This window comes from Paraliobacillus sediminis (assembly GCF_003426055.1).
In genome coordinates, this window is the sequence record NZ_QJSI01000002.1 from 519,044 (window position 1) to 749,729 (window position 230,686).

General features: G+C 35.6%; 227 protein-coding genes, 2 pseudogenes and 1 other annotated feature (1 of these 230 only partly in view). Of the genes and pseudogenes, 16 read left to right on the top strand and 213 right to left on the bottom strand.

The window, feature by feature from the left end:
* Positions 1 to 66 precede the first annotated feature (66 nt).
* Positions 67 to 885 carry a squalene/phytoene synthase family protein gene (locus D2K60_RS08705; protein ID WP_117169617.1) on the bottom strand — a complete coding sequence of 273 codons (819 nt, stop codon included), beginning with the start codon at positions 883 to 885 and terminating at the stop codon, positions 67 to 69.
* A gap of 399 nt (positions 886 to 1,284) precedes the next feature.
* Here D2K60_RS08705 and D2K60_RS08710 point away from each other — a divergent pair, with 399 nt between their 5' ends.
* Positions 1,285 to 2,763 (top strand): NarK family nitrate/nitrite MFS transporter, encoded by a 1,479-nt coding sequence (locus D2K60_RS08710; RefSeq protein WP_117169618.1) that lies wholly within the window; start codon positions 1,285 to 1,287, stop codon positions 2,761 to 2,763.
* A 111-nt stretch (positions 2,764 to 2,874) separates the two neighbouring features.
* Here the strand turns inward: D2K60_RS08710 and D2K60_RS08715 are convergent, their stop codons facing one another.
* From D2K60_RS08715 to D2K60_RS08730, 4 genes are all read right to left on the bottom strand, one after another.
* Complete coding sequence (locus D2K60_RS08715; RefSeq protein ID WP_117169619.1) at positions 2,875 to 3,876, bottom strand: LLM class flavin-dependent oxidoreductase; 1,002 nt, start codon at positions 3,874 to 3,876, stop codon at positions 2,875 to 2,877.
* An 86-nt stretch (positions 3,877 to 3,962) separates the two neighbouring features.
* On the bottom strand, positions 3,963 to 4,190 hold the full coding sequence (locus D2K60_RS08720; RefSeq protein WP_117169620.1) for a hypothetical protein: 228 nt from the start codon (positions 4,188 to 4,190) through the stop codon (positions 3,963 to 3,965).
* A 90-nt stretch (positions 4,191 to 4,280) separates the two neighbouring features.
* Positions 4,281 to 4,505, bottom strand: coding sequence for a hypothetical protein (locus tag D2K60_RS08725; protein ID WP_117169621.1), 225 nt, complete (start codon positions 4,503 to 4,505; stop codon positions 4,281 to 4,283).
* Positions 4,506 to 4,589: 84 nt separating this feature from the next.
* On the bottom strand, positions 4,590 to 5,804 hold the full coding sequence (locus D2K60_RS08730; protein ID WP_117169622.1) for a Bcr/CflA family efflux MFS transporter: 1,215 nt from the start codon (positions 5,802 to 5,804) through the stop codon (positions 4,590 to 4,592).
* Between the two features lie 279 nt (positions 5,805 to 6,083).
* Here D2K60_RS08730 and D2K60_RS08735 point away from each other — a divergent pair, with 279 nt between their 5' ends.
* Positions 6,084 to 6,446, top strand: coding sequence for a hypothetical protein (locus D2K60_RS08735; protein ID WP_205418593.1), 363 nt, complete (start codon positions 6,084 to 6,086; stop codon positions 6,444 to 6,446).
* Between the two features lie 119 nt (positions 6,447 to 6,565).
* On the opposite strand, the gene D2K60_RS08740 is transcribed toward D2K60_RS08735, so the two are convergent.
* Positions 6,566 to 7,384 carry a YitT family protein gene (locus tag D2K60_RS08740; protein WP_117169623.1) on the bottom strand — a complete coding sequence of 273 codons (819 nt, stop codon included), beginning with the start codon at positions 7,382 to 7,384 and terminating at the stop codon, positions 6,566 to 6,568.
* 148 nt (positions 7,385 to 7,532) lie between these two features.
* Here D2K60_RS08740 and D2K60_RS08745 point away from each other — a divergent pair, with 148 nt between their 5' ends.
* Positions 7,533 to 8,204: a restriction endonuclease gene (locus tag D2K60_RS08745; protein ID WP_162880739.1), complete on the top strand. Its 672-nt coding sequence runs from the start codon at positions 7,533 to 7,535 to the stop codon at positions 8,202 to 8,204.
* A 49-nt stretch (positions 8,205 to 8,253) separates the two neighbouring features.
* Here D2K60_RS08745 and D2K60_RS08750 read toward each other — a convergent pair whose 3' ends face one another.
* The 6 genes from D2K60_RS08750 to D2K60_RS08775 all read right to left on the bottom strand — a co-directional run bounded on the left by D2K60_RS08750 (position 8,254) and on the right by D2K60_RS08775 (position 13,136).
* On the bottom strand, positions 8,254 to 8,679 hold the full coding sequence (locus tag D2K60_RS08750; RefSeq protein WP_117169625.1) for an OsmC family protein: 426 nt from the start codon (positions 8,677 to 8,679) through the stop codon (positions 8,254 to 8,256).
* A 41-nt stretch (positions 8,680 to 8,720) separates the two neighbouring features.
* Positions 8,721 to 8,975: a hypothetical protein gene (locus tag D2K60_RS08755; protein WP_117169626.1), complete on the bottom strand. Its 255-nt coding sequence runs from the start codon at positions 8,973 to 8,975 to the stop codon at positions 8,721 to 8,723.
* 14 nt (positions 8,976 to 8,989) lie between these two features.
* Entirely contained in the window at positions 8,990 to 10,117 is a 1,128-nt protein-coding gene (locus D2K60_RS08760; protein ID WP_117169627.1) for a DUF2812 domain-containing protein, read from the bottom strand.
* A complete protein-coding gene (locus D2K60_RS08765; RefSeq protein WP_117169628.1) occupies positions 10,114 to 10,443 on the bottom strand; it encodes a PadR family transcriptional regulator in 330 nt (109 codons plus the stop codon). Before D2K60_RS08765 ends, D2K60_RS08760 begins: the two co-directional genes overlap by 4 nt.
* Before the next feature lie 169 nt (positions 10,444 to 10,612).
* Complete coding sequence (locus D2K60_RS08770) at positions 10,613 to 12,295, bottom strand: ribonuclease J (RefSeq protein WP_240335284.1); 1,683 nt, start codon at positions 12,293 to 12,295, stop codon at positions 10,613 to 10,615.
* Positions 12,296 to 12,416: 121 nt separating this feature from the next.
* A complete protein-coding gene (locus D2K60_RS08775; RefSeq protein ID WP_117169629.1) occupies positions 12,417 to 13,136 on the bottom strand; it encodes a 3-ketoacyl-ACP reductase in 720 nt (239 codons plus the stop codon).
* 191 nt (positions 13,137 to 13,327) lie between these two features.
* Here D2K60_RS08775 and ymzB point away from each other — a divergent pair, with 191 nt between their 5' ends.
* Positions 13,328 to 13,684, top strand: coding sequence for a protein YmzB (gene ymzB / locus D2K60_RS08780; RefSeq protein WP_117169630.1), 357 nt, complete (start codon positions 13,328 to 13,330; stop codon positions 13,682 to 13,684).
* Between the two features lie 138 nt (positions 13,685 to 13,822).
* On the opposite strand, the gene glnA is transcribed toward ymzB, so the two are convergent.
* The 118 genes and pseudogenes from glnA to smc all read right to left on the bottom strand — a co-directional run bounded on the left by glnA (position 13,823) and on the right by smc (position 134,703).
* Positions 13,823 to 15,157 carry a type I glutamate--ammonia ligase gene (glnA, locus tag D2K60_RS08785; protein ID WP_117169631.1) on the bottom strand — a complete coding sequence of 445 codons (1,335 nt, stop codon included), beginning with the start codon at positions 15,155 to 15,157 and terminating at the stop codon, positions 13,823 to 13,825.
* Positions 15,158 to 15,183: 26 nt separating this feature from the next.
* Positions 15,184 to 15,576: a MerR family transcriptional regulator gene (locus tag D2K60_RS08790; protein WP_117169632.1), complete on the bottom strand. Its 393-nt coding sequence runs from the start codon at positions 15,574 to 15,576 to the stop codon at positions 15,184 to 15,186.
* Between the two features lie 173 nt (positions 15,577 to 15,749).
* On the bottom strand, positions 15,750 to 16,988 hold the full coding sequence (locus D2K60_RS08795) for a methionine gamma-lyase family protein (RefSeq protein ID WP_117169633.1): 1,239 nt from the start codon (positions 16,986 to 16,988) through the stop codon (positions 15,750 to 15,752).
* 21 nt (positions 16,989 to 17,009) lie between these two features.
* Positions 17,010 to 18,233, bottom strand: a complete 1,224-nt coding sequence (gene hflX / locus D2K60_RS08800) for a GTPase HflX (RefSeq protein WP_117169634.1) — start codon at positions 18,231 to 18,233, stop codon at positions 17,010 to 17,012.
* A gap of 35 nt (positions 18,234 to 18,268) precedes the next feature.
* Positions 18,269 to 19,180 carry a stage V sporulation protein K gene (gene spoVK / locus D2K60_RS08805; protein ID WP_117169635.1) on the bottom strand — a complete coding sequence of 304 codons (912 nt, stop codon included), beginning with the start codon at positions 19,178 to 19,180 and terminating at the stop codon, positions 18,269 to 18,271.
* 220 nt (positions 19,181 to 19,400) lie between these two features.
* Positions 19,401 to 19,625 carry an RNA chaperone Hfq gene (gene hfq / locus D2K60_RS08810; RefSeq protein ID WP_117169636.1) on the bottom strand — a complete coding sequence of 75 codons (225 nt, stop codon included), beginning with the start codon at positions 19,623 to 19,625 and terminating at the stop codon, positions 19,401 to 19,403.
* A gap of 39 nt (positions 19,626 to 19,664) precedes the next feature.
* The gene (gene miaA / locus D2K60_RS08815) at positions 19,665 to 20,600 is read right to left on the bottom strand and encodes a tRNA (adenosine(37)-N6)-dimethylallyltransferase MiaA (RefSeq protein WP_117169637.1); all 936 of its coding nucleotides are present in this window, start codon (positions 20,598 to 20,600) and stop codon (positions 19,665 to 19,667) included.
* A 106-nt stretch (positions 20,601 to 20,706) separates the two neighbouring features.
* On the bottom strand, positions 20,707 to 21,156 hold the full coding sequence (locus D2K60_RS08820) for a Dps family protein (protein WP_117169638.1): 450 nt from the start codon (positions 21,154 to 21,156) through the stop codon (positions 20,707 to 20,709).
* A gap of 60 nt (positions 21,157 to 21,216) precedes the next feature.
* On the bottom strand, positions 21,217 to 23,064 hold the full coding sequence (mutL, locus tag D2K60_RS08825; protein ID WP_117169639.1) for a DNA mismatch repair endonuclease MutL: 1,848 nt from the start codon (positions 23,062 to 23,064) through the stop codon (positions 21,217 to 21,219).
* A gap of 2 nt (positions 23,065 to 23,066) precedes the next feature.
* On the bottom strand, positions 23,067 to 25,661 hold the full coding sequence (mutS, locus tag D2K60_RS08830; RefSeq protein WP_117169640.1) for a DNA mismatch repair protein MutS: 2,595 nt from the start codon (positions 25,659 to 25,661) through the stop codon (positions 23,067 to 23,069).
* A gap of 126 nt (positions 25,662 to 25,787) precedes the next feature.
* Positions 25,788 to 26,345: an outer spore coat protein CotE gene (cotE, locus tag D2K60_RS08835; protein ID WP_117169641.1), complete on the bottom strand. Its 558-nt coding sequence runs from the start codon at positions 26,343 to 26,345 to the stop codon at positions 25,788 to 25,790.
* A 374-nt stretch (positions 26,346 to 26,719) separates the two neighbouring features.
* Positions 26,720 to 27,097: a YlbF/YmcA family competence regulator gene (locus D2K60_RS08840; RefSeq protein ID WP_117169642.1), complete on the bottom strand. Its 378-nt coding sequence runs from the start codon at positions 27,095 to 27,097 to the stop codon at positions 26,720 to 26,722.
* 1 nt (position 27,098) lies between these two features.
* On the bottom strand, positions 27,099 to 28,670 hold the full coding sequence (miaB, locus tag D2K60_RS08845) for a tRNA (N6-isopentenyl adenosine(37)-C2)-methylthiotransferase MiaB (RefSeq protein WP_117169643.1): 1,572 nt from the start codon (positions 28,668 to 28,670) through the stop codon (positions 27,099 to 27,101).
* Positions 28,671 to 28,789: 119 nt separating this feature from the next.
* Positions 28,790 to 29,716: a dipeptidase gene (locus tag D2K60_RS08850; protein WP_117169644.1), complete on the bottom strand. Its 927-nt coding sequence runs from the start codon at positions 29,714 to 29,716 to the stop codon at positions 28,790 to 28,792.
* A gap of 84 nt (positions 29,717 to 29,800) precedes the next feature.
* Entirely contained in the window at positions 29,801 to 30,061 is a 261-nt protein-coding gene (locus tag D2K60_RS08855; protein ID WP_112180913.1) for a stage V sporulation protein S, read from the bottom strand.
* 104 nt (positions 30,062 to 30,165) lie between these two features.
* Positions 30,166 to 30,963, bottom strand: coding sequence for a TIGR00282 family metallophosphoesterase (locus D2K60_RS08860; RefSeq protein ID WP_117169645.1), 798 nt, complete (start codon positions 30,961 to 30,963; stop codon positions 30,166 to 30,168).
* 430 nt (positions 30,964 to 31,393) lie between these two features.
* Positions 31,394 to 32,956 carry a ribonuclease Y gene (rny, locus tag D2K60_RS08865; RefSeq protein WP_205418616.1) on the bottom strand — a complete coding sequence of 521 codons (1,563 nt, stop codon included), beginning with the start codon at positions 32,954 to 32,956 and terminating at the stop codon, positions 31,394 to 31,396.
* A 324-nt stretch (positions 32,957 to 33,280) separates the two neighbouring features.
* Positions 33,281 to 34,363: a recombinase RecA gene (gene recA / locus D2K60_RS08870; protein WP_117169647.1), complete on the bottom strand. Its 1,083-nt coding sequence runs from the start codon at positions 34,361 to 34,363 to the stop codon at positions 33,281 to 33,283.
* Between the two features lie 212 nt (positions 34,364 to 34,575).
* Complete coding sequence (locus D2K60_RS08875; RefSeq protein ID WP_117169648.1) at positions 34,576 to 35,823, bottom strand: competence/damage-inducible protein A; 1,248 nt, start codon at positions 35,821 to 35,823, stop codon at positions 34,576 to 34,578.
* 2 nt (positions 35,824 to 35,825) lie between these two features.
* Complete coding sequence (gene pgsA, locus D2K60_RS08880; protein WP_117169649.1) at positions 35,826 to 36,404, bottom strand: CDP-diacylglycerol--glycerol-3-phosphate 3-phosphatidyltransferase; 579 nt, start codon at positions 36,402 to 36,404, stop codon at positions 35,826 to 35,828.
* Between the two features lie 80 nt (positions 36,405 to 36,484).
* Complete coding sequence (locus D2K60_RS08885; RefSeq protein WP_117169650.1) at positions 36,485 to 37,375, bottom strand: helix-turn-helix domain-containing protein; 891 nt, start codon at positions 37,373 to 37,375, stop codon at positions 36,485 to 36,487.
* Between the two features lie 250 nt (positions 37,376 to 37,625).
* On the bottom strand, positions 37,626 to 37,886 hold the full coding sequence (locus tag D2K60_RS08890) for a DUF3243 domain-containing protein (RefSeq protein WP_117169651.1): 261 nt from the start codon (positions 37,884 to 37,886) through the stop codon (positions 37,626 to 37,628).
* Positions 37,887 to 37,956: 70 nt separating this feature from the next.
* On the bottom strand, positions 37,957 to 38,676 hold the full coding sequence (gene ymfI / locus D2K60_RS08895; protein ID WP_117169652.1) for an elongation factor P 5-aminopentanone reductase: 720 nt from the start codon (positions 38,674 to 38,676) through the stop codon (positions 37,957 to 37,959).
* A 6-nt stretch (positions 38,677 to 38,682) separates the two neighbouring features.
* Entirely contained in the window at positions 38,683 to 39,969 is a 1,287-nt protein-coding gene (gene yfmH / locus D2K60_RS08900; RefSeq protein ID WP_117169653.1) for an EF-P 5-aminopentanol modification-associated protein YfmH, read from the bottom strand.
* On the bottom strand, positions 39,962 to 41,248 hold the full coding sequence (yfmF, locus tag D2K60_RS08905) for an EF-P 5-aminopentanol modification-associated protein YfmF (protein ID WP_117169654.1): 1,287 nt from the start codon (positions 41,246 to 41,248) through the stop codon (positions 39,962 to 39,964). Before yfmF ends, yfmH begins: the two co-directional genes overlap by 8 nt.
* 138 nt (positions 41,249 to 41,386) lie before the next feature.
* The gene (locus D2K60_RS08910) at positions 41,387 to 42,340 is read right to left on the bottom strand and encodes an ABC transporter permease (RefSeq protein ID WP_117170369.1); all 954 of its coding nucleotides are present in this window, start codon (positions 42,338 to 42,340) and stop codon (positions 41,387 to 41,389) included.
* Between the two features lie 3 nt (positions 42,341 to 42,343).
* Entirely contained in the window at positions 42,344 to 43,390 is a 1,047-nt protein-coding gene (locus D2K60_RS08915; RefSeq protein WP_240335285.1) for an ABC transporter permease, read from the bottom strand.
* The gene (locus D2K60_RS08920) at positions 43,390 to 44,898 is read right to left on the bottom strand and encodes an ABC transporter ATP-binding protein (protein ID WP_117170371.1); all 1,509 of its coding nucleotides are present in this window, start codon (positions 44,896 to 44,898) and stop codon (positions 43,390 to 43,392) included. Before D2K60_RS08920 ends, D2K60_RS08915 begins: the two co-directional genes overlap by 1 nt.
* 213 nt (positions 44,899 to 45,111) lie before the next feature.
* Positions 45,112 to 46,239, bottom strand: coding sequence for a BMP family lipoprotein (locus D2K60_RS08925; protein ID WP_117169655.1), 1,128 nt, complete (start codon positions 46,237 to 46,239; stop codon positions 45,112 to 45,114).
* Positions 46,240 to 46,621: 382 nt separating this feature from the next.
* Complete coding sequence (locus tag D2K60_RS08930) at positions 46,622 to 48,940, bottom strand: FtsK/SpoIIIE family DNA translocase (protein WP_117169656.1); 2,319 nt, start codon at positions 48,938 to 48,940, stop codon at positions 46,622 to 46,624.
* Between the two features lie 196 nt (positions 48,941 to 49,136).
* On the bottom strand, positions 49,137 to 49,346 hold the full coding sequence (locus D2K60_RS08935; protein ID WP_117169657.1) for a YlzJ-like family protein: 210 nt from the start codon (positions 49,344 to 49,346) through the stop codon (positions 49,137 to 49,139).
* On the bottom strand, positions 49,343 to 50,056 hold the full coding sequence (locus tag D2K60_RS08940) for a ClpP family protease (protein ID WP_117169658.1): 714 nt from the start codon (positions 50,054 to 50,056) through the stop codon (positions 49,343 to 49,345). Before D2K60_RS08940 ends, D2K60_RS08935 begins: the two co-directional genes overlap by 4 nt.
* Before the next feature lie 138 nt (positions 50,057 to 50,194).
* Positions 50,195 to 51,064 carry a 4-hydroxy-tetrahydrodipicolinate synthase gene (dapA, locus tag D2K60_RS08945; protein WP_117169659.1) on the bottom strand — a complete coding sequence of 290 codons (870 nt, stop codon included), beginning with the start codon at positions 51,062 to 51,064 and terminating at the stop codon, positions 50,195 to 50,197.
* A gap of 48 nt (positions 51,065 to 51,112) precedes the next feature.
* Positions 51,113 to 52,333, bottom strand: a complete 1,221-nt coding sequence (gene dapG, locus D2K60_RS08950) for an aspartate kinase (protein WP_117169660.1) — start codon at positions 52,331 to 52,333, stop codon at positions 51,113 to 51,115.
* 14 nt (positions 52,334 to 52,347) lie between these two features.
* Positions 52,348 to 53,394: an aspartate-semialdehyde dehydrogenase gene (gene asd / locus D2K60_RS08955; protein WP_117169661.1), complete on the bottom strand. Its 1,047-nt coding sequence runs from the start codon at positions 53,392 to 53,394 to the stop codon at positions 52,348 to 52,350.
* A gap of 95 nt (positions 53,395 to 53,489) precedes the next feature.
* Entirely contained in the window at positions 53,490 to 54,083 is a 594-nt protein-coding gene (locus D2K60_RS08960) for a dipicolinate synthase subunit B (protein ID WP_117169662.1), read from the bottom strand.
* Entirely contained in the window at positions 54,077 to 54,982 is a 906-nt protein-coding gene (gene dpaA, locus D2K60_RS08965; protein ID WP_117169663.1) for a dipicolinic acid synthetase subunit A, read from the bottom strand. The genes D2K60_RS08960 and dpaA overlap by 7 nt, the downstream gene beginning before the upstream one ends.
* Positions 54,983 to 55,194: 212 nt before the next feature.
* Entirely contained in the window at positions 55,195 to 55,440 is a 246-nt protein-coding gene (locus tag D2K60_RS08970) for a YlmC/YmxH family sporulation protein (RefSeq protein WP_117169664.1), read from the bottom strand.
* A 60-nt stretch (positions 55,441 to 55,500) separates the two neighbouring features.
* Positions 55,501 to 56,712 carry a M16 family metallopeptidase gene (locus tag D2K60_RS08975; RefSeq protein ID WP_117169665.1) on the bottom strand — a complete coding sequence of 404 codons (1,212 nt, stop codon included), beginning with the start codon at positions 56,710 to 56,712 and terminating at the stop codon, positions 55,501 to 55,503.
* A gap of 256 nt (positions 56,713 to 56,968) precedes the next feature.
* Positions 56,969 to 59,080: a polyribonucleotide nucleotidyltransferase gene (gene pnp, locus D2K60_RS08980; RefSeq protein ID WP_117169666.1), complete on the bottom strand. Its 2,112-nt coding sequence runs from the start codon at positions 59,078 to 59,080 to the stop codon at positions 56,969 to 56,971.
* Between the two features lie 304 nt (positions 59,081 to 59,384).
* On the bottom strand, positions 59,385 to 59,654 hold the full coding sequence (gene rpsO / locus D2K60_RS08985) for a 30S ribosomal protein S15 (RefSeq protein ID WP_117169667.1): 270 nt from the start codon (positions 59,652 to 59,654) through the stop codon (positions 59,385 to 59,387).
* A 122-nt stretch (positions 59,655 to 59,776) separates the two neighbouring features.
* Positions 59,777 to 60,733, bottom strand: a complete 957-nt coding sequence (locus tag D2K60_RS08990; RefSeq protein ID WP_117169668.1) for a bifunctional riboflavin kinase/FAD synthetase — start codon at positions 60,731 to 60,733, stop codon at positions 59,777 to 59,779.
* 5 nt (positions 60,734 to 60,738) lie between these two features.
* The gene (gene truB / locus D2K60_RS08995) at positions 60,739 to 61,659 is read right to left on the bottom strand and encodes a tRNA pseudouridine(55) synthase TruB (protein WP_117169669.1); all 921 of its coding nucleotides are present in this window, start codon (positions 61,657 to 61,659) and stop codon (positions 60,739 to 60,741) included.
* A gap of 105 nt (positions 61,660 to 61,764) precedes the next feature.
* On the bottom strand, positions 61,765 to 62,115 hold the full coding sequence (gene rbfA, locus D2K60_RS09000) for a 30S ribosome-binding factor RbfA (protein WP_117169670.1): 351 nt from the start codon (positions 62,113 to 62,115) through the stop codon (positions 61,765 to 61,767).
* 38 nt (positions 62,116 to 62,153) lie between these two features.
* Positions 62,154 to 62,432, bottom strand: a complete 279-nt coding sequence (locus D2K60_RS09005) for a DUF503 domain-containing protein (protein ID WP_117169671.1) — start codon at positions 62,430 to 62,432, stop codon at positions 62,154 to 62,156.
* The gene (gene infB, locus D2K60_RS09010) at positions 62,429 to 64,459 is read right to left on the bottom strand and encodes a translation initiation factor IF-2 (RefSeq protein ID WP_117169672.1); all 2,031 of its coding nucleotides are present in this window, start codon (positions 64,457 to 64,459) and stop codon (positions 62,429 to 62,431) included. Before infB ends, D2K60_RS09005 begins: the two co-directional genes overlap by 4 nt.
* A 4-nt stretch (positions 64,460 to 64,463) precedes the next feature.
* The gene (locus D2K60_RS09015; protein WP_117169673.1) at positions 64,464 to 64,784 is read right to left on the bottom strand and encodes a YlxQ family RNA-binding protein; all 321 of its coding nucleotides are present in this window, start codon (positions 64,782 to 64,784) and stop codon (positions 64,464 to 64,466) included.
* On the bottom strand, positions 64,777 to 65,058 hold the full coding sequence (rnpM, locus tag D2K60_RS09020; protein WP_117169674.1) for an RNase P modulator RnpM: 282 nt from the start codon (positions 65,056 to 65,058) through the stop codon (positions 64,777 to 64,779). Before rnpM ends, D2K60_RS09015 begins: the two co-directional genes overlap by 8 nt.
* Before the next feature lie 16 nt (positions 65,059 to 65,074).
* Positions 65,075 to 66,187 carry a transcription termination factor NusA gene (gene nusA, locus D2K60_RS09025; protein ID WP_117169675.1) on the bottom strand — a complete coding sequence of 371 codons (1,113 nt, stop codon included), beginning with the start codon at positions 66,185 to 66,187 and terminating at the stop codon, positions 65,075 to 65,077.
* A 13-nt stretch (positions 66,188 to 66,200) separates the two neighbouring features.
* On the bottom strand, positions 66,201 to 66,674 hold the full coding sequence (gene rimP, locus D2K60_RS09030) for a ribosome maturation factor RimP (protein ID WP_117169676.1): 474 nt from the start codon (positions 66,672 to 66,674) through the stop codon (positions 66,201 to 66,203).
* Between the two features lie 509 nt (positions 66,675 to 67,183).
* Positions 67,184 to 71,473 (bottom strand): PolC-type DNA polymerase III, encoded by a 4,290-nt coding sequence (locus D2K60_RS09035; protein ID WP_117169677.1) that lies wholly within the window; start codon positions 71,471 to 71,473, stop codon positions 67,184 to 67,186.
* A gap of 115 nt (positions 71,474 to 71,588) precedes the next feature.
* Positions 71,589 to 73,292: a proline--tRNA ligase gene (locus tag D2K60_RS09040; protein WP_117169678.1), complete on the bottom strand. Its 1,704-nt coding sequence runs from the start codon at positions 73,290 to 73,292 to the stop codon at positions 71,589 to 71,591.
* A 31-nt stretch (positions 73,293 to 73,323) separates the two neighbouring features.
* Positions 73,324 to 74,583: an RIP metalloprotease RseP gene (rseP, locus tag D2K60_RS09045; RefSeq protein WP_117170372.1), complete on the bottom strand. Its 1,260-nt coding sequence runs from the start codon at positions 74,581 to 74,583 to the stop codon at positions 73,324 to 73,326.
* A 41-nt stretch (positions 74,584 to 74,624) separates the two neighbouring features.
* Positions 74,625 to 75,770: pseudogene (dxr, locus tag D2K60_RS09050) on the bottom strand (1-deoxy-D-xylulose-5-phosphate reductoisomerase).
* 21 nt (positions 75,771 to 75,791) lie between these two features.
* Complete coding sequence (locus tag D2K60_RS09055) at positions 75,792 to 76,556, bottom strand: phosphatidate cytidylyltransferase (protein WP_117169679.1); 765 nt, start codon at positions 76,554 to 76,556, stop codon at positions 75,792 to 75,794.
* 496 nt (positions 76,557 to 77,052) lie between these two features.
* Positions 77,053 to 77,835 carry an isoprenyl transferase gene (locus tag D2K60_RS09060; protein ID WP_117170373.1) on the bottom strand — a complete coding sequence of 261 codons (783 nt, stop codon included), beginning with the start codon at positions 77,833 to 77,835 and terminating at the stop codon, positions 77,053 to 77,055.
* 224 nt (positions 77,836 to 78,059) lie between these two features.
* Entirely contained in the window at positions 78,060 to 78,617 is a 558-nt protein-coding gene (gene frr / locus D2K60_RS09065) for a ribosome recycling factor (RefSeq protein WP_117169680.1), read from the bottom strand.
* A 2-nt stretch (positions 78,618 to 78,619) separates the two neighbouring features.
* Positions 78,620 to 79,342, bottom strand: a complete 723-nt coding sequence (gene pyrH, locus D2K60_RS09070; RefSeq protein WP_117169681.1) for a UMP kinase — start codon at positions 79,340 to 79,342, stop codon at positions 78,620 to 78,622.
* 148 nt (positions 79,343 to 79,490) lie between these two features.
* Positions 79,491 to 80,378 carry a translation elongation factor Ts gene (tsf, locus tag D2K60_RS09075; protein ID WP_117169682.1) on the bottom strand — a complete coding sequence of 296 codons (888 nt, stop codon included), beginning with the start codon at positions 80,376 to 80,378 and terminating at the stop codon, positions 79,491 to 79,493.
* Positions 80,379 to 80,513: 135 nt separating this feature from the next.
* Positions 80,514 to 81,281: a 30S ribosomal protein S2 gene (rpsB, locus tag D2K60_RS09080; RefSeq protein ID WP_117169683.1), complete on the bottom strand. Its 768-nt coding sequence runs from the start codon at positions 81,279 to 81,281 to the stop codon at positions 80,514 to 80,516.
* A 157-nt stretch (positions 81,282 to 81,438) separates the two neighbouring features.
* Positions 81,439 to 81,939, bottom strand: coding sequence for a DUF6115 domain-containing protein (locus D2K60_RS09085; RefSeq protein ID WP_240335286.1), 501 nt, complete (start codon positions 81,937 to 81,939; stop codon positions 81,439 to 81,441).
* A 10-nt stretch (positions 81,940 to 81,949) separates the two neighbouring features.
* Complete coding sequence (locus D2K60_RS09090; RefSeq protein WP_117169684.1) at positions 81,950 to 82,258, bottom strand: hypothetical protein; 309 nt, start codon at positions 82,256 to 82,258, stop codon at positions 81,950 to 81,952.
* A gap of 22 nt (positions 82,259 to 82,280) precedes the next feature.
* Positions 82,281 to 83,651, bottom strand: a complete 1,371-nt coding sequence (locus D2K60_RS09095) for a DUF342 domain-containing protein (protein WP_117169685.1) — start codon at positions 83,649 to 83,651, stop codon at positions 82,281 to 82,283.
* A 48-nt stretch (positions 83,652 to 83,699) separates the two neighbouring features.
* Positions 83,700 to 84,455 (bottom strand): FliA/WhiG family RNA polymerase sigma factor, encoded by a 756-nt coding sequence (locus D2K60_RS09100; RefSeq protein WP_117170375.1) that lies wholly within the window; start codon positions 84,453 to 84,455, stop codon positions 83,700 to 83,702.
* A 42-nt stretch (positions 84,456 to 84,497) separates the two neighbouring features.
* On the bottom strand, positions 84,498 to 85,001 hold the full coding sequence (locus tag D2K60_RS09105; protein WP_117169686.1) for a chemotaxis protein CheD: 504 nt from the start codon (positions 84,999 to 85,001) through the stop codon (positions 84,498 to 84,500).
* On the bottom strand, positions 84,998 to 85,630 hold the full coding sequence (locus D2K60_RS09110; protein WP_117169687.1) for a chemotaxis protein CheC: 633 nt from the start codon (positions 85,628 to 85,630) through the stop codon (positions 84,998 to 85,000). Before D2K60_RS09110 ends, D2K60_RS09105 begins: the two co-directional genes overlap by 4 nt.
* Before the next feature lie 12 nt (positions 85,631 to 85,642).
* Positions 85,643 to 86,113 carry a chemotaxis protein CheW gene (locus D2K60_RS09115; protein WP_117169688.1) on the bottom strand — a complete coding sequence of 157 codons (471 nt, stop codon included), beginning with the start codon at positions 86,111 to 86,113 and terminating at the stop codon, positions 85,643 to 85,645.
* Between the two features lie 16 nt (positions 86,114 to 86,129).
* Positions 86,130 to 88,145 (bottom strand): chemotaxis protein CheA, encoded by a 2,016-nt coding sequence (locus tag D2K60_RS09120; protein ID WP_117169689.1) that lies wholly within the window; start codon positions 88,143 to 88,145, stop codon positions 86,130 to 86,132.
* Position 88,146: 1 nt separating this feature from the next.
* Positions 88,147 to 89,217: a protein-glutamate methylesterase/protein-glutamine glutaminase gene (locus tag D2K60_RS09125; RefSeq protein ID WP_117169690.1), complete on the bottom strand. Its 1,071-nt coding sequence runs from the start codon at positions 89,215 to 89,217 to the stop codon at positions 88,147 to 88,149.
* Positions 89,218 to 89,223: 6 nt separating this feature from the next.
* Positions 89,224 to 90,087, bottom strand: a complete 864-nt coding sequence (locus D2K60_RS09130) for a MinD/ParA family protein (RefSeq protein WP_117169691.1) — start codon at positions 90,085 to 90,087, stop codon at positions 89,224 to 89,226.
* On the bottom strand, positions 90,080 to 91,192 hold the full coding sequence (gene flhF, locus D2K60_RS09135) for a flagellar biosynthesis GTPase FlhF (protein WP_117169692.1): 1,113 nt from the start codon (positions 91,190 to 91,192) through the stop codon (positions 90,080 to 90,082). Before flhF ends, D2K60_RS09130 begins: the two co-directional genes overlap by 8 nt.
* Positions 91,189 to 93,222, bottom strand: coding sequence for a flagellar biosynthesis protein FlhA (flhA, locus tag D2K60_RS09140; RefSeq protein ID WP_117169693.1), 2,034 nt, complete (start codon positions 93,220 to 93,222; stop codon positions 91,189 to 91,191). Before flhA ends, flhF begins: the two co-directional genes overlap by 4 nt.
* 26 nt (positions 93,223 to 93,248) lie before the next feature.
* Positions 93,249 to 94,328: a flagellar biosynthesis protein FlhB gene (gene flhB / locus D2K60_RS09145; RefSeq protein ID WP_117169694.1), complete on the bottom strand. Its 1,080-nt coding sequence runs from the start codon at positions 94,326 to 94,328 to the stop codon at positions 93,249 to 93,251.
* A 3-nt stretch (positions 94,329 to 94,331) separates the two neighbouring features.
* Entirely contained in the window at positions 94,332 to 95,111 is a 780-nt protein-coding gene (gene fliR / locus D2K60_RS09150; RefSeq protein ID WP_117169695.1) for a flagellar biosynthetic protein FliR, read from the bottom strand.
* Between the two features lie 4 nt (positions 95,112 to 95,115).
* On the bottom strand, positions 95,116 to 95,385 hold the full coding sequence (gene fliQ, locus D2K60_RS09155) for a flagellar biosynthesis protein FliQ (RefSeq protein ID WP_117169696.1): 270 nt from the start codon (positions 95,383 to 95,385) through the stop codon (positions 95,116 to 95,118).
* A gap of 40 nt (positions 95,386 to 95,425) precedes the next feature.
* Complete coding sequence (fliP, locus tag D2K60_RS09160) at positions 95,426 to 96,091, bottom strand: flagellar type III secretion system pore protein FliP (protein ID WP_117169697.1); 666 nt, start codon at positions 96,089 to 96,091, stop codon at positions 95,426 to 95,428.
* Positions 96,084 to 96,707 (bottom strand): flagellar biosynthetic protein FliO, encoded by a 624-nt coding sequence (locus D2K60_RS09165; protein WP_162880741.1) that lies wholly within the window; start codon positions 96,705 to 96,707, stop codon positions 96,084 to 96,086. Before D2K60_RS09165 ends, fliP begins: the two co-directional genes overlap by 8 nt.
* Positions 96,708 to 96,781: 74 nt before the next feature.
* Entirely contained in the window at positions 96,782 to 97,144 is a 363-nt protein-coding gene (locus tag D2K60_RS09170) for a response regulator (protein ID WP_117169699.1), read from the bottom strand.
* A 19-nt stretch (positions 97,145 to 97,163) separates the two neighbouring features.
* Positions 97,164 to 98,330 carry a flagellar motor switch phosphatase FliY gene (fliY, locus tag D2K60_RS09175; RefSeq protein WP_117169700.1) on the bottom strand — a complete coding sequence of 389 codons (1,167 nt, stop codon included), beginning with the start codon at positions 98,328 to 98,330 and terminating at the stop codon, positions 97,164 to 97,166.
* On the bottom strand, positions 98,320 to 99,321 hold the full coding sequence (gene fliM, locus D2K60_RS09180) for a flagellar motor switch protein FliM (RefSeq protein WP_117169701.1): 1,002 nt from the start codon (positions 99,319 to 99,321) through the stop codon (positions 98,320 to 98,322). The genes fliY and fliM overlap by 11 nt, the downstream gene beginning before the upstream one ends.
* A gap of 29 nt (positions 99,322 to 99,350) precedes the next feature.
* Positions 99,351 to 99,767, bottom strand: coding sequence for a flagellar basal body-associated FliL family protein (locus D2K60_RS09185; RefSeq protein ID WP_117169702.1), 417 nt, complete (start codon positions 99,765 to 99,767; stop codon positions 99,351 to 99,353).
* Complete coding sequence (locus D2K60_RS09190; RefSeq protein WP_117169703.1) at positions 99,757 to 99,978, bottom strand: flagellar FlbD family protein; 222 nt, start codon at positions 99,976 to 99,978, stop codon at positions 99,757 to 99,759. Before D2K60_RS09190 ends, D2K60_RS09185 begins: the two co-directional genes overlap by 11 nt.
* Positions 99,979 to 100,024: 46 nt before the next feature.
* Positions 100,025 to 100,915, bottom strand: coding sequence for a flagellar basal body rod protein FlgG (gene flgG / locus D2K60_RS09195; RefSeq protein WP_117169704.1), 891 nt, complete (start codon positions 100,913 to 100,915; stop codon positions 100,025 to 100,027).
* 77 nt (positions 100,916 to 100,992) lie between these two features.
* Entirely contained in the window at positions 100,993 to 101,361 is a 369-nt protein-coding gene (locus tag D2K60_RS09200) for a TIGR02530 family flagellar biosynthesis protein (protein ID WP_117169705.1), read from the bottom strand.
* Positions 101,362 to 101,375: 14 nt separating this feature from the next.
* Positions 101,376 to 101,825: a flagellar hook assembly protein FlgD gene (flgD, locus tag D2K60_RS09205; RefSeq protein ID WP_117169706.1), complete on the bottom strand. Its 450-nt coding sequence runs from the start codon at positions 101,823 to 101,825 to the stop codon at positions 101,376 to 101,378.
* Between the two features lie 10 nt (positions 101,826 to 101,835).
* Positions 101,836 to 103,218 carry a flagellar hook-length control protein FliK gene (locus D2K60_RS09210; protein ID WP_117169707.1) on the bottom strand — a complete coding sequence of 461 codons (1,383 nt, stop codon included), beginning with the start codon at positions 103,216 to 103,218 and terminating at the stop codon, positions 101,836 to 101,838.
* A 35-nt stretch (positions 103,219 to 103,253) separates the two neighbouring features.
* The gene (locus D2K60_RS09215) at positions 103,254 to 103,862 is read right to left on the bottom strand and encodes a MotE family protein (protein ID WP_117169708.1); all 609 of its coding nucleotides are present in this window, start codon (positions 103,860 to 103,862) and stop codon (positions 103,254 to 103,256) included.
* Between the two features lie 5 nt (positions 103,863 to 103,867).
* Positions 103,868 to 104,314 (bottom strand): flagellar export protein FliJ, encoded by a 447-nt coding sequence (fliJ, locus tag D2K60_RS09220; protein ID WP_117169709.1) that lies wholly within the window; start codon positions 104,312 to 104,314, stop codon positions 103,868 to 103,870.
* Positions 104,311 to 105,627, bottom strand: a complete 1,317-nt coding sequence (fliI, locus tag D2K60_RS09225) for a flagellar protein export ATPase FliI (protein WP_117169710.1) — start codon at positions 105,625 to 105,627, stop codon at positions 104,311 to 104,313. The genes fliJ and fliI overlap by 4 nt, the downstream gene beginning before the upstream one ends.
* On the bottom strand, positions 105,617 to 106,369 hold the full coding sequence (gene fliH / locus D2K60_RS09230) for a flagellar assembly protein FliH (RefSeq protein WP_162880742.1): 753 nt from the start codon (positions 106,367 to 106,369) through the stop codon (positions 105,617 to 105,619). Before fliH ends, fliI begins: the two co-directional genes overlap by 11 nt.
* Positions 106,362 to 107,372 (bottom strand): flagellar motor switch protein FliG, encoded by a 1,011-nt coding sequence (gene fliG, locus D2K60_RS09235; RefSeq protein ID WP_117169712.1) that lies wholly within the window; start codon positions 107,370 to 107,372, stop codon positions 106,362 to 106,364. The genes fliH and fliG overlap by 8 nt, the downstream gene beginning before the upstream one ends.
* A gap of 12 nt (positions 107,373 to 107,384) precedes the next feature.
* The gene (gene fliF / locus D2K60_RS09240) at positions 107,385 to 108,995 is read right to left on the bottom strand and encodes a flagellar basal-body MS-ring/collar protein FliF (protein ID WP_117169713.1); all 1,611 of its coding nucleotides are present in this window, start codon (positions 108,993 to 108,995) and stop codon (positions 107,385 to 107,387) included.
* Between the two features lie 36 nt (positions 108,996 to 109,031).
* Entirely contained in the window at positions 109,032 to 109,337 is a 306-nt protein-coding gene (gene fliE, locus D2K60_RS09245) for a flagellar hook-basal body complex protein FliE (protein WP_117169714.1), read from the bottom strand.
* Between the two features lie 22 nt (positions 109,338 to 109,359).
* Complete coding sequence (gene flgC, locus D2K60_RS09250) at positions 109,360 to 109,815, bottom strand: flagellar basal body rod protein FlgC (protein WP_117169715.1); 456 nt, start codon at positions 109,813 to 109,815, stop codon at positions 109,360 to 109,362.
* Positions 109,815 to 110,207, bottom strand: a complete 393-nt coding sequence (gene flgB, locus D2K60_RS09255) for a flagellar basal body rod protein FlgB (protein WP_117169716.1) — start codon at positions 110,205 to 110,207, stop codon at positions 109,815 to 109,817. Before flgB ends, flgC begins: the two co-directional genes overlap by 1 nt.
* Positions 110,208 to 110,981: 774 nt before the next feature.
* Positions 110,982 to 111,761 carry a GTP-sensing pleiotropic transcriptional regulator CodY gene (gene codY / locus D2K60_RS09260; protein WP_117169717.1) on the bottom strand — a complete coding sequence of 260 codons (780 nt, stop codon included), beginning with the start codon at positions 111,759 to 111,761 and terminating at the stop codon, positions 110,982 to 110,984.
* 94 nt (positions 111,762 to 111,855) lie between these two features.
* On the bottom strand, positions 111,856 to 113,256 hold the full coding sequence (hslU, locus tag D2K60_RS09265) for an HslU--HslV peptidase ATPase subunit (protein WP_117169718.1): 1,401 nt from the start codon (positions 113,254 to 113,256) through the stop codon (positions 111,856 to 111,858).
* Between the two features lie 18 nt (positions 113,257 to 113,274).
* Positions 113,275 to 113,820: an ATP-dependent protease subunit HslV gene (gene hslV / locus D2K60_RS09270; RefSeq protein WP_117169719.1), complete on the bottom strand. Its 546-nt coding sequence runs from the start codon at positions 113,818 to 113,820 to the stop codon at positions 113,275 to 113,277.
* Between the two features lie 13 nt (positions 113,821 to 113,833).
* Positions 113,834 to 114,754: a tyrosine recombinase XerC gene (gene xerC, locus D2K60_RS09275; protein ID WP_117170376.1), complete on the bottom strand. Its 921-nt coding sequence runs from the start codon at positions 114,752 to 114,754 to the stop codon at positions 113,834 to 113,836.
* A 341-nt stretch (positions 114,755 to 115,095) separates the two neighbouring features.
* Complete coding sequence (topA, locus tag D2K60_RS09280; protein WP_117169720.1) at positions 115,096 to 117,174, bottom strand: type I DNA topoisomerase; 2,079 nt, start codon at positions 117,172 to 117,174, stop codon at positions 115,096 to 115,098.
* 159 nt (positions 117,175 to 117,333) lie between these two features.
* Entirely contained in the window at positions 117,334 to 118,260 is a 927-nt protein-coding gene (dprA, locus tag D2K60_RS09285; RefSeq protein WP_117169721.1) for a DNA-processing protein DprA, read from the bottom strand.
* A gap of 216 nt (positions 118,261 to 118,476) precedes the next feature.
* Positions 118,477 to 119,040 carry a DUF1697 domain-containing protein gene (locus tag D2K60_RS09290; protein WP_117169722.1) on the bottom strand — a complete coding sequence of 188 codons (564 nt, stop codon included), beginning with the start codon at positions 119,038 to 119,040 and terminating at the stop codon, positions 118,477 to 118,479.
* 176 nt (positions 119,041 to 119,216) lie between these two features.
* Positions 119,217 to 119,534: a hypothetical protein gene (locus D2K60_RS09295; RefSeq protein WP_117169723.1), complete on the bottom strand. Its 318-nt coding sequence runs from the start codon at positions 119,532 to 119,534 to the stop codon at positions 119,217 to 119,219.
* A 305-nt stretch (positions 119,535 to 119,839) separates the two neighbouring features.
* Positions 119,840 to 120,133: an EscU/YscU/HrcU family type III secretion system export apparatus switch protein gene (locus tag D2K60_RS09300; RefSeq protein ID WP_117169724.1), complete on the bottom strand. Its 294-nt coding sequence runs from the start codon at positions 120,131 to 120,133 to the stop codon at positions 119,840 to 119,842.
* Entirely contained in the window at positions 120,130 to 122,388 is a 2,259-nt protein-coding gene (locus D2K60_RS09305) for a hypothetical protein (protein WP_162880743.1), read from the bottom strand. Before D2K60_RS09305 ends, D2K60_RS09300 begins: the two co-directional genes overlap by 4 nt.
* Before the next feature lie 10 nt (positions 122,389 to 122,398).
* Positions 122,399 to 123,166, bottom strand: coding sequence for a ribonuclease HII (locus D2K60_RS09310; protein ID WP_117169726.1), 768 nt, complete (start codon positions 123,164 to 123,166; stop codon positions 122,399 to 122,401).
* A 112-nt stretch (positions 123,167 to 123,278) separates the two neighbouring features.
* Entirely contained in the window at positions 123,279 to 124,130 is an 852-nt protein-coding gene (ylqF, locus tag D2K60_RS09315) for a ribosome biogenesis GTPase YlqF (RefSeq protein ID WP_117169727.1), read from the bottom strand.
* A 12-nt stretch (positions 124,131 to 124,142) separates the two neighbouring features.
* Positions 124,143 to 124,706, bottom strand: coding sequence for a signal peptidase I (lepB, locus tag D2K60_RS09320; protein WP_117169728.1), 564 nt, complete (start codon positions 124,704 to 124,706; stop codon positions 124,143 to 124,145).
* Positions 124,707 to 124,824: 118 nt separating this feature from the next.
* Positions 124,825 to 125,169, bottom strand: a complete 345-nt coding sequence (rplS, locus tag D2K60_RS09325; RefSeq protein WP_117169729.1) for a 50S ribosomal protein L19 — start codon at positions 125,167 to 125,169, stop codon at positions 124,825 to 124,827.
* Between the two features lie 134 nt (positions 125,170 to 125,303).
* Positions 125,304 to 126,044, bottom strand: a complete 741-nt coding sequence (trmD, locus tag D2K60_RS09330; protein WP_117169730.1) for a tRNA (guanosine(37)-N1)-methyltransferase TrmD — start codon at positions 126,042 to 126,044, stop codon at positions 125,304 to 125,306.
* Complete coding sequence (gene rimM / locus D2K60_RS09335; protein WP_117169731.1) at positions 126,044 to 126,562, bottom strand: ribosome maturation factor RimM; 519 nt, start codon at positions 126,560 to 126,562, stop codon at positions 126,044 to 126,046. Before rimM ends, trmD begins: the two co-directional genes overlap by 1 nt.
* A gap of 12 nt (positions 126,563 to 126,574) precedes the next feature.
* Complete coding sequence (locus tag D2K60_RS09340; protein ID WP_117169732.1) at positions 126,575 to 126,961, bottom strand: YlqD family protein; 387 nt, start codon at positions 126,959 to 126,961, stop codon at positions 126,575 to 126,577.
* 782 nt (positions 126,962 to 127,743) lie between these two features.
* Positions 127,744 to 127,971: a KH domain-containing protein gene (locus tag D2K60_RS09350; RefSeq protein ID WP_117169734.1), complete on the bottom strand. Its 228-nt coding sequence runs from the start codon at positions 127,969 to 127,971 to the stop codon at positions 127,744 to 127,746.
* A gap of 14 nt (positions 127,972 to 127,985) precedes the next feature.
* Positions 127,986 to 128,258: a 30S ribosomal protein S16 gene (gene rpsP, locus D2K60_RS09355; RefSeq protein WP_117169735.1), complete on the bottom strand. Its 273-nt coding sequence runs from the start codon at positions 128,256 to 128,258 to the stop codon at positions 127,986 to 127,988.
* A gap of 81 nt (positions 128,259 to 128,339) precedes the next feature.
* Positions 128,340 to 129,692: a signal recognition particle protein gene (gene ffh / locus D2K60_RS09360; protein WP_117169736.1), complete on the bottom strand. Its 1,353-nt coding sequence runs from the start codon at positions 129,690 to 129,692 to the stop codon at positions 128,340 to 128,342.
* A gap of 13 nt (positions 129,693 to 129,705) precedes the next feature.
* Positions 129,706 to 130,032: a putative DNA-binding protein gene (locus D2K60_RS09365; RefSeq protein WP_117169737.1), complete on the bottom strand. Its 327-nt coding sequence runs from the start codon at positions 130,030 to 130,032 to the stop codon at positions 129,706 to 129,708.
* Positions 130,033 to 130,114: 82 nt separating this feature from the next.
* Positions 130,115 to 131,104, bottom strand: a complete 990-nt coding sequence (gene ftsY, locus D2K60_RS09370; RefSeq protein WP_117169738.1) for a signal recognition particle-docking protein FtsY — start codon at positions 131,102 to 131,104, stop codon at positions 130,115 to 130,117.
* 26 nt (positions 131,105 to 131,130) lie between these two features.
* Positions 131,131 to 134,703: a chromosome segregation protein SMC gene (smc, locus tag D2K60_RS09375; RefSeq protein ID WP_117169739.1), complete on the bottom strand. Its 3,573-nt coding sequence runs from the start codon at positions 134,701 to 134,703 to the stop codon at positions 131,131 to 131,133.
* A gap of 143 nt (positions 134,704 to 134,846) precedes the next feature.
* Between smc and D2K60_RS09380 the strand changes: the two genes are divergently transcribed.
* Positions 134,847 to 135,068 carry a DUF1128 domain-containing protein gene (locus tag D2K60_RS09380; protein WP_117169740.1) on the top strand — a complete coding sequence of 74 codons (222 nt, stop codon included), beginning with the start codon at positions 134,847 to 134,849 and terminating at the stop codon, positions 135,066 to 135,068.
* Positions 135,069 to 135,153: 85 nt separating this feature from the next.
* Here D2K60_RS09380 and rnc read toward each other — a convergent pair whose 3' ends face one another.
* The 10 genes and pseudogenes from rnc to D2K60_RS09430 form a co-directional block, all read right to left on the bottom strand.
* A complete protein-coding gene (rnc, locus tag D2K60_RS09385; RefSeq protein WP_117169741.1) occupies positions 135,154 to 135,834 on the bottom strand; it encodes a ribonuclease III in 681 nt (226 codons plus the stop codon).
* 440 nt (positions 135,835 to 136,274) lie between these two features.
* The gene (locus D2K60_RS09390; protein WP_117169742.1) at positions 136,275 to 136,508 is read right to left on the bottom strand and encodes an acyl carrier protein; all 234 of its coding nucleotides are present in this window, start codon (positions 136,506 to 136,508) and stop codon (positions 136,275 to 136,277) included.
* A 43-nt stretch (positions 136,509 to 136,551) separates the two neighbouring features.
* Entirely contained in the window at positions 136,552 to 137,292 is a 741-nt protein-coding gene (gene fabG, locus D2K60_RS09395; protein ID WP_117169743.1) for a 3-oxoacyl-[acyl-carrier-protein] reductase, read from the bottom strand.
* The gene (fabD, locus tag D2K60_RS09400) at positions 137,292 to 138,239 is read right to left on the bottom strand and encodes an ACP S-malonyltransferase (protein ID WP_117169744.1); all 948 of its coding nucleotides are present in this window, start codon (positions 138,237 to 138,239) and stop codon (positions 137,292 to 137,294) included. Before fabD ends, fabG begins: the two co-directional genes overlap by 1 nt.
* A gap of 1 nt (position 138,240) precedes the next feature.
* On the bottom strand, positions 138,241 to 139,242 hold the full coding sequence (plsX, locus tag D2K60_RS09405) for a phosphate acyltransferase PlsX (RefSeq protein WP_117169745.1): 1,002 nt from the start codon (positions 139,240 to 139,242) through the stop codon (positions 138,241 to 138,243).
* Positions 139,226 to 139,819 (bottom strand): transcription factor FapR, encoded by a 594-nt coding sequence (gene fapR, locus D2K60_RS09410; RefSeq protein WP_117169746.1) that lies wholly within the window; start codon positions 139,817 to 139,819, stop codon positions 139,226 to 139,228. The genes plsX and fapR overlap by 17 nt, the downstream gene beginning before the upstream one ends.
* A 119-nt stretch (positions 139,820 to 139,938) precedes the next feature.
* Complete coding sequence (gene recG / locus D2K60_RS09415) at positions 139,939 to 141,972, bottom strand: ATP-dependent DNA helicase RecG (RefSeq protein ID WP_117169747.1); 2,034 nt, start codon at positions 141,970 to 141,972, stop codon at positions 139,939 to 139,941.
* A 5-nt stretch (positions 141,973 to 141,977) separates the two neighbouring features.
* Positions 141,978 to 142,127, bottom strand: a pseudogene (locus D2K60_RS09420) (L-serine ammonia-lyase, iron-sulfur-dependent, subunit alpha); the annotation flags it as partial.
* A 154-nt stretch (positions 142,128 to 142,281) separates the two neighbouring features.
* The gene (locus D2K60_RS09425) at positions 142,282 to 143,949 is read right to left on the bottom strand and encodes a DAK2 domain-containing protein (protein WP_117169748.1); all 1,668 of its coding nucleotides are present in this window, start codon (positions 143,947 to 143,949) and stop codon (positions 142,282 to 142,284) included.
* Between the two features lie 78 nt (positions 143,950 to 144,027).
* A complete protein-coding gene (locus D2K60_RS09430; protein WP_112180806.1) occupies positions 144,028 to 144,390 on the bottom strand; it encodes an Asp23/Gls24 family envelope stress response protein in 363 nt (120 codons plus the stop codon).
* Positions 144,391 to 144,833: 443 nt separating this feature from the next.
* Here D2K60_RS09430 and rpmB point away from each other — a divergent pair, with 443 nt between their 5' ends.
* Entirely contained in the window at positions 144,834 to 145,022 is a 189-nt protein-coding gene (gene rpmB, locus D2K60_RS09435; RefSeq protein ID WP_117169749.1) for a 50S ribosomal protein L28, read from the top strand.
* A gap of 118 nt (positions 145,023 to 145,140) precedes the next feature.
* Here rpmB and spoVM read toward each other — a convergent pair whose 3' ends face one another.
* From spoVM to D2K60_RS09510, 15 genes are all read right to left on the bottom strand, one after another.
* Entirely contained in the window at positions 145,141 to 145,263 is a 123-nt protein-coding gene (gene spoVM, locus D2K60_RS09440) for a stage V sporulation protein SpoVM (protein ID WP_240335288.1), read from the bottom strand.
* Positions 145,260 to 145,934: a thiamine diphosphokinase gene (locus tag D2K60_RS09445; RefSeq protein WP_117169750.1), complete on the bottom strand. Its 675-nt coding sequence runs from the start codon at positions 145,932 to 145,934 to the stop codon at positions 145,260 to 145,262. The genes spoVM and D2K60_RS09445 overlap by 4 nt, the downstream gene beginning before the upstream one ends.
* 28 nt (positions 145,935 to 145,962) lie before the next feature.
* Positions 145,963 to 146,616 (bottom strand): ribulose-phosphate 3-epimerase, encoded by a 654-nt coding sequence (gene rpe, locus D2K60_RS09450; protein WP_117169751.1) that lies wholly within the window; start codon positions 146,614 to 146,616, stop codon positions 145,963 to 145,965.
* Between the two features lie 3 nt (positions 146,617 to 146,619).
* Positions 146,620 to 147,501, bottom strand: coding sequence for a ribosome small subunit-dependent GTPase A (gene rsgA / locus D2K60_RS09455; RefSeq protein ID WP_117169752.1), 882 nt, complete (start codon positions 147,499 to 147,501; stop codon positions 146,620 to 146,622).
* 8 nt (positions 147,502 to 147,509) lie between these two features.
* On the bottom strand, positions 147,510 to 149,576 hold the full coding sequence (gene pknB, locus D2K60_RS09460) for a Stk1 family PASTA domain-containing Ser/Thr kinase (RefSeq protein WP_117169753.1): 2,067 nt from the start codon (positions 149,574 to 149,576) through the stop codon (positions 147,510 to 147,512).
* A complete protein-coding gene (locus tag D2K60_RS09465; RefSeq protein ID WP_117169754.1) occupies positions 149,570 to 150,328 on the bottom strand; it encodes a Stp1/IreP family PP2C-type Ser/Thr phosphatase in 759 nt (252 codons plus the stop codon). Before D2K60_RS09465 ends, pknB begins: the two co-directional genes overlap by 7 nt.
* A gap of 69 nt (positions 150,329 to 150,397) precedes the next feature.
* Complete coding sequence (gene rsmB, locus D2K60_RS09470) at positions 150,398 to 151,744, bottom strand: 16S rRNA (cytosine(967)-C(5))-methyltransferase RsmB (protein ID WP_117169755.1); 1,347 nt, start codon at positions 151,742 to 151,744, stop codon at positions 150,398 to 150,400.
* A gap of 1 nt (position 151,745) precedes the next feature.
* Positions 151,746 to 152,684: a methionyl-tRNA formyltransferase gene (gene fmt / locus D2K60_RS09475; protein ID WP_117169756.1), complete on the bottom strand. Its 939-nt coding sequence runs from the start codon at positions 152,682 to 152,684 to the stop codon at positions 151,746 to 151,748.
* 14 nt (positions 152,685 to 152,698) lie between these two features.
* On the bottom strand, positions 152,699 to 155,107 hold the full coding sequence (gene priA / locus D2K60_RS09480) for a primosomal protein N' (RefSeq protein WP_117169757.1): 2,409 nt from the start codon (positions 155,105 to 155,107) through the stop codon (positions 152,699 to 152,701).
* A complete protein-coding gene (gene coaBC / locus D2K60_RS09485) occupies positions 155,104 to 156,309 on the bottom strand; it encodes a bifunctional phosphopantothenoylcysteine decarboxylase/phosphopantothenate--cysteine ligase CoaBC (RefSeq protein WP_117169758.1) in 1,206 nt (401 codons plus the stop codon). The genes priA and coaBC overlap by 4 nt, the downstream gene beginning before the upstream one ends.
* A gap of 108 nt (positions 156,310 to 156,417) precedes the next feature.
* The gene (gene rpoZ / locus D2K60_RS09490) at positions 156,418 to 156,630 is read right to left on the bottom strand and encodes a DNA-directed RNA polymerase subunit omega (protein ID WP_117170377.1); all 213 of its coding nucleotides are present in this window, start codon (positions 156,628 to 156,630) and stop codon (positions 156,418 to 156,420) included.
* Positions 156,630 to 157,250, bottom strand: coding sequence for a guanylate kinase (gene gmk, locus D2K60_RS09495; protein ID WP_117169759.1), 621 nt, complete (start codon positions 157,248 to 157,250; stop codon positions 156,630 to 156,632). Before gmk ends, rpoZ begins: the two co-directional genes overlap by 1 nt.
* 44 nt (positions 157,251 to 157,294) lie before the next feature.
* Positions 157,295 to 157,555 carry an extracellular matrix/biofilm regulator RemA gene (gene remA / locus D2K60_RS09500; protein ID WP_117169760.1) on the bottom strand — a complete coding sequence of 87 codons (261 nt, stop codon included), beginning with the start codon at positions 157,553 to 157,555 and terminating at the stop codon, positions 157,295 to 157,297.
* Positions 157,556 to 157,662: 107 nt separating this feature from the next.
* The gene (locus tag D2K60_RS09505; RefSeq protein WP_162880744.1) at positions 157,663 to 158,541 is read right to left on the bottom strand and encodes a YicC/YloC family endoribonuclease; all 879 of its coding nucleotides are present in this window, start codon (positions 158,539 to 158,541) and stop codon (positions 157,663 to 157,665) included.
* 595 nt (positions 158,542 to 159,136) lie between these two features.
* Complete coding sequence (locus D2K60_RS09510) at positions 159,137 to 161,797, bottom strand: cation-translocating P-type ATPase (protein WP_117169762.1); 2,661 nt, start codon at positions 161,795 to 161,797, stop codon at positions 159,137 to 159,139.
* A gap of 104 nt (positions 161,798 to 161,901) precedes the next feature.
* Here D2K60_RS09510 and D2K60_RS09515 point away from each other — a divergent pair, with 104 nt between their 5' ends.
* Positions 161,902 to 163,614, top strand: coding sequence for an Rqc2 family fibronectin-binding protein (locus tag D2K60_RS09515; protein WP_117169763.1), 1,713 nt, complete (start codon positions 161,902 to 161,904; stop codon positions 163,612 to 163,614).
* A 144-nt stretch (positions 163,615 to 163,758) separates the two neighbouring features.
* Positions 163,759 to 165,297 carry an RNA polymerase sigma factor gene (locus D2K60_RS09520; RefSeq protein ID WP_117169764.1) on the top strand — a complete coding sequence of 513 codons (1,539 nt, stop codon included), beginning with the start codon at positions 163,759 to 163,761 and terminating at the stop codon, positions 165,295 to 165,297.
* A gap of 220 nt (positions 165,298 to 165,517) precedes the next feature.
* On the opposite strand, the gene D2K60_RS09525 is transcribed toward D2K60_RS09520, so the two are convergent.
* On the bottom strand, positions 165,518 to 165,979 hold the full coding sequence (locus tag D2K60_RS09525; protein ID WP_117169765.1) for a GNAT family N-acetyltransferase: 462 nt from the start codon (positions 165,977 to 165,979) through the stop codon (positions 165,518 to 165,520).
* Positions 165,980 to 166,242: 263 nt separating this feature from the next.
* Between D2K60_RS09525 and D2K60_RS09530 the strand changes: the two genes are divergently transcribed.
* Positions 166,243 to 166,683 carry a PH domain-containing protein gene (locus tag D2K60_RS09530; protein WP_117169766.1) on the top strand — a complete coding sequence of 147 codons (441 nt, stop codon included), beginning with the start codon at positions 166,243 to 166,245 and terminating at the stop codon, positions 166,681 to 166,683.
* A gap of 466 nt (positions 166,684 to 167,149) precedes the next feature.
* Here the strand turns inward: D2K60_RS09530 and pyrE are convergent, their stop codons facing one another.
* The 12 genes from pyrE to lspA form a co-directional block, all read right to left on the bottom strand.
* Positions 167,150 to 167,773, bottom strand: a complete 624-nt coding sequence (gene pyrE, locus D2K60_RS09535; protein ID WP_117169767.1) for an orotate phosphoribosyltransferase — start codon at positions 167,771 to 167,773, stop codon at positions 167,150 to 167,152.
* Positions 167,760 to 168,473: an orotidine-5'-phosphate decarboxylase gene (gene pyrF, locus D2K60_RS09540; RefSeq protein ID WP_117169768.1), complete on the bottom strand. Its 714-nt coding sequence runs from the start codon at positions 168,471 to 168,473 to the stop codon at positions 167,760 to 167,762. Before pyrF ends, pyrE begins: the two co-directional genes overlap by 14 nt.
* The gene (locus tag D2K60_RS09545; RefSeq protein ID WP_117169769.1) at positions 168,445 to 169,383 is read right to left on the bottom strand and encodes a dihydroorotate dehydrogenase; all 939 of its coding nucleotides are present in this window, start codon (positions 169,381 to 169,383) and stop codon (positions 168,445 to 168,447) included. The genes pyrF and D2K60_RS09545 overlap by 29 nt, the downstream gene beginning before the upstream one ends.
* Positions 169,380 to 170,150, bottom strand: a complete 771-nt coding sequence (locus D2K60_RS09550) for a dihydroorotate dehydrogenase electron transfer subunit (protein WP_117169770.1) — start codon at positions 170,148 to 170,150, stop codon at positions 169,380 to 169,382. The genes D2K60_RS09545 and D2K60_RS09550 overlap by 4 nt, the downstream gene beginning before the upstream one ends.
* Positions 170,147 to 173,347 carry a carbamoyl-phosphate synthase large subunit gene (carB, locus tag D2K60_RS09555; protein WP_117169771.1) on the bottom strand — a complete coding sequence of 1,067 codons (3,201 nt, stop codon included), beginning with the start codon at positions 173,345 to 173,347 and terminating at the stop codon, positions 170,147 to 170,149. Before carB ends, D2K60_RS09550 begins: the two co-directional genes overlap by 4 nt.
* A complete protein-coding gene (locus D2K60_RS09560; RefSeq protein ID WP_117169772.1) occupies positions 173,326 to 174,447 on the bottom strand; it encodes a carbamoyl phosphate synthase small subunit in 1,122 nt (373 codons plus the stop codon). The genes carB and D2K60_RS09560 overlap by 22 nt, the downstream gene beginning before the upstream one ends.
* Entirely contained in the window at positions 174,434 to 175,726 is a 1,293-nt protein-coding gene (locus D2K60_RS09565; RefSeq protein ID WP_117169773.1) for a dihydroorotase, read from the bottom strand. The genes D2K60_RS09560 and D2K60_RS09565 overlap by 14 nt, the downstream gene beginning before the upstream one ends.
* Positions 175,683 to 176,615, bottom strand: coding sequence for an aspartate carbamoyltransferase catalytic subunit (locus D2K60_RS09570; RefSeq protein ID WP_117169774.1), 933 nt, complete (start codon positions 176,613 to 176,615; stop codon positions 175,683 to 175,685). The genes D2K60_RS09565 and D2K60_RS09570 overlap by 44 nt, the downstream gene beginning before the upstream one ends.
* A gap of 55 nt (positions 176,616 to 176,670) precedes the next feature.
* Entirely contained in the window at positions 176,671 to 178,047 is a 1,377-nt protein-coding gene (locus tag D2K60_RS09575; protein WP_117169775.1) for a solute carrier family 23 protein, read from the bottom strand.
* A gap of 133 nt (positions 178,048 to 178,180) precedes the next feature.
* Positions 178,181 to 178,726: a bifunctional pyr operon transcriptional regulator/uracil phosphoribosyltransferase PyrR gene (gene pyrR, locus D2K60_RS09580; RefSeq protein ID WP_117169776.1), complete on the bottom strand. Its 546-nt coding sequence runs from the start codon at positions 178,724 to 178,726 to the stop codon at positions 178,181 to 178,183.
* Positions 178,727 to 178,902: 176 nt separating this feature from the next.
* Entirely contained in the window at positions 178,903 to 179,817 is a 915-nt protein-coding gene (locus tag D2K60_RS09585; RefSeq protein WP_117169777.1) for an RluA family pseudouridine synthase, read from the bottom strand.
* The gene (gene lspA / locus D2K60_RS09590) at positions 179,814 to 180,281 is read right to left on the bottom strand and encodes a signal peptidase II (RefSeq protein WP_117169778.1); all 468 of its coding nucleotides are present in this window, start codon (positions 180,279 to 180,281) and stop codon (positions 179,814 to 179,816) included. Before lspA ends, D2K60_RS09585 begins: the two co-directional genes overlap by 4 nt.
* A gap of 209 nt (positions 180,282 to 180,490) precedes the next feature.
* On the opposite strand from lspA, the gene D2K60_RS09595 reads away from it, so the two are divergent.
* From D2K60_RS09595 to D2K60_RS09610, 4 genes are all read left to right on the top strand, one after another.
* Positions 180,491 to 181,738 carry an MDR family MFS transporter gene (locus D2K60_RS09595; RefSeq protein ID WP_117169779.1) on the top strand — a complete coding sequence of 416 codons (1,248 nt, stop codon included), beginning with the start codon at positions 180,491 to 180,493 and terminating at the stop codon, positions 181,736 to 181,738.
* Between the two features lie 438 nt (positions 181,739 to 182,176).
* On the top strand, positions 182,177 to 182,473 hold the full coding sequence (locus D2K60_RS09600) for a hypothetical protein (protein WP_117169780.1): 297 nt from the start codon (positions 182,177 to 182,179) through the stop codon (positions 182,471 to 182,473).
* A 275-nt stretch (positions 182,474 to 182,748) separates the two neighbouring features.
* A complete protein-coding gene (locus tag D2K60_RS09605; protein ID WP_117169781.1) occupies positions 182,749 to 183,081 on the top strand; it encodes a hypothetical protein in 333 nt (110 codons plus the stop codon).
* 51 nt (positions 183,082 to 183,132) lie between these two features.
* The gene (locus tag D2K60_RS09610) at positions 183,133 to 183,774 is read left to right on the top strand and encodes a hypothetical protein (RefSeq protein ID WP_117169782.1); all 642 of its coding nucleotides are present in this window, start codon (positions 183,133 to 183,135) and stop codon (positions 183,772 to 183,774) included.
* 186 nt (positions 183,775 to 183,960) lie between these two features.
* Here D2K60_RS09610 and D2K60_RS09615 read toward each other — a convergent pair whose 3' ends face one another.
* From D2K60_RS09615 to D2K60_RS09780, 33 genes are all read right to left on the bottom strand, one after another.
* Complete coding sequence (locus tag D2K60_RS09615) at positions 183,961 to 184,344, bottom strand: YuzC family spore coat inner layer protein (RefSeq protein ID WP_117169783.1); 384 nt, start codon at positions 184,342 to 184,344, stop codon at positions 183,961 to 183,963.
* Between the two features lie 272 nt (positions 184,345 to 184,616).
* On the bottom strand, positions 184,617 to 187,370 hold the full coding sequence (gene ileS / locus D2K60_RS09620; protein ID WP_117169784.1) for an isoleucine--tRNA ligase: 2,754 nt from the start codon (positions 187,368 to 187,370) through the stop codon (positions 184,617 to 184,619).
* Positions 187,371 to 187,443: 73 nt separating this feature from the next.
* Positions 187,444 to 187,672, bottom strand: a binding site (T-box leader).
* An 81-nt stretch (positions 187,673 to 187,753) separates the two neighbouring features.
* On the bottom strand, positions 187,754 to 188,269 hold the full coding sequence (locus tag D2K60_RS09625) for a DivIVA domain-containing protein (protein WP_117169785.1): 516 nt from the start codon (positions 188,267 to 188,269) through the stop codon (positions 187,754 to 187,756).
* Between the two features lie 79 nt (positions 188,270 to 188,348).
* On the bottom strand, positions 188,349 to 189,122 hold the full coding sequence (locus tag D2K60_RS09630; protein WP_117169786.1) for a YlmH family RNA-binding protein: 774 nt from the start codon (positions 189,120 to 189,122) through the stop codon (positions 188,349 to 188,351).
* Positions 189,123 to 189,151: 29 nt separating this feature from the next.
* Positions 189,152 to 189,418, bottom strand: a complete 267-nt coding sequence (locus tag D2K60_RS09635) for a YggT family protein (RefSeq protein ID WP_117169787.1) — start codon at positions 189,416 to 189,418, stop codon at positions 189,152 to 189,154.
* 6 nt (positions 189,419 to 189,424) lie between these two features.
* The gene (locus tag D2K60_RS09640) at positions 189,425 to 189,856 is read right to left on the bottom strand and encodes a cell division protein SepF (protein WP_117169788.1); all 432 of its coding nucleotides are present in this window, start codon (positions 189,854 to 189,856) and stop codon (positions 189,425 to 189,427) included.
* A gap of 5 nt (positions 189,857 to 189,861) precedes the next feature.
* Positions 189,862 to 190,548, bottom strand: coding sequence for a YggS family pyridoxal phosphate-dependent enzyme (locus D2K60_RS09645; RefSeq protein ID WP_117169789.1), 687 nt, complete (start codon positions 190,546 to 190,548; stop codon positions 189,862 to 189,864).
* Positions 190,549 to 190,592: 44 nt separating this feature from the next.
* Positions 190,593 to 191,408 carry a peptidoglycan editing factor PgeF gene (pgeF, locus tag D2K60_RS09650; RefSeq protein ID WP_162880745.1) on the bottom strand — a complete coding sequence of 272 codons (816 nt, stop codon included), beginning with the start codon at positions 191,406 to 191,408 and terminating at the stop codon, positions 190,593 to 190,595.
* 114 nt (positions 191,409 to 191,522) lie between these two features.
* On the bottom strand, positions 191,523 to 191,825 hold the full coding sequence (locus tag D2K60_RS09655) for a YlmC/YmxH family sporulation protein (protein WP_240335289.1): 303 nt from the start codon (positions 191,823 to 191,825) through the stop codon (positions 191,523 to 191,525).
* 65 nt (positions 191,826 to 191,890) lie between these two features.
* Entirely contained in the window at positions 191,891 to 192,673 is a 783-nt protein-coding gene (gene sigG / locus D2K60_RS09660) for an RNA polymerase sporulation sigma factor SigG (RefSeq protein WP_117169792.1), read from the bottom strand.
* Between the two features lie 120 nt (positions 192,674 to 192,793).
* Entirely contained in the window at positions 192,794 to 193,513 is a 720-nt protein-coding gene (gene sigE / locus D2K60_RS09665; RefSeq protein ID WP_117169793.1) for an RNA polymerase sporulation sigma factor SigE, read from the bottom strand.
* Between the two features lie 20 nt (positions 193,514 to 193,533).
* Positions 193,534 to 194,454: a sigma-E processing peptidase SpoIIGA gene (spoIIGA, locus tag D2K60_RS09670; protein ID WP_117169794.1), complete on the bottom strand. Its 921-nt coding sequence runs from the start codon at positions 194,452 to 194,454 to the stop codon at positions 193,534 to 193,536.
* A 384-nt stretch (positions 194,455 to 194,838) separates the two neighbouring features.
* On the bottom strand, positions 194,839 to 195,987 hold the full coding sequence (ftsZ, locus tag D2K60_RS09675; protein WP_117169795.1) for a cell division protein FtsZ: 1,149 nt from the start codon (positions 195,985 to 195,987) through the stop codon (positions 194,839 to 194,841).
* A gap of 79 nt (positions 195,988 to 196,066) precedes the next feature.
* Positions 196,067 to 197,353: a cell division protein FtsA gene (gene ftsA / locus D2K60_RS09680; protein WP_117169796.1), complete on the bottom strand. Its 1,287-nt coding sequence runs from the start codon at positions 197,351 to 197,353 to the stop codon at positions 196,067 to 196,069.
* Positions 197,354 to 197,569: 216 nt separating this feature from the next.
* The gene (locus D2K60_RS09685; RefSeq protein WP_117169797.1) at positions 197,570 to 197,920 is read right to left on the bottom strand and encodes a small basic family protein; all 351 of its coding nucleotides are present in this window, start codon (positions 197,918 to 197,920) and stop codon (positions 197,570 to 197,572) included.
* The gene (locus D2K60_RS09690; protein ID WP_117169798.1) at positions 197,920 to 198,639 is read right to left on the bottom strand and encodes a DUF881 domain-containing protein; all 720 of its coding nucleotides are present in this window, start codon (positions 198,637 to 198,639) and stop codon (positions 197,920 to 197,922) included. Before D2K60_RS09690 ends, D2K60_RS09685 begins: the two co-directional genes overlap by 1 nt.
* A 14-nt stretch (positions 198,640 to 198,653) precedes the next feature.
* Entirely contained in the window at positions 198,654 to 199,346 is a 693-nt protein-coding gene (locus D2K60_RS09695) for a DUF881 domain-containing protein (protein WP_117169799.1), read from the bottom strand.
* The gene (locus D2K60_RS09700; RefSeq protein ID WP_117169800.1) at positions 199,330 to 200,121 is read right to left on the bottom strand and encodes a cell division protein FtsQ/DivIB; all 792 of its coding nucleotides are present in this window, start codon (positions 200,119 to 200,121) and stop codon (positions 199,330 to 199,332) included. Before D2K60_RS09700 ends, D2K60_RS09695 begins: the two co-directional genes overlap by 17 nt.
* A gap of 982 nt (positions 200,122 to 201,103) precedes the next feature.
* A complete protein-coding gene (gene spoVE / locus D2K60_RS09710) occupies positions 201,104 to 202,213 on the bottom strand; it encodes a stage V sporulation protein E (RefSeq protein WP_117169802.1) in 1,110 nt (369 codons plus the stop codon).
* 95 nt (positions 202,214 to 202,308) lie between these two features.
* Positions 202,309 to 203,658 carry a UDP-N-acetylmuramoyl-L-alanine--D-glutamate ligase gene (murD, locus tag D2K60_RS09715; RefSeq protein WP_117169803.1) on the bottom strand — a complete coding sequence of 450 codons (1,350 nt, stop codon included), beginning with the start codon at positions 203,656 to 203,658 and terminating at the stop codon, positions 202,309 to 202,311.
* Positions 203,655 to 204,641 carry a phospho-N-acetylmuramoyl-pentapeptide-transferase gene (mraY, locus tag D2K60_RS09720; RefSeq protein WP_117169804.1) on the bottom strand — a complete coding sequence of 329 codons (987 nt, stop codon included), beginning with the start codon at positions 204,639 to 204,641 and terminating at the stop codon, positions 203,655 to 203,657. The genes murD and mraY overlap by 4 nt, the downstream gene beginning before the upstream one ends.
* Before the next feature lie 49 nt (positions 204,642 to 204,690).
* Entirely contained in the window at positions 204,691 to 206,049 is a 1,359-nt protein-coding gene (locus tag D2K60_RS09725) for a UDP-N-acetylmuramoyl-tripeptide--D-alanyl-D-alanine ligase (protein WP_117169805.1), read from the bottom strand.
* A gap of 52 nt (positions 206,050 to 206,101) precedes the next feature.
* On the bottom strand, positions 206,102 to 207,583 hold the full coding sequence (locus D2K60_RS09730; RefSeq protein ID WP_117169806.1) for a UDP-N-acetylmuramoyl-L-alanyl-D-glutamate--2,6-diaminopimelate ligase: 1,482 nt from the start codon (positions 207,581 to 207,583) through the stop codon (positions 206,102 to 206,104).
* Positions 207,584 to 207,696: 113 nt separating this feature from the next.
* Positions 207,697 to 209,616, bottom strand: a complete 1,920-nt coding sequence (locus tag D2K60_RS09735; protein WP_117169807.1) for a stage V sporulation protein D — start codon at positions 209,614 to 209,616, stop codon at positions 207,697 to 207,699.
* 129 nt (positions 209,617 to 209,745) lie between these two features.
* Positions 209,746 to 211,896, bottom strand: coding sequence for a penicillin-binding protein (locus D2K60_RS09740; RefSeq protein ID WP_338048364.1), 2,151 nt, complete (start codon positions 211,894 to 211,896; stop codon positions 209,746 to 209,748).
* 22 nt (positions 211,897 to 211,918) lie between these two features.
* Positions 211,919 to 212,308, bottom strand: a complete 390-nt coding sequence (gene ftsL, locus D2K60_RS09745) for a cell division protein FtsL (RefSeq protein ID WP_117169808.1) — start codon at positions 212,306 to 212,308, stop codon at positions 211,919 to 211,921.
* Positions 212,305 to 213,285, bottom strand: a complete 981-nt coding sequence (rsmH, locus tag D2K60_RS09750) for a 16S rRNA (cytosine(1402)-N(4))-methyltransferase RsmH (RefSeq protein WP_117169809.1) — start codon at positions 213,283 to 213,285, stop codon at positions 212,305 to 212,307. The genes ftsL and rsmH overlap by 4 nt, the downstream gene beginning before the upstream one ends.
* 62 nt (positions 213,286 to 213,347) lie before the next feature.
* A complete protein-coding gene (gene mraZ, locus D2K60_RS09755; RefSeq protein ID WP_117169810.1) occupies positions 213,348 to 213,779 on the bottom strand; it encodes a division/cell wall cluster transcriptional repressor MraZ in 432 nt (143 codons plus the stop codon).
* 219 nt (positions 213,780 to 213,998) lie between these two features.
* Positions 213,999 to 215,624 carry a bacillithiol biosynthesis cysteine-adding enzyme BshC gene (gene bshC / locus D2K60_RS09760; protein ID WP_117169811.1) on the bottom strand — a complete coding sequence of 542 codons (1,626 nt, stop codon included), beginning with the start codon at positions 215,622 to 215,624 and terminating at the stop codon, positions 213,999 to 214,001.
* Between the two features lie 80 nt (positions 215,625 to 215,704).
* Positions 215,705 to 216,088 (bottom strand): DUF3397 domain-containing protein, encoded by a 384-nt coding sequence (locus D2K60_RS09765; protein ID WP_117169812.1) that lies wholly within the window; start codon positions 216,086 to 216,088, stop codon positions 215,705 to 215,707.
* Positions 216,089 to 216,776: 688 nt separating this feature from the next.
* The gene (locus D2K60_RS09770) at positions 216,777 to 217,253 is read right to left on the bottom strand and encodes an RsfA family transcriptional regulator (RefSeq protein WP_117169813.1); all 477 of its coding nucleotides are present in this window, start codon (positions 217,251 to 217,253) and stop codon (positions 216,777 to 216,779) included.
* A 207-nt stretch (positions 217,254 to 217,460) separates the two neighbouring features.
* The gene (gene rpmF, locus D2K60_RS09775) at positions 217,461 to 217,634 is read right to left on the bottom strand and encodes a 50S ribosomal protein L32 (RefSeq protein WP_117169814.1); all 174 of its coding nucleotides are present in this window, start codon (positions 217,632 to 217,634) and stop codon (positions 217,461 to 217,463) included.
* Between the two features lie 93 nt (positions 217,635 to 217,727).
* Positions 217,728 to 218,249 carry a YceD family protein gene (locus D2K60_RS09780; protein ID WP_117169815.1) on the bottom strand — a complete coding sequence of 174 codons (522 nt, stop codon included), beginning with the start codon at positions 218,247 to 218,249 and terminating at the stop codon, positions 217,728 to 217,730.
* A 135-nt stretch (positions 218,250 to 218,384) separates the two neighbouring features.
* Here D2K60_RS09780 and D2K60_RS09785 point away from each other — a divergent pair, with 135 nt between their 5' ends.
* Positions 218,385 to 219,602 carry a nucleotidyltransferase gene (locus D2K60_RS09785; protein WP_117169816.1) on the top strand — a complete coding sequence of 406 codons (1,218 nt, stop codon included), beginning with the start codon at positions 218,385 to 218,387 and terminating at the stop codon, positions 219,600 to 219,602.
* Between the two features lie 634 nt (positions 219,603 to 220,236).
* On the opposite strand, the gene D2K60_RS09795 is transcribed toward D2K60_RS09785, so the two are convergent.
* The gene (locus tag D2K60_RS09795) at positions 220,237 to 221,253 is read right to left on the bottom strand and encodes a SepM family pheromone-processing serine protease (protein ID WP_117169818.1); all 1,017 of its coding nucleotides are present in this window, start codon (positions 221,251 to 221,253) and stop codon (positions 220,237 to 220,239) included.
* A 207-nt stretch (positions 221,254 to 221,460) separates the two neighbouring features.
* Between D2K60_RS09795 and ylbJ the strand changes: the two genes are divergently transcribed.
* Positions 221,461 to 222,675 (top strand): sporulation integral membrane protein YlbJ, encoded by a 1,215-nt coding sequence (gene ylbJ / locus D2K60_RS09800; protein WP_275896247.1) that lies wholly within the window; start codon positions 221,461 to 221,463, stop codon positions 222,673 to 222,675.
* A gap of 8 nt (positions 222,676 to 222,683) precedes the next feature.
* Here the strand turns inward: ylbJ and coaD are convergent, their stop codons facing one another.
* The 8 genes from coaD to D2K60_RS09840 all read right to left on the bottom strand — a co-directional run bounded on the left by coaD (position 222,684) and on the right by D2K60_RS09840 (position 227,303).
* Positions 222,684 to 223,184, bottom strand: coding sequence for a pantetheine-phosphate adenylyltransferase (coaD, locus tag D2K60_RS09805; protein ID WP_117169819.1), 501 nt, complete (start codon positions 223,182 to 223,184; stop codon positions 222,684 to 222,686).
* Positions 223,177 to 223,746 carry a 16S rRNA (guanine(966)-N(2))-methyltransferase RsmD gene (gene rsmD, locus D2K60_RS09810; protein ID WP_117169820.1) on the bottom strand — a complete coding sequence of 190 codons (570 nt, stop codon included), beginning with the start codon at positions 223,744 to 223,746 and terminating at the stop codon, positions 223,177 to 223,179. Before rsmD ends, coaD begins: the two co-directional genes overlap by 8 nt.
* A gap of 346 nt (positions 223,747 to 224,092) precedes the next feature.
* The gene (locus D2K60_RS09815; RefSeq protein WP_117169821.1) at positions 224,093 to 224,368 is read right to left on the bottom strand and encodes a YlbG family protein; all 276 of its coding nucleotides are present in this window, start codon (positions 224,366 to 224,368) and stop codon (positions 224,093 to 224,095) included.
* A 64-nt stretch (positions 224,369 to 224,432) separates the two neighbouring features.
* Complete coding sequence (locus D2K60_RS09820) at positions 224,433 to 224,870, bottom strand: YlbF/YmcA family competence regulator (RefSeq protein WP_117169822.1); 438 nt, start codon at positions 224,868 to 224,870, stop codon at positions 224,433 to 224,435.
* A 61-nt stretch (positions 224,871 to 224,931) separates the two neighbouring features.
* Positions 224,932 to 225,153: a YlbE-like family protein gene (locus D2K60_RS09825; RefSeq protein WP_240335290.1), complete on the bottom strand. Its 222-nt coding sequence runs from the start codon at positions 225,151 to 225,153 to the stop codon at positions 224,932 to 224,934.
* A gap of 23 nt (positions 225,154 to 225,176) precedes the next feature.
* On the bottom strand, positions 225,177 to 225,596 hold the full coding sequence (gene ylbD, locus D2K60_RS09830) for a YlbD family protein (protein WP_117169824.1): 420 nt from the start codon (positions 225,594 to 225,596) through the stop codon (positions 225,177 to 225,179).
* A gap of 81 nt (positions 225,597 to 225,677) precedes the next feature.
* Positions 225,678 to 226,730: a CAP domain-containing protein gene (locus D2K60_RS09835; RefSeq protein ID WP_117169825.1), complete on the bottom strand. Its 1,053-nt coding sequence runs from the start codon at positions 226,728 to 226,730 to the stop codon at positions 225,678 to 225,680.
* 144 nt (positions 226,731 to 226,874) lie between these two features.
* Positions 226,875 to 227,303 carry a CBS domain-containing protein gene (locus tag D2K60_RS09840; RefSeq protein ID WP_117169826.1) on the bottom strand — a complete coding sequence of 143 codons (429 nt, stop codon included), beginning with the start codon at positions 227,301 to 227,303 and terminating at the stop codon, positions 226,875 to 226,877.
* 264 nt (positions 227,304 to 227,567) lie between these two features.
* On the opposite strand from D2K60_RS09840, the gene ytvI reads away from it, so the two are divergent.
* Entirely contained in the window at positions 227,568 to 228,626 is a 1,059-nt protein-coding gene (gene ytvI, locus D2K60_RS09845; protein ID WP_117169827.1) for a sporulation integral membrane protein YtvI, read from the top strand.
* A 43-nt stretch (positions 228,627 to 228,669) separates the two neighbouring features.
* On the opposite strand, the gene D2K60_RS09850 is transcribed toward ytvI, so the two are convergent.
* From D2K60_RS09850 to ftsW, 3 genes are all read right to left on the bottom strand, one after another.
* The gene (locus D2K60_RS09850) at positions 228,670 to 229,125 is read right to left on the bottom strand and encodes a DUF420 domain-containing protein (protein WP_117169828.1); all 456 of its coding nucleotides are present in this window, start codon (positions 229,123 to 229,125) and stop codon (positions 228,670 to 228,672) included.
* A 35-nt stretch (positions 229,126 to 229,160) separates the two neighbouring features.
* Entirely contained in the window at positions 229,161 to 230,093 is a 933-nt protein-coding gene (cyoE, locus tag D2K60_RS09855; protein ID WP_117169829.1) for a heme o synthase, read from the bottom strand.
* Between the two features lie 205 nt (positions 230,094 to 230,298).
* A protein-coding gene (ftsW, locus tag D2K60_RS09860) for a putative lipid II flippase FtsW (protein WP_117169830.1) crosses the window boundary here: on the bottom strand, positions 230,299 to 230,686 show its end. It continues 788 nt past the right edge of the window; 388 of the gene's 1,176 nt are visible here — the last part of the coding sequence; its start codon lies off the right edge, out of view; its stop codon occupies positions 230,299 to 230,301.

Consider the following 230,686-nt stretch of genomic DNA (forward strand, 5'->3'; position numbering starts at 1 on the left):
AGTAATTATAAGCTTTAAATCCTGACAAGTCTAATTTTACGTATTAGATTAAAGGAAAAATATGCCCTATTCAGCAGTCACCTGATCAACGATCGATTCTACTTCATTTCTAGTAATTTTTTCTCTTCCGCTTTTTAATGCTTTTAATGTTTTATTTGCAAGAGCTAAAGGAATTTTACAAAAAGTCAGGATGTTGCGATTCGTTATATCCTTTATGTATTCCTGCCCTAAATTAAGATTCGTTGTAGCATAGTGAAACATATCATCGCGGTTCCAGTTGTCAGGCATGAAACTAACACCACGCTCACTATCTTCTTCTTGATTACGTAATATATTAACAGATTGCAGACCTCTACCAAAAGCAATCGCTAATTCTCTATCTGTTTCTGTATTATCATACCATTTCCAAATATCTGATAGCATAACACCTACAAGTCCAGCGACGTAATACGTATAGTCGTCTAGTTCTTCTCTACTAGTAATTTGCCAATCTTTCATTGCCCAGTCTCCCATACCTGCTGCCATTATACTAGTCGACTCTTTTACTTGCTCAACTATTCCTTCAGGGCAAATAAGAAGCCAGTCGCCGAGGCGTAAGGTAACCTCTGGTAAAAAAGATTTATATTCTTCAAGTAGTTGTTGATATCTTTCATTATCAAACTCACTCTTTAATAGTGCACTTATAGAATGCAACAAATGTTGTTTAATTTCTGGTTGGAGCATTTCATGATCTTCAATTTCATCAATTGCACGCATACATAAATATGCGGAAGCTACCGTCTTTTTTAATGTAGGTTCCAATAAGGTAATTGGTATATAAAACGTTCGACTCGTTAGCTTAAGTACTTTCATAGCTTCTTTTTGTAGTCTTTTTTCATCTATCATTTCTTTTTCCTCCTTTAAACCATGAGGTCAAATAGGTTCTATATCCCATTTATTAAATGTGTCTATCTCATGCAGTTTAGTACCTATTTATTGTACCATGAAATTTTTATTCATAACATAGTAAATAAGGGCATCACTTGCAAAGTAATCGTTCCAAACACTTTTAAACTAAAATAACATGTTTGTACGTAATAATTAGTACCTTTTTGATAAATCTAAATTTTCTGAAATATAATGCTTTTTTTGTATAGAAGTCAACGGTGTAAGTGTTTACAACAACTGACAAAATAACTTTCATTTCTGTTTTTGTCTGTAAGATAATATAACATGTTTATTGAATACCTCTTTTATTCCTTTAAAATAAGAGCAACAGAAAGTAATTGAGAGGTGGATTTCAATATGGAAACAAAAATCGATAAAAACATTTACAAAGGAAATCGAAAAGTTTTAGGTTTTACCACGTTAGCATTTTTCATTACGTTTGTTGTATGGTTTAACATGGCTCCATTCATATCCACTTTAAAAGAAACTTTTAATCTATCAAATGACCAAGTAGCTATTTTAGGAATAGCCAACCTTGCACTAACAATACCAGCTCGTGTATTAATTGGTATGCTTGTTGACAAATTTGGTCCCAAAAAGGTATTTTCTAATTTATTAATGATTTTGAGTATCCCTTGTTTTGCTTTTGCTCTCTCAGATTCATTTATTCAATTAATGATCTCCAGAATGTTTCTAGCAATTATCGGTGCTGGTTTCGTTGTTGGTATCCGACTTGTTTCTGAGTGGTTCCCTTCTAAGCAAGTTGGTTTAGCAGAAGGAATCTATGGCGGTTGGGGGAATTTTGGTTCAGCTGCTGCTGCAATAGTTTTACCAACATTAGCGGTTATTTTTGGTGGTGACAATGGATGGAGAATTGCAATTGCTTTAACAGGTCTTATTGCACTTGGTTATGGATTTATATTCAAACGAATAGTAAGTGATACGCCAGTAGGAATAGAATATAAACGACCTAAAAAAAGTGGCGCATTAGAGATTACCAGTTATAAAGATATGGTCGGTCTAATTATCATGACAATTCCAGTATACGGCATTCTCGGTTTTTTAACGTATAGACTAGGCTGGCAACTAAATTTTATTAGTGATGGTATTGCCTTTACTGTTCTTGGTGTCTTATTCTTTTTCTTGTTATTAAATGTTTATAAGATTTGGGATGTAAATAAAGAAACGCTAAAGAATGGTGTACCAGAGAAAGAAAAATACTCCTTTAAACAAGTAGCTATTTTGGACTTTTCTTATTTTTGCACATTCGGTTCAGAACTTGCAGTTGTCTCAATGTTACCTTTTTTCTTTGAACAGACTTTTGCACTAAGTATCACACAGGCAGGTTTGATTGCTAGTAGCTTCGCCTTTATGAATCTAATGTCACGTCCAGGCGGTGGTTGGTTAAGTGATAAATTTGGACGCAAAAAAACATTAAATATCTTAATGCTAGGATTAGCTCTTGGATACATTGGTATGTCTCAAATTGGATCCGGTTGGCCGATAGGTCTAGCCATCGCTATCACAATGTGTTGCTCGTTTTTTGTTCAAGCAGGTGAAGGCGCTGTTTATGCAATGGTTCCGCTTGTAAAGAAACGTGTAACTGGACAAGTTTCTGGTATGGTAGGCGCATACGGTAATATTGGTGGTACTGTATTCTTAACTATCTTTAGTTTTGTGAGCCCTAGATTCTTTTTTATTACGATAGCATGTGCAGCAGTTGTTTGTTTCTTTTGCACACTATTCTTAAAAGAACCAGATATGGTTGCAATTCAAGAGCAAACTTTTGAAAAAGAGGAAGAAAGTTCGCCACAAGTTTCTACAAATATAATGTAAAGATTAGGTGTCAGATACTAGCAGAGAATATCCTGCTAGTATCTGACACCTTTTTATAAAAAACTAATTCTGTTTTTATTCACACGATCTTATTACTTCTATTTCACTCTCTTAATTGCCATCTACTACATCTTTAAAGATTTCGTACGAACGCTTTTGTACTTCAGGATCATATATATAAGATACAGCCATTATTTCATCCACGTTATATTTATCTTGAAAATTCGTCAATTGTTTTCTAATGGTGTCTTTTCCACCAACTAAAGCAACACTCGACATAGAACTTGCCATTGCTTTCTCTTGTGGTCCCCATATCTGATCCATGTCTTTAACAGGGGGGCTTAATGGATTTTTAGTACCACGTACAATATTCAAGAAGAATTGTTGCATGGTTGTTAATTCAAATTCAGCCGCTTCATCACTTTCAGCAGCAATGACATTCAGACATACAGTCATATAAGGTTTATCAAGGTATTCAGAAGGTTGGAAACGGTCACGATAAATCGCTATCGCTTCTTCCATATGTTTCGGCGCAAAGTGTGAAGCAAATACATACGGCAAGCCTAATTTGGCCGCTAAAACAGCTGAATCCGTCGATGACCCTAGAATATAAAGCGGAATATTTGTACCAACTCCTGGATGTGCTTTAATATAACCTTGGCCCTCATCTGGTCCAAAATACGTAAGCAAGTCTTTAATATCATCTGGAAATGTATAGACAGTATCATTCCCAGATCGTCTTAATGCATTAGCTGTCATCATATCGGTGCCAGGTGCACGACCTAAACCTAAGTCCAAACGATTTGGATAAATGGTTGCCATCGTACCAAATTGTTCAGCTACTACTAAAGGTGAATGATTCGGCAGCATGACCCCACCAGAACCAACACGGATGTGTTCGGTATGTTCCAAAGTATGTTTTATTAAAATGGAAGTAGCTGAACTTACTAGTGTTGGTGTATTGTGGTGTTCTGCTATCCAATATCGTTTATAACCCATTTTCTCTGTTGCTTGTGCTAGGTGAACCATATCGTCTATCGCTTCTTTAGCTCCATGACCTTCTCTAATAGGCGCTAAGTTTAAGACAGATACGGGTATGTTTGTATGTGCCATTTAGTTCTGTCCCTTCTTTCTCTTTATTGATTCCTTATAATAGTAGCACCATAAAATCAAGGAAACAAATAGAAAGGCTTGCACTACTAAATCTTCTTTTTCACATCTTCCCTTATTGATTCAATAATATCGTCTGGCAAAGTCGCAGGCATTGATGTGTTAGCTTTAAATACCCAGGTATTAACAACCTCTAGGTCAGCTTTATTTAAAATAACACTATACATTTTATTATCCTGAGTAAAATCCACCGTGATCGATTCTTGGCTATATAGTTCATCATCAATAATCATATTCTTAATTTGATATCCATCCATGCTTTACTCTCCTTATGACACACTTTTATTATGTATTGAACAACCTTCACTTAATGTTAAGTGAAGGTTGTTCAATAAACCTACTATCACTTAGTTATTGTTTTTCTTGTTATTTTGTTGATTAGAACCTTTTGTCATTGAATTCGTTGTATTATCCACAAGATTAGCGGTTTGATCGACAGCATTCATTGCAATATTTTCAGTTGCTTGAATTGTATTTTCGGCAGCTTCAAAAGCAACACCAGCCGTATTTTTAACAGCCTTCGCAACTTTTTTAGCTCCACCTTTTTGATTGTTAGTGTTTTGGTTTTCCATATCCTTCACCTCCCCGAACAACAAGGTTAGGGTATGTACTTTAACTAAAAAATATCCAAAAAAAAATAGGAGTTAAACTCCTATTTAAACTTCTTGCTCTGTTTGACTTTTATTAGTTGTTAACATAAAGAATGCAATCGCACCAATAGAGGATGTAAGAAACAAGATAACACCCATTGGTATTGCTGTTGTTTCATCAATACCTACAAGTGGAGAGACAAGCGACCCAAGTAATAAGGGAAACATACCTAACACAGCACTTGCACTACCCGCTCGATGCCCCTGTTTCTCCATTGCAAGTGTAAATGAACTTGTCAGTACCATGCCCATCGCGGTCATATAAATAAAAATCGGTATGACGAGCATTGCTAATGGCCCTTGAATGATCGTCATAATAAGTAACAATGACGTCGCACTGACAGCAATAATAACTGCAACGCGCAACAATTTCCTTTCATGAATAATGCCACCTAAACGTCCAATAGTAAAACTACCAGTTATAATTGCTAAACCATTTATACCAAATAGAACACTAAAAACTTGTGGCGACACATCGTATATCCCTTGATACACGAATGGTGTTCCGGATACATAAGCAAAACTACCTCCATGTACAAAACCAACAACTAGTGCATATCCAAAAAATGAACGATCCTTCATTAAATTACCCATTGTTTTAATCGAATGCCTTAATGAACTCGGGATTCTATTCTCAACTGGAAGTGTTTCTTTTAATCGAAATGCTACTGTGACCACAATAATAAAACCTAATAATCCCAAAAAGAAAAATATCGTATTCCAATTTGCGAATGGCAGTAATAAGATTGCACCACCAGTCATCGGTGCAATCATTGGAGCGGCTGCATTAATGACCATTAAAAGTGCAAAGAATTTCGTGAACTCTCTTCCAGTAAAAACATCACGTACGACTGCACGAGATAAAACAATCCCAGCCGAAGCTGTTAGTCCTTGTAAAAATCGAGCTAGTATCAAGGTAGTAATATTAGGAGCGATTGCACAAAGTACAGATGCTAGCGCAAACAAGGAAATCGATATTATTAAGGGTTTCCTTCTACCCTGCGCATCACTAATTGGGCCTATAATTATTTGACCTACTGCAAGCCCGATTAAACATGTTGTTAAACTAAGTTGAACGAGTGAAGCACTAGCATTTAAATCACTTGCAATATCAGGGAAACTAGGCAAATACATATCAATATTAAGTGGACCTAGTATCCCGAGCATACTGAGCAGAAAAGCTAATGCTAATCTCTCTTTTCCTGTTGGATTATGTAACATGAATTTTAACGCACCTCTTCTACTTTTTATATACATTCTATAGACATCTATATAGTCTATGATAGACTGCTAATCTTGTCCAGTGATCGGGATTAGAAATGTTTTTTTCTAGGAGAGGCATTACTATATTTCTAAACCTTATTCGTTTTGGATTAAATGACTTAGTTCCAGATGGAATAGAAGTTAAAGAATGTATTGCTTTTACAATTTTCTCATTAAAAACAAGCACTTAGATCAACTAGATGAATATCCTGTATTTTGAAAGGAGATGAAGAAGAAGTGAGTATTGAGCACCAGGATTTTAATAACGAGCAATACCAATTTAGAAATATGCATGATTCATGCGAAGGTTATATGCATCACCATGTTCTTCTTAACCATCAAGATGGGAATTCTTTTGATGGGATTATTGTTGATGTAGATCTTAGTAATGTTACGGTATTGGTCGGTGAAGATGTGATCGAAGAGGATACAGAAAATAACCGATATGGTGGTTATGGTTATGGTGCACCTAGAAGAAGATTTAGACGTTACAGACCACGTCGTTTTCCGTTGGCAAGTCTTGCAGCCCTGTCCCTATTACCTTACGTAGCACCAGTTTATCCAGGATATCCAGGATATTACCCATATCCTTATTATTAATGATTAATGGTTGATATTTTGATTCAAAAATAACAAAGTCCAATTTCTATAAAGGGGTCAGGAACTACAACTTACACTTCGACTTGTAGTCCTGATCTCTTTTATGCATGCTCTCTGTTTTAATCTCGTCTAAAGTTACCCATTACTTCAACCGTTTCACTGATACTTACAAAAGCAGTGTCATCTACGTTCTTAATCAATGACTTAACTAATGCGAGTTCATAGCGAGAAATCACGGTGTATAATATTTTTCTTTCAGAGTTAGAATAACCCCCTTCACCGTTCATCACTGTAATACCTCTTATCAAATTTTTTATTAACGTATCTTTTAACACATCACCTTTACTTGTTACGACCATTAAACTTAATTTTATGTGACGTGTATGCACCCGATCAACCACAATTCCACTAATATAAATGGATGCCATTGTATATAATGCAAGGTCCCAGGAAAAAATAAATCCCGAAATAAAGACGACTATACTATTTAAACCGAATATCATTCCGCCAAGTGGAATATCACGTTTTTGAGTGAGCACGAGACCAATAATATCAGCCCCACCAGATGAAGCATAAAAACGTACGATCAGGCCAACCGCAATACCTATAATGACCCCACCAAATACCGAGGATAATAATACGTCATCGGTTATCTCTACCACAGGAATATATTGCATCGAAATAGAGGTTACAAAGACACAAAATACACTGTTCATAATAAACTCTTTACCTAACTTCAACCAACCTATGATAAAAATAGGTACATTCAATACTACAAGCCAAATACCACTGTTTATCGGCGTTAATAAACCAAAAATCATTGCAAGACCCGTTACACCACCAGATAGTATTTCATGAGGAAGTAAGAACATATTAAAAGCAAAGCCTAAAACAATAGAAAACACGAAAAGAATACTATATTTATATAGTTGAAACATCTTGCTCCCTCCAATCAATTATTAAAACGAACATATCGTGCATTTTAGTCGTATTTTCAAAGAAAGTCAAAGGGTTAACTATCAATTATGTATATTTCATTAAATTGTGGAGAAGATAAAAACACTTAAACAATAAAAGGTGATGGTGATGAAGATGTTCAAATATTACATAAAACAATTTTGGAAGGTAAAGACCATTAGGCACTGGGATTTTCATGACAAAGTGAAATTTTTTTCGATAACAAATGTACTGATGTTAACTTTAGCAATCTCATTTAATAAGAGTAACGTATTAAATATTTTTCTCACAGTTTTCTTCTTAACATCTATTTCTTACTTCATTTATTTAATTGGAAAACAATTGCTACTAAGAATAGGTGATTTTTCCTCTAAGCCAGCGTATTTTAAGAACAAAAAATTTCTTATTAACGAAATGAATCAAATGAGTAGCAATGAATTCGAGGAGTTATTATCTCATTTATTCAAGCAACAAGGCTATCAAGTGAAGAGGATACCAAAATCAGAAGAAATTGGTGCAGATTTACTTTTAAAAAAAGAACATGATGTAATCGTTGTTCAAGCTAAACGAAGATCAATAGCCATTGGTGATGTTGCAGTTAATGAACTGCTACTTGCAGCAGAGAATTATAACGCTAATAAGAAATGGATCATTACAAATAGGTATTACACAAGTAATGCAATCTTACAAGCACACTTAAAAAGTGTAACATTATTGAATCGTGATGATTTATTACAGATGCTAAAAGCGTATAAAACACCAAAGAGAAAGCGAAAACAGAAATTTGCAAAAGAAAATTGATAAATGAAATGGGACCAAGCAGTTATTATGCTTGGTCCCATTTCACATTCTAAAGTTCTTCTTTGCCAACGACACCATTGATCGAATAACTTGCTGTTAGTGTAGCATTTAACGAATGCGAAACGGAACAATATTTGTCCTTTGATAACTGAATCGCACGAATCACTTTGTCTTCAGGTAACTCACCATCCAATGCATAATGAATAGAAATGGTAGTAAAACGTTTTGGATGATCGTCTGCACGTTCCCCTTTTACATCCATTTGAAAATGCAGTGGCTCTATTCGCATTTTCTTTAAAATAGATATCATGTCTATACCAGTACAACCGGCAACTGCATTTAACAGTAACTCTGTCGGTCTAGCACCTAAATTCTCTCCTCCTACCTCTTCTGAAGCATCCATTTTAATTTCATGTCCTGAAGGTGTTGTATTTGAAAAAGCCATCTTTCCATCCCATTTAATTGTTAGTTCCATCATATAGTCTCCTTTTATCTAGATAGCATTAATATTGTACATCAATTATTTAAATCAATTCCATAATCATCTTCTAACTTTTTATATATTTCCTTTAATTTAGGTTTTTTCCCGACGATATTTCTAATTTGATACGCAATATTTATTAAATCCGTATTTTGTTGGTCCTCTGGTAGTCCTTTTTCTGATTGATAGGTTTCGTATAATGTATTATCCAATAAGCGTAAGATAGAATATTGTGTCTTCACCGCTTGTAATAAAAGTTCTTCTTTATAATTTGAATTCGACTCGTCCATTATTCGTTTCTCCTTTATATTTCAGTTAACTTCAATCGTCTATAATATAGTAATGACTTGATTACAAACATGCTATACATAATACTAGCTAATCCTAAAATAAGAACTGTAGCATCTAGTACTTCTCTATTTCCGCTCGTTAAAGCGAAATTAATATGCTGTACCATAAAATAAATATACAGTGCTATTACTGGTACAAATAATAACAAATGTGTTAACATCACACGTCTTCCATGTTGCAATAACTCACTACGGTCACTGTATAAAGTTGGCCGTTCTGCTTGATAAAGCTGTGACCAAATTGACCATTTAGAAAACATTAAACTAGAAGTGTAAATCAACTTCCAACCAGCTTCTTTATGCATATCGAAATAACTTTGAGGCGTTGTATTTTGACAATCCGCAAAGTAGCTAACTTTTCTAGGAACACCTTTTTCAAAATAGAAAATTCCAAGCTTATTCATCCGGTACAGATGATACCCCTTCGCTTCCATTGACTCTAGCCAAGTTACCATTTTATCTGGCGCATATATCCAACCAAATCGTAACTTCATCACTACGTGTGCCTTCTTATTTCTGTAATATATTGGTTTCACTATTTCATTTTTTACCAACAGTTTAGTTGACTTTTTTATTTTGATTAGTGTGTATGTAGGTAACATCCAAATGAATATCCAGATTGCAATCATAACAATCCACATCGGGCTTTTTTCAATTATTACATTATCTTTATTGAACAATAAATCAAATACTAGGAATAAAGGGCTGATAGACATAGCAATGACAAAAAACAATAGCACACTATATACGTCCTTTATCTTTCTATAATGCGTTACAATTCCTTCTCGTATTGGTACTGTTTTAACTTGTTCCAACGTTTTTTCATTTGCTAGCACATACCAGGAATGGCTTTTACAAACTTCCTTCCAACCATCATTATCAAGTGCCATTGATAATGGATGATCCCCCTTATCAAATCCAATTCTATAGGATAGCTCTTGCTTCATTCCTTCTTCAAAATAAAAAAAACGTGTAAGCATATTTATCTTTTTTATATGGTATCCTTCAAGTGCCATTGCAGAAAGCCACTCTTCTATTTCCACGATACGATAACTCCAAAACGGACACCATATCTTCTTCATCTAAATCCCCCTCGATATTTTAGCGCATTCGCATGGATTTCTTCAATTCTTTTGATCTCCTCTAGCATTAATACTTTACCTATTTTTGTTATTTCGTATATCTTTTTTCTTTTTTGATCTGCATAAACGCTAATAATACCATCTCTTTGCATCTTCGTTAATGTGCCATAAATCGTACCTGACCCCAATCGAATTCGATAATCTGTAATCTCTTCCACATGTTTAATAATACCGTAACCATGTCGCGGTTCCGTTAAAGATAACAGTATATAGAAAGCTGTCTCGGTCATTGGTATGTATGTTTTTAAAACTTTTTCAATTGTCATTAACACAACTCCAACTATTCTAATCATTAATTACTGTTTCATAGATCGACTATATCACATCGTGACATAAAAGACTAGATGAATTGATGCATTTAAATTGGCATTCTAGCGATAACAAAAAGATTCGAGCAAAAAAAGATGGTACCCGCGAGTACCATCTTTTTTTTGCTTATACTTCAATAATAATCGGTAGGATCATTGGTTTTTTCTTTGTTTGATTAAAAATATATTTCCCAACTGATTTTCTTACATCTTGTTTAATTGCACTCCATTGATTTCTTCCCGATGACTTTTCTTGATCTCTAACGGTTTGGGTAATCAGTTTGTTCACCTCATCAAGTAATTCCTCAGATTCTCTCATATAAACGAATCCACGTGAAATAGTATCAGGTGGAGAAATAAGTTTCTTTTCATTCTTGCTCATTGTTAGGACAATAACTAACATACCATCTTCAGAAAGCTGTTTGCGATCGCGCAAAACTACTTCTCCTACACCACCAATTCCAATCCCATCAATGTATGTATTACCAGTTGGTATTGTTCTCGTTTGTCGTGCAACTGAATCGTCAAGATCAACAACATCACCATTATTAAGAATAAATGTGTTGTCCTTCTCTACGCCAATTGATTCCGCTAATAAGCGATGTTTGAATAACATACGATATTCGCCATGTATTGGAATGAAGTATTTTGGTTGCATGAATGTTAGCATCAATTTTAAATCTTCCTGGTAGCCATGTCCCGATACGTGTAGACCGGATGAACTTTCAGAGCCATAGATTACTTTAGCACCAAGTAAATACAAATTATCAACTATTCGCGTAACATTTGTTTCATTACCAGGTATTGGTCCCGCAGCAAAAATCACTGTATCTTCTGCGAGTATATCAACGCCTCTAAAGTTACCCGTCGATAAACGCGATAAAGCTGCAAGTGGTTCACCTTGACTACCCGTACAAAGAATCGCAACTTTTTCAGGAGGCATATCATTAATTGCGGCTTGATCGATCAACATGTCATCCGGAATTTCTAAATAACCACGCTCGGTTGCAACTTCTACAACATTCAGCATACTCCGACCAAGAAGTGCAAGTTTACGACCGGTTACTTGTGCAGCATCAACTACTTGTTGTACGCGATAAATATTTGATGCAAAAGTTGAAATAATAACTTTTCTTTCCGCTTTTTCAAACGCTTCAATTATATGCTCCCCAACCATTTGTTCAGATGGTGTTAAACCTGGACGTTCAGCATTCGTACTTTCTGATAAAAGAAGTAATACACCCTCTCTACCGATCTCAACCATCTTATGAATATCTGATTTCCGATCATTTGCAGGCGTTAAATCAAACTTAAAGTCACCAGTATGCACAATATTTCCCTCTGGTGTTTTGAACACAATACCAAGACAATCCGGAATACTATGACTAACTTTAAAAAAACTCACTTCGATTTGATCAAATTCCAATTGGGTGTGTGAATCAATTTCAACCAACTCTGTTTCTCTCAATAGTCTGTGCTCTTTTAGTTTAATTTCAATTAATCCTAAGGTAAAACTAGTTGCGTAAACAGGCACCTGTAGTTCTTTCAAGAAAAATGGAATAGCTCCAATATGATCTTCATGGCCATGCGTAACGATTAACGCCTTCACTTTATCTTTATTTTCTACTAAATACGTAATATCTGGAATGATTAAATCAATCCCTAATAGACTTTCATCTGGAAATTTGTTTCCGCAATCAATCACAAAAATAGCTTCATCATACTCAATTGCATACATATTTTTCCCGATTTCACTTAAACCACCTAGTCCGAAAACGGATATCGTTTTATTAGTATTCGCGTCTCTCAAATGAATATCCTCCCATCGTAAATAATACTTTAGTATGCCCTGATGGGTGGACTATTATGAATGATTCCCATAAAAAAAAGACCCATATATAGTGATATGGAATCCTTCTTTGTCAACCTTCTTATGGATTAGTGGACCATAACCCCGCAGTTTTGATAAATGCACGTGGATGTAATTTTAATTGTCCAATAATAAATTCTGCTAAGTCTTCTGGTTGCATAACCTTTTCTGGATCACCGTCAGTTAAGTTATTGGTAACCGCAAGCTCAGTAGCAACTGTACTTGGTGTTAAGCCACTTACACGAATATTATGTTTGCGAACTTCCATTGCTAATGACTCCGTTAAACCAAGCAACCCGAATTTCGAGGCACTGTATGCACTAGTTGCAGGAGCACCCTTCTGTCCAGCAGTTGAGGCGATATTAATAATATCCCCACCATTTTTCTCAATTAATTGAGGTAACACAGCTCTTGTCACATAATAAACGCCCATTAAATTCACATCAATAATATTTTTCCAATCTTCTGGATTCAAGTCAAGAAATCCACCAAATTTGGCTATACCTGCATTATTAATTAAAATATCAGTCGATCCTAGTTCATCTGTGACTTTTTTAACAGCTGCTTCTACTTGCTCATTTGAAGCTACATCAACTGTTGCATAAGCAACTTTAACTCCAAGCGCCTCAATTTCTGCTGCAACACTTTTTAGGTCCTTTTCAGTTCGCGCAAGCAATCCTACATGGACGCCTTCTTTCGCTAATGCAATGGCTGTTGCTTTTCCGATACCTTTACCAGCACCAGTAACGAGCGCTATTTTACCTTTAATCGATTGTCCCATACAAAATACCCCTTTTCTTTGAAAAATTTGTTGGTTGAAAAAACTTCTATTAATTCATGTTATCACATGTAAGTGCCTTCTGCTATTTCTACTAGTTAAGGAACAAAAATACTTTTTTTCTATGTAAATTCTACAGACTATCGTATTATTTCGGCTTAATTCGGAAACCTTATCGGATAGGAGTGATAACAATGACACAAAAATACATGTCTATTGAAGATTTTAATGAAACACTTAAAGAGTGGACCGGCAAAACCATTGAAATATCGAAACACGAACTTGCAGACGACGATAACACAATCTTAGAATTAACCTCTATTTCTTATTCAAAGGATACTAGACGGCTTGATGAATACGAACCCATGCATACATTACAATTAAATGGTTCTGGTGAAATTAATACAGATGAAAAGAAACAACAGTCTCTCCCCTCATCTTTATATGAAATACCAATTGAAGACTCAACCATTTACAAATTTGAAGACTCAAAATTTACATTAATCACGGACAGAGGTACCTATACCATTAAGCTTGCAACAGATGAGTAATCTAAAATCTGGCCCCCTAAAGCATTACAAGATATGCTACTGGGGTTTTTGTTTTGAAAGCTTAGTAAATAATGTTGTCCACTATAAAATTCCAAACAAAAACCCCTCAATGCTTTACGCATCAAGGGGTTTTGCCTATTAATATGTTTGCATGTATTGTTCTCTTTCCCAAGGGTGTACTTGCGTGCGGAACATGTCCCATTCGATTTCTTTAGATTCAACGAAATGTTCGAATAAGTGCTCACCAAGAGCTGAAACCAATACGTCATCACCTTTAAGTAATTGTACTGCATCATATAGAGTAGCTGGCAGATCTTGAACGCCATTTGCTTCTCTTTCCTCTTTGTCCATTACATAGATGTTACGATTAATAGCTTTTGGAGCGTCTAGTTTGTTTTCGATACCGTCTAAACCAGAAGCTAATAATACTGCCATTGCAAGGTATGGATTAGCAGCTGGATCTACGCTACGAACCTCAATACGTGTGCTCAAACCTCTTGAAGATGGTACACGAATAAGTGGACTTCTATTAGAACCAGACCAAGCAACATAACAAGGTGCTTCGTAACCAGGTACTAAACGCTTATAAGAGTTTACTGTAGGGTTTGTAACTGCAGTAAAGCTTAATGCGTGTTTAATGATACCAGCGATAAACTGATAAGCAGTTTCACTTAATTGTAATGGACCATTTTCGTCCAAGAATGTATTCTTGCCATCTTTAAATAATGACATGTTACAGTGCATACCAGAACCGTTTACACCGAATAGTGGTTTAGGCATGAAAGTTGCGTGTAAACCGTGTTGACGTGCAATTGTTTTAACAACTAATTTGAACGTTTGAATATCATCAGCATGTTTCACTGCATTTGCATATTTAAAGTCAATTTCATGTTGTCCTGGAGCAACTTCGTGGTGAGAAGCTTCCATTTCAAAACCCATTTCTTCTAGTTCAAGAACGATATCACGACGGCAATTTTCACCAAGATCTGTAGGTGCTAAATCAAAATAACCACCATGGTCATTTAAATCTAATGTAGGATTACCTTTTTCATCTAGTTCGAACAAGAAAAATTCCGGCTCTGTACCAATATTAAATGTAGAGAATCCTAGTTCTTCCATTTTCTTAATATTACGTTTTAAGTTGTAACGTGGGCAACCTTCAAAAGGCGTACCATCTGGATTATAAATGTCACAAATGAAACGAGCAACTTTTCCTTTTTCAGATGTCCAAGGAAATACTACGAAAGTATCTAAGTCTGGATATAGTTTCATATCTGATTCTTCAATACGAACAAATCCTTCGATTGATGAACCATCAAATACCATTTCATTAGCGAATGCTTTGTCTAGTTGACTTAAAGGAATCTCAACGTTTTTAATTGTTCCTAGTAAATCCGTGAATTGAAGACGGATAAACTTAACGTTTTCCTCTTTAATTAGTTTTCTGATTGAATCTTGCGTAAATTTTGACATGCTTTCCTCTCCTTTAGGTAATCTTTTTAATGGAAAAACCTTGAAAGTTCTCCCTGTCTTAACGAAGCCTTGCCTAACCTACCTGATTCCAGCAACTCTTTTTGGAGTATTTTTCTGAGTTCCTTTTCTGTTAATTCAGGTGGCATTTGCTCATCTACTACTTTCGTTTTTGGTAAGTCTTTAACAGATAAGACTTGTTTAATACCAGCCAAGTTAATTCCTTTATCGATTAGTTCTTTTATTTCTAAAAGACGATCTACATCATTAAAAGAAAACAAGCGCTGATTACCATCAGTACGAGCAGGATGAATTAAATTGTGTTCTTCGTAATAACGAATCTGTCTTGCAGTTAAATCAGCCAAAGATTTGACTATACCAATGGAAAATAAGGGCATTGAACGTCTATCGATCTCGCTCATAACCTCCACCCCTTCCTAACTTGCCTTTCCATATTCCCATTATACATTTGCTAATATAATTGTCAATACGTGTGAGCTTTCTTTACATAAAAAGATTCAAAAAATTTGTATTATTCATTAAAATCACATAAATTTAACCTTATTATTCCATTTATTGGTCTACCCTTTGCTGATTAATTCAGAAAGCCTTTTTCATAAAAACTTTCAATTGCTTCTATTATTGCTATTTTAACATGTGCATATACCAAGCCACCTTGAACATATGCTGTATATGGCGAACGAATCGGTCCATCTGCTGTTAATTCAAGACTTGCACCTTGGATAAATGTACCAGCAGCCATAATTACATCATCCTCATATCCAGGCATGTCAGCTGGATATGGCGTTACGTGTGCATTTATTGGGGACGATCGTTGAATAGATTGACAAAAAGCAATCATTTGTTCTGCCGTATCAAAAGTAACAGATTGAATCAAATCTGTTCTGTGGACATTAAAAGCAGGTGTAGTACTAAATCCAACTACTTCTAACATCCGTGAAGTGAACACTGCTCCTTGTAATGCTTCACTTACAACATGTGGTGCAAGAAAAAAGCCTTGAAACAACTCTTGTGTAACACCCAAACTCGCTCCAGTCTCTTTCCCTAAACCAGGCGCAGTCAAGCGATTAGCTGCAAGTTCAATTAAGTCTTTCTTACCTGCGATATAACCACCCGTACGTGCGATTCCACCACCTGGATTCTTAATCAAAGAACCAGCTATTAGATCTGCTCCTACATGTGTTGGTTCTTTTTCTTCTACAAATTCACCATAACAATTATCAACAAAAACAATTACATCTTCTTTAATTGACTTCACATATGTAATCATTTTTTCTATTTCATCAATTGTAAATGATGGGCGATCTGCATATCCTTTAGAGCGTTGGATACCAATTACCTTTGTTTGTTCGTTTATGTGACTTTTTACTGCTTGCCAATCTATCTGCCCTTGTTTTGTTAATGAAACCGCTTCGTATTCAATCCCAAAATCAATTAATGAGCCATTATTTTCACCACGCACCCCGACCACTTCTTCTAGTGTGTCATAAGGAGAACCCGTAATATATAACAATCCATCGCCAGGTCGTAAAACGCCAAAAAGTGCAGTCGTAATAGCATGTGTTCCAGAAATTAACTGCAGGCGCACGAGAGCATCTTCTGCACCAAATACGGTAGCATAGACGCGTTCTAGTCCATCTCGACCAGCGTCATCGTAACCATAACCAGTCGTAGGGTTAAAATGACTCTCACTAATCTTTTGATTGCGAAATGCATTTAAAACCCGTAGCTGATTGTGCTCTGCAGTTTGTTGAATTTTCTTGCGTTCTTGCTCAATATCTTTCTCTACTTGGATAATTTTTTCTTCTAACATTTGCTTCGTCGTTTGCTCCTTCTAGCTATATTGTAATGGATGGCCATCAGGCATATAACCTTGTACTAAATACGTTTCTTCATCTTCATTAAATTCTTGTTTCGTCATTAACGTATAATTACGAAAAGACAACAATCTTTTACCTTCTGTAGCCGAGATGATTTTTTCATAAAACACCCATTGCTCTTTTAATATTTCTTGTGTCTTTAACAATGTTTTATTCTGATCTTCTTGATTAAGTGCACTAATTAAAATTGATGGATGTACAGACGGAATAAAACCTGTTGTTAACAAATCCTTTTTATTATAGATCATTAAAGACGGGATTTTGTCTGCGTCTAAATCCTTCAACAGTTTCTGCACTGTCTCATAGTGTTGCGGGTAATCAGGATGGTTAACATCAATTACGTGATAAATAAAGTCCGCTTCTCTTACCTCTTCTAATGTCGAACGAAAAGCAGCAATTAACGCTGTTGGTAAATCCTGCATAAACCCAACCGTATCTGTTACGATTGATTGCAAACCAATTGGAAATTGCATTTGTCTGGACATCGGATCCAACGTTGCGAACAATTGATCTTCTTCCATTGAGTCACTTTTTGTTAGTCGATTAAATAGTGTTGATTTACCAGCATTCGTATAACCAACAATCGCAATTTGAAATGCTTTATTTGTTTTACGATGCTTGCGGTATTGGGAACGTTGGTTAACAACTGTTTCGAGTTTTTCCTTCACTTCATCAATCCGACGATTAATATGTCGTTTGTCTGTTTCAAGTTTTGTCTCACCTGGACCACGCGTTCCAATTCCACCACCTAGACGAGATAAAGAAGCACCTTGTCCATGTAAACGTGGAAGCATATATTTATATTGCGCTAACTCCACTTGCAATTTACCCTCTCTTGTATGGGCACGTTGCGCAAATATATCCAGAATTAATTGGCTTCGATCAATAATCGGTATTTCTAATTGTTCATGCAAATTACGCATTTGACTTGATGACAATTCGTCATTCGCGATGATTAAATCAACTTCTAATTCCTCAATTAATTCATTTAGTTCTTCCATCTTACCTTTTCCAATATATGTAGCGGGATGAGCGCGGTCCCGCTTTTGAATTAGCGTTTCAACAACTGTACCTTTCGCTGATTCTGTTAACGATTTTAATTCCTCTAATGAATAATATAATCGATCTTCATCACTCATTTTTTTGTGAACTGCAATGATTAGTACCTTTTCTACCATATTTTAATCCTCTTTTCTTCTATGACCCAATACTTCTATTCTAACACAATATCTTTAACTGTAATCAACATTAAATCATCTGTACTATAATGCCGCTTTTTTAATAAGCGAACAGCTTGTTTCCGAATTGCTTTTTCAATCATATTCCGCACTAAACGAGCATTAGCAAAATTCGTATGGTTGCTGTCACGCTTCGCTTTGGTTAGATGTGTTCTTAACTTCCATTCCGCTTCTTTCGTTAATTGATACTCTCTATCCGCAGTCATTTTGTGTGCAATATTGATTAGTTCATCAATAGAATAATCATCAAAATCCAAAACAATCGGAAAACGTGAACCAAGACCTGGATTCATCGATAAAAAGTATTCCATTTCTAACGGATACCCGGCCAATATTAAAATAAACTCGCCATGATGATCTTCCATCTGTTTCACTAGCGTATCGATTGCTTCTTTACCGAAATCTTTATCGCCACCTCTAGCTAAAGCATAAGCTTCATCTATAAATAATATACCTCCAAGTGCCTTGGTTACTAAATCACGTGTTTTCTTAGCGGTATGACCAATGTATTCTCCAACTAGATCCGCTCGTTCCGCCTCAATGAAGTGGCCCTTTGACAACATATTCAACTCCCGAAATAACACGGATAGTTTGCGTGCAACGGTAGTCTTACCTGTACCAGGATTCCCTTTAAACAACATGTGTAATACTTGTGGTTGTGTTTTCATGCCAACTTTTTCTCTTTGCTGATTAATTTGCACATTTGCATATATTTCTTTGATGTTATCTTTTAATAAATCAAGACCAACAAAACTTGAAAATGCTTGGTCCAACTGTTGAAAAGGGTCATAAAGCTTTTCATCACTATTACCTAATCGCTCGCGTTGATCTTGCAAGACAATATTAATTTGATTTTGTTTAGGAAAAGAAATTTGCGATTCCACCATCAATCACCCCTTACCATCCACATTATACGTGATGTAAGCCCAGTGTGTGACAGATGCCTTTATAATAATTCTGAAATAGCAATACATAAGTAGTGCCTATCCCATTTAAGGATACAAACAACATTTCAGTAACATCTATTTAATCAAAGAAAAATCCCTTATCAAATCCGTAATGGATTTAAAAAGGGAGCTAAAATGGAATATAGTATTTCCAGTTACATTACTCTTTTTCTAATGTAACATTTTTCACTGGTGCAAATGTAGAGATTGCATGTTTAAAGATTAATTGTTGCTTGCCATCTGTATCCAGTAATACGGTAAAATTATCAAATGCTTTAATCGTTCCCCTTAATTGAAAACCGTTTGTTAGAAATATAGTTACTTGGATATGGTCTTTACGTATTTGATTTAGAAATTGATCTTGAATATTAACAGATTGTGACATACTGAATTCCTCCTCTTTTCTATCTCTATTATATTATTTCTACTTCTTTTCGATCATTCCTGCTAAATCATCTAAAATTGTTTGAATTATTTTTAAGTGTTCTATAGGTTTGACCTCATACCAATGTACATCCATCTTATTTTTAAACCATGTATATTGGCGTTTAGCGTATCGTCTTGAATTTTGTTTTAACAGCATGATTACTTCTTCTAAAGATTGTTCCCCTTTAAAGTAAGGGATAAACTCCTTATATCCAATTGCCTGCATTGCTTGTACCTTTTCTAAGCCCATCGTGTAGAAATATTCTACTTCATCTAGTAATCCAGTTTCTATCATAAGATCCACACGTTGATTAATTCGATTATACAGTATTTCCCGGTCCATTTCCAATCCAATTAAAATAGGATTGTAAGGTGATGTGTCACTTTGGGCTGCATGGTGTTCTGTCATCGTTATTCCTGTTCGATCAAATACTTCAAGCGCTCGAATTACCCTTCTTACATTGTTTGGATGAATCTTCTCCGCTTGAGCGGGATCAATGACTTGTAACCTTTGATAGACCGACGCCATACCATGTTCTTCTATTTCACGTTCTATTTCTTCGTGAAACGTGTTGTCTCTTTTTTCGTCCGTAAATTGATAGTCATATAAAGCAGCTTTTATGTATAAACCTGTTCCACCGGCGATAATCGGAAGTTTTCCTCTCGCTTTAATTTCTTCAATATGTTGTTGTACTTCACGTTGAAAATCCGCAACAGAAAAGTCTTCGTCTGGTGATTTAATATCTAACATATGGTGATTGATTCCTTGTTGTTCTTCTTCTGTTACTTTAGCGGTGCCAATATCCATCCCTTTATAGATTTGCATGGAATCACCACTAATTATTTCTCCATCAAATTTTTTCGCAATTTCTATACTAAGGTTAGTTTTCCCAACCGCTGTTGGACCAACAACAGCAATAACAGTTTGTTTCATCGGTAATCCCCTTATCATCGCTATCATTTCTACTTGGACTAATTATACATTAAATTATATAAAAAAAAAGGCTCATGACACTTCCATCATGATACCCCCTCATTCATTATAGTTTTTGGTGTGCTTTAAGCATCCAAATATATTTTTCTAACTTCGTTTGAAAGCCAATTAAGAGATCCTCTGTAGGTTTATCTCGATAATCTCTAGCTTGTGGCAAAGCTTTTTGTTGTATTTCATCGCTAATCTGTTGGTAATCTTCTATTAATTGACGGATCATTTCTGAGCCCTCGTCATCTGCTTGCGCTTCTTTTAGACTCGTTGTTTCAAGATACTTTTCCATTATTGCAAACGGTCTTCCACCAATCGCTAATATGCGCTCTGCAATTTGATCAAAATCATTAGCTAGTTCCTTATAATGTTCCTCAAAAATAGCATGTAATGTAAAAAACTGACTTCCTTTGATATACCAATGATACCGATGTAATTTTACATATAGCACCGCAACATTAGATAATTCAAGGTTTAAATAATGAATCAAGTCTTTATTTTTTTGCATCTTGGCACCTAACCTTTTTACTAATAGCCTTTGATTAGATTCCTTTTTTATACACACATTTTACATCACGCGTTTAAACATCTTCTCCATCTCATATCCAGAGAAATGAATAATAATCGGTCGACCATGTGGACATGTAAATGGATCAGTCGATTTCCTTAGATCTTGTAAAAGTTGAAACATATCGTCTTTATTTAAATAATGATTCGCTTTAATCGACCGTTTACATGACATTAGGATTGCGGCATCCTCACGCAACTTAGCAATATCCACTTTGTCCTCAACCATTACTTGTTCCACAATATCACGAATAACCTCTTCCTCGAATCCTTGTGGAAACCATTGTGGATGTGCTCGAACGATATATGTTTGCTGACCAAAGTGTTCAAAAAACAAGCCGACTTTTTTTAATTCTTCTTGATGTTGTTCCACTAGTAATGCCTCTTGTTTTGAAAAGTCAAACGTTAACGGTAATAAAAGTTCTTGTAATTCGTTTGGAACATCGCCAATTTTATCGCGAAAATACTCATATTTAATTCGTTCCTGTGCAGCGTGCTGGTCAATCATATATAAGCCGTCTTCATTCTCCGCCATAATATACGTACCATGATGTTGTCCAATAGGATACATAACAGGAATCCGTTCGAGATTTGCTTCTTGATCTGGTAGATCATTTTCGTGCGTATCATTATCCTCTTCTACTGGTACGCGAGGGATCAAATCCAAATCATACGATGTCATAGATTCTAATGCTGCGGCTTGTGCTGACGCAAACGTATTCTGATCATCTCGAGGTGGTGTGTATGATTGCGTATTATGATCTTGTTCGATAGGAGCTTTTTTTTGATAATCAAAGGAAAAAGTGTGTTGTGTACTCTTTACTTTCTCCGTTTTTGGCTGATTCTGTTTGTTGTCAGGAATAAGTGTTTCTTTTCGAAAAGCTTTGCGAATTGTTTCTTCTACCGCATAAAATAATTCTTTTTCTTTACTAAAACGAACTTCTAATTTAGCAGGATGTACATTCACGTCAACTAAGATTGGGTCCATTTCAATTTCCAATATCACAATCGGGCTACGGCCAATTGGTAATAACGTATGATAGCCGCTTGCTATTGCTTTATTTAACGGAATGCTACGAATATAGCGTCCATTAATAATAGTTGAAATATAATTTCGGGATGCACGCGTTACTTCTGGTTTTGCAATATATCCTTTAATTGAAAAATCTAACGTCTCAATAGATACCGGAATCATTTTTTTCGCTACGTTAATTCCATAGACCTGCGAAATGACCTGAATGACATCTCCACGACCTGTTGTTTGGAAGATGTTTTTTCCATTATGGTACAGTTCAAATCGGATATTCGGGTTAGAAAGTGCCATTCGATTAACAACATCCGTAATGTGACCAAGTTCCGTATGAATTGTCTTCATATACTTCAATCGAGCTGGTGTATTGAAAAATAGTGCATCTATGCTCATTTCAGTCCCTTGTCTCGCATCACTCTTGTCCCTTTCAACAATCTTACCGCCATCTAGTTTTAAGACTGTACCCGCTTCCCCACCAGTTGATGTCTTTAGTGTTAGTTTACTAACCGCTGCAATGGAAGCAAGTGCCTCACCACGAAATCCTAATGTTTTGACATGAAATAAATCATTTTCACTCCGGATTTTACTTGTTGCATGACGCGCAAAGGAATGTTCCGCATCTTCCGGATCCATTCCCTCACCATTGTCAGTGATTTTAATTTGCTGGAGTCCAGCGTCTTCCACTTCAATTTTAATCGATGTACTATTGGCATCAATACTATTTTCCAATAATTCTTTAACAACAGATGCTGGACGTTCTACTACCTCTCCAGCCGCAATCTTATTAGCAAGTCCATCTGGCATTGGTAATATCTTCACCATTAATCCTCCTCGTTCGCTAGGCGTTGTAAGCGATATAATTCATTCATTGCTTGCATAGGAGTCATTTCCATAATGTTAATTTTTTTAAGTGATTTTTGTAGTGCTTTGTCCGCTTTAGATTTTGTTACGATTTGACCGTTAGCTGCTTTTTGCTCTGCAACAAAAAAGCTTAATTGCTGCGCATCATCTTCGGCCTCTTTCTGATTACCTTTTGCTTCTGACTTCTCTAATTGCTCCAGGATAACAGTAGCACGTTCAATCAGTTGATCAGGTAATGCCGCTAACTTGGCTACGTGAATACCGTAACTCTTATCAGCTGCTCCATCTTGAATTTGATGTAAGAAAACAACTTTTCCCTCAAATTCTTCCGCCCTAACATGGACATTTTTCAATTGTTCTAATGTTTCTTCTAATGTTGTCAATTCGTGATAATGGGTAGAAAATAATGTTTTTGCACCGACATGGTCATGCACATATTCAATAATTGCTTGCGCAAGTGCCATTCCATCATAAGTACTTGTCCCGCGACCAATTTCATCTAATAAAATTAAACTGTCTTCCGTTGCATTTGTAATTGCATGCTTCGCTTCCAGCATTTCAACCATAAATGTACTTTGACCGGCTACTAAGTCATCTGCTGCGCCTATTCGGGTAAATATTTTATCAAATATAGGTAATGATGCTTTTTCACAAGGTACGAAACAGCCAATTTGCGCCATAATCGTAATCAAGGCTAACTGGCGCATGTACGTACTTTTACCAGACATATTCGGTCCAGTAATTAATAAAATATCTGTCGCATCATTCATATCAACATCATTTGGTACATACATATCATCTTTCATCACTTTTTCAACAACTGGATGACGTCCGTTTTCGATATTGATTTGACGTTCTGCATTAAAAGTTGGTCTATGATAGTCGTTTAGTTCACTTACTGTCGCAAATCCTTGTAACACATCAATTTCACTTATTTTGTCAGCTAGCGCTTGTAGCTGCGGGATGAATGTTTTTACTCGCTCGCGAAGTTCTGTGAATAATTGATGTTCCAAGTCAACACTTTTCTCTTCTGCTTCTAAAATTAATGTTTCTTTCTCTTTTAGTTCTGGAGTAATATAACGTTCAGCATTCGTTAGCGTTTGTTTCCGCTCATATTTTCCTTCAGGCAAAAGGTGCAAGTTTGCTTTTGTCACTTCGATATAATAACCAAAGACACGATTATATCCGATCTTCAATGATTTAATATTTGTTGCTTTCTTTTCTTTTTGTTCTAACTCAGCTATCCACTGCTTGCCATTTTTTGAAGCATAACGGTATTGGTCAAGTTGCTCATGGTAGCCATCTTTGATAACGCCACCCTCTTTAATCGTCATCGGTGGGTCTGCCACAATACTGTTTTCGAGTAGATCATATAGCTCATCTATCGTGTTTACACCATTTCCTAATGCTTGGACTTCTTTATTTTCAAATTGGTCTAAAATGACTTTTACATCAGGTACTTTTCCTAAAGATAGTTTTAACTGTTGCAAATCACGGCCATTTACATTACCAAAAGCTACGCGACCACATAAACGTTCCATATCATAGATTGATTCTAATGTGTCTCGTAATGCTTCTCTTTCTAAAAATTGTGCGATTAATCCTTCGACTAAATGATAGCGATGTTCAAGTAACGTTTTTTGCAACAAAGGACGCTCTAACCATTTCTTTAACTTACGTGCACCCATTGCTGTTACCGTTTTATCTAATACCCATAACAAACTACCTTGTTTACCTTTACGCATGATTGTTTCGGTCAATTCCAAATTACGTTTTGAATACATATCTAACGTCATATATTGTTTTAATTCAATAATTTGGACAGGCTTGAGATGATCCAATGAACGTTGTTGGGTTGATTGGATATAACAAAGCATCCGTCCAAAAGCCGCTTTTAATCGTTCATCCGCTAATTCTTTAACTAGCGGTGCAAAGTTTTCATCTATAGCTGTTGATTCAGCATATGATAACGTGACAAGTAAGCGTTCTGTTAAATCAGTTTGGTAACGCTCCTCTAATTCTTTTGAAATTACTACTTCTTTAATCGGACGATTGAAAAGTTCACTCATCAATTGATCCCAGCCAGTGTCAATTAAAGCAACACTATTTTCACCAGTCGACAAATCGTTATATGTAATCACAAAAGTGTCTGTATCAAACTGACTGATACTAGCTAAATAATTATTTTCTTTTTCATTTAACATATTGCCTTCCATAATTGTTCCTGGTGTTATCAGTTGAACAACTTCACGTTTTACTATACCTTTAGCTAATTTAGGATCTTCTACTTGTTCACATATTGCTATTTTATAGCCTTTTTCAACTAGATTCTTAATATAACTTGCAGCTGCATGATATGGAATACCACACATTGGAATACGTTCTTCCCCACCAGCGTCTCTGCTTGTTAACGTAATCTCTAATTCTTTGGAAGCTTTAAGTGCATCATCAAAAAACATTTCATAAAAATCACCTAGGCGGAAAAATAGAAAACTATCTTTATAGTCTGCTTTTACTTTTAAATATTGCTGTATCATTGGCGTAAATTCTGCCATCTTTATATCCCCCACACGTACAAAATTTCATTCTTATATTATAGCATATCTATGACTGATTTTTGCACTCACAAGTTATGTATAAAGAAAAAGAGCGTGATCATTACATCACGCTCTTCGGCTAGTTTATTTTTCATTTGATAGAAAATCCGGATCAAGACTTTCAAATTCATCGTCTCTTAATTCAATATCCCAATCTTCATCATCTGCCACAATTCCACTTGGATCAACTTTAACAGTTACTTTTGTATCGCCAATTACTTCGACTAAAAATTCGCGTTCTACTTCTGCTACGATTTTATGGTCGTGGCTCGCAATTGTGCATTCCAAGCAGTTTGGTTGTTGTAATACTTTAGCAAAAACTTCTGCTTTGTCGCCTAATGTCTGTTTATCCTTTACAGATAATTTGATGACATCAGCGTATACAACACGTTCTGTTACAACCTCTGTTTTGGTGTTATCATTATAGGAATACCAAACGTTTACATCGTAACTACCACTCACCTCTACCAAGCCATCTCCTTTTCTCTTGGCATTGTATAAATGATTGATGATCCAACAGCCTAAAATACTAGACGGCTTATGCGTTGGTGTAATTGTGTTGGTATCTTGAACGAATTTACGTCCTTTTCCGATAACAGCCCTTGTGATGATCTCACGGTATTCATGATCAAGGAAAGACATAAATATATAACCTCCTCTTTATTCATTGTCAGTTTATGCAGGACATCTACCTAAAGTGCATATGATACAATTGCCCTTTTTTTAAATAAGGCGATCTGCATGCGTTTCTAATTCATCGTATGCATTTGCCTATAAAACGGTACAAATGATTTATATTTTTTTAAAAAAGTGCAGTTTCGTGACGTATTTAGTTGATATGATCACAAAACATTTCTATTTGATCACATCCATGAGAATTTGATCACAATTAAACTCAAATGATCACATCCACAAAAAATTGATCATAAGTACGTTCTATTTGATCACAACTCACCATAAATCGAAAAAAATGGCTAACAAATCGATAAACGATCTGTTAGCCATTTCTATTTGAGTTAGTCTTGCTTAAAAGAAGAAGCGTCTTTCATCTCTTCTGTAACCTCATCTGTGATTGTCGCTGTTACTACTTGCAAAATATCATTAATCATTACTTGCGATTCTTTAAATTCCTGAACAATTGGAATCGCATCAATTTCTTCTTGAATGAGGTCAATTTCTTTTTCTACTTTTTTTAGTGCCTCAGTCTTACCGTATGCTTGAAAGTTTACAGCTTGTTTTTGTAGAGCTTTCATTTGATTAATTAGCTTTTTTATTTTTTTGTTATTATTTAATCGTTCTTCTACTTGTTTAAAACGTTCTACTTCTTCAATATTTGCAATTTGAGAAGCAAGCTCATCTGCTTTTGATAGGACATCTTCTTTAGAATGTGCCATATCAATATACCTCAGCTGGTTGCTCGGCTAATTCACCATTAAGCGACCATGTTCTAGCTTCGATAATTTTCACATCAACAATTTTACCAATTGTCGATTTTGGTGCTTTAAAATTAACAAGTTTATTTCTTTCTGTATATCCAGATAAAACATCTGGATTCTTTTTACTTTCACCTTCAACTAAGACCTTAACCGTTTCACCAACGTATTTCAGCATCGCATTTTTCGCTTGTTCATTAATCAATGCGTTTAAACGCTGCAGACGTTCTTTCTTCACTTCCATTGGAATATTATCTTCCCATTTTGCAGCTGGTGTACCTTCTCTTGGAGAATAGATGAATGTATAAGCACCATCAAAACCAACTTCACGTACGAGTGTCATCGTTTCTTCAAATTGCTCAGCCGTTTCATTAGGGAAACCGACAATAATATCTGTTGTAAGTGTCGAGTTTGGCATTGCTTTACGAATTTTACCAACTAGTTCTAAATAGCTTTCTCGTGTATAACGACGCGCCATTACACGTAGTACTTCTGAGCTACCTGACTGCACTGGTAAGTGAATATGATCTAAAAGGTTGCCACCTTGTGCAAGTACTTCAATTAAACGGTCATCAAAATCACGCGGGTGTGACGTTGTAAAACGTACACGTGGGATATCAATTTTACTAATCTCAGCCATTAGTTCACCTAGACCATACGCAATATCTAAATCTTTACCGTAGGCATTGACATTTTGACCAAGCAACGTAATTTCTTTATAACCTTGTGCCGCTAGTTGACGTACTTCATGGATGATATCTTTTGGCATACGACTTCGTTCTTTTCCACGCGTGTATGGAACGATACAATATGTACAGAACTTATCACAGCCATACATGATATTTACCCAACCTTTGATTTTACCCTTACGTACTTTAGGTAAGTTCTCAATGATGTCGCCTTCTTTTGACCAAACTTCTAAGACCATTTCTTTACTAAATATGGCCTCTTTTAATAACTCTGGTAAGCGATGAATATTATGTGTACCAAAAATCATATCAATAAATGGATGTACCTTAAGTATTTTGTTTACTACTGATTCTTCTTGTGACATGCAGCCACATACACCAACAATTAAATCAGGCTTTTCTAATTTAAGTGGTTTTAAATGTCCGATTTCACCAAATACTTTGTTTTCAGCATTTTCACGAATCGCACATGTATTAAGTAAAATAATATCTGCATCATTCGTATTATCTGTTGATTCATAACCCATGTCAGTTAATAAGCCGGCCATAACTTCCGTATCGTGTTCATTCATTTGACAGCCATACGTACGAATCAAAAATTTCTTTCCTTGCCCAATATTTTTCATTTCATGAGAAATAGAATAATCATAATGTATTTGAACGTCTTCACGTCTTCTTTTCTTAGCTTGCTTTAAATTAGGTGGTTCATAAGTCGCTTGAAAATACTTACTAATTAATTCATCAGAGTCGATATTTTTCAGTCTATCTAAATTAGAATCCAGGTTTTCGTCTGTTGGATCTACTTGTTTAATTTGATTCGTTTCTTTTCGTTGTTGTTCATTCATTTCAATGTAAAACTCCTTTCATAGTTGACTAGTAAAATACCTAGTGCAAGTCGCTCTATATAATAAATCCAATTGTACTATTATAGCAAGGATTCTAACTAAAAACAAAACTTTTTCAGCTATTCACTTGTTCTTGGGAATTTATTGATGAAGTTTTGATACGTCAATTTATCAAATTGATCAGCAGGTAAACGTGATCTCAAAGCATTCTGTAATACTTGATAACCCGTAATATCCTCTAAGCCTTTGATATAGGTTTCAATTCCATCAAAATCAGAGCCAAACCCCAAACAGTCTTGTGCCCCATGATCTAAATAATATAAAATATGTTCGATCACATTTTCATAACTAACAGGTTCTGTAGCACGTGTGAAATGCGGAACAAAAGTGACGCCGATCCAACCTTTTTTCTTTATTAGTAGTTGAATTTGCTTGTCATCCAGATTTCTCCGATGATCACACAGTCTAGAAGCGTTGGAATGGGAAGCCATCACATAATCAGCACGCTTTAAAACGTCAAAAAAACCTTGATTGGAAATGTGGGAGACGTCTGTCCAAATTTGTTCTTTGTTCAACAAATCAATTACCTCTTCACCAAAACTACTTAAACCCGCTCCTCGTTTTTCACCAATGCCATCGCTAACAGCATTTGCTTCATTCCATGTTAAACCAACCGCTCGAACTCCTAATCGGATTAAGGTTTTTAATTTATTTATATCACGTCCGATTACCTGACAGCCTTCAAGCGTCAAGATCGCACCGCGTTCATTCACTTTTAATGTTTGTAAATCTTTTTTATTTGAGATGAATTTTATATCATCGTATGGTTGAATAATTTCTTCAAAGAAAATAGTAACCATTTCTAATGCAACTTGAAATTGCATTTCTTCTGGTACTTCAGGTGGGACAAAAATAGCAAAACTTTGCACTTTAACCGGGCTATTTCTCCATTTTCTTTCATTTACTTGTAATTTAGTACTCGTCTCAAATGATATGTCTTCTTCCCATAGTTTTAACAACACATCACAATGCGCATCAATAATCATAACGCTTCACTCTTTTCCTTTTGAAAATTAACGATTTTAAAAAAAATCCTGTTTGCGTGGAATTGCAAACAGGTTGTCTTTTTCTTACCTAGGTTCGACGATCAGTTTAATCGCTGTTCGTTCCTCATTATCAATCATAATATCGGTAAAAGCCGGAATACAAATTAGATCAACACCACTGGGTGCAACGAACCCTCTTGCGATCGCTACCGCTTTAACGCCTTGATTTATTGCGCCGGCGCCAATTGCCTGAAGTTCTGCTGTGCCACGTTCTCTTAGAACATTCGCAAGTGCTCCTGCTACTGAATTAGGATTTGATTTTGCTGAAACTTTTAATACGTCCATTCCTGCTACCTCCTTCATTGACTATAGTAGTTCCACTTTTACTATATTCTTGAAGATGATAGTTATTACTTTTATTATGAACTGTATTTCCAAAAAATCAACTATTATGAAAAGAAGGGATGATCATCATTAATTAAAATTCGTTTAATATTCTTTGCTTTTCCTGTTTTGTCATCAATATCAATGATGACACCATTAAGTTGATCTTTTCCTTCTTCTGTTACTTCAAATCGCACAGGTAAACTCGTTAAAAAACGTTTCATTACAGCTTCACGGTCTGTACCTAAAATTCCGTTATATGGACCCGTCATGCCAACATCAGTGATATAGGCGGTTCCACTATCTAAAATACGTTCATCGGCTGTCTGGGTATGTGTATGCGTTCCTACGACAGCACTGACACGTCCATCTAAATACCATGCCATAGCTTGTTTTTCACTTGTTGCTTCTGCATGGAAATCAACAAAAATAATATTTGTCTGTTTTCTTGCTTCATCAACCAGTTCATCTGCTTTTCGAAATGGGTCATCAATTGGGTCTAAAAATGTTCTACCTTGTAAATTAATGACAGCAATCTTAATTCCATTCCAATTAATATATTGCATGCCTTGTCCAGGAGTACCCTCTGGAAAGTTAGCAGGTCGAATCATATACTTTGCACTGTCTATGAATTCAAATATTTCTTTCTTATTCCATGTGTGATTGCCCATTGTAATAATTTGAGCGCCCCACTCTAGGAATTGCTTATATATTTTTTCGGTTATTCCTTTTCCTGCTGCAGCATTTTCGCCGTTTACAATCGTTAGTTGCGGTTGATATTTTTGTTTTAATTTTGGTAGATAATGTTGTAATTGATTTCTTCCAGGTGAACCTACTACATCACCAATAAATAATATTTTCATTATAAGTTGAACCTTCCTCGCTCTTAAATTACATTTAGTGTCACATATCCATAATAAAAAGTCAAAACATCGAAATACTAGAATCAAATTCATTTTTCTATAAATTACGACGTAACCTGCTTGATCCCACTACGTCAGTAAAGGCTTTCGCTTCCTTCATTAATTAGAGCAACTATTTTAAAATGTTGAACAACATTAACGAGACCGATTAATTAGAAAGTGTCTGTTACTCACCAAGTTGCTGTTTTTTTCAATTCAGTCTACGATATCACGTAATATATTTATAGACAAAAATTAGCGTATCAATTTCATTTGAGGATCGGAAAATAACGTCTAACTATGTCGTTATTTTCCTCGATACTAAAGTTTAAAAAGTATCAAATTTTATCAAAAGCGTGTAGCTAAAAAAATAAAGCGACCAATGGCCGCTTTATTTTGCATATTCTACTGCTCTTGTTTCTCTAATTACTGTTACTTTGATATGTCCTGGATAATTGAGTTCATTCTCAATTCGTTTGCGAATCTCTCTCGCAATACGCAATGATTCTAAATCATCAATTTCATCAGGTTTCACCATGATTCGCACTTCACGTCCTGCTTGGATAGCAAATGATTTTTCTACTCCAGCATAGGATTCTGAAATCTCTTCAAGTTTTTCTAAACGTTTAATATAATTTTCTAACGTTTCGCTACGTGCACCAGGTCTAGCGGCAGACAATGAATCTGCTGCAGCCACAAGTACTGAAATAACAGATGTTGCTTCTTCATCACCATGGTGGGAAGCAATTGAATTAATAACAACTTCATTTTCTTTATATTTCATCGCTAATTCTTTCCCTATTTCCACGTGGCTTCCTTCCACTTCATGGTCAATTGCTTTTCCAATATCATGAAGAAGACCAGCGCGTTTTGCGAGTGTTACATCTTCTCCAAGTTCAGCAGCAAGCAGACCAGATAGGTGTGCCACTTCCATAGAGTGTTTCAATACATTCTGACCATAACTTGTACGATATTTCAATCTACCAATAATCTTGACTAAATCAGGGTGTAGACCATGTACGCCAACTTCAAACGTAGACTGTTCACCAACTTCGCGAATATATTCATCTACTTCGCGTCTAGATTTATCAACCATTTCTTCAATGCGTGCTGGATGAATACGTCCATCCTGTACTAGTTTTTCTAAAGCAATTCTTGCTGTCTCTCTTCTGATTGGATCAAAACCAGACAAAATAACTGCTTCAGGTGTGTCATCTATAATTAAATCAATACCAGTTAATGTTTCAAGTGTACGAATATTACGTCCCTCACGTCCAATTATTCGACCTTTCATTTCATCATTTGGAAGATTAACAACAGACACAGTCGTTTCAGCTACATGATCTGCCGCACAACGTTGCATAGCAAGAGATAATATCTCTTTTGCCTTCTTATCTGATTCCTCTTTGACACGATTCTCAGATTCTTTGATCATGACCGCTGATTCATGACTGAGTTCTTTTTCAACACGTTCTAGAATAACTTGTCTCGCATGATCAGTTGTGTAACCAGAAATTCTTTCTAGCTCTGTTTGTTGCTCGCTTAACATAGCTCCCACTTTGCTTTCCGTTACTTCAATTTGTTGTTGTTTTTCTGCTAGCGAACTTTCTTTTCTCTCTAACATGAGTTCACGCTTATCAAGCGTTTCATCTTTTCTGTTCAAATTCTCTTCTTTTTGCATAAGACGATTCTCTTGTTTTTGTAAATCAGCTCTTCTTTCACGAAGATCTTGATCCGCTTGTTGACGAATTTTATGGTTTTCATCCTTCGCTTCTAAAAGTGCCTCTTTTTTGGCTACTTCTGCGTTACGATGTCCTTCCTCAACAATCTGTTTCGCTAATTCTTCTGCACTAGAAATCTTCTTTTCTGCAATAGATTTACGAACAAGATAACCAACAACAATACCGACGATAAGGGTAAGCAAACTGGAGATGACTACAAGTAATATATCCATGAAATCCATGGTTTCACCTCCTCTTGCTATAAATTTGTACAAAACAATTTCAGGTCGGCATGTACAGTTTTACCATTATGAATGCATAATTAATCAAAATGTATAAATGTTTACAAATAAAATTATACAATTTAATTCTAATCTTGCATATATGTATTGTCAAGGAAACGTCTTATTCTAACGACAATTTATTACATTATCGTTAAAGTCAACATCTATTTGGTATAAAAATCCACTTTTTAAACAAACTAAGTTTACAAAAAACTGTTGATAAAACATGTCTAACATGTCTCACCAACAGCTTTATAAAAAGGAAACAAAGAATTAAACTTTATTTTCTTCTTTATTTACCTCTTTTTTAACTTTTTCATCTTTCTTACTTTTTTCCTCTTTAACAGGAGCTACCACTTCTTCTACTTTTACCCCTAACCCATAATGATCTCTTGCCTTTTGATATATTTCATCTGCTAGAGCGCGATTTTCTTTAAGAAATAGTTTCGCATTCTCTCGCCCTTGTCCAAGACGTTCTTCATTATATGAATACCATGCACCACTCTTTAACACGATGTCTACGTCCGAAGCCATATCAAGCATTTCGCCTTCTCTTGAGATACCTTCTCCATACATAATATCTACTTCTGCTTGTTTAAAAGGAGGAGCTACCTTGTTTTTGACTACTTTTATTCTTGTTCTATTTCCGACCATATCATTACCTTGTTTTAATGTTTCAGCACGACGTACATCTAAACGAATCGATGCATAGAACTTCAAAGCACGACCACCTGGGGTTACTTCAGGACTACCAAACATAACGCCAACCTTTTCACGAATTTGGTTAATGAAAATAGCTGTTGTTCTTGATTTATTAATCGCACCAGATAATTTACGTAATGCTTGAGACATTAAACGAGCTTGCAAACCAATATGTGAATCACCCATTTCACCCTCAATTTCAGCTTTTGGTACGAGTGCTGCAACAGAATCAATAACCACCATATCAACAGCGCCACTGCGAACTAAAGCTTCAGCAATTTCTAATGCTTGCTCACCAGTATCCGGTTGTGATAAAAGAAGTTCATCTATGTTAACACCTAAATTTTTTGCATATATGGGATCTAACGCGTGCTCAGCGTCAATAAAAGCTGCTGTTCCACCTTCTCTTTGCGCTTCAGCTATTGCGTGTAAAGAAACAGTCGTCTTACCTGAAGACTCTGGTCCATAAATCTCAATAACTCTTCCTCTTGGGTATCCACCAACACCTAATGCCACATCCAAAGCTAAAGAGCCACTTGAAACTGTAGCAACTCTTTGTTCCGGACGTTCTCCTAATTTCATAACGGAACCTTTACCAAATTGCTTTTCTATTTGTTTTAACGCCATATCTAAGGCTTGTTTACGATCGCTCACATTATTTCCCCCTCGTCTTTTAACTATATCTATCATAACTTGTTTTATGAGATTTAACAAGCAAAAAGCGAATAAATGTTCCCAAAAAATAAGAACTTTTTTATTTCCAATTTTATCATTTATTCAATTCATTTTTTAACTTTATATCTATTTATCATAGACAAAATCAAAAAATACCGTACTTTCAAAAAATTATAACCTAAGAAATGATATTAACCGATTAACCAATTATATAGTAATTCCAGTCCTTTTTTTACTGACCTATTTCGAATAGTATTTCTTTCTCCAGGAAAATAGTACGATTTCGTCAGGACCTTTTTACCTTCCTCCATAATACTAATGAACACAGTTCCTACTTCTTTACCTTCTGCTGGATCTGGTCCAGCCACTCCTGTAAAGCTGATACCAATTGACGCATCAAATTTTTCACGCACACGTATTGCCATCTCATAAGAGCAAGCCTCGCTTACGACGCCCTCTTTTTCAATTACTTGCTCAGATATGCCTAATACATCTGCTTTAGATGACGAAGCATAACTAACAATGCTTCCTTTAAACACGTCACCTGCTCCTGGTATAGAAACAAGAGCATCAGCAAATCGACCACCTGTTAAACTTTCCGCTGCTGCTATCGTTAAATTCTTTTCTAATAGTAGACGTAAAACAGTATGATTAATTGTTGTATCATCATAACCATAAAAGTAGTGACCAACTATATGTTTTATTTCAGCTTCTGTTTTTTCAATCATTCGATTAGCATTTGCTTCCGTATCAGCTTTAGCTGTAATACGAAGAGCGACCTCACCATCTGTCGCTAATGGTGCAATTGTTGGATTGTCTTGTTGATCTATTATTGCCTTCAGATCAGTTTCTAATTGTGACTCACTAATACCGATGAATTTCAGCATTCTAGATTTAATAATTGTTTTTAAATCCAAATTCTTTTTTAAATAAGGTAAAACGAAACCTGTCATCATTGCCATCATTTCTCTTGGTACACCAGGCATAAATATAAACTGTGCTTTTCTATACGTAACAATCATTCCAGGTGCAGTTCCTTCTTGATTAGGTATAATAATTGCATCTGTAAACATTAGCGCCTGTTTACGATTATTAAGTGACATTTGTCTATTTGTTCTTTTAAAATAACTAGAATTTTTTTCGATAATCTGATCATTTTCTTCAAGTTTTTTTCCTGTTAGCGACTGAAAAGCTTCCCGCGTTAAATCATCATCAGTAGGTCCGAGTCCACCGGTAACAAAAACAAGATCAGATCGATCAGCAGCGGTTGAAAAAGACGTTTTAACACGTTCTAAATTATCACCGACTACTTGATGATAAAAAACACTAATCCCCTTGTCTGCTAGTTGGCTAGAAATCCATTGACCGTTCGTATTTGAAATTTGGCCTAATAGTAATTCTGTACCTACCCCGATAACTTCTGCATTGTACGTTTGCATTATTATTTCGATCCTTTCATTACATGCCAATTTTTAATAAAATAATCAACACCTGATACAACAGTTAATGCTAAAGCTACATAAAGCAAAATAGTACCAAATGGGAAACCAATATAAGAGAATGGAAAGTTATGTAGTAACAAAACAGAGATTGCCGCTAATTGAAATACCGTTTTCCATTTACCCATTTTACCTGCAGCTAAAACAATTCCTTCTCCAGCTGCTACAAGACGTAGTCCAGTCACAGCAAATTCACGACTTATAATAATTATAATAATCCAAGCCGGAACCAATTCCATTTCTATTAATAAAATAAACGCGGCAGTTACTAATAGTTTGTCTGCCATCGGATCTAAAAATTTCCCTAAGTTTGTAATAAGATTATGTTTTCTTGCGTAGTAACCGTCCACCCAATCAGTGGCTGAGGCAATAATGAATAGCATTGCTGCAACAAAATCAACAACTGGTAAAGTTTGTTCTCCAATTGCCCAACTTCCCCACTCAAAAGGCACTGTTAATAAAATAATAAATACCGGAATTAAAAAAATACGTGACAATGTAATACGATTTGGAATGTTCATGATAAAGTTAATCCTCCCTGTTTATATCTAACACAATTATAAACCCCTCCCACCGTTTGATGAAAAGGGTTTGTTTCTACTTATTCTGTATCCTGTTCCACATTAATCCAAACTCTTTGTATTTGAGTTGGACCAATTTCTTCTGACAATTCTAATGCGACACCATTTACTGTAATAGATAATTCTGTTGGTAAACCAAAACGCAAATAGATTTGTTCTGCTCCAGTCAAATCTAGTTCCATTGGTGATTCAGTTGCTTGGAAAGTATCTGTATAAAGGGTATCACCTGAATCATTTTCAACTTCCAACCAATTCGCTGTATCCGTTTCAAATACTAATTCTACACTTTCCCCTGGATTTGTCAGAGTATAAGTAGATTCGTTATTAGCATACTCATCCAATTCTAATGTTGTTTCTTCTACAGTTTCTTCTTCATCTTCCGCTTCATTCGCATTTTCTTCATCTTCTGTATTTTCCTCTGCTGGTGCCTCATCTTCTGTATCCACAGGTAGTTGTACTTCATCTCCACCATTTTGCTCACTTATTTCATTCTCTGTAGTTGGCGCATCATCTTGTGAAAAATAATCTGAAGTGAATAACCAGATTACAAAAGCCACACCAATAATTAATAATACAGTAATGACCGTTGGCAATAGTGAAAAGACAGCCGGTGTTTTGGTTGATGGTGTGTTTTTTCGACTACGCTGGATTCCGGTGTATTCAACTGTATCCTCTTCAGCAGAAGGCAGCTCATGTTTGTAAGCAGCTAATACTTCATTAGGATTTAAATCAACAGCCACAGCATACTCCTTAATAAACGCACGAATGTAAAAGTTACCCGGCATGACAGAAAAGTCACCTTTTTCTATTGCTTTTAAGTAGCGAGGTTGAATCTTGGTCTTCTTTTGTAAGTCATCTAACGATAAACCTTTTGCTTCTCTTGCTTCTTTTAACATCAATCCAATTTCCATTTATAAAACACCATCCATCTGTATTATCACTAAATATCTCTTGTATATTTAATTTCTTTATATCTACATCCTACATATACTATACACTATCCTATGATAAATGATTTTCAAGATTTATAAAAGGGGATTTTTATAAGTTAAACAAAAAATCTATAATTTCAATAATGCTAGAGGAAAATGATATCAATGCATTTTCAATAAAAAAGCCCTGCTAATAATAAGCAAGGACTTCCATATCTTCCATGTTACATTAACGATCTGTACCTTCACTTTGCACAAGCTTAACCATAGTATTGGCAATAGCATGTTGTTCTTTTTGATCTGCTGCATTCCAAAGTTCTTTAATAATAGCTTCTTGATCATTTTTAGGCTCGACATGATTTGTTAAATAATCACCTATATCATAAGCCAGATCTGAAATGGCATTCTGACTTATTCCTTGCCCCTCTGCTTGGTGTAAACGATCACCTAGAAAATCTTTCCACGATTCAAAATTATCTAGAACTGACATATTCTATTCCTCCTTCTTTTTGCTTACACACGTAGCTTTTGAATTTGGAATAAAAAATATACATCGCTTTTTACCAACCACCAGATATTTTTATATTTTCTCCATTAATATAAGAAGACTTTTGATCGTCAAATAAAAAACAAACAAGCTCTGCTACCTCTTCAGGTTTTCCTGCTCTATTTGCTGGAATATTGTCAATGACCGCTTGTTTCTCAACTTCTGTAAGTTGTTGGTTCATTTTTGTATCAATAAAACCAGGACTAACTGCATTAATTCGAATCGTAGTCCCTGCAATTTCCTGTGCTACTGCTTTAACAAAACTATTTTGTGCACCCTTAACAGATGAATAAATAACTTCAAAACTCGCACCCATCTCTGCCCATATGGAAGAAATGACAATAATGTTACCATTTCGCTGTTCAATCATCGAAGGTAAACATGCTTGTGTAATCATCCACATGGCTTTCACATGAACATGGTATAAGCTATCCATCATATCAGTTGGCGTATCTTGTAATAATCCATAATGCGCTTGGCCACTGGCAAAAGCAATATGTGTTGGAGATATTGTTAATTTTTCAAGAAACGTCTCAATTCCCTCTTGATTACTTAAGTCAGCTTGAATTACCTCTAATACCACTTCATCCGGAAACGCTTGAACCATTTTTCTGATTGACTGGTGATCTTGATTAAAATGCAAGGATAATGTGTACCCTTCTTTAACTAAACGTATCGCAATTGCTGATCCAATTGATCCGCTCGCTCCTAGAATAAGGCAATGCTTTTTCATTTACACTCAACCTTTTTCTGGGACAATTTGGCAAACAGAAACATTCATTTCATGTACCCAATTATTTAAAAATGTATTAGCAGCTTCTAATGTTAGTTTTTCGGTAGTAGGAAGTAATTCAAAATAATCAAAACCAAGTAATTGATAATGTGTAAATTGATTCGCCATATTTTCCAAGCTATTCATACCACGTAATAACTCTCCCGTTTTTTTGCGCTTCATGCGAACAAAATCTTCTTCCGTGATCTGTATACTGTTCCAACTCATTAATTGTTCCTTCAATGCATCGGCTAATTTATCAGGATTCTCTGTGTTTCCTCCAACAATTGAAAAAGCAAAGTTCTTCTCTCGACTAGATTCAAAAGAGAAACTATCATCAATTAAATCCTTTTCATATAACTCTTGGTAGAACGGACCACTTTTTGAGTAAAAATGTTCTAATAGCATGTCAGCTAACAGGTCTTTTTCCATAAAGGAAGAATCGATTGTTTGAACGTTCTCTTTGATACCAACCATACATTTGGAGATGGATACAGGCATTTCGATTACTTCTTTTGGAGTCGCTACAGTTTCTGGCTCGTCTGGAAAAGAGCGTTCGATCTTTTCTAACGGACTAAATGTTTTAGCCTGTTGATTTGAGCGAATAAGATCCATCATCTGATCGGGATCGAAATTTCCCGCTACTGATATAACCATATTTGCTGGATGATAAAACGTTTGGTAACACGTATATAAATCTTCTTTAGTAATATCTTGTATCGAAGCAACTGTTCCAGCAATATCAGTTTGAACTGGATGATGATGATACATACTTTTTAGAGTTCCAAAAAACGAACGCCAATCAGGTTGATCATCGTACATTTGAATTTCTTGTGCAATAATTCCCTTTTCTTTTTCAACTGACTGATCTGAAAAATAAGGATCTTGAACAAAGTCCAGTAATGTTTTGATATTATTCTTGACTTCTGTTGTAGAAGAGAATAAATAAGCTGTTTTGGTGAACGAAGTAAAAGCATTAGCTGATGCACCACGTTTAGTGAAATCTTGAAAGACATCGTGATCTTCTTTTTCAAATAACTTATGCTCTAAAAAGTGAGCAATACCGTCTGGAACTGTTACATGTTCCTTTTGATTAATCGGTGTAAATGATTGATCAATTGATCCATAATCTGTTGTGAAAATACCGAATGTTTTAGTCATTTCAGGTTTAGGTAATAAAAAGACACGCAAACCATTATCAAGCGTTTCTGTATATACTGTTTCTTTTAATTGGTCATATGTTTGTTTATGCATTTTCGTTACCCCCTTGTGCTGTTAGAAAGTAGACGGTATCTAACTGGATCTTTTGGCCAACTTCCAAAAGATTATCCTTAGAAACTTGATTAATTTCTTTAATAAACTGATCTGGTGACCGTTCCGCTCCTGCTAACACTTGATGATATAATATTTCTACTAAACCGTCTGGATGGTCTAATGTTTCTTTCCACTGATTAATAACTAATTTTTTTGCCTCTTCTATTTGTTCGTCAGTGAAGTCACCACTGATCATTGCATCCATTTGTTCTACTATTATCCCTTTAGCTTTTGTATAGTCTTTTGGATCAATTCCACTAAAAACAAATAATAAACCTTTATGACTTTCAAAACGAGAAGAAGCATAGTAAGCTAAACTGTTTTTCTCTCGTACATTAATAAATAACTTCGAACTTGGAAAACCTCCAAAAATACCATTGAATATTTGAAGTGCAGGATATGAATCATCACGAAAGGTTATGTTTGTTCGATAACCTAAATGTAACTTACCTTGTTGCATCGCTTGTTCTTCAATAATTTCTTTTGGCTGGCTTTGTTCTTTTTGTTCGTTTTCAATTTCGATCAGCTTTGGACTTCTTTTTTTATTGAAATAAGACGGAATTAATTTATTTACATCAATATTTTCTAAGTCACCTAAGACATAAATATCCATTTGATCTTCTAATAGTTGTTGTTGATAGCACGTATATAAACTTTTCTCGTCGATCCCATCTAGATCTTCCTTGTAACCATGTACATGAAGGCTATACGCTTCCCCCTCGCACATTTTATCAATCAAACGCATATTCGCGTAGCTCATTTTATTATCCACTACGGCGTTTATTTTTTGTTTCAATGTTTGTTTTTCTCTTCGGACAATTGATGCATCGAATGCTTCCTCTATCGTTTTGGAGTCATAAATGACGTCACTTAAAAACTGTAATGCTTCCTCAAGAATATTTTGCTCCGTCGTTAAGTATGTTTGATTTGCTATCTCCATCCTGAAACTCATAACATGCTCATTTCCCTTTTTGGCACTATCAATAGACAAGGTTGCACCAAATAAATCATCTAATGCTCTACGAAATAAACTTGAGGTTGGATACTTATTCGTTCCTTGTTGTAATACAAAAGGAAGTAAAGCTTTTTCTGTGATATTTTCACGATTTAATGGTGATTTTAATTTCACTGTTAGGTGAATAGTTTTAAATTTTTTGCTTTGTAAAACATGTAAGTTGTAACCTTGTTGCTCTATTACATCTTCTGTGACAAACGTCATTACATTTCCTCCTCTGAATCTGATGTACATAGCATTGTTAATATATATCTTTCCTATCCATTAATATAACCTTAAAATACATTTTACTAGAAAAAGAGCCCGGTAACAATTACCAGGCTCTTTTGAATCCTTATTTAATTAACGGTTACCTTTAACATATGGCGTACCACTTGCTTTTGGTGCTTCTGCCCTACCAATAAATCCTGCTAACGCAAGAATAGTTAATAAGTATGGTGCAATAGTTAAATAAACATCTGGTACATTATCCAAGATCGGAAGGCTTGAAACACTTAAACTTTGTGCAAAACCAAAGAATAAAGCCGCACCTAATGCACCAAGGGGATGCCATTTCCCAAAAATAACAGCTGCTAACGCCATAAAGCCTTGACCAACAATCGTCGATCCGGAGAAATTAAATGCAATAGTTAGTGCAAAAACAGCACCACCTAGACCACCTAATACACCAGATAAAATAACGGCAATATAACGCATTTTATAAACATTTATCCCATTCGTATCAGCAGCCATTGGATGTTCTCCAACAGACCGAAGGCGTAATCCAAACGTTGTCTTATATAAAACAAACCAGCCAACAAAAGCAAGTAAAATAGCCAGATAGGAAGTATAATATGCTCGAGCAAATAACATTTCTCCTATAATTGGAATATCTGATAGTATTGGTACGGAAGTAGAGTAAAATGGTTCTTCTACCATATCTGTTTGACCTTTTCCATACCACTGTTTTGTTAAAAATACACCAAGCCCTACTGCTAAAAAGTTAATTGCAACACCACTAACAACTTGGTCAGCACGGAATGTAATAGAAGCTACCGCGTGTAATAAAGCGAAAATCCCTCCGACTACAGCAGCAGCAATAATCGAAATCCAAGGTGTTGCTGCACCAAATACATCTGCAAAGGTTAGATTAAATACAATTCCAACAAAAGCACCCATAACCATTAAACCTTCTAAACCAATATTTACAACACCTGAACGTTCACTAATGACACCACCAAGTGCAGTGAAGATAAGAGGAGCAGAATAAAACAAGGCGATTGGTATAATTGATTGTAGCGAATCAATAAATGCCATCATTTACTTCCCCTCCTTTTTAAATCGAAGTAAAATCCAACGGATAAAGTAGCTTGAAGCTACAAAAAAGATAATTAATGCAATAACAATTTCAACTAATTCAGAAGGAACACCTGCTGAAGTAGGCATGTTTAAAGCACCAACTTTTAGACTTCCAAATAGGAAAGCGGCAATTACCGTACCTAAAGCAGCATTACCACCTAATAGTGCAACAGCGATACCATCAAATCCTAAGTTAGTAAACGCTGAGTGTGATGGCATGTAACCGAATGTACCAAGGCCCTCCATAGCACCCGCTAAACCTGCAAATGCACCTGAAATAACCATTGATAATATAATGTTTTTCTTCACGTTAATACCTGCATACTTTGAAGCGTAAGGGTTAAAACCAACAGCTCTAAATTCATATCCAGCAGTTGTTTTTTCTATTAAAAACCACATAATAAATGCAGCGAAAAGAGCGATCAGTATTCCCCAGTGTATACGGGAATAATCGGTCAATTCCATTAGCCAAGTTGAAGAAAGAGACGCACTCTCTGCAATTCGATTTGAGGAATCTTGATTGTCTGTCAATACATTTCGAATCATATAATTAGATAAATGTAACGCAATATAATTCATCATAATTGTAATTATAACTTCATGTACACCTTTTGTTGCTTTTAGTAAACCAGGTATAAACCCCCAAAAAGCACCTGCTAAAGCTGCACCTAAAATAGTAAGTGGTAAATGTATAATCATTGGTGCTTCAAAACTCGAACCAATCCAAACTGCTACAAGCCAACCAACGATTACTTGACCTTCCGCACCAATATTAAATAGACCACTACGAAAAGCAAACGCTACTGCTAAACCTGTAAATATGTATGGTGTAACTTGTCGAATTGTTTCGCCAAAGAAATAACTACTTCCAAAAGCTCCATTCCATAACGCGATATATCCCTCGATAGGATTATAACCAAAAGCAAGCATAATTATAGCACCTGCTAGAAGTCCTAAAAAGACAGAAATTGTTGGTATTAATATGTTAAATAGGCGATTAGAAAACACTACTGTTCACCTGCTTTCTGCTTACTACTACCAGCCATCAATAATCCTAATTCTTGTTCATTTGTTTCTTCAGGTTTAAGATTTGCGACAATATTACCATCAAACATTACTGCAATTCGGTCACTAACATTCATAATTTCATCTAATTCGAATGATAATAGTAAAACCGCCCGACCTTTATCTCGTTCCTCAATTAATTTTTTGTGAATAAATTCAATTGCACCAACATCTAAACCACGAGTTGGTTGAGCAGCTATCAATAAGTCTGGCGAACGATCAACTTCACGTGCAATTATTGCTTTTTGTTGATTTCCACCAGAAAGTGCCCTTGCTTTTGTGTAGACACTAGGTGTGCGCACGTCATACTCACTAATTAGTTCTTTAGCATATTCATATATACGTTTAAATGATAATATCCCTTTATTAGCATATGGTTTCTGATAATAAGATTGTAATATCATATTTTCTCCAATTGGAAAATCTAACACCAAACCAAATTTATGACGATCCTGAGGAATATGCGCGATACCTGATTCGGTAACCTTTCTCGGTGACATATTCGTGATTACCTTATCATGTAATAAAATTTCACCAGATTCAGAAGGTCTTAAACCTGTTATTGCTTCAATTAATTCGGTCTGTCCATTTCCATCAATACCTGCAATACCTAAAATTTCACCAGCTTTTACATCTAAATTTAAATCTTTTACCATCATTGCATTTCGAAGGTCTTTTACAAACAAATTTTTAATCGTCAATACTTTTTCTTTTGGTTGTGCAGCTGTTTTATCTGTTGAAAAACTAATGTCTCTACCAACCATTAAGGAAGCAAGTTCATTTGCATTGGTATCTTTAACTGTTACCGTACCAATACCTTCTCCTTTACGAATAACTGTACACCGATCACACACTTCTAAAATTTCTTTTAATTTATGTGTAATTAAAATAATGGAAATCCCTTCACTAATTAACGATTTCATTATCGACATTAATTCTTTTATTTCTTGTGGTGTTAATACCGCTGTAGGTTCATCCAGAATGAGTACCTCAGCACCACGATAAAGCGTTTTTAATATTTCAACACGTTGCTGCATTCCAACAGAAATATCTCGAATCTTCGCAGTTGGATCAACATGCAAACCATACTTTTTGGATAATTCTACAATATCCTTTTCGGCTTTTTTGATATCTATTTGTCCATTTTTCCTCGGTTCTTTGCCTAGTATAATATTTTGCGTAACAGTAAATGTATCTACTAACATGAAATGTTGATGTACCATTCCAATTCCTAGTTTATTTGAGACATTGGGATCTGTTATGTTGACACTCTTACCCTTTACCTTAATTTCACCTTTTTCTGGCTGATACAATCCAAATAAAACATTCATTAACGTTGACTTTCCAGCACCGTTTTCGCCTAGAAGAGCATGAATCTCTCCTTGCTTTACTTGTAACGTAATATTATTATTTGCAACGATACCAGGAAATTCTTTTCGTATTCGAAGCATTTCGACTACATAGTTATCCAAAATCCCCACTCCTTATACGGTTCTCTCTTGTGAAATACAATAAAATCGTCAAATGAAAAGGGGCGAGTTTGCTCTTCATTTAATGACTTTAACACACTTATTTATGTGCATTATTTTGTATTATATGATTAGTTAAATTAATTATTTAATAGTTAGAAAAAGGCTAGAAAATTCTAGCCTTTTTCTTATTTTTTAAAGAGATTCAAGATACGATTCTAATTCTTCATCTGTTGTTGGAACTTCAATTGTTCCATCAAGAACTTGTTGTTTCGCTTCCTCAACAGCTGTTGCTATATCTTCAGTATATGCTTCTTCGTTAGTAGTAGCAACACCGACACCATCTTCAGCAAGACCAAATGTAAGAATTTCTCCACTTGGGAATTCGCCATTTAAACCTTGTGTTGCTAAATCATTTACAGCAACATCTACACGTTTTAGCATAGAAGTAAGTGTAACATTTGTATCATTGATTGCACCTTCTTCATACTGATCACGGTCTACACCGATAACCCAAACGTTTGCTTCTGGATCACTATTTTTGATGTCTTTTGCTTGTGCAAATACACCATTTCCAGTTGCTCCTGAAGAGTGATAGATTACATCAACACCATCATTGTACATACTAGCTGCAATTGCTTTACCTTTAGCAGCATCAGCAAAAGATGCTGCATATTCTCTTACCACTTCAATTTCTGGATCGACTGAAGCGACACCTGCAACAAAGCCTGTTTCAAAACGTTTAATTAAATCACTTTCTTCTCCACCAATAAAACCTACTTTACCTGATTCAGATTTCATTGCTGCAGCAACACCTACTAAGAAAGACCCTTCTTGTTCCGCAAATGTAATACTTGCAACATTATCCCCTTCTACAACGGAATCGATAATAGCAAAGTTCGTATCAGGATTTTGACCTGCAACTTCTCCAAGTGCTTCAGCTAATTTATACCCTACACCAAAGATCAAATTAAAATCTTGTTGTATTAAACGATTTAAGTTTGGTAAAAAGTCAGCATCTTGATCAGATTGTGCATATGCATAACCTTCTTCTTCTACTAAGCCATTATCTGCACCAAATGCACCTAAACCTTCCCATGCTGATTGGTTAAATGATTTATCATCAACGCCACCAACATCTGTAACCATTGCAACTTTATAATCAATAGCTTCTTCTGTATCTTCTGATGCATCTTCTGTTGTATCTTCTGAACTTGTATCATCACTTGAAGTATCCTCTTCATCGGAAGTTCCACAAGCCCCTAAAATAAGTACAGTTGCTAATAATAATCCTAAAATAAGTAATAAACGATTTTTCTTCAACGAAATACCCCCATATTTTTTTTATGTTAACCTTAAACTTTGCTAAAACCTAATGTTTCGCACCACCTCCTAAAAGTATGGAAAATAAACATCCTTTTTCTAACAACACTATTAAAAATCAACTTAAAAAATCTAATTGCATTATGTATGTACTGATTGTCCAATTTGCTTAGACAACACTGAAAAACTAGATTTTAAAATACTAATAATATAGTCAAACAATAATATAACACTTTTAATTCGAGAAATAAATACTTATTCATACAAAAAAGAGTGTAAAGATCCAAATGTTCACAAATATTGTAAGATAATCTAACATCAAACAACCTGATAATTCACAATAATACCATTTTTTATATATTTTAGGTAATTTTTGTGTGAACTACGACGTTTTTTGTTCAGGATATTCAGAGATTAATACAGTTCTAGGTTTTGATCCTTCATAAGGACCAACAATACCTCTTGCTTCCATAGCATCAATTAATCTAGCTGCGCGTGTGTATCCAACTCTGAACCTTCTTTGCAACATTGAAACACTTGCACTTTGCATTTCAACGATTAATTTAACTGCATCATCAAATAAATCATCTTGCTTTTCATCATGTTTCACCTCTGACTCTTCTTCGGGAATCATTTCATCTTGATATTGTGCTTTCTGTTGTTCAATACAATGGTCAACGATGCTTTCTACCTCTTCATCTGATAAAAATGCCCCTTGAATACGCGTAGGTTTAGATGATCCCACTGGCGTGAACAACATATCCCCTCGTCCCAATAATTTCTCTGCTCCACCAGAATCTAAAATTGTTCTTGAATCAGTTGCAGATGAAACACTAAAAGCGATTCGGGAAGGAATGTTCGCCTTTATTACACCTGTTATAACATCAACAGAAGGGCGCTGTGTCGCAATTATTAAATGGATACCCGCTGCACGAGCCATTTGTGCTAATCTTGTGATTGCATCTTCAACATCGCTGGATGCAACCATCATTAAGTCAGCTAATTCATCCACTATTACTACAATATAAGGTAATAAAGGTTGTTGATCCTCTTCTTCGTTATTATATCGTTTTACGTACTCATTATACCCTTCGATATTACGGCTACCAGTCTCAGAGAATAGTTCATAACGACGCTCCATTTCAGCTACAACTTTCTTAAGAGCTCTCGATGCCTTTTTAGGATCCGTAACAACAGGTGCAAGTAAATGAGGAATGCCATTATAAATATTTAATTCTACTTTCTTTGGATCAATCATCATCATTTTTACTTCATGTGGTTTAGCTCGCATCAATATGCTCGTTATAATACCATTGATACAGACACTTTTACCACTTCCAGTTGCACCCGCTACGAGTAGGTGCGGCATGCGGTTTAATTCAGCGACAATTGCTTCACCTGAAATATCTCGTCCAAGTACAAAGGACAGAATATTTCCATTCATCGCTTGTTTCGTATCTAATACTTCCCGAAGAGATACAGGTGCCACTTCTTTATTCGGCACTTCAATTCCGACTGCAGATTTCCCTGGAATCGGCGCTTCTATCCGAATGTCCTTCGCAGCTAATGCAAGTGCTAGATCATCATGGAGGTTGACAATTTTACTCACCTTTACGCCAGCTTCTGGATAGACTTCATACTTGGTAACAGCAGGTCCAACATGAACTTTCGTAACCTTTGCTTTCACACCAAAACTAATAAATGTACGTTCTAATTTTCGGACAGTTGCTTGTATTGCGCTTTTTTCCGCTTGTTGTTGATGTTTAACAGGCTCTTTCAACAACTTTAGTGGCGGCAATAAATAGGATGCATTCTCCATTTCCGTCATTGGTAACGGTTCAATTGTTTCCATTTCAGTTTCATTTTTTGTTTCTTTCTGTTCAGCCTTGCTCTTTATTTGATCGATAGCATCCATTTCATTTATTACATTTTTAGTAGCATATGAAATATCAGTGAACTCCTCAATTACTGGATAATCTTTTCCATCATCAACAACTGGATCGGCTATGTTTGTTAGCAGTTCTTCTTGATAGTCATCTTGTTCATTTGTTTTACTGTCTTTTTTATCTTGACGTTTTTCTTTCCATTTTTTTCGTCCGTTTACTGTTACTTCTTTTACTTTACTTCCATTCTTAGCTAAAAAATTACCGATTGAGAAGTCAGTAACAAAAACGATACCAATAATTATTGAAAAGACAGCAACAATTTGCGCACCCGTAGCAGAAAATAGTACATAACAAAAAGCAAATAAAATTGCTCCTAACATTCCACCACCTAAATAATAAGATGTGAGATCCCCATCTAAGTACGCAAAGTAGTTTGACCACGTCATTTTCAGCACAGACCCTCCTGATTGCTGTTGTAACAAGGTTTCATACGAATCAATATGTGTTAGCAATAGAATCCCTAAGAATATAATTCCTAAACCTACCATGCGTCGACTAATCAAATTTGGTAATTGTCTTTTTATAATCATATAAATACCGATACTTAATAATACAAGTGAAGCGATCATATACCACACACCAAATAATAGACGGAAAAAGTTCTCTAATCCAGAGGGTATAGCTCCTTCACTAATTGCACTTGCGCCACTTCCAAAAACAGCTAGAAAAATAAATAAAATACCTAAAAGTTCATATTTTAATTGTTGTTGTACCTTTTTTTGATTCCCTCTCTTTTTCTTTTTAGCCTTAGCCAATTTCCCCACCCCTGCAATCTATCAAAATTATTTCTCCCATTACTATGATGAGATAAACCCTTGTCCATTTGACAAGGGTTTATTTTCATTTCTCTTCATACTACTCCAATATTCGCTATTACTATTATAGCATATCTATTTTTATGTGTAGACTTTTCCTTCGTTAAAATCTTATATGACTCCGCATTAAATTCTACTATTCGCTAATAATTTCCCCAGGAGTAAGGGAAGCAGAGATATAATCTTGTGGATCTGTTGAAAGCAACTGAACAATACGGTATTTACCGTTATCAATACTATCTACGAGCATCATTCGATTATTACAAGTTACAACTTGACGTGTTTGAAATAACGATTGATCCGTTGGAAATATATCATGTTCATTTAATGGTGTATATAAGGTCACTGCACGACACCCCCACTCTCTTTACGATCATCAATCATTTTATTTAATGTTTCCATCGCTTCTTTTACTCCACCGACTGCATCTATTAGTCCATATTCAACCGCATCAGCACCCACAACATTCGTACCAATATCACGCGTTAAATTGCCTTTTTCAAACATCAAGGATTTAAACTTTTCTTCTGATATATTGGAGTGAGTCGTAACAAATTGAATAACACGTTCTTGCATCTTATCCATATATTCAAAAGTTTGTGGCACACCGATCACTAAGCCATTTAACCTAATCGGATGAATTGTCATCGTTGCAGAAGGTACAACATACGTATAATTAGTTGCAACGGCAATAGGTACGCCAATAGAGTGACCACCACCCAATATAATGGATACGGTTGGTTTAGATAAAGAAGCAATCATTTCGGAGAGTGCTAATCCCGCTTCTACATCTCCACCTACAGTATTTAATAGGATGATAAGTCCTTCAATCTTCGGATTTTGTTCAATTGCAATCAGCTGCGGCAGTAAATGTTCATATTTAGTTGTCTTATTTTGTGGGGGTAATTGTATATGCCCCTCTACTTGGCCAATAATCGACAACACATGTATATTGGAATCAGGTGCTGTTGGAACAGTTGATTGACCTAACTGCTGAATCTTGTCGACTAATGATGATTGTTTACCCTCTTCTTGTTCATTCCCATCTTTTGGCATAGAAATTCTCCTTTCGATACTATCTTTGTTAGTATGAACGAATCAAAAAGGGAACATACCATTTAAGATCAAAAAGGATTTTAAATCAAAAAAAGCTTCTGCCAATTTCCTGCAGAAGCTTTTAACGAATATCATTAATTAATTTTTAATTAGGTCATACAATAATTGTTCTTCGATTTCAGACAAGTTTACTAGCGGTAAACGAACATCTCCTGTGTCGATACCTTTTAATCGTAAAGCAGCTTTAACTGGAGCTGGAGATGGTGCCATGAACAACCCTCTCATGATAGGCAACAATTGACGGTGAATACGAGCCGCTTCATTAACATTGCCTTGTTCAAAATAATCAAGCATTTGTTTCATTTCATCTCCAATAACATGAGATGCAACAGAAACAACACCATCAGCTCCAATCGCTTGCAACGGTAGTGTTAAACTATCATCGCCGCTGTATACAAAAAACTGATCATCTGTCTGTTCGATAATTTGAGAAATTGCATCTAAATTTCCACTTGATTCTTTAACAGCAACAATATTATCAATTTGTGATAGTGCTACAATTGTGTCCACTGTTAAATGAACCATCGTTCTGCCTGGAATATTATATAACATTACCGGGAGACTCGTAGACTGTGCAACTGTACGAAAATGTTCATATAATCCTGCCTGATTTGGTTTATTATAATAAGGTGTTACAAGCAAGATTGCATCAACATTCGCATTTTCTGCGTGTTTTGTTAGTTCTATTGTCTCTTTTGTGTTATTAGAACCCGTTCCAGCAATAATAGGAATCCGACCATTCACTACTTTAACTGTCTGTTCAAATAGCCCAATCTTTTCCTTTGTGGAAAGTGTAGGTGATTCTCCAGTGGTGCCTGCCACAACTAAACCATCTGTTTTGTGGGTAATTAAATACTCAATTAAATGCTCCACTTTATTCATATCCACTCGATCTTTAGAGTCAAATGGCGTAACCATTGCTGTCAATAATTTTCCGAAATTCACGATAGGTTGCGTCTCCCTTCATCCATCTTGATCCATCCATTCCCTAGATGTTTAGATTTTCCTATTTAATTCAAACGTTTCATGCAATGCATTTACAGCTGGGATAAGATCATCATGGTGAATCAGCACCCATATCGTTGTATGACTGTCTGCAGATTGAAGGATTTGAATCCCTTCATTTGTCAGTGTTTGCACTATTTTAGCTGTTACCCCAGGAACACCAGTCATACCAGCTCCAACTAATGAGACCTTCGCACAGTTAGAAACCGTTTCAGGTTGATAATGTAACGCCTCTAATATTTCAATTGCTTTTGTAGTAAATACCTCTGGAATTGTATAGACAACACCGTTAGGCGAAATATTTATAAAATCAACCGAAATACCTGCTTCCGCCATTGCTTTGAAAACGTCTGAATGTAATTGATCAACATTTTCATTCGTTAATACCTTTATTTGCGTTATGTTAGACATATTCGCAATTCCAGTAACAATACGATCTGGTATATCCTTACCCTTTACTGCATCTATTGAATCGGTAACTAATGTTCCAATTTCGTTAGTAGCAGTTGATCTCACCCGCATCGGTATCTTAGCCTGCATAGCAATTTCAACTGCTCGTGGGTGAATGACCTTTGCGCCTTGATAAGCTAAATTACAAATTTCATTATATGTGACAACATCTAATGTTCGCGCGTTTTTTACTAGCCGCGGATCTGCTGTCATAATTCCTTCTACATCGGTAAAAATATCAATATAAGCAGCGTCTAGTGCCGCACCTAAGGCTGCTGCTGACGTGTCACTTCCACCGCGACCAAGCGTTGTTATTTCATCAGTTGCTGACTTCCCTTGGAAACCAGCAACTACAACAACTTGATGCTCTTTTAATTCTTGGTGGATTCGTTCCACTTCCATTGCCTTTATCTTTGCAGAGGTAAAGTCTTGATTTGTTTTAAATCCAGCTTGCCCTCCAGTTAATGCAGTCGACGTTACACCACTTTCTTTTAATTCCGTTGAAAAAACGACAGAAGAGATTACTTCACCACAGGACATAAGTAAATCCTGTTCTCTTTTGCTTGCATGTGTATTAGGAAAATCAATTAATCCTAATAATGAGTCCGTTGCATATGGATCAGGATAACGGCCTATCGCAGAAACGACTACAACCACTCTATACCCTTGATCAATAGCAGTTTTAATATGCTTTATTGCGTTACTTCTTGTCGTCTTACTTTGTACAGAAGTTCCGCCAAATTTTTGCACTAGAATCTCCATGTTACACCTCTAAATTATAGCCAGTTATTTTTAATTAATGATTCAGCGATTTGCACAGAATTCCATGCTGCGCCTTTTAATAAGTTATCCGAAACAACCCATAGGTGGAACCCTTTAGGTTCGTCAAGATCTTTTCTTACTCTACCTACAAAAACGTCACCACTACCTACTGCACTTAATGGTGTTGGATACACTTGATTTGATGGATCATCTTCTAAAACGATACCAGGTGCATGTGCCAAAACCTCTTGGACAGCTGCAACTGATACACCAGGATCATCAATTTCAACATACACACTTTCTGCATGTGATGTGAAAAATGGTAAACGTACACAAGTAGCTGCAACAGCTAATTCGGATGCGTGTAGAATTTTTTTTGTTTCATTAATCATTTTCATTTCTTCAAATGTATACCCATTTTCTTGAAATACATCAATTTGAGGTAATGCATTAAAAGCGATTGGATAATGTTTCTTTTCACCCTTAACAGGCAATAGTTCAGGAGCAAGTTCTTCTCCATTCAAAAAGGCTTGCGATTGTTCTCTTAATTCTTCAACTGCTTTTGCACCTGCGCCTGAAACAGCTTGATAAGTAGAAACTATTACTCGATTTAGTCCAAATGCTTTTTCTATTGGTTTAAGTGCCGCAACCATTTGAATCGTAGAACAGTTTGGATTGGCAATAATACCGTTATGTTTTTCAATATCAGATTCATTCACTTCTGGGACAACCAATGGAATATTTTCATCCATTCTAAAAGCGCTTGTATTATCTATTACAACTGCACCACGAGCTACCGCCTCATGCGCTAGGGATTTAGACACAGAACCACCAGCTGAGAAAAGTGCTATATTAACTCCTTCAAAGCTTCCAGGTGTAGCTTCTTGAACAGTAAACGTTTCATCCTTGAATTTTATTTTAGTTCCAGCTGAACGTGGAGAAGATAATAATGTTAACTGTCCAATTGGAAAATCCTTTTTCTCTAGTGTTTCTAGTATTTTTTGACCTACAGCTCCAGTAGCACCAACTACTGCAACATGATAACCTTTAATTTCTGTCATAATAAATCCCCTTCCTTACCTATAAGTTAAAATGATTAAATTTGTAATCTCTATTTTAACATACTCTGTTAAGGAAAGGGTATTCCTACAGTATATTATTCTGTAACCATCTTCGGTATTAAAACTGGCTGTATTTGTTTGTGGGATAATGCTTGTGTGATTGTAGAGGATAATAGAGTCATATCTGCAACTAAAGAATTTGGCTTTTTAATATAATCATCTTGACCATATGGTACAAAATAGATTAATTTAGTTGCCATTAAACGCATCAAATTCACACCATTTAATCCTAGTGCATCATTTGTCGCAATTCCTAGAACAACTGGATTACCATTACGCATTGTTGCCTTTGCAGACATTAGTACAGCTGAGTCTGATATACCGTTTGCCAATCGACTCATTGAATTCCCAGTTAAAGGTGCTATAACCATACAATCCAACGGTTCAACCGGGCCAAGTGGCTCCGCATCAACAATTGAACCAATTGGTTTTCTTCCTGTAATTTCTGTTATTGTTTTAATATGATCTTCTGCTTTACCAAATCTTGTATCTGTTTCTTGAACGGTATTTGAAATGACTGGGACCAACTCTGCACCTAGATCAATTAATTTTTGCATTTCTGGAAATACCGCCGCGTATGTGCAATGTGAGCCTGTTATACCAAAACCAATTTTTTTTCCTTTTAACACTGTCGCTTCTCCCCGCTTTCTTTTATTTGTGTAATGAGTTGATTAATAACATTTCCTAATATTTCTCCTGCTGTTTTTGGAGCCACCATCCCCGGTAACCCTAGTGCGTGTATAGCTGTAATTCCCCTTTTTTTAGCATAGACAAAGTCAACCCCACCAGGTTTAGACGCTAAGTCAATAATTAACGCATTAGATTTCATTAAGTTTAACGCTGATTCGGTAACAACTTTACTTGGAATCGTGTTGATTAAAATATCACACTGCCCAGTATATGCAGGTAACTCTTCCATGTGAAAACCTTGCATCCCCATTTCAAAAGCACGTGCTACATCTACATCTTTTCTCGTCCCAACCGCCACATTTGCTCCTAACCCTGAAAATTTACTTGCCACACTCAGTCCGACTCTCCCCATTCCTAACACAACAATTCGAGCACTATGAATCGTAAAATTGGTATGCTGAATGGCGAGCATAATTGTACCTTCTGTAGTTGGGATAGAATTATAAATGGCAACATCGTCTCTGTCCATTAGCGGGATAAGTTTTAGACCCGATTTTTTCACACATTTACTCAAATAAGGTGTTGTTATTCCGGAGAATATCAAACAGTCTTTTGCTAATGTATCAAACCATTCCTCCTTAAGCTGTATTTTTTGATTAGAAAAAATAGTATCAATATAACCTTCTTCATCAGTACCTGGAATCGGTAAAACAATTACATCAAGAGATTCTGTTTCCAACTCTTCAAAATCTGTTTGTTTAATACCTGTAAACCCTTGATTCAATTGATCAAAACCAACTAATTCCATTTTTAAGTTATCATTTTCGGAAAGCTTCTTAATCATTTCAAGATAACGTGCATCTCCACCTAAGATAGCCATACGGATGGATGAATCCATAATTCCACCTCTTTCACAAACAATATTTCACTACTATTTTGCTTTATAAATTTTCTTAATATCATATGAATTATTGGCAGTAAAGTGAAGGTTTTAACTACAATGCAGATTAAATAAGACAATGATCTATATAAAAAAGCTAATCAACAGATTATATTTCCATCTTGTCGATTAGCTATTTAGAAAGTATGATAGTTAATAATCCATTTCTACTATTTAGTAGGAGGGAGACGATTAACCATTATCATATCCTCGCCTATTTTCTGAATATCTGACCAATTTATTCGCAGATTTTCTCCTTCTTTTTTCATCCCTAACCACGTGTAATTAGGAATAATGAAGGCTGTAATTTGACCTGTTTTTTCATCTAATTCAATATCTGTCTGCCCTAACACACCTAATCTAGAGCCACTATCAAGATCAACAATTTCTTTGCCACTTAAAGTCTTATACCGCATACTTTTTTCCTCCTTCATCTTTATAAAAAGTATGAGAAGGTGAACTTGACTATGCTTTTTTCATGAAGAAATTAATGCACTTGCATAATCCGACTTGAATATTTGTTTAATTAATTCATTCGTTGACTCCATACTTACCGCATCAATTTCAGTTATTAACTCATCCAAACTACGATGCTTACCCATAAGTAACTCATTTTTACCATTTCGACTCATGCGGCTATTTGTACTTTCTAAACCTAGTACAAGATTTCCTTTTAATTGTTCTTTACTATTACGTAACTCTTTGTCTGTAAGGCCATGCTCGATTAATTCTGCTACTGTCTGATGTATCGTTTCTTTAAGAACGGGAAGATGTTCATTACCTGTCCCAGCATAGATCGTTAACAATCCATCATCAAGAAACGAACTGTGATAAGAAAACACAGAATAAGCTAATCCACGATTTTCTCTAATCTCTTGAAACAATCTTGAACTCATGCTGCCACCAAGTACATTATTAACAATGACTAAACTAAAGATATTCGTAGCCCCAATTGGCAAACCTTGATACCCTAAGCATAAGTGAGCTTGTTCTGTTTCCTTTTTACGTGTTAACTGTTTCGGAGTAAAAATTGATTTTTCCAACGTACTAACTTTGCTAGTTTGCTTAAATTGATCAAAAGCTGTTTCAATTTTATCGATAAAAGATGTATCGACATTTCCTGCTACAGATATCACTATATTATCTGGGCGGTAGTGTTCCAGTTGGTACTGATGCAAATCTTCAGATGTGAAAGCATTTAATCTTTCTTCTATACCTAAAATAGGAAATCCTAATGGCTGTCCACCGTAAGAAGCTTCAGCTAATAAGTCATGAACGATGTCATCTGGTGTGTCTTCTGCCATCTTTATTTCTTCTAATACAACATTCTTTTCTTTATCAATTTCTTCTTGAGCAAATTTCGAATGAAAGAACATATCGGTTAACATCTCTAAGGCAAATTCTTTATGTGTATCAAGAACTTTCGCATAGTAGCATGTATACTCTTTTGATGTAAAAGCATTTACTTGTCCGCCAATCGCATCAAACTCTTCGGCAATTTCTTTTGCAGTTCTTTTTTCAGTACCTTTAAAAAACATATGCTCTAAAAAGTGAGAGATCCCGTTATTTTCTACTGTTTCATCTCTTGAACCAGTTCGAACCCACACGCCAATTGTTACGGATCTAACACTCGCGATATTTTCCAATACAATACGTAATCCATTTCTGGAAGTATGTTTCTGAAGCATCTAGATGCCCTCCTATTTTATTAACTGTTATTTTTTATTTATATGCAACTCAACTTTAAACCAAAAACCATGTGCTAATCATTGATTTTTTAAGGTTCGGATTGCTTGTCAACCATTAAAAATTCTGTTTTCTAGAAAATTGTTGTTTATTACGAAACGACTAAGTTTACCAAGACTTAAATGCCTGTTTCACTTTGCTAAAGTTTAGTATGTAAGAAAAAGAAACTGGTAATCCAGTTTCTTTTTAATGGTAATATTATTTACTTTCTTTTTCTTTTTCATCTGCTATAACAGATTTGCGTGATAAATTAATACGACCTTGACGATCAACTTCTTTTACTTTGACCATCATTTGATCACCTATTGAAGCAACGTCTTCCACTTTATTGATGCGTTCAGCAGCCATTTCTGATATGTGAACAAGGCCTTCTTTACCTTTAAATAATTCAACGAATGCACCAAATTTTTCAATTCGTTTAACTGTAGCAAGATACATTTCACCAACTTGTACTTCACGTACAATATCTTCAATGATTTTCTTCGCTTTTTGATTCATTTCATTATTGATAGATGAAATGAATACACCACCATCTTGCTCAATATCTATTTTCACGCCAGTTTCTTCAATAATTTTATTGATTTGTTTACCACTTGGCCCAATTACATCGCGAATCTTATCTGGATGAATAGACATTGTTAAGATTTTCGGAGCATATGTGGATAACTCTTCTTTTGGTTCGTTAATTGTTTCAAGCATATGCTCTAGAATATGCATACGACCTTTTTTAGCTTGCGTAAGTGCTTCTTCTAAAATATCACGTGATAAACCATCAATTTTAATATCCATTTGAAGAGCAGTTACACCTTTAGCAGTTCCGGCAACTTTAAAGTCCATATCTCCTAAGTGATCTTCCATACCTTGAATATCACTTAAAATAGTATAATCATCACCCGATTTAATAAGTCCCATTGCAATACCAGCAACTGGTGCTTTAATTGGTACACCTGCATCCATCATTGCTAATGTACTAGCACAAATACTCGCTTGTGAAGTAGATCCGTTTGATTCTAACACTTCTGATACAAGGCGAATCGTATAAGGAAAGTCTTTTTCAGAAGGCAACACTTTTTCTAATGCGCGTTCTCCTAATGCACCATGACCAATTTCACGACGGCCTGGGCCTCTAATAGGACCAGTCTCCCCAACACTAAATAATGGGAAGTTATAATGATGCATGAAACGTTTTGATTCTTCTAATCCAATACCATCTAAAATTTGCACATCACCTAGAGCACCCAGTGTACAGATGCTTAACGCTTGTGTTTGGCCACGTGTGAACAAACCGGATCCGTGCGTTCTCGGAAGTACACTAATACGAGAGGTTAAAGAACGTATTTCATCAATTTTACGACCATCTGGTCTAACTTTTTCTTTTGTAATTAAACGACGTACTTCTTCTTTAACGATCTTATCCAATATACCTTTAACGTGTTTAATTGTTTTATCATCAGCTTCTTGCTCTTCATATTCCGCAAGTAAGTCTTTCTTTACTTTATCAATAGCTTCTTCACGGGCATGCTTTTCATGAATTTGAATTGCTGTCACTAAAGTCGCTTTAACTTTCTCTTCTACTACAACAGTTAATTCTTTATCTAATTCGAATAATTTAATATTCATTTTTTCTTTAGAAACTTCAGCAATAATTTCTTCTTGAAAAGCAACTAAACGTTTAATTTCTTCATGTCCAAACATAATAGCTTCAAGCATCACATCTTCTGGTACTTCATCTGCCCCTGCTTCTACCATGTTAATCGCGTGTTTTGTGCCAGCAACGGTAAGATCAATATCACTCTTCTCGCGCTGTTCAGTAGTAGGATTAATTACAAATTTATCGTCAACTCGTCCAACAATAACACCGGCTATTGGTCCATCAAATGGAATGTCTGAGATAGATAGAGCTATCGAAGAACCTATCATTGCAGCTATATCTGACGGACAGTTTTGATCTAGACTCATTACCATACTTATTACTTGAACATCGTTACGATACCCGTCTGGAAATAATGGTCGTATTGGACGGTCAATTAAACGAGATGTAAGAACAGCTGTTTCTGATGGTCTACCTTCTCTTTTAATAAAACCTCCTGGAATTTTACCTACTGCATATAAACGTTCCTCGTAGTTTACAGTTAGTGGGAAAAACGGTAAATCTTTTGGCTCTTTAGAACCCGTTGCTGTTGCTAAGACAGAAGTATCCCCATATTGAATCATACATGCACCATTTGCCTGTTTTGCTAATTCTCCAATTTCTACTGTAAATGTGTTACCTGATATTTCTGTCGAAAATACTTTTTTATTTGCTACCATTTAATTATGTACCCCTCTCTTATTTACCTGGAAACCTTTTGTAGTAGTGTGTCCATATAATAAGGGCTATATAAATCCGTATCACTTCTTGTTTTACTATCCTTTTGCATCATTTACATTATGTTGCTCCATCCTGATCAAACAGTTGAAAAAATTTTTTCAACTGTTTGATCAGAATCGAGCGAAAGGATTATAATACGACATATATATACCCAAAAGAATAACTTCCTACAAACTATTATCGGATGAACAGATTGATTTTAAACATACAGAAAAAGCGGGAATAATCCCGCTTTTTAGTATATTATCTGCGTAAACCAAGTTTTTGAATTAAATCACGGTAACGAGCAACATCATTATTACGTAAGTAATTTAGTAAGTTACGACGTTTACCGACCATTTTCAATAAACCACGACGTGAGTGATGATCCTTCTTGTGGAAACGAAGATGCTCATTCAAATTCGTAATATCTTCTGTTAAGACAGCGATCTGAACCTCTGGAGATCCCGTATCGTTATCATGTGTTTTGAACTCATTCATAAGTTCAGTTTTACGTTCTTGTGTTATAGCCATTTGTAATAGCCTCCTGTAAAAATTAGTAAACCCCTATCCCCTAGCAAACGTCGGAGAATCAATTTGCCAAGTGGAAGGTTTCCGTTATTTAGATTACATCCTTTTATAATAAATTGCAAGTATTAATCTTCAATTGTAGTAAACAAATGTCGAATCTGTTGTTCATCTTTCTTTAATTGTTCAATCAATTGCTCAATTCCATTAAATTTAACTTCATTTCTAATAAAGTCAATCCATTCTATTCGCAATGATTCACCATAGATATCTTGTTCAAAATCAAATAGATGAATTTCTATAGTAGGTCGATCTATTTGATTACTTTCATGAAACGTTGGCTTATAGCCCACATTAGCCATTCCCGTAATCTTATTTTGATCACTAATGGAAACACGAACGGCGTAAACACCGACTTTAGGAAGTGCATACTCCTCTTCCACATCTATATTAGCAGTAGGAAAACCAATTGTTCTTCCACGTTTTTCACCTTGTATAACGATTCCACTCGTTTGAAAAGGTCTATTTAATAAATTACTTATCTTCTTCACTTTCCCCTTAGCCAACAAATCTCGAATCCGTGTTGAGCTAACTTTTTCGCCTTCATCTTCTAATTTATTAATTGTCGTAAGATCAAATTCACCTTTTGCATGTTCTCTCAATGTTTCTATCGTACCTTTACCCTTGTATCCATATGTGAAATCAAAACCAGCAACAAGATGTTTAATGTTAAGTCCAACAATAAAATCCGAAACAAATTCACTTGCAACTAATTTTGACAAAACCTCATTAAATGTAATGATATATAAAATATCAATACCCATATCTTCTAGAATCGCTTTTTTTTCAATTAATGGTGTTAAATAATGAACAGGCTTTTGTTGCTTTTTCAGTACGACAGAAGGATGAGGTGAGAATGTAATAACTGCACTCTTTCTATTCTCTTCTTTTGCAATTTCTCTTGCAGTTTCAATAACATTTTGATGCCCTTTATGTATGCCATCGAAAAATCCAATAGCTGCAACTGTTTCTTCTATTTCTGTTCGAATAATTTTGTGTGGATATTGTAATGATATAATTTCCAAGGTTTTCACCTACTTTCCTGATTGTAACGGAATACACGTACTGGTTTTATCTCTTCGATTTTTGTTGGATGTATCTGATAAATTGCTAAAAGTTCATCTTGGTACTCTACTCTAAACGGATCTGTTTTTATCGTTTGATCCGGTAACGCTAATTTCTGACCTTGCCAAACTTTTTTTGCTAGTTGTTCATCTACGTTATAAATATCTAAGTGATCAACACCTTGCTGAATTGGAAGTAAAGTTTCTTCTAATTGCCCTAGCTCACTTTTTTCTATTAATTGGTCAAACGTAAATGTCTCTGCAGCAGTAATATTCCCTGTTTCTGTTCGAACTAAATGAGACATGTGGGCAGGATAACCTAGTTTTTTACCAATGTCTAAACATAGCGTTCTCATATATGTTCCCTTTGAACATGTTGCTTCAAATGAAAACCGGAAAACTTTCTCTTCAACTTTTAGTGAATCCTCCAATAATCTAATCGATTCAATTGTAACCTCACGTGATGGTCTTTCAACAGGCTCGTTCGTTCTTGCATATTCATACAATTTCTTACCATCTACCCTAACAGCAGAATAAAGTGGAACAACTTGGCTAATTACACCTGTAAACGATGCTAATACAGTTTCTAGTGTAGCTATATCAAACGTTTCATCTACTAACTTTTCTTCGATAATAGTACCCGTTTGATCTTCTGTATCTGTTGAATATCCGAGTGTTACTTCTCCAACATATGTTTTTGTCGTATCCGTTAGATATGGAACAATTTTCGTTGCCTCTCCAATACAAATTGGCAATACACCTTCTACTGCTGGATCCAGTGTTCCGGTATGACCAACTTTTTTGGTATGACATAATTTTCTAATTTGGATAACGCAATCATGGGATGTAGGCCCTATTGGTTTCCACAGTGGTAGAATACCATTCATAATCTTTATTCACCATCTCTTTAAATTTTTATTCTATCGCGTACAATTAAAAAATAAACTAAAACCCTTGTACTATTATAGAACAAGGGTTTTAGGAAGTAAATATCACGTATTAGAATCATTAATATCGCGTAAGATGGTTTCAATTCGATTCCCTTTTTCAATAGCTTCATCGAATTCAAAAAACAATTCTGGTGTTTTACGTAAACGAATGCGTGTACCTATTTCAGAACGAATAAAACCTTTCGCTTTCGCCAAACCAATTAATGTATCATGTTTTTGTTTTTCTTCACCTAGAACAGATATATAAATCTTTGCTTGTTGTAAGTCACCTGTAACTTCGACATCTGTTATCGTTACAAAACCAACACGCGGGTCCTTAATTTTCCTACTAAGGATATCACCCAACTCTTTTTTCATTTGTTCTGCGACGCGATTTGCTCTCATTTGATTCATGAAGTTCACCTCTTAAAATTCAGCAATGGTTAACTAAATTATAACCATTCCTTTTGCGTTTTTGTTCGTTCGATTTCCGGAAAAGAATCAATCAGCTTAAACGCTTGATCGATTACCCTCTCCGCCTGTACTTTCTCATTAGAGATCGTTACTAAACCAAACATTGTGCGTTGCCAAAGATCTTGAAAATCTATCTCACTAATTGCAATATTGTACTCATTATGAATCCGTTTTGTTATCTTTTTAATAACAGACCGTTTTTCCTTTAATGAATGTGCATGATAGATATAACATTCTACTTCAGCATAAAGAATCATGTGCGTTTAATTTCTTCCATAACATACGCTTCAAAAACGTCGCCTTCTTTAATGTCATTAAACTTTTCTACGGTAATCCCGCACTCATAGTTTTGCGCAACTTCCTTGACATCATCCTTAAATCTTTTCAATGTGTCAATTTCACCTTCATAAATTACAATGCCATCACGGATTACGCGCACGCCTGCATCACGTGTAATTTTACCATCAGTTACGTAACTACCTGCAATTGTACCAATTTTAGATACTTTGAAAATTTCGCGAACCTCCGCTTGTCCAATTACCTTCTCTTCGAATTCTGGATCAAGCATTCCTTTCATTGCAGCTTCAATTTCTTCAATTATTTTGTAGATAACACGATATAAGCGTACATCCACTTTTTCTGACTCAGCTGCTTTTTTAGCATTAACATCAGGACGTACATTAAAGCCAATAATAATTGCATTTGATGCAGAGGCCAAAATAACATCTGATTCAGTAATTGCACCAACACCCATGTGAATGATGTGAACCTTAACGCCTTCCACATCAATCTTCTCTAGAGAAGATGATAAAGCACCTAATGAACCTTGTACATCAGCTTTTATAATTAAGTTAATATCTTTAATATCGCCTTGCTTAATTTGTTCGAATAAATCATCCAAACTAACTTTAACACCGCCACCACGGTTTGCTTCAATTTGTTTTTGTTGACGTGCTTCACCGATTTGACGTGCTTTCTTCTCATCTGCAAAGACAACAAAGTGATCACCCGCAGATGGAACTTCATTTAATCCAGTTATTTCAACTGGAGCTGATGGTCCAACTGCTTTAACACGACGACCTACATCATTTACCATTGCACGAATACGACCAAAAGTATTTCCAACAACAATTGGATCACCTACGTGTAACGTACCATTTTGCACCAGTAGTGTTGCAACTGGGCCACGCCCTTTGTCTAACTGTGATTCAATAACAGTACCGATTGCACGGTTATCAGGGTTTGCTTTTAATTCTTCTACTTCTGCAACTAGTTGAATCATTTCGATCAAGTCGTCAATTCCTTCGCCTTTTAATGCAGATAGTTGAACAAATATTGTATTTCCACCCCAGTCTTCAGGGATTAATTGATATTCTGTTAACTCTTGCATAACACGGTCAGGATTAGCGCCTTCTTTATCCATTTTATTAACTGCAATAATGATTGGAACCTCAGCAGCCTTTGCATGATTAATCGCTTCGACTGTTTGTGGCATAACACCATCATCTGCAGCTACAACAAGAATAGCAATATCAGTTATTTGAGCGCCTCGTGAACGCATGCTTGTGAAAGCAGCGTGTCCTGGTGTATCTAAGAAGGTAATGAATTTACCATTACTCTCGATTTGATATGCACCAATATGTTGGGTAATACCTCCTGCTTCACCTTCTGTTACTTTGGTGTGGCGAATAGAGTCAAGTAAAGTTGTTTTACCATGATCAACGTGGCCCATAATCGTAACTACAGCTGGACGTTCAATCGCTTCACCTTGATTGATTTCTTGGATGAAGTTATCTAAATCCATTTCATCAACTTCTGCTTCTTTTTCAACTTCCACACCATATTCTTCAGCCATCATCGAAATCGTCTCATCATCTAAACTTTGGTTTTTAGTAGCCATAACTCCAGCTGCCATAAGACTCTTAATCAGGTCTGTTGCATCTTTACCTAATTTTTCAGCTAGTTCACCTACAGTTAAGGAATCTGTATAGGTTATTTTTGTAGAAGATGTTTCAACGGACTCAGGCGATGATTTAGATTGTGCATTGCTAGAATCATTTTTATCAGTTTTCTTTGATTGCTCTTGATTCTTTTTGTCCGCATCTGGTGCAGCATTTTCTTCTGTATTACTTGAAAATATTTCGTCCAACTTTGTAGATGTATCACTAGAAATAGTTGACATATGATTGGACACTTCCACATCAATTTCTTTTAATTTATTTATAATTTCTTTACTAGACACATTCTTTTGTTTTGCATATTCATATACACGTATTTTACTCATACATTCACCCCCGAATAGATTTATCGAGTAACGAGGTTATTTTCGAAGCGAAACCTTCATCTAAAACAGCAATTGCTACTCTTCCAGACTTACCCATTGCATGTGATATTGTATCCCGATCATCAACAATTCGAATTGGAATTTCATAAAAATTACATTTATCTGTAATTTTCTTTGTTGTTTGTGGACCTGTATCACTTGCAAGCAGTACTAATTTCGCTTTTTGTTTTTGGATATCTTTAATAATTAATTCTTCACCTAACGTCAATTTACGAGCACGATAAGCTAAACCAATTAAGTTGAGATATTCTTTCCCCTTACTCAATGTCTTTACCTTCTATCACTTGCTTTAATTGTTGATACACTGTTTCGTCTACATTTGTTTGTAGATGACGGTCTAATACTTTAGATTTTTCAGCTTTTTCTACTACTTCTAAACTATTAGAAATATATGCCCCTCGGCCATTCTTTTTACCGGATGGATCAACAAACACTTCCCCATCTTTATTATGAACAATTCGAATTAATGCTTGTTTCGGTTTCATTTCTTGTGTAACAATACATTTGCGAAGAGGAATCTTGTTATTCTTTTTAGGCATAACTTATTTCTCCTCCTTAATCAAATAAATCGCCGTCTCCATCAAATGATGCTTCTTCATCAAGTACACGAACAGGTTCAGTTATTAAACCAGCCTCACGCGCATCTGACTCGTTTTTAATATCAATTTTCCAACCGGTCAATTTTGCTGCTAATCGAGCATTTTGACCACGTTTACCAATAGCCAGTGATAATTGGTTGTCAGGAACAATAACAGTTGTTGCTTTATCTTTTTCATTTACCAGAACATCAACGACTTTTGATGGACTTAACGCATTCGATACATAGACAACTGGATCTTCTGACCATTCAACAATATCAATTTTCTCACCCTTAAGCTCATTAACGATTGTTTGAACACGTTGACCTCTTTGACCAACGCAAGAGCCAACAGGATCAACATCACTATCTGCGGCATAAACAGATATTTTAGAACGGTCTCCTGCTTCTCTCGCTACAGAACGTATCTCTACAGTTCCATCGTAAATTTCAGGAACTTCCATTTCAAATAAACGTTTTAAAAGACCTGGATGTGTTCTAGAAACAAAGATTTGTGGGCCTTTATTTGTGTTTTCAACTTTCGTCACAAAGACTTTAAGTCGATCATGCACATGATAGTCTTCTGTTGCCATTTGTTCACCCTCAGGTAACTTGGCCTCAACCTTACCCAGATTAACATAAACATAACGGGGATCAATGCGTTGGATAATCCCGTTCATTATATCTTCTTCACGGTCAATGTATTCATTGAATATAACACCACGTTCCGCTTCACGAACACGCTGTGTCACAACTTGCTTCGCAGCTTGTGCTGCGATTCGTCCAAAATCTCTTGGTGTAACCTCTAGTTCAATTATATCGCCTAAATCATAATCTGGTTTAATTCCTTTTGCTTCTTCTAGACTAATCTCCTGGTTCTTATCCTCTACTTCTTCGACAACTTCTTTTCTTGAAAGAACATGCATGCTCCCAGTCTTTTCATTCAAATCGATTCGTACATTCGTTGCGGATTTGAAATTCTTCTTATAAGCAGATATAAGCGCCGCCTCTAACGCTTCCATTAATATTTCTTTGTTAATACCTTTTTCTTTTTCTAAATAATCAATGGCATCAAAAAGCTCACTACTCACTATGTCTCCCCCTTTATTTAAATGTAACTGCTAATCGGGCTTTTGCTATTTTTTGATAAGGAATAGTTACTTCTTGTTTTCTTGTTTTGTTTAATACTTCTAATTTTATGGTATCCTCTTCAAAAGCTGTTAACAATCCTTCAAACGATTTAGCACCTTGGATAGGTTCATATAACGTAACGAAAACGTTATGGCCTATGTGGTCAATAAAATCTTGTGGTTTTTTCAATGGGCGCTCTGCACCTGGTGAAGAAACCTCTAAATAGTATGGTACTGCAACTGGATCATCAGCATCTAATTGCTCGCTTAATTTCTCTGATACAATGCCGCATTCTTCTATGTCGATACCACCTTGCTTGTCAATAAAAATACGAAGAAACCAGTTTTTTCCTTCTTTTTCAAACTCAATATCTACAAGCTGTAACGCCATTTCTTCTAAGATAGGTTCAAGAAGTTGTTCTGCTTTTTCCGTTACTTTCATTCCCATTCATGTTGCCTCCTTTATCACTGCAATTAAACTGTATTACATTAGGCTACTACGTTTTTAGTCATACTTTTAAAGTTTACACATTTTAGTCTTTTTCATTAACATCTTATATAAGAAACATAAAACCCTTGCCAAAAAACGGCAAGGGAATACTACGCTTCATACTAAAATCAAAAGAAATCTGCACAAGAAATCAGTGCAAAACGTATACCATCCTTTTTAAAAATAAGCTTCTATGTAACAAAAAGGACGATAGGTGTGAAGAAAGAGTGGGTTTCCCCACTCCTTCTTACTAACGTATCATTTCGTACCATAAATTACTATACCATATTCCTTAATATCATGCAAGGAAACGTGCAATAACAAGTTAATCGAGACACGCTACGTCAGAAAATGGCCTCCCTTTCTGTAGGCACGGAAAGCATCGTGTATTTTCAGAACGGGGTACCGGTATGTCAAAGTTTATCGATTTTCCCAAAATAAGCAATCTTTTTTTAAAAAGCTTTTATTTAAAATAACGATAATTGATTTTTATCTTCCATTCCTTTTAGGCTACCATGATTCTCTAAATATTCTATAACCGTTTTAGATATTCTACTTCTTTCTCTTAAGTCTTCTTTCGATAAAAATTCACCTTCTTCGCGCGCTTTGACAATATTATGAGCTGCATTTGTTCCTAAACCATCAACGGCGTTAAACGGAGGGATCAGACTATTCTCAACAACAAGAAAATCTGTTGCACTCGATTTATACAAATCAACGCTTTGGAAAGTAAATCCTCTTTCATTCATTTCAAGAGCTAATTCCAGCACAGTTAAAACGTTTTTTTCCTTTGTTGAAGCATCATTTCCTTTAGCCAAAATTTCTTCTATACGTTTACGAATCCCTGTTGGACCTTTCACCATTAGGTCTAATTCAAAGTCATCTGCACGAACAGAGAAGTAAGCTGCGTAAAAAAGAATTGGATGATGTACTTTAAAATAAGCAATCCGAACTGCCATTAAAACGTATGCAGCAGCGTGTGCTTTTGGAAACATGTACTTAATTTTTTTACACGAATCAATATACCATTCAGGTACATTGTTTTTCTTCATTTCTACAATCCATTCATCTTGTAGACCTTTTCCTTTACGAACGAATTCCATAATTTTAAAGGCTAATGAAGCATCTAATCCTTTATGCATCAGATAAACCATAATATCATCACGGCACCCAATTACATCTGGCAACTTACAAATGCCCTTATTAATTAGTTCTTGTGCATTACCTAGCCATACATCTGTTCCGTGTGATAAGCCAGAGATAATTACTAGCTCTGCGAATGTTTTTGGCTTTGTATCTTCTAGCATTTGTCTAACAAATTTCGTACCAAACTCTGGAACACCTAACGTACCGGTCTTACACATGATTTGCTCTGCGTTTACACCTAATACTTCGGGACCTGAGAAAATTTTCATTACTTCTTCGTCATCTACTGGAATTGTTTTTGGATCAATTCCACTTAAATCTTGTAACATCCGAATCACGGTCGGATCATCATGTCCAAGTATATCTAGTTTCAATAAATTATCGTGAATGGAATGGAAATCGAAATGCGTAGTTTTCCATTCAGAATTACGATCATCAGCTGGAAACTGGATCGGTGTGAAGTCATAGATATCCATATCATCTGGAACAACAATAATTCCACCAGGGTGTTGTCCTGAAGTCCGTTTCACACCCGTACAGCCTTGAACTAAACGATCTGTTTCAACAGCTTTCATTTGTAATTGATGATCACTCGCATATCCTTTTACGTAACCATACGCTGTCTTCTCCGCCACAGTACCAATTGTACCTGCCCGAAACACTTTATCTTCACCAAACAGTACTTTTGTATAGTTGTGCGCTATTGATTGATACTCACCCGAGAAATTCAAATCAATATCCGGAACTTTGTCCCCCTTAAAGCCTAGGAAAGTTTCAAACGGGATATCCTGACCATCTTTTCGCATGCTTGTTTCACAAGACGGGCAATTCTTATCAGGTAAATCAAAACCACTACCAACAGATCCATCCGTGAAAAATTCATGATGCTGACACGTCGCACAAACATAGTGTGGTGGTAATGGATTTACTTCTGTTATTTCCGTCAATGTTGCAATTAATGAAGAACCAACAGAACCACGAGAACCCACTAAATAACCATCATCTAATGATTTTTTCACAAGCTTATGCGAGATAAGATAAATAACCGCAAAGCCGTGCCCAATAATACTTTTCAACTCTTTTTCGATACGCTTTTCGACAAGTTCAGGTAAATCATTACCATAGAGATTTTTAGCAAAGGTATAGCTCATTTCTCGAATTTCTTCTTCTGCACCATCGATGTTTGGTGTATATAAATCTTCTTTTATCGGTTTAATTGATTCTAATCGATCAGCGATTGCTTGTGTATTTGTGACAACTATTTCTTTTGCCTTGTCGGTTCCTAAGAAATCAAAACTCGCAAGCATTTCATCTGTTGTTCGGAAATGGACATCCGGTAGTGTTTGACGACTTAGCGGGTTTCCATTTTGAGATGAAATAAGGATTTGACGATATAACTTATCTCGTTCTTCTAAATAATGGACATTTCCTGTTGCAACACAAGGTTTCTTCAAGCGATCGGCAAGCGCAACAAGGTTTCGTAATATATCTAAAATTTGCGCTTCATTTTGGACAAGCTCTCGACTAATCAATGGATAATAGTTAGCCGGTGGATGTACTTCAATATAATCATAGAAGGCCGCAACTTTCTCTGCTTCTTCTTGTGACTTTTGCATCATTGTTTCAAACACTTCACCTTTTTCACAACCAGAACCAACTAAAATACCTTCACGGTGTGCTTGTAATTTAGAACGTGGAATACGTGGTATTCTGTAGAAATAATCGATATGTGCTAAAGAAACTAATTTATAAATGTTTTTTAGTCCAATTTCATTTTGCGCAAGTAGTGTTGCGTGATGTGGACGTGCACGTTGATACGCATTACCCTCACCCATATGAATATTAAAATGGTTATGATTTGTAATTTCTTTCTCTCTTGCCTCTTTTAACAGTTTCCACATTAAATAGCCGGTTGCTTCCGCATCATATATCGCACGGTGATGTTGGGTTAATTCGATATCGAATTTCTTACACAATGTATTTAAACGATGACTTTTTAAAGTTGGCAATAAAAATCGAGCTAACTCTAATGTATCAATGACCGGGTTAATCGCTTTTTCTAATCCCGCTTTTTCATTTCCTTGATTTAAGAATCCCATATCAAAGCTAGCATTATGAGCAACCAAAATATCTTGTCCAGCCCATTCTTTAAAATCTGCTAATACTTGTTCAACATCAGGAGCGTCTTTTACCATATCATCCGTAATGCCCGTTAAATCATTGGTAGTCTCAGACAAAGGATGATGGGGATTTACAAATGATTCAAACCGGTCAACGATATCTCCACCTTTAACCTTCACAGCAGCCAACTCAATAATTGTATCGTATACAGCAGATAAACCCGTTGTTTCTACATCAAAAACAACATACGTAGCTGTATCTAAGTCAATGTCTTGTTCATTATAAGCAATTGGCACGCCATCATCTACAATATTTGCTTCTAATCCATAAAGAATTTTTACACCATGCTTTTGACCTGCTGCATATGCTTCTGGATAAGATTGTGCTACTGCATGATCCGTAATTGCAAACGCTTTGTGTCCCCATTTGCTAGCTTGTTCAATTAATTTTGAAGCTGTCACGACTGCATCCATTTGACTCATTGTTGTGTGCGCATGTAATTCCACACGTTTCTCATCTTCTGGAGCTTTATCTTCTTTTTTCTTTACTTTGATTTCATTAATATCATTAAGCATCATTGTTAACTCATTGGTAAATGTATCAGTTTGCACACTACCTCTTGCTTTAATCCAGATGCCCTCTTTAACTGCTTTAAATTTTTCTCCATCTTGATCATCTTTTGAAAACATTTTTAATGAGAAAGAATCCGTATAGTCTGTTACCTTAATGATTAACAAGTGTCGTCCAGAACGTAACTCTCTAATATCAACAGCAAATACATACCCTTGTACAACAATCCGTCTTTCTTCTTCTAGTATTTCTTTCATCGGCACTGGTTCATCTTTAATTTTATAACCAATCATTACTGGTTCGTTTGAAACGCCAGCCTCTTTCTCTTTTTCACGAACTTCTTTATCCATTACAGCTTTTTGGACTAATTCCTTATCTTCAAGAGCCTTTTGCTCTCTAAACTTTTTAATATCTTCCATTTCAGTCTTTGCATCAACTTTTAATGTATAAGCGATAGCGCCGATCTTATTACAGTACGTTCGAAATGCAGGCTCTAGTCTTTTTTTAAGCGCATTTGCTTCCGCATCATTTCGAGCAGTCACAATAATCTTATTACCATCTATTTGTGGTTTTTGCTGCTCGACAAGATCTTTATATGCAGGTGAAAGATCACCAACCGACCCTATGAAATCCTGCCAATAGGCACTAACCTCTTCATTACTTATATTTTTACTTTCAGCATAAAGCGTCCAATCAACAGTGGCAATATGCGAAAAGGTTTCTTGTAGTTTCAAACAGAAAAGTCGATACGCCTTAGCAGGTAAGATTTGTTTGATTTGGATATGAAAGTGCCATCGCTTTTCCGTTTTAAATACTTCTAACTTTGTTAGTTGACTCTCCGAAAAATTAGTAGTTTCAGGTTCTGTCAAGTTTATTTGTTTTAATAGTACTTTCATCTTATCGTTACTCGAAATACTCAATTTTGTTTCCCCCCTAGCATGTGTTCATACATCTGAACAAAAAAATCTTCTATCTTATTCTACTACGCATAAAAACCCCTGTCACCTATTCTTTAGGACAAGGGGTTTAAAAGTCTTATGCTAATAAGCTTTGTATATAGGCTATTACATCATCTTTATGATGTTCTGTCTGTTCGCCATTAACTCGTTCTTTACACTCTATGATACCTTCATCTGCACGCTTACCAACAGCAATTCGATAAGGGATTCCAATAAGATCACTGTCCGCAAATTTAATTCCTGCACGTTCAGCTCTGTCATCGTAAAGTACTTCTATTCCTTTTGCTTTTAAACCGGTATACAATTCTTCAGCAAGGCTAGTCTGTTCTTCCTTTTTACTATTTAGTACAAGCAAGTGTACCTGAAATGGTGAAATCTGTTTTGGCCATGTTATTCCCAAATCATCATGGTATTGCTCTACAATAGCTGCTAATGTTCTAGAAACACCAATTCCATAACAACCCATAATCATTGTCGTTGCTTTTCCTTGCTCATTTAAAAAGCTTGCACCAAGTTTATTTGCATAAAATTCACCTAATTTAAATACTTGGCCAATCTCAATTCCTCGAGCAAATTTTATTACTCCTTGTCCATCAGGAGAAGAATCTCCTTCTGCAATAAAACGAACATCTGCATATTTCGTCACTTTGAAGTCGCGTTCAGGATTCACATTCACATAGTGATAGCCTTCTTCATTTGCTCCACACGTTACATTCACGGCATTGCGGACGGCAAAATCTGCAACAATATCAACTTCTTCATTTTCCATCTTAACTGGACCTAAAGAACCAAAACCAGCACCCAACATTTCTCTTGCTTCTGTCTCTGTTGCTAATTCAACAGTTGCTGCTTGATAAAGATTTTTAAGTTTTATCGTATTTACTTCATGATCTCCTCTTGTAACAACTAATACAAAAGAATCATCAACTTTGAAAAATAAAGCTTTTAAACCCTTATCCAATGTATGTTCAAGGTAATCAGCAACATCTTGCATTGTTTTTTGATTCGGTGTGGCAACTTTATCTAACGGTAATGCAGACTCATTCGACTTTTCGTATTGATCAACTACTTCAGCCATTTCGATATTGGCAGCATAATCAGATGTATCAGAGAATGCGATAATATCTTCACCAACTTCAGATAATGCCATAAATTCATGTGTATCTTTTCCACCCATTGCGCCAGAATCTGCAATGACAGCTCGAAAATTTAAACCTAATCTTGTAAATATATTCGAATAAGCTTGATACATACTATCATACATCTCAGTTAAACTTTCGTAAGAATCATGAAAAGAATACGCATCTTTCATAATAAATTCGCGTCCTCTTAATAAGCCAAAACGAGGTCTTTTTTCATCACGAAACTTCGATTGAATTTGATAGACAGTCAGTGGCAGTTTTTTATAACTTTTCACTTCATCTTTAATCAAACTTGTCACAACTTCCTCATGTGTTGCACCTAATGCAAATTCACGGTCATGTCTATCATTAATTCGCATCAGTTCTGGACCAAAAGTTTGCCACCTGCCTGTATCTTTCCACAATTCAGCTGGTTGTAAGGCTGGCATCAACATTTCATTTGCCCCAATATTGTCCATCTCTTCGCGAACAATATCTTCTACCTTTCGAAGCACTCGCTTTCCTAATGGTAAAAAACTATAGATTCCAGAAGCAGTTTGTCTAATATAACCTGCTCGTAACAATAGTTGATGACTTGAAACATCTGCATCTGCTGGTATTTCTTTTAATGTAGGTATTAGTGTTTGACTTTGTTTCATTTTATTTTACACCTCTTATAATAGTTCATTTCTATAAAAATAAGCGTTGAATATCATTCCATGTTACGACAATCATTAATAACATTAGTAAAGCAAACCCGACAAAATGGACAAGCCCTTCTTTTTCTGCAGATATTGGTTTGCCACGAACAGCTTCAATTCCAACAAACAATAATCTACCACCATCAAGCGCCGGTAAAGGTAATAAATTGATAATACCTAAATTAACACTTAACATAGCGGTCCACATTAAGAATGTTGCAAATCCATTTTGGACAACCTGGTCAGTTGCATCATAAATCCCCACTGGTCCAGAAAGCATATCAATTGAAAATTCACCTGTTATAAGCTGACTCAAACTAGTAAGTATTAATTTAGAAGTTGCATAAGTTTCCTCTAAGCTATAAGGGATTGCTTTTGCAAAGGACTTCTCCATATATTGTCTTACGCCAAGTTGACCGAACTGTTGATCTTGTGATTCTACCATTCGCGGTGTCACTACAAGTTCCTGTTCTTCACTACTATCACGCAAAACAGTCATCGTTAACTCTGTCTCTGGATTTTCTCTTACTGTCGTTTGAAATTCAGTCCACATTGTGACTGGCGTGCCATCTATTGCAATTACTTCATCACCAGCTTCAAATCCTGCTTCTTCAGCCGGACTATCTGCTTGAATTGTTCCTAATTTAGCTTCTTCTGTCGGAACACCTTGTGTAAATCCTAGAATAGCAAAGATTACAATTGTAAGTAAGAAATTCATCATTGGTCCAGCAAATAATTGCATGGCACGTTGTCTTTTTGTTTTGGAAGCAAATTGGCGATCAAATGGAGCAATTTGTGTCTCGACTTCATCCATCACAAAATCTGCCTTTGGATCAACAGAAAAGCGTAGTTTATCCTCTTCTCCTACATCATAACCTTCAATAAATAATCCGTGTTCTAAATCTGCCTTTTCGACCTCAATAACACGTGCAGTTGGATGCTTCGACTTTTTATTAATAATAATTTTATCGACTGCACCTGCTTGGTTAAATTCAATTGCAATATGTTGTCCTGGTTTTAATTCCGTTATTTCTGGATCTTCACCGGCAACGCGAACATACCCACCCATAGGCAGTAATCGAATCGTGTATAATGTTTCTTTTTTCTTAATCGAAAAGACTTTTGGACCAAATCCAATTGCAAGTTCTCTTACTAACATCCCTGCTTTTTTAGCAAAGATAAAATGTCCAAACTCATGAACGAACACAAGTAAACCGAACATTAAAATAAATGCAATAATTGTGTTCAACACTAGCACTCTCCTTCTTTTTACCTAATACTTTACTTTCTTCATTTCAAAAAAGACGCAACTTTCATTCGTGTTTCTTTGTCTACTGCGTGAATCACTTCTAAAGCTGGATATGGTATTACCTCATGCTCTACCAAAACACGTTCAATAAAATCCTCAATTTGTAAGAAAGTTATCTTATTTTGTAAAAATAACTGAACAGCCATTTCGTTAGCTGCATTTAATACGGTTGGCATCGTTCCGCCTACTTTACCAGCTTGATAAGCCATACGCAAGCATGGGAAACGCTCAAAATCTATTTTAGAAAAATGTAGTTCTGCTATTTCTAATAAATCTAGTGGTTTGGTTTGTGGTAACGCTAAACGTGATGGATATGTTAAAGCGTATTGGATCGGTGTACGCATATCAGCAGTACCTAATTGCGCGATCACACTTTTATCATGAAATTCAACCATGGAGTGAATGATACTTTATTTATGTAAAATAACGTCGATTGCATCATAAGGGACATCAAATAACCAATGTGCTTCGATCACCTCTAATCCCTTGTTCAGCATAGTTGCCGAATCAATTGTTATTTTAGCACCCATGCTCCAGTTTGGATGTTTTAGCGCATCTTCAACCGTAACATCTTGTAATTCTTTTCTCGTTTTATCTCTGAAACTACCACCTGAAGCAGTCAATATTAGGCGGCTCACCTCTTTACTGTTCTCGCCTTGCAGGCATTGAAAAATAGCTGAATGCTCACTGTCAATCGGCAAGAGGCGCACCTGATGCTTTTTGGCCTTCTCCATCACTAAATGTCCTGCAGTTACTAATGTTTCTTTATTCGCAATCGCAATTGTTTTATTCGCCTCTATCGCACAGAGTGTTGCATCTAATCCTACACTACCTACTATCGCATTTACTAAAACATCTGTTTCTTTATCCACACTAACCTCTATCAAACCTTCGTTTCCGATTAATATTTGAACATGAGAAACTGCTGCTTTAAGTAACTGCTTTGTTTCATTATCCAAAACAACAACTTTCTTTGGTTTGAATTCATTTATTAAAGGAACGGCTTGTTGAACATTTTTACCAAATGCTAATGCATGGATCGAAAACTCGGTTTTATGATGCCGTATCACGTCTAATGTCTGTATTCCTATCGAACCAGTAGCACCAAGCAAAGTGATATGCTTCATTTCGAACACTCCTATCTGATTCTATGAAACGAATTGAATAAAATGCAGAAACGGAAAGACAAATAACCAACTATCAAATCGATCCAAGATGCCACCATGACCAGGTAATATTTTTCCAGAGTCTTTTACATTATAGTATCGTTTAAATGCAGATTCCACTAAATCGCCTACTTGTCCAAACATACTTGCAAATATTGTTACAAGTAACACGACTAGCATAGATGCGTGTACAGGTGCAATTAACTGAAAAACAACTGCAACAACACAAGCTAATAAAATTCCACCAAGTGCGCCTTCAATCGTTTTATTCGGACTGATTTCTGGCCAAAGCTTCTTCTTCCCAAATGCCCTTCCAAAAAAGTATGCACCAGTATCAGTAGCTAAAATAATTACGATCGCATAAAAAATAAATTCTAAACCAGCTTGCTGCGTTTCTATAAAGTAGTAAAAGCCTAAACCAATATAGAGAGCTGATAATACAAGGAAACCTGCATCTTCAAATGTAAACTTGTTTTTAACAAGTACAGTATAACCTAATAATAACAAAACAATAATTAACGTTACTTCTGATTTATCGATATTAAAGTCGAATAATAACGTCCATAATAAAATCAAAGTGAAAGCTGTCGGTATTGGATATTTCGTCATCTTCTTCATGTGCAATAACTCTAACAATCCTATTGAACCAATTACAAACATAATTATATAGAAGGGCCATCCCCCAATAAAAACAAACGGAAAGAAAAGCAGTATTGCTATAATTGCCGTGATTACTCTTTGCATCATTTTGTTCACCTTCATGTCCTAAATCTATTAGTTATGATTTATATTATTTTATATATTTTACTTTTTCAAAATTTGATAACATGTTACATATTACTTATTTAACTTTCTCAGAGTATATCAGACATTTAAGCCTTGGTAAAATTAAGGAGTCTCAGATTCCAAAGCTAAAATTGACTTCGTACTCCCGTCACATGTAGCATTGCGTTTCATCTTACGAACGTGATAGAAATTACGACGTAGATTTCCTAACTGCTACGTCAGCAAATGGATTCCCTTTCCGTGGGCACAGCCACAGCTAACTTGGTAAAGAAGAACACTTTACCAAGTTAGCTGTGGCTTGTGCTGTTCCCACCGGAGTGTCATCCATTTGCTTCCTTCGCTTGATAGCGTATCTTGGCTTTATACAGATTGTAATTTTAAATGTTTCTAACTCGCATTGAAATTAAAATATCAAGCAATTTAACAGAAATACGCCAAACTTAAGAACAGTTACTAATTACACACCACCAAAGCGACGTTTTCGATTTTGATAATCCACTAACGCTTGCTCAAACACTGCTTCATTGAAGTCAGGCCAATACACCTCAGTAAACCAAAATTCTGAATAGGCTGCTTGCCACAACAAAAAATTACTAAGACGTTTCTCACCACTTGTTCGAATAATTAAATCAGGGTCTTTCAATTCACTAGTAAATAAATAGTTTGAGAATACAGATTCATCAAGTTCTTCTACATCAAGCTGATCGTTTTCTATATCTTTTGCAATAAGTTGTATCGCTTGTATTATCTCGTATCTACTACCGTAATTCAATGCAATATTTAGAATGAGTCCGTCATTTTCACGCGTTTTATCCTTTGCGGATTGTACTGCCTTTTTCGTGTGTTCTGGTAGCATATCAAATGCTCCAATTGTTCTAATTTGAACATTTTCTTTTATTAACTCTGGTAAATATGTATGTATAAATTCTATCGGTAATTTAAGTAAGTATTCAACTTCTGATTTAGGTCTTTTCCAGTTTTCTGTTGAAAAGGCGTATAATGTTAAAACTTTAATATGGTGCTTGTTTGCTACACGTACGATGTTTTTTACATTATCCATCCCTTCCTTATGACCAGCAAATCTTGGAAGTCCACGTTTTTTAGCCCAGCGACCATTTCCATCCATTATTATTGCAACATGCTCAGGTAATACATAAGCATCATTTATCATATCTTTATTTTCAATAGCATGTTTTTTAGAACTTTTATTTTTAAAGAAAGGAAATCTAAAAATCGACATTGTCTGTCCCCCATCGTGTGTAAAACTTAGCGCTATGATGAATGTTTCATAAGATATCATACCATTTATCAGTTTACCACGTAATGGCATCTGAATCACTAGCAAATAAAAAACACTCCAGTCCATTTTCTAACAGCTCAGTAGAAATAACAGTATAAAAAGGAAAGACCCCCTTTATTCAGAGGGTCTTCGTATATTATATTGCTTCAATTAATTAAATCTTATCAAACTTCTAATATTTCTTTTTCTTTTGATTTTACTACTTCATCAATTTCAGTAATGAAGTTATTTGTTTCTTTTTGAACATCATCTTGATATCCTCTTAATTCATCTTCCGTAATATCACCATTTTTTTCATCTTTCTTCAATTGATCATTTGAGTCACGACGAATATTACGAATTTGAACTTTAGATTCTTCGGCGTATTTACCAACTACTTTTACCAATTCTTTTCTTCGCTCTTCTGTAAGTGCTGGAATACTAATACGTACAACATTTCCATCACTAGAAGGCGCAAGACCCAAATCTGCTTTTTGAATTGCTTTTTCAATATCAGGTATCGATGTTTTATCAAAAGGTGCAATTAGTAATAAACGCGCCTCTGGTACCGATATCGTCGCAAGTTGGTTTAAAGGTGTTGGAGCACCATAATAATCAACAAATACGTTGTTCAATAATGCTGGATTTGCTCGTCCTGCTCTTACTGTAGATAATTGTTTAGAAAAAGATTGCACTGCTTGTGCCATTTTTGACTTTAGATCATTAATTACTGCTTGTGACATAACTATCTCCCCCTTATAATTGTACCAATTTGTTCGCCTAGTACTGCACGTTTAATATTTCCTTCTTCCATAACAGAAAAAACGAGAAGTGGAATATCATTATCCATACATAACGATGAAGCTGTAGAATCCATTACACCAAGTCCATCATTCAACATTTGTAAGTAAGTAAGTTCTTCATATTTAACTGCATCTTTGTTTAATTTAGGATCTGATGTATAAACGCCATCAACATTGTTTTTTGCCATTAAAATAACTTCAGCATCGATTTCAGCCGCTCGAAGTGCTGCCGTTGTATCAGTAGAAAAATACGGATTACCTGTACCAGCAGCAAATATAACAACACGTTTCTTCTCTAAGTGACGAATTGCTTTTCTTCTGATATATGGCTCAGCTACTTGACGCATTTCAATAGATGATTGTACACGTGTTTGAATCCCTAGATTTTCTAAGCTATCTTGTAAAGCTAATGAGTTCATTACCGTTGCTAACATACCCATGTAATCAGCATTGGCACGATCCATTCCCATTTCACTTCCAACTTTACCGCGCCATATATTACCGCCGCCTACAACAATTGCAATTTCAATTCCTAACTCTGCAATTTCTTTTACTTGCGAAGCTATTGATTGAACTACACTTGGTTCAAGTCCATAACCTTTTTCTCCACTTAGCGCTTCTCCACTTAATTTTAACACAATTCTTTGATAGTAGGCAGTAGTCATAATAACCTCCATATGTAATTTTATTTGTTTCCTTATAGTTTTCGTTATTAACAGACAATTTGTGTCTAATTCTAAACAAAAGGGAACACCACGTGTCCCCTAAATGTTTAAATCAGTTTTATCTCATTAACTAAAATGAGGTAAAACGTTATTTTTTGTTAACTTGATTCATTACTTCCTCAGCAAAGTTATCTTCACGTTTTTCCATACCTTCGCCAACTTGATAACGAACAAAGCCTTTAACTGTTGCCCCTTTATCTGCAACTAGTTTTTTCACTTTTTGATCTGGATCTTTAACAAAGCTCTGTTCAAGTAAACAAATTTCTTCAAAGAATTTGCCTAAGCGTCCTTCTACCATTTTTTCAACAATCTTCTCTGGTTTTCCTTCATTTAAAGCTTGTGTTTTAAGAACTTCACGTTCTTTGTCAACTTCTTCAGTTGCAACTGCATCACGTGTTACATAACGCGGATTTACAGCAGCAATATGCATCGCAATATCTTTAGCAAAAGCTTCATCTGTCGTACCTTCAAGTATAGTTATAACACCGATATTTCCACCCATATGAATGTAAGCACCAAAAGCGTCAGCATCTGTTTTCTCGAAAATAGAGAACCGACGTAAAGATAATTTTTCACCGATTTTTGCAATGTTAGCGTGAATAAATTGCTCTAGTACTTCACCTTCACCATTTAATGGCTGTTGAAGTGCTTCTTCAACATTTGCTGGTTTTTGTGATAATAAGTGTTTTGCAATTTCTTGTAAGATTGTTTTAAATTGATCGTTTTTGGTTACAAAATCAGTTTCACAATTAATTTCTAGTAGTACAGCAGTATTACCTTCAACCATTACATGTGCAGAACCTTCTGCAGCAATGCGATCGGACTTTTTAGCTGCGCTAGAAATACCTTTTTCACGAAGAAAATCAATTGCCTCATCCATATTACCATTCGTTTCTGTTAAAGCTTTCTTACAATCCATCATTCCTGCACCAGTTTGTTCGCGCAGTTCTTTTACCATTTTTGCTGTTACTACCATTATGTTTTCCTCCTTAGATTATCCAAATTGACAATTTTCTATCAATTATATAAGTATACTTATTCAAATGTAAGATAGTATTTCTGAAAAAAGGTGATAAAGGGTTACCCCCTTATCACCCCATGTAAACTCAACTTATTCTTTTACTGCAGTTTCTGCTTCTTTTTGCTCAGTAGCTTCAGCTTCTGTAGCTTTAGGAGCCTCAACTTCTTCTAACTCTTCACCTTGTTTTGATTCTAAAATAGCATCAGCCATTTTACCAGTAAGAAGTTTTACTGCACGAATAGCATCATCATTTGCTGGAATTACATAATCAATTTCATCAGGATCACAGTTAGTATCTACAATACCAACGATCGGGATGTTTAATTTATGAGCTTCTGCAACAGCGATACGCTCTTTACGTGGGTCAATGATAAATAGAGCATCAGGTATTTTCTTCATATCTTTAATTCCACCAAGGAATTTGTCAAGACGATCTCTTTCTTTCATTAGGCCTACTACTTCTTTTTTAGGAAGTACGTCGAAAGTACCATCTTCTTGCATACGTTCGATATCTTTCATACGATTAATACGTTTACGGATTGTGCCGAAGTTTGTTAGTGTTCCACCTAACCAACGTTGGTTAATAAAGAACATACCAGAACGAATTGCTTCGTCTCTAACAGACTCTTGTGCTTGTTTTTTAGTACCAACAAAAAGAATAGTACCGCCATTTTCGCCAATTTGTTTAACGAAATTATAAGCTTCATCTACCTTTTTAACTGTTTTTTGAAGATCGATGATATAAATACCGTTTCTTTCTGTAAAAATGTATTTCTTCATCTTTGGATTCCAACGACGAGTTTGGTGACCGAAATGTACACCAGCTTCAAGAAGTTGTTTCATTGATATTACTGCCATGATTGTTTCCTCCTATTAATTTGGTTTTATGCCTCCGCTTATTTCATATTTATAGAAAAACTAATCAATCGATTAGCACCATTTCTATCATCCATAAGCGTGTGTGATTGACACCAAAAGTAACTATACCATAACAAAATCATGCAATCAAGCAATTTTAACTGTTTTTTTTATGGAATTTTATCATTAGTTCAATCTCTGTTTTACCTGAATCTAATTTTCGAGCAATAGACTCAATAGATTCGCCTTGATTATATAAGGATAATACTTGTGCGGATAATGATTTTTCTACTGTATCATGAGACTCATTAACTTTTGGTGGTTGATAATCTACTGTTGGTTCTTTAAATGTTTCCTTTTGTTGTATCGGATCTGTTTTTTCGTAAGCATCCTTCTGTTCATTTTTTACTTCTGGTGGGTGCGTTGCATTTTTTACTTGCTTATTATTTTTCTCACTAGTAAGCATGCTTACTACCTTTTCATTTTCTTCTCTAATTTCTAACAAATAAACCGCAAGTAATTCTTCCATTTCTTTTTGCTGTTGGGCCTGTTTTGCTGCGATATCTTCTGGTTCTGTAATACGATCTTTTAATATTTTAATCGCTATAAACGTGAACACATGTAATAAAAAACTAATTAATAATAAGAAATATACCATAATACCCCTCTTAACCATTAAAATCGATTTGCTTACCGAGATATGGATGTTCTATTGCGTGCGATTCAATTGCATTTTTTCTAGTATTATCATTCGATGTTTCAGCGGTTGTTGGATGCTTCTCTTCTCTCTTATTTGAAAGCTCAGCCTTTTGCTTTAAATCATTAACAGTTTTTCTTTTTAACTCATCTTGTGCTAATTGTTGATTAGCTATAACATCTTGCATGAATTGACCTCGTTGTTGGAGCTGTTCTTGTATTTTACCAGCATCTTGCGTACGAGGCAGCGCTATTTGCATTTCTACAGCTCTCCAACTCATAAAGATCGCTTCCTTTCAAGCGTTATAGTGATTTCGAGGTTATTTCACCATTTTCTAAATAGACTTGTGTGAACTTTTGTGTCGTTCTCGTGGTCATTTGATATTTGCCAAAAGATAAGTCAACATTTTCATACAAGGAACCTTTTACAATTAATCTAACTTGGTCTGCATCCCCTATTTCTACCTGTAACAAGGAAAGTTCTTCTTCGATTTTCTCTAATTTACGATCAGCTTGTTCCACCGAATTTCGTTGCTTTAATAAGAATATCCGCTCTTTTCCTGTTAAACCAACGCTAGATTCAGCTTTTTTATTTAAACTTTCACCTAAGATTCGAAGTTTTTCTTTATTCTCTAATAGTATTTCTTTTTCTTTTAATAATTTTGTTTCTTCTTCAGCATCTTCTTGATTGATTCCAATTGCAATTTCTGTTTTTGTTTCCATTTTATTGCCGATATCCTTCACTTCTATTGATTTTCCCGCTGAACAGACACCACCAATGATATTTCCGGATTGACAATAAATATGCTCTTGTGCGACACAATGACTGTGCATTATCGTATTATGCACGATGATATCTTTCCCAGCATCAACAATAGCTTGATTAATATACTTAACTGTAACATCTGCACCAGCAATAATTGTGCCTTTACGTTGACCAGCAATTCCTTCTGAAATAAATACGTTACCACCTGCCTGAATATAAGCAGACTCCACTAAACCATATATATGTATATCCCCTTCTGCTTCCACACGATAGCCTGAAGGAATATTACCACGAATAGTTATAGACCCAACAAAATTAAGATTACCTGTTTTTAAAGACAAATCTCCAATAACCTCATATGTATTAAAAACTTGAATCACATTTGCCCCAATACTCAACTGACCGTCAGCTGTAGCATAAAATGACTGGTCATATTCATTAAACACAACATTTTTACCTGCTCGCATCCGTATTGGTTTTCCCGGCTTAGCAGGTGCCTTTTTACCATATATATTATATCCGATAGTCCCTAATACTGGCGCTGTAACTACTGCGATTTTTTCCTCTTCTTTAAGAGACGGGATTTTTTTAACATCTCGGAAATTTCTTTTTTCTTCTACCTCAATGTTATCATCCTGTTCACAAACATAATCAATTTTACCATTAAGACCATGAACAGGATATGTGCCTACAGCTATTTTTATCGGTAACAAATCCACATGATAATTTGCAACTAATTTTTCTATTGCTTCAGTTTGAATACCCACAGTTATTTTTTGATCGTCTAACCACTTTAATATTAGTTCTACAGTTAATTCTTCTGGATCAAAAGTCTGTTTCGCGTGAAGCGAAGCATCCATTTTATCAGTTGATACACTCAACTCAAATACTTCATGAAGAGGTTCCATATTATAATCCCCTTTACCACGACACGACTATATTCCACTAATTTTTAATCATGCCAAATGTTTTTTTAATTTAAAAATAGCTTGTTTATGGATTTGTGATATTCGTGATGTAGTCAACTCTAAAACATTTCCTATTTCTGTGAATGTAAGTTCTTCCTTGTAAAATAAACTAATAACTAATTGCTCATTTTTATTTAACTGTTCGATGCTCTGCTCTAGTTCTAGATGATTTTCAGCAGTCAAGATACTTTCCTCAGGTGTTAAATTCTTATCAGGTAAATTATAGCCAATACCCTCTTTATAATCATCTTGATGATCACTTGACTTTTCTTCGATGGAGAGAAGATTTGAAAATAGCGAATCTTTTACAATTTGCTCCACTTCTTGTTTAGGCATTTCCAAGAATTCAGCTACTTCTGCTAACGAAGGTTCACGATGTAACTTTTGCTCTAGATCTCGCAGTGCTTTATCAATTTTTTTCGACTTATCACGAGTTGATCGCGGCAACCAATCCTCTTTACGAAGTCCATCTATGATTGATCCTCGAATCCGAAAAGAGGCATATGTATCAAATTTCAAATCTCTTTTTGGTTCGAATTTATGAAGCGCGTCGTATAAACCGATTAATCCCAAACTCTTCATATCATCTTTACTTACATTTTTCGGTAGATGGATTGCAATTCGTTGTACATGATACTGAACAAGATAAAGATAGTGCTCAATCAATTGGTTTGCTGACTCATTATCTCTATCGTTTGACCACTTATTCCAAACCTCTTGTATTACTGGGCTAGAATCTGACATTAAATCACCTCGCAATTGTCATGTTCCCCCATTATTGAAAAATTATATTTGTTTTTCTCCTGAATTGACGGTTCTTATATTTAGCATACCCGTTTCGAGAGAAAATTCAATTGTTCGACCACTACTACCACCAACATCTTCTGAGATTAACGGAATACGATATTGTTCAAGCATTATCTTAACCGCTTCTTCATTACGCTTTCCAACTCGAAGCATGTCATTAGAAGAACTAAACGCAAACATTTGTGCACCACCAGCAATTTTAGCCTTCAATGCATATTTTCTAGCGCCTTCTTTTAATAAATAATCAATTAGAATGGGTAATGCTGTATCTGCATACTTTAATTGATTCAAGTCACTTCGTTTTGATAAAGATGAATTTGGCAGCATGACATGTGACATACCTGCTATCTTCATCGTAAGATCATAGACAACCACTCCTACACATGAACCTAAACCTGATGTCCGCAAAACTTCCGGCGATTTTGCAAACTTCAAGTCAGCGATGCCTACTTTAATTATTTCATTTGTCCCTATTAACACTATCTTGTAACACCTAATCTATCAAATATTTTTGGGAAAGATTCCGGATCGGGTAATAAAAAGAAATGACCTTGAATTGGCTCACCGCTATTACCCTCTTCATTAATAATTGTGTCGATAATAATAGCATAGTCACTTTCTTGTGACAATTCCATCAAGCCTTGTGTTAATATAGCTGCCGCCATATCGATGTGTAGGAGTGGGACTGATGGTTGTAATAATATTTTTATGAAATCTGATAATGCTGATAAATAAGATCCTGCTAATATATTACCTAATTCTTGTAATGCTGATAAACCCATTTCATCAAAAGGAGGATTCTCTAAATTAAAATTATCTATACCAGTCATTTCTTTTACAAATACTTCTGCTTCAGGAGGTGAAAGTACAAAAAACATATTGCCTGGTGCCTCACCTTGAATACGAAGATATACAGAGACAATAATTTTATCAGGGCCACCAACTAAATCCATCATCTCATCAAAGTCAACTACACGTACGGCTGGAACCGTCATATCTACTTTTCTATTTAACAAAGTAGATAATGATGTAGCCGCGTTTCCAGATCCGATATTTCCTATCTCTTTTAACGTGTCTAGTTGATATTCTGTTAAAGATTCTATAAAAGACATATTACTCACCTACTAACCTTCGATTTCATACAATTCTTTCATTCCATCCTTTGACAGTACTTTATCCATATTCAATAAAATTAATAAGCGTTCAGCTAATTTTGCAACACCCTCTATATAATCCACTTGCACCGAACCAATGACCTCTGGGGCTGGTTCAATTGCATCAGTAGGTATATCAATAACGTCGTATGCGGCATCGACAATTAAACCAACTGCTAACTCTTCTAGATTAACGATAATAATACGGGTACTTTCTGTATAGCCAATATCCGCAAGATCAAATCTAGCTCGAAGATCAATAATTGGTGTTACGACACCACGTAAATTAATTACCCCCTTCACAAAATGCAATGTACTCGGAATTCGTGTAATATGCATCACACGTTCAATTGAACCAACTTGCTTAACGGGTAGTGCGTACTCTTCTTTGTTCAATTCAAACACAATTGTTTTAAGCTGCTTTGCAATTTCTTCTGACATGATTTATCCCTCCTTATTATTTAATTAAAGCATTGGTATCCACGATCAATGCTACTTGTCCATCACCTAAAATAGTTGCTCCAGAAATAGCGAATATATCCCCTAAATAATCACCAAGGGATTTCAGGACTATTTCCTGTTGTCCGATGAATGTATCTACAATTAATCCAGCCATTTTTTCACCTTGTCTAATGATTATGATAGAGCAAAATTGATCCTCTTCCACGTCACCAGGTACATTAAATACTTGTTTCAGTGAGATTAATGGTACCACTTTACCACGGAAATCAATGACTTGTTTGTTATGTGCATGCATGATTTCAGTTTTGCTAACAATTGCCGTTTCAATAATTGATGATAACGGTATCGCATACTTTTCTTTGTGAACTTCAACTAACAAGACTGATATAATCGATAAAGTTAACGGCAGTTGAATCGTGAACAATGAACCTTTACCAAATTCCGATTCGATTGAAATACTTCCACCAAGTGATTCAATTGTATTTTTCACTACATCCAAACCAACACCACGGCCAGAAATATCAGAAATTTTATCTGCTGTCGAAAAACCACTAGCTAAAATCAATTGATGTATTTGCGAATCTGTTAAACTACCTGCTGCTTCTTTAGAAACAATACCATTTGAGATTGCCTTTTCTAAAACTTTTTCTTTATTTATCCCTGCACCATCATCAGCGATCTCGATAATAACATGATTTCCGCTGTGATAAGCATGTAGTTTTAACGTTCCTTCTTCTGGCTTACCTTTTTCTTTTCTAACAGCTGGTGTTTCAATGCCATGGTCTAATCCATTACGAATTAAGTGTACTAATGGATCACCAATTTCATCAATTACTGTACGGTCTAACTCGGTATCAGCACCTGTAATTTCTAAATTAAACTGTTTGTTTAGATCCTTTCCTAATTGACGAACCATTCTTGGAAATCTATTAAATACTTGATCAATTGGCACCATACGCATATTCAAGATAATTCCTTGTAAATCACCTGAAATACGTGTCATTCGCTCAACAGTGTCTTGAAGCTCTGGGTTTTTCAAAGTAGCTGATATTTGTTCTAATCTACCACGGTCAATAACCAATTCTTCAAATAAGTTCATCAATGCATCTAATCTTTCAATATTAACTCGTATTGTTTTACTCGTTACTTGCGTTTTCTGCACTACCTTTTCATCACTTTTCCCACTAGTACTTTCAGCAGTCACTTCAACTTGAGTCGTTGTTTCATTAGCTTCTTCAACTTTTACGTTGTAATCAAAAAGACTTATTTCTACTTCAGCTATTTCTGAGACCTTCATTATTTTCTTTTTAACATCATCTGCTGATTCACTTGTCACTAAAATGACAGTAAAATCATAGTCAAAATTTTCATCTTCTAATTCAGATACAGTTGGTTTTGATTTTATAACTTCACCAACCTGTTCTAAAATTTGAAAAACCATATAAACACGCGCTGCTTTTAACATGCATGTTTCTTGTAGACTAACATTAATTTGAAAATTAGAATAACCATTTTCTTCTGATTGTTGTAACACTGCAACTTCAAATTGATCTAATTCACCTGCACCTGATTTTACGGCTGATTTAGTTGATTCTGCAATATCTACTGTGGCAGCAACTTCTACTATTGCCTCACCCTTTTCAATTGCTTCTAATTTAGCTACTGTTGCAGATACATCTTTTTTACCTTCTCCACCATCAACAATATCTAATACCATTTCTTCTAAATTATCCACAGCCTCAAATACAACATCTAAAATCGCAGAATTCATTTTCAATTTATCGTTGCGTACAGCATCTAAAACGTTTTCCATTATATGCGTTAAATCAGCTAAGTCTTTGTATCCCATTGTAGCTGACATACCTTTTAAAGTATGGGCAGATCGAAAAATTTCATTTACTGTGTCCATATTAGTAGGATCGTTTTCTAATTCAAGCAGACGATTGTTAAGCGATTGGATGTGTTCTTTACTTTCTTCAATAAACACATCTAGATATTCATTCATGTCCATTTTATTCACCTCTGGCTTTAATTTGGCTAACTAGTACCTCACTTATTTCTGTTAATCGAACAACATGATCTACTACATTTGTTTTTTCAGCTGCCTGAGGCATTCCATATACGATACATGTTTCTTTAGATTCAGAGAAAATAACCGTATTTGATTTCGCTTCTTTTAAGGTGATCAAACTATTAGCACCATCAGCGCCCATTCCCGTCATAATAACAGCAAAGACTTGTTCGGCCTGTAACAATGCAAGTGACTCAAATAATACTTCAACAGATGGTTGATGACCATTTCGAGTTTCTTCCTTTGTAATTACTGCCTGTAAACCTTTTACTGTTTTTTCTACACGAAATTGGAACCCGCCGGGGGCAATATAAGCTGTCCCCTTTTGCAAAATCTCTTTATTCTCAGCTTCTTTAACATTGATCTCTGACATGGAATCTAAACGTTTTGCTAACGATTTCGTAAATCCAGCAGGCATATGTTGTACAATTGCAATAGGTGCTGGTATATCTTTCGGTAATCGCGTAATTACTTGCTGTAATGCTCTTGGTCCACCTGTTGATGTTCCAATTCCAATAATTAGATCAGAATTCGCAGTTCTCCGAGACAAGCGCGGTATAAAAGGTGCTATTACTGGCTGCTTCATCTCATTATGCGTTAATCTTTCTACTTTAGCATTTACTGCCTGTAACACCTTAGTTTTAATTTCGGCATCTTTCTCTCTAATGTTTAGGGAAATGGAACCAGAAGGTTTTGTAATAAAATCAATTGCACCTAATTCCATCGATTCAAGTGTCTTATTTGCACCTTCTTTTGTTAAACTTGAAAGCATAATAACAGGTCTAGGTTTATTTTTCATAATTTTCTTAAGCGTAGTGATCCCATCCATGATTGGCATTTCTACATCTAATGTTATGACATCAGGATTTAACTGATCAATTTTTTCTAGTGCATCTTGCCCGTTTCGAGCTGTACCAATAACAGTTATTCTTGGATGTGATTGAAGAATATCGGCAATCATTTTACGCATAAAGGCTGAATCATCAACAACTAATACGTTTATTGTGCTCATGGCAATCTACCTCTCTTTTACAAATTGTTTCAACTTTGATATGAAAGTTGAAGGGACTTTTTTCTCAATATTTATAACATTACCAATATATTGAGTCACAATTTGTTCCATCGCTAAGGTAACTTTTGACTTTGGATCATACAATGTGAATGGAATTTGGCTAATCACTGCTTTGGAAACAGATTTATCATTAGGTAAAATGCCTAATGGGGTTATTTCTTTTTTTAAAAAACTTTGCATTACTCTTTGTAACCGTTTTATTATCGAACGACCATCTTTGTTGTTTTCAGCACGGTTGACTAAAAGGTATAATGGCACGTGATAATTACGATGGCAAATGTGCTTCATCATCGCATAAGCATCCATCATTGCTGTAGGTTCAGGTGTTGTAACTACAATGCATTCATCCGCAGCTAAAACATAAAACATGCTATCTACAGATGCACCTGCACCCATATCAAAAATAATATAGTCGAAATCTGTTATCAATTCATCTAACTGTTCCAAGAAGTAATTAAATTTATTTTCATCCATTTTGAACAGATCAGTTAATCCAGAACCTGCTGTGATATACGACAAATCGTGCGGTCCTGTCTCTATAATATCATGAATCGACAATTGATTCTCGTACATTTGCACAATTGATCGTTTAGCTTGAACACCCAATAAAATATCGATATTACCCATACCAATATCTAAATCAAATAAAAGAACTTTTTTCCCTTTTTTTGATAGGTTTAAAGCAAAATTAAGTGAAAAGTTGGATTTACCTACTCCACCTTTCCCACTTACAACTGCAATTGTTTTTGCTTGTCTTGTTGTATTAAGTCTGTCGATTTTCTTTCTTAAATTCGCTGCTTGATCACGCATGTGAATCTCCAACTATAAAATCACTAATTTTTTTACTTGTAGCCTCTTCAATATTATCTGGTACATCTTGTCCATCTGTTAAATATGCCACACCTATCTGATACTTGAGAGCCAAATTTAAAATTGCACCATAGGTAGCCGTTTCATCTTTTTTAGTAAAGATTAATTTTTTGATCGGAATATTTTCGAATTGATTATAAATAACATCCAGATCAGTTGACTTGGTGGTTAATGATAAGACTAAATACGTATCAATATCATGTTCAAGGTCAACTACTTTTCCCAACTCGGCAATGTACTTAGCGTCACGGAAATTTCGACCTGCTGTGTCGACTAAAACAATATCGTAAGATTTGAACTTTTCTCTGGCTTTACGATAGTCGTCAATTGTATATGCAATTTCTAATGGGATATCGAGAATTTTAGAATATGTTTTTAGTTGTTCAATTGCCGCTATTCGGTACGTATCTGTTGTAATTAACGCAACTTTTTTACCATCAACCAACATACAATTCGCCGCTATTTTAGCTATCGTTGTTGTTTTACCAACACCTGTTGGTCCAACCAAATGTACAAATTTCTTGTAATACGTAACCCCACCAAAATCATTCCTAGCTAATCTCTTATCAATAGCCTCTCCAGCCTGTTTTTTAGCTAGTTCATAAGTTGTATCCTCTGTCGAATTCGTTTCTATACTATCCGCAACAATTTCTTGTGCAATGTCGAGATTAACTTCTTGTTCCAATAACAGGTCTACAACCGCTTGATATGTAGGCGGAAATACATCTACCTCATTACTTGTTGTCTTCTCCATCCATTTACGCATCGCACGGACTTCGTCTAATAGCACTTGCTGTTTATCGTTTTCTTTCTCTGTACTTGTAGAAATAGGTATGATAGGTGTAGATTTTTCTTCAAATTTAGGTTTAGTTGGTTGCGGGTCTAATGCTGCAACGACTTCCATATTTCTTTTTTTGAAAAGTCCTAAAAACCCCCCCGTATAGATAACCTTTGAATTAAGAATTACAGCATCTGCACCCAATTCTTTACGTACTTTTTTCATCACTTCAGGCATTGTTGGTCCTATATATTTTTTTATCTTCATGCAACATTCACTACCCCTACACTTTTAACATCTAAATTAGGTTCCAATTCATTATAAGATAACACGACGACATGTGGGAAAAAACGATCCAGTAATTGCTTCATATACATCCGTATAGTTGGTGAACAAAGTATAATTGGCGTTTCCTCTTGCAATGATATATTCTCTATCTTTTCCGTAACGGAACGAATAATGCGTTGCTGTGAATCAGGATCTAAGGATAAGTAACTTCCATGTTCCGTTTGTTGAATATGGTCTGAAATCATTTGCTCCACTTCGCCAGCAACAGTTATCACTTTTAACCCCTGTTCATCTTGAACATATTGTTTCGTGATTTGGGCGGATAATGCCTGTCTTGCATACTCTCCAAGTAAATCCGTATCATTTGTCATTTTACCGAAATCAGCTAAAGTTTCAAAGATAATCGGCAAGTTTCGGATCGACACATGTTCACGTAATAATTTCGCTAGTACCTTTTGTACGTCGCCAATAGAAAGTGGTTCAGGTGTTACTTCTTCTACTAATATAGGATATGACTCTTTTAAGTGATCAATTAATTGCTTCGTTTCTTGACGTCCCAATAGTAAATGCGCATGTTTTTTAATTATTTCTGTAATATGTGTTGAGACAACAGAAGGTGGATCAACTACCGTATAACCAGATAATTCTGCTTCATCTTTTACGTCTTCCCCTATCCATTTAGCGGGAAGTCCAAAAGCAGGTTCTGTTGTATCGATTCCTTCTAAATCGTCTTCATCCAGTCCAGGGGTCATCGCTAAATAATGATCTAACATTAGCTCTCCTTGCGCAACTTCATTCCCTTTAATTTTCAATTGATATTCATTTGGATTTAATTGAATATTATCACGGATTCGAACTACCGGAATAACAATTCCTAATTCAATAGCCAACTGCCTACGAATCATGACAATACGATCCATCAAATCTCCACCTTGGTTTGTATCAACTAAAGGAATTAATGCATATCCAAATTCAAACTCGATAGGATCCATACTTAAAAGATCAACAACATTGTTTGAAGACTGCATTTGCTGTGAATCTGCTGCTTCTTCTTCCCCTTTTTCATCTACTTCCGTTTCTACAATAGGTCTGGATAGCCAGTAACCTCCAAATATCAGTACCGCAGCAATGGAAGTTGTTAAGAAAAAGTTAATAGGTGTCAAGCCGAACATAAAGATTGTTCCACCTGCAATATATAGCATCTTTGGATAACGTAACAATTGTTCTGTTACATCGCTTCCTAAGTTACCTTCAGAGGCCACACGCGTAACAACAATACCCGTAGCAGTTGAAATAAGTAATGCAGGAATTTGACTTACAAGACCGTCACCAACAGTCAATTGCATAAACGTAGATATTGCTTCTCCAAAGCTCATATCCATTTGCATCATACCAATAATTAAACCGAAAATAATATTGATTAAAACGATAACGATTCCGGCGATCGCATCGCCTTTAACAAATTTACTTGCACCATCCATTGCACCGTAAAAGTCTGCTTCCCCTTCTACTTTTTCTCGACGCTTTTTAGCTTGTTGCTCATTTATCATTCCTGCATTTAAATCTGCATCAATACTCATTTGCTTTCCTGGCATAGCATCTAGCGTAAAACGAGCCGCAACTTCCGATACACGTTCACTACCTTTTGTAATAACTAAAAACTGAATAATAACTAGAATTAAGAAGACAACAAAACCAACTAAAGCGTTGTCCCCAATAACAAATGTACCGAACGTTTCTACTACATTACCCGCTTGTCCAGTTGATAGAATCGAACGTGTAGTAGAAACATTAAGTCCTAAGCGGAATAAGGTTAGGAGTAACAACAACGAAGGGAATATTGAAAACTGTAAAGGTTCTGTGGTATTCATCGACACTAAAATAACAATAAGTGCTAAAGATATGTTTACCAAAATAAGGATACTCAACAACCAACCAGGTAATGGAATAACTAACATAACAATTATTAAAATAACACCGATTATAACGGATAGGTCTCTTATTTTCATTATTAACTCTCCCTACTAGATCAACCTTAAGCTTTTTGTTCGATTTGATAAACATATGCTAAAATTTCCGCAACAGCTTGAAAAAATTCTTCTTGAATTGCTCCACCTATCTCAATATCAGCATATAACGCTCTTGCTAAGGTTCTATTTTCGACCATTACGACCTGGTTTGCTTCAGCAATTTCTCTAATCTTCGAAGCTACAAAATCGACACCTTTAGCCACAACATAAGGAGCATCAGATTTATTCTCATCGTATTTAATCGCAACAGCATAATGTGTTGGGTTTGTGATAACAACGTCTGCATCTGGTACATCACTCATCATACGTCGCATGGCCATTTGTCTTTGGCGTTCTTTTATTTTAGATTTAATTAAAGGATTACCTTCAATATTCTTATGTTCATCTTTAATATCATTTTTAGACATTTTCATATTCTTTTCATGGTCATATCGTTGATAGGTAAAGTCAATAACAGATACAAATAGTAATGCAATCGACGAAAAGATACCCATTAATATCGTCACATTCGCAAAAAATGCCAAAGCAGCATTGACGTCTTTTCCAGCAAGCATCATCATCTCATCTTTGTTCATCCATAAAATCGAAAAGGTAATTGTAGCAATAACAGTTATTTTTAACATCGATTTAACTAATTCAACTAAAGCACGTGCTGAAAAAATACGTTTGGCACCTTGAATTGGATCTAGTTTACTAAATTTCATTTGCAAAGGTTCTGTGGTAAATAAAAAACCGATTTGCATAAAATTTGAAGCAAGTCCAGCAACAATAGCTATCCCCATTACCGGAGATAGTGTTTGTGCCATATATATGGTGATTTCTGCAAACATAGTTTGTAAGTTAGGGATCGTAATTTCCCAATTAATAAACTCAGTAAACGATCTTACATATAAGCCAGTCATTTTTTCTTTCCAAAAGGTTCCAATAACAGTGAAAAGTATAAATATAAAAAACAATAAAAGTGCTGTATTGATATCTTGACTTTTGGCAACCTGACCTTTTTTACGAGAATCTTGACGTTTTTTTGGGGTTGCTTTTTCTGTCTTTTCTCCTGCAAAGAATTGCAGATCAAGTTTTAATTGCATGACTTAAGCACCTCCAAACAGCTGCATCAATAACTGCATCATCTCTAATGTATAAGAGAACAACTGCCTTACGATTGATATAAACATCACCAAAAACATTCCTACTACAAAAAGTCCAACAAAAATCTTCAATGGTAAACCGACAACAAACACATTTAATTGCGGAACTGTACGTGCAATAATACCTAATGCAACATCTACTAGAAACAAACAGCCCACAACTGGTATTGCCAATTGAAAAGCCACCAAAAATAATTGATTAAAGATATCAATAACTAACATTACAATATTCTCATTGTTGAAGTTAATCATTTGATCTAATGGAATGGTTTCAAAACTATAGAAAGCACCATTGATTAGAAGATGATGTCCATCAACACTCAAAATAAAAAGTAGCACAAACGTGTAAAAATATTGTCCCATTAAAGGACTTTGTGCACCTGTTTGTGGATCAATAACATTCGCTATCGCAAAGCCCATTTGAAAATCGATAAACCCGCCAGCAATCTGAACTGCTGATAATATCATGTACGCTATTAAACCTAATAGTAAGCCGGCAATTGCTTCCTTACCAATCAATAAAAAGAAGGTTGAATCAAGCGGTATTGTCGGAATTTCAATACTATATAGTATAATCCAAGATAAAAAAACGGCTAGTCCAATCTTAAATTGCATTGGAATATTACGATATGAAAAAATTGGTACTGTTGCGAAAAAAGCAGTAAATCGTATGAGGATTAACAAAAAAGCTGGTAAACTATTAATATCAATAGACTCTAACATACCTCTACCCTACAAACTGATTTAAATTTTGAAATATATTACTCGAAAATTCAACAATACGAACAAGCATCCATGGTCCAAAGAAAATTAAGCCCAAAAAAACAGCAACAATTTTAGGAACAAATGCCAGCGTTTGTTCTTGAATTTGTGTTGTTGCTTGAAAGATACTAACTAACAATCCCACTACAAGGGCTAGTATTAAAAGAGGACCTGTTACAATGAGTACTGTAAATATTCCTTGTTCAGCTAAATTAATAACGAAATCTCCACTCATCTTCTCCTTCACCTCTTATCTCGTATCTCGTATTCCATTCCTAAAACCCTTGTAATAAAGATTGTGTAATCAAATACCAGCCATCAACTAACACAAATAATAAAATTTTAAATGGTAATGAAATCATTACTGGTGGTAACATCATCATTCCCATTGACATTAAGACACTTGCCACAGCCATATCAATAACTAAAAAGGGCACAAAAATCATAAACCCCATCTGAAAGGCCGTCTTTAATTCACTAATTGCGAATGCGGGCACTAATGTTGTTAACGGAATATCTTCCAATGATTCTGGATTTTCTAATCCACTATAATTCATAAATAAAGCCAAATCTTTTTGACGTGTGTGCTTAGACATAAATTCTTTCATAGGAATACTTGCATTTGTGTAAGCTTCATCCAACGTTATTTCTTCATTAAATAATGGTGTCAATGCTTCTTCATTCACTTGTTGAAAGGTTGGTGCCATAATAAAAAAGGTTAAAAAGAGTGCAATCCCAATCAATACTTGATTAGGAGGCATCTGTTGTGTAGCAAGTGATGTTCTGGTAAAAGATAAAACTATAATAATCCGTGTAAAACTTGTCATTAAAATAATTATACCAGGTGCTAGTGAAAAAACAGTTAATAATAACAGTAATTGAACTGATGTAGCGACATTTGACGGGTCCGAACTTGAAAATATATCAACAAATTCATTCATGTTTATCTTCTTCCTTACGTTTGTATTGCTCTGTTATTTTTTTTCTTTTATCTGCTAAACCATTTAATTCATTTTTAAATAAAGATGAAAATGCAGCAGGCGTTTTCGTTTGTGTATCTTGCTGTTTCTTTGATGAAAACCGTGAAATAGTTTTCCCAACAACGTCAGCAATCTGATTTGTATTTGTTTGCTCCGAATCACTTGCCAATAACGTTTTTTTGGTTTCCTCGTCCGTAATCTCCGTTAGTAGTTCAATGTTATCTGCCACACCAACTACAAATATACTTTCACCAATGCGAATCATTTGAATCGATTTGTTAGAACCAAGTGGCACACCGCCAATGTTTTCTAAAGTATTAGCGTTTTTATATAGTTTGTTTTTTTTGTTAAATAGTTTTAGTAATAAATACATTAATCCCAAAATCAAAATTAGAGAAAGAATAATTTTTAGTACTGTAATAAATAGACTATCGACTGAGCCCTCACTTATAGAAGTATCACTACTTGGCTCTGATCCCCTATCCTCTATTTCTAATTCAGGCGTATTCGTTTCAACAATAGGAGTATCATTTTCAAATAAGTCATCAACGTATCCATTATTATTTGCCGCTGCCATTGTGCTTGGAAAGCTAACCCAACTAAAGCACACAATTATGAAACAAATGATATTTACTTTTCGCATGTTTTTCATCAACTCAATGCTTTTTGAATGGCCTCAATGACGCGATCTGCCTGAAATGGTTTTACAATAAAGTCTTTTGCACCTGCTTGAATTGCATCAATTACCATCGCTTGCTGTCCCATAGCCGAACACATCAGAACAACTGCGTCAGGATTGATTGCTTTAATTTCTTTAAGTGCTGCAATTCCATCTTTTTCAGGCATTGTAATATCCATTGTAACTAGATCTGGTGTAAGCTCTTTATACTTTTCAACAGCCTGTACACCATCTTGCGCCTCGCCTACTACTTCAAAACCATTCTTACTTAAGATATCTTTAATCATCATACGCATGAAAGCCGCATCGTCAACTATTAAAATTTTCTGAGCCATTATATTTCCCCCTAGTTAATTACTTTAATTTCCTTAATCGATCTGATTGGCTTACGATATCTGTTACTCGCACACCGAAATTCTCATCTATTACGACTACTTCACCTTGTGCAATTAATTTATTGTTGACATGAATATCTACCGGTTCTCCAGCTAATTTATCTAATTCAATAATAGATCCCGATGATAATTCTAAAATATCTTTTACTGTACGTTTCGTCCTACCTAATTCAACTGTAACTTGTAACGGAATATCCATCAACATGCCTAAGTTACGTTTTTCATTCTGTGGAAGATCTACATTATCAAAAGCGGAAAAAGAAGCATTTTGAATAGAGGCATTCTCCTGTGATAATTCCCCTAAATTTTTAGATTCTGCTGGTTGATTAGAAGTTGCCTGTTGGTTTGGTGCTTGTACAGGTACTTCTTCTTGTTTTACATGATTTGTTACAGTTTTTTCAGGTTGCTCTTCTGTTTTATCAGCTGGTCCATTCAATAAACCGTCAACCATTTCTTTAGCAAATGATAAAGGTAACAACTGCATAATGTTTGAGTCAATTAGCTCGCCAATTTTTAATTGAAATGACACTTTTACAAAAATATCATCTTCTGGCATATAATCAGCTTTGGTATCGTCATTCACATCTAACATCATGATCGCTGGTGGGGATATGTCGACTCTTTTACTAAATATGGTAGACATACTCGTCGCAGCAGTTCCCATCATTTGATTCATTGCTTCTTGTACAGCACTTAAAGAGATCTCATTTAATGCTTGAGAATCAGTTTTACCATCGCCACCCAACATCAAATCTGCAATAATTGCTGCATCATTTGAATCTAATACAAATAGGTTAGCGCCCTCGAAACCTTCTGTGTATTTTACTTCTACACCTACATTTGGATTAGGAAATTCCTCTTCTAATCGATTGCGAGTTATTGTAGAAATCGTTGGCGTCGTAATGTCAACCTTTTGATTTAACAATGTAGAGAGTGTAGTTGCAGAACTACCAAATGAAATGTTACCAATCTCTCCAAGTGCATCAATTTCAAGGTCTGATAATAGACTTTCTATATCTTGTTCTGCTTGTTCATCATTATTATCAGTTGTATCAGGCTGATCATCATCTGTACTGTTTAACAATGCATCAATTTCATCCTGTGATAACATACCGTCATTCATCATCTGAATCGCCCCCTTTTATTTCTTTCATAATTTGGACGGCCAATTTGTTCTTTTTCCTTCCGGGTTGTACATAATATAAATCTTCTTGATCAATTTGCATCACTAATTCATCGTCAATTGATTGATCCAAGTGGAGGACATCGCCCATTTGTAAATCCAATAATTCTTCAATCGTAATCGAGGTTTCTCCAAGCAAAACCCTCATATCTAATTCTGCTGTTTCAAGGTTCTTTGTTAAATTTTCATATTCTTCTGGTTTTCTTTCCTTTGGTTTCTCCGTTTGCATCCAATAATGAACAGATAATTTCGGTATAATAGGTTCTAAAACCACATGTGGAATACATATGTTGATCATGCCACTACTCTCACCAATTGTGGTATTTAATGAAACGACAACAACTGTTTCATTTGGAGAAACAAGCTGCACGAATTGCGGATTTACTTCGAATTCTTCTAACATTGGATCAATGTTAATCACTGATGACCACGCTTCTTGTAAATTATCTAATCCCTTTTCAAATAACTGTGACATAAGTGTTGTTTCAATTTCCGTTAAACTATCTACTTTATTTACACTATTTCCTTTACCACCTAACATTCGATCTAACATTGCATAAGCAATGTTTGGATTGAATTCAAAAATAATTCGACCATGTAAAGGTTGCATACTGTAAATATTTAATATTGTTATCGTAGGAATGGAGCGAATAAATTCTTCATAAGGAATTTGATCAACAGATGCAACAGATATATTCACATATGTGCGTAACTGCGCAGAAAAATAAGTTGTTAATAATCGTGCAAAGTTCTCGTGAATACGTGAAATACTTCTAATTTGGTCTTTTGAGAACCGTAATGCTCGTTTAAAGTCATATACACGCACTTTTTTTTCTTGTTCTTCTTGTTTTAATTGATTTGCATCCATCTCACCGGATGAAAGTGCGGATAATAATGCATCAATTTCATTTTGCGACATAACCTCATTGGCCACAACATTCACCTCCTAGGAAGGAGCTTTTATCACTGTATGACTTTACTAATGATATATACATCGATAATATTTCCCTCATCCATTAGCTCATTCATTTGATCTTTTAGTTTTGTTTCTAATTCAGTCAAGCCTGCTTGTATATCGGCTTCCGTAAGGTTTACAGATTCTTTAATAAAGAGGTTTTGAAATTGAAAAGACCTATTCTCAATTTCGGTACGTGCCTTTTTACTGTCTGTAATAATATCAAATTGCATTCGAACAAAACTGCCGTCTTTTAAATCAGTACTCATTTCCTCAGTTGTATAGGAGTATTCTACCATTTCCTCTAAACTTAACTCTTTATTTTCATCATCTGAACTGTTTAAAATATAAATCAATGCCCCTACGCCAACAATCAAAATGATAGCTATCGAACCTATCATAATTTTAAAAAGTTTAGAGTTCACTTTGTTCACCTGCTTCTTTTAGCCATCCTTGTAAGCCTATCATTTGGTAATAGCTGTTTACCAAAGTAGCTACTTCCTTCTCTGTCTCTTTAACCACAATAATTTTTCCATTTGATAAAGTAATAGTTGTATCAGGAAATGATTGAATTTGCTCAATTAAAAGTGCATTTAATGTAAAACTATCTCCATTGAATTTCGTGATTTCTATCATATTATGGTTGGGGCAAGTTCAAAAAAACTTGCCCCGCACCTCCTTACTATCGTTTCAAGTTAACTAATTCTTGTAAGATTTCATCTGATGTTGTGATAATTTTAGTGTTTGACTGAAACGCACGTTGTGCTGTGATCATTTCAGTAAATTCTTCTGCTAAATCAACGTTAGACATCTCTAGAGCACCAGATACTACTGAAGCATTACCTGCTTCTTCAGGTGTGACTAAATCATCTAAATTGTTAAAAACCCCGTCTGCATTTTCTGTGAATACACCAGCATTAGCCGTCATTTGATAAGTATTCGCACCGCCTTTTTCTAACCCACCTGGATTAGAAAAAGAAGCTAGTCTTATTTGGCCTGCTACCAGTGCTTCACCATTGCCATCAACATAGTTAACAGTACCATCATTTGATATACTAAAACTTGCGGCATCATCAGGGATGTTAATTCGACTTAAATTCCCAGTTAATAAACCTGCTTCCGTTGCACCTTCACCTAGTAGATAAAGACCATCTGGATTTACAATATAACCGTCATCATCTAAGTAAAAATTACCAGAACGTGTGAAACTTATATCTGAATTTTCCATATCTACATTTGCATCATCATTCAAGTTACTACCCAAAACAAACATACCATCTCCTTCAAGTGCCAAATCCAATGCTCTATTCGTAGTTTGTAAACTACCTTGTGTTTGGATGTTATCAATTGATCCTGTTTGTGAGCCAAGTCCTACTTGAGAAGCATTAATCCCGCCACGTATATCAGTTGCGGCTTGCGCACTAGCTACTGTTTGGCTCATCATATCTTGAAACGTAACGCGACCTTTCTTAAAACCAGTTGTGTTCACGTTAGCAATATTATTACCAATAACATCTAATTTTGTTTGGAAATTTTTCATTCCTGATATACCTGCATACATTGAACGTAACATTTTACCATTCCCCTTTTATTTTAATTAGCTGTATCAATCAGTCAACAGCTTGAATGGCTCCCCTTAATGGGACCAGCCTAATCTACAACAATCGTTCCATTAATATTTGTGAAAATACGACTTTGTGCTTCTGCTCGATCCATTGCTGTCACAACCGTGTTATTTTTCGTACTAACTAATAAGGTTGCTTCATCTGTAACAACTAAAGAATCTGTTATTCCTTTTTGTTTTGCCTCATTAACTTTATCTGAGATTTGCTGCCACTTGCTATCATCAATCTTGATGTTTCTTTCTGTTAATCTAGCTTGTGCATGCTTACTTATCTTTAGGGTGTTTACATTTGATAAGACATCTTGAAAAGAAGTACCGACCTGTTTTTTCTGAATATTACTTCTGCTCTTTGGAAGCAATGCCCCTTGATGTACTTGTTGGATGCGATGATCCATTTTTTTCACCTTCCTTAATCAGTTGAAGGTTGGCTTAACTTAAGAACTTCATCCGTATAGATCTTACTCTCATTCTCTAATTCCAAAACGGCATACCCTTCTTTTTCACTTACCGCTACAACGTTACTTTTAACAATTTCCTTTGGTTCAATCACTTCACCAGACTCTTCATCAATTTTATAGTACGATACTTCTTTACCGATTAAATGACTATTTTGGATTACTGGTGAAACTGTTTGGTTTTGAACTAAACTACTAATCGATGTATTCATTTCCATCATCTGCTCTAATGAAGTAAAAGTAGCCATTTGTGAAATGAACTCTTTATCTTCCATTGGATTCAAAGGGTCTTGGTTTTGTAATTGTGCCATTAATATCCGCATGAATTCATCCTTACCTAATTCAGAGCTAGTCGAGCCACGAGATTGGTTACTCAAATAATAAGAACTATCAATTGTCGTCAAATCAATTCACCTACACTCTCTCATTCATTAATACTTCTTCAAAACTTATACTACCTTGATTTTGCTCCCCATCATTCTGCTCTTTTCCTTCAGCATCTTCTTGTTCAGATGAATCTGACATCTGTTCATCAAATGAAGGACTGGATTCTTCTTGTGTTTGTTGGAACATTTGCGCATCTTGTTTTTCAATCACTACTTGATTTGGTGAAAACATATGGCGTAATTGCTGAATATTTGTTTCTAACGCATCTTTAGCTGCTTGTGTTGTGGCAGTGATTTTCACCATCATTTCCCCATTTATTTGGGTTAATTTAACTGAAATATCTCCTAGATGGTTGGGTTTTAATTTCAATAACAGCTCGTTAGATCCATTCGGACCTGACATAAATTTACTTGATTTAATAACTTTTTGAAGTTCTTCCATTAAATTATCAGAAGTAGATTTTTGGTTAGTTTGTGTTGACTGCTTTACATGTACAACAAATTGTTCTAACTTAGAAATTTGTTGACCTGTTGCTAACGTTTCGGCATTACTAGTCGATGCGGTTGTCTTTGCTTCAGTTGATGAACTATTAACAGCATTATTAACCCATTTTGATACATCTGTAGTTGTTACCATTGCATTAGACTTGTATTTGGTTTGCATCTGACCTTCTGTTCTTTTCTGGTATGTTCCCAACAAACGAGACCACAACTGTCCTTCAGTCGCACCTTTTTTATCTTGTAACAAATTAGTTGTTTCTTGTGGTGCGCTTTTCTCTAATGCTGTCCACTGTTCTAGTAATTTCAAGACTTTAACACTCAACTCTTGATCGAAATTACCAGAAGCTACTTGTGCAACCACTTGTTCTACTTGTCTCCACAAGTTTGCTATCTTCTCTATACTTTGCTCATTAACATCGACGTTTTGTAAAGTACTATTTTGAAATAATTGTTCTAATGACGCCATTTGTCCGCTTGCATGATTAGTTTTGGTATTCTCCTCTACTATAGCTTTGGAAGAGACTATATTTTCAAGCCATGTTGCTAGTTCAGTGTTATCTTGTTGTTTAAGGAAGTTGTTACTTTGCTCAGACGCTTCCTCTGAAACAGCCATCCATTGCTCTACTAATTCCAAAAGGTCTCCGTCAGAATTACTATCTGTTAGATCAGTAGATAGTTGCTCAACAGCCAGTTCAAGTTGATCCCATAAACTTTTCATCTGATCGGATATATCTGTATCGTTTTCTAATAACATCATTTGCTCCACTAATTCAGCTATACGAGTGGATTCCTCAGTTGAACCAATTGAGTCTAAAAGACTACCAAAAACAGATTGTCCTTCACTACTACTTTTAGTACGGCTATTTCCCAGTTGTGTTGTTTGCTGATTCAAAAGTGCAGTTACATTCAAACTTTTTCACCTCCCTTCAAATAACTAAAAATTAATTATTCTAGTAATAGTTGTGTAAGCTCAGCGGCAATTTCTGCATCCATCGCACTTAGTACTTCTCCTCTATCTTCATCCTTCATTTGTTGTAAGATCGCTGTGGCTAAATCACGTTCAACATTTGACAAGATTGGAGCTGCGCTTTCGGGATCCATTTCTTCATAGGACCTTGTCAATTTGTCTAAATTTTCATTTTCAGCTTCTTCAACATTTTCTTCAGCTCCAGCTTCTTCTACTTCTTCACCAGAAACATTTTCAGCTTGATTCGACAGCTTAACAATTTCTTGATTTAACTCATCAATAGTTTGTTCGTGAGTAGATACTTCTGTTTCTAACGTTTCAATTGCAACATCTTTTTCAGAAAGTTGTGTTTCAACCTTTTCTTCTTGGCGCTCAACTACTGCTTCTTCATCTGTGGTGACAACTGTAGAAAGAAAAGGAATCTGATTCGCTACCTCTTTTGTTTTATCAATAACATTAATTCCCATTGATGAAAAGATAATAAAAGCAACTATGATAGCAAAAACTAACGGTATACCAATTACTAATACCCACTGCATAAAACTAGGACTCTTTGCTTTATTTTCTTGTTTTATCTTTTCTGCCATTTTAATCACCTATCTTTATTAGCTAAAAACTGTCGCAATGATGTTTCATCCATTTGTTGATTCTCGGTATATATTTCACGTAACTTTTCTTTTTCGTTTTTTTTCTCAATTATTATTTCGAACTTTTTCACTTCAACATGTGATTGTGTTAACAACACTTGTTTTTTTTCCATTATTGCGCGTTTTTTACTTACTTCAAATTCTACTGTTTGTATTTTCTTCTTTATTTCATCGATATAAGCATAATGTGTAGCTAATGTAGTGACTGTACCACTAGATGTAAGATAGAAAGCATATTGTTTTTCGACTTCTTCTTTTTTCTGTAATAACTGATATAACTTTGTCGCAACAGTTTCAAATTCATTCATTGCTTCTTGGTAATTAAGTTGTGCCTCATTTTTCAAGCGCTCTTGATGTGACAATATTTTTTGAAAAGCTTTTATATTTGTCATGCTTTTTTACCTCCATATAAACTGGTTTCAAGTATATTCATTGCATCATCTCTTGAAAACGACTCTTCCATTCCCTGTTTCAGAAAGGAAATAATCTTTGGATGTAACTGAATTGCTTGATCTACTTCTCGGCTTGTCCCTCGTTTATATGCACCAATTTGTATTAATTCATAATTCTCCTCAAATGTTGATAAGATTTTACGAACTTCTTGTGCTATTTTTTGATCTTTTTCTGAAGTTATCTGTGGCATTACACGACTAATAGATTTCAATACATTTAAGGCTGGAAATTGTCCTTGTTCTGCTAGTTTTCTATCTAAGACAAAGTGACCATCTAGTATCCCTCTTGTTGTATCTGCTATTGGGTCGTTTAAATCATCTCCATCTACTAGTACTGTGTAAAACGCTGTAATCGTTCCTTTATCACTTGTTCCTGTTCGCTCCAACAATTTAGGTAAGATGGAAAATACAGAAGGTGGATAACCTTTAGTTGTTGGCGGTTCTCCAGTCGCTAGGCCAACTTCTCGCTGCGCCATTGCAACGCGTGTAACAGAGTCCATCATTAAATTGACATTTAAACCTTGATCACGAAAGTATTCGCTTATTGCCGTTGCTGTGTATGCACCCTTAATCCGCATTAGCGCAGGCTGATCAGATGTCGCAACAACTACAATCGATTTCTTTAGCCCTTCTTCACCAAGGTCTTTTTCAATAAACTCTCGAACTTCTCTACCACGTTCACCTATCATTGCAATAACGTTAATATCCGCATCGCTGTTACGGGCAATCATTCCGAGTAGGGTACTTTTACCAACACCACTCCCTGCAAAAATACCAACACGTTGGCCCTTTCCAACTGTTAACAATGCATCAATTGTTTTGACACCCAGTTGAATAGGTTCTAATATTCTTGGACGAGATAATGGATTTGGCGGTGTTCTCTCAGTTAAATATGACATTAAACCTTTAGGAAGCGCTGAATCATCTAACGGAAGTCCCATTGCATTTACAACTTTTCCAATTAAACCTCGTCCAACTTTTATCGTAAGTGGTTTATCTGTTGCTTCTACAAGACACCCTGGACTAATTTCATTGATGGATGCATAGGGCATTAAAAGGACATTTTCATCATGAAAACCAACCACTTCTGCATAAATTTTCGTTTTTGCAGAAGTGTGAATATAACAAACATTTCCAATACTAACCGCAGGACCTTTTGATTCAATCATAAGTCCCACTACACGTTGAATCTTGCCAAAGCGTTTGTACAAATCCGAACTTTCTATTGATTCTACATACGTATCAAGATTCACGATTAATCCCCTCCGCTATGTCCAACAATGCGTGACGTAAGGTTTCTAATTGACTATCTACACTTGCATCTATTTTTCCAAAAGGTGTTTCGACAATACAATCACCTTCTGATAATGATTCATCTGGGTAAAATATCAGATCTGCTTTCGTATCAATTATTAATCGTAGTTCACTTTCATACTTTTGCAGCGTTTGAAAATCTCTTGGATTTGAAAAAATACGAATGGATGGCTGGTCTAAGACTTCTTTTAGAACTTTTTTTGTGATTTCGACATAAGCATCACTTTCGACTAACTTATGCTGCACAATTTTTGAAGCTGCTGCTATACCTAACCGTAATATTGTTGGTTCCGAACGCGATAAGATTATTTGCGCTTCTTCTTCAGCTAGTTTAATAATCTCCTGCGCTTGATCTAGTAATGCTTGATATTCTTTTAGACTCTCTTCTTTCCCTACTTGAAACCCATCTTGATATCCGATTTGTTTTGCTTCTTCAATCCAACGCTGTTTTTCTTCTTGCCAGTTTTTCTCTTCATTTTTTATTTTCAATTGTGTATCAGTAAATAAATGATCCGTTTGTTCTATTGTTTGCTGCAATTGCTGTTTCGCTTGTTGTAATTGAATTTCTATATTAGCTTTTTTATCTAATAGATTTTCTTCTGTGAAATCTTGTCGTATTTCTAGTGGTTTAATACCAATCACTTTACTTGGTGTGATTTTTCGGCCTAATTGGTTAGACAATAATATCATCTCCTCCACCACGTGCAATAACAATTTCACCGACTTCTTCTAAGCGACGAATTGCTGAAACAATCCTCGATTGGGCCTCTTCTACATCACGTAAACGCACAGGACCCATAAATTCCATTTCTTCTTTGAATGTTTCTGCCATTCGATTCGACATATTACTAAAGACAACTTCTTTGACTTCATCACTTGCTACTTTCAGTGATAGGCGAAGATCATCATTTTCAACTTCACGTATGATACGTTGAATTGCACGATTATCTAATGTAACAATATCTTCAAACACGAACATTCGTTTCTTGATTTCTTCTGCTAACTCTGGATCTTGAATTTCTAATGCATCTAGTATTGTGCGTTCTGTACTTCTATCCACACCATTTAATACTTCAACCACTGCTTGAATTCCACCTGTTTGGGTGTAATCTTGTGTTACTGTGGCAGACAATTTTCGTTCCAATACTTGTTCTACTTCATAAATTATCTCAGGTGATGTTGAATCCATTATTGCGATTCGTTTTGCAATATCAGCCTGCATTTCTTGCGGTAATTCTGACAAAATTTGACCTGCTTGTTCTTTTTCTAAATAGGACAAGATTAAAGCAATTGTTTGCGGATGTTCAGTTTGGATAAAATTTAAGATTTGACCTGGATCTGCTTTTCTCGCAAAATCAAATGGTTTAACTTGTAAGGATGAAGTTAAACGACTAATAATATTACCCGCTTCATCTGCTCCTAACGCTTTTTCCAAAACGGTCTTTGCATAATTTATACCACCCTGTGCGATATAATCTTGTGCCAAAGCAATTTGATGGAATTGGTCTAACACATCTTCTTTTTGATCGGCTTCTACTTTTTTTACAGAAGAAATTTCTAACGTTAGTTTCTCTATTTCTTCTTCTGTTAAATGTTTGTATAGCTGTGCCGAAACATCTGGCCCTAGCGAGATTAATAGAATCGCAGCTTTTTGTTTACCTGATAATTTTTGTTTCCTTGCCATGAATTCTTCCCCCTAATCCTCAGATATCCAGCTGCGTAATAACTTAGCGAATTCTTCTGGTTTATCATTCGCCATTTTTTCAAGCTGTTTTCTTCTGATTGATGATTCGGTATCTGCTGCTGTTTCCATATCAGGAACTTCAAATGTCTCTTGTGACACTACTTCTTCACTATATTCAACTTCTTCTGGTTCTCTTCGTTTTCTTACTAGCATAATGATAAGGCCGACTACTAGAAGAAGTAATATCCCTCCTACTATATAAACCCATGTTGGGATTCCACCTACATTAGGTGTATCTGCCGTTTGGATGCCACTGAATTCTTGAAACACAATTGATGTTTTATCTTCTGGATTAATTTCCCCATATGTTCCATCAATAGACGTAGAAATGATTGAATCTAGTATCGATGCGATACTTTCTTCTACATTAGCTTGTTCTTGTGCTGTTAAAAGCTCTAATTCACCATTTGCATCAAGTGTTTCTTTTGTATTATCTACTGCAATTTGAATGCCTAAATCTCTAATTTTATAAGGACTCTCTGTAATTTCACGTTGGATTCGATTAAATTCATAATTAATTGACTCTTGAACATTTTCGTATTCACCATTGTCAGCGCCATCTTCAGCAACATAGTTAGCCACATCATCTTCGCCTACACCCACATCACCGGCTGCTGCTGCACCATTTCCAGTGTATGTCTCTGTAATCGTTTCAACACTAACCGGTAAACCTTCAACTTCTTCACCGTCTACTTCTACTGGTTCAACTAGTTCTTCTATTCGATTCTCTTGAGTGAAGTCAATATCAGCAGTAACAGATGCTACTACTTTATCTGCACCGACCATTGTCCCAAGCATTTGTTGCACACGACGCTGAATGTCTCGTTCTATATCTTTTTTGATTGTCTGTTGTGTGCTATATGCATTACCACTTGCTACATTTGTAGAACTATTTTGATCGTAATAATTAAAGTTTTGATCCATTATGACGATATTATCTGTAGTAAGGTTTGGTACTGTCTTAGAAACTAGCAGATAAAGTGAATCAATTTGACTTTCCTCAAATTGATAACCAGGTGTTGTTGTCAGAACAATTGATGCCGAAGCTTCCTGCACTGCATCACTTACAAAAACCTGATCCTCTGGTATATTAAGCATGACTGTAGCATTTTCAATACCTGAAATACCCGTCATTAAATTAGCTAATTCTGTCTGCAATGCATCTAGTTTCATTACATTAAATTCACCATCTGTCATTCCCCAAGAAGTATTTTCACTAAAGAAGGAATAATCAATGTTACCGCTGCTAGGTATTCCTTGTGCAGCAAGATCGACAAGCAATGTATCTGCCTCTTCTTTCGGTACGTTAATTACTGTCCCAGCACCTTCTACTTCATATTTCACGCCTCTGGTATCTAATTCTGCTTTTATCTGCCCTACTTCTTGGACAGATAAATTACTATACAATGGAACCATTGTAGTCCTTGTTGCAAAGAAGCTGCCACCAACTACAATTAGCAAAAATAAAAGAATTAATGATATCCCAAATCCTTTTTGTTTCGTTGATTTACTTTGCCAAAACTCTATGATTTTATTTTTATATGTTATTAAGCTCTGTTTCATTTTCTGCCTCCATACAACAAGTCAACCAATTGTTTCTTATATTTGCATTCGCATAATTTCATTGTAAGCATCGAGCGCCTTACTACGGACTTCTACAGCTGCGTTTAATGTGACACTGGCTTTTTGTGCTGTAATCATTACGTCATGTAAATCATCTATTTCACCATTTGCAAGTGCCTCTGTTTTTATATCAGATTCAATTTGAGATGCGTTTAATTGTTCAATCGCGGATTTGAGTTGATTTGAGAATTGATTTTGTGCTTTACCAACAGAAAGGTTAGAAGCTGTGGTTTCCTGATTTATTAAGGTAGGTGTTTGTAATGCTTGGATATTTATTGCCATTTAGTTAATCCCCTCTCCATAATTACTTTCCAATTTCCAACGCTTTCATTAACATACTTTTCGTTGCATTAATAGACGTTACATTTGCTTCATACGATCGTGTTGCGCTCATTAAGTCGACCATTTCTTCTAATGGATCCACATTTGGCATAGAAACATAACCATCTTCTCCAGCATCTGGATGGGTTGGATTGTAAACTTCAATAAACGGTTCATCATCTTCGGAAATTTCATCAACACGCACACCAGATCCGGTTCCTTGTTTTAAATTTGACGCACGATTTAAATAGGAAGAAAAACTAGCATCTTTTGCTTCAAACGAAACCGTTTTTCTTCTATATGCCTCATATTCTCCATCTTCATTGATTGTTGCTCTAGTCGTATCCGCATTCGCAATATTAGAGGAGATCGTATCCATTCTTAACCGTTGTGCAGTTAACGCACTGCCACTTGTATTAATTGAATTAAATATACTCATTATGCCCCTCCTCGAATTACAGTTTGTAAACTATTAAGTTTACCATTCATACGGTCAACTAAAGCTTGATAGTAAATTTGATTGTTTGCTAGTTCTGTCATTTCTTTATCGATATCGACATTGTTACCGTTGTGATTGTATTGGGTACTATTATTCGAAACAATACGAGATGAACTTTCACTGCTACCAAATGTCAGATGATCTTCGTGAGTTCTTTTCGCCTGAAACCCACTACTAATCTCTTGGTTAAGTACATCTTTGAATACAACGTCCTTAGCCTTGTAATTAGGCGTATCAACATTCGCGATATTGTTTGCAATTGTTTGATTTTTAGTTGTTGCATAATCTAAGCCATTTTGTAAACTTGAAATCGTACCACTGAAAAGTGACATACAAGTTAGACCTCCTAAAAAATAAATAAACCGTCGAAAAAAGTTCTTCACTATCGAATAGTGTAATTTAAATATGACTTACTGTCTACGTTGTTTTTGTAGATTCTGACTTTAGATGCTAACCTTCGTTACAGAATAGAGACTAAAGAACCATTTTTATATGTAACGTGTAAATTTTTTATCGTTTTATGTCGAAAACATGCAATTATGCTTTTATTATTGCACATTCAAAGGGAAATAGGAACAACAAATTTGGTCAAATTTCAACAAATATGCTCTAAACTGTACTAAATCATAATTTATTTTAATAAAAGATGCCTTTATTCCGGCACTTATTTTATTTAATAATTTTAAACTAGGTATTTAGTTTCATCTTTTGTTTATTTTATTAAATTAACCGTCATACCAAAAAAATACGTACTAATCGTTGACTGTTTTAAGTTTGGAGTATAGTTTATTGCTTAAAACAACCTACTTTTTAAAAGGTTTTTGTTTATCCAAAAACACAGACGTAACGTGCTTGATTACGTGAGCAAATGGTTTCGATCGAATGAGTAATTGCGATGCAGTCAAAAAGGGATTAGCTTTCCGTGTGCAAAACCATTTACATTCTTTACTCATATAGATCGTAATCATTTGTTTAAATATGACCAATAGGAAAGCGATCTTTACTTATCCGAGTTAGCTGAAGCCGTGCCTGCAGAAGTTGTCCTAATAATATAAAAAAAAAGCTAAAAAAGTAGCATTCTGAATTTATCAGAATGCTACTTTTATTTAGTTTGATCTAATTTTTTGTAGTTCTACTAAAAACTTGTTATTAAGAACTTTAATGTACGTTCCCTTCATTCCTAATGAACGAGATTCAATAACGCCAGCACTTTCTAGTTTGCGTAATGCGTTAACAATTACAGATCTAGTAATTCCTACTCGATCAGCAATCTTACTCGCTACTAGCAAACCTTCCGTACCATCTAATTCTTCAAAAATATGTTCAATCGCTTCTAATTCACTATATGATAATGAGCTAATTGCCATTTGCACAACAGCTTTACTACGTGCCTCTGTCTCAATTTCTTCTGTTTTTTCATGTAAAATTTCCATACCGACAACTGTAGCACCATATTCAGCAAGTAGTAAGTCATCGTCATTAAAACTATTGGTTAAACGACTTAATATTAATGTTCCAAGTCTATCTCCACCACCAATAATAGGAACAATTGTTGTTAGACCACTTTTAAATAATTCACGATTTTCAACTGGGAATGCTGTATATGAGCTGTCAATATCAATATTTGAAGTCGTTTCATTAATATTAAACAAACTATCAGTATATTCCTGAGGGAACTGTCTTTCCTCTAACATTGATTTCATTCGTTCATTTTCAATTTGTTGATTAATTGCAAAACCTAATAACTTTCCTCTTCTACTAACAACAAAAATATTTGCCGTGATAATGTCACGCAATGCCCCAGCCATGTCATTAAAGTTTACTGATTTACTTGTTGTTTTTTGCAAAATAGAATTGATTTTTCTTGCTCTTTCTAATAGTTCCATGATGTTCCTCCACTCTGATTTTAGGTATCCTGTTATATGAATTGTAAGATAAGTGAAAATCGCATCCATTTAGAAGAATGACTTATTTTCAACTTTATAAAATATATTGACTTAGATCTTTGTTTTTAGCAATGGAGCTTAGCTTATCGTTAACATAACTTTCGGTAATCTCAATTGTTGGCATTGTTACATCAGCTGCTTCATATGATAATTCTTCTAATAGCTTCTCTAGAATAGTATGCAGTCTTCTCGCACCAATGTTATCAGTTTCTTGATTTACTTGAAATGCTACTTCTGCCAAGCGAGTAATCGCATCATCTGTAAATAGTACCTCTATACCTTCTGTTTTCAATAAAGCTTGATATTGTTTTAACAGTGCATTAGAGGGTTCAACTAAAATTCGTTTGAAATCCTCTATCGACAGTTTTTCTAATTCAACGCGAATCGGAAAACGGCCTTGCAACTCAGGTATTAAATCAGACGGTTTAGCCATATGAAAAGCACCTGCAGCAATAAATAAAATATGATCGGTTTTGACTGCCCCATATTTTGTTACCACAGTTGAACCTTCGATAATTGGTAGGATATCACGTTGTACACCTTCACGAGATACATTTGCTTGGTTTTCATTTTTAGCAGCAACTTTATCAATCTCATCAATAAAAATAATACCTGATTGCTCTACTTTATCCGTTGCGATCTGTGTTACTTCATCCATATCAATTAATTTATTCGCTTCTTGTTGGGTTAAAATCTTTCGTGCATCTTTAACAGCCAATTTTCTTTTTTTCTTTTTCTTCGGCATTAGTTGACCGAAAGCATCTTGCATATTCATTCCCATTTGTTCCATACCCGAACCTTGCATCATATCAAACATAGAAGGTGTTTGTTCATCTACTTCAACTGAAACAATAACATCTTCTAGTTCTCCCAACTGCAACTGACGGGCAATTCGCTCGCGTTTCGTTTCAACTTCTTGGTCTTTCTCATTCACTTCATCTGTTTGTTCTTCTTGTGTGTCTTGGCCTTGGAAAAGCATTTCAAACGGATTCTTAAAATTATTTTGTTGTTTTTTTACAGCAGGGACAAGTAATTTAATTAAGCGTTGTGTAGCCAACTCTTTCGCCTTATCTTGTACTTGTTCCATTTTTTCTTCTTTGACCATTCGAATCGACATTTCAACAAGATCACGTACCATTGACTCGACATCACGTCCTACATAACCAACTTCAGTGAACTTTGTTGCCTCAACTTTCACAAAAGGAGCACCTACTAATTTAGCCAATCTTCTAGCAATTTCCGTTTTACCAACGCCAGTAGGACCAATCATTATAATGTTTTTCGGAACAATCTCATCACGAATTTTATCATCTAATTGCATCCTGCGATAACGATTTCTAAGTGCAATAGCAACAGACTTTTTCGCTTGCATTTGACCAATAATGAACTTATCCAGCTCCGCAACTATTTGTTTCGGGGACATATCCATTCCCATATATATAGCCTCCCTACTTTACTCAATAACTTCTAATGTAATTTGATCATTCGTATACACACAAATGTCACCCGCTATTTCTAAAGCTGCCTGTGCAATTTCTTTAGCAGATAATTCTGAACTATGGTATTTCAATGCTCTTCCTGCAGCAAGCGCATAGTTGCCACCGGAACCAATTGCTAAAACGCCATCATCAGGTTCAATCACTTCTCCAGTTCCTGAAACGAGTAATAACGTTTCTTTGTTCATTACAATTAGCATCGCTTCTAGCTTGCGTAAGACTTTATCACTTCGCCATTCTTTCGCTAATTCAACGGAAGACCGTTGAAGGTTACCATTAAACGCTTCCAGTTTTGCTTCAAACTTTTCAAAAAGAGTAAACGCATCTGCTACTGATCCGGCAAAGCCAGCTAAAACTTGCCCCTTAGCTAATTTACGTACTTTACGTGCCTTATGTTTCATTACTACTGCATTTCCCATGGTAACTTGGCCATCACCACTCATCGCACATTCTCCATTATGTTGAATCGCAAAAATAGTTGTCGCATGAAATTCTGAACTCATCTTTCCACCTCTTTCAATTATCTCTATTGATTGCACGAGGGTGACTATCCATATAAATATGGCGCAATCGATCCTTCGTTACGTGTGTATAGATTTGTGTAGACGAAAGATGTTCGTGTCCCAATAATTCTTGCACACTTCTTAGATCAGCACCGGCATTTAACATATGGGTAGCAAATGTGTGCCGAAGTGTGTGTGGATGAAGATTAATCGTTAAGGCAGTGTCCTTCACTATATTAGTGAAAATCAATCGAACACCACGGGTCGTAAGTGGCTTGCCTTTTGCATTCAAAAAAATCATATTCGTTGGAAAAGAATTTGGTTTTTTCAACAAAGATTCTCGTCCATCACTTATATATCGTTTTAAAGCTATTTCCGCAAATGAACCGAATGGTATATAACGTTCCTTGCGCCCTTTACCGATAACTAAAATTGTTTTCAAACTAAAGTCAATTGCATCTTCCGTTAGCGTTGTGCATTCACTTACTCGAATTCCAGTTGCATACATAAGCTCTAACAAGGCCTGATTTCTTTGACCTAATGGAGTCTCTAAATCACAAATAGTAAATAATTTTTCTAGCTCTTCTTGATATAAAAAATCTGGTACCATCTTATCTGCCTTTGGAAGTGATAGATGTAAAAATGGATTAGTTTGAACCTTTTCTTCTCGTTCTAAGAATCGAAAAAAACTGCGTAGACTTGATATTTTTCTGGATACACTGCGTCTGGATAACTGCAGATCATATTGTTTGGTCAAAAATATACGCACTGTTTGATAATCAACTTCAGACAAGAAATGAATCGATTCTTCTGAAAGGAATTTGTAAAATGATTCAATATCTTTTGTATAATATGTTAATGTGTATGGCGATGCATTCTTTTCAATTTGTAGGTATTCTCGAAATTGTTGCAGTAGTATAGTATTTTCATCCATTGCTTCCATAAATTCACCTCATTATAGGCGGTTAAAGCTTAACATATTAAAAGTAAGGTTGCAATTGAAAATTCTGAATTGTTTTATACATATGTACAATTACTTTATGACCTGTCAAGTATTATTACTTACCACCGAAAAATTATAGCTGTTTCCATTCAGGATGTCAATCCATATTTAATACTCTTTTCAATTGAGACGTTCATCCCAATATTATAATTTTCTATTAGTATCATTTATATCCTATTATTATGTAATATATCCTTGTCTAACAACAAAATTACATACATTATCTTAAAAAAAGCAATCTGTGTGATCTCACAGATTGCTTTAAATAATTTCTACTCTTGCGCTTCTTCTTGATAATCACAAGATGTACATTGTATTTGTGTTCCTTTTTTAGCTTTCTTTTCAACCAAAAGATTTTCACATTTTGGACAAGGGCGTGATACTGGTTTATCCCATGAGATAAAATCACATTCTGGATATGTATCACATCCAAAGAAAGTTCTTTTCTTCTTTGATTTTCTCTCTACTACATTACCCGTTTTACATTTAGGGCACGTCACACCAATTTCTTTTAAAATTGGTTTCGTATTACGGCACTCAGGGAAATTGGAGCAAGCTAAAAACTTCCCATATCTGCCCATTTTGTAAACCATTTCGTGTTCACAAAATTCACAGTCAATTCCCGCCGGTTCATCACGTATTTCAACTTTTTCCATTTCAAGTTCGGCTGTCTTTAAGCGTTTATCAAATCCTTGGTAGAAATCATCGATGATTTGCACCCAATTTGTTGTGCCCGCCTCGACTGCATCCAAATCGCCTTCCATTTTAACGGTAAATGCAACGTCAATGATTTCAGGGAAAAATTCTTCAACGAGATCCAGAACAATATAACCAAGTTCTGTTGGCACAAATCGCTTGTTGTCCAATGTAACATAACCACGTCTTTGTACGGTATCAAGCGTAGGTGCATAGGTTGATGGTCTTCCTATACCTTGTTCCTCCATCGTTTTAACTAAGCGCGCTTCCGTGTAGCGTGGAGGTGGCTGTGTAAAGTGTTGGTTTGGTTTAATTTCAGTTGCTTCTACGTGCATACCTTCTTCTAGAGCAGGTAAAAGTTTATCTGCATCAGATATATTATCATCGTTACCTTCTACATATACTTTCATAAACCCTTTAAATTTAACTTTAGAACCAGTAGCCCTAAATTCCACACCATTCTGCACTAAATGTACTGTCATCGTATCCATCACTGCTGGAGCCATTAGGCTAGAAATAAATCGATCCCAAATTAATTTATATAATCTATATTGGTCCCTCGATAGTACACTTTTTAATGAAGCTGGATCACGAGATGCAGCTGTTGGTCGAATTGCTTCGTGTGCATCTTGGGCACCTTCAGCGTTTTTCTTTTGTTTCACATCTCCGATAAACTCAGCTCCGTACTTCTCGATAATAAATTCCTTTCCTTCGTTCTTAGCCGTATCAGATAAACGAGTTGAATCTGTTCTCATGTAAGTGATCAAACCAGTAATTCCACCATCTTTTTTACCTAAATCAATTCCTTCATATAACTGTTGCGCAACCATCATTGTTTTTCGAGCTCTAAAATTCAATTTTCTAGCTGCTTCTTGTTGAATCGATGATGTTATAAATGGTGCTGATGGATTTCGTTTTCTTTCTCGCTTCTTCACTTTGTCTACTAGGAATGATTTATCTTTTAATTCGGTTAAGATTTTATCTACTTCTTCTTTGTTAGGTAATGCGGTCTTTTTACCTTTGATACCATAAAAAGCACCATCAAATATCTCACTATCTTTATCAAATAAACCATCAATTGACCAGTATTCTTCTGGTTCGAATTTTTCTATTTCACGTTCTCTATCAATAATCATTTTCACTGCTACTGATTGAACTCTACCAGCACTGAGTCCTTTCTTTACTTTCTTCCATAAAAGCGGGCTAATATTGTAACCTACTAATCGATCTAGAATTCGACGTGCTTGTTGTGCATCTACTAAATCCATGTTAATACTTCGTGGATGTTTGAATGATTCTTTAATTGCATCTTTCGTTATTTCATTAAATACGACACGACAATCTGATGTTTCATCAATACCTAAGCTATGAGCAAGGTGCCATGCAATTGCTTCCCCTTCTCTGTCAGGGTCAGCTGCTAGATAAACTTTTTTAACTTTTTTGGCTGCTGCTTTTAATTCTTTTAATACAGGACCCTTACCACGAATCGTGATATATCTTGGGGTAAAGTGATCGGTTACATCTACAGCCATTTGACTTTTTGGTAAGTCACGTATATGTCCCATTGATGCTTTCACTTTATATTTTTTACCTAAATATCGTTCAATTGTTTTTGCTTTTGCTGGTGATTCTACTATTACAAGATAATCTGCCATTTCTTTTCCTCCCAAGAGGTTTCATTTCGTCTACTCTTTTTTTCGATTATATTCACACTATACACTAAAATTAATAATTGGTTCATTTTATTAATAAATCTTCACTATTATTAAATACTTCTTATTGATTTGTCAAACATAAGCAAGTGAATTATCTTCTTAATTTGCATATATTTGACCAAATTCGATTAAAGTTTGACACCATTTCTGTTTAATTTGTTCCCATTCCTCAATCAAGTCAGAGGTATTTTGCACTAATTTTGCGCCATCTTGAATCATCTTATGACAACCGTTCGTTTGAACCAACCAAGGGGCACCTGGAACAGCATATACTTCTCTACTCTGTTCTAATGCTTGATCAACTGTAATTAATGAACCACTTTTTTCCTTTGCTTCTATTACAATAGTACCAAAACCTAAACCACTTATTATTCTATTTCGTTCAGGGAAATAATAGCGTTGAGGTGGAAAATCAGGAGGATACTCAGAAATAACCAACTGTTCTTGAACTAATTTTCTATATAATTCTCTATGTTGTTTTGGATAAATATGTTGGAGACCACTACCTAATACTGCAATTGTCTTACCTTCATAGTGACACGCCATTTTATGTGCATAGCCATCAATACCTAAAGCCATACCACTAACAAACAACCAGTCAGCTTTAACTAGTGGTGTAAGGATATAGTGCATTTTCCGTTTAGCTTCAGGTGAAGGATTTCTTGTACCAATCACGCTTAACGAAGGATTATGGTTAAGTAATTCGGGATTACCTAAGCCATATAATACAAGTGGTGGATCCGGGATTATCCTTAGAGCTAACGGGTAATTTGGATCTAAAATCGTCCATGTATGAAACTTTTCCAAGTCTTGATGGATGCTTTCTATTATATTCTGATTATGTAGATCTTGATATAATTTGTTTGCACGTTCACTTGATATCGATAACATCGACATTAATGCAGTTGGTTTTAAATCATATATAGTTGTTAGGGTGGGATCTATTCGTAGTATTTTATGAATAAGGGCTCTAGTTGTGGGATTACATCGATGAAGATGAATAAGTCGAAAACGCGTATTATACAATACACAGCACTCCTTTTTAATTTTAAAATTAACACTTTTGTATTATTTCAATAAAAGTATTAACTCTATAGTATAAAATTGGCAAGAAATTGTCTATATGTTTTTTACTATAAACGATCATATGCTATCTCAAAGACATCCTCTAAAACTGTTCAACTTACCAGTAGATGAAAATTGCGACGTAGATTCCTTACCCGCTGGCGTCAGTATATAAGGCTATGTTATATTGAGTTCTTCAATCATACTTGAAAGCTTTGAAAGAGTTTTCCAATTACGTACAGTAGCTGGAATCTCAAGCTTCTTTAAATTATTGTGAAGCTTAGAATTTCGGATGCTATCATGGAATAAAAGATAGACATCTCTTCCTTTTATGACACACTGTTCTTTATCATTTATATATGATAATAATTTATCACTATTGGACGTGGAGGGTGCTAATGGCAACATAGCAACATACAAACACTCTCCCTTTGCAGAAGCAGTCGCCCTTGATATATCGAACTCTTTAAAAGGTAATCCCTTAACAAGATCATGTAATTCTTTCGCAGTCCTGATAACAACAGTACTTGATACTCCAAAATCTTCTTCAATTTTATGGTGGATTTTCTCTTGTGTAACTTCTTCGGACTCCATCGACTTAAAAAGGATATTTCCACTTTGAATATATGTTTTTATATTCTGTAGACCTAATTGTTCAAGCGAACTTCTTAATTCTGCCATCTTTATTTTATTATGTCCTCCAACGTTAATCCCTCTAAGTAGCGCTATATATCTTTCCATACTAAGCTCCCACTTTCCTTTTCCAATATGAATTTGATGAAAAATCCTTTTTTTCAGTGTGCTGATTCTCTGTATTCTAAGTAAGATTGGTTTTTCGCGCTCTATTAAAGTAGGTGTAACACATCAACCGCAGGTAACGTTTAATGGATATTACTACCATTATTATAAAGTTTGAACTAAGCTGCGATAGAAACCAGACTTAATAAAATTATAATAATCGTAATCCATAATGATAAGGTTCTACCTAATTTTGCCCCGAAGTCATTTTTGAACTTATAACCCAGAATCAGTGCTGGTATATAGAAAATAAGCGAATAAAATATTGTATAGTGCACTCCTGTGTCACCGTTTGACCAGGGACTTAATTTAATAAATCTTAATAGTCTATCTCCATAGGCTTCTTGATTAGCAAATGAAACAGAAAATAATAGTCCAAATATGAATAGCAATAATGAGATCGAACCTAAACCAATTCTTTTATAATCTTTTTTCAAAAGTAAAGCCTCCTCCATCCGATTATCACTTTTTTACTGATACCTTAATTATACTAAAAATAGATTAAAACGGACATTATTCTAAAAGAATACGTTTTTACAGTATCCTTTTTACAGTAATTATTAAATAGTAGTGAAGCACGGAAGATAAGATTAAGATTTATAAAGTAATTCTTAAATACGCAGGCACCAGTGGGAACAACACAACCGAACAGGCACTATATGTCGGAGTTTATCCATATTTCAAAATCTTTATAAACAATAACAAAGCCTCCAATCTATTTAAAAAGATTGGAGGCTTATATTTATTTACCTTTTCGTTGGTTTAACTCTAGGTTTTTATCGATATGGTAGATATAAGAGAACACTTCTGCAACTACTTGATATAGATCCTCTGGTATTTTTTCATTAATATTTAGCTCACCTAGTAATTCAACTAAGTTATGATCTTCTTGAATTGGCACATTTGCTTCTCTTGCCCTTTCTATAATTTGCTCTGCAACATATCCTTTTCCAGTCGCAGAAACTTTTGGTGCTTGTTCACTTTTTTGATCATAGCGCAGGGCAATCGCTCGTTTAGATTTATATTCATCACTCATATTCGATAATCAACTCCTTGATGGATGGGTGATTGCGTTTCTTTTTTCGGTAACATAGAACTCTCGTTATCCACTTCAGCAGTTATTTGTTTGTATTTCACTGTAGAAAGTTGATAGCCATTTTTCTCTAACCCTTGTTGCAGCATGGGTTTTACACCATCCAACAACGTAGCTACCTCTTCATGTTTATTATGGATTGTTAACTGGACAACTCTTTTCTGAATCGACACATCTATCATTGTATCGCCCATTTTTTCTAATGATAAATAAAAGACCACGCGGCAATAGTCAGGATTTATTTGACCATCTTCTCCTTTTTTGCTTTCAAAATCAACTTTGACATCTTTCTCTAATCCAAAAAGACCTGGTAATTGCATACTTGCCTGTAGAAAACCCGCTTCTTCTTTTACACTTGCTAATTGCATGCCATTTAGTGTTTGTAAGAGAGACTCTAATTCAGATTTTCCTAACTGGCCTGATTGCATCGATTGTAATACTAATTGTTTTAAACTATTTTCTTGTTGGATGTTCTTACTATTTTCTTGAAGAAGTTGGTGTTCATAATCTAATCCAGAAAATGATAGGAACTGCTTAGCATGCAACAGGAACTGCTCTTTCATTGAAAAATTACCACTTTCTCTCGATAAAGGTGCTAATATATCTGTTAATTTAAGCTCGATATTTTTAGGCAGTTGTTGTTCTGCGACTTTTTTTAAATCAGTAAAAACTTCTTCCAAGTTTGCTAATGAACCTTGCTGCTGCCAATTCATGAAATTCTGCTTCGCTTCACCAGTTAAAACAGTAACTATTTTTGATGTAACACCTGGTTGTTCTAAAAATGTTTGCAATGCTTGCAATTGTTGTGATGATACTCTTGCTTCACTAGTATTCGTCTGAAATAATTTTTGGAGCTGGTATACTTGTGCATCTGTTAGTGGCACTTGCACCTGAAATAAAGCTTTTAAGTTTGCAAAAGCGGATTGATTATCAATAGATGAGCTTAAACCAGTAGTTTGTTGCTGATTTATTGGGTATAATTCTCCTGAACTAATACCCGCTTGCTTTACTAATTGTACCGTCGCTTGATCACCCGTTTGGATTTGTTTTGAAAGTAGCGTAGATAAATCATTTTGCATGTTCATTCTTGCATTGTTACTACCTTTTGAAAAAGAAACGAATAGATCCGATAACTTACTCTCGACACTTTTAGTAACTTGTTGATCTGCAACCATTTTTAAAGCAGTGACAACTGGCACTAAGTTTGACAAGGTGGGTTGCTGTTGCCAATTCGTAAATTTTTGTTTCGCATTTCCAGTTAAAATGGTAGCCATTTTTGCTGCTGTCGATGGCTCATTCAGAAATGTTTGTAAAGCTTGTAATTGCTGTGGAGAAATTTTCCCTCCGCTTGTATCCGAATACTGAAATATTTTTTGAAATTGTTCTACTCGCTGATTGGTTAAACCTAATTGAGATTGAGCCAACGCATTTAATTTTGCTAAGATTGTTTCTTGGTTTGATGGCGTTGTTGCTGTTAACAAGTTAGTGATACCCGCTTGTCTTACTAGTTGTAAAACAGCTGGATCCCCTTTTCCAATTTGTTGCGAAAGAAGGGTAGATAAATCAGTTTGACTCGTTGTTTGTGGCAACAGCATATTAATCCGATTAAGTAAAGGTTCATTTTCCGCTGTTCCCGCTAAGATTGATTGTAAATTTTGCAATTGTGTATTTAAAGGTTGCTTTCCTTCACTGGACATTGCCCCATACATTGTTGATGTAATCGGCAACTGACGACGCATCATATCCATTAGTAACGCTGATCCTTTACTGTCTTTTCCTTGTTGCATTTGCAAAGCTTGCTTTAACTCAGATGGACGAAAGGGGATTTCAGATGTGATTAACTGTTTTACAAATTGGAGATTTTCTTTTGTTACTGGTAGCTGTAGCTGCTTTAATAGTGCTGACGCTTGGTTTTGTGATGTTTGGTTCGCAGGTACATCTGTTAAAACTTTTAGATGTACTAACTTATTACCTGTTTCCACCTGAAAAAAATACTCTCCGTCTAAGTTCAGTGCTGTCTGTAATTGAGCAACAAATTTCTGATTGCCCAATTGAACAGATGCTCGTTGATTCGGATATATTTCTAAAATTTTACCAGATATGATTTGACCTGGTCTTAAGACCATTTGATTTTGCTGTACTTTTGAGGATGAAGCTGATCGCTGCGTTGATGACACATCCATTGATTGAAAAGCCACCTAAATCCCCTCACTTTCGTTTTATCGGTGCAAATGATTGCCGATGAAATGGTGTAATTCCATACGCTTTTATTGCCTTAATGTGATCTTTCGTACCGTACCCTTGATTTTTATTAAAAAAGTAGTTTGGAAATTCATTATGTAAATCGAGCATCATCTTATCTCGTGTAACTTTAGCCAATATACTAGCCGCAGCTATCGAAATACTTTTTTCGTCCCCTTTTATAATAGAATCCATTGTATACGGCATATTTGGCAATGGCATGGCGTCAATTAATAAATGATCAGGAATTGTACTCAATTTACTAATTGCTTGCTTCATCGCTCTTATTGTTGCTTGATATATATTAATTCGATCTATTTCATTGTTATCGATAATACCTATACTATAACAAATTGCGTGTTCTTTAATTTGATCGCAAAGTGTCTCTCTCATTGATTTAGACATTTGCTTTGAATCGTTAATACCAGGGAGGTAGATATCCTCTGGTAAAATAACTGCTGCAGCTACAACTGGACCTGCTAATGGTCCTCGCCCTACTTCATCAATTCCAGCGATTCGTTTTTTTCCAAGTTGATAGTTTTTACGCTCATAAGCCATCATTTGGTCAAATTGTTTAGACAATGCAGCTTCTTTAGCCAACTTTTGATCATATTGCTTCACAACCGTTTGAACACCTTTTCTAGGGTCCGTTTTAAAACTATTTATTTCTTCTGCCGTAGCAGCACCTTCGTTTAACATTGCCTTAATTACAGCAATTGATTGTTTATTCCCCATCACAATCTTCCTCTCACATATATCTTATATCGTCTTCTATTTCAAAAAATAAAGACATCCACGAATGGAATGTCTTTATTTTTCTATTAATAGTATACTTTTAAATAAAAACTCAGCTGTTTTCTGGTCTTTCTAATGTAACTCTTCCGATCTTACCAATTCGCAGATCGTGAATGATAAGTTCTGCAGTTTTTTCCATGTTAATATAACCGCCACTCTCTAAAGAACCTCTGAGCCTACCAATATGTTCAAACAATTTTTCCATATCATCTATTCGTTCAGTCAATTGATAACGTGTTTCTAACAATGAAAAATAGTTAGCTTGGAGATATTCTAAAACAAACACAGCTACATCATCTATCGGTAACAGTTGATCTTTAATTGTTCCAATTGCCGCTAAGCGATAGCCAACTACTTGATCTTCAAATTTAGGCCATAATATACCTGGTGTATCTAGTAACTCAAAGTCTTTATTTATTTTAATCCACTGTTGACTTGTTGTAATACCTGGTCTATCACCGGTTTTTGCAATCTTTCGATTAACAAGTCGATTAATCAATGTTGATTTCCCGACATTTGGAATTCCAATGATCATGGCTCGTCCAGCTCGTGGTCGGACACCTTTACGTTTCAAGCGTGCCATCTTTTCTTCAGTCATTTTTTTAGCCATTTCAATTACTTGTTGAATATCCTGTTTATTCTGCACATCGACAGCTATAGTTGGTATATCATTAGATTCATTATACTTAATCCACTGTTTGGTTATAGTTGGATCCGCTAGATCTCGTTTCATTAGGACACGCATCTTCGGTTTCTGTTGGATAACTTGATGTAACATTGGATTTTCTGATGATAATGGCGCTCTAGCATCAACCAATTCAATTACAAAATCCACAAACTTAAGTTTTTCTTGTACTTCACGTCTTGCTTTTGCCATATGACCCGGAAACCATTGAATGGGCATAGATAAAACCTCCTATTCGTTTGCCAAGCCAAATCGATTAAATGGCCAATAGATAAAGACAGCATTTCCAACAAGTTGGTCAGACGAGATAAATCCAAGCATTCTACTGTCTGTTGAGTTACTTCTGTTATCCCCTAACACCAAAATCTGATCTTCTGGAATTACCATAGAGCCACCAGGGATATCATCCATCGAAAAATCCATCGTATATACCTGTCCATCTGTTAGCTGTGACTTTTCATCCGTCAAGAATGTCTCATCTACTGCTTCACCATCTATATAAAGTGTATCGTCCTCAAGCTCCACTGTCTCTCCAGGTAATCCAATTACACGCTTAATATAATCTTTTTCCTCTGTTGCATGAAAAACGACAATATCAAATCGTTCAGGTTCATTAATCTTGTAGTTGATCTTATTTACAATCATATGATCACCATCTTGTAGATTTGGTTGCATAGAAGGTCCATCAACTACTATAGGCGCGAATAGAAAAGTTTTCACAATGAAAGCTAACAAAATTGCAATCGCTAATGATTTAAGCCATTCAAACCACTCGCTTTTCTTTTTCTCTGCCATCACGTTTCTCCTCCGATACGAATCTCATTGCTATTTTTATGTATACTAGTATATAGGGAAATTTGTTTTTAGATGAGAAAAAGGAGCTTGACTGAGCAAGCTCCTTCTACATTTCAAATTAGCGATCTTCTTTAATACGCGCTGCTTTACCACGTAACTCACGTAGGTAATAAAGTTTCGCACGACGTACTTTACCGCGACGAGAAACTTCAATCTTATCTAGACGTGGAGAATGTACTGGAAAAGTACGCTCAACACCTACACCATAAGAAATTTTACGAACAGTAAATGTTTCACTAATTCCACCATTTTGGCGTTTAATAACAACACCTTCAAATAGCTGAATACGTTCACGCGTTCCTTCGACAACTTTAACGTGAACCTTCACTGTATCACCAGGACGAAAATCAGGGTGATCTGAACGAAGTTGTTCTTTAGTTAATTGATCAATTATCTGTTGCATTATGTCTCACTCCTTCCAAACTAATGCTCATATTCTATATTCATTAACAGCGGAACATCGTTTATATGGCCTAAGCATTCACTTAAGCACAACTAATAATATAACACATTCTTTTCTGCAGTTCAACCATTACTTCATTCTTCTTTATCCTTTTGAAAAGCCTCTATCCATTCTTTTTCTTGATCTGACAAAGGATACTTTTCTAGCAAATCTTTTCTTCTTTCAAAAGTTCGTTGAATGGATTGTTTTTTTCTCCAAGTTTCAATATTCTTATGGTGGCCAGATAATAAAACGGCTGGAACTTCCATACCTCGAAAATCAGCCGGTCGTGTATAATGTGGGTGCTCTAACAATCCATTAGAAAATGAATCTTCACTTGCTGAGGCTTCATTTCCTAATACACCTGGAAGAAGGCGAACAACGCTATCAATAATAACCATGGCACCCAGTTCTCCACCAGTTAAAACATAATCACCAATTGATATTTCATCCGTGACTAATTCTTGTCTTATTCGTTCGTCATAACCTTCATAATGCCCACAAATGAATACGAGGTGTTCTTCGTTTGCGAACTCTTCGGCTTTTTCTTGCGTGTATCTTTCGCCTTGCGGACACAATAAAACGATTCTGGGTTTTTTATCTGATTTTTTGGTAACATCCTCTACGGCATCAAAAATCGGTTGTGCCATCAGTACCATACCAGCGCCACCACCATAAGGCGTATCATCAACCTTATAGTGTTTATTGTCTGTATACTCTCTAAAATCAATTGTTTGATAGTCAAAAGCCTCTGCTTCTTGTGCTTTTCTTAATATTGATGATTGCATAACGCCATCAAACATTTCTGGAAACAACGTTAGTATATCAATACGCATTAATCTAGCAATCCTTCCATCGGTTCAATGATAATTTTCTTCTCTTCGATATTTACCTCTTTTACGACATCAGGAATATAAGGAATTAATAAATCTTTTTGATTTGGTCGGGTTACAACCCACACATCGTTTGCACCAGGCGCTAAAATCTCCTTGATCTCACCAAGTTCTTCATTTTCATTTGTATAAACCGTACACCCGATAATCTCGTGGTAATAAAAATCTCCTTCATCTAAAGTGCCTCTTTGTTCCTCTCTAATCATAAGCATACCTTCTTTTAGCTTTTCAGCAACCTCAATTGTGTTATAGGACTCAAATTGGACTAAATCAAATTGTTTATGCATACGGTGACTAGCGACAGTTAATTGAATTGGGTTTTTTTCATTCTTTCCCAAAAAGTAAAGTTTGTTACCAACGTCAAATCTATCATCAAAATCTGTAATCCTAATGATCTTAACTTCACCTTTAATTCCATGTGTATTGACGATTTTCCCAACATTATATAATTTATTTTCCACATTTACACCTTCTTATTCTACTCTAATAACAATATCATCTTGAATGATAATTGCTTGTTCTTTCATTACTTGATGCCACTTCATGCCTTCATGAACGTCAACTAGTGCCTCTACTTCATTCTCTACGATTTCTGATCCAATCGGTACTATTTCCAATTGTTCTAATTGAAAATGAATCTGTTTCTTACTTTCCTCACGTTTTTGTATCTCTTCTTGAAAACGTTTGGTCACCTTATATTTATCAACACCAGGTTTATGTTCTAATTTCTTACGTTCAAAAATCAATTGCTGACTTTCTTGTTCAAGTTGCTGTAACTTTTTATTAAATTTTGTTTGAATCGTCTTTTTACTGGATTCTGTTATAACTTGTTTTACTAGTATTCTTTGGATAATCTGCACAGATTCTCAACCTTTCTTATCTTGTACAAAGTTATGTCACCTATTCCTATACTAGTATATCTTATTTAGAGCCTATGTAGATATATTTTAATTTGTATTTTCCAAAAGATCTTCACTTAATTTTTGCATATGTAACTAGGCATTTAAGTCTTGTTAAACTTGAAAATTCTCACAATCCAAAGTTAAGTTGACTTCAAGCTCTTTTCGTAAGCATCTTTGCGATACATTTTACGACATGCACGTAGTGATACTTTCCTAACCGCTTCTCAAATGAAATGGGCTCCCTTTCCGCAGGCACGGCTTCAGCTAAATCGGAAGCAAAGAACGCTTCCGATTGGATCTTCAGCCCGTGCTGTTCCTGCTGGAGTGTCGCCAATTTCATTTGATACACTAATTTGAATCAAAAATACTGCATGATGATTGTCTATGAGAGTTACTTACTCTTAAGTAACAGACACGCATATCAATTGTATCTATCTTACATTACAATTTGATTCTCAAATCAGCGAAGGAAGCAAATGGTTGAGACTCCTGTGGGAACAGCACAAACCGAAGATCCTCTATAGAAGCGCTCTTTGCTTCTATAGATAGCTGAGGTTGTGCCCACGGAAAGCGAAACCATTTGCTGACGCAGCAGGTATCAAGTACGTTAAGTCAACGTTTGTAGTTGTTTCGTAAAAAAAAAGTCTTTTAGACAGCATGCTTATTTTCTGGGTGAGAAAGTTGATATATCTACTTGTATATAGAGAAACAGGGAAGGTTTGAAATATCCCTTCCCTGTTTTACATAATATCAAGATAAATACGGTTTTTTGTATCTGATCCTGCGGCATAAACCACTGTACGAATCGCTTTAGCAATTCGACCATTCTTGCCGATCACTTTTCCAACATCATCGGGATGCACAGTAAGATGATAAACCATCTTACTGGAATCTTCCTTAACATTAACCTGAATTTCTTCTGGATGATCAACTAATGGCTCTATGATTGTTTGAATTAAAGTTTCCAATTAATCACAAACCTTTACTTTTGGTTTTTAGACTCGTGGAATTTCTTCATGATGCCTTCATTTGAAAATAAGTTACGAACTGTGTCACTTGGTTTTGCACCTTTTGACATCCAGTCTAATGCTTTTGCTTCATCTAATTTCACTTCAACCGGATTAGCAACCGGATTGTATGTGCCAATTTGCTCGATTAAACGTCCATCACGAGGAGAACGAGAATCAGCTACTACTACTCGATAAAAAGGATTACGTTTTGATCCCATACGCTTTAAGCGGATTTTTACTGCCATGCTTTCGCACCTCCATTTATAAATGTTTTACTCAAGTCTAGATTCTATCAGAAATTTTATTGTCTGTAAAGTGTTTTTACATTACATGAACGGAAAATTAAGTCCTTTTCCCTTTTTACCATTCTTACCTGGCTGTGTATTGGTCATTTGTTTCATCATTTTTTTCATTTCTTCAAATTGCTTTAGTAACCGATTCACTTCAGAAACAGGACGTCCTGCCCCTTTGGCAATACGTTTTTTGCGACTAGCATTCATAATGCTAGGATCTTGACGTTCTTGTTTGGTCATAGACTGTATAATAGCCTCAACATGCACAAGTTGCTTCTCATCTAATTGTACGTTTTTGAGACCTTTCATTTTATTCGCACCTGGTATCATACCAAGTATATCTTCAAGCGGTCCCATATTTTTCACTTGTGCCATCTGATCGAGGAAGTCATCAAATGTAAAAGATGACGAACGCATTTTCTGCTCAAGTTCTTTCACTTTCTTTTCGTCTACATTATCTTGCGCCTTTTCTATTAAGGACAAGACATCTCCCATACCTAAAATACGAGAGGCCATTCTTTCTGGATGGAATGGTTCTAACTCATCTAATTTTTCACCCATACCAGCGAATTTAATTGGTTTATCCAAAACAGCCTTAATTGAAAGGGCTGCACCACCACGTGTATCGCCATCTAGCTTGGTCAATATTACCCCTGATATATCTAATTGTTCATCAAAACTCGCAGCAACATTAACTGCATCTTGACCAGTCATTGCATCCACAACTAAAAATATTTCATCAGGTGAAACATTTGATTTAATTTGTTTCAATTCATCCATTAGATTTTCATCAACATGTAAGCGACCAGCTGTATCGATAATCACATAATCATGATGTTCTTCTTTTGCTTTTGCAATAGCTTCATTAGCAATATCAACTGGATTTGCTTCTGTTCCCATTGAAAAAACAGGAATACTTAATTGTGTACCGATCGTTTTTAATTGGTTAATAGCCGCTGGGCGATAAACATCCGCTGCTGCTAACAATGGCTTCCGATTATGTTTCTTTCGGAGTAAATTCGCTAATTTACCGGATGTAGTTGTTTTACCGGCCCCCTGTAAACCAACCATCATTATAACTGTTGGCGGCCTTTCACTTACTGCAATCTTACTTTGTTCGCCACCCATTAAAGCTGTTAATTCTTCTTTTACTATTTTAACTACTTGTTGTCCTGGAGTTAAACTCTCCATTACTTCTTGGCCAACCGCACGTTCTTTAATTTGTTTGACAAAGTCTTTTACTACTTTAAAGTTTACATCAGCTTCCAATAAAGCAAGACGAACCTCACGGGTCATTTCTTTTACATCTTGCTCGCTAACTTTCCCTTTGCCAGTCATTTTTTTCATTGTCTGTTGCAGACGATCTGCTAAGCCTTCAAATGCCATAGAGGGTGTCCTCCTAATCTAATTCTTTTAAATTATTCACAATTTCTTTTGCTTTTGCATGTGTAGCTATTTCTGGTATTTCTTCTAATTCAGTCAATAACTTTTGTCGAGAAATAAATTTTCCATATAACTGAAGTTTTTCTTCATATGCCTCTAACATTGCTTCAGTTCGTTTAATATTGTCATAGACAGCTTGCCTTGAGATAGTATATGTTTCTGATATTTCACCTAATGAATAGTCCTCTAGATAATACATTTCCATGTAATTCCGTTGTTTTGGTGTCAATAATGCTTGATAAAAGTCGAACAAAAAATTAACCCTTGTTGTTTTTTCTAACAATATAAACACTCCTTGTTAAGTGAAAAACCTTTACATTTAAAATAGTAGACGATAGCTTACTCGTCTGTCAAGGATTCTATGATTATTCCTGTTCAATCATATCAGCAAATAAACCATAAACAAATGCATGGGCATCAAATTCCTCTAGATCGGTCACTTTTTCACCTAATCCAACATACTTAACCGGAATTTTCAATTCTTTTCGAATTGCTAACACGATACCACCTTTTGCGGTACCGTCCAATTTAGATAAGACTATCCCAGATACATCTGTTGACGCGGAGAATGTTTTTGCTTGGCTTAATGCATTTTGTCCTGTTGTTGCATCTAGCACAAGTAGCACTTCATGTGGTGCACCAGGAATCTCGCGTTCAATTACTCTTTTTACTTTCGATAATTCATTCATTAAATTCACTTTATTTTGTAATCTGCCGGCAGTGTCACAAAGTAAAACATCTGCACCACGTGATTTCGCTGCTTTAACACCGTCATATATAACAGCAGCAGGATCACTTCCAGCAGTCTGTTTAATAACATCAACACCAACACGTTCTCCCCATACTTCAAGCTGTTCAATAGCTCCTGCTCTAAATGTATCACCTGCTACTAGTACTACCTTTTTGCCTTGCGCTTTTAGTTGATACGCCAACTTACCAATTGTTGTTGTTTTACCAACGCCATTGACACCAACGAAAAGAATAACAGAAAGGTCATTCTCCTGTATGTTTAGTTTCGTGTTAACATCATCATCACCAGCGTATATCTCCACTAATTTTTCAGAGATAACTTCCTTCAAATTAGCTGTGTCTTTGATGTTTTTTCTTTTTACTTCTGTTTTTAATTCTTCGACTAAATCCATTACCGTCATGACACCGACATCTGCTTGGATGAGGATTTCTTCTAAATCCTCGAAGAAATCCTCATCCACTGTTCGATACCGAGCAACCAGGTTATTTATCTTACTAGAGAAGGAGTCTCTTGTTTTAGTTAAACCTTCTTTGTACTTATCTGATACATTGCTTTCCTCTTCTGTCGTGGTAAACTTCTCTTTCAACTTTTTAAAAAAACTCATATACTACTTCCTCTCTAGCAATTTCATTATATTGTTGTCTTCACTAAGCCGTTTGTCTCTTCTAATTTCACTGACACCAAACGGGAGACGCCAGATTCTTGCATCGTAACGCCATAAAGGACATCCGCTTCTTCCATCGTTCCTTTTCTATGTGTGATCACGATGAATTGTGTATTCTTACTGTAGTCCTTTAAATAACGGGCAAATCGATTCACGTTTGCATCATCTAAAGCAGCTTCCACTTCATCTAATACACAAAACGGTACTGGACGAACACGTAGAATTGCAAACAATAAAGCGATCGCTGTCAACGCTCTTTCTCCACCAGATAAAAGACCAAGTTGTTGTGCCTTTTTACCTGGAGGTTGGGCTTTAATATCTACTCCTGTTTCTAACATATCTGTTGGATCTGTTAAAATTAAAGCAGCATTTCCACCACCAAATAGTTGTTCGAACACTATAGAAAACTCTTCTTTTATTTGATAGAATGTTGTTTCGAATTTCCGTTTCATCTCTTCATCCATTTCGCCAATAACCGTATATAATGTTTCTTTGGCTTCTAATAAATCTGTTTGCTGCTCTACTAAAAATTCATAGCGTTCTGCAATCCGATCGTATTCATCAATTGCCCCTAAATTAACGGTTCCTAACTCTTCAATTGATCGCTTAATCAATTTTACGTCTTGACTTGATTGATTGATATCCGCAGCCGTTGGATAGGTTGCTTTTGCTTTTTCATAAGTAATTACATACTCGGTTTGCAAATGATTTAATCGATTTTCTAGTTCCACATCCAAACGGGTAGCTTTTACTTCCTTCTGTTGAATTATTTCTATTATTGCTTGCCTTTGATTCACAAGTGTTTTAATTTCTCTTTCAGCATCTTCACTAAATTGTGTTTGCTTTAACCTCTTTTGACGATTTGCTTGAATTGATTCCATTGTTTCTTGTTTCTCTTTTTGCTTTTGAACTACTTTCTCTTCAAACGCTAATTGTTTATCATCGGTTTGATGAAAAGCTATCAACTCATCTAATTGCTCTGTCGTGTTCTTTTCAGTCGCCTGAAATTCTCTCAACGTCCGTTTCAGAACTCCAGTTTTTTCTACTTGATGTTGTGCATGTCCTTCTTGTTCAGCAAGCGTTACTTGTAGACGGTGATAGTTTTCTTTTAAATCCGCATAATTTTCTTGGTGCGTATTTTTCTCACTCGTTAAGCGCGTAATCTCATCCTGTCTACTGCTTAATTGTTGTTCTAATGTTGTAAGAGTTTCCCCAATTTGAATTTTTTGGTCTGTTAGTTCTTTTTTATCTTTTTCAAATTGAGCCTTTTCTTGATCATATATACTTAGATTACTATTTATATGACGGACGTTTGCTTGATTCTCGGCCATTCGTTCCCGCAACTTATTTTCTTCCTGTTGCATCGCTTGAATGCTTGTCCTAGCTTGTTCTAAATCGGCTTCTTTTTCTGAAATTAATTGTTTTTGCTTGTTAACTTTTTGTTCAAAGTCACCTATATTTTGATTGAATTTAGTTAATTTATCTGTAACATCTTGTAAATCATTATCTCTTGTAAACAATGATTGATTTGTGTTTTTTCGCGCACCACCAGACATAGATCCACCTGGATTAACAACATCACCTTCAATTGTTACAACACGATAGCGACGCTCTAATATACCAGCAATTGCATTGGCATCTTTTAATGTGCTTGCGAATATTGTATTCCCAAGTAAGTAACGAATGACGCCATCATATTTTTCGTCATATTGAATTAAGTCACTAGCAACACCAATAAATCCAGATTGATTCTCCACTTTTTGTTTTAGGTTTGCTGGTAGCGATTTTGCACGCATTGTTTTTAGTGGTAAAAAAGTCGCTCTTCCATTGTTTGATTGTTTTAGCCATTCGATTGCTCGTCTTGCTATTCCTTCATCATCCACTACAATGTGCTGCGATTGCCCACCAAGAGCTGTTTCCATTGCAGTGACGTAATCCTTAGGAACATCAAGTAATTCGATTACAGCACCGTGTACGCCTGTTAAACGCTTATCTTCTCTTGCTTTCAATATAGCCTTAACACCTTGGAAGAATCCTTGGAAATCTTCCTTCATATCTTCAAGCATTTCTTTTTTTGATTTTAACTTTTCAATATACTGATAGCCTTGGCTTAGTTTAGTTTGTGATGCCTGATAAGCATCCTTTATCTGCTTAAGCTCTTCTATAGCAGCATGCAAGCCATCTTCTTTTTCTTTTCGATTTTCAAGTTGTACTTCTAATTGCTTTTGATACTCACTTAATACACGTGTTAAAGCGTCTCGTTGTGTCAATTGATCTTCAAATTTTGATTCTTGGCTTTTTTGTCTATGATCCATTTGATTTAACTGTTGCTCAATCGATTGTCTGGCGTTTCTTTTCGCTGCTTGTTTATTCAGTAGTTCAATATAGTCACTTTTTAGTTCTTCTATTTTTTCTTCACTATTTTCCGCGGATTCTTCTAGTTGTCTTTGTACTATTTTCGTTTGATTCTTCGTCTGATTACGTACAGACTCGAGTTCAGCAAGTTTTATATTTTCCGTTTTCAACTCATTTTCTACAGAAGCAATTCGGACTTGTAGTGTTTCTAGCTCTTGTTCTAATTTCGTTTTATTTTCTGTAAAGTGCTTGGAACGTTCTTCCATCAGCTTCTTATTGCCCTCTAAATTCTCTAATTCTTGCGTAAAAGCTAATAATTTTTCTTGTAAAGCTTCTATCGATTGATCCAACTGTTGCATATCTTGACGTTCTCTTTCCAAGACAGCTTCTTTTTGCTGAATAGATGTAGTAAATGCAATTTCTTCATCTTTATTTTGTTTAATTTCTTCCAGATAATCCGACCACTGCTTGTGAAGCGTTTCAATTTCAGCGTTTAATAACGCGATTTCTTTTGTTTTCAGACTTTCTTTTTTGGCGATATATTCTTTTGCTGTGGAAGCTTGTTGTTGTAAAGGTTCCAACTGCTTTTCAATTTCATGCGTAATATCTTCGACGCGATTTAAATTTTCCTGTGTTTCCGCAAGTTTATATTCCGCTTTCTTTTTACGATTTTTATATTTCAGAACACCGGCTGCTTCTTCAAATATTGTCCGTCTTTCTTCCGCTTTTGAACTTAATATTTCTTCGACTTTACCTTGACTAATAATAGAAAACGCATCTCGCCCTAAGCCAGAATCCATAAATAAATCAACAATGTCTTTTAATCGACAAGATTGTTTATTTAGCAAATATTCACTTTCTCCAGAACGATATACACGCCTCGTCACACTAACTTCTTCATAATCAATTGGTAATGCTTGATCATGGTTATCTAAAACAAGGGTAACTTCTGCAACATTCAAAGCTTTTCGTGTATCACTTCCTTGGAAAATAATATCCTCCATCTTTGTACCACGCAGTGATTTAGCAGACTGTTCTCCTAAAACCCAACGTATTGCGTCCGTTATATTACTTTTTCCGCTTCCGTTTGGTCCTACCACTGCGGTAACACCAGGAACAAAATCTACTGAAACACGTTCAGCAAAAGATTTAAAACCAACTGATTCTAATTTTTTTAGGAACATATATATTCTCCTATTAAGTCGCTACTATTTTTTATTCATCATTTATTTTACTACAATTTCAACTAAAAGCTTGCATTTCAACTAAACTATTTTATCATAAAGAGAGAAGAGATAGAAGGTCAGATTACCAAAGGAGTGTTCGTTTGAACTTAAATGAAGCAACAAATGAAAATCTTGCTTATATTTTGAAAGAAATTGCTAGTCAGTTACGCGTAGTAAATGAATCAATTATGGATCCAGATGATTATAACCTAGAGAAGTATGACGATTTAAAAGCATTGTATGATGTATTAATTCAAAAAGGTCAATTAAGTGTTTCTGAAACACAAGCATTTATTCAAGAACTTTCAAGTATCCGTAAATAAAATGGAGTGATTGTTGGCTTGTTTTTACGAAAAGATTTCATAAAGACGAGCCAACCATCAATCACTTTATCCTACATTTCATATCTCATCTTTGATCTAAAGCCTTTTTGGCTGCACGTTGTTCCGCTTCTTTTTTTGTTCTACCATGTCCGACTCCGGCAATTTCTTGATTCAAATGTACGTTTGCAATGAATTCACGGTCGTGAGCAGGACCTTTCTCCTCAACAATTTCATATTCAATTACTGCATCTCTATTCTGTTGCACTAATTCTTGCAGTTGGCTTTTATAGTCCATTGCATGAGAAAAGGCCCCTTTTTCAATTTTAGGATAGAGGTATTTTTCTAAGAAAGCTAATACGACGTCATAACCTTGATCCAAGTAAAGTGCACCTACAAAGGCTTCGAAAACATCTGCTAATAATGCTGGACGCTTTCTCCCACCTGTTCGTTCTTCTCCTTTTCCAAGTAACACATATTCATCAAAAGAGAGATCATTAGCAAAACCAACTAAAGCAGGTTCACAGACAATTGAAGCACGTAATTTCGTTAACTCCCCTTCTGCCATATTCGGGTATGTTCGATATAAATATTGTGAAACACCTAGCTCTAAAACCGCATCTCCTAAAAATTCAAGCCGTTCATTATCTTGAGATGTTTTGCCTCGATTTTCATTCACATAGGAAGAATGGGTAAAGGCCTGTTGCAATATTAATTCATCATTAAAATGAATTTGTAAATGATCTTGTAATGGTTGAAAATTCATCATCTTCCCCTCCTAATATTATTTTAAGCTATTTTCTAAAAGATTGTTGTTTAAAACTAAATTTCCATAGACTCTATCGTAACATTACTCGCGTTTAGAATTACCTGACCCGCTTCTCAAGTGAAATTGACTCCCTTTCCGCAGGCACGGCTTCAGCTAACTTGGAAGCAAAGAACACTTCCAAGTGGATCTTCAGTCCGTGCTGTTCCTGCAGGACAAGGAAGGCTACGGCAGCGATGCATCGCACGAAGAAATTTTTTTTTATTTTCGATGATGTCGCCAATTTCACTTGATACGCTAATATCCACCTTAGTGGGTAAGGATCTTCTGTTATGTTACAATTTTCATCAAGTCCGTATATTGAAAAGCAACAATGTTTTCGAAAAGAGCCATATGTTAAAAGTCTCGCTTTATGAGCGAGACTTTTAAATTAGTACCATGTATTATGATTGGCTGTCTATGTATGTTACAGCATCACCAACCGTTTGAAGTTTTTCAGCATCTTCATCAGCTATTTCCATATCAAACTCATCTTCTAATTCCATAACAAGTTCAACAACATCTAATGAATCTGCTTCTAAATCATCTTTAAAAGATGCCTCCAAAGTTACTTTATCTTCTTCAACATCTAGGCGATCGATCACAATTTTCTTTACGCGTTCAAATGTATCTGCCATCTTTCGTTCACCCCCTTTCAAAGTCACAAGAGAATAACAAATTCTACATTACCATACCACCATCAACTTGTATAGTTTGTCCAGTAATATAACTTGCATCATCGGAAGCTAAGAATCGGACAACTTTTGCGACGTCATCACCACTCCCTAATCTTGCAAGAGGTATTAAATCCGACATCGCTTTACGTTGCTCCATTGATAATTTAGCTGTCATATCTGTTTCAATAAATCCCGGTGCAACTGCATTTACTAATATATTGCGTGTAGCTAACTCTTTTGCAGCTGTTTTCGTCATACCAATAACACCAGCTTTTGCTGCAACATAATTTGCTTGGCCGGCGTTACCACTAATACCCACCACTGAGGCAACATTAATAATTCGACCAGCCCTTTGCTTCATCATTTGTCTTGTAACAGCTTTCGTGGTGAGAAAAACACCTTTTAAATTTGTTTGAATTACTTCATCAAATTCCTCTTCTTTCATGCGCATAATTAAATTATCACGTGTTATACCCGCATTATTAACCAAAATATCCAAACTACCAAACGTTTCCGTTACTTGCTTGACCATATCTTTTACTTCTGACTCTACTGTAACATTTGCTTGGATCTTAATTGCCTCTATGCCTAGCGCTTCTATCTCATCAACAACTTGTTGTGCTTTTATTTCGTTGCCAGCAAAGTTGATGGCAACTTTCACGCCATGCGATGCAAGCTCTAACGCAACCGCTCTGCCAATTCCTCGTGAAGCTCCTGTTACAAGTGCTACTTTACCTTTTAGCATCAAGATTCCTCCTTATACCATGAAATAAACGCCTGAAGTGATTCTGGATCTTGGATAGAGAAAGTGGTCATACGGCGATTAACTTTTTTCATTAATCCGGTTAAGACTTTTCCAGTACCAATTTCCACGATAGCATCTAATGAATCCTCATTCAAACGGTGTAAAATTTCTTCAAAACGGACTGGTGAATACAATTGTTCAATTAGTAATTGTTTAATCTCTGCTTGGTCCATCACTTCTTCAGCTGATACATTCGCATATACAGGGATTGAAGCGTTTGTAACATCCACTTGTTCTAATCGTTTAGATAATGCCTTAGCGGCAGGTTTCATTAAACTAGAATGAAATGGACCACTTACATTCAATGGCAATACTCGTTTCGCTCCAGCTTCTTTTAACTTCGTAACCGCAAGCTCAATCGCTCCTTTAGTTCCAGAAATAACAATTTGACCTGGACAATTCAAGTTAGCAATTTCAATCACTTCATTTGTTTCACTTTGAATTTGTTCTAATTCCTTTTGTAGTGCATCTTGCTCCATGCCTAGAACTGCAGCCATTAGGCCTTGACCTTTCGGGTATGCTTCTTCCATTAACCGACCTCTAGCTTGCACTAATGGTAAGGCATCCTGAAATTGGATAGCATCTGCTGCAACGAGTGCACTATATTCACCAAGACTATGCCCCGCTAAACGGACAGGTTTAATACCGTACTCAGAAAGTACCTTTGTAATAGCGACACTAGTAAGTAATAAGGCGGGTTGCGCGTTCTCTGTTTGCTTTAACTTATCATCTGGACCTGCAAACATAAGATTCATTAAATCTATATTTAGTAAGCCATTAGCTTGTTCAAAAAGTTCTTTTACCACCGGGTACGTTTGATATAATGCTTCTCCCATCCCTACTTGTTGCGATCCTTGTCCGGGATATATAAAGGCTACACGTTTCATATTATTCCTCCTCACTAGCGTCATATTCTGCTACAGTTGTTTCAATTGTTTTCGTAACATCATATTCCACCATATAACAGGCTTGTTTAATTGCACTGAAAATCGCACGGGCATTTGAAGAACCATGTGCTTTGATAACAGGTGCTTGCAAACCAAAAAGTCCTGCACCACCATATTCTGCATAGTCTAATTGATCTTTTAATTTTTTTAAGTCATTCTTCATTAATCCGGCTGCTACTTTTGTCTTCATATTAGCCATAAATGACTTTTTCAACATAGAAAACATAGTTGAAGCTGTACCTTCAATTGTTTTCAGCGTTATATTACCACTAAAACCATCTGTAACAACGACATCTGCAACACCTTCAAGTAAATCGCGTGCCTCTACATTACCAATAAAGTTAATCGGAGCTTGTTTTAATAAAGAAAAAGCAGCTTTTGTTAGCTCATTGCCTTTACCATCCTCTGTTCCAATATTCAGTAGGCCTACTCGCGGTGACTTAATTCCGCGGACTTTTTCACTATAAATCGTACCCATAATTGCAAATTGAACGAGGTGTTTCGCTTTTGCGTCTACATTAGCACCAACATCTAATAATAAAAATCCTTTTTGATCTTTAGTAGGTAAGGTTGGGCTTAATGCTGGCCTCTCTATCCCTTTTATTCGACCGACCTGAAACAGTCCCGCGCTCATCAATGCTCCAGTACTTCCTGCTGATACACAGGCGTCAGCTCGATTTTCCTTCACTTCATTTGCCATTAAAACAAGAGAAGAGTCCTTTTTTCTGCGAACAGCTCGAACAGGTTCCTCTTCACCAGTTATTACAGTTGTTGTATGTATAATCGATATCTTGCTATCAATCGTTAAATGTGGAGTAATTTTTTCTTGATCCCCCACTAGTATAATTTCAAGGTTTTTAATTTGTTTAACAGCTTCCATAGCCCCTTTTACTACTGCTTCTGGAGCATGGTCGCCACCCATTGCATCAATTGCTATCTTCATGTCGATCTTCTCCTTTTTGTTCTGTTGAACGATACATATCGAACACACCAGAAAAAACAATCTCATTATCAACATAACTATCTACTTCAACCGATGTACGTTGGTTTTCAACAGCCGTTACTACCTTAGCTTTTGCTATAACGCGTTCCCCTTGTTTCACTTGCCTCGTGAATTTTATCTCAGCCTTAGCTGTTAAAGCTAATTCGTCATTAATAACTGCTACAGCTAATGAATTCGCTTGCGCAAACAAATGATGACCACGAGCGATATCATTACGCGAGAATACATGCTCACTACTAATATCTAAAATAGAAATTGCACGATTGTCTAATTCTAAATCAATCACTTCACCAATTACTTCGTCAATTGGCAATGCTTTTACGGTTTCATTCCACTGATCTGTTGCGACAGATTTTATACGTTCACGTAACTCAGGAATCGCTAATTCCATTCGGTCCAATCGAATCGTTTGAATACTAACGCCAAACTGTTTTGCCAACGCTTCATCTGTAATAAAAGGCATTTCTTTAATTGTATCTTGTAATTTTTGTTGCCTATGTTTTTTAGGTAATTTCATTTATTTATACACCGTCCTAGTTTTCTCATCACTTCTAATGTAAAACTAAAGAGAATCTCGATATTATGAGTAGGTACTAATAGTAATATATAATACCAAAGAAAAAGATGCAAGTCCCTTTAGTCAAATGAACCTCCATTATTGTTTAATTCTTTTGTGATGTAGTTTTTAAGTGCATGATAATTTGGATCTTTCAATCGATCTTGATAAACAATTGATTGCGCATCATTTCTTGCCGTTTCTAATGCGCGATAATCTTGGACGATATCTGCTACTTTAAATTCCGGTAAACCACTTTGTTTTTTTCCGAAAAAGTCACCTGGGCCTCTTAATTGTAAATCTTGTTCCGCTAATTCAAACCCATTACTTGTTTCCGTCATAATTTTCATACGTTCTTTACCCACTTCACCTTTAGGGTCAGCGAGTAAAATACAATAACTTTGCGCTTTCCCTCGTCCTACTCTTCCTCTTAACTGGTGTAATTGTGATAAACCAAAGCGTTCTGCATCATAAACAAGCATAACTGTCGCATTTGGAACATTTACACCTACTTCTACAACTGTCGTAGAAACTAAAACATGAATCTCATTAGCCGCAAATTGCTGCATGACATTCTCTTTTTCATCACTATGTAACCTACCATGCAATAACCCAACTTTAGTGGATGAAGGAAATGTAACTTGCAGTTGATTATATAAATCTACAGCATTTTGAATATCTAGTTTATCTGATTCTTCAATTAATGGACAAATAACATACGTTTGATAACCACTATCCACTTCTTTTTGAATGAATTGTAATAGTCGTGGCAGCATGTTTTCCTTAACCCAATACGTTTCAACTGTTTTACGACCAACCGGCATTTCATCAATTTGTGAAACATCCATATCGCCATAACTTGTAATAGCAAGCGTTCTCGGAATTGGTGTGGCTGTCATAAATAGCACATCTGGGTCCATCCCTTTATCACGCAATGTCTTTCGCTGATTAACACCAAAGCGATGTTGCTCATCGACAATAACCGTTCCTAAATTAGCAAAGATGACCTCATCTTGAATTAATGCATGGGTACCAATAATAATATCCACTTGATGCGTCTTGATTTTTTCTAGAATCTCTTTTCGCTTTTTCCCCTTAACAGAACCAGTTAATAACGTAATCGTTCCGTATCCATCGAATAAAGATTGCAATGATTCATAATGCTGATCAGCCAATATTTCAGTTGGCACCATGATCGCGCCTTGCTTTTTGGAAGTAATAGAAGCAAACAAGGCAATTGCAGCTACAGCTGTTTTCCCTGAACCTACATCACCTTGTAATAATCGATTCATTCGATAAGGGGCACGTAAATCTACTAATATTTCATCAAGCGAACGTTTCTGTGCGTCTGTTAACTTAAATGGTAACGTTTCAATAAACTGATTAACTTTTGATTGATCATATAGTTGACTGTTTCCATTTGTACGCTCTCGATCTCTTTTACGAAATAGCTGCATTTTTAATTGAAATAGTAAAAGCTCTTCATAAATAAACCGACGCTTCGCATGCTTAAGGGCTTGAAAATTAGAAGGAAAATGCATTTCCCTTAGTGCTATGGCACGCCCTGGTAACTTATATGCTTCTGTATACTGATTTGGTAGAATTTCTTCAATCTCATCTGCAAATTGATCCATTGCTTGCATCATTATTTTTTTAAATTGAACTGACTTTAATATGTTCTTTAAATAATAGACAGGCTGAATCGGCTCATCTTGTTTCACTTTACCCTTTTTATATTGATTCACAGTAATTTGTAAACGATGCTGATCCCATTTTCCAGTTAGAGTTACTATGTCGCCTTGTTGCAATTGTTTTTTTGCGAAAGGTCGATTGAACATGATCCCTTTTATGATTACCTCTTCAACTTGAATGTGAAGTACTAAGCGTGATTTCTTTTTCCCAAAGAAAGTGAGCATAGGATCTCCTACAACTTCCCCTTCAATCGATACTTTCTCATCGTGTCTTAATTCACTTACAGGTTTAATTTCATAATGTTCATACCTATTCGGAAAATAAAAAAGTAGATCGTTAACTGTATGGATACCTAGCTCATCAAAATTCTTTTGTAGAGCTTCTCCTACTCCTTTAACTTGCTCAATCGGATGATCTCCCAATTATCTCACTCTTTCTTTGCCGTATTTCCGTAAATTTTTGCAGCAATCGCTCGTCCAGTTGGAGTAGCAGCCAGACCACCTTCTGCAGTTTCTTTTAAGGATGATGGCATTTGTCTTCCGATTCGATACATCGCCACAATAACTTCATCACAAGGAGCACTACATCAACTCCAGCTTGGATTGCGAGACTTCCCAAGTATACCAAGACTTATATGCCTGTTTCACTCTGCGAAGGGGTTATACTTAGTATAACGAGAATTCTAAAATAAGAAAAGCTCAGGATATGGTATAACTCCTGAGCCTTCTTACTTATTCTATAGCAAAAATATAAGAATAAATCGGTTGATTTCCTTTATGAACTTCTATTTCCAAGTCTTCAAATTCTACCTGAATATATGATTCAATAATCGCAATTTCTTCATCGGCAGCATCTTCACCTTGTAAAATTGTCACAATTTCATCTTCCTCTGTAACAAGATCCGCTAACAATTGTTTGATAACATCTAATTTGTCTGTACCAGTAGTAATAATCTTACCATCAGCAAGTCCCATAAAGTTCCCATTTTCGATAGTTAAACCATCAATTTGCGTATCGCGCACAGCATATGTTATTTGACCAGTTTTTACTTGCTTACTAGCCTCTAACATATTAGCTTTATTAGTCTCAAGTGTAGAATCAGGATGAAAGGCTAATAATGCACTCATTCCCTGTGGAATTGTTTTCGTTGGAACAACAACTACTTCATCCTTACTCAACTCTGCTGCTTGCTCAGCGGCCATAACAATATTTTTATTGTTTGGTAATATAATCACGCGTTTAGCATGCGCTTCTTCAATTGCATGTGTAATATCCTGCGTACTAGGATTCATTGTTTGTCCACCTTGAATGACAACAGAAGCACCAAGACTTTCTAACAATTCTTTTAGTCCATCACCCATTGCAACAGATACGATCGCATAATCTTGCTTTTTCTTTGGCTTTGCTTTCGTTTTAACTTGCTCACCAACAATTGATGTATGTTGTTCACGCATATTTTCTACTTTAATGCTAATAAAGCTTCCAAATCGTTGACCTAAATCTATTGCTTGGCCTGGATATTCAACGTGCACATGGACCTTAATAATTTCATCATCCGATACAACTAACAATGAATCACCAAGTTCACTTAACTCTTGACGAAATGCTTCTTCATCATATGGATGTTCCTTTAACTTTTCATCTTCAAATTTAACCATAAACTCAGTGCAATAACCAAATTCGATATCCTCTGTTCGCATATAATCCTGAACAAGTTTATGATGTTCAGCATTTACCAAATCATCCATTTCAACTGTTGCATTTGCGGATTCTGGTAATGCTTCCCCTTTTAATGATGCTAGAAAACCCTCATATATAACTACTAAACCTTGTCCGCCACTATCTACTACACCAACTTCTTTCAACACTGGTAATAGTTCTGGCGTGTACGCAAGTGACTTTTTAGAAGCTTTTAAGACACCTTCCATAAATAAAATGATATCATCAGTAGTTTCAGCCAATTCTACTGCTTTCTTTGCAGTGTCCTTTGCGACAGTTAAAATTGTACCTTCAACCGGTTTCATAACAGCTTTATAAGCCGTATTAACACCAGTTTGTAAAGCCTTAGCAAATGTCTTTGTGTCAAGTACTTGAGCACCATTCACACCTTTTGCAAATCCACGAAATAGTTGTGAGAGGATGACACCTGAATTTCCACGGGCACCCATTAATAAACCCTTTGCAAAAGCTTCTGATACGATTGTTACTGTTTCATTCTCTAATTTCTTTACTTCAGCCGCTCCTGAAGTCATTGATAAATTCATATTTGTCCCTGTATCTCCATCTGGAACAGGAAAAACGTTTAATGCATCAATCATTGTTGCATTATTAGTTAAATGGTTTGCACCAAGTAGCACCATTTGTGCAAACTTAGCACCTTCTATAGTTCTTACAACCACTAGAACTTCCTCCTTCATAAACGAAAAACGTAACAAGTTTCAATTTGTAACTAGCGTTTTATTTATAAAAATATTTTTTTATTCTGCTTGTACTCTTACACCTTGAATGAAAATATTAATTGCATGAATTGGTAATCCTAATGTTTTGTCCAATGTATATTTCACCTGAGATTGTACATTATGTGCTACTTCAGAAATTTTTGTGCCATAGCTTACAATGATATACATATCGATACTAATAAGGTCATCATCTTGACGAACGACAACACCTTTAGAAAAGTTTTCTTTACGCAAAATTTCCGCAATTCCATCTTTTAATTGGTTTTTTGAAGCCATACCAACAATACCATAACATTCAATAGCTGCTCCACCGGCAACTGTAGAAATCACTTCATTTGTAATTGTGACATGTCCGTCTTTTGTAGTTAATTCAATAGACATAACATTATCCTCCTTAATCATATCTTTCTATTCTTTTCTAATGATTTCAGTTTAACATATAAAACATTTGAGATATCTACATATTACAACAAACATATTAATTATGAAAGCCGTTTCACCTTGCACGTATAACAAATAATTCTTTCATTACTTATCATGTGCTTAGATTAATCAAAGTACTAGCTTTTCAAATCTCCCTTAACCCTAATAAACCCCTTTATACAATGGACGAAAACTCAATTCCTGTCAAGTGCTTCCTCTTTATATTCCAATTATTTAGGTTGAATTTTGTCTAAAAAATGAAGCTTATATGTATCAAGTGTGAGTTGATTCGAGATCATTACTATCGTCTATAATTATTAAACAATAGATTGCAATATCCGTATATTTATGATAAATTATATAAGTATGTAATGAGATAGCTGTAAGTAGGAGGGATTAATATGGGACGACAATGTGTTATAACTGGACGTAAAACTTCTGCTGGAAATAGCCGTTCGCACGCAATGAACTCTAATAAACGCACATGGAAAGCTAACGTGCAAAAAGTTCGCATTATGGTAGATGGTAAACCGAAACGTGTTTATGTTTCTGCTCGTGCATTAAAATCTGGTAAAGTAGAACGCGTATAATAATAAGTTACGCTTTATTGAACAGCTTTTGCTAGTCAGTAAAAATTATACTTATTCAACAAAAAAGCACCTATCATTAGGTGCTTTTTTGTTATGCTCCTTTCATCTGCGAAGCAAGTTAATTCTTTTTAAATGAACCCATGATTACACGAACAAAGCCACCAATGAACCTTGGGAGTTTAAAGGTATAAAATTTAATGAGAACCCCTCCTCTTTTCCTTATGACAAGTGAACACTTCATATTATTGTATGATTACCATGCCTAATAAGTACATCACGGCTCTTTATCATTATTAATATGCCTGTATCAAAAGAAAAAGTACCTTTTTTCCTAATAAGCTTATTGGAAAGACATAGCGTTGATCCCCACTCGATTACCTTATCTTCTAAAGGATAGTAGAAGTTTTCAAGTGATAAACCCTCTACAGTAGGTGTTAAGGGGATAAAAGAAATTATTGGTAAGTTATAATTTTCTTCTATATCATGGATTCCAGAACGAAATAAAGAAATTTCATTTTGAGAATCAATTATACTTGTTTGGATATCTGGATCCAAGCGGTAGAGTAATTGAATATTAGCCAGTGTGTGATCCATTCGACCACCTGTAGCTCCAAATATAACTAGATTATCAGGCTTTAAAGCTATCGCTTCTAAAATTGCTAAATCTAAATCGGTCTCATTTTTTTCAATTGGAAAAACTTTTATTTCCTTTGCATGTTCTTTCACTCTTATTAATTCAACTTCAGTAATGGAATCAAAATCACCAATTGCTAGATCTAGACTGATATTTGCTTCTATTAAACGGTAAGAACCTTTATCTGCACCAATCCAATAGTCAACTTGATTCTGATATAATGTTAAATTTGGAATGAATGAAGCAGGTCCCCCTGCTACAATGGCTACAGTATACATGATTCGTTACCCCTTTTTAAGCACAAAATTATTTTGTTGCATGTCGAATAACTTCAATTGCTTTATGTCGATCCTGTTGATTGAAAATTGCACTTCCCGCCACTAGTACATCGACACCAGCATCGGTACACAATTTAGCTGTCTCTGCATTGATACCACCATCTACTTCGAACTCTACATGTGGTGCGAATTCTTTTCTCCATACAGCTGCTTGTTTAACCTTGGACAATACATCTGCGATAAAAGATTGCCCACCAAATCCTGGATTTACAGTCATAAACAAAACTAGATCAACATCTTTTAAAATGGGATAGATCATTTCTACAGGTGTACCAGGATTAATAACGACTCCCGCTTTTACTCCTCTTGCTTTAATCGCGTGTATGGTACGGTGTAAATGTGTACATGCTTCAACATGAACAGAAATAATATCTGCTCCAGCATCAGCAAAAGCATCAATATAGTCATCTGGATTATCTATCATTAAATGCACATCTAAAGGTAACGTTGTAACTGGACGAATGGCATCAACAATAAGAGGTCCGATCGTAATGTTAGGAACAAAGTGGCCGTCCATTACATCCACATGAATATAATCGGCTCCCCCTTGTTCCACGTCTATAATTTCATCTTTCAATCGTGCGAAATCAGCTGATAGAATTGATGGAGCAATTTTTGTCATCTGTTAATACCTCGGCTTTCTAGTATGAATTTCATCATAAAATGAAACATAATGTTTGTATCTAAATGGTGCAATTTCTTCCTTTTCTACTGCAGCTTTAATAGCACATTTGGGCTCATTTATATGCATGCAACCACGGAACTTACAATCATTCTGTAACCTTCTCATTTCTGGAAAACAAACTGGTAATGTTTCTAAATCAATTTGATCAAATTCCAATGAACTAAATCCTGGTGTATCCGCAACTAAACCTGCAGCAATTTCTACGAGTTCAACATGCCTGGTTGTATGTTTACCACGATTAAGACTAGATGAAATTTCATTTGTCTCAATATCAAGTTGTGGATTCAATTTGTTTAATAATGATGATTTACCAACGCCTGATTGTCCAGCAATAACCGATATGTTATTCGAGAAATAAGGCATTAATTGTTGTAGGTCAGAACCATCTTTCGTTGAGGACACTTCAACCTGATAGCCAATAGACCGATAAATTTCTTGATACGAATTAATTTTCGCCAGTTCATCAGCAGAAAGCATATCTACCTTTGAAATGAAAATTACGGGTTCTATTTGATTTGCTTCGACTAATAGTAAAAAACGATCTAATAGTAGGGAGCTGAAATCAGGTTCTTTCGCTGATACAACAATAATGGCTTGATCAATATTCGCTATCGGTGGACGTCTTAATTCATTTTTACGTTCTTTCACTTCAAAAATATAGCCTTCATTTGGATTGCTAATATCAAATTGGACTTCATCACCAACTAATGGTGAGATTTTTTGTTTACGAAACAAACCCCGTCCTCTGCATTGATAGATATCTTGACCACTTTTTACGTAATAGAAGCCACTTAACGCTTTCATGATTTTACCTTCAGGCATTCATTCACTCACCCCTCTACATCTTCATATGCAATCGTTTTTTGTAAGATCACTTGATCTTCTCTTTCGACTTTGTACGTTGCTGTCTCACCTGGCGCAATTGTGAGTCTGACAGAAAATTCCGTATCTTCTGTGATCGACTCTGTCTCATACAAACTCGTAAGATCGTTATCCATGTCATTAATGTAAATACGTACTTCTTGTGCTTCACCGGAACTATTCTCGTTATTTTCGTTCCCGTTCGCATTTTCATTAGCATTACCGTTAGTTGAAGCGTCACCGGTATATGGAATTGTAAATGACACAGTATGCGTTATAGGCGGTTGTTCTTCCTCCCCTATTGAAACGACAAGATCAACAACTGAATCTTCTTCCACTTCACTATTGGCACTAGGTGATTGACTAATCACATCTCCTTCTGCCACTTCATCTGAATTACTTTCTTCTACATTAGCAGATAGATTGTTTGCCTCGAGATAATCTCGTGCATCATCTTCACTCATACCAGTTAAGTCATCTAACGTTATCGTTTTCTCCCCGGCACTAACGTCAAATATAACAGTCGTATCAGAAGGAACAACCGCACTATTTGCTGTAGGTTCAACCTGTGCTAAAATCTGCCCTTCAGGTTGATCAGAATAGGTATCATTTCTCTGAACGTCTTGATATCCTTTTTGCAAGAGAATTCGTTCTACTTGATCATAATTTTGACCTACGTAATCAGAGATATCCTCCGTTTCTTTCCCTTGACTAACATAAACCGTTATTGATGAACCTTCTTTAATATTTTTACCTGCCTCGGGGTTTGTTCGAGTGACATGATCTTCCGGAATTTCATCTGAAAAATCATCTTCACGTTCCACTTCCAAACCTAGTTCAACAAGTTCCTGTAATGCATCACTATATGCCTCTCCTTCTAACTCAGGAATCGTGATATCATCTGGTTGAAGCCAATTAGGCAGAACAAATAGTGCAAACAGACCAGAGCTTATCAAAACAAAAAACAATATAATGAGCCATATAAAAACTTTCTTCTTTTTCGATTTCTTTTTCTTATCTTTTTTATTTTTACCTGTTTTTTTATCTTTTTCGTTATCATCTGTTGGTTGCTCATTTACAACATAATTTTTAGTATGGACGAGTGTATCTTGTGCTGATTTATTTTTCTCAAATGATTGTTCTGTTATGATCGGAATTGCCTTTGTTGCCTCTCCCTCTTCTTCAGGAGGAAGAAAAGGTGCTTCATTTATACGAGATGGGTCTAATACTGTTATTAAATCTTGTTCAAAAGCGTCTACCGAATCATAACGATAGAACGGATCTTTTGTTGTTGCCTTTAAGACAACATTTTCAATACTTTGTGGTATTTCTTTATTCCATTGTCTAATGGATGGCGTATCTGATTGTAAGTGTTTCAAAGCAATCGATACCGCAGATTGTCCAGAAAAAGGTATTTGACCTGTCAATAATTCAAAGAGTACAATACCTAAAGAATATATATCAGATTTTTTATTTGCAGTACCGCCTCGTGCTTGTTCTGGTGAAAGGTAGTGAACAGAACCTAAAACAGAATTGGTTTGTGTTAAAGAGGTAGCACTTAGGGCTAATGCTATACCAAAATCAGTAACTTTAACTTGACCAAAAGGATCAATTAAAATATTTTGAGGTTTGATGTCACGATGAACAATATCATTTTCATGGGCATGATCAATTGCCGAAGTAACTTGTCTCATAATTGCAATTGCCTCTTCAACTTGGATTGGACCGTATAATTGAATGTATTTCTTCAAAGTCATTCCGTTCACATATTCCATTACCATGTAGTAGATATTATCTTCATCACCGACATCATATATATTAACTATATATGGATTAGATAGACTCGTTGCAGAATGTGCTTCTCGATGAAAACGTGTAATAAATTCTTCATCATTTGCATATTCTAATTTCAACACTTTAATAGCTACTTCACGATCTAAGATGGTGTCATGCCCTAAGTATACATTGGCCATCCCACCGCCGCCAATCGTCTTCATTACCTTATAACGCTCATTTAGCAATCGACCTTCTAGCACGACGGATCACCTTCTTTTACTGATTCATACTCAGATAAAGTAATGGTGATATTATCCTCTCCACCACGCTCATTAGCTAGATTAACTAATTGTTGTCCAATTAGTTCAACTGAATCACTCTTCTCCAAATAAGCACCAAATTCTTCATCACTAACTTTATTAGATAAACCGTCTGAACAAATTAATAAACGGTCATTTTCTTTCCATTCTTCAGATCGCACATCTGGAAACGCACTTTCATCTGTCCCCAAAGCTCGCATCAAGACATTTTTTCGCGGATGAAATGCAGCATCTTCTTTAGAGATTTGGCCAGATCGTACAAGTTCATTGACGAGTGAATGATCGTCTGTTACTTGACGAAGTATATGATCATGATAAAGATAACAGCGGCTATCACCAATATGCGCGATAGAAACAAAATCACCAGTAAAAATCGCAGCCACTATCGTAGTGCCCATACCAGTGCATTCTGTATTCTTCTGAGCATGATCATAGACTTTTTGATTAATCTCATTAATTGAATTTGTTAACCATTCTTCCGTTTCCTCTTTTGTTTTGAAGCTAGTAGTTTCTGGCCATCCTTTTTGAAAGTAATTAATGACCATTTTACTCGCCACATCACCTGCATTATGGCCACCCATTCCATCTGCTACAACACTTAAGACTTGGTTTTCTCGATTACGAAATATACCACCAGCATCTTCATTATGCTCTCTTACTTTACCTTGATCCGTTATAAAATATTGCTTCATTCATCTCACCCCGTATCATTCATTCTTCATCATTATATACTTAATCTATTTCTAATAACGTATGTCTTTTTATTTCTTTTGCAAGCGTGTAAGGAAAAAACCATCCGTTTGATAATCATCCGGGAATAATTGCAATCCTAGATTAGATAAACCAGGAGCATCTTGGATGAATTCTGGTAGCGTTTCGAAAAAAGTCTTATCTATTTCAAAGTCAGTATTCGCAAGTAAAAATGCTTCCACTACTTTTTCATTCTCTAAAGTATCAACTGTACATGTACTATATAAAAGTTTACCATCTTTTTTTAATAAATGTGCAACATTTTCTAATAATGCTAACTGAATGGTTGCTAAATTAGTAATATCCGCTTCATTTTTGTTGTATTTAATATCTGGTTTCCCTCTAATAACGCCTAAACCTGAGCATGGTGCATCCACTAATATCCGATCAAATGTGTTCGGGTTGTGATAGGCATCTAAGTTTCTAGCATCTGCTCCCTTTGTCTCAATATTGGTTAAGCCCAATACACCTGCTTTTTTAGCAACAAGATCTGCCTTCTTCTCTAATAAGTCATAAGCAAAAATCTGTCCTGTGTTCTTGAGCTTTTCAGCGATATGTGTTGTCTTTCCACCTGGCGCACTACATGCATCTAAGACGATCTGATTCTCTTCTAATTGTAACATTTCTGCTACTAGCATCGAACTCTGATCTTGAATAGATAAACTATTTCTACTAAATAAGTCACTTTTTAATACATTACCTTTTAATACGACAATTCCTTGTGCTGAGAAAAGAGAAGCTTCTACCTCATAGCCTTCATCTTCCAGTGCTTTGATTGCCTCATCCCGTGTTATTTTTAAGGGTTGGACACGAACAGACATTGGCTTTGTTTGTAAGTTAGCATGACAAATTAATTCTGTTTTAGCCATACCATACGCCATAACCCAACGTTTTACAAGCCACAATGGATGACTTGTTTCTAAACTAAGGCGTTCAACATCATCTGAAATTGTATCAAACGAAGGAAAACCACTTCGCTGTGCACTACGTAATACGCCATTAACTAAAGAAGAAATACCTTCATGTCCTCTTTTTTTAGCAATCGTAACTGCCTCATTAATAATTGCATGATCAGGAACCTTCTCTAAATAATGCATTTGATAGAAGGATAGATAAAGCAACCACTTTACCCAAGATGCTAATTTTTCTGGTTTTTTCACAAAATGCGATACGAAATAATCCAGTGTTAGTTTTCTTTGTAACGTACCGTAAACAATCTCTGTTAATAGTGATTGATCTAATGTTGATAGATCATTTGACTTAATTGTATGATCAATTAATAAGTGACTGAACGCACCATTATCACCTATTCGCAATAAAACATCTAATGAACTTGCTCGTACATTTTTTTTCTTCATCTTATTCTCCCAACTTTTCGCCTACTTTTAATGATTGACCGCTCCCACGTACAAAGTCTGCAACAGACATTTTCTTTTTACCGGACGGTTGTATTTCAGTAATCCTTAATCCTTCTTTATTTCCGCAACAGACAATGATTCCGCTAGAACTAACTTCTACTATTTCTCCGACCTTATTTTGATAAGTAGTATGCTCTATTTCTCCCCACCAAATTTTAATATTATTCCCATTTAGAGTCGTACTTGCGACAGGCCACGGATGAAGCCCTCTAATATGATTATATATTTCGTCGTTTGTTTCGTTCCAATCTATTTTTTCTTGTTCACGTTTAATATTTGGTGCATACGTAACAAGGGTTTCATCTTGCTCTATTGATTGAGCAGATTGGTTTATAATCGTTGGCAACGTTTCCTGTAAAAGTGTTGCCCCAACTTCAGCTAACTTCTCGTGTAAAGACCCTACATGATCATCATGCTTAATTGTAATTTCAGACTGCGAAATAATCGCTCCTGCATCTAACTTTTCAGCCATATACATAATTGTTACGCCAGTTTTTGTTTTACCTTGGAGTAGTGCATAATGAATTGGCGCACCACCTCGAAGTTCTGGTAAAAGAGACGCATGTACATTAATACAACCAAACTTCGGAACTTCTAATAACGCTTTTGGTAAAATCTGTCCAAAGGCCGCTGTCACGATAATATCAGGCTCATATTCCAAAATTTCTTGATAGGTGTCTTTAACTTTTTCTGGCTGATACACCGGAATACCTTGCTTAATAGCTTCATCTTTTACTGGTGGCGGTGTCAATTTTTTCTTTCTGCCCTTAGGACGATCTGGTTGTGTGACGACTAATACCACATTATAATTATCTTCTACTAATTGTTTTAAAATAGGAACAGCGAAATCTGGTGTTCCCATAAATACGACATTCTGCATCAAATACCTCATTTCTACATTAATTGATAGGGTTGTAAATCAATTTGAATTAATAACTCATTCTTTTGTATATCTTTTTCATAATAGGCTAAAACCCGTTGCAGTACACGTCGTTGTTCTGGTTCATTTTTGTATTTTATCATGCATTGATAGCGATATCTATCTTTTATCCTTGTTATTGGTGATGGTGTAGGACCTAACACACGGACTTGACTCGATAAGTGTTTAATCAATAGCTGTGTAATTGTCTTTGTAACTTCCATTGCTTTTAATTCATTCGGATGGGAGACCGTTACTAATGTTAGAAAATAGTATGGCGGATAATTATATGTCTTTCGTAATAACATCTCTTTTTTAAAGAAGGCCTCATAATCATATTGCGCGGCTAGTTCTACACTGTAATGGTCTGGCGTATAGGTCTGAATAACAACTTCTCCTGGTAGATGGTGTCTGCCAGCACGCCCACTTACTTGTGTCAAAAGTTGAAATGTTTTTTCAGAAGCACGAAAATCAGGTAAGTGTAACAAACTATCTGCAGCCAACACACCGACTAACGTAACATTACCAAAGTCAAGACCTTTTGCGATCATTTGTGTACCTAATAAAATATCCGCTTCATGGTTCCCAAACTGATCTAATAACTTTTCATGCGCACCTTTTCTTCTTGTTGTATCGACATCCATTCGAATCACGCGTGCCGCAGGTATCACTTCTTGAATTGCTTCCTCTACTTTTTGTGTTCCTGTACCAAAATAACGGATTGTTTCACTCAAGCAATCCGGACATTTATCAGGCATTTTTTCTTCATGACTACAATAATGACATTTTAATTTTTCCGTTTTCCGATGATAGGTTAGTGCAATATCACAATGTGGACAATTAATAACATACCCACAATCACGGCACATCACAAATGTTGAATAACCGCGTCGATTTAAAAATAAGACTACTTGTTCTTTACGTTCGATACGCTTTTCAATTTCTTCTTTTAATTGTCTAGAAAACATTGTTCTATTTCCAGCATGAAGTTCTTCTCGCATATCAACAATATGTACATCAGGCATTTTTGTTTCATTCATCCGATCAGGCATAGATAACAGCTGATAAATACCTTTACCAGCTCTTGCATAGGATTCTAACGTTGGTGTTGCACTTCCTAAAATAACAGGACAATGATGGTATTCTCCGCGATAAATCGCAACATCACGTGTGTGATAACGCGGATGTTCTTCCTGTTTATAACTCGTTTCATGTTCTTCATCAATAATAATAATACCAACATTTTCAAATGGTGCAAAGATAGCTGATCTTGCACCAACAACCACATTTACTTCCTTGCGTTGAATTTTACGCCATTCGTCAAATCGTTCACCTTTTGATAGAGCACTATGCATAACAGCCACTTGTGAACCAAACCTACCTTTAAATCGCGTAACCATTTGTGGTGTTAAGGAGATTTCGGGTACTAAAACGATAGCTTCTTTACCTTGTTCTAAGACATGCTGAATAGATTGTAAATAGACTTCCGTTTTTCCACTACCTGTTACACCATGTAAAAGAAAAACATCATGACTCGCTGTATCAAGTGACGCAACTATCGGTTCCATTACTTTTTCTTGTTGCTTCATTAATGGAAGTGCAGTGGTCCGCTCAATTTGATCATCTTTGAATGGATTACGATATATTTCTTCTTTTCTTTCTATTAATAAACCTTCATCTATTAATGGTTTAACTGTTGCTTGCGTTGTATGCAGTTTTTTCAAGAAATCACGTTTTAAAATCATCTCACTATTATCTTGAAAATAACGTAGTACTTCTATTTTTTTCTTTGCTTGCTTTGGTAAATCCGCAATTATTTCTTCTAATTCTAGTGGATCCTTTCCCGATCCAATCATTATTTGCTTTTTAAATGTTTCCTTCGAGTTTACCTGATAGATCATCTCTACTAGATCTGCTTTTATTGCCTGTTGCAACTGTTTATGCGATCCTGACATTTCAACAAATTCCTCGTATTCAAGGTAATCACGACTAGCAAACAATTCTTCTAGCTCATCAGATAACCTTTCATCCGTTAGACGGTGCATGGTCTTTTTATATGTTGCCTTTAAAGCTTGTGGTAGCATTGCTTGAAAGGTGGAAATATAAAAGCTTATTGTGTGTTCTGCCAACCATTTCCCCAAATCCAATAATTCATCTGTCAACACAGGTGTGACATCCATTAACGCCATAATCTTCTTTAGTGGCGAGAAATCCGATTGATCCGTAAGCTCCAGAATATACCCCATAATCTTCCTTGGTCCAAATGGAACAATGACGCGCATGCCTCGATGTATCGACCCCTGTAACGTTTCTGGTATCTCGTAATCAAATACACGATTGGTTTGAGAGGCAGGCACATCGACTACTACTTTAGCAATATTCACTTCTCATCAGCCTTTAGATCGTTGATTATTTGTTCTAAGATTTGTTTTGCTATTTCTTTTTTTTGCGCTAATCCAAAGTGCGTCGTAACACCAGAACGATGCATGTATGTGACATCGTTTGTATTTGATTTAAAACCAGCACCTTTAGCTTGAATATCATTAACAATAATCGCATCCAAATTTTTGCTAACTAATTTCTTTTGACCTTGTTCCATTAGATTATCAGTCTCAGCAGCGAAACCTACTAAAAATTGATCGGTTTTTTTGCTACCTAACTCTTTTAAAATGTCTGTCGTACGTTCAAATTCAAGCATTAAATCTCCATCTATCTTTTTCATTTTTCTGTCATACGTTGTTTTAGGTCGATAATCTGCAACTGCGGCTGCTTTAATTACGATATCACTTGTGGAAAAATAACGATTCATTTGCTCATGCATTTCACTTGCTGAAACAATGTCAACACGATTTACATTAGCTGGTGTATCTAATTCTACAGGACCTGAAACAAGTGTGACCTCTGCACCAAATTGTGCTGCTACTTCAGCTAAAGCAAAACCCATCTTCCCAGAAGAATGATTTGTAAAAAAACGAACAGGATCGATTTTTTCTTGTGTTGGTCCAGCTGAAATTAAAACCTTTTTATTTGCTAATACTTTACTCATTTTCTTGTTCTCTTCCAAAACTGCTACAATTGTTTCTGGCTCTTCTAATCTTCCTTTTCCAACATACCCACAAGCAAGATAACCATCACCAGGTTCAATAAATTTATAACCCCACGATTCTAATCTTTTCATATTATTAACCACAGCAGGATGTGCATACATATGTACGTTCATTGCAGGCGCTATATAAACATCCGCTCTTGTTGCAGTAATAGTAGTAGATAACATATCATCAGCTATCCCATTAGCGATTTTACCAATCATATTCGCTGTTGCTGGTGCAATTATAAATAAATCAGCCCAATCCGCTAAATCAATATGGGCTATTTTTTCTGAATCTTTTTCATCGAATGTATCTGTATAAACTGGATTACGAGATAACGCCTGAAAAGTTAACGGACTGACAAATTCCTGTGCGCTTTCTGTCATAATAACTTTTACTATTGCACCCTTTTGGACCAGTTTACTTGTTAGTGCACAAGCCTTATATGCAGCAATGCCTCCAGTTACGCCGAGTACAACATGTGAACCGTTTAGCATGTCATTTCTCCTTTCAAAAATTAACTGTTTTCGTAAAGTAGGAATATTTATAGAAGAAACCCCCGCCTGCAAAATGCAAACGAGGGAATACTAAGAAATAGTCAGTGTTTATCTTCTTTCTTTTACATCAGTTGCAATGTAAGTCAACTTACCCGCTTGAATTTCTTCCAAAGCAATTCCAACCTGTTTAAATGATTTAGGGTTTTCTAACTGATGCTTTTTCATTACTTGGATTTGTCTCGCACGTCGAGACGCTATCGTTACTAATGTGTATTTTGAATTAACGATTAATTGTAGCTTATCAATAGACGGTTCTAACATCATAATGAATCAACCTCCAACACTTTCTTATATTGTTTTGCGACACGTTCTCTCTTACAATGTTCACTTTTTACAATCGCTTGGACTTTATCCACAGCCACTTCGACTTGATCATTCACAACAACATAGTCATAGGCGTCCATCATTTCAATCTCTTCTTTGGCCGCATCCAATCTATTTGCTACTAATGCATCGCTTTCCGTACCACGGTTGACGATACGTGTCTTCAATTCCTCAAGACTAGGTGGTGATAAGAAAAGGAAAACACCCTCTGGGAAATTTTCTTTTACCTGAAGCGCACCTTGTACTTCAATCTCAAGGAATACATCTCTTCCAAGCTCTAAAGTCTCTTCTACATATTCACGTGGAGTGCCATAATAATTACCTACATATTCAGCATACTCTAATAATTGTTTGTCTTTAATCATTGATTCAAATTCATCTTTTGTTCGGTAAAAATAATCAACTGCTTCTTGTTCACCAACACGTTTTTGTCGCGTTGTCATTGAAATAGAATACTGTAAGGCGGTATCTCTTTCAAATAATGCTTTACGAACAGTTCCTTTTCCCACACCTGACGGACCAGATAATACAAATAAAATACCTTTCTCCTTGATCAACATACATCCTCCTGTTTGCACAAATTTCCATTCATGTCTACTATTTATTCATCTATCATTTCTTCATGACTAAGAACACGTTGACCTACAGTTTCAGGTTGAACAGCTGACAAGACAACATGGTCACTATCTGTAATAATTACGGCTCTTGTTCTACGGCCATAAGTTGCATCTACTAATTTATTATTTTCTCGAGCAACCGTAATAATTCTCTTTATTGGTGCAGATTCTGGTGATACGATAGAGATAATTCGATTAGCCGAGACGACATTTCCAAATCCTATGTTTATCAATCTTAAACTCAATCTTGCTCCCCCTCTATGTACATCATCTCCGTGTACGGTTAATCTTAATCTACTTATAATTTCTATTCCTATATATTATAGTACATTTTAGGACATGATGAAAATATTTATTCGACATTAAGAATTTGTTCTTTCAATTTTTCCATTTCTGTTTTTAGCGTAACAACCCACTCGCTAATTAATGCATCATTTGATTTGGAACCAATTGTATTTGTTTCACGGAGCATTTCTTGTAAAATAAACTCTAATTTCCTGCCCATCACCTGTTCTTGCTCAATCGCAGTACGAAACTGTTTGAGATGACTATGTAATCGTGTAACTTCCTCCGTTATATCTCCTTTTTCAGCAAGCAAGGCAATTTCATGATATATTTTACTATCATCAGGAAGCATTTCCGTTGTGTAGGACTTAATTCTATTCTGAATTCGCTGCCGATATTCTATTATAACAGTTTCTCGACGTTCACCCAACATATTTATAATTTTTTCTATTTTTTCTATTCGTGTTACCATATCTACTTTTAATGCTTGTCCTTCTATTATACGCATATCCCAAACTTGTTGACACGCATTTTCAACACTAACTAAAATTGCGTCCTTTAACTCATCCGTTTCTCGATCTATTTCTTGAACAGCCACAACTTCCTTCAGACTCGGAATCATTGCAATGGTCACTTCATCAGCTAAGTCATAGCGCGACTGAACCTTATGAAACATCGTAATATATTGATCAAAGAGATTCCAGTCCACTTGTAAATCACGTTTTACAAATCCCTGACCAGATATTGAAATAAAGACTTCTATTCTCCCACGAGAAAAATAACGTTGGACATTTTTTTTGATTTTATCTTCAAACATAGAAAATGCCTGTGGCAGTTTTAATGAGATATCAAGAAAACGTTGGTTCACACTTCTTATTTCCACCGTAATAACCGTATCACCCACAATTCTAACTTCTCTACCAAATCCAGTCATGCTGTTTGTCACATCATCACATCCAATTTTATATTTCATTCTTAAATATATAAAAGTAGTATAGCAAAAATAATCACGAAAATAAAAACGAGACTGGAACATAACGAAATTTACTAACTCTATATACGAATAATCATTCCATAAACATATATACATGACCCAACTTTTGCAGCGTGATGGAAAACGCGACGTAGATTCCTTACCTGCTACGTCAGCAAATGGATTCCCTTTCCGTGGGCACAGTCTCAGCTAACTTGGTAAAAAAACCTTTACCAAGTGGATCTTCTACTTGTGCTGTTCCCACAGGATCAGGAATGCTTCAAAGAACCCACATCGCACGAAGGAAATCGATTTGTATTTTCGAGGAGTGTCATCCATTTGCTTCCATAGCGAGTACGGTACGTCAGAATTTATAGATGTTTCTTAATAAACGTCAATCTTTTAGAAAGTAGCCTTTTTTAATGACTGTCAAGCAAATTAACAGACAGTTGATCACTATGTCTACTTTTTAACTAAATCAAAAAAACGAGCTATAGTTGTATTAACAGCTATTATAGCTCGGTTATTTGATTCTTTATTTAATTTTAGTCTAGCCTGTTATATTTTCTTATGATTTAGCTGTGCCTTTCGTGAATCCAAATAATACAGTTGGAATCGCACTCAGTGACAAGATAAAGATCCAGTCTCGTAAATGAAGATCCACTGTCTCAAAAATCACTTGCAATGGCGGGTAATAAATAACAACCATCAGTAGAGCAACTGAGGAAAATACCGCTCCTAACAAATAAATGTTTTGAAATGGATTACGTGAAAAAATCGAGCGTTCACTTCGACAATCAAAAACATGAATGAGTTGTGCCATTACAAGTGTTGTAAAGGCGATTGTTCTGGCATATGTTAGATGTGCTGGGTCATTTTGATAAGCAGTCATGAATGCTAGTAACGTAACAACACCGATCATTAAACCACGTGTTAGTATTTTAATACCAAGTCCTCTGGAGAAAATACCTTCTTTTACGGGACGAGGTTTTGTTTTCATCACATTGTTCTCCGCTTGATCGAGTCCTAATGCCATAGCTGGTAAACCATCTGTTACAAGATTAACCCATAATATTTGCACCGGAATTAGTGGTAATGGAAAACCTAATGCGATCGCAAATAACATGACCAGTATTTCCCCTACGTTTGAGGCTAGTAGATAGCGAACGAATTTTCGAATATTTTCGTATATATTTCTTCCTTCTTCAATCGCTGCTTCAATCGTAGCAAAGTTGTCGTCAAGTAATACTAATGCAGAAGCTTCTTTGGCAACATCTGTGCCTGATTTACCCATACTAATACCTATATCACTTGCCTTCATCGCTGGAGCGTCATTTACTCCATCGCCCGTCATGGCAACTATATGTCCTTTTGCTTGTAAAGCTTGGACAATTTTTAATTTGTGTGCAGGTGTTACACGTGCAAACACATAGACATTATCCACTCGATCTGCTAACTCTTTTTCAGACATATGATTTAGTTCATATCCATTTAATACTTGTCCGCCTAAAGGTAGTATATCTAACTGTTTAGCTATCGCCTCAGCAGTTTTGGCATGGTCACCAGTTATCATAACTGTTTTAATTCCTGCGTCTTTACAAGCCTTGATTGCTTTTTTCACTTCCTTACGTGGTGGGTCCATCATTCCTACTAAGCCTACAAAAGTTAGGTTATTTTCAATTGACGTGTGATCGAGCGACATATCCGCATTAAGTGGCTTTACACAAATAGCAATTGTTCGCAAAGCCTGCTCTGTCATGACATTTAATTTTTCTTCTATTTCCTTTTTATCCTTACTTGTAAAAGGCCTACGTTCCGCATCATCCGTCAGATAATTAATACGTGGCAGCAGCACGTCCGGTGCACCCTTTGTAATTGCAAAACGCTTTTTTTGATTATCTTCTACAATAACGGTCATCCGTTTACGTTCTGAGTCAAAAGGTATTTCTTTGATTATTTTAAAGTTATTTCGATCATCTTCGGAAAGATTTGCTTTACGTGCCGCGATTAGTAAAGCACCTTCCGTTGGATCACCATCCACCTGCCATAATTTCTTTTTCTGCGTCAGTGTCGCATGATTACAGACCATCCCATACATTAAAACAGCATGTATTAATCTATCTGGTACAATCTCTTGATCTTGATAGAAGTTACCAGTTATTGCTTGACCTTCCCCTGTCACTTGAATTAATCGTTGATTTGTGTAGATTTGCCTCACTGTCATTCTATTTTCAGTCATCGTTCCCGTTTTATCAGAACAAATAACGGTTGTACTTCCTAATGTTTCTACCGCAGATAACTTTCGAACGATTGCCTTTTTCTTAATCATTCGTTGGACACCTAAAGATAGGGCCACCGTAACAATTGCTGGTAATCCTTCTGGGATCGCTGCTACTGCAAGAGATATCCCAGCTAAGAACATATCGTATAATGGATGTCCTTGCCATACACCAATGAAGACGACAAAAGCTGTCAGTATTAAAGCAATTACAATTAGTATTTTACCCAAATCAGCTAATCTACGTTCTAAAGGTGTTACTTGAGCTTTTGTTTGTACTAATAGATCGGCGATTTGACCCATCACTGTTTTCATCCCAGTCGCAACAACTACACCTACACCAGTTCCTTTTGAGACAAGCGTTCCCATAAAAGCCATGTTTTGTTGATCAGCATAATCCAGATCTTCGGTTGCGATCGATGTTATCTTTTTATGAACAGGTGCAGATTCCCCGGTTAAAGCTGATTCTTCAATTTCTAATCCTTCACCTTTACAGATTCGAATATCCGCAACAATTCGATCCCCATTTGTCAGTTTAATAATGTCACCAATAACTACTTGTTGTGATGGAATAGTTATCCACTCTTTATCACGCAGTACGTGTGCTACTGGAGCAGATAACTCCTTTAACTTAGTTAATGATTTCTCAGCTTTCTGTTCTTGAAAAAAACCTAAAAAACTATTGATTAATACAATTACTATGATCGCAATTGCATCTACATATTCCCCTAGTAAGCCTGATAATAATGTAGCAGCTAGCAGAACCAGGACCATGAAATCCTGAAATTGCTTTATGAACAGAAAAAATAAAGATGCTTTTTGTTTCTCTTCTAGCTGATTGGGTCCCGTTTTCTTTAAGCGTTCTGTTGCAACCTCTTTTGTTAGGCCTACTTTTTGATTAACTGCGAGCTTGTCCAAGACTTCTTCTTCACTTAACTGATACCAATTCACATCGCATTCCTCCATCTACTTTCGCTCGTAATCATATCTATGCAGACATACCCAAAAAAATGCTATAATAGAAAAGTTCCAATAGAACAAAGAGGTGATTAACTATGACATTTGATGGCATTGTTACCCGAGCAATTACACACGAGCTTCAAGAAGATTTAAAATCGGGAAGAATTATGAAGATTTATCAACCAACAAACACAGAATTAGTCTTTACTATTCGGTCACAAGGAAAGAATAAAACATTGCTATTATCCGCGCACCCAAGTTATTCGCGCTTTCATTTAACTGATGATTCGTATCAAAATCCAAGTGAACCTTCTATGTTTTGTATGCTCCTACGTAAACACTTAACAGGGAGTTTTATTACTAACATAGAACAATATGAAAACGAGCGTATTGTGACGTTTCATATTAAAGGAAAAAACGAAATTGGCGATGAAACAGAAAAAACGTTAGTAATCGAAGTTATGGGCAAACACAGTAATATTTTATTAATTGATCATGAAAAAGGCCATATTCTAGACAGCATTAAGCACGTACCACCTGCACAAAATCGACACCGGACAATTTTACCTGGTCAAGCTTATGTATTACCACCTGATCAAGATAAATTAAATCCAGTTACGACTGATACTGACACATTCCGTAAGAAAATGGATTTAAATGCAGGAAAACTAGATCAACAGATTGTGCAAACTTTTATGGGTGTATCACCTTTATTAGCCAAAGAGATTGTGTATCGCGCTCACTTAGGTACACTTGAAACCTATCAAAAAGCTTTTACAGACATACAAACAACTGTTCAAGCTCATGCGTATCAACCAACTATCTTTAAAGAAGATAAAGAATATTTCTATGTCTTGCCTTTATCACAATTAAAAAATGATCATGAAGTTTTTCCAAGTGTTAGTGTCATGCTTGATGCATTCTATTCGGGTAAGGCAGAACGCGATCTTGTTAAACAACAAGCAGGAGATTTATTACGTTTTCTGAAAAATGAACGCGAAAAAAATATACGTAAAATAAAAAAACAAGAGCAAACATTGAAAAAAGCTGAAAAAGCGCCAATGTACCAACGAAATGGTGAATTGCTTACGGCTAACATGCATGCGGTTAAACTTGGGGATAAAAATACAACAGTTATTGACTATTACGATCCAGACCAAAAGGAAATAACGATTGAATTAAACCCAAATAAGACACCTAGTGAAAATGCACAAAGTTATTTTAAAACGTATCAAAAATTAAAAAAATCAAAACAAATGGTTATTTTAGAAATTGAAAAAGCCAAGTTAGAAATTATTTATCTTGATGAATTAATTCAACAAATTGGCGAAGCGCGTGTACAAGACATTGAGGAAATAAGAGAAGAATTACGCGAACAAGGCTATTTAAAAACGAAAACAAAGCATCGGAAAAAACCGAAGAAGGCGAAAAAGCCTGAGCCTGAAGCATTTGTTGCAAGCAACGGAACAACCATTTTAGTCGGTAAAAACAACAAACAAAATGAGTATGTAACGATGCGTTTAGCAGCACGTAATGAAATTTGGTTACACACCAAAGACATACCAGGATCCCATGTCGTCATTCGTGACCCAGATCCAGATCAAGAAACATTAGTAGAAGCAGCACAGTTAGCTGCCCTATTTAGTAAAGCAAAAGCTTCTTCATCTGTGCCCGTTGACTACACACAAATTAAGCACGTCAAAAAGCCTAACGGCGCAAAACCAGGCTATGTGACATATGATAATCAAAAAACATTATTCGTCACACCAAATAGCGCACTAATCAAGCAATTAAAACCGAAAAAATAAGTATAACCTCTCCAATGTTTGATTTGGAGAGGTTATTTTAAATATCTAATTACGCTATAAGCCAGGATTCGATTGTTCTAGAAAATCTGATGGAACGTTTCATTATTTTAATAAGTCTTATACATATAGGAGGGATCAACTAACATGATTGATGAGAACGATGTGAAATTAGCACAAACTGGTGATAAAGATGCATTTTCCCGCCTAATTATAACGTATCAAAATGCATTGTATCGTGTCTCAAAAGGGATATTAAAGCATGATGTTGACTGTGCTGACGCGATTCAAGAAATTATTATTAATAGTTATTATTCCGTACATAAGTTAAAGAATCAACAAAATTTCAAAAATTGGTTAACACGAATATTAATTGATCAATGCTACGATCTATTAGAAAAACAGGATAAAGTTATCCCCACTAAATCGGTTGATCCCGAAATTCAATTAATCGCTCATGAGGATTCAGTAACGTATGATCAACTGGCTGAGGCAGTGAATAAATTAAACACCAATAAAAAGGTAATCATAACTCTATTTTATAATGAACAATTGGCGATTCTAGAAATTGCTGCTATTCTAAATATTACGGAAGACACTGTAAAATCAAGACTTAATTATGCACGGGATAACATTACAAGCTACTTAATAGAAGAAGGAGCAAAGAAAAAAGATCATGAAGAAATAGATAAAATGTTAGAACAACTAGCTGACAAAGAGTACGACGAACCTTCTGACATTATCAAAAAGGGGATAAAACAAACACTTGATGATTTGCCAAAGTCAAACAGAAAGCGTCGACTTTTTTTATCGCCCGCTGCTATTAAATTTTGGTCAGTAGGAATTGTCTGTATGATTTTCTTTCTCTTTCTATATTTTCAATTCAATGATTCACCTTTGACACCAAGCGATTCCAATAATACAGCTATTAATATTGATGATACATTCTTATATGAAGAAGTATCTGTTGAGGCAGATCAATTATCAGAAGTAATAGAAGAGAAATTAGACGATCAAATGCTCGAGGAAGATATAGATAACATCACCATATTGACGTCGATTAAACAAAGGGACCGTTGGATTGTTCTTGTTCAATTTGACATGTTGTTTCCAGGTAATTATGCATTAATTGAAGTGAAGCAAGAAAATAACACCTATTCAAAACGATTGTTAACACTTAGTCATGAAACTAACGCTGACTACTTTCACTGGTATGATGAAACTGAGGAAGTTGGCTTTGGTTCTGGTAGGTCTTTTTCAGAAAATGCAATTATAGAAACAAAGAATAGGAAGATAAGTAGTTATCTCCATGACGATTATTATATCTACGCGAGCAATGAGAAACCTGTTAAGGTTAGCTTATTTAATGAAAACGGTGAGGTCAACAGAACATTGGAAACGTTTAATTTTGATGAAATCTATCCTTTAATTGCTGAAGACGAGGATGAATATGCGCTTTTTGTCGTCGATAATCTAGAATCTTTTGAATACGACATACTGGAACAAGAGGGCATTGAAAATGTCACTTCGGCACAAACTACTGATTCTTTGGAAAGTGCGAATCAACAATATCAATTTCTGAATTTAGAAAAATCTCCTGCATATGTAGTCTTTGATGACAAAGAAATGATTTATAAGACATATAAAATAGATGAACTATTAGAGTTTTTAAAACAAGGGGAATAATTCGAATTGTTTATGACTAAATTTTTATAGACCTCGACGTAACGTTCTTATCGCTTTGAAAATACACTCTGTTTTTTGTGCTAATAGAAAGATACAAAGAAAAAGAGAAGTGAAATTTATGTTAAAACAACAAACGTCCCTACCATCCCAGAAAATACATGTTTTTATTTGAAAAAGTACATAATTCATTTTTATAAATACCAAATCTGTAATAAAAAATTTATAACTGTTTATATACAAACTCACGATATTTTACAAAGTCATGTTTTTTGTAAAACTCTTTCGCAATTTTATTATCTAACCAATAATCTAATTCAATCATGTCTATTCCTTCATCATTTGCCATGTTATAGATATAGTTCATCAAACTTGTTCCATACCTCTTTTTTCTTTGTGTTTGAACAATGCTGATTTGGTGCAGATAAACTGATTTGTAACTTTTCTTAAACGCATTCTCTGGGTAATTTCTAAACTCTATCCAAGCGTAACCAACCGCTTCTTTATTTTCTTCTAATAGCAGAAAAACAAAATCTTCATTAACCATTAGTTTTTTAAATAGATACTTGATTTCTTCATAGTTATATTCGTTAAAATACCTCGGATATAGAGAAAAGTGTAAATCATGAACTGGCTTGTTTAATTTTGCAACTAACGCATAATCTATTGTCTTGCTTATTTCCATTAATATCACCGCATTTAAACTTTTAATTATTATAACTCTTCTTTAACTGATTTGGTTTGAAATTAACAGTTTTAAAATAATAACGTTGCAATAGTTACATATAAAGCTTTTTTGTGACCTTTGTTCTTTTAAAAATGAAGATCAGTTTAATATTTATAATTTCATTCAAAAATACAGGATTATGAATTAGATAAATTGATTTGAGAATGAAACTTTTATAATAAATAACCGTATATTTATTATAAGAAAGGTGTGATTATTCTATGATTTTCCGTTCAAAAGTAGATTCCTTTTTCATACTATTTATTTCCATAGTGATTTTAATAATAGGTGTTGTAACGTCGTTATCTCCGTTAATTGATAAAGAAGCATCAATATCTATCATAATCATTATGTTCGCTATCTTTATTACTTCGGTAGGTTTGATATTATGGTCTATCTTTTTTATTCAGTACATTTTCTATGAGGATTATCTATTAGTGAAAGGCGGACCCTTTAGGAGTAAAATCCCTTATCAAGCGATAACAAAAATATCTCTAACGAAGAATATATTTACTGGTTATCGAATTTCATCATCAAAGAAGGCACTTGAATTATTTTACAGTTCAGCAATCCTTGGTAGTATAAAAATCTCACCAAAGAATAAATCCGAGTTTATCACCGAATTAAAAAAACGATGTCCCAATGCAGAGATTCAAGAATAAACCTTCATTCACACGAATTCCGTCAAAAAGCATTTTAAGATAACTCATCATTTTTTAGTACCTTCTGCTAATTTCTGTCCTTTTTTTGTTTAACATTTAAAAATAGTTGCTTTAATCAGCGAAGAAAGCAAATGGTTGAGACTCCTGTGGGAACAGCACAAACCGAAGATCCTCTCTAGAAGCGTCCTTTGCTTCTAGAGATAGCTGAGGTTGTGCCCACGGAAAGCGAGACCATTTGCTGTCGTAGCGGAATGAGAAAGTTTAGGTCGAAATTTATGGTTGTTTCATACTATGCGACAATCTTTTACAAACAGGCTTTTTTATAGACTGTCAATTAAAATATGTAATGTACTTCAGACTTAAAGCAATCACCATTTCACACTTGTTTTTTTGTGAGAAAATTGAGTTACCTATTCACACCAAAAAAATCATAGCGATGATTCCGCTATGATTTCATAGTAAATATTTATCCAAGTGCTAGTGTGTCTCGCCATTCTAGTAAACTTTCTTGTTCTTTTTTGGTAATTGCTTCCTTTTCTAGCAATTGTTCAATTAAGATATCAAATGTTGTTATGGTTGATAAGTCTATTTGTTTAGCAGCAAATTCAGTTTTTGCTTTTTCTAGACCATATGAGAAAATCGCCATCACACCTAATACTTCTATACCCTCTTCTTGAAGGGCTAACGCTGTATTAAGTGAAGAACCACCTGTTGAAATTAAATCTTCGATAACAATTACTTTCTGACCCGCCTCTATTTTTCCTTCGATTTGATTCCCTTTCCCATGCGCCTTAGCCTTTGCCCGGACATAAATCATCGGTAAACCTAGCTTTTCTGCTAGCCATGCTGCATGTGGAATACCTGCTGTTGCACAGCCAGCAATCACATCTGGTTGAACAGGCAATGCTTTAATCTTTTCTACAAAAGCATCCGCTATGTTATTTCGAATCTCTGGATAGGACATGGTTAAACGGTTGTCACAATAGATTGGCGATTTGATTCCAGATGTCCAAGTGAATGAACGATCTGGTTTAATTTGAATCGCTTCTATTTTATATAAATCTTTGGCAATTTGTTTAGCTAGAGACATGATTCCACTCCTTTAATGCTTGCTGATAGGTTTCTTTCGGGTTCTCTGCTGCAGTAATACTCCGACCAATAACAAGTGCGTCTACCCCATGTTCTTTTGCAAAACGAGGTGTTGCAATTCTTTTTTGATCGTCATGTGCCGAATTTATTAATCTAATCCCTGGTGTTACTGCTAAAAAGTCGTCTCCGCAGGCAAGTTTGATTGCTCGCGTCTCATGAGCAGAACAAACAACACCATCCGCTCCATTATTTTTACCTAATAGGGCTAGATTTGTCACAATCGTTTCGATCGGCTGCTGTATCGCTAATTCTTGTTCTACTGTCTCTTGGTCCATTGAGGTTAACATCGTTACAACTAATAATTTTGGTATTTGGATTTGGTTACTTCCGTCAATCAATCCTTGTTTAGCAGCTGCAACCATCGCACTCCCTCCTAGTCCGTGAACATTGACCACATCGACTCCTAGGTTTGCTAGATTGCGCATTGCTTTATAAATCGTCGTTGGAATATCATGCAATTTAAGATCTAAAAAAATCGGATGATTTCTTTTTTTAAGATAAGCAATCACAGCTGGACCTTCTCGATAAAATAATTCCATTCCAACTTTTACTGGAACACCATCTAGTTCATTAACTTGTAAGAATTGAGTCGTTTCTTCCCATGTTGGAAAATCAAGGGCGAGATATATTGGTTGTTGCATGTTCATGCCCCTTTCCAATTGCATCTTGTACAGATGAAAAACCGTATTTTTCTAGTACAGCTGGCAATCCTTCTATTATTTCTGGACAAATGAACGGGTTTTGAAAATTAGCCGTTCCGATCGCGACAGCACTCGCTCCCGCTAGTAAAAACTCCAACACATCTTCTGCTGATGTGATACCACCCATACCAATAATCGGAATCGAAACATGTTGTTTTACTTGGTAAATCATTCGAATCGCTACAGGCTTGATAGCAGGTCCTGATAAACCGCCAACTTTATTCGCAAGTATTGGTTTACGTGCGTTTAAATCAATTTGCATGCCCGTTAATGTGTTAATCATCGATAAACCATCAGCACCTGCTGCTTCCACTGCTCTCGCTATTTCTACGATATCCGTTACATTCGGCGATAATTTTACGTAAACTGGAACCTTACTTTTGGCTTTAACACGTCTGGTTACTTCACTTGCTAATACTGGGTCAGTTCCAAACTGGACTCCACCCTCTTTCACATTAGGACAAGAGATATTTAATTCTAACGCAGCAATATCAGGCGAATTTGAAATAGCCTCTGCAACTGCTTCATATTCTTCAATCGTACTACCTGCAACATTAGCAATAACAGGCGTAGTATAATTTCGAAAGAACGGCAGTTGCTCTGAAATGATTTTCTCTACCCCAGGATTTTGAAGTCCAATTGCATTTAACATACCAGAAGCTGTTTCCGCTACGCGCGGTGTAGCATTACCAAATCGTGCTTCACCAGTTGCCGCTTTAATAATTACTGCACCAAGTTGACTTAAATCATAAAAGTTACTATATTCCCGACCGAAACCAAAACAACCAGATGCTGGCATGATTGGATTTTTCAAAGATAAACCAGGAAGTTCAACCGCAAGATTACTCATAGTGCCACCTCACTCGCTTCAAATACAGGACCATCGCTACAAATCTTTTTGTAATCAGTAGTTGAACCTGGCACTGGGATCACACAAGCAAAACAAGTACCAACTCCACAACCCATTCGTTCTTCCAAAGAAATATATCCCTTACTGTCCGCTAATTTAGCAGAAACAGCACGAAGCATTAGTGTTGGTCCACAAGAGAAAAAGTAATCAAATTCTGGAGATTCTGTATCAATCACATCTGTTACGAAACCTTTATGTCCATAACTACCATCATTTGTGACAATATGACAATTTCCAAGTGCTTTAAATTCTTCTTCATAAAAAACGTGCTCTTTCGCTTGGAAGCCTAGAATAGCAGTTACTTCTGTACCCTTCTCTACTAATTGTTTTGCTAGGTAATATAAAGGAGGAACACCTATTCCCCCGCCAATAAGTAATGCTTTTGGTACATCAAGTTTATCAATCGGATAGCCGGTTCCACATGGAAGAAGCACATCTAATTCTTCTCCCACCTTAGCTCGTGCTAATATTTCTGTACCAGAACCAACTATTTTAAATACGATTGTCATGATTTGATTCGCTTTATCGAGATCCGCAATTGAAATAGGTCTTCTTAATTGATGTGCATGATCACTGCCAATTCGAACATGAATAAACTGTCCTGGTTCTACTTCTTCCAATGAAATCGGCGTCTTTACTTTCATTTCAATTGTGTCCATTGCAATTTCGTTTATTTGTTCGATCTTAACAATAGACTTCGTGATCACCTGATGACCTCCTTATTCGCAACGACAGCTTGTGCGGTAAATGTCGTTGAATCAATCACATTTAAAATTGCTAGTGCAGTATCAAGACTTGTTAAACAAGCAATACCATGTTCTACAGCTTCACGACGAATTCTAAATCCATCTGATCTAGGACGTTTTCCAGAAGTGAGGGTATTTATAACAAATTGCGCTTCTCCGTTCTCAATAATAGAAAGCACATTTCTACCTTCTGCACCTATTTTCCCAACTTTTGTTACAGGTATGCCTTGCGTCTGAATGAATTCTGCTGTACCTTCTGTTGCGTATAATTGAAATCCTAGTTGATGAAATCTTTCAGCAATTTCAACAATTTCTTGTTTATCTTTGTCTGCTACAGTTAACAGTACTGCACCTTCCATGGGGATAGAAAGTCCAGAAGCGAGTAAACCTTTATACAAAGCTTTTTCTAGCGTTTTGTCACGACCAATTGCTTCGCCTGTTGATTTCATTTCAGGTCCAAGTATCGTATCCACACTCCGTAATTTCTCAAAAGAAAAGACAGGAACTTTAACGGAAACATGATTTGGCTCAGGTAGTAAACCGCTTGTATAACCCATTTCTTTTAGTGACTGGCCAACAATACATTTTGTTGCAAGGTTTGCCATCGTTACGCCAGTAATTTTACTTAAAAATGGAATTGTACGACTAGCACGTGGATTTACTTCAATGACATATACGTGATCTTTATGAACAACGAATTGAATATTAACTAAGCCGATAACTTGTAATTTAGTTGCGATTTTAATTGTCGTATCAATTAATTGTTGTTTTATTTCTGGTTTGATACGTTGCGTTGGATAAACTGCTATCGAATCACCAGAATGGACTCCAGCGCGTTCGATGTGTTCCATAATACCAGGAATAATGGTCGTCTCCCCATCACATATCGCATCTACTTCTACTTCTATGCCAGTCATATATTTGTCGATTAATACAGGATGTTTATGTTTGATATGGGTCGTTTTTCGTAAGTAATGCGCTAATTCATTCTCGTTATAAACAATCTCCATTTGGCTTCCACCAATTACATAAGATGGTCGCACTAAGACAGGATAACCAATTTCATTCGCTGTCTCTATCGCTTGATCTAAATGACGCACACTTTTCCCTTTAGGCTGTGGAACGTCAATGTTGGTTAACAATTGTTCGAATTTATCGCGATCCTCTGCTAGATCAATCGCTTCAAGTGATGTGCCCATAATTTTTACTCCACGTCTCTCTAAACCAGACGCTAAGTTTATTGCTGTTTGTCCACCAAATTGAACAATGACACCTAGTGGATTCTCTAATTCAACCACATGCATAACATCTTCTAATGTCAAAGGTTCAAAATATAATTTATCCGAGACACTGAAATCAGTAGATACTGTTTCCGGATTATTATTCATAATAATCGCTTCATATCCTGCTTCTTTTAAAGCTAAAACAGAATGTACTGTTGCATAATCAAATTCGATTCCCTGGCCGATCCGAATTGGTCCTGATCCTAATACAAGTACTTTTTGATTCGAACTTGCAACTGACTCTTGCTCTTCTTCATATGTGCTATAAAAATATGGTGTAGCTGATTCAAATTCAGCTGCACACGTATCTACCATTTTATAAACAGGCTTGATATAATGCTTTTGTCGAAGATGATAAATCGTATCCACATCAACATCCCATAGACGAGCAATTTGTGTGTCAGAGAATCCAGTCTGTTTTGCTTCTAGTAAACATTCTATTGAGTCTACTTCATCTTTTAACCTATTTTCAATTTTAATAAGTCGATTTATTTTATTTAGAAAGAAACGATCTATTTTTGTTAGCTCAAAGATTTCATCAATTGTCATGTTTCTACGCAATGCTTCAGCTAAGACAAATATTCTCTCATCATCTGCTTTTACAAGTCTTTCTTCTAATTCAGTTTTTTCAAGTTTTTCAAGTTGTGGAATCCAAAACTCTTCTTCACTAATATCTAATGATCGAATCCCTTTTAAGAACGATTCTTCAAACGTTCTGCCTATTGCCATTATTTCACCAGTAGCTTTCATCTGGGTACCAAGCGTACGATTTCCTGTCGTGAATTTATCAAAAGGAAAACGTGGGAATTTTGTAACTACATAATCAAGTGCAGGTTCAAATGCTGCATAAGTCGTCTGTGTAATCGGATTTTTTATTTCATCCAAAGTTAAACCAACTGCAATTTTAGCTGCAATTTTAGCAATCGGATAGCCAGTAGCTTTTGATGCTAATGCTGACGAACGACTAACCCTAGGATTTACCTCGATGATAAAATAATCGAAACTGTCTGGGTCTAATGCAAGTTGGACGTTACAGCCACCTTCGATTTTAAGTGCACGAATAATTTTTAACGATGCATTACGTAATAATTGATATTCACGGTCACTTAATGTTTGCGACGGTGCTACAACAATTGAGTCACCTGTATGGATCCCAACTGGATCAATATTCTCCATGTTACAAACAACAATAGCTTGATCCTTTTTATCACGCATTACTTCATATTCGACTTCTTTAAGTCCTGCAATATTCCGTTCTATTAAACACTGTGTTACTGGAGATAAAGCTAGTCCGCTTCTGGTAATCTCCCGTAATTGTGTTTCGTTATAACACATTCCCCCACCAGTACCACCTAGTGTGTACGCTGGACGGACTATTAATGGATAATCAATTTTATTGGCAAAATCAACTGCTTGCTCTACTGTTGTAACAATTTCACTTTCAGGTACAGGCTCGTTAAGCTGATACATCAGTGATCTAAATTTCTCGCGATCCTCTGCTAATTGGATTGCTTCTAACGATGTACCCAACATTTCAATATCATATGTCTCAAGAATGCCTGTTTTTTCAATTGCAACAGCTAAATTCAAACCTGTTTGACCACCCAATGTAGGTAAAATTGCATCTGGTTTTTCTTTACGAATGATTTTCGTTAAAAATTCAACCGTTAAAGGCTCCATGTAAACTGTGTCAGCTACCGTATGATCTGTCATAATTGTAGCGGGATTTGAGTTTGCTAGAATAACGCTATATCCTTCTTCTTTTAACGATTGACAGGCTTGCGTACCTGAGTAATCAAACTCTGCGGCTTGTCCGATGATAATTGGCCCTGAACCAATAACTAGTATTTTATTTAAATCTGTACGCTTTGGCATGCGAGAGCCTCCTTGACTGTATTCTGGTGTGTGTTTATTTCAGTTAAAAAAGCATCAAATAAATGACTCGTATCTTCTGGACCTGGTGAACTTTCTGGATGGTATTGGACAGAAAAGGCCGGAAACGTTTGATGACGAATGCCTTCAACAGAACCATCATTTAGTGCAATTTGCGTTAAGGCTAATTCAGTTTCTACCAATGAATCTGCTGTTACAGCATAGCCGTGATTTTGTGATGTAATATAAGTTCTATCTTCTTCTAGATCTTTTACTGGATGATTTGAGCCTCGATGACCAAACGTCATTTTCTCTGTATCGGCGCCACACGCTAAGGCTAACAATTGATGCCCTAAACATATTCCAAATATAGGAACCTTATTAATAATGGAAGCTATCATTTCAATTGCTTCTGGTACATCTTTGGGATCTCCTGGTCCGTTTGTAAGCATAATTCCATCCGGCTTTAAACGGAGAATTTCTTCCGCAGAATAATGGTACGGTACAACTGTAATATGACATCTTCTCTTCGTTAATTCACGTAAAATTCCGTGCTTCATTCCAAAGTCAACTAAAACTATTCGGTACCCTCTGCCCGGTACCACATAAGGCTTAACTGTTGAAACACGCTCAACTTGATCGCGCATGAATGTCGCATTCGTTAATGCTGCTAATTCATCTTTCTCGCTGACCTCCATTGATGCTTCCGTCAAAATGGCTTTCATCGTTCCATGTTTGCGAATGATTTTTGTTAATTTTCTTGTATCTATTCCTGAAATAGCAGGAATGTCTTTCGCTTTTAAATAGCTATCTAATGATTCTTCACTTCTAAAGTTAGATGGCATCTCACACATTTCTTTGACAACTAATCCATGGATAGACGGATTTATCGTCTCAAAATCATCTCGATTGACGCCATAATTACCGATTAACGGGTAGGTCATCGTTACGATTTGTCCACAGTAAGAAGGATCTGACAATATTTCTTGATAACCAGTCATTCCTGTATTAAAGACAACTTCCCCAACACTTTTATTTAAACTACCAAATGCTTTTCCAGTAAATATCGTTCCATCTTCAAGTACAAGTTTACGGTTTAACATATGATGCCTCCTCATAGACGATCTTCCCGTTTACCATTGTTAGAATTGGATTAGCTGTTACTTCCCAATTTTGGAATGGCGTGTTTTTCCCTTTTGAATAAAACTTCTCTTTATCTATTAGCCATTTTTGATCCAGGTTAATTAGTGTTAAATCAGCAGCACGTCCAACTTTTAACTCACCAGATGTTAAATCAAATACGTTTGCCGGCTTAATGGTTAACCAATCAATCAATTGCTTTAAAGTCACTTTCTCTGTTTGTACGAACTGGCTATATAAAAGCGCAAAAGCTGTTTCTAAACCGACAATACCAAATGGTGATTTATTGATATCTGTTTGTTTTTCTGCTTCGGTGTGTGGCGCATGATCTGTTGCAATAAAATCAATCGTACCGTCTAATAATCCTTCAAATAATGCCTGTTGATCATCTTTCGCTCTTAATGGTGGATTCATCTTGAAATTCGTATCCAGATCTTTAATATCTGTTTCATTTAATATCAAATGATGTGGTGTTACTTCTGAAGTGACATTAATTCCTGCCCGTTTTGCATCACGAATTACTCGAACGGACTCTTTTGTACTTACATGGCAGACATGATAATGACAACCAGTCGCTTCTGCTAATAATACGTCTCGAGCAATTTGTACCGATTCACAAACTGCGGGAATACCATTGACTTTTAACCTTTTACTTACTTCACCATCATGGACAACACCTTGATGAATTAAGGAATTATCTTCACAATGTGCCACAATCGGCATGTTAAGACTTGCTGCAATTTGCATTGCTTGTAACATCTGATCTGCTGTCTGCACACCAACACCATCATCTGTAAAAGCAAAAGCACCAGCTTCTTTTAAACGAGCCATATCTGTTAACTTCTCACCTTGTAAACTTTGTGTTATCGCGGCGTATGGCAAGACGCGAACAGATGCTGTATCTGTTATCTTTTGATTCAATTGTTGTAAAATCTCAGGATTATCTACAACAGGTCTCGTATTTGGCATCGTGCAAACAGTCGTAAATCCACCTCTTGCAGCGGCCTTCGTACCTGTTTCAACTGTTTCTTTTGCGCCACCTCCAGGTTCTCGTAAATGAACATGGATATCAATAAAGCCTGGTGTAATAAGATTTCCTTGACCATCGATCAGCTTATCTGTTGGCAGTCTTTCAATATAATCAGCTATCTCTTCAATCATTCCATCTTTGACTTTTACTTCACACGATTCAAATTCATTAGTTGGTAACAGTTGCTTGACGTTCGTTATAATCAGTTGCATGTGTAATTCCCCCTGTTTGAAGTAAATGATGGATTACTGCCATTCGTACCGTTACACCATTTTTCATCTGTTTAAAAATCCGTGATCTTTTTGCTTCTACTAGCGTGTCATCTATTTCTACACCTCGATTGACTGGAGCTGGATGCATAATAATCGCATGAGCTAGCATTTTTTGTTCCCGTTCTATTGTTAAGCCATATTTTTCAAGATAAGACTTTTCTTGTGGATAGTCTTTTTCTTGATGTCTTTCCGTTTGGACGCGAAGCAGCATAACAACATCAGCTATTTTAACTGCATCATCAATATTGATATACGGAAAAGGTAACGTATCATCTTGCCATTCATTCTTAGCCGAAAGATAAACATTAGCCCCTAACGTTTGTAAAGCTAAGGCATTTGATCGAGCAACGCGACTATGTTTGATATCGCCAACAATCGCTACATTTAGTCCCTTGAATCTACCGAACTCTTGAAACATGGTATATAAATCTAGTAAAGATTGTGTTGGATGTTCACCGGCTCCGTCACCAGCATTTATAACCGGAATTGACAGCTGACTCGCTAATTGTTGCACTGCATCATCTTCCGGATGTCTTACTACAAGAAGTGAAGCACCAATTGATTCAAACGTTTTTGCAGTATCGTAAATTGTTTCTCCTTTTTTCACACTTGAAGTTTCAGCATGAAAATCAAGTGCTTCAATGCCTAGTCTTTTTTGTGCTACAATAAAGCTCATTTTCGTTCTCGTACTAGGTTCGAAAAATAAATTCCCAACAAAGAATTGCTCAGAAAATGGTGCTATCCCATTCTCCTCTATATCGCTAGCTAATTTCATTAACCGCATCAATTCATGCTCGGATAAACCCTTCATCGAAACAAAATGTTTCATTACTTACTCCTCCTTTTAGTCTGAAGGACTGTTTACTTAGACAGTCCTTATCATTCTATTTTGCGTTCTCTTCTTCTATTTGTTCTTCTGTTTTGAACATATTACCATTACCAAATCCAGACTCTTTTCCTGGTAATACTAAGTTAAGAACAACTCCCGTAATAGCCGCTAATGCCATGCCTTGAATCTCAATACTTTGTCCCAAAACAGTGAATCGTACTAATGCTCCCCCAATTCCAATTACTAAAATGACTGATGCTACGATTAAGTTTCGGTTATTTCCTAAATCAACTTGATTATCAACTAACATTCGTAAACCACTTGCTGCAATAATACCGAACAATAGAATCGAAACACCGCCCATTACAGCAGTTGGTATCGAGCTTATTAGATCTGAGACGATACCGACAAAACCGAATGTAACTGCTAGAACTGCTGCACCACCGATAACGAAGACACTAAACACACGCGTAATGGCTAAGACACCAATATTTTCACCATACGTTGTGTTTGGTGGTCCGCCTAAAACAGAAGCGATTAATGTTGCAACACCATCGCCTAGAATCGAACGATGTAAACCAGGCTCTTTAATGAAATTACGTCCGACAACTTTCGACAAAACCATTTGGTCACCAATATGTTCTGCAATCGTAACGACTGATACAGGCACCATGATCCAAAATATACTCCAGCTAAATACGTCTATCGGGTTGTAATCTTTAAATGGAATAACAAACTCCGGTAGAACGAAAACTGCTGTTAAGAATGCTCCGATAGAATCAGCACCAACAATAGCTGACCATGAGGCACTTAATGCAGATGTATCAACAATCCCTTGTGTTAAGGCAAAACCGTAACCAGATACGATACCAATCAGTATCGGTATAAGTCCAAAAAACCCTTTGAAAAATAATGAGCCAATAATTGTTATTGCTAATGTTACAACTGCAACAAGAAAGTGTTTTTCACTATAACTGCCATCAACATTCATTGCCATATCTACTGCTGTAGGTGCTAAACCTAAACCAATTACGATAATAACTGGACCTACGACAATTGGCGGTAATATTTTCATTAACCAGTCTAATCCAAAAGCACCAATCAAAAGTGCGAGTATACCGTAAACTAAACCTGCAAAGAAACTACCAACCATGGCACCTGGAACACCACTTTCACTTATCGCAGCCCCAATTGGAGCGATAAAAGCGAAACTGGAACCTAGATAGGCTGGAATTTTACCTCTTGTTATTAGTAAGTAGGCAAGTGTACCTGATCCACTTGATATAAGTGCAACCGCTGGTGGTAAGCCGGTTAAAAAAGGTACTAAAATTGTGGAACCAAACATTGCGAATAAGTGCTGTAAACTTAACATAAACCATTTTGATTTCTGTGGTACATCTCTTACATCCATTACCATTTCCGAATTTGCCATTTGCTGACTTCCCCCTCTAATCTATCTTTCTCCATAAAAAAAACCTCTTTGCAAAGTCGCAAAGAGGTAGACGTGCGTACACGTATCCCTTAACAACCTTGCAAGTCTCTCAGGACTTACTTAAAGGTTTCCATTATTCACTTTCGTATATACTAACCATTTCTTCTTGATCTGTTTCATCTAACGCAACGACAATCACTTCTTCTTGTGATGTTGGAATGTTTTTACCGATATAATCAGCTCTGATTGGCAATTCTCGGTGACCACGATCAATTAAAACTGCTAATTGAATCTGAGATGGTCGACCTTGATCCATTATCGCATCCATTGCCGCACGTACCGTTCTACCTGTATACAATACATCATCAACCACTATTAGCTTTTTATTTGTTATTTGTGTTTGAAAGTCAGCATCATGAATTATCGGTTCTTGATTAGCAGAAACATGACTTAAATCATCGCGATAGAGTGTAATGTCAATTTCACCAAGCGGTATCTCTATCCCCTCAATTTCAGCAATCTTTGCTCGCAATCGATCAGCTAGTGGACCACCTCTTGTTTTAACCCCGACAAGCATCAAATTTTCGACACCTTTGTTTCTTTCCAGAATTTCATGGGCAATTCTAGTAAGTGCGCGATTTATTGCTGGCTGATCTAAAACAACTGCTTTTTGTTTCATTGCACTCACCCCCAACTTTATTGATAAATGACCGAAAAAAATCCATTTTCTCCGCGTGGAAGAAAATGGATTTAGACAGACTTACACATCTATTTGCCGATTCCTTTTCAGCCTCACGGGACTGTGCTTAAAGGTCATTTTAATACTCTCTATTATTCCAAAAAAAGACGTCAATGTCAACGCATTTCTTTGATTTTTTTCAAACCTTCTTGAAAATCTTTTGGCGCTTTTGCTTCAAAGTGCATCCATTCTTTGGTTCGCGGATGTTCGAAACCTAATTCTTTTGCATGAAGCGCTTGTCCACCCATTGCAATAATTTTTCGCGGACCATATTTAGGGTCACCTACTAAAGGAAAACCAATGTATTTCATATGAACACGAATTTGATGTGTTCTACCTGTTTCTAATACACATTTTACATGTGTGAATTTATCACCAATACGCTCTATCACTTCAAAATGCGTAATCGCTGCTTTCCCACCTGATACGACAGCAATTTTTTGTCTATCTTTTGGATCACGTCCTAATGGTGCATCTATTGTACCGTATTCGTGAGGAACTGCTCCATGTACAATCGCTTCATAAGATCGTTTGACTGTTTTTGCTTCTAACTGCTCAGCTAATGCGCGATGGGCTTGATCATTCTTAGCAACCATCAATAGTCCACTTGTATCACGATCAATTCGGTGTACGATACCCGGACGAATGACATCGTTAATCCCTGATAAATCATCACAGTGATGTAATAATGCGTTAACTAGTGTACCGCTTCTATGACCTGCCGATGGATGTACAACCATCCCTCTTGGCTTATTAACAATGATTAAGTCTTTATCCTCATAAATAATATCTAGTGGGATATCCTCAGAAATAAGATCGATCGTTTCTGGCTCTGGTGCTTGCCACGCTATCGTATCTCCTTCTTCACACTTATAGTTACTCTTTACGGTCGATTCATTTACTAAAACATGACCTTCTTTAATCCATGTTTGAATTTGTGAACGTGATGCTTCTTCAATAACTTCGGTAAGTACTTTATCAATCCGAACCTCATTTTGTTCTGAGGATACGATAAATTCATTATCTGTCATGCCTTTTTTCTCCTTTGTTTTCTTTCATCGAGTATGGTCGCTATTAAGACCAGAATAACGCCGATAACTAAAGCGGAATCTGCTATATTAAAAATCGGATAATTGTAGCTACCTATATAGATATTAAAGAAATCTACAACCTCTTTACGTACAAGCCGATCAATAAAATTACCAACAGCTCCTCCTAAAATTAAGCCTAACGCTAGACCTGTTAATAAACTATCCTTAGCAAACTTTTGTATGTAATAACAAATAAAAACAATAACAACTGCAGTTACAATATAAAAGAATGTCATTTTACCAGCTAATATACCCCACGCAGCTCCTGTATTTCGGTGTGATGTGATATAAAAGAAATTTTCAATAACTGTTATACTTTCCCGAAGCTCCATATTCGTTATAACCCACAACTTTGTTAATTGATCAATAATAACAATGACAAATGCGAGCACATAATAACGCATTTATTCTCTCCCCCGTTCAAACTCTCTTCTTCGTTCTCTAGCATTTTACCATAAATTACGACAAAAGCGAAAAACTTATTCTACTATTTAAGTAGTGATATACATCCGCCTTAAGTCGGTGGTAAATTGATCATAAATACATTATGCTAAGATAGCTATTATTTTAATACGACATATAAAGCTTTTCAAGCATCAAAGGAGAGAAAGAGATGGGTCAATTCCGAAATTATCACCGCAATATTAAAATTCGTATTGGACAAATATTTTTATCAGATATGGTGGCCGGCGCTATATTTCCATTTATCGCGATTTATTTTGCAACATACTTTGGTTCAGCTATTACTGGCCTTTTACTGCTTATCAATGTGGTCATTGGTCTTATTGTTGGATTATACGGTGGCTATTATGCCGACATCATGGGCAGAAAAAAATTAATGGTGATAGCTGGTCTCATTCGAATGGTTGCTTTTATCGTAATGGCTGTTGCGAATTCACCGTTACTAACTTCACCCGGATTGACTTTCGTGATGGCAGTACTTATAACCGCTTCATTTGGTTTAGACGGACCTGCAGCTGATGCAATGATCATTGATATTACGAAGCCATCAGAAAGAAAAGGTGTTTATGCACTTATTTACTGGAGTTTCAATCTTGCATTCGCAGTCGGCGGTATTATCGGAGCCTTAACATTTAATCATTATCTATTCGAATTATTAGTCATTATGGTTATCACGAGTATAGCAGCTAATATTTTAGTTATCTTTTTCATTACAGAAACAATGGAGAAGAAGGCTAAACCAATTGAAACCAATGTGTTAAAAAGTATGTTCACCAGTTATAAGGATGTCGCGGGTGATAAATTATTTTTACTATTTGTTTTTGCAGGGCTACTCTTGCAATCTATGGAAAATCAAATGGAAAACTATATAGCAATTCGTTTAAATAATGAGATGCCACTTCAAACCATTTTAGGCTTTCCGTTTTCAGGTGTAGAGATGGTCGGTTTTCTAAAATCCGAAAATACGATACTCGTTGTTTTCTTAACTGTATTTGTCACAAGATGGGTAGCAAAACAAAAAGAAGGCCCTATTTTCCTTTGGTCAATTGGAATATTCACATTAGGCTATGTGGGTATCAGTTACTTCAACAATATTTGGCTATTATTTGCATTTATGGTCCTTGCAACAATTGGAGAGTTAATGCGCGTTCCGATTCAATCTGATTTCTTAGCTAGCATTCCTACAGATGATAAAAGGAGTTCTTACATGGCTGTCTACGGATTAGTCTTTAATGGCTCAATGATGATTAGTTCATTTTTTGTTACCTTAGGCGGGATATTCTCTAGTGAAATCATGTCTACACTTATTCTTTTTTGTGGATTTATAAGTTTTATAGTAATGAAACATATTATGGGCGACTTAAAAAACAGACGCGATGCACAGTTGAACGAGGATTAGATATGTATGTTTTACTTTTCGAAAACCACTACGATTTTAGGAAGCCACTGAAAGTCTTATCCCTACTCAGTGAACGTAAATTCCGTTATAAAAAGACGACTTTAATTTCAATTTTTGAAATTAAAGTCGTCTTTTTTTAGGGAAATTCCTTTCTTTCCTTGCTAAACCTTTCCAATAGGTCAATACCCCCCCCGCCTGCAAACTTACATTCCTGTTTCTTTATTAGATTTTCATCATCTTTCATGGAGTAGTTTATTTTAACTACTAATTTCATTTTCTCTATATTGGTGAATTCAATATTTTCTATTTCAGAAGAAGATTCATCACCCTATTACTAGAAATTCACACATTTTGGTTTAAAGTAGTTAAACACCACGTGCAAGAACAACAAAATTCTATATAGTACTAGTAGCCTTAGAGAGAAGGAGGTGAATTCCAATGACTAATAACGAAAAACTAGATTTGAGTCTTTTAAGTCCTGAAGCTTTGTCTAAAGCTTTGTCTGTACTTTTGCAAGCACAGAAACTGGAGCAGGATACTGAACAAGAGGTAGAAGTAGAAAATGAACAAGATGCTGAACAAGATGCTGAGTTAAAAGGGAAATTTGAGGTTTATAACGGAAACTCGTATGTTAAAAATAGTGGAAACAGTAAATCTTATAAGCAAGTAGACAATATAAACATTATTCTCATCATTATTCTCTTCCTTTTTGGAGGGGGCGTGGCAAATTCTTAAAATGAAATCTAGAAAAAGGGTGCTTATATAGGCATCCTTTTTCTTATGTTAGCCCGCGCAAATTTCATATTACTGCATAATTCTAATTATATGAGATAGTGTGCCCTAACTGTAACATTCGATCTTGCTTATTATCTAAGACACATAAGACTGCCGGTCGAAAGCTCATACGGAAAGTTGCAGGTATAACAGATGAATCAATCGGATGATATAAATATTTTAACAGGTTTTTAATAAAAACTGACAAATACAAATTAAAAACAGGAGGAATATTGATGGAATATGAAACAGAATTAAGAGCGTTAGTTAAAGAAGAACTAGAGGATTACATGCAAAATCAATTTAGAGACCTCGCGAAAAACGTCACAACAGATTTAACGAATGAAAATGGGAATTCTAGTATTAAGCAAAGTGGAAATGGATTTGTATATGTTGATAATACAGGAATTGCCTACGCATTATCATTATTTTTCTATCATTTTATGTCTGAAGAAGGGAAACAAAATATTCATATAGATCAAATTTTAGCAAAACTAGATGATCATATAGGTGATAATCGTAAAATGTTTGAAGCTACTATTCAATCACTTAGAGACAACGAAGAATAATCTGTAAACTCTGTTTCCAAACATCTAATCCTAATGAATAGGGGGGGAATTATGATACAACTTATGCAACTTCTTCAAAACCAAAAGCAGCCAGTTATCGCTCAATTCTATTTTAAAAATGGAGCATCGATCAGCATGCAAAACGTAAAAGTATTTTCAAATCACATTTTAGTAGGAAGCGATCAGTTTCACGGAAAAACTTTTATTTCAATTAAAAATATTAAAGGTTATTGCTTTTTACCAAAGCCTATTAAACAAATTGAGAAGAACATAAAAAGTGATACAGAACAAGCCTCTAATATGCAACAAACAAATGAAACTTCTAAATGGTTTAGTAAAAAAGCTTATTCCCAAACTAATAATGATTACTTTAACGCTAGAGAAGCAAAAAACGAACAATTAGTAGCTACAGTAGAAAAACAGCCTATTACTAGAAGTACATTAAACTTAGATTCTAATCAGGTAAGTTTAAATTCAGATCCTTCTAAAGCAGACAATACTCCCCTACTAAATCTATTGGAATCAAAGACTAGATCTAATAACATTACCATACAAAAAACATTGTCTGAATCACAGCAATCTATCGCTAAAAAAGCAGATAAATTAGCAGCAACTAACACAAGATTGTCCAGTACGAACGGCAATTCTATAATTAAAGACAGTGGTATATTTACAAATGTAGATAAATGTTGAAAGACTACTGTACTTTATCCATTTCCTCAAGAGTTTTGAATCACCAACCCTAAAATACCCCCTCGTATTTTAATCACGAAGGGGTATTTCTAGCGATCATTCAAATCAACTTTCTCAATTTATGTGATTTTAGTTCAAACCATTTTTTAGGTAGGCTTTAAAGTATTATGCTCTTACTAACTTCTTTTAACGCCAGCGGAGTGCGATTTTCAGGTGGCAACACTCCGTTGATTCCACTTGTGATTTGAATTCTATACGTAACCCATCTGGATTGAAATCAAGCGTTACATCAGATGCTAAACCTAATGAATTAATTAAGCGATTAACCTCATTGTTATTTGAAGACTGTGCAGCATGCATTAATTCTGTGTTGAATTCTTTTGAATCTTCCAGCTTATCTAAAACAATACTAGCATCTTTCATAAGTTTTTTCGTTTCATTCGCTGATTGACACAATTGGTTTGGATCAATGGGTGGAAACTGTTGTCTTGTAATTTGCTCATATGACATATCGAACGTATGATCAGGAATAGGGTAATAATAGTAACCAGGCTGATAAACATAATACATAAACCAGTACCTCCTTTTTTTAAGAACAGTGCTAAAATAATATATTCAGACAATAGGGGTTAGTGATTAATTAATAAATTGATACATGTCACAATAGGAATGATACACTGGTAAAATTCTTATATCTCGACTAGCGTACGAACGGCGTTTATTACTTTTGAGACTTCTAGTTCAAGAAGAAGTATTACCAGTTTACGCTTCAAAAATTTAATAGTTATAAAAAAACCATCAAATTAACGTACAATTTGATGGTTTTTCTATTTAAATCTGTTTTAAGCCTGATAATGTTCTGTGACGATTGCTGCACATCTCGTACATAGTGCTGGATGTGCCAGATCTTCTCCGACTGTTTCAGCAGCAACCCAACAACGTTCACATCGCTCTGCAGCATGTTTTTCAACTTTTACAGTAACTTGTTCAAACTCTTTCGCATCCGTAAGCTCTTCTACTACTTCAACTTCTGAGACAATGAACAATTGATGGATATCTTCCATACTTGTAAGCAATTCTTTTGTATCAGCATCTTTAGCAACAATTTGTAATTTCGCTTCTAAAGATTTACCGATTACTTTCTCAGCTCGCGCTTCTTCTAATGCTTTTAAAACATCGTCACGAATTGTCATGAAATGATCCCATTTTGCTTGTACTTGCTCTTGATTAGCAATTTCTCTTGCAACAGGCATATCTGTTAATTGAACACTTTTCTCTTGTACGTGTGGAATGTGTTCCCAAACTTCTTCTGCCGTGTGCGAAAGAATTGGTGCTAATAGTTTTACTAAGCTCGTTACAATCTCATAATAAACGGTTTGAATGCTTCGACGTCTTGAACTATCTTCAGATTCGATATATAAAACATCTTTACCGAAATCTAGATAAAAAGCACTTAATTCAATCGAACAGAAATTGTGAATGGCTTGATTAACACTTGAGAAATCATATTCCTCATAAGATTTTGTTACTTTTTTAATTAAGCTTTGTAAACGAACTTGCATATATTGATCTACTTCTTGTAAGTCCTCATCTTTGATCGTATGAATAGCCGGATCAAAATCAGCGATATTCCCAAGCATGAAGCGGAAGGTGTTACGGATTTTGCGATAACCTTCTGATGCTTGCTTAATAATTTCATCTGAAATACGAACATCTGCCTGATAATCTACTGATGCAACCCATAAACGTAAAATATCAGCACCATATTGGTTCATAATTTTTGAAGGAACAACTACATTCCCTACTGATTTACTCATTTTTCTACCTTTACCATCTAAAGCAAAACCATGACTAATAATTGTATTAAATGGCGCTTTTCCAGTAACGGCAACTGCTGTTGAAATAGATGAGTTAAACCAACCGCGGTATTGATCCGAACCTTCTAAATATACATCAGCTGGACGTTGTAATTCTGGTCGTTCACTTAGAACACCTTGATGAGATGATCCTGAATCAAACCAAACATCCATGATATCCATTTCTTGTGTAAACGTATTTCCTGGACTCTGTTCTGATGTAAATCCTTCTGGCAATAAATCTTTCGTGTCCCACTCAAACCAAATATTTGACCCATGTTCACGGAATAAGTTAGACACGTGTTCAATCGTTTCATCCGTAATAATTGGTAGACGATCTTCCCCATAGAATACTGGAATTGGAACTCCCCACGCACGTTGACGTGAAATACACCAATCTTCACGATCTCGCACCATATTATAAAGACGCGTTTCGCCCCATTTTGGAACCCAGTTAACTCGATTGATTTCAGCTAGGATATCTTCACGGAAATCTTTAATTGATGCAAACCACTGATTTGTTGCACGGAAAATTGTTGGTTTCTTCGTACGCCAATCATGTGGAAACGAATGTGTAATGAAAGTAAGTTTTAGTAAGGCGCCAACCTCTTCAAGTTTCTCGGTAATTTCTTTATTTGCAGCATCATAAAATAATCCTTCAAATCCTGGAGCCTCATCAGTAAATACACCCTTTTCATCAACAGGACAAAGAACATCTAAGCCATTCTTCTTACCAATGATAAAATCATCTTCACCATGTCCAGGAGCTGTGTGAACAAGTCCAGTACCACTTTCAGTCGTAACGTGATCACCTAAAATAACTAATGAATCACGGTCATAAAAAGGATGTTTGGCAACTAAATGATCTGCTTCTTGACCTTTAAACGTTTGGACAATCTCTGTTTTATCCCATTCTAACGTTTCTTTCACTTGCTCAATCATTTCTTCTGCAACAATATACTTTGCATCGTTTACTTTTACCACTGCATATGTTAAGTCAGGATGTAGTGCGATTGCTAAGTTTGCCGGAATTGTCCAAGGGGTTGTTGTCCAAATAATGAACTTCTCATCTCCTTGTAGCAATTCACCCGGATTTTTCACATCAAATGTCACGTAGATTGATGCAGAACGTTTATCTTGGTATTCAATTTCAGCTTCAGCTAGTGCTGATTCAGACGAAGGTGACCAGTAAACAGGTTTTAAACCTTTATAAATATAACCTTTTTTAGCCATTTCACCAAATACTTGAATTTGGGCAGCTTCATATTCTTTTTCTAATGTGATATACGGATTATCCCAATCACCACGTACACCTAGTTGTTTGAATTGAATGCGTTGATTGTCCACTTGTTTTAGCGCATATTCTGCACACTTTTGTCTGAATTCAGCAATTGACATCTTCTTGCGATTCACTTTCTTTTTAGCTAAAGCTTGCTCAATTGGTAGGCCGTGTGTGTCCCAACCTGGAACATATGGTGCATGGAAACCCGACATTGATTTATATTTAACAATAAAATCTTTCAGCACTTTATTTAGAGCATGCCCCATGTGTAAATCACCATTTGCATATGGAGGGCCATCATGTAAAATAAATAGTGGTCTACCCTCTGTCCGTGCTTGAACTTGTTGATACATGTTATCTTCGTCCCATTTTTCTTGCATCTTTGGTTCTTTGTTTGGTAAATTACCACGCATTGGAAACTCAGTTTTTGGCATTAATAACGTATCTTTATAATCCATCTTTTTTCCTCCTTGAATGATCTTCACATTACCATTACTTATTTTTTTCAACAAAAAAAGCCCTCAAGATCCCAAAAGGGACGAGAAGACTCGCGGTACCACCCTTACTAGATAAAAATGTTCTGAATATTTTTATCCGCTTAGCATCGTAACGTGATGGACACGTCCTACTTTACTCGAAATCTTTCAAATAGGAAGCTTAAGGGTGATTTTAAAATAGTATACTGTGTTAGGCTCACACCAACCCTAACTCGCTAATCAACAGTCTTATTCTATTCTACTTTCCCTTGCATTGCTTTTCTTAGTTATAGAAATTGCATTTTATAAATTATAATAGCTTTAAGTTAATCCATTATATGAATTAACCTTTAAAACGTCAAGTTTTAGTAACGATTTGTTTCTACTTCTTCCTCATTTTCATACTCTTCATCCACCCGTGTATGAAATAAACCATCCCAATCATCATTTTCCACTAGTTCAAGCTGCGCTTCGACTAACATCTTCAAGCGTGTACGGAATACTTTTGCTTGTTTCTTTAAATCTTCTACTTCAATTGCAATCGTTCTTGATTTTTGTAATGCTTCATTAATAATTCTATCTGCATTTTTCTCTGCTTCTTTGATAATCAGTTTTGATTCTTTATTCGCATTTCCTTTTACTTCTTCTGCAGTCTCTTGCGCGATTAATATTGATTTGTTTAATGTTTCTTCAATATTAGAGAAATGGCCAAGTCTATCTTTCATATCTTCTACTTGATTTTTTAATTCCTTTTTATCCCTTATTACTAACTCATAGTCTTTAATAATCTGGTCTAAAAATTCGTTAACGTCATCCTCATCATAGCCTCTAAATCCTCGCGAAAATTCTTTATTATGAATATCCAATGGTGATAATGGCACATCGGCCACCTCCTTGTGAAGTGATCTATCTACTTTATATATTTCGACAAAATTAGTACAATTCCTGCTAAAACTTTTATTATTTTAGTATATCATAGTTTATTTGTGCTTTATTTTTTTTTGAGGCCCCTACTATTTCCTTTAATCTACTTCTTCCTTTACCGCGCAAGGAAAATATATCCCCTTCTTCCACAACAAAAGCAATATCTTCGACAATTCTGAAATTCACTTTTACAAATTTCTTTTGGATTGCTTGTACCGCACTTTGTCTTGAGATACCGTAGATTTCTTTCATCATAATATCCAACCTTAAAGAACTCACAAACGTCATATGGGACTGCCATGTTTCACTTGATAAAATAGCTTCTTCTAAAGGCTTCTCTATCCATTCAATCGTGGCTTTCTTCACAGATGTTAAGTTAAATGTGATAAAAGATGCAATGTCTGATGAAACGAACAACTGAATAATGCCGTCGCCTACCACTATATCGCCAAGTTTTTTTCGTTGAACACCTAATGATAGAAAAGCACCAAGTACGTCACGATGTTCAATTGTGATAAACTTTGTTGGGTAAACAGCATGTAACATAACAATCGGAAAATCTGTCTGTTCGATTGACTCATAATAGGGTGCTAGAATTGCTTGTTTTCTTTCTGTTTCAGCAGTACCACCAAAAAAAGATAGTTTAAATTGCTCGTCATTGCCAATTAAACTTTGAAAAATCTTTTGTTCTCTTGGATCTAAAAAGTCACTACTCTTTTGTAGAAATTGTTTTTCCACTAATTCTTTCCAAGATAGAACTTGGTCGATAAATGGCTGTTCTTCTTTTCGAAAATGTTGATATATTTCCATTTTATCTCCTCTTCATTCCATTAAAACAATTAAATAAACCAACCGAACAATACAGTAATTCCACTCGGTATTAAATATCTAAGTACAAATATAGCTACTATTGGCGAAATATCAATCATTCCAAGTGGTGGGATAATTTTACGAAATGGTTCCAAAAACGGCTCACTTAATCTAGATATGATACTTCCAAACGATGATTCTCTTGCTCCTGGAAACCATGACATTAAAATATATATAATTAAAACATAACTATATATTTCAATAGCTTGCATAATTATTTGATAAAGCATATACATAACCACTTACCACCTCTGCTCAAATTCTTCCTCTTCTTCAATCATTTGTGTGATACTTCCTGAAACATCGACATTATCTGGTGTACATAAGAAGGTGTGTGGTCCAAGTTTTTGAATTTCACCTGACACAGCATAAACAGTACCACTAAGGAAATCAACAATCCGTTTTGCCTGTTGAAAGTCCACTTGTTGTAAATTGATTACAACAGAACGCCGATTAACAATATGGTCAGCTATCTCTTGTGTCTCATCATAAGAACGTGGTTCAGCTAGAACAACCTTTGCAGAAGCTTGGACTGATTTTAAACTGACAATATTTTGTCCTGTACGCTTTTCGCTTCTAGTAGAAGGTTCTTCCGTACTCTCTTCTTCTTCATCAACATATTCATAGTCATCTTCGACTGAAAATAACGTTTTGAATTTATTTTTCATGCTCATTTTGCTCACCCCGTTTCAGTAGTTCCAACTAAATTGGAACCAATTCGAATATGTGTTGCACCTTCTTCAATGGCAAGTTGATAATCATTACTCATTCCCATTGATAGGTATGTACACGGTGCATGTGCCCATTGCTTTTGTTTCATATCATCTCGTAACTCTCTTAATGATCGAAAAGTATTGCGAAGCTCTTGTTCATCTTCTACATGAGGAGCCATCGTCATCAGCCCAATTACTTTAATGGCAGGGTACGCTTCTAATGCAGTAATAAAATCCGGAACGTCTTTTCTATCTAAACCTTGCTTGGATTCTTCTCCACTAACATTAACCTGCACAAAACAGGGTAATACCTCATCCGTACGTTTATTAATTTCTTTTGCTAAAGACAAGCGATCAAGCGAATGTAAATAATCTATTGAGCCAATAACACTCTTGACCTTTCTTGACTGCAGTGTGCCGATAAAATGCCAATTTATTTGCTCTTGAGAAAGGTGTTCTTGCTTCTCAAGCAGACCTTCAAGCCTATTCTCTGCTAGATCGACAATACCAGCTTGAAACGCTTCTTCTGTACGTTCTATTGTAACATATTTCGTCACGCCAATGATTGTAATTTCTTCAGGGTTACGATTTACCCGAGTACATACTTCGGCTATATTGTTTTCAATTTTCTTTAAGTTTTGTTCTACATTCATATTTCTCTATCCTTTCATACTCCGAATCAACACAAGGTTCAAGTTTATCTAGCTGTTTTCAACCCAATGTAGCCAAGCATTCTTCCTGTTTTCCCATCTTCTTTACGGTGTGAATAAAAAGGATCATCTTGGTAGGTACAATAATGCGTTTTGAAAATGTTATTTGGCTTTATCCCACTATCAATTAATATTAATTGATGCAATTTGTGTAGGTCAAGCAAATAATGTGTCGCATCGATTTTCTGCGTAACTTCTTCTCTCCATTTACCCGGAATAAGTTGAAAAACTTTTTCATCTACTTGGTAATTTGATAAAGAAATGGACGGACCTATCGTTACTTGCAACGTAGAGATATTTGCACCGTGATCTGTTATTTTATCTACCATATGCCTCGCCATCTGGTTCACCGTGCCACGCCATCCTGCATGTGCAATCCCAATCCAGTCTGTAGCTGGATCATAGTAATATAGTGGAACACAATCTGCAAACATTGCTGTTAATAATACGTTCTCTTGTTTTGTAATTAAACCATCTATATCTTTCAATGCATCTCTATTTGTTAAAGCACCCGATCCAATTTTCGGATCATCCTTGTTAACAACATAAATGTTTGTTTGATGGGTTTGTTCACCCATAATCCAATTATGTAAAGGGAATTCTAGCAGTGTGGCAATTTTTTTTCGATTATTACGTACGCGATTTGGATCGTCAGGAACATGAAATCCCATATTTAAAGAATCAAACGGTGCAGTGCTTTCTCCACCAAAGCGCGTTGTTATTCCAGCAATACATTTTGAATTGTTACCTTGTCCATATGAGAGCTCCATAATGGATTCATTTTTTTGTTTAAAAGGTTCCAATTTGATCTCTCCTTGCATTTTTAACTATTTTATCATATAACCAGACTAAATTCTCGTCTCAATTGTATAAGCGTTAGATTTTGTCTAAAATACGTATAAATTCTTACTTATCTACTACAAATTTGCCTCTTTTATTAATATCACATCTGAACCGACAGTGACAATATGGTTCCACGGAATAATGACTTCTTCTTGTTTCCCAAATAGACCCATCATTTTGTTTTTCATTGCAATTACAACATGCGTTATAATTCCTTTATCAACATCGATTTCCAGATCAATTATGTTACCGATCTTTTCCCCACTCTCAACAAAAATAATTTCTTTAACTTGCATATTTGTTAATGTTACCATAATATGATCACCTTCCTTTTTACTACTATATGCACATAAACCTAATATTTTCGTATTATTCAACAAAACAAAAAACCCGACTACAGAAGTGTGTAGTCGAGTCCATATAAATACCAGTTTCTTTTTATTTATTCAAACATTTCTTTATTCATTTCTTGAATAGCCGCTTTCTCTAAACGGGAAACTTGTGCTTGAGATATACCAATTTCATCAGCAACTTCCATTTGCGTTTTCCCTTGGAAAAACCGTTTAGTTAAAATCATTTTTTCTCTTTCATTTAACCGATGCATACCTTCTTTTAATGATATTTGATCAAGCCAATTTGATTCTTTATCTTTATCGTCACTTATTTGATCCATAACAAATATTGGATCGCCTCCATCATTATAAATAGGTTCAAATAATGAAACAGGATCTTGAATCGCATCCATTGCGAAAACGATATCTCCATGAGAGACACCCATCTCCTCTGCAATTTCCATAGCTGTCGGATCTCTTAATGTTTTACTCATTAATTTTTCTCTCACTTGCAACGCCTTATAGGCTGTATCTCGCAGTGAACGCGAAACTCGAATCGGATTATTATCACGTAAATAACGGCGTATTTCTCCAATAATCATTGGTACAGCATAAGTTGAAAATTTTACATTCTGTCCTAAGTCGAAATTGTCAATTGACTTCATCAAACCAATACAACCAACCTGAAATAAATCATCACCATATTCACCACGGTTTTGAAAACGTTGTATGATACTTAAAACCAATCGCAGATTTCCATTCACCAGTGTTTCTCTGGCAAAAAGATCCTTATCTTCTTGTAGTTGTTTGAACAGTTTTCTCATTTCATCATTCTTAAGTACTGGTAACTTAGACGTATCTACACCACATATTTCTACTTTATGTCTTGCCATTTTCCACCCTCCCATTTGGAGATGTTACTCATGGAACAGTATCACCCGTGGGAGGATCTTTTATGCAGGAAAAATATACCGGAACGTCTCTCTATTTCCGAAAAAACAAGCCATTACTTGCTAAACCATCTTATTAAATTCTTTTTGTAAACGTCGAATAATTTTTTTCTCTAAACGTGAAATATAGGATTGTGAGATACCTAACATATCTGCAACATCCTTCTGTGTTTTTTCTTCATCACCAATTAAACCAAACCTTAATTCCATTATTTGTTTCTCTCTTTCATTTAATTGTTCCAATGCATTTCTTAATAATGATTTATCCACATCAGCTTCTACATCTTTAATTGTAATATTCTCATCTGTTCCTAAAATATCAGAAAGCAATAATTCATTTCCATCCCAATCAATGTTTAATGGCTCATCAAAAGAAACTTCTGATTTCAGCTTATTATTTTTACGTAAATACATTAATACTTCATTTTCTATACAACGTGAGGCATAAGTAGCTAATTTAATTTTTTTCTCAATATTGAATGTATTAATCGCTTTGATTAAGCCAATTGTACCAATACTGATCAGATCTTCAATGTTTATTCCTGTATTTTCAAATTTCCTTGCAATGTAGACAACAAGACGTAAGTTTCGCTCAATTAACACGGCTCTGGCGGATTTATCTCCGCTAGGTAATTTTTGTAACAGAACGTATTCTTCCTCTTTTGATAAAGGAGGTGGTAAGGGTTCGCTCCCTCCTATGTAATAAATTTCTTTTGGTTTTAACCCTAATTTTAAACGAATTTTATACCAACTTAACTTAAATTGAAACAACCATCTTCTCATAATATATCTCCCCTTCATCTTCATGCTGAGTTCGTAACAACTTCCTTAAACAATCCTGGTTGCAATAAACAATGATAACTTTCATCTGCTGTAAGATTACCAAATTGAATGCCTATCAGAACCTTAGCTATTTTAATTGATTTATTTTCATATTCGATCTTTATAAAATTCGGCTTCACCACTACAAGGAAGCGCTGATCGCCTGTAACACCTTGATACGGTACAAATTGAACTTGTGTCATTAATTGATCTGGAATACAGTCAAAATCACATGTTTCTTGTGCTTTTTTTAATTGTGCTACTTCCTCTGCCTGAAATAATTGATTAATAATTTTATAATCACATATAATAACAGGTTTTTGACTAATCGGGTCAACTAGATGGTTACCACTATCGACATAACCAATTGTCGAAACTTCCTTATCACGTAAGACAATTGTGACCTGCATATATTGATCCTGTTGAAATTTAAGTAATGCGTGCTTGTCCATCGTTTTTTTAGTAAAGATCCAGACAATTGGAAAACCTATAACAACAAACAACCAACTAATCGGATCACCATAACCACTACTCCAAGTTAAAAACCCATGTTCTGAATAATACATAGGACTTTGAATAAAAAAGTGTAAAGCTGTTAATCCACCTCCCAATGTAATAGAAATAAAGTAAAATGTGACGAGTAACTTTGCGAATCTTCGTATGTTGTGAAAACCAAATCCAGCGATTACAATCAGAATAGAATAAACTAATTTCCCAATGGGATGCAGTACAATTGAATTTGGATAAAAGATAGTCAAAGGAACTAATAACGCGGCAATTACAGCAGCAATTATGAGTGAGAATCTACCTGTCGCCATTTTTGACATCTGTTGGGTTAATAATAAAATCATCCAATCAATTAAAAAATTCAATAAAAATACTGCATCAACATAGATGGTCACTTTTTACTTCCTCTCTATTAGTTCCTTACTAATTGTTGCAAGTATATCGAAGCTATCTATAAAAGTCTGTCATATACTGTAAGGGAAATACCGCTAATTTTTAGAGTTTCGCCAATAAATTGTCGCATTAAAAATAGAGAAGAATATCCGATCATATTCTTCTCTATTTAAATTAAAACCTATTGTCTATAAAATTCTTGTTTTTAAAGAAAAAACTAAACGTGCTTGGTCCCCAATGCTTCAGAAAAAGCTTTCGGATTTCTTGGGCTGAAAATCTCTTGCAAGCGTTCTTATCTACCTAGCCTGCTAGTAATATTTCTCCAAAAAGAACCACAGCAAAAAGGACAAGTGAGCAATAGCCACTTGTCCTTTTAATCATTTTATTTATCTTCTACGGTTTCTGTTACGTAAAAATGTTGGTACATCTAACGTATCTTCTTCTTGACGTGCATTATGCGGTGTAGCTGGTTCTCGATTACCTTCTTCACGTCGTGGCTTTTCGTCCGGTTGTGCAGCTGCTTTTGGTGATTGTTTTGCAGCACTTGGTCGTTGTTGCTTTGTTTTTGCTGTATTCAACTGTGCTTCATCAAATCCTGTCGCAATAACTGTTACAACAATTTCATCTTTTAATTCCTCATTGATAACAGAACCAAATATAACATTTACCTCTTGGTCTGCCGCTGATGTAACAATATCTGCAGCTTCTTGCACTTCATACAAACTTAAATTATTGCCGCCTGTGATATTCATTAAGACACCATGAGCGCCATCAATTGAAGTTTCTAATAGTGGAGAAGAGATTGCCTTCTTAGCCGCTTCTACTGCTCTATTTTCTCCAGTAGCAATACCAATACCCATTAAAGCAGATCCTTTATCAGACATAATTGTTTTAACATCGGCAAAGTCGACGTTAATTAAGCCTGGTACAGCGATTAAATCTGATATACCTTGTACACCTTGACGTAAAACGTTATCAGCTTCACGGAACGCTTCTAACATAGGTGTATTTTTATCAACGATTTCTAATAAGCGATCATTTGGAATGACGATTAATGTGTCAACACTAGCTTTTAAACCATCTGTGCCACTTGCTGCTTGTGTAGAACGTTTCCGCCCTTCAAACGTAAATGGACGTGTTACAACACCTACAGTCAACGCTCCTAGTTCTTTGGCAACTTGTGCTATAACAGGTGCAGCACCAGTACCAGTTCCGCCTCCCATACCAGCTGTTACAAAGATCATATCTGCTCCAGCAAGTACTTCTTCTAACTGCTCTTTACTTTCTTCAGCAGCTTTTCGACCAACTTCTGGATTAGCACCTGCTCCCAATCCTCTAGTCAACTTTGTTCCAATTTGTATTTTCACTTCTGCTTTAGATAAGTTCAAAGCTTGCGCATCCGTGTTAACTGCAATGAATTCAACACCTTGCACGCCGTGTTCAATCATACGGTTTACAGCATTGCTTCCACCACCACCAACTCCGATTACTTTTATCGTTGCTAGCTGATCCATTTCTGTATCAAACTCTAACATGTTCGTTCCTCCTAATTTGCAAGTTTACAAGATTCAATGAAGTTAGCTTCCTACTTTGAAAATTCTTTCAGAAGCTATTCTAATCAAAAAAGTATTTGAATAAGTTAGCAATACCTGATTCTTTTTTCTTATTTGAACTTGATTTCTCATTTGTATTTGATGTACGTTTCTGTTTACTAGGCTTTTCAATAGCCTGATCTGTTAATGTTACAGCAGCTGATAATTCTTTACCTTGAATTTTCGCATTACGATATGCAAATTTCAAGATACCGACACCAGACGTGAATTGCGGCTCTCGGACTCCAATATAATCTGGAATGGCCATTCGAACATTTGCATGAAATAAATCTTGTGCAAGTTCAATTGCTCCAGGCATTTTAATACAACCACCTGTGAGTACGAAACCACCAGGTACTTCTGAATAGCCCATTTTCTTAATTTCACGTGCTGCAAAAGTGTAAATCTCTTCTAATCTAGCTTCAATCATATCAGAAATTTCTAATTGATTAAACGTTTGCTTTTGGTCACTTCCTATAATTGCTGCTTCAAAAGTCTCTTCTTCACGAGCATCTTCATAAAAAGCGTGACCATGACTAACTTTAATTTCTTCCGCATCTTCTGATGTAGTACGTAATCCAATAGAAATGTCTTTTGTGATATTATCTCCACCTAATGCAAATACGCTTGTGGAAACAAGGTGGTCATCTTCAAAAACGGAAACAGTAGTGCTACCACCACCTACATCAATTAAAGCGACACCTAAATTCATTTCATCTTTTGATAAAGCAATGGACCCCGTAGCTAGTGGTTGTAAACAGATATCAATAACATCTAAGTTTGCACGTTCTACACATTTTAAAATATTATGTAACATCGTTCTAGAACATGTAATAATTGTACCTTCCATTTCAAGACGAACACCAATCATTCCTCTTGGATCCGTAATCTCATCTAATCCATCAACAATAAATTGTTTCGGAATAACATCAATAATTTCGCGTTCAGGAGGTATGGATATAACTTGGGCAGCATCAATGACTCTTGTTACATCTTCATTACCTATTTCACGATTGTCACTTGCAACAGCAACAACGCCATGACATGGTTGCAATTGAACATGATTACCATTCACGCCAACAATCACGCGGTCGATTTTTAAATCTACCATTCTTTCTGCTTGTTCTACAGCAGCCCGAATAGATTGAACCGTTTGATCAATATCTACTATTGCACCTTTTTTCATCCCATTCGATTTTGCTGTCCCTACCCCAATAATGTTTAACGAATCACTTAATACTTCACCGATAATTACTTTTATTTTTGATGTACCTATATCCAGGCTGACTAAAATTTCATTGTTGTTCAAAAGTAAGGCACCTCCCAATCTAAGGCATCTGAATAGTACAAATATTAACGAATAATCAATAAAATTACAATCGATTTTTTAAAATACTTTCTCAAAATCCGATCTTTCATTCAGTATACCATTTTTATAGTCATTCTTTTAACAATATCTTTATATCTCTACTTTAGTACATTATGCAACATATTACGACTATTTTCTGTTTAAAATCGCTATTTTTTATAAATCCCCTTGTTTTTTTCTTGTTTTGAATAGATGTCGACGAATAATCGCTATATTTTGGAATAATCGAACACCAAAAGCAAATATTGCAGCTAAATAGAGATCAACACCTAATTGTACTCCTAAAAATGCTAATACAACTGCTAAACCAATATTAAAGAAAAAGCCTGAAACAAAAATCGTTTGATCGAATTTCTTGTCCAAATAAGCACGTATACCACCCAAGAGTGTATCAAGCGCTGCTAGAACGGCGATCGATAGATACAACGTATATTGTTCTGGAATCGTAATATCTGATAAAAACCCTAATGCGATACCGACGACTAAGAACAATGCTGGTAACCACATTATCCTTCACCCGCTTCGTTAGTTTCATCTATTTCCACTATTTCTAAATCGATGTTTCCATCATAAGAAGGTAAGGTAAGATTATCTTCAACGTTAATTTCAAACATCATATTTTCGATTATAAAATCATCCTTTGATTGACTAACTTCCATATAATCAAGCAACCGTTTCGGTTCATTTGATAGTACTTTAATATCAAACGGAATATCTGATAGCGCTCGATTATTAACATAAGTTTCTCCATTCACATATCGAATTGGTGTGATGCCAATATATCTTTCATTTCCAATTGCGATATCAGTTGCACCATAATTGTTCAACTCATTAATGAGACGATTTAACAATTCTGGTGTCACACTCGGATAAACTTGTGGTCCAGCTGACTCTTCATAAACCGGATTAATTGTTATGATAATTCCTCTACCTGTCTTATCCGTTAGTCCTGCTTCCATTTGCAGTGCCTCAACTGATTCCATTAAGGTATTAATCTGCTCTTGTTCTGCATTATCTTCATATAGTTGTAATGTCGTTTCTAATTCATCTAACTGTTGATAAAGCGCTTGTTGCTCCTCTTGTTCAGCTTGTAGTTGCATACGAATTTCCCACATATCCCTTGTATCCCGTTCCTTTGGTTCTTGTATAGATTGGAATTGGATCGCAATCATAAATCCAATACATGCAAATATTAGGGACAAAATGATTTTACTTTTAGTTAACAAACCGATCACCTTTCCTAATTAACTCTTGCACCCATAGCAATCTGGTCGGCAGTTCCAACCTCAACTTCTACATTATCACTTACTAGCATGTCAATTACACCGTTTTTTAGTTCTAAACTTACTTCTAACGTCTCCTGCTCACCTATCGCTTCAATCGAGAATGGTGCAGGATACTGGTTTCCATCAACAGATATTACAGGACCAACACATGTAACGTAACTATCCTTATAAATACGCTGGCCATTAATTGCAATTGCTTTTGCCCCAGCACTATATAATTCATTGATCACTAATTGAACATGACGGTCGTGAACAATATACTGATTTGTATTTTCTGTAGATGGTATATAATCCGCATCAGACAATGTTACGCTAACACCTGGTCCAGTAATAGGTAATTCTCCTGTTAGCATTTGAAGTTTACCCTTCATTTCAACGTATTCACCAATTGCTGTTTCTTGTTCACCTAATGATTTTTCAAACGTGTTTATTTCTTGACGGTAAGTGTCTACCTTTTGTTGTAATTCTCGACTTTGTTCTTCAAATTGTAGTAATTGCTGCCTGTAATAGAAATCTTTTTCCCACTCCTGCTGAGATAATTGAATAACCTCTGCTTGCTCTTTCGTATTTTGATAACTAAAGGCAACAAGAAAACCAAAAATGAATAATACAAAAGAGAGAACAACATGTTTACCCTTCAATTTCATTTTCTGCCTCCTCTTCAGTTTCATCCTTTTTCTTATAAGGATCGAACACTGCTCCACCTTCACCAATACGAATAATGCCCTCTTTCTCTTCTAGCTGACTAACGATAGATGGGTACGTTTGTAGGTATTTGGCGAAATTTCTAATGGAGGATTCTACTTGATAACCATCATCCATAAATAACAAAACTTTATATGGATTTGCATCTGTTGGCTTCCAATAGATCTCAGATATTAACGTAGAGACAGTAGTAGGTAATTCCTGCAGTTCCTCAGCAATCTCCTGAATATAAGTATCCTTTGCAAAATCAATTAAAAGAGGGGCATCACCTTTCCATTTAGAGACCTCAATAGAATCAATAACTTCCCCATTTTCTAGTAGTGGCATATAGCTATCTTCCAATTTTATGTAAGCAACTTTTTCTAACTCTTCCACATTAATTACAATTGAATTCGGTAATTTTCTTTGGACTTGTACATCTTTTAATTCTGGATGTTTTTTAATTTTCTCAACAGTGTCACTCAAGCTAACACTCCACAAGTTATTCTCATTTGATAATTCGCTTAATTCAACAATTACATCCTCTTCTACATATTCATTTCCATTCACTACAATATGTTGTATATAACTAAGAGGAGATTGTAAATATACAACTATTGAAATCAAGATAAAGAATAATGATAAATAGAAAACTAAACGTCTATTTGTTTTCTTTTTTCTTGCTTCTTTTAGCTTTGGAATTCGATCCTCTATGGATATAACTTTTTTCTCTGCCATCTCCTCATTCTTCCTTTATCGAAACAAAATAACAATCCTATATAAACAAATTGTTTGAACTACATTAAAATAGTTCGTCACACTAAAAGTATATCATATTTTTTCGTTAAAAGTTGTAAGATTTACTGATCCAAAAGATGGATTTTTTATCAAATTTCATCTTTTTTCGTCGAGTTTGTTGGATAATATGACAACAAATTATTTAATTCCGATTTATTCAATCAAAAAAGCTCATCTTTTTGTGAAAGATAAGCTTTTTAATTAGAATATATAAAGTATAAATAATTATACCACTCAACTTTCTCACCAAAAAAGTGAGTGCCACTCATTGCCTGTTTTAAGTTTGACATTTAGCTGTCATATTGCTTGACAATCTTTAAAAAAGGCTGCTTTCTAAAAGACTGTCATATTACAAACATTCATAGACTCTGACATAACGTTCCTTGCGTCGGAATAATCATCAACTGTGACGTAAAGTTCTAGTCTTACTCGCTACGTCAGCAAATGCTTTCCCTTTCCACGGGCACGGCCTCAGCTAACTTAATAAAGCAAAGAACGCTTTACTAAGTGGATCTTCGGCTCGCGCTGTTCCCGTAGGAGTGTCAAGCATTTGCTTCCTTCGCTAGTTAGTGGAAATATTTTTAAGTGTAAGACAGAATCAATCGAAACATTTTCAAGAGACTAATGATTAATGTGTTTATTTGTAGTTCATAAAATGTTTAAAGACAAAACTAGCGGAGCAATTGAAGTTGGTGAGACTCCAGTGGGAACAGCGCGAGCTGAAGCCGTGCCCACGGAAAGCGAGCCCATTTCAATTGTGGAGCGGGTATGGAATCTACGTTGCAGTTTCTCTCAAGTTAGTCAGTCAAAGCACCATGATGCTTACGAAAGGAGTACGAAGTCAACTTCACCTTTGGAAGTCTTCTTAGTTATATCAAGACTTATTTGCCAATTTCACTTTACGAAAATGAGTATATAATGTTTATTCGTTACTATATTTGCTAATATTTATAATAATACCCATTGCGGCTAATGTTAACGTAAGAGAAGATCCTCCGTAACTCAGGAAAGGCAATGTAATTCCTGTTACTGGAATTAATCCAATTACGACACTCATATTGATAATTACTTGCAAGGCAATCATAACTGTTATGCCTAATCCAAGTAGCATGCCAAATTTATCAGGTGCAGCTAAACCTATTTTAGTACCTCTCCAAAACAATATAAAGAATAGACTTATAAGTATTAATGCGCCGATAAACCCAAGTTCTTCAGCTAAGATAGCGAAGATAAAATCATTGTGTGGTTCCGGAAGATAAAAAAACTTTTGTAGGCTATTTCCAAATCCCATTCCTAATAGTCCACCTGGTCCAATTGCATAGAGCGATTGGATAATTTGAAACCCATTCCCTAATGGATCTTCCCATGGATTTAAAAATGCTGTAATCCGATTTATTCGGTAAGGGGCTGAAATAATTAAACCAGTAAAGCCGATCACACCTAAAATACCTAGACCTACAAAATGGCTAATCCTAGCTCCAGCTACAAATAATAAAACAAAACATGTTAAGATAACAATCACCCCTGTACCCAAATCCGGTTGTAGCATAATAAGTCCAAAACCGGTAAATATCAGTAACAGTAATGGCAAAAACCCCTCTTTAAAGGATGTAATATACCGCTGTTTTTCAGCTAGGTAAGTGGATAAGAAAATTACGAGACCTAATTTCATAAATTCCGCTGGTTGAATACTGAAGGCACCTACACCAATCCAGCTCCTTGCTCCACCACGAACTAAACCCACTCCAGGTATCAACACCGCAACCAATAAAATAAAACACGTAATTAAAATAACTTTTGAGTAGGTCCGCCATACTTGGTAAGGAACACGTGCTACACTGAACATCGCAACCAAACCGACAGTTGCAAATAGAAGTTGGCGCTTAGCAAAATAAAGGGAATCGTTAAATTTATAATCGGCCCAAATTGCTGATGCACTATATACCATAAAAACTCCGATTAATAAAAGCGCCAATATAGTGATAATCAAAAGGTAATCAGGACGTAATTGTGTTTTATGTTTACTTTCCACCTTGAAATGACCCCATTTCCACTCGCATATAAATAAGAATGTAAAAGCCTCACCTTCCCAATTAACAAGGAAGATGAGGCCTTTTGTACAAGCCCTTATTTTAATGTATGCACAGCTTCAATAAACATGTCTCCTCTTTCTTCAAAAGTTTGATACTGATCCCAACTTGCACAAGCTGGTGACAAAAGAATGATATCCTTTTCGTCTGAAAGTTGAAAGGCTTGATCAACAGCTTGTGCCATATTATCAGCAAACAGAATATCTTCTACACCTGCTTGTTGTCCTGTTTCATTTAATTTAGTAGCTGTCTCACCAAATAGGATCATTGCTTTCACATTTTTCAAGTAAGGAATTAGTGAATCAAAATTATTCCCGCGATCCAAACCACCAGCTAATAAAATAACAGGTTGTTCGAAAGAGTCTAGCGCTTTTGAAGTTGCTAAAATATTAGTCGCCTTTGAATCGTTATAAAATAATCGCCCTTGTACTTGATCGACATATTGGGTTCGATGTTTCACGCCCGGGAATGTCGTTAGCACTTCTACAATTCCATCCCTCGTTGCGCCAGATAGTATGCTTGCAGCTATTGCAGCTAAGATATTTTCTAAATTATGATCCCCAACCAAACGAATCTCTTCTCGTGCAATAATTCGTTCATTTCTAAAGTAAACATACGTTTCATCACACCACGCACCATTTGTAAGTTCTTTTTCACTAAGACTAAATGGTACCTTTGTTGCCATAGTATTTTCAATTAATTCAGCAATTTCACTATCCGATGCATTATAAACGAGATAATCCTCTTCTGTTTGATTGACAAAGATACGTGCTTTTGCATCTTTATAATTCTCAAAGGTTTTATGATAATCTAGATGTGCTTGAAATAAATTTAACATTACAGCTATATGTGGTTGGAATTTTTCAGTTCCCATTAATTGAAAGGAGGATAATTCTACTACCATTGTTTCCTCTTTTTTAAGATTTTCAGCTATTTCAACTGCTACCTTACCTATATTACCTGCTAATTTACTTCCTTTATTACTCTTTTGTAACATTTCATGTATTAATGTAGTCGTTGTTGTTTTGCCATTTGAACCCGTTATCCCTATGTATGGCTCAGTAATAAGGTAATGAATAAGTTCGATTTCTGTAATTATTGGTATACCTTTTATTTCCGCTTCTTTTATAAGTTCATTTTCATAAGGAATACCTGGATTTTTCACGACAACGTCCACTTCATCTAATAAAGTTAATGGGTGTGAGCCAGTTGTCACTTCTATCCCTAATGCATGTAATTCAGCAATGACTGAGTCACTCGCTACCTGTAAGTCATTCGCTCTGACTGTGCATCCATTTTTCACTAAAACTTTACACGCTGCTGTTCCACTCTTAGCTAAACCAAGTACTAAAACGTTTTGATATGGGAAATTTTTTAGCTTATTCATGTTAACCACACCTCAATGTAAATTCCTAACGCAGCACATAAAAGTCCAACAAGCCAAAAGGTAGTGACAACGCGCCATTCTGACCAACCTTTTAGTTCATAGTGATGATGTAGTGGACTCATTTTAAATACCCGTTTTCCAGTCGTTTTAAAAGAAATAACTTGAATGATAACAGATAATGTTTCAAGCACAAAAACACCACCGATAATAACAAGCAATAATTCCATTTTTGTTAAGATAGCTATTGCAGCTATCGCGCCACCTAAGGCTAAGGAACCAGTGTCACCCATAAATACTTTAGCTGGATGTGCATTAAATACTAAAAAGCCTAATAGCGCTCCGACTATCGCTAATGAGAAAATTGTCACTTCAAATTGAGGAATACCATACCACGCCAAAATGCCAAAAGCACCAAATGCAATTGTTGCAGTTCCAGCTAGTAGTCCATCTAAACCATCTGTTAAGTTAACCGCATTAGACGCTCCTACAATCATAACAATAACAAAAATCGCATATCCCCATCCTAAATCGAACTGTATACTCGTACCTGGAATTGAAATATAAGTCGAAAAATCCTGCATGACTAATACGACATAAAAAATACCGGCAATTAGCACTTGACCGAACAATTTCTGTTTAGATGTAAGACCCAGATTTCTTTTTAATACTACTTTGATAAAATCATCTAAAAAACCAAGGATACCATATCCGATTAATACTAGGATAAGTAGCATTGTTTCTGAATTTATTGAACTAGCATTAAATTTATTGGTAATGATTAGAGTCGTAATTGTGACACTTAAAATAATCATAACACCACCCATTGTTGGCGTTCCTGTTTTCTTCATGTGTGACTTTGGTCCTTCTTCACGTATGCTTTGACCAAACTTTAACCGACGTAAAAGTGGTATGAAAATTGGTGATAACAGGACGGTAATTAAAAATGCAATACTCATCGTAATTATTAATACATATTCATTCATGATCTATTTCCTCCTCTATTAGTCAAACCGCCCATTGTTTTTTTAAAAATTATAATAGTCGATCAATAATTGTTTCTAACTTTATTCCTCTTGATGCTTTCACTAAAATTAATGTCCGTTCATCTAAATACCCTTCTAAAAAAGTTATCGCTTCTTCTTTAGTCGTAAAGTGTTTTGTCTGAATCGATGGATTTTGTTGTTTTACTGCTTTACTTATTTCATTAGCATCTTCACCAATTGTACATACATACGCGATTGGCGGGGATATTACATCTGCAATCGAACGGTGAAAATCTTTAGACGAATCTCCAAGTTCATACATATCACCTAAGACAACAATCTTTCTTTCGTATCCTGTAATTTCTTTGACTACGTTAATTGCTGCTTTCATTGATGTCGGAGACGCGTTATATGCATCATTAATTAGTGTTACACCAGATCTTCCTTTAATCATTTCAAAACGCATTCCAGTCCGATCAACTTTTAAAAAGGATTGTTGCATCTCTTTCTGTTCCATACCAAGTTTTCGTGCTATTTCAATTGCAAAGGAAGCATTTTTGGCATGGTGCATTCCTAGTAATGGGATTTCATATGTATCATTGCCCATTAGCCGAAAGCTAGAATGTGAAGGAAGCATGCTAAATTGATCAATTACTACGTGATTAGAAAGGTCAAAACCTATTTTGATCGTTTCAACTTTATCACTATATGGTAATAATAATGATTCATCGCCATCAATTAACAAGGTGCCGCCAGACTTTAAACCACTTAAAATTTCAGCCTTTGCTTTAGCTATACCAGCTCTTGTGCCTAGATACTCAATATGAGATTCACCAATATTTGTAATTACCGCAATATCTGGTTCAGCTATTTTTGATAAACGTTCCATTTCACCAAAATGATTCATTCCCATTTCTAATATAAGCATTTCAGTATCTTTTGGCATTGATAGGATAGTTAAGGGTAAACCAATATGATTATTTAAATTCCCATCGGTATAATGTGTTCGATAGCGACTTGATAAAACAGTTGCTATTAAATCTTTGGTCGTCGTTTTTCCATTTGAGCCCGTTACGCCTATAACAATTGGATTTATCTTCAAACGATAAGCATGAGCTAATTGTTGCAATGCTACTAATGTGTCCGTAACAAAGAAAACAGGAAAATCCGTTGGCAAAAACTTCGGCAACGGTGTATCTTTTTCCCATATAGTAGCAACTGCACCTTGTTCAATTGCTTGATTCATATAGGTATGCCCATCAAATTTGTCCCCTTTTAATGGAACAAACAATGCATGTGACATTGGTTTTCTACTATCTGTGGTAACCTCATTAATTACAAATTGATCATGTATCGATCCCTTTGCATCAGGAAATAATTCCACTAGAAACGGTAAGGTAAATAACATAGTGATAACTCCTCAGTAAACAGTAATACATCCTCTTGCATAAACAAATTATTTATTCTTGCTTTAAACGTTGTTCTATTGCATGCTTCGCAACTTTACGATCATCAAAATCTACTGTTTTCGAACCAATAATTTGGTATGTTTCATGGCCTTTTCCAGCAATTAATATCATATCATTTCTTTTTGCCATTGCAATACTTTTTTCAATGGCATCTTTGCGATCTATAATAACCTCGTAATTAGACATTTCAACCCCAGCTATCATGTCTTCAATAATGACAGACGGCTCTTCAGATCGTGGATTATCAGATGTGAAAATAGCGTGAGCAGCATACTTAGTAGCAATGTTTGCCATTAGAGGGCGTTTCGTTTTATCACGATCACCACCACAACCTACCACTACATAAATATCACCTTTCGCAAAAGCGCGCATGGTCTGCAATACATTTTCAAGTGAATCAGGTGTATGTGCATAATCAACAACTACGCCATATGTTTGACCAAATTGAACAGGTTCAAATCTACCACTTACACCAGCTGTTTCTTCCAATGCAGCTTTAATTATTGTTAAAGGAATATCTGATAATAAACTAGTAGCTACAGCCGCCAACATATTATAGATACTAAACTTACCCATTAACTTACTTGAGATAGCTATATTTCCTTTATAAGTCACAAGTTCAAACGACGTACCATTTGCATTCAACTCTAAATTTGTCGCGCGAACATCTGCTTCATTGTCGATACCATACGTGATAACAGGCTGTGTTGTTGCATGAATAAACCTTTCGCTGTATGAATCATCTTGATTAATTACGGCATATTTCGGGTTTTTTGCATCATATCTGTTTCCTAATTGTTGAAATAATTGACTCTTTGCTTGAAAATAACTTTCCATATCAGCATGATAATCTAAATGGTCCTGTGACAAATTCGTATAGACTGCAATATTAAAGTCACATCCATTAACTCTCCCCATTTCTAAAGCATGAGAGGACACTTCCATAATAGCTGTTTCTATCCCACTATCGATCATCTCTTTAAAACCTTTTTGTAAAAAGGAAGCTTCAGGGGTTGTATTCGCTACTGGAACTTTCCTTTCTCCTATTTTCATCTGAATCGTTCCAATTACTCCTGTTTTTTGTTGATTTTTTTGAAATATTTCATCTAACAGATACGTAACACTTGTTTTTCCATTCGTACCAGTGATCCCAATCAGTTGTAAAGCTTGTGTCGGATTATCATAATAGCTATTAGCTAAAAGTCCAACGGCTTTAATCGTATCACGCACATATATAACGGGAACAGTACAATCATCTAATGGCTTTTCAGCTACTATTGCATGCGCACCATTTGCTTCAGCTTGTTTAGCAAAGTTATGTCCATCAACTGTGTAACCATCGATACAAATAAACAAGTTACCTTTTTGGACTTCTCTCGAATCAATTGTTACACCATTTATTTCTATATTAGCTATTGTCTGATCCACTTGGTATACAGGGATAATGTTTAGTACTTCTTTTAGTTTTTTCATGGCTTTCATCCTTACTATCTTTACTAATTATTTTTAATTAACTTTGATTTTCATCACAACTTCTTTAGTATAACAAATTTAACCTTAATCTTCATGATTAATCGTATCTATTTTTAATCAGAAAAGTAAAGACGTACTGTTTCTCCTTGTTCTACCTTTGTCCCTGCCGCAGGAGCTTGCTCGATTACCTTATCTCCTTCACCAGAAGCCTCTATTGAAAGATTAATTAAGTATTCTTGTAATTCATTACGAGACACGCCAATTAAATCTGGCACCTCAACTAATGGTTGATCGGGCCATTGATACTCTTTCCCTAATCCTTCAGTCGTTGTAGGTACGCCCATCGCGCGTAAACTATCTTCCATTATATTTCCTACAATTGGAGCAGCTACCACCCCACCAAATTGCACCGTGTTCTTCGGGTTATCAATGGCTAGGTAGACAACAATCTCTGGGTCATTAGCAGGAGCAAAACCAATAAAGGAAACGATATGATTATCCTTCATATACTGGCCATCTTCACCAACTTTTTGTGCTGTTCCCGTTTTACCACCTACACGATACCCTTCTACATAAGCACCTCTACCAGTTCCTTTAGCAACAACACTTTCTAGGGCCTCTCTTATTTGAGCAGAAGTATCATTTGAAATGACTTGTCTTTTCAAGCTCGGCTCAACTGTTTCCACACTCTCACCAGATACTGGATCTAACCATTCTGAAGCAACATACGGTTCATATAAGTAACCACCATTGACTGCTGCCGAAACAGCCATAACTTGCTGAATTGGCGTGACTGATACACCTTGCCCAAATGATGTGGTTGCTAGTTCAACTGGACCTACTTGATCTAAGTTGAATAATATACCATTCTCTTCACCGAATAAATCGACACCTGTCTTTTCACCAAAACCAAAATCATCAATATAAGAAAACAATTTTTCTTTACCAATTTTTTGACCTAAAGAGATAAAACCAGGGTTACATGAATTCTGAACAACTTCTAAGTAGGTTTGCTGGCCATGTCCACCAACTTTCCAACAGTGTAATGTTGCACCACCAACCTCCATACTTCCATCATCAAAAAATTCATCTTCGTATAAATCAACGACTTTTTCTTCTAGCGCTGCTGCTAATGTAATAATTTTAAATGTAGAACCAGGTTCATATGTACTCCAAATCGGTAAATTCCGATTATAAATATCTGCATCTACTGATTGATAGTCTTCAGGATCAAAATTAGGTCTTGAAGCCATTCCAAGAATTCCACCTGTATTGGGATCAACTGCAATTGCTAACGCGCCATCTGGATTATACGTCGCTTCCGCTTGATCTAACTCTCTTTCTATAATCGTTTGTACTTTCGCATCAATCGATAATTTCATATCTAAACCATCAGTTGGGGCTTGATACGTATCTGCCAAGCTTGGTAGCCGCTGACCTTTAGCATCAGAATAGAAAGATAGACTTCCTTTTTCCCCGCTTAGCTCTTCATCATAATATAGCTCTAATCCCATTAAACCTTGGTTATCTATCCCACTAAAACCTAAAACATGAGAAAGATAGTCACCATTAGGATAATAGCGTTTTGTATCTTTAGCAACGTAAACCCCATCTAAAGCTAACGTTTGGACCGCATCTGCTTGTTCTTCCGTAACCTTTCTGCCTTCATTGAATCTTACAATACTTGTGTTTTTAGTTAATTCTACTAACATATCTTCTTCCGATATTTCTAAGATATTACTCAGCAATCCTGCAACTCTTTCTGGTTGTTCAATTTGTCTAGGAACAATCATTACCGTTGGAGCTGTAACATTTTCTGCTAACACTAAGCCATTCTTGTCCAAGATTTGACCACGTTCCGCTTCAAAAGCAATATCTCTACTCCACGAAGCTTCAGCCTTATCCATTAGTTCGTCACCCATTATAAATTGGACATAACCTAAGCGAATCGTTATGACGAAGAACAAAAGAAAGGCAAAAAGAAATACAGTGACAATTCGTTTTCGCATCGTTACATTTGATACACGTTTCATGGCATAATAACTCCTCACATTATCCAAGTAAAGTTGTATCTAGTATATGTAAATGTTAAACGAATAGAACACTGTATCAATTTGAATGATTGACACAAATCAATCATTTTCTTCTATTGTTTCTTCTCACTATTCTCCCGTATTTTCAGGTGGGGCAAATTCAACCATAATATACGTGTTCTCACTTATATCAGAACCAGCTTTAACACTCTGTGATGTTGCATAGCCACTTCCTATATATTCTAAATCCAAATCAACTAATTCACCTAGCTCTATAACATTTCGCACAGACCACCCCGAAATGTTTGGCATCGTTGGTTTATCTGTTACTAACATGATATGTTCACCTGATACTACTTTTTCGCCAGCTTGAACCGATGAATCAGTTATCGACGTACCATTACCAATCAAGGTGACTTTTAAACCGTCCTCTTCTAAATTAGCTTTGACTTCATCTACAGATTTTCCACTAACCTCTGGAAATGTATATGTTGAAACAGTTTCCTGTACTTCTTTATCTGGTTGAATATTTAGGTAATGTAAACTATTCTCCATTACATTTTTAAAAATATATGAAACTGCTGCCGATCCAGATTCTCCTACTTCTAATTTTGGTTGTTGAACAGTAATGTACATAATCAGCTCTGGGTCTTCCTTAGGTGCCATTCCTAAAAAGGAAAAGATATAATTATTCGCTCCAGTTAAATAACCACCCTGTGACAGTTGTGCTGTTCCTGTTTTACCAGCAACAGAGTAATCAGATAAATTATAAATATTATGCGCTGTTCCATCTTCTGCGGTAACAACTGTTTCTAATATATCAAGCACTTGGTCTGATGTTTCTTCAGATATTGGATTTCCTACTACTTCTGATTCCGTTTCTTCAATAGTTTCTCCAGTTTCACTATCAGTAATTTTTGATATCACATACGGTTTCATCATATTACCATCATTAGCAATTGCCGTTGCAGCTTGGATTAATTGAATTGGCGTAACTGTTGAGCCTTGTCCATAAGCAGTTGTTAGCTTCTCGATCGTATAATTATACAAGATTGTTCCTGCTTTTTCTCTAGGTAAATCAATACCTGTATCCTGATCAAAATGAAACGCCTTTAAGTATTCCAAGAATGTTTCGGTCCCCATTTTCTCCCAAACCAACTTAGAAACAGCAACGTTTGAAGATCGACGAATACCTTCATTATAATCAATCATGCCCCATGATTGATTATAATCTGTAATCGGTTTTTCAATCTCATCAATTTTATATCTTCCAGATTGATAGAGTTCATTCCCGTTGTAGACACCTTCTTCAATAGCTGCCGCTAAAGTAAAAGCCTTAATTGTCGAACCAGCTTCAATTGGTGTCGATACCACATCGTTATACCAATTTTCAACATTCTCAAGGTCATTCGGATTATAACTCGGTCGATTACTCATCGCTAATATTTCGCCAGTTTTCGGGTCAATTACTGTGGCGGTAATACGCTCAGGATCATAATCTTCTACTACTTGTGACATCGCATCCTCTAGGAACGTTTGAATTTTTTGATCAATCGTTAGATACACATTGTTTCCATCTTCTTCTTCTTGAATAACTTCATCAGGATCTAGTAATTTGGTATTGTATTTATCGCGTTGATACGAAATAGAACCATTTGTTCCTTGTAAATAGTCATCTAACTGCGCTTCAATTCCTGTTATTCCCGTAATAATAGAATCATCATTTTTTTGAGCAAGGCCTATTATCTGAGAGGCAAACGTACCATTTGGATAATAACGTTTTGCTTCTTCATCAAAATTCAATCCTGGTAGATCAAGTTCTTCTATTTCTAACTTCGTTTCTTGACTTAATTGGCTACCATTTGTTCCAAATTCCACTTGAAATTTGTCGCTTTCTATCCCCGATTGGAGAATTGATTTAATCTCCGCAACTTCCATTTCCAACAAAGGTGCCAAAGCAACAGCTGTCGCATCCACATTATCAACATGTTTTGGTTTATCAGGGTCTGATGAATAAGCCTGATCAACAATCGCATACAAACCATATGTGGCACGATCTTGCGCAAGATCCATGCCATTACGATCATAAATGGTGCCTCGATTAGCTTCTATCGCGTAATTATTAGTCCTGCGATCATCAGCCCAGTCTTGCAAATCAATCCCCTGAATTTCACCGGTTGCCTGAATGTATAAAAAACGGCCGGATAGTGTTAAAAATATCACGACAAATATAATTATGAATAGATTCGCCATAGTCGATGTCGTTTTATTTTTCTTCACGTTTATCTCCCCATTACTGTTTCTATTCAGAAATTGTTGCTGTTTGTTTCACTTCTGTGTTTTGAATTTTTAATCCGTTCTCTTTTGCAATACGAAGAATGCGATCAGGATTACTATATTCTTTTACTTGATACGTTAAGTTGGCGTTTACCGTCTCTTGTTGTTGCACGCTACTTTCCAAACTTTGAATATCACGATTTAACGCATCTAAATTCGTACTAAATGATACAACATAAAATAATGTTGCTGCTGTAGTTAAAGAAAAAATCACATAAAGAAACTTTTCTCCGGATGTTATCCAACGCTTCGTTACATCTACCTTAACTTGTCTTTTTGGTTTCGTTTCTGTATACAGTTGTTCTTTTCTTTCAGCAGCCTGTTGTTGCCAATTTCTAGCTTCGCTAGCACTCATGCCTGATCCCGCCCTTCTTTAAAGAAAAATTGATCATTCCAAGGCTTTACCTTTTCAACAATACGTAACTTTGCAGAACGTGCACGCCTATTATTATCTAGTTCTTCTTCATCAGCCACAATTGGCTTTTTCGTAATTTGCTTAAATGGTGGTTGACTTGTCTCTGGAATAATCGGAATATTTCTAGGAAGTGGTGGTAACGAACTCCACTTCTTAAAAGCTTGTTTACATATCCTGTCTTCTAAGGAATGAAATGTAATCACAGCAATTCTTCCACCAACGGATACAGACTCTGCAGCTTGATGCAAAACATCATAAAACGCATGTAATTCATCATTTACCGCTATCCGAATTGCCTGAAATACACGCTTTGCAGGATGACCACCCGTTCTTCTTGTAGCTGCTGGTATACCTTCTTTAATAATCTCTGCAAGTTCAACAGTTGTTTCAATTGGCTTCACTTGTCTGGCTGCTTCAATTTTACGAGCAATTTGTTTAGAGAATTTCTCTTCACCATATTTAAAAAAGATACGAACCAACGCTGCATATGACCACGTATTAACAACTTCATATGCTGATATTGCTTGCGTTTGATCCATTCTCATATCGAGTGGCGCCTCATGTTGATAGCTGAAACCACGTTCACTCTGATCTAATTGTGGAGAAGATACGCCAAGATCAAATAAAATACCATCTACTTCATCAATTTGGTGTTCTGCCAAAACATCTTGTAAATATCTAAAATTCGAATGCACAAACAACATTTTATTGTCATGTGCAGCTAACCTTTTTTTTGCTGCTTCTAAAGCAATCTGATCTTGATCAAACGCTACCAGTAATCCTTCATCATTTAGCTGTTCAACTATTTTTTCAGCATGGCCACCGGCACCTAATGTACCATCAACATATGTACCATTTGGGCGAATATTTAATCCTTCTACTGCTTGAAGCTGTAACACACTCTCGTGTTCAAACATTCTTCCACCTTCTTCTTTTAATAAAACATCAATTGTCTATGTTTTAGTTCACATTTATATTTTCAAAAATCTATATCCAGCATATTTTCTGCAATTTCAGAAAAAGATTCTTCAGACTCTTCAACATAGCCTGTCCAAGCTTGATCTGACCATATTTCAACTCGATTAGAAACACCGATAACAGCACATTCTTTATCTAGTACAGCATATTTGCGGAGTGATGCAGGAATATTTATTCTTCCCTGCTTATCTACTTCACATTCAACTGCCCCGGAAAAGAAAAACCGTGTAAATGCTCGGGCATCTTTTTTCGTTAATGGTAATTTTTTTAACTTTTCTTCTAAAAGGTGCCATTCATCTATGGGATAAGCAAATAAGCATTGGTCTAAACCTCTCGTAATGACGAAGGTTTCTCCAAGTCCATCTCTGAATTTGGAAGGAACAATGATGCGACCCTTGGTATCAATATTATGTTTGTATTCTCCCATAAACATATAGATCGCCCACCTTTTTTTCTATCTTACCACAACCCCCCACTATCCTCCACCTTTTTTTAAAATTGATACCAATACGCTCCAAATTAATGCCTACCAGCCATGCATCTCGCTTATTTGGTAAATAATGTAAGACTTTAATACAGTTAAAAAAGGCGCTAACCTTTTGGTTAGCGCCTTTTTTATACCTTTATTATCTTTAGTGGTAAGTTGTGGGGATTAAAGTGTGACAAGATAATGAAAGTGTTTAAATGTATAAGATTGATTGATTATATCTTTTATCCAATTTTCTCCATACTGATTAATAAAGGAAACTGCATTCCATGATCTTTCTTGTAAGCCATTATTAGGGTGTAACGACACATGCAGCATATCAAACATTTCAATCGTTTGATGGTGTTTTTCCTCAAGATTTTTCTCTAATGCTTCTTGTAAATAGTCAACACTTTGTAAGAGATATGTTAAATTTTTCTCAGCCAATTTTTCAAGATCTGGTCCCATTGATTTCGCCACACCTTGTAAAGGCTGGTGAACGTGCTCAATCGACTGTTTCACTTGTTCAACTAATGTGTCTAGCGGCGGATTTAATTGCGAACCTATCCAAGATAATTTGGCTTGTAATGCTCCTGTTCGAATTACTTCTCCGACATCCATACCTTGCTGTTTTACTTTTTTCTCACTCTTACGATCCAACAATGTAAATGATAATCGCGGTAATACAGGCGGCATTTTGTACCCTAACGCATGAAATGCTGGTTTTAAAATAGACCAATATCCTAATTCACCTGGTCCCGCCATAAACGCAAGCGTAGGAAATAAACACTCCTGCATCAACGGCCTTGTTACTACATTATTACTTAATAATTCGGGGCTTTTTTCAGCTATTTCTAGTAATTCAGCCGTTGTAAAATGACATTCTTGATTTTTACCAGACCACTTTTCTTTATCCGTTTTAACTAACAAAATACGTTCACCATTTAAATGATAAAATAAGTGACCGTCTTCTTTCGTAACATCAACAGATATAGAATAACCGTTTCTTCGCACTGTTTGCAAGCTTTGATATACATCCTTACTTATTTCTGGTTGCTGCGTAATCATGGCTTGAAAATATTCTTTCTCTAATTGACGCACCATCGGATTACCCGAGTCAATTAATACTAAACCCTCACCTTTAAACAGGACATTCGTAATTTCTGCAAAAAAATCCACATACGTATCTGCATGACTTAACGCCTGCTTTACTTGTTGATAGATTTTTTTTGTATGTATGGTTTCATCCAACTCTTTAAAAAGTAATTCTAACCAATCAGTAGTCATTTGATTGTCTATTGGTAAATGTGACATGGATTGCTTTTCTTTCACATAGTGTGCAATTTTATGTTTTCTCATTTTACCTTGTTGTTGCGGGACCATAATATGATTGATTTCGGCAAAGTCATGATCTTCTCCAGCAATCCAAAATACTGGAATAACAGGAATCCCTAGGGCATCTTCCTGCTTTTTCGCAAATGTAATAATAGAGATCATTTTATGAATTGTATAAAGCGGTCCTGTTAAAAGTCCCGCCTGTTGACCACCAATAACGGTAACACTTGTTGGATCTTTTAAACGTTCTATATTAGCAAAGACCGCTTCATCTCCATGCCATTTTTCATTTAATTGCTTTAATACAGAAACAAGTTGAACTCGATCATAGGATTGGTTATGTAAGTCTGATACGCGTTGTTTCATCGTTTCTTCCGAAAATGGATCATAATCGAAGTGTTGCATAATTTCTTGTTTTTGTTGATAATAATCTTCTAGTAACTTACTATGTGCTAATGTTATGGGATTAATGGTCACAAGTACCTGCTCCTTCTGTTATATGTTCTTCTATTTAAGCTAGATTATATAATTGCATAATTATGTTTAAAATATTTCTGTTATATACGAATAAGTCCAAGTATGATACCTGTAATGCCTAGCAAGACATAGGCAACAAAAAAGCAAAGAAACATAGAACGCCAAAACAATTTAAAAGCATGCTTAAAAATAATCTCATGCGTAAATTTCCACTGTAAAATAACAAAACTCATCAAAACTACTAATAAAAAAAGAATGATACTACCGATATAGGATGACTGAAATAAATGATCCAACATTATCATAACAGAAATAATATAAAATAGCGTAGAATATGCAATACTACGATGCAATGCCTTTTTGGGATGCTTGTATATTCTTTTTAAGATGTAATAAAGTCCAACTGTAACTACTATAGGGAATGTAATAAAAATCGCTACTATGTATGCAATAAGGTGTGACATTTACTTCGACCCTCTAACTTTAATTTCTACGGTTATAAAGCACTTTTAACTTTCTATTCTTTTCATAAAACGAACGCCTTACTAATACCAGTTAAATCGAGCCAATTATGACACCTTTCGTGAAGGTACGTCAAGATAATCGTTCTATTTGTTTTAAACTCAATTTGCGCATTGTTATTTCTATTTCCATACCTTAGCATATAATAATGTTATTTATACGTCTAGTCCAAATTAGTTTATGGAATCTATTTAAATATTCCTAACTCAACTATCTCACAAAAAAAGAAGTGCGACTCGTTAACTGTTTTAAATTTAAAGTATAACGGTTATATTGCTTGACAGTCTTAAAAAAGCCTGGTTTCAAAAGATTTTCTTTTATTACGAAATAGCTTATAGCAACATAACACACTCGCTACAGAAGCAAGTCGGCTCCCTTTATGGTGGGTACAGAGAAACATTAGATATGCTTGTCTTCATTCATAACTGTGATTTTAAACATATGAAAGAATGCAGACACTATGCTAGCAAAGTATATTTCCAGATCGGTACGTTCAATTACTATCAAGCTCGAAAGATGAAATGAGGAGCATGAAGTCAAATTCAACTTTGGATTGCAGGTTTTAGTATGTAATAAAGTTACTTATTTGTTTTTTTGTAAATAAAAAGCCTTGCAAACTTTCTACAAGGTCTATAATTTAATAGTTGGTTTATCAAAATTTCCCCATAATCGTTGCATTTCATTAATTACCTCTTCATATTTTGCAACTTGTTGCTTTAATGCATTATTCTCCTCTATTATGTCATTTACTTGTTGATAATCGATAGTCTGCTTTTGTTCGATCGCATCATAATTACCTTTTACTTTTTCTAGAATTGCAATTGCGGCTTCTAATGTTAGATGTTGATTGCTTTCAGTAGGAAGATAGGTTGACTCATGTGGTTGTTTTTTTCTTTCTATTTTAGCTACATCAATCGCTTGTTGATACTGTTTTCGTATGGAAGCATTCCACCTAAAACCGCAAGCAGCTGGCGTTCTAACTAACCTTTTACCAACTTCTTTAAAAGCCTCCAATTGGGTTTTGCCATTGCGTATATAACGCAAAACAGTCTCTGCTAATAGCGCATCTTCATCCGGTGACCACGCATCTTGTCTAGTCGTACTCATTTTATTCCCCCTCCTATTACTTTTGCTATTACTATATGCAAAAAATAGGAGTACTAGAATCAAAACCATCTATTTTAATTAGCAGAATTGGCGATTTACATTGTGTGTAAAAAAAGCAGAACATAAGAGACTACCGGTAAGTAAAAAGCAACATAGTTTACAAAACAAAAAGAGCCGACAGGAATTTCCTGTCGGCTCTTCAACGTTCTATTGTTCTACTACTTGTTTACCGTCATATTGTCCGCAAGCTTTGCAAACATGGTGAGGTTTAGTAAGTTCACTACAATTCGAACATACAATCATACCCGGTACATGTAATTTCTTATGTGTACGACGTTGATTTTTAACTTTTTTAGACGTTTTTCTTTTTGGTACAGCCATGTCTTACACCTCCTTCACTTACGAAACGAAAATCTTCCCTTACTATATCAAACATTAAGGCAAGGAAGTGGCATTAGTTTAAATCACTTTACCTTATTGATTTTCTTTGTTTTCTTTATCTAATAGAAATTGTAATTTTCTCATACGAGGATCAATCGTTTCCTCTTTTTTTTCTTCGAGAACAAGTTCCCATCCATTACCTGAAGTTAACGCGTGTTCTTCTAATTCTTTCTCACTAGCAAAAACACGTAAAGGAATTTTCAATATAACATTTTCCATGATATAAGGATCTAGGTCAAGTAATTCTCCATCAACTGGATGAATTTCTGAATCATCCTCTTCATTGTAATACGGACTAATAGAAAAAAGTTCTGTTGCTTCTATTTCAAATGGATACTCGACATCGATTAATGTTCTTGCACACGGGAGAACCATCATACCTTTTAGCGTCATTTGGCATGTTAATTGATCACCTTGTGCTGTAAGGCTTCCCTTAACTAAAACAGGATCGATTCTTCTTATATCATTGCTCCAAGATTCAATTTCCGAAATATCTACTTTTTCTTCAAATTGAAGAGCTTCAGAACGAATTATCTTTTGAATAGAAATTTTCATTTGTATCACCTCAAGGCACAACGTTTATTGTAAAAGGAAATTGGTTGTTTGTCAACATTTTTTCTTTACACTTCGTTGTGATTTTTTTATTACTAACGTGCTATGGTACAATACTATCCAGAAGGAGTGATATCTATGCAAGCATGCGGCATTATTGTAGAGTATAATCCCTTTCATTATGGACATCAATACCATGTTAAACAATCAAAAGAACAAGCTAACGCAACATGTGTCATCGCCTGTATGAGTGGAAACTTTTTACAAAGAGGCGAACCTGCGATTATTGATAAGTTCATGCGAGCCCGTATGGCAATTGATCAAGGTGTCGATATTGTTATTGAATTACCCTATGCTAGTGCAGTACAGCATAGTGATAATTTTGCTTCTGGCGCAATTGCACTTTTAAACGAACTAAAAGTATCTGCAATTTGTTTTGGCAGTGAACAAGGAAAGATAGATTCTTTTCATCAAGCATATCAAATTTTAGAGAAAAATAAAACAACATTTGATGCCGTTATTAAAAATCAATTATCCTTAGGGAAATCCTTTCCAGCAGCAAGTAATAGAGCCTATGAAGAAATTGGTCTAAGTGAGCAAATGAACGGACTCGATCTCAGCAAACCAAATAATATTCTTGGTTTTAGCTATGTAAAAAGTATTAATAAAATTAATCCTTCGATAAAAGCTATCACTATTAAGAGATTACAAAGCGATTATCATGATCTAGAAATCAAGCAACCTTACGCTAGCGCTACAAGTATTCGAAAAGGCTTATTAGATCAACTCGATATCAATGATGTTGTTTCCCAATCACTACCGGAGAACACCCAAAGCTATTTAACAGCTTATAAAGAACAAACAGGTATGTGGCATACGTGGGAAGCTTATTTTTCATTTTTACAATACCGTGTTGGCACGATGTCGATCGAAGAGTTACAAACGATCCACGGTGTAGATGAAGGTATGGAGTATCGTTTAAAAAAGACCGTACATCATGTAACAAGTTTCAAGCAATGGACCGCAGCATTACATACAAAACGATTTACTAATACGCGTATACAACGCATGTTTGTTCATATTTTAACCCATACCACGAAAAACGAGATCAATGAAATGCAAGCTGAACAGTCTATTCCTTATGTTCGTTTACTTGGTATGTCGGAACAAGGAAAAAAACATTTGAATAATACGAAGAAAGAACGCCATGTACCTATTGTGACTCAATTAAGTCGTAACATACCACAAATGTTGGCATTAGATGAAAGAGCAAGTGCTGCCTATTACGCGGCCTTACCTGCCGAAATCCGCAAAAGAATGCGCAAACAAGAATTTAATCCACCTTACATGAAATAATCTTTTAAATTAATGCTTTTTCGTAAACTTTATTACTTGTTAATCAACTTTCGCAGAGTGAAAGAGACTGACGAACTTGAGAGAAACTGCGACGTAGATTCTATACCCGCTCCACAATTGAAATAGGCTCGCTTTCCGTGGGCACGGCTTCAGCTAACTCGGATAAGCATAATTCGCTTTCCGAGTGGATCTTCAGCCGCGCTGTTCCCACTGGAGTCTCACCAATTTCAATTGCTCCGCTAGTTTTGTCAAAAATATAATATGTGCATCCTATAGCATACTGACTTGAAAACACCGCAACTTTGTTAGTGACTAATGCCTGCAACTAATTTCTCTCGTTATTGTTATTCAACATATAGATTTAGTTGCTCTAATCAGCGAAGGAAGCAAATGGGTGACACTCTAGTGGGAACAGCACAAGCCGAAGATCCACTTGGAAGTGTTCTTTGCTTCCAAGTTAGCTGAGGCTGTGCCCACAGAAAGGGAGCCCATTTGCTTCCGTAGCGGGTGTTAAGTCGCAGTTGATGAAAAATGCGATACAACATCTTAACAAAATGTAAATTACTTTATTTAGGCACGGCAAGCTTTAAATACTACAGAACCCCCATTAGTAATACTAATGGGGGTTCTTGTTCTATTCTAGATTTTCTAAATAAGTAATGGCGTCTTCGAATGTGTCGACTGGTACAATTTCCATTGATGTGTCTATTTCATTTGCTGTTTCTACAGCGACTTGATAATTTGAGCCTTCAGCTCCACCTTCGTTTGGTGCAAAAAAGATAGTACAACCTTCATTATCAGCAGCGATAACTTTCTTATCAATACCACCAATACGCCCAACTTCTCCCTCATAGCTAATCTCACCTGTACCAGCTATCTCATATCCTTTTGTGAAATCCTCTTCTGTTAACTGGTCATATATTTCTAAAGAAAACATTAATCCTGCACTAGGCCCACCAATTTCACCACTCGTGAAAGTAATTTCAGGATCAACCGTAACTTCTCTATTCGTAACAAGTTGAATACCAATACCTACTTGATCTGGATTATCTGGAAATGCAGCTAATGTAACAACTTCATTTATTTGTGTTTCTTCTCTATCAATTGTTAAAGAAATCTCTTCTCCTGCTTCCATGCCGCTTACCATCTCAATTAATTCTTCTGCATCTTTAATTACTTGATCGTTTATCGCTGTTATTTTATCGCCTGTTTCTAACTTATCATAAGCCGGCATGCCTTCCAGTACCGTAACAACATAGACCCCTTCATACGAAATGTCTATCTCCTGATTCGCTGCTTGATAAGCTACTACCGTCGATGCCTCTTGCGAACTTTCCATCATTTGCAGTTGAGCCTGAAAATATTCTTCTTGACTAATTCCTTCTGGAAATACATCTTCCAATCGCTCAATCTCTTGATGTGGTTGTGTTAAAGCCCATAGATATTGTAAAGGTGTTGCCTGTCCTCCTCTTACTGTCACTAAGTGCATATCACCCTCACTTTCATAACCATCTGCAACTTCAACAACTGGACTGAGCGCATCCGCTCCACCAGGTTTGTATATGTAATAAGGTAGTCGGTAAGCAACTAAAAAAGCCATAACAATAATGAATACACTATAAATTACAATTTTCTTCTTATTCCAATTCATTTTTTTCCCCACTGTCTGTTAGTTTACTGTTTACTTTATGCTTTTTCTATTTTAGATAGACTTTTTATCTATTCTTAAGCATAAAAAAAAGCGGTACTTGCGTATACATTGATATAGAGGCTTGGACAAAAGAAACTACACTTATTCTACTATTATTTAATTTAGAAGTACAGAATAGCGAAAGATGAATTAGGGGGCATAATACCATTGAAATCAAAAATGAAGTCAGGCTTCTTAGCAAGCGCTGCATTATTTGTTGCTGTAGCTCTGATTACTTTTCCAAAAGATGCACTAGAAGCGAGTATACGTGGAATTGATATGTGGTGGGGAACTGTATTCCCTTCCTTACTTCCTTTTTTTGTTACAGCAGAACTATTAATTGGCTTTGGTGTGGTTCGTTTTATTGGCATTTTATTCGAACCAATCATGCGTCCCGTGTTTAATGTCCCTGGAGTCGGAAGCTTCGTCTGGGCAATGGGAATGGCAAGCGGCTATCCATCTGGCGCTAAATTAACGGCACGACTGAGACAAGAAAACCAATTAACTAAAATAGAAGCAGAACGATTAGTATCTTTTACCAATGCGTCAAATCCATTGTTTATTATTGCCGCGGTATCGGTTGGCTTCTTTCACGATGCTCAACTAGGATTTCTGCTCGCTGTTGTACATTATTCTAGTAATGCGCTTGTTGGTTTCTGTATGCGATTTTACGGCAAAGAGAAAGATCCTAAACCTAGTTATAGAGCAAAAGGGCTAACCATTAGTAGAGCCTTTCATGAACTGCATGAAACGCGATTAAAGGACAGCAGACCTTTTGGTAAGGTTTTTGGTGATGCGATTATACAATCTATCCAAACATTATTAATGATTGGAGGATTTATTATCATGTTTTCTGTATTTACCGCTCTACTCCATGCCATTGGTCTAGCAACTCTTATTTCCAATGGGATAGGTGTGATTCTTGTAGCTTTTCATTTACCAACTGAACTGGCTTTACCTTTGTTTTCTGGTCTATTTGAAATTACTCTTGGTGCACAAATGATTGCCAATGCTAATGTCATAAACTTACTTCCTCAAGCCATTATATTAAGCTTTATCTTTGCTTTTAATGGTTTTTCTGTACAGGCACAAGTTGCTAGTATCTTAGCAGAAACAGATATTCGTTTTTTTCCATACTTTTTTGCAAGAATTATACACGGTGTATTTGCGAGTGGCTTAGTTATTCTACTATTTCCATATTTATATTCCAATCATGCATTGGAAACTAATAAATTTATTCCTGCCTTTTTATCAACTGAAACGCAAGGGTCATTCCAATTGTATACCGCCCTACAAGAATACGGACCTATTATTACACTAGCTTCCCTTTTTGTTGCAATTTTAATTCTATTAAATAGAATACGGTATGAAAAAAACAGCTAACTACTAGCTTAGCTGTTTTCTTGCTGTTCAGTAAATTTTTCCTTTAATGCTTTGTCGACCACTTGGGGAACCAAATCAGAAACATTGCCCTTATATTTAGCTACCTCTTTCACCATACTAGAACTTAAAAAGGAATATTGATTATTCGTCATAATAAAAAACGTTTCTACATCTTCATTTAATTTACGATTCATTGAAGTTATTTGCAGCTCATATTCAAAATCACTTACCGCCCGAAGACCACGTACAATTGCTTGCGCACCCTTTTCCCGAGCATAATCAACTAATAGTCCGCCATGCGAATCAATTGATACGTTTGGCATATCAGCTGTAACTAATTCAAGCATCGCCATTCTTTCTTCGACTGTAAATAAGGGTGATTTCGATTGATTATTAAATACCGCTACAATAACATGATCAAATACTTTTGCTGCTCGTTGAATAATATCCAAATGGCCAAAAGTTATCGGATCAAAACTACCAGGACAAATTGCTAACCTATCATTCATTCGTTTCTTCTCCCATCTGATATAATGTAATAGCAGTTGAATTACTGTATCGTTCCGTTTTATACTTTTGAAAACCTTCATAATAATCAGGTAATGTTTGTCTTCTTTCATGTTCACAAACAACAATTGTTTTATCCGTTACAAGCTCATAAGTTCGCAACGCCTCTAGTAGTTTTTCGTATGATATCTTTTCATAAGGCGGGTCAAGAAAGACAAGATCAAAGGTTAGGTTTCTTTTACCAGCAGCTTTTAATGCACGAAAAGCTTCCGTGCGAAATACTTCTGCATGATCTTCAATATCTAAAACATCTAGATTAGCATAGATAGTTTGAATTGCTTTTGACTGTTGATCAACAAAGATAGCTTTTTCCATACCTCTGCTTATTGCTTCTATTCCTAATGCTCCACTACCCGCAAATAAATCTAAACACATTCCACCTGAAAAATATGGACCAATCATTTGAAATAAAGCTTCCTTCACTTTATCTGTTGTTGGCCGGGTTAAATTATTCGGAACAGATTGTAACTTCCGACCCTTGTATGTACCCGCAATCACTCTCATCATGCACACCTCTTATTTATGTTATTCGACTTCCATCCTACCATAAAATGACGTATGACAGAAATTTTAATCAAAAAATGTCAAAATACAACCTGGATTTTTTTATATTGAAAAGTTCCTTAACAGAATGCGTATAGAAATATATTTCTCGTCTATACTATGCTAGTGAGGTAGCTAAACAATGCTTTGGTTACTTCTTGAAGACGGAGAAGGCTTACGTTTCCCCATAAGTTCTTCCTCCGGTTTCTCCTCTCCCTTTGCCTTTTTGATTTCTATTATAGAAGTTAAAAAGGGCCTGCAGATTAATTAATCTGCAGGCTTTTTTTTGATTTAAGTATTTAGTTTTCTAAATTCCCATCTTGTAATCGTACTCTTTTGCTTTATCCTTTTTAGCATTTTCGAATTCAGTTCTTACAAATGGCTTAAAGGACTTCTCTACACGTGTAATAAAGGGAAGCTTTTCTAATTTTATTAATTTGTCATCCACTTCATCTTTATCAACGTATACTACAGCATATTTCAAATTTCTTGAAACATAAATGAGATGACCGTACCGCTTGATTTGTTTCATATTTTTCATATGTTGAAACCAAATAATAAGTCCTTGTCGTTGTATTCGCATTTGTGTTTTCCTCGCTTACTTTTTTGTTTCGCATCTAACCAAGAGAAAATATAGATTACACTTTTTATGATGCGCAGCCGCAACCGCCACCAGATCCGCAACCACATCCACCTTCTGTTAATAATGCGCCATCTTTTGGAACCTTAACTTGGCTACTAACACTTTGTGCAATACGTTCACTAACCTCATCTAATAATGCTTGCACATTTCGTTCAGTAATTTTAAACTTTGCAACGTAATCATTCATATCCATATCTCGTTTCGTTGCACGAATTTCTTTCATAATCGTACTATAGTCAGGATGATAACGTCCGAATCTCTGAACTTCTTCATACTGTTCCTTTTTATCATGAAAAGCAGTAATAAGACGCTGTGCTTCTATGTCATTCGCTAATGTTTCTTTTGCTTCTATATAATCAATCATAAGATCTGATTGCATAATCATTTGACCAATACGTTCGGATTCATCTATTAAATCAACAATTTCAGTTGTAGCTAACAACAACTTCACCTCCATAAGGATTATCATACCAGTAAAGTGAGCAAAAAAAAAGAGGCATGTGCTAATCTTTCAAAGCACTTGCCATCTGGATGAACATCGCCATCATTTGCATTTGTTCAGATACTTTCTCAACACGCTGTGGAATCGTCTTACCAAGGTAACTTTTAGCTTCCTTTTCGAACTGCTCAAATTGGGCAGGATCTCTCGATAACGTTCGATACCAAATTGGTTGATGACGTAGAAAAAACAACAATTCTGGTTTAGCATTTATTTGATTATACACATTAGAATCGATAGGATTTCCTCCTAATCTCGATAAAATTGAAATGGTCGGCGTGTTGATGGATTGGATGGTTTAGTTGGCGTTTGTTGCTTCGTTTCATCTTTAAACTGAGCCAATAATGATTGGATATTTGTAATGGCGCCATTTAATTGCTCGATATTCCCTTCCATTTTATTCATATCTACTTTCTCCATCAATCCAGATACTTGTTTCATCCAATCTTGTTTACTTTTCTTTTTTTTGTTAGGTTCTTCTTTTTTTTTGCTCGTTGCATCTTGAAGGTATGTTTCCCAACTCGTATCACTCTCACCTAATAACACCCATTGCTCATAGAAATCTTGCCACCTGTAATTCCCATTTCGAACTTCTCTAATTAGGCCTGGATGATCTTGAACAAATTTTTTGAATTTTGCAATGCTCGGATCCACTTCAGGATTAGACACAAACGATCACCTCTCATCCCTATTTACTATCAAAATAGTTTATGTTACTTAGGCAAAAAGGTGATAGTTATCATCTTTAGATCATTTCCCTAAAAAATTTTGTGTGTAATACTCACGATAAACACCTACGCCTAAATCTGTATATTCCTCTTTTAGCAGCGCTTGTCGGTGCGCGTCGCTATTTAACCAACCCTCAACAGCAGCAGGGGCATCCACGTATTGTGCTGCGATATTTTCACCTGCTAATTTGTACACTGTCTTATTTACTTCTAATCGTTCTTTAAGGCCTGCTCCTGATTGTGAATAATGAGAGAAATAATTATTTCCCTCCATATCTTTACTATGATTATAGGCAACTTCTTGTACCGCTTGATTCCAAACCAATTGATTTCTATTAAACCTACTTCTTATAACATTTGTTATTGAAAAAATTTGTTGTTCAGCACCCGAAGCGATAGATTGCCAATCTTCTTCTGAAACAAATGGCGGTTCAGGAAGTTTACCACGATAACTAATTTCATAGGGTCGTTGCATTAGTAAGACGTCTTCTGTCATTAACCGAAATGACGACAATGTTTCTGTGTTAGAATCAAAATAAAATTGTATGAAGAGATTTTCATCAATCTGTTTTAATGGTCTGTTTTTTTTATCTTGTTCTGTAAGTTTAAATGTATATGTGGAAAAGACAATTTGATCTTCAAATTGATATGCATCCTCTAATTCTTTATAAGTCGTCCCAATTTTAATCGGATCAAAATTATCTGCAACTCCTGTAGCGTATAGTGTAACAATTTTTTTATCCTTTACACCAAATTGTACATACTGGTCATCACCATCCTGATAAACCCACCACATATAGCCATATTGACTTAAATCTTTACGGATTGGCTCCCCTTTTTCTTTACGTAATACATCAGTTGTTTCACCAATCCAACGGAATACACTTTTTTGCGTAGCAACTTTCTCCGTTATGTACACTGGCGATACCTTAGATTCTTTTACTATTTCCTTTTTACTCATCCAACCATCAACATTTGATACCACTTCCTTCGTCCCTACCACACCTTGTAACATATAAAAAACACCTGCACCAAATAAAAAAACAAAAATAACCCGCTTCACTCCACTTGGCATGCCTGTTAGCTCCTTTGTGAATCCTACTCCCTGTATTGCTATATATTATGTATTCTTAAACCCTTTTATTATCGAATGGATCAGAAAAATATAAAAAGGCTCCCTACTTAACAACAGTAAAGAGCCTCTAAATAAAAAATTATATTAGTGTATTTCTGGTCGTTCAGAGATTTCTTCTAACGCGTGTCCAGCAGCCATATTTGATTTATCATCTAATGATAGGTCACCTAATGCGACAATACCGACAATCTTTTTATTTTCTACAATTGGTAAGCGTCTGATTTGGTGTTCTGCCATCATGGAACTCGCATCTTTTACATTTGTATTTTGTTCAGCTGTAATAAGATGATCGGTCATAACTTCTTTAATTTTCGTTGTTCCTGGCTTATCTAATGCATAACCTCTAAGAACTAAATCACGATCAGTAACCATGCCAATTATTTCTTTATTATCTTGACAAACTGGAATAGCACCTACATGATGTTGCTTCATCATTTCTGCAGCTTTAATAAGCGAATCTTCAGGCAAACAATAAGTAACGTCCTTCGACATTATATCTTTTACGGTTTTCATAATTATCCTCCTCCGCGTTAATTGAATGAATACAACTATTCATCATTTGTTATTATGACCGACTAAGCAAAAAACTTGCATGCTCTAGACAAAAAAATTCATATCGAAATGAAAAAATGTTTACGAAAAGAGCCTATTATTAATTTTTACAAAATAATATGATTTACTTTTTCATTTACCTATTCAAATAATCAACTTCATGCTATATTTTGTATAAAGGATTTTTGAAAACAGTTTCCTACTTGAAAGGAGTCACAGCATAAATTGTTCCGTTACCTCAGTAAACGTCATTGGATATTAATTTTAGTAGCATTTTTACTTATTTTGATTGGTTATTTTATTTTACCAGTTTCTATTCCGTTAATTTTCGCTTTTTTTACAGCTTTGTTCTTAAATCCTGCCATTCGCTGGTTGCAAAATCGCTTTAAAATAAATCGGAAGTTTGCGGTTACAATAGTTTTTCTTATTTTTATATTAATTGGTGGAGTTATCGGTACATATACTGTTACAAGCGTCGTCAAACATGTGGTTACACTAGCTGAGAATACGCCCACATATGTAAACCAGATTAATGGAAAAGTATTAGAATGGGAAGCTGATTTAGAACGTGTCATGGAGGATTTACCTACAGAATTTGTCGATCAAGTAAAAGATGGTATAAAAGGAAATGTACTAGAAATTAATGAAACAATAAAAAATAACCTACAGCTTGAAAACATTGCAGGTTATGTAGCTACAGTACCACAATATATTGTAAGCTTTATTGTTTATTTAATTGCTTTATTCTTATTTATGATTGAATTACCACTTTTAAAATCGAAGTCTTATTACTATCTTACGGAAGATACAGCTGAGAAAGTTCGATTTATGAGTGCACGATTAACTTATGTTGTCTTAGGATTTTTGAAAGCACAGTTCCTGGTTAGCACCGTTATCTTTATTATATCGTTGCTAGGATTACTATTTATTTTTCCAGAATACGCTTTAATTATGTCACTAATTATTTGGATTATTGATTTCATTCCAATTATTGGGTCGATTGCTATTTTAGGACCATGGGCATTGTATATGTATATAACTGGTGATATTGTTCTAGGAACACAATTAGCTGTACTTGCGATTGTACTCTTAATTATACGTAGAACCGTAGAACCTAAAGTAATGGGAAGACATATCGGTTTATCCCCATTAGCGACACTAATCGCCATGTACATTGGTCTTCAATTAATTGGTTTACTTGGCTTCATTATCGGACCACTATTTGTTATTGCTTTTAATTCAGCTAAAGAAGCTGGTATTATAAAATTAAAATTCAAAGTTTAACATAAAAAAAGAGGCTGATTTAAAAATCAGCCTCTTTTTATTATTAGAATCCAAGTATCGCCTTAATTACGCTGGTTGTCTCACCACTCTCATAAAGTACGTATAAGAGTGCATACACCATCGTACCCGTTATTGCCACAAAGAACCATATAACACTCGTTATCGGCCCCCATTTTCGATGTTTTTTAATATTGCGTCGAAAAGCAAGAGTTAACGTTACAAGCCCAAAAACAGCTCCTGTTGTCGCCAAGATAATATGAAAAACCAAGAATATTGTATAATAAATCTTCAAATCATCTGGTCCACCAAAACTAGTGTTTCCAACAAATACTGTCCGGGAAGTATAGATAATAAAAAACAATATTGCACTAATGGCCGCACTGACCATTGTGTATTTATGTGCCTTATATTTCTTTTTAACAATTAAGATCCAACCGATTGCAACTAGTATTGCGCTTAAAATAATAAAAGCTGTGCTTAGTGTAGGTAAAAACGGCATTCAACTATTCCCTCTCTTCATGCATATCTTTTTTCTTATATAACTGATGGTAAAGTCAAAACCACCAAACTAATGCATAGAATCAGTAAATAAAATAAAGAATAAACAAATAATCTATTCGCCCATTTTAAATCATCCATTTTTTTAAAACCATTTAGTGCTAATGCAAGCCAAAAAATATTTAACCCACTAACTAAGACAATAAATGCGATCCCTATTTCACTTAGAAAGAATGGCAGTGGCAGCATACAAGTAATATACATCACAATTTGCCGTTTTGTAACCTTAAATCCATAAACAACGGGAAGCATCGGTACGTTAGCTGCTCGATATTCTTCCGTTTTTTTCATCGCTAATGCTAAGAAATGAGGTGTTTGCCAAACAAACATAATGCCAAATAATGCCCAGGCTGCTAAGGAAAGGTCGGGATCTACAGCTGCCCAACCTATTAAAGGAGGAACAGCGCCAGAAAGGCTCCCTATTGCTGTATTTAACGTATATCTTCTTTTAGACCACATTGTATATAAGACAACATAAGCGAACCAACCAAATGCTGCTACTAAAGCTGCTTGCCATGTAGTAAATAACAAAACAACTATCCCCATGATTGATAGCACTACACCTAAAGCTAATATAACAGATAACGGGATGGTTCCAGTTACTGTTGGACGTTTTTTCGTACGCGACATAACTGGGTCAATATCACGGTCATAATAATTATTTAGCACTCCGCTTCCACCGATAACCAAAGCGGTACCTATTAGCACAAATACTAATGATAACCAGTGTGTATTCACTTGCATATTGTTGTAGTATAATGCAACCCAAAATCCTGCAAAGGCTGTCATGACATTCGATTGAATAATTCCTGTTTTTAACAATGCCTTTAAATCGGATGCAATACTTTGTTTCCCATTTTCAGCAGTATTCGTTAATATCTTACTTGATGGTGTTTCTGCCTTATCCATCGTATTTCACATCCCTTTTAGTAGATCCATAATAAAAAAAAATCGTTATTTATTTTAATCTATATATGTTCTCTTTCTTTTACATACGTTATCATTTTTAGCAAAGAAAAGCTATATTTGCAAGGTTTTTATACATTTTGGCACAAAAAGTTCACAAATGTAAAAGCCCCATCTATTCACTAGTTGGGACTTTTACACATAATAATTAATTATGATTCATACGTACAGGACGTATTCTTCTATCTATTGTTTCTTCAGGTTTTTCTGTAGCGGACTCAGATATTGATTTCTTCACGTGACGTGCTATATTATTTAAAATACCCATTGATATCATTAAGACTAACAAGGATGATCCCCCATAACTAACAAATGGTAATGTAACACCTGTGATTGGCAACAGCCCACTTATTGCACCTAAATTGATAAGTGCTTGAATTCCGACCATGGAAGATATTCCAATAGCTAATAAGGAACCAAAACTATCTTCGCAAATTCTTGAAATAAATAACCCTCTTAATACGATAAGAGCTAACAAGCCGATTACAATGAAGACGCCAATAAAACCAAGTTCCTCTGCTATTACCGCCATAATA

Excerpts from the sequence above, each read along its gene's own strand:
- D2K60_RS08970 (WP_117169664.1), bottom strand. The coding sequence starts at position 55,440 with ATGCGGTATAAGACTTTAAGTGGCAAAGAAATTGTTGATCTTGATAGT.
- D2K60_RS09090 (WP_117169684.1), bottom strand. The coding sequence starts at position 82,258 with ATGAGTTGGAGAGCTGTAGAAATGCAAATAGCGCTGCCTCGTACGCAA.
- D2K60_RS09840 (WP_117169826.1), bottom strand. The coding sequence starts at position 227,303 with ATGAAAACCGTAAAAGATATAATGTCGAAGGACGTTACTTATTGTTTG.
- D2K60_RS08755 (WP_117169626.1), bottom strand. The coding sequence starts at position 8,975 with ATGGACGAGTCGAATTCAAATTATAAAGAAGAACTTTTATTACAAGCG.
- cyoE (WP_117169829.1), bottom strand. The coding sequence starts at position 230,093 with ATGGATAAGGCAGAAACACCATCAAGTAAGATATTAACGAATACTGCT.
- D2K60_RS09310 (WP_117169726.1), bottom strand. The coding sequence starts at position 123,166 with ATGGGGAATAAACAATCAATTGCTGTAATTAAGGCAATGTTAAACGAA.
- D2K60_RS08710 (WP_117169618.1), top strand. The coding sequence starts at position 1,285 with ATGGAAACAAAAATCGATAAAAACATTTACAAAGGAAATCGAAAAGTT.
- rpsP (WP_117169735.1), bottom strand. The coding sequence starts at position 128,258 with ATGGCAGTAAAAATCCGCTTAAAGCGTATGGGATCAAAACGTAATCCT.
- flgG (WP_117169704.1), bottom strand. The coding sequence starts at position 100,915 with ATGTTACGTTCAATGTATGCAGGTATATCAGGAATGAAAAATTTCCAA.
- topA (WP_117169720.1), bottom strand. The coding sequence starts at position 117,174 with ATGGCAGATTATCTTGTAATAGTAGAATCACCAGCAAAAGCAAAAACA.
- D2K60_RS09685 (WP_117169797.1), bottom strand. The coding sequence starts at position 197,920 with ATGTGGTTACCAGCATTGTTCTTAGTCGTCGGTATCGCATTAGGGTTT.
- fliG (WP_117169712.1), bottom strand. The coding sequence starts at position 107,372 with ATGGCAAGGAAACAAAAATTATCAGGTAAACAAAAAGCTGCGATTCTA.
- D2K60_RS09130 (WP_117169691.1), bottom strand. The coding sequence starts at position 90,087 with ATGCGTGATCAAGCAGCGAATTTAAGAAAGAAAATCGACAGACTTAAT.
- D2K60_RS09640 (WP_117169788.1), bottom strand. The coding sequence starts at position 189,856 with ATGAGCATGAAAAATAAATTCAAAACGTTATTTTCAGTCGAAGATGAC.
- D2K60_RS08920 (WP_117170371.1), bottom strand. The coding sequence starts at position 44,898 with ATGCTTCGAATACGAAAAGAATTTCCTGGTATCGTTGCAAATAATAAT.
- D2K60_RS09190 (WP_117169703.1), bottom strand. The coding sequence starts at position 99,978 with ATGATAGAAATCACGAAATTCAATGGAGATAGTTTTACATTAAATGCA.
- ileS (WP_117169784.1), bottom strand. The coding sequence starts at position 187,370 with ATGGATTATAAAGATACGTTATTAATGCCAAAAACTGAGTTTCCAATG.
- D2K60_RS09525 (WP_117169765.1), bottom strand. The coding sequence starts at position 165,979 with ATGGAAATAAGCAAGACAATAGATTATGCGTTAGTTGCAAAATTAAAC.
- D2K60_RS08750 (WP_117169625.1), bottom strand. The coding sequence starts at position 8,679 with ATGGAACTAACAATTAAATGGGATGGAAAGATGGCTTTTTCAAATACA.
- miaB (WP_117169643.1), bottom strand. The coding sequence starts at position 28,670 with ATGAATGAACAACAACGAAAAGAAACGAATCAAATTAAACAAGTAGAT.
- rpmF (WP_117169814.1), bottom strand. The coding sequence starts at position 217,634 with ATGGCTGTACCAAAAAGAAAAACGTCTAAAAAAGTTAAAAATCAACGT.
- D2K60_RS09785 (WP_117169816.1), top strand. The coding sequence starts at position 218,385 with ATGCAAGCATGCGGCATTATTGTAGAGTATAATCCCTTTCATTATGGA.
- fliP (WP_117169697.1), bottom strand. The coding sequence starts at position 96,091 with ATGAATGAATTTGTTGATATATTTTCAAGTTCGGACCCGTCAAATGTC.
- D2K60_RS08775 (WP_117169629.1), bottom strand. The coding sequence starts at position 13,136 with ATGGGACAATCGATTAAAGGTAAAATAGCGCTCGTTACTGGTGCTGGT.
- lspA (WP_117169778.1), bottom strand. The coding sequence starts at position 180,281 with ATGCGTTATTATGTGCTCGCATTTGTCATTGTTATTATTGATCAATTA.
- yfmF (WP_117169654.1), bottom strand. The coding sequence starts at position 41,248 with ATGACGTTTGTCACAGAAGATGTAATAGAGCAACAAGGTTACAACTTA.
- rpoZ (WP_117170377.1), bottom strand. The coding sequence starts at position 156,630 with ATGTTAGAACCGTCTATTGATAAGCTACAATTAATCGTTAATTCAAAA.
- D2K60_RS08740 (WP_117169623.1), bottom strand. The coding sequence starts at position 7,384 with ATGTTTCAACTATATAAATATAGTATTCTTTTCGTGTTTTCTATTGTT.
- D2K60_RS09780 (WP_117169815.1), bottom strand. The coding sequence starts at position 218,249 with ATGAAAATTTCTATTCAAAAGATAATTCGTTCTGAAGCTCTTCAATTT.
- fliE (WP_117169714.1), bottom strand. The coding sequence starts at position 109,337 with ATGGCAATAAATATCCAAGCATTACAAACACCTACCTTAATAAATCAG.
- D2K60_RS09645 (WP_117169789.1), bottom strand. The coding sequence starts at position 190,548 with ATGAATGTAGAACAAAACTTAAAGAAAATTGAAAACAATATAGCCGAA.
- D2K60_RS08795 (WP_117169633.1), bottom strand. The coding sequence starts at position 16,988 with ATGTTAGAAGAAAAAATTATCCAAGTAGAGAAAGATATTGAGCAAGAA.
- sigG (WP_117169792.1), bottom strand. The coding sequence starts at position 192,673 with ATGGCAAGACATAAAGTAGAAATATGTGGTGTAGATACGTCTAAGTTA.
- dapG (WP_117169660.1), bottom strand. The coding sequence starts at position 52,333 with ATGGAGATTCTAGTGCAAAAATTTGGCGGAACTTCTGTACAAAGTAAG.
- D2K60_RS09560 (WP_117169772.1), bottom strand. The coding sequence starts at position 174,447 with ATGTTAAACCGTAAACTTGTACTTGAAGATGGAACGATATTTACTGGA.
- D2K60_RS09300 (WP_117169724.1), bottom strand. The coding sequence starts at position 120,133 with ATGAGTGATGAATATAAATCTAAACGAGCGATTGCCCTGCGCTATGAT.
- rsgA (WP_117169752.1), bottom strand. The coding sequence starts at position 147,501 with ATGCCTGAAGGTAAAATCATGAAAGCGTTAAGTGGCTTCTATTACGTA.
- plsX (WP_117169745.1), bottom strand. The coding sequence starts at position 139,242 with ATGAAGATAGCAATTGATGCAATGGGTGGCGACCATGCTCCAGAAGCA.
- D2K60_RS08885 (WP_117169650.1), bottom strand. The coding sequence starts at position 37,375 with ATGGAAATTGGATTGATGTTAAAAGAAGCAAGAGAAGCAAAAGGTTTA.
- D2K60_RS09730 (WP_117169806.1), bottom strand. The coding sequence starts at position 207,583 with ATGAAAAAACTAAAAGAAGTACTAAACATTATCCCTGTATACCAAGTG.
- D2K60_RS09055 (WP_117169679.1), bottom strand. The coding sequence starts at position 76,556 with ATGATGCAAAGAGTAATCACGGCAATTATAGCAATACTGCTTTTCTTT.
- spoVK (WP_117169635.1), bottom strand. The coding sequence starts at position 19,180 with ATGGTGGAATCGCAAATTTCTTTTCCTAAACAAAATCAAATTAATATT.
- rsmH (WP_117169809.1), bottom strand. The coding sequence starts at position 213,285 with ATGTTTGAACACGAGAGTGTGTTACAGCTTCAAGCAGTAGAAGGATTA.
- rpsO (WP_117169667.1), bottom strand. The coding sequence starts at position 59,654 with ATGGCTATAACACAAGAACGTAAAACTGAACTTATGAATGAGTTCAAA.
- D2K60_RS08975 (WP_117169665.1), bottom strand. The coding sequence starts at position 56,712 with ATGCTTCAGAAACATACTTCCAGAAATGGATTACGTATTGTATTGGAA.
- D2K60_RS08940 (WP_117169658.1), bottom strand. The coding sequence starts at position 50,056 with ATGCCAAAAGATGGGAATGAACAAGAAGAGGGTAAACAATCATCATTA.
- D2K60_RS09095 (WP_117169685.1), bottom strand. The coding sequence starts at position 83,651 with ATGGAACCTCTTCATGAAGTATTTGAGTTGAGTGTATCAACTGATAAA.
- rimP (WP_117169676.1), bottom strand. The coding sequence starts at position 66,674 with ATGGGAATGAAAGTAACGGAAAAAGCAGAACAACTTCTTGAACCTATC.
- D2K60_RS09125 (WP_117169690.1), bottom strand. The coding sequence starts at position 89,217 with ATGAGCACAATAAACGTATTAGTTGTTGATGATTCAGCCTTTATGCGT.
- sigE (WP_117169793.1), bottom strand. The coding sequence starts at position 193,513 with ATGAGAAGATGGTTGTTTCAATTTAAGTTAAGTTGGTATAAAATTCGT.
- fliF (WP_117169713.1), bottom strand. The coding sequence starts at position 108,995 with ATGAAACAGAGCTTAATAACATATAAAAATAAAATCATAGAGTTTTGG.
- D2K60_RS09120 (WP_117169689.1), bottom strand. The coding sequence starts at position 88,145 with ATGGACATGAATGAATATCTAGATGTGTTTATTGAAGAAAGTAAAGAA.
- pyrH (WP_117169681.1), bottom strand. The coding sequence starts at position 79,342 with ATGACTACTGCCTACTATCAAAGAATTGTGTTAAAATTAAGTGGAGAA.
- D2K60_RS09815 (WP_117169821.1), bottom strand. The coding sequence starts at position 224,368 with ATGCGAATACAACGACAAGGACTTATTATTTGGTTTCAACATATGAAA.
- truB (WP_117169669.1), bottom strand. The coding sequence starts at position 61,659 with ATGAATGGTATTCTACCACTGTGGAAACCAATAGGGCCTACATCCCAT.
- D2K60_RS09215 (WP_117169708.1), bottom strand. The coding sequence starts at position 103,862 with ATGGCAGAAAAGATAAAACAAGAAAATAAAGCAAAGAGTCCTAGTTTT.
- pyrF (WP_117169768.1), bottom strand. The coding sequence starts at position 168,473 with ATGCAACAACCAATATATCTCGCCCTTGATTTTCCAACATGGGAAGAA.
- murD (WP_117169803.1), bottom strand. The coding sequence starts at position 203,658 with ATGAATAAGCTAAAAAATTTCCCATATCAAAACGTTTTAGTACTTGGT.
- tsf (WP_117169682.1), bottom strand. The coding sequence starts at position 80,378 with ATGGTAGTAACAGCAAAAATGGTAAAAGAACTGCGCGAACAAACTGGT.
- fliJ (WP_117169709.1), bottom strand. The coding sequence starts at position 104,314 with ATGACAAATATAAAAGCTTTTCAAAAAATATTGTCACATCAAGAGCGC.
- D2K60_RS08850 (WP_117169644.1), bottom strand. The coding sequence starts at position 29,716 with ATGATTATTGATGCGCATTGTGATGTGTTGTTAAAACTATGGGAAGAA.
- smc (WP_117169739.1), bottom strand. The coding sequence starts at position 134,703 with ATGTTCCTAAAAAAATTAGAATCAGTTGGTTTTAAATCTTTTGCTGAA.
- D2K60_RS09115 (WP_117169688.1), bottom strand. The coding sequence starts at position 86,113 with ATGTCAGAAGAAATTGCAAAGCAGCTTAAAACAATTGTGTTTGAATTG.
- infB (WP_117169672.1), bottom strand. The coding sequence starts at position 64,459 with ATGAGTAAAATACGTGTATATGAATATGCAAAACAAAAGAATGTGTCT.
- ylqF (WP_117169727.1), bottom strand. The coding sequence starts at position 124,130 with ATGCCCATTCAATGGTTTCCGGGTCATATGGCAAAAGCAAGACGTGAA.
- flhF (WP_117169692.1), bottom strand. The coding sequence starts at position 91,192 with ATGAAGATAAAAAAATATATAGGACCAACAATGCCTGAAGTGATGAAA.
- frr (WP_117169680.1), bottom strand. The coding sequence starts at position 78,617 with ATGTCACAAGCAGTAATTAATGATCTAAAGTCAAAAATGGCACAAGCA.
- D2K60_RS09005 (WP_117169671.1), bottom strand. The coding sequence starts at position 62,432 with ATGATTCTTTATGCTGAAGTAGAATGTTATATCTATCATGCACATTCA.
- D2K60_RS08725 (WP_117169621.1), bottom strand. The coding sequence starts at position 4,505 with ATGGAAAACCAAAACACTAACAATCAAAAAGGTGGAGCTAAAAAAGTT.
- rny (WP_205418616.1), bottom strand. The coding sequence starts at position 32,956 with ATGGATATATTACTTGTAGTCATCTCCAGTTTGCTTACCCTTATCGTC.
- flhA (WP_117169693.1), bottom strand. The coding sequence starts at position 93,222 with ATGAAAATAAGAGACCTATCCGTTATAATCGGTGTTATTTTAATAATT.
- D2K60_RS08790 (WP_117169632.1), bottom strand. The coding sequence starts at position 15,576 with ATGAGCGAGATCGATAGACGTTCAATGCCCTTATTTTCCATTGGTATA.
- hfq (WP_117169636.1), bottom strand. The coding sequence starts at position 19,625 with ATGTCACAATCTGTTAATATTCAAGATCAATTTCTAAATCAAATACGT.
- D2K60_RS09390 (WP_117169742.1), bottom strand. The coding sequence starts at position 136,508 with ATGGCAGATACATTTGAACGCGTAAAGAAAATTGTGATCGATCGCCTA.
- pnp (WP_117169666.1), bottom strand. The coding sequence starts at position 59,080 with ATGGTAGCAAATAAAAAAGTATTTTCGACAGAAATATCAGGTAACACA.
- miaA (WP_117169637.1), bottom strand. The coding sequence starts at position 20,600 with ATGAAACAAACTGTTATTGCTGTTGTTGGTCCAACAGCGGTTGGGAAA.
- D2K60_RS08840 (WP_117169642.1), bottom strand. The coding sequence starts at position 27,097 with ATGGCACATTCTAAAGAAGATGTCCTATCAAAAGCAGATGAGCTTGCT.
- xerC (WP_117170376.1), bottom strand. The coding sequence starts at position 114,754 with ATGGATGAAAATACTATACTACTGCAACAATTTCGAGAATACCTACAA.
- yfmH (WP_117169653.1), bottom strand. The coding sequence starts at position 39,969 with ATGCATAAACAAACATATGACCAATTAAAAGAAACAGTATATACAGAA.
- D2K60_RS09735 (WP_117169807.1), bottom strand. The coding sequence starts at position 209,616 with ATGAAACGTGTATCAAATGTAACGATGCGAAAACGAATTGTCACTGTA.
- D2K60_RS09770 (WP_117169813.1), bottom strand. The coding sequence starts at position 217,253 with ATGAGTACGACTAGACAAGATGCGTGGTCACCGGATGAAGATGCGCTA.
- flgB (WP_117169716.1), bottom strand. The coding sequence starts at position 110,207 with ATGTCACTTTTCAGTGGTACGATTTCAAGTTTACAAAATGGCTTAGAT.
- cotE (WP_117169641.1), bottom strand. The coding sequence starts at position 26,345 with ATGTCTTTCCTTGATCATGAATACCGTGAGATCATCACAAGGGCTGTT.
- hflX (WP_117169634.1), bottom strand. The coding sequence starts at position 18,233 with ATGGTAGAAAAGGTACTAATCATTGCAGTTCACAAAAAAATGAGTGAT.
- rpmB (WP_117169749.1), top strand. The coding sequence starts at position 144,834 with ATGGGACGACAATGTGTTATAACTGGACGTAAAACTTCTGCTGGAAAT.
- flgC (WP_117169715.1), bottom strand. The coding sequence starts at position 109,815 with ATGAGTATATTTAATTCAATTAATACAAGTGGCAGTGCGTTAACTGCA.
- D2K60_RS09635 (WP_117169787.1), bottom strand. The coding sequence starts at position 189,418 with ATGTATATGCTTTATCAAATAATTATGCAAGCTATTGAAATATATAGT.
- D2K60_RS09630 (WP_117169786.1), bottom strand. The coding sequence starts at position 189,122 with ATGGAAATATATCAACATTTTCGAAAAGAAGAACAGCCATTTATCGAC.
- pgsA (WP_117169649.1), bottom strand. The coding sequence starts at position 36,404 with ATGAACATTCCAAATCGTATTACATTGTCACGTATTTTTTTAATTCCG.
- D2K60_RS08745 (WP_162880739.1), top strand. The coding sequence starts at position 7,533 with ATGAAGATGTTCAAATATTACATAAAACAATTTTGGAAGGTAAAGACC.
- ffh (WP_117169736.1), bottom strand. The coding sequence starts at position 129,692 with ATGGCATTTGAAGGCTTAGCAGATCGTCTGCAACAGACAATGAAAAAA.
- D2K60_RS09695 (WP_117169799.1), bottom strand. The coding sequence starts at position 199,346 with ATGAAATTGAAGGGTAAACATGTTGTTCTCTCTTTTGTATTATTCATT.
- D2K60_RS08855 (WP_112180913.1), bottom strand. The coding sequence starts at position 30,061 with ATGGACGTATTAAAAGTTTCAGCAAAATCAAATCCTAATTCAGTAGCA.
- D2K60_RS09850 (WP_117169828.1), bottom strand. The coding sequence starts at position 229,125 with ATGCCGTTTTTACCTACACTAAGCACAGCTTTTATTATTTTAAGCGCA.
- hslV (WP_117169719.1), bottom strand. The coding sequence starts at position 113,820 with ATGAGTTCAGAATTTCATGCGACAACTATTTTTGCGATTCAACATAAT.
- ftsY (WP_117169738.1), bottom strand. The coding sequence starts at position 131,104 with ATGAGTTTTTTTAAAAAGTTGAAAGAGAAGTTTACCACGACAGAAGAG.
- ftsL (WP_117169808.1), bottom strand. The coding sequence starts at position 212,308 with ATGAGTGCTAGCGAAGCTAGAAATTGGCAACAACAGGCTGCTGAAAGA.
- carB (WP_117169771.1), bottom strand. The coding sequence starts at position 173,347 with ATGCCAAAGCGTACAGATTTAAATAAAATACTAGTTATTGGTTCAGGG.
- rsmB (WP_117169755.1), bottom strand. The coding sequence starts at position 151,744 with ATGAAGAAAAAAAATGTACGAGCAAGTTCATTAGATGTTTTATTGCGA.
- pyrR (WP_117169776.1), bottom strand. The coding sequence starts at position 178,726 with ATGAAACAAAAAGCAGTTGTTTTAGATCAGCCAGCAATAAATCGCGCA.
- D2K60_RS08875 (WP_117169648.1), bottom strand. The coding sequence starts at position 35,823 with ATGCAAACGTACAATGCAGAAGTTATCGGGGTAGGTACAGAATTACTA.
- pyrE (WP_117169767.1), bottom strand. The coding sequence starts at position 167,773 with ATGTCTCTAGCTAAACAAATTGCCAAAGATTTATATAAAATAGAAGCG.
- trmD (WP_117169730.1), bottom strand. The coding sequence starts at position 126,044 with ATGCGTATTGATATACTAACGTTGTTTCCAGAAATGTTTGATGGCGTT.
- mraZ (WP_117169810.1), bottom strand. The coding sequence starts at position 213,779 with ATGTTTATGGGAGAATACAAACATAATATTGATACCAAGGGTCGCATC.
- D2K60_RS09725 (WP_117169805.1), bottom strand. The coding sequence starts at position 206,049 with ATGTTATTTACCTTACCGTTTCTAGTGGAATTATTTCCTGATGCAAAG.
- fapR (WP_117169746.1), bottom strand. The coding sequence starts at position 139,819 with ATGAAATTACCTAAAAAACATAGGCAACAAAAATTACAAGATACAATT.
- D2K60_RS09110 (WP_117169687.1), bottom strand. The coding sequence starts at position 85,630 with ATGTCTTTTATAGAATCTTTAACAGAATATCAACTAGACACGTTAAAA.
- mraY (WP_117169804.1), bottom strand. The coding sequence starts at position 204,641 with ATGAATGAATATGTATTAATAATTACGATGAGTATTGCATTTTTAATT.
- rbfA (WP_117169670.1), bottom strand. The coding sequence starts at position 62,115 with ATGAATCAAATGAGAGCAAATCGCGTCGCAGAACAAATGAAAAAAGAG.
- fliR (WP_117169695.1), bottom strand. The coding sequence starts at position 95,111 with ATGTTAGAGTCTATTGATATTAATAGTTTACCAGCTTTTTTGTTAATC.
- lepB (WP_117169728.1), bottom strand. The coding sequence starts at position 124,706 with ATGGCAGAGAAAAAGAAAAGCGAGTGGTTTGAATGGCTTAAATCATTA.
- D2K60_RS09040 (WP_117169678.1), bottom strand. The coding sequence starts at position 73,292 with ATGAAACAAAGTCAAACACTAATACCTACATTAAAAGAAATACCAGCA.
- fabD (WP_117169744.1), bottom strand. The coding sequence starts at position 138,239 with ATGAAACGTGTAGCCTTTATATATCCCGGACAAGGATCGCAACAAGTA.
- D2K60_RS09595 (WP_117169779.1), top strand. The coding sequence starts at position 180,491 with ATGGGTCAATTCCGAAATTATCACCGCAATATTAAAATTCGTATTGGA.
- D2K60_RS09085 (WP_240335286.1), bottom strand. The coding sequence starts at position 81,939 with ATGGTATATTTCTTATTATTAATTAGTTTTTTATTACATGTGTTCACG.
- flhB (WP_117169694.1), bottom strand. The coding sequence starts at position 94,328 with ATGCAATTAAAACTTGATCTGCAATTCTTTGCAGGAGAAAAGACAGAA.
- D2K60_RS09515 (WP_117169763.1), top strand. The coding sequence starts at position 161,902 with ATGACATTTGATGGCATTGTTACCCGAGCAATTACACACGAGCTTCAA.
- D2K60_RS09290 (WP_117169722.1), bottom strand. The coding sequence starts at position 119,040 with ATGGAAAGATATATAGCGCTACTTAGAGGGATTAACGTTGGAGGACAT.
- D2K60_RS09605 (WP_117169781.1), top strand. The coding sequence starts at position 182,749 with ATGGAATATGAAACAGAATTAAGAGCGTTAGTTAAAGAAGAACTAGAG.
- ftsZ (WP_117169795.1), bottom strand. The coding sequence starts at position 195,987 with ATGTTAGAGTTTGATACAGAAATGGATCAGCTAGCAACGATAAAAGTA.
- D2K60_RS09430 (WP_112180806.1), bottom strand. The coding sequence starts at position 144,390 with ATGTCTATTGAATTAACTACAAAAGACGGACATGTCACAATTACAAAT.
- D2K60_RS09465 (WP_117169754.1), bottom strand. The coding sequence starts at position 150,328 with ATGAAGCAATATTTTATAACGGATCAAGGTAAAGTAAGAGAGCATAAT.
- codY (WP_117169717.1), bottom strand. The coding sequence starts at position 111,761 with ATGGAACTATTAGAAAGAGCAAGAAAAATCAATTCTATTTTGCAAAAA.
- D2K60_RS09765 (WP_117169812.1), bottom strand. The coding sequence starts at position 216,088 with ATGTCACACCTTATTGCATACATAGTAGCGATTTTTATTACATTCCCT.
- D2K60_RS08890 (WP_117169651.1), bottom strand. The coding sequence starts at position 37,886 with ATGTCAGTTCTAGATAATTTTGAATCGTGGAAAGATTTTCTAGGTGAT.
- rpsB (WP_117169683.1), bottom strand. The coding sequence starts at position 81,281 with ATGGCAGTAATATCAATGAAACAACTTCTTGAAGCTGGTGTACATTTC.
- D2K60_RS08765 (WP_117169628.1), bottom strand. The coding sequence starts at position 10,443 with ATGACAATTGAAAAAGTTTTAAAAACATACATACCAATGACCGAGACA.
- D2K60_RS09100 (WP_117170375.1), bottom strand. The coding sequence starts at position 84,455 with ATGTCAGATTCTAGCCCAGTAATACAAGAGGTTTGGAATAAGTGGTCA.
- coaD (WP_117169819.1), bottom strand. The coding sequence starts at position 223,184 with ATGAATGATAGGTTAGCAATTTGTCCTGGTAGTTTTGATCCGATAACT.
- hslU (WP_117169718.1), bottom strand. The coding sequence starts at position 113,256 with ATGGGAATGGATATGTCCCCGAAACAAATAGTTGCGGAGCTGGATAAG.
- D2K60_RS09575 (WP_117169775.1), bottom strand. The coding sequence starts at position 178,047 with ATGGCAAATTCGGAAATGGTAATGGATGTAAGAGATGTACCACAGAAA.
- rnpM (WP_117169674.1), bottom strand. The coding sequence starts at position 65,058 with ATGCCTAAAAAGAATAACAAGATTCCTCTTCGCAAATGTATTGTTACA.
- asd (WP_117169661.1), bottom strand. The coding sequence starts at position 53,394 with ATGACAGAAATTAAAGGTTATCATGTTGCAGTAGTTGGTGCTACTGGA.
- D2K60_RS09445 (WP_117169750.1), bottom strand. The coding sequence starts at position 145,934 with ATGTATACTGTAGCCATTGTAGCAGGGGGACCTGCTTCATTCATTCCA.
- rpe (WP_117169751.1), bottom strand. The coding sequence starts at position 146,616 with ATGACAAAAATTGCTCCATCAATTCTATCAGCTGATTTCGCACGATTG.
- D2K60_RS09615 (WP_117169783.1), bottom strand. The coding sequence starts at position 184,344 with ATGTATTATGTTTATCAGCCTGGTTACTATTATTACCCTATTCCTGAT.
- D2K60_RS08860 (WP_117169645.1), bottom strand. The coding sequence starts at position 30,963 with ATGAAAATATTATTTATTGGTGATGTAGTAGGTTCACCTGGAAGAAAT.
- glnA (WP_117169631.1), bottom strand. The coding sequence starts at position 15,157 with ATGTCAAAATTTACGCAAGATTCAATCAGAAAACTAATTAAAGAGGAA.
- D2K60_RS09835 (WP_117169825.1), bottom strand. The coding sequence starts at position 226,730 with ATGCCAAGTGGAGTGAAGCGGGTTATTTTTGTTTTTTTATTTGGTGCA.
- D2K60_RS09795 (WP_117169818.1), bottom strand. The coding sequence starts at position 221,253 with ATGAATTGGAATAAGAAGAAAATTGTAATTTATAGTGTATTCATTATT.
- rnc (WP_117169741.1), bottom strand. The coding sequence starts at position 135,834 with ATGATGAATTTTCAACCATTACAAGATCATTTACAAATTCATTTTAAT.
- D2K60_RS08715 (WP_117169619.1), bottom strand. The coding sequence starts at position 3,876 with ATGGCACATACAAACATACCCGTATCTGTCTTAAACTTAGCGCCTATT.
- coaBC (WP_117169758.1), bottom strand. The coding sequence starts at position 156,309 with ATGCTAAACGGTTCACATGTTGTACTCGGCGTAACTGGAGGCATTGCT.
- mutS (WP_117169640.1), bottom strand. The coding sequence starts at position 25,661 with ATGGCAGAATTTACGCCAATGATACAGCAATATTTAAAAGTAAAAGCA.
- D2K60_RS09600 (WP_117169780.1), top strand. The coding sequence starts at position 182,177 with ATGACTAATAACGAAAAACTAGATTTGAGTCTTTTAAGTCCTGAAGCT.
- D2K60_RS08730 (WP_117169622.1), bottom strand. The coding sequence starts at position 5,804 with ATGTTACATAATCCAACAGGAAAAGAGAGATTAGCATTAGCTTTTCTG.
- D2K60_RS09585 (WP_117169777.1), bottom strand. The coding sequence starts at position 179,817 with ATGACAGATAATGAATTTATCGTATCCTCAGAACAAAATGAGGTTCGG.
- D2K60_RS09170 (WP_117169699.1), bottom strand. The coding sequence starts at position 97,144 with ATGGCTCAGAAAATTTTAATAGTTGACGATGCGGCTTTCATGCGTATG.
- D2K60_RS08820 (WP_117169638.1), bottom strand. The coding sequence starts at position 21,156 with ATGCAAAAAAATAAAGACTTGATTCATTATTTAAACCTTGAATTATCT.
- fabG (WP_117169743.1), bottom strand. The coding sequence starts at position 137,292 with ATGCTAAAAGGTAAAGTAGCACTTGTAACAGGAGCTTCACGAGGAATT.
- D2K60_RS08910 (WP_117170369.1), bottom strand. The coding sequence starts at position 42,340 with ATGGCATTTATTGATTCGCTACAATCAATTATACCAATCGCCTTGTTT.
- D2K60_RS09570 (WP_117169774.1), bottom strand. The coding sequence starts at position 176,615 with ATGAAACATTTTGTTTCGATGAAGGGTTTATCCGAGCATGAATTGATG.
- D2K60_RS09545 (WP_117169769.1), bottom strand. The coding sequence starts at position 169,383 with ATGAGTAATCTTGCGGTTGAACTTCCTGGTTTATCTTTGAAAAATCCA.
- D2K60_RS08720 (WP_117169620.1), bottom strand. The coding sequence starts at position 4,190 with ATGGATGGATATCAAATTAAGAATATGATTATTGATGATGAACTATAT.
- D2K60_RS09165 (WP_162880741.1), bottom strand. The coding sequence starts at position 96,707 with ATGGCAGCGGCAAATAATAATGGATACGTTGATGACTTATTTGAAAAT.
- rplS (WP_117169729.1), bottom strand. The coding sequence starts at position 125,169 with ATGCAACAGATAATTGATCAATTAACTAAAGAACAACTTCGTTCAGAT.
- D2K60_RS09520 (WP_117169764.1), top strand. The coding sequence starts at position 163,759 with ATGATTGATGAGAACGATGTGAAATTAGCACAAACTGGTGATAAAGAT.
- fmt (WP_117169756.1), bottom strand. The coding sequence starts at position 152,684 with ATGCAGAATGTCGTATTTATGGGAACACCAGATTTCGCTGTTCCTATT.
- D2K60_RS08705 (WP_117169617.1), bottom strand. The coding sequence starts at position 885 with ATGATAGATGAAAAAAGACTACAAAAAGAAGCTATGAAAGTACTTAAG.
- ymzB (WP_117169630.1), top strand. The coding sequence starts at position 13,328 with ATGACACAAAAATACATGTCTATTGAAGATTTTAATGAAACACTTAAA.
- spoVM (WP_240335288.1), bottom strand. The coding sequence starts at position 145,263 with ATGAAGTGTTCACTTGTCATAAGGAAAAGAGGAGGGGTTCTCATTAAA.
- ymfI (WP_117169652.1), bottom strand. The coding sequence starts at position 38,676 with ATGAAAAAGCATTGCCTTATTCTAGGAGCGAGCGGATCAATTGGATCA.
- D2K60_RS08760 (WP_117169627.1), bottom strand. The coding sequence starts at position 10,117 with ATGAAGAAGATATGGTGTCCGTTTTGGAGTTATCGTATCGTGGAAATA.
- rsmD (WP_117169820.1), bottom strand. The coding sequence starts at position 223,746 with ATGAGAGTGATTGCGGGTACATACAAGGGTCGGAAGTTACAATCTGTT.
- D2K60_RS09610 (WP_117169782.1), top strand. The coding sequence starts at position 183,133 with ATGATACAACTTATGCAACTTCTTCAAAACCAAAAGCAGCCAGTTATC.
- dpaA (WP_117169663.1), bottom strand. The coding sequence starts at position 54,982 with ATGGATTCATCCATCCGTATGGCTATCTTAGGTGGAGATGCACGTTAT.
- D2K60_RS09060 (WP_117170373.1), bottom strand. The coding sequence starts at position 77,835 with ATGTCGATTTTTAGATTTCCTTTCTTTAAAAATAAAAGTTCTAAAAAA.
- D2K60_RS09700 (WP_117169800.1), bottom strand. The coding sequence starts at position 200,121 with ATGGCAGAGAAAAAAGTTATATCCATAGAGGATCGAATTCCAAAGCTA.
- D2K60_RS09530 (WP_117169766.1), top strand. The coding sequence starts at position 166,243 with ATGATTTTCCGTTCAAAAGTAGATTCCTTTTTCATACTATTTATTTCC.
- fliQ (WP_117169696.1), bottom strand. The coding sequence starts at position 95,385 with ATGAGTGGAGATTTCGTTATTAATTTAGCTGAACAAGGAATATTTACA.
- D2K60_RS09200 (WP_117169705.1), bottom strand. The coding sequence starts at position 101,361 with ATGGATCATCGCATCCAACAAGTACATCAAGGGGCATTGCTTCCAAAG.
- fliY (WP_117169700.1), bottom strand. The coding sequence starts at position 98,330 with ATGATGAATGACGGTATGTTATCACAGGATGAAATTGATGCATTGTTA.
- D2K60_RS09565 (WP_117169773.1), bottom strand. The coding sequence starts at position 175,726 with ATGCAACTGATTATAACGAACGTCAAGCAACTGTTACCAACTAATGAA.